Here is a 225,019-nt window from a genome sequence, read left to right as displayed (position 1 = left end):
GCGATATCCGCAAACGGGCTGCGCTGTTCCTGCATTTCCATTGCAACACGGGGGACAGTATCGACCCCGACCTGCTGGCCGCCCGTGCTATCGCAGAAGTCGTGAGGTCGCCAGGAGAGCGCTACGATTTCAAGCGGCATGTGAACAACCGGGTAGCGACAACCCCGCAGACCGGTCAAGTGAATGTTAGCGTCGGCTCCGCGCTCGACCTAACGGAGCTCGCCGTACAACTGCTGTTGGACCCGCAATCTGGCCGCGCGCGCCTGCGCGACGAGGCGGCTGCCATAGAGCAGGGCCTTGCCGCGTTACCGGAAAACAGCCCGGTTCGGCAGCATTTCCAGCGTGTAAGGGCATTCGCCGAAGCTGAGTGAAGCTTGACACCTCTGCCTGTGGCGGTGGCGTTAGCCCCTGCGCCGCAGCAGGGCCGCCCGGTTGTGCGCTTCGACCTATCACTACTCTGCCACCTTCATAGCCGGAGGTGATAGGGCACGGGCTTGCGGCAGTGGGGACAAAGCCGTGCAAAGGCGCTGAGTGTGGCCGCGAGTTGCCGACGCACCTGCGGCAAGGATGGGGTTGGGGGCGGCCCCGGTCTGGTGGGGGTTTTTTTCTCCAAGCCGCAGATGCTGGAGAAAGGCAAAGGCGATCATCGTCATGAGCGCATGATGGTGCAGGCCCCGCCAACTGCGGCCCTCGAAGTGATCGAGGCCGATCTCCCCTTTCATCTGCTGGTGCATCTGCTCGCAAACCCATCGACGCTTGATCAGCGCCGCCAGGCTCTCCAGAGCGACATCCTCCGCATGATTGCTCAGGTAGTATTTGCGCTCCCCGGAGGTCCGGCGCTCGCACACCAGCCAGGCGGTCTCACCGGGCAGGCGCCGGTTGCGCGAGATCACCGGACCATCGGCCACCCGGACCCGGAGCGCGGCAAAGTCGGCCCTGAGATCGCCTTTGGTGCCGCGCCGCCACGACAGGGTCCGCCAGCATTCGTTCGGCAGGGCGGCCACGACGGCCTGAACGCTGTAGGTCCGGGTGGAAGGCACCGGATGCTTGGGTGGCCGACCGGTCCGTCGCTTCATAGCCGGAGCAATCATGACGTCGGCAGGATAGACCGTCTGGGTCGGCAGAATGCCCACCGCCCAGGTGAGACCCTGCTCCGAGAGCTTCTGCCGGAAGTCTGCCACCTTGCCGTACTCGGCATCCGCCAGCACAGCGCCGAAGCGCGCTCCAGCCACTTGGATGCGACTGATCTCGTCCAGGGCGATCCGCCATTTGGGCCGGCCGGGGATCGCCTCTGGCACACCGGCACGGGCGCGCCGCCCTGCGTCCTCGGCCCAGGCGCGAGGCAGGAACAAACGCAGGCCCACACAGACCGGAACCTCGCAGCGCGCCAGCGTGAGCGAGACCAAGGCCTGGCAGTTGGCCTTTTTGCCCAGTTGGCCGCAATACTGGCGCGCAACCCCCACCGAGTGTCGCCCCTGCTTGACCAGGGCGGTGTCGTCGATGATCAGCACAGCCTCTGGACCACCGACGAGCCGGTCGGCGGCCCGCACCAGCTCCTCCTCGAGCGGCTCACAGCGCCAAGGCGAGGTGGAGATGAAGTGGTGAAGCTGCTGAACGTCTCCGGGCGCTACGCGAGCGGCCATTGGCTCGACGCTCTTGCGCTCGCCCGGCCCGAGCAGCCCCTGAAGATACACCGGTGCCCAGCGGCGCTGCTCGACCCTGCCGAGCCGAGCTAGGAAAGGTGCGAGCCAAGCCTCATAGGCAGCCCGCCAGTGGCTTGTGGTTGCTCTCATCACGGCACCTCCCGTGAGCACCACCCCGAACTACCACAAAACCTGGCAGAGTAGTGTTATGAACTGCCTCCTATTTCGACCGGACAGTCCGGCATGACCATGAAAGGCTCAAGCCTGTGCTTGAGGACATACTCATGCCCAACGGCGATATCCGCCGGATCGAGGTGATCACCGGCGTCGCGCGGCGCCGCTACTGGCCAGCCCACGAGAAGCTGCGCATCATCGAGGAGAGCCTAGCGGCGGGAGAGTCCGTCTCTGCCGTTGCCCGGCGCAACGGCGTGGCGCCGAACCTCCTGTTCCGGTGGCGCCGGCTGATGGATGAGGGGGGTGCGATGGCCGTGGGATCGAACGAGCCGGCGGTCGGCGCCTCCGAGGTCCGCAAGCTCGAGGATCGCGTCCGCGACCTCGAACGGCTTCTCGGCCGCAAGACGATGGAATGCGCATGGCTGCGCCATTGGTCCGAGCGGCCATGCGCATGAGATCCTGCGCGAAGCTCTGGCGAAGGCCCAGATGGAAAAACAGACCTTGCTCGCGCGGTCGCTGCTCAGAGGCGATTTCCAGTGAAGGTCGTGGCCGACACCCTGGGCGTGACGCGTTCAAACCTGATCGACCGGCTGCAAGGCAGAACAAAGCCGCGTCTCTGGAGAGAGCGGACTCTAAGCGATGGCTCGCCATCTCGTCAGTGCGGCAGCAGCCCGCCGCGGGGGCCGCAGGACCGAGACGAAGCCGAAAGGCTGACCTGGCCGGTCCCTGAGGTGACCTCGGCGACGTCTTGCGCCGAGGTCCAAGGTGCGGATCAGAGCAGGAAGTCGCCCGCGTCCAGCTTGTGCACACCATCGAGCACGATGTTGAGCTCGTAGGCCTTGCCGCTGTCGACGGTGGCCTGGACGTAGGTCTTCTTGTTGGCCTGATCGAAATAGACGCCGAGATCTCGGGCGCCGTTCAGCCAGTTCGATCCGACAACACGGAAGGCCTGGTCCCCCGAACGGCCGATGTCCGCGTCGATGCTGCGCAGGTCGATGATATCGCCCTCCTGCCAGTCCTTAATGGCATTCCACTTGGTGGCTTCCCGGAAGACGAAGGTGTCCTTCCCGGCACCGCCATGGAAGGTGTCCTGCCCGCCATTGCCGCGCAGGACATCATCGCCGCTGGTGCCGCGCAGCACGTCATTGCCGCGCGTGCCCTCGATGATCTTCCCCATGGGCGCGGGAGCAGGTGTCGGCACCGGAGCCGGAACAGGCACGGGTACAGGCGCGGGGGCCGGCGGGGCAACCACGACCGGTGCGGGAGCGGGTGCAGGGAGCGGACCATTGTCCTGGTTCGCCAGTTCCTTGAAGGCATAATAGGCCTCCCTCGGCTTGCCGGCGGCGTCACGCAGACCGAAGCCCGGCTCATAGGCGGAATCCTGATACGAGAACCACATGATCGGCCCGGCCCAGGGCGTATCCTCGGCCAGGTCGACGGCTTCGCGCAGCATCTGCGCCGCCGTACCCGGGCTGACGGTCACGCCGCTGCCGGACTGCTTGGCGCCGTATTCCGTGATCCAGACCTGCTTGTCGCCGTCGCCATTCGCGATCATGGTCCCGCGGATGCCGTCCTCCATCATCTGCCAGCCGTTCCAGGCCTTGCTGTCGCCGGGCATCAGCGGGAAGCTGTAGGGATGGTAACCCACCGCGTCGAAGTAATCCTTCGCTCCGGCGTCATACATCTGCTTCAGGTATTCGACCGCGCCCCACATGCCGTTGCCGGTGGACGGGATCGAGGCGAGGCCGCCGGTGATGACAGTGGCATTGCCGTCGGCCGTGTTGATTGCGCCATGGGCGAGCTTCAGGATCTTCGTGTAATCCTGCGGCGAGACCCCGTTCATGTTGGGCTCGTTGTAGACCTCATAGTGATCGACGATGTGCCCATACCGCTTTGCCGCCTCTGATGCGAACTTCGCATAGGCGGCCTGATCCGCCGCCGAGGAGAGGGAACTCCCTATCCAGCCCGGCGTGTTGTTGAGGATCGCCACGATCTCGAAGCCCTTGGCGTCGACGGCATTGAAGACCTTGTCGACGAGGGTCCAGTTGAACCCACCGTTCCTGGTCGGCTGCACGAACGACCAGTGGATGTCGAGGCGGACCCAATCCACCCCCATGTCCGCGTAATCCTGCAATTCGGCATGCATCTCTGCATCCGACTTGCCGAGCAACTCCCCGAAAGGCGTCGCAATTCCCAACTGTCCCGGTCTTGCCGTGGCTGCCATGATGGCGCGGTCCCTTGTTATCGATCTTGCCAGTGGACGGATGAAAAACCCGGTCCCCGCATCTGCCTGTGACTGGATGCGGCTACGGACTATCCATAGTTGTAAAAAGAATCAGATAAACAACTATAGGTTGTATACTTGCGTGAAAGGGTCCTCTCAATGGATTTCACCTGCGACATATTGGCAGGTGACAGTTAATTCTTTCCAAACGTCTGATGAATTTCATGTCTGAGCGCCTTTGCAGCTCAGGCCCTCGACCCGAAGTCCAAGGACAGCTCGCGTCGAAAGCCGCATCCACGAAAGAAAAGCTCCAACCGCTCAACCTGGCAGTTCACAGAAAGGCTGGGATGTTGATTTCCACTCGGAACTGACCCGGGTTTTCCATCGAGAACTGACCCACCCTCAGGTTATGTTTCGTGGGTTAGGCTTGGGTCAAGGCATGGCCGGCCTCCTTGGTTTTCCTGGCTGCTGCGGCTGAGCTTGCCTTGAAGCGGAAGCTGTCGTTTCCGGTCTCCAGGATGTGGCAGCGGTGGGTGAGGCGATCGAGCAGCGCGGTGGTCATTTTGGCATCGCCGAAGACGGTGGCCCATTCGCTGAAGCTCAGGTTGGTGGTGATGACAACGCTGGTGCGCTCATAGAGCTTGCTCAGAAGGTGGAAGAGCAGCGCACCGCCTGAAGCGCTGAACGGCAAGTAGCCCAGTTCGTCCAGGATCACGAGATCGAGCCGGGTCAATCCCTCCGCGATCTGGCCCGCCTTGCCCTTGGTTTTCTCCTGCTCGAGGGCATTGACGAGTTCGATGGTGGAGAAGAAGCGGACCTTCCGGCGGTGGTGTTCGATGGCCTGGATGCCCAGGGCGGTTGCGACATGGGTCTTGCCGGTGCCCGGCCCGCCGATCAGCACGACATTCTGCGCGCCGTCGATGAACTCGCAGCGGTGGAGCTGGCGCACCGTGACCTCGTTGATCTCGCTGGCAGCGAAGTCGAAGCCCGAGAGATCCTTGTAGGCCGGGAAGCGCGCGGCCTTCATGTGATAGGCAATGGAGCGCACTTCGCGTTCCGCCAGTTCGGCCTTCAGCAGCTGGGACAGGATCGGCACGGCTGTCTCGAATGCCGGCGCCCCCTGTTCGATCAGGTCGGTGACGGCCTGGGCCATGCCGTGCATCTTCAGGCTGCGGAGCATGATGACGATGGCGCCGCTGGCGGGATCATGACGCATGGCGGTCTCCGATCTGCGCCCGCAGGTCGTCATAGCGTTCGACATTGGCCTTCGGCTCATGGCGCAGGATCAGCGCCTCCGGTGTGTCGATGTTCGGGCCGCCGGTCGTCTTGCCATCGATCAGCCTGTGCAGGAGATTCAACACATGGGTCTTGGTCGCGACGCCTTCGGCCAGGGCCATTTCCACAGCAACCAGCACAGCCTGTTCATCATGCTGCAGGACCAGCGCCAGGATATCGACCATCTCGCGATCGCCACCGGGTCGTCGCAGCATCTGGTCCTGCAACTGTCGGAAGGCCGCGGGCAGTTCCGCGAAGGGCGCACCGTTCCTGAGGGCACCCGGCTTGCGCTGGATGACGGCCAGATAATGCCGCCAGTCATAGATCGTGCGAGGCGGCAGGTGATGGGACCGCTGGATCACCCGCCCATGTTCGCACAGGATCTGTCCCTCGGCGGCAACCACCAGCCGATCCGGGTAGACCCTGAGGCTGACAGGACGGTTGGCAAAGGACGCCGGCACGCTGTAGCGGTTGCGCTCGAAGCTGATCAGGCAGGTGGGTGAGACACGCTTGCTCCGCTCGACGAAGCCGTCGAAGGCAGGCGGCAGCGGCATCAGCGCGGCCTGTTCTTCGGCCCAGGCGTCGGCGACGGTTCCGGGCAGAACCCCGTGCGGGATCTCGCGCCACAACTCCAGGCAGCGCCGTTCCAGCCAGGCGTTCAGCGCCGCCAGGTCAGGAAAGTTCGGCATCGGCTGCCACAAACGAGGCCGGGCATCCTGAACGTTCTTCTCGACCTGTCCCTTCTCCCATCCCGCGGCAGGATTGCAGAACTCCGGCTCGAAGACATAGTGGTTGGTCATGGCGAGGAAGCGGATGTTGACCTGCCGTTCCTTGCCGCGGCCAACGCGGTCAACCGCTGTCTTCATGTTATCGTAGATGCCGCGACCCGGCACGCCGCCAAAGACGCGGAACCCGTGCCAATGGGCATCGAACAGCATCTCGTGGGTTTGCAGCAGATAGGCCCGAACCAGGAAGGCCCGGCTGTGTGCCAGCTTGATGTGGGCGACCTGAAGCTTCGTGCGCTCCCCGCCCAGAACCGCGTAGTCCTCGCTCCAATCGAACTGGAACGCCTCGCCCGGACGAAAGACCAAGGGGACGAAGGTGCCGCGGCCCGTCGTCTGCTGCTCGCGCTGCCGGTCCATCCGCCATTGCCGGGCGAAGGCCGCGACCCGGCCGTAGGAGCCGGTGAAGCCGAGCGCCACGAGGTCGGCATGGAGTTGCTTCAGCGTCCGGCGCTGCTTGCGTGACTTGCCGGCTTCCGTCTTCAGCCACGCCGCCAGCTTCTCGGAAAACGGATCGAGCTTGCTCGGCCGATCAGGCGTCGCGAACCTCGGCTCGATGGTCCCAGCGCTCAGATACTTCCTGATGGTGTTGCGCGACAGGCCGGTCCGCCGTGCGATCTCCCGGATCGGCAGCTTCTCCCGCAACGCCATGCGTCGGATGATGTTCAAAAGTCCCATGTGGATCACTCCATTACCCCCGCCGCGCTCCGCTTTGGGGAAGGTTCACATGGGTCAGTTCTCAGTGGAAATTACGCCCCTACCCGGGTCAGTTCCGGGTGGAAATCAACACACCTGGACTGTCAGCATCTCGGTCTCGACACGTTCAAGGGCTTCGAGAAGCGCCCGTCCTGCGTCGGTCAATTCAGAGCCATGCGTGCGGCGCGCGATCAGCTTGGCGCCGAGGGCAGCCTCCAAGGTGGCGATGCGGCGGGACAGCGTCGCCTGGTTGATCCCGAGCGTGCGCGAGGCCCCGAGCATCTGCCCGGCGCGCGCAACAGCGAGGAATAGACGGGTATCGTCCCAGTCGAGAGGCGCACCCAATGACGATTCCTGCATATCAGTTCCGCATTCCTGAGGATTGCCGTTCGATTTACACAATGCGATCTGATCCGCAGCAGACACAAGGAGGAAACGATGACCGATCTTGCGCATTACGTCGGCGGCACGTCCGTCCCCGGCACGTCCGGCCGCTTTGCCGACGTGTTCAACCCCGCCACCGGCGCCGCCGAGAAGCGCGTGCCGCTGGCCTCCACGGCCGAAGTGGACGACGTCGTGGCTGGCCAAGGCGGCCTGGCCCCCCTGGGCGAAGACCACGCCGCTGCGGCGGGCGCGTATTCTGGACCGCTTCAAGTTCCTGCTGATGGAGAATGCCGACAGGCTCGCCGAACTGATCTCGGCCGAACATGGCAAGACTCATGACGACGCGCTTGGCGAAGTGACGCGCGGCCTTGAGGTCGTCGAGTTCGCGGTCGGCATCCCCCATCTGCTCAAGGGCGAGGTGACGGAGAACGTGGGCACTGGCGTGGACAGCCACTCTCTGCGTCAGCCGCTCGGCGTCGTGGCCGGGATAACGCCCTTCAACTTCCCCTGCATGGTGCCGATGTGGATGTTTCCCGTCGCGCTCGCCTGCGGCAACTGCTTCATCCTGAAGCCGTCCGAGCGCGATCCCTCCGCGCCGCTCTTCATCGCCGAGCTGCTGACGCAGGCAGGCGTGCCCGCGGGCGTGTTCAACGTGGTCAACGGCGACAAGGAGGCCATGGACGCGCTGCTGGTCCATCACGACGTGAAGGCGGTCAGCTTCGTCGGCTCGACCCCGATCGCGCGCTACATCTACACCACCGGCACGGCGCATGGCAAACGGGTACAGGCGCTTGGCGGCGCGAAGAACCACGCGATCATCATGCCGGACGCCGACCTCGACATGGCCGTGGGCGCGCTGATGGGCGCGGCCTACGGCTCGGCGGGCGAGCGCTGCATGGCGATCTCGGTTGCCGTGCCGGTGGGCAAGGAGACGCCGAACCGCCTGATCGAGAAGCTGGTGCCGAAGATCGAGGCGCTGAAGATCGGCCCGGCCGCCGACCGGACCTCGGAGATGGGGCCGCTGGTCACCGCCCAGCATCTCGCCAAGGTCTGCGGCTACATCGACCAAGGCGAGCAGGAGGGCGCGACGCTCGTCGTCGATGGCCGCGACTTCACAGCGCCGCAGGGCTACGAGAACGGCTACTTCATTGGCGGCACGCTGTTCGACAACGTGACGCCCGACATGACGATCTGGAAGGAGGAGATCTTCGGTCCGGTCCTGTCGGTCGCGCGTGCGGCGAATTATCAGGAAGCGGCCGATCTGGTCGCCCGGCACGACTATGGCAACGGCGTCGCCATCTTCACCCGTGATGGTGACGCGGCGCGCGCTTTCGGCCACGAGGTCGAGGTGGGCATGGTCGGCATCAACGTCCCGATCCCGGTGCCGATGGCGTTCCACTCCTTCGGCGGCTGGAAGGACTCGCTCTTCGGCGATCACCACATGCACGGCCCGGAAGGCGTGCGCTTCTACACCCGGCTGAAGACGCTCACGACTCGCTGGCCGACGGGCATGCGCGCCGAGGCCGAGTTCGTCATGCCGACGATGGGGTGAGCGGACTTGTGTAAAAGGTCGTCTGCGCGACATCGCAGACGACCCCTGACGCTTCCAGTCGTCACTACACGTGAGACGAGCTCTGAAAGGTCGGCTAGGTGCTGTCCTCTGGCCGAACGACCGTAATCGGGACCGAGCGGCGGGACTGGCATGGCACGGCCCATCTCTGCGCTGGCAATGCCACGCCGGTTGCCTGCGACATGATCCGCAGTCGACGGGCTGTCAATTAGCTATATGGCCGATAGAGGCAAAGCCGGGGCCTAACGTTTGATCCCACGGCTTGATGGTGCGACTGGAGCGCATCGCTTACCTCCCCGCAGGCGCAAGAGGCAGGCGGACAGGTTCCGCAGGGGCAAGACATCTGTCACAGTCGAAATGCGGCACCTTCAAGAGCGGCGTGAGCAGCCGAAAGGTGCCCTTTCTGAGCCTGTTGGGTGTTCGGCGCCGAGCAGATCGGCGGCTTTCCTAGCCAGCGGCTGATTAACCTGATGGCAACAGCGCCGAAACGCGGCGGCTATCCTAATAAGCTGTCAGTCGACTTTGGCATAAACCTTGGAGCTCCAGCAGCATGGAGCACCATGATCATGACCGACAATCCGAACACCTGCGTCGATCCCTATCTGGACTCGTTCGCGCAAAGCTTTGCTGCCGCCAGTTACAGAGCGTGCACGATGAGAACCTACTTCCATCTTGCCCGGAAGCTCGGGAAGCTGATGGACGGAGCCGGGATCGAGCCCTCCACGTTGACCCCCGATCTTGCAGACCAACTGGCGCGGACGGAGGCGCGCGGACCGGACACCGGGATCCGCTTCCACCATTTTGCCCGCAGGTTCGCCGAACACCTGATCGATATCGGGGTGGCGCAGCCGGTGCCTGTGACCGAAGCGCAGGCCGCGCGAGCGGCGTTGCTGGCTGAGTTCGAGAACTATCTCGTCACGCAGCGGGGCCTGAGCCCACGAACGATCTATCACACGTTGCGCTTCGCCAACCGGCTCCTCGATCACCGCTTTGGCGAGGCAACGATGGACCTGCCGGACCTTCGTCCCGCCGATGTGATCGGCTTCATCGAGCATGTTCTGGCGACGGCACGCCGCGACAAGACGGTCGCGACCCATGTTCGTATCTTCCTGCAATATCTGTTCGCGCGTGGGGTGACGGCCACAAATCTAGCGCTCAGCGTTCCCAAAACGGCCAAGCGCTGGGATGTGCGACTTCCCCGGCATCTTTCGCCCGATGGGGTCGAAGCGGTTCTCGCCTCTGCGCGCGACGATCAGCGATACGGCGCCCGCGATTATGCGATGCTGCTGCTCATGGCGCGGCTCGGGCTCCGGGCAGTCGAGGTCATCGCAATCCAGCTCGACGACATCGACTGGCGTGCCGGCGAACTGACGGTGCGCGGCAAAGGCCAGCTGCATGATCGGCTGCCGATCACGCCCGAGGTTGGCGGTGCCCTGAGCCGTTACCTGCAGGAGGAGCGGGGCCCGGCGACCTCCCGAACTCTGTTCGTCGCCCATCGCAAGCCTTATCGGCCGTTCAAGGACGGACAGATCGTCAATGCCATCCTCAAGGAGGCGTTGAAGGCGACGGGCCAGAAGCCGGTTACGCCCTATGTGGGCTCGCACCTGCTGCGTCATAGCCTTGCGACCCAGCTGGTGAACGCCGGCGCATCGCTCGACGAAGTGGGCGATGTGCTGCGGCACCGCTCGCGCTCGTCGACCATGATATATGCCCGGCTCGACATCGACGGGCTGCGGTCCGTCGCAATGCCCTGGCCCGTGGCAGGAGGCGCGCAATGAGCCTCACGCCTCAGCTCGATCGCTATCTGAGCGTCCGCCGCAGGCTTGGCTACGACCTGCGCACCACGGAACGCATCCTCCGCCGCTTTACCCGCTACGCCGATGCCGAAGGGGCCGTTCACATCGACACGGCGCTGTTCCTGCGGTGGCATGGCACCCTGACCGAGGCATGCGGCTCGACCCGAGCGGCCAGGCTCTGCGTTGTGCGCATGTTCGCGCAATGGCTGAGCAGCTTCGATCCGGCGCATGAGGTGCCACCGCGCGGGCTGCTGCCTGCCTCCTCGCATCGGCCTCGCCCGCACATCTACAGCGAGGCCGAGATCGGATCGATCATTGCCGCGGCCAGAGACTTGCCGTCCATCTACGGCCTGCGCGGGCTGACATGCTCGACCCTGTTCGGGCTGGTGGCGGTGACCGGCCTTCGGATCAGCGAGGCTCTGGCGCTCGACCCCGACGACCTCGACACGGGCGATGGCGTCCTGCGTGTGCGGTTCGGAAAACGGGGCCGGGAACGGCTGCTTCCGCTCGATCCGAGCGTCGCGGCGCAGCTCGATGCCTACGCCACGGAGCGGGACCGATTGCTCGGGCGTGCGGCGCCTGCATTCTTCGTCGCCGAAAAGGGAACGAGGCTGACCGACTGCGGCGCCCGCTACAGCTTCGCGCATGTCTGCCAGCGGATCGGCCTGCGCGCGGATCAGAAATACGGACGGCATGGCCAGGGACCACGCATCCATGACCTGCGCCACACCTTTGCCGTGCGGACGATGATCAACTGGTATCGCGCGGGCAAAGACCCGGCGCGCGAGATGATCCGGCTGACAACCTATCTGGGTCATAGCAATCCTTCCGACACCTTCTGGTATCTGGAGGCCGTGCCGGAACTGCTTGACCTCGCGATGGCGCGCGCCACCGCGAATGCCGGGGAGACGGTCCAATGAGCGCCGCAACCTTGCCGACGCTGATCCAGCGCTTCTTCACCGACCGGCTCTGCGTCCAGATGGAGGCCAGCCGGCATACGATTGCCGGTTATCGCGACACGTTCCGCCTGCTGCTGCGGTTCGCGAGCGCCCGGACGGGCAAACCACCGTTCAAGCTCATAGTCGAGGACATCGACGCAGATCTGGTCGCCGACTTCCTCGTCCACACCGAGACGGCGCGGGGAAACAGCGCGCGCAGCCGCAACACCCGGCTCGCCGCGATCCGGTCGTTCTTCCGCTTCGTGGCGATTGCCGCAAAGTCAGCGTGCCGCACATTCTTTGAGGATGTTCCCGGCCACCACGCGCTCGCGTTCGTCCATGCTGAGAGACCAGCGCGCCTTCACGACAACCTGGACCTGTCTCGGTTCCGTTCCGGTCTTCTGAGAGCGATGCTCACCAAGAAGGGGACTGGATATGGCAGTGATACGCAGCGAGGAGTTCAAGCGGGATTGGCCAGCCCCGCTGGGGTGGTCCCTTTCCGATCTTGGTGCATGACGGGTGCTGGCGCCATGCTCGGGGTGGCCGGGCAAGCGGCTCCGGGTGGCGAAGGCGGTCCCTGCGGGACCTCGGGAGCGGGGGGCCGCTCGCCCGGGGAGGAATGCGGGCGCTTTGTGGTGCAAGGGCGGCGCCCCGCCGCGAGGACGATCTTCGCCGCGGCGAGGCTGCAGAGGATGTCGCCGGTGAGCCGCTCGTCGCGCAGCTTGGCGGTGAAGCTCTCGCAGCGGCCCGTCGTCGGGCACACAGTCCCCCGGACCGTTTCCTGATCCTCCTCCCTCCCCGGGGGATCCAGGCTCGACAGAGGCCGTTCCGGCGCCGGCCGCGGCGATCCGGTCGCGCAGCGCGGTGGCCACGAACGCCGGGCCGTTGTCCGGCCGGACAGGGCCGGGCACGCCGCGGAGGAGGAACCGGTCCGGCAGCACGTCGATGACAGCCGGCGCGTTCGGCTTGCGGCTGAGCCGGAGCGCCAGGGCTTCCCGGGCGAACCCGCCGATCAGGTCGCGCATGCGGAACTTCCCGCCGTCACGGGTCCGGGCCGCGACGAAGTCGCAAGACCGGACGTGGTCTGGACGCGCTGGCCGCAGACGGAGGCACGATCCGTCGTCGCGCCGGAGCCGCGCCTTCCCCGGTTGCGGCGCAGGCGCCGTCAGCCCCTCCCGCCGCCGTCGACGCAGGCCTCGCCCCCGCGCCGCGCGTCACGTTCCCCGTCCGGCCGGCATGCCCGAGCAGGGCCGGGATCCGCCGCTGGCCGCAGCGCCCCTGCCGGGCGGCAAGCGCAACGATGCCGGCAGTCAGCGCCTCTTCATCGGCCCGTCCGCGCGGCACCTTCCGGCTCGGGTCGAGCGAGGCGGGCCGGGCACGCGGCAGGCGAGGCGCGCCGAGACACGGAACTCCTGCCGGACCTGCCCGATGCAGGCACGGCGACGCGCGGGGCCTGGAAGTTGCCCGAGGCGTTCGGCCACAGGCCTCACCACGCAGGATCAGCTTCTCCGGCGTCAGGCCGGAGACGGCCTTCCGCAGCCGCCCGTTCTCCTTCTCCCGCTCCTTCAGGCGTTTGACCCGATCGCCCTGCAGCCCGCCGAACTCCTTGCGCCACCGGGAGCAGGTCAACTGCGTCACGCCGATCGAGCGCACCGCCCCGGCCACCGACCGGCCCCGCGACACCAACACGCCGACCTGCCGGAGCCTGGCCACGATCTCCTCGGGTTCGTGCTTCTTCCGCGACATTCCGCCGGCCTCCATCCGGCTCGAAAGCCTGCTTCAGGGAGGACCACTTTCCAGGGGGCGGACCAAGTCGAGTTCACCTCCAGCTGCGAGGAAGACAGCCCGGCGCTGCCGGACCAAGCCATTGGCACCGTCACGGCGAACGGAGCCTGCGACACCTGCAAGTGCCACTCGGCCATCGCTGAACGAGGCGCCACAGCGATCATGCCATCCGCAGGAACGGCCGTCCCTGGAAAGAGGATGGGCCCGCCGCCCGGGCAAGGAACGAGACCCTGCGAGCGATCCGGCACTTCGGACGGCCCTACTGAAAGCGCTGGACCAGGTATCACGCCCGCAGCCGGATCAAGGCCAAGATGCTCTGCCTCAAGAGCTTCGGCGCGCGCATCGTCTTACGAGACGCTGACCGCCAAGCCGCCGAGATCCACACCCGCATCGCCCTGATGAACCGCTTCTCGTCCCTTGGACAGGCCGAGATCATGCGCATCGCCTGAACAAAAGGGGAAAGGGGCAAACGCCGAGCTTTTCGGCAATGACATCGGCAGTGCGGAAGCCGATGCCGCGGATATCCCGGGTGAGCCGGTAGGGGTTCTCGCTCATCACCTGCACCGCATCGAGGCCATAGGTCTTGAAGATCCGCCCGGCGCGCGCGGTGCCGACGCTATGGTGGTGCAGGAACACCATGATCTCGCGGATGGCCTTCTGGTCGGCCCAACCGGCTGCGATCCGGGCGGCGCGGACAGGACCGATGCCGTCCACCTCCCGCAGCCGTTCGGGACTGGCCTTGATGATGTCGAAGACCTCCGTGCCGAAATGGCGCACGAGGCGCTTGCCCGTGACCGGACCGATGCCGCGGATCATGCCCGAGCCGAGATATTTCTCGATGCCCTCGGCAGTCGTGGGTGCGGACGCCCTGAGGAACTGCGTACGGAACTGCAAGCCATGCGTGCGATCGTTGCTCCACTGCCCCGAGGCGCTGATCCATTCGCCCGCGGAGATCGCAGCGGCATGGCCCACCACCGTCACCAGGTCCCGGTGCCCGCGCGCCTTGACGCGCAGCACGCAAAAGCCGGTCTCGGGATTGTGGAACGTCACCCGCTCGACAAGTCCCGCGAGGACGTCACGCTCCTGATCCTGGGACTGCTGGTTCATCACGGCGTCATGTCATGCACTGGGGATGGTCTGGGTTGCGCCCAAAAGGGAGGATGGAGCGCTGCCAGGATGATCTGCAAATAAGATCGTTCCTAGGGATGGCAATCGACAGTCCTCGCGCGACGGCAGGACGTCAGCAAGGCCCTGCCCCTTACGTCAGGCTGCAGCTCACCAAGTCGCGCAGACGTTTCATGTCCTCGATATGAGCAACCGCGGCATCTGTCTGCACGCTATGGTCGCGCAGCCGGTTGAAGGTCCACGGCAGGGTCTCGGGCTTCATCCCCGACTGTCCCGCAATCAGCGCCTTGCTGCAGGGCAGCGCCACAGGGCATTCGCTGTCGCATTCCGCCGCGAGGGTCAGCAGGAACTCCGCCGACCGGCTAACCGCCTGCAAGCGCCACCAGCAGCATGGAAAACCGCATCGATCCAGCAATTTACTTTCGCTTGAATGCCGCGTCCAATCTTGAATGACGCAATGTCAAATCGGGGCTTTCGGGGCTTTTGCTACGATCAATACCGCCAAGTCGGGCAAGTTCGCGTTCGCCAGCCATGCCATTTCCACTGCCTTTGATCGAGAGATTTGCATGACCAGACCCAGCAGCACCGCACCTGCGTCGAGCCTGACGGCCACGGAGTGGGCCGCCTGAGGCCTTCTCCTGTTCTGGATTCCCAACCACATGCCTCCGCCTCACGTGCCTCCAGAGGGCCTCCCAGACTCTCTGTAAGCGAGGGGGTGGGCGCCCCCCGGCGGCATCGATGTGCCAAGGTGGTAGGTGTTGAAGCACCGCTACGGAGGGGGGCGTCCATGGGAGAGGTTAGCATCATCGGCCTGGATCTGGCCAAGAACGTGTTTCAGGCACATGGCGCCGAGGCGGATGGATCAGTGGTTTTTCGCCGCAAGCTGTCCCGGGCGCAGCTGCTGAAGTTCATGGCCGCGCAGCCGCCGTGCGTGGTGGCAATGGAGGCTTGCGCCAGTGCGCATCACTAGGGCTGGACGTTCAGCGACCTCGGCCATGAAGTGCGGCTGATCCCGTCGGCCTATGTGAAGCCGTTCGTGAAGCGGCAGAAGAACGACACGGCTGATGCCGAAGCGATAGCGGAAGCTGCCTCGTGGCCGACGATGCGGTTTGTCGCCGTGAAGAGCGAGGCCCACCAGGGGGCGGCACAGCTCTGCGATGCTGTCCTCTCCACCAAGCCCAGCCAGGACAATGCGGATCTTTTCTTCAACGCTATGGACCTTGCGGGTCGCCCGGCGGCTGGCAGGCTTTGTTGCTGTGACCGCCCCCCGACGGCATTGCTGTGCCAAGATGGGTCTGCAACGATCCACAAAGGAGGACGTTCATGTCGGAGATTGCCATGATCGGGCTCGATCTGGCGAAGCATGTGTTCCATGTTCACGGGGCCGACGCTTCTGGGCAAGCGGTGCTGCGCAAGAAGCTGCGGCGGCATCAGGTGCTGGTGTTCTTCAGCCAATCGGAGCCCTGCGTCGTCGCGATGGAAGCCTGTGGTGGCGCCCGTTTCTGGGGTCGTGAGATCGCGAAGCTGGGTCACGATGTGCGGCTGATCCCGCCGGCCTACGTCAAGCCTTTCATGAAGCGCCAGAAGAATGATGCTGCCGATGCGGAGGCGATCTGCGAAGCCGCGCTGCGCCCGACGATGCGCTTTGTGCCGGTGAAGAGCGAAGTGACGCAGGGCGCGGCGATGGTGTTCCGCGTGCGTGAGCTTCTGATCCGGCAGCGGACGCAGGCGATCAACGCCCTGCGTGGCCACCTGGCCGAGTTCGGGCAGATCGTGCCCCAGGGTGCGGCCAATGCCGCACGGCTGATCGCGATCGTCGAGGATCCGGACAGCGGCCTGCCTGCTGAGGCCACCACCACGCTGAAGGTGCTGGTCGCGGCACTCACTCACCTGGAGACGGAGATCGGCAGGCTCGATGCCGAGATCGCCCGTCGCGCCAAGGAGAACGACGTGGCCCGGCGGCTGATGACGGTGCCGGGCATCGGTCCGCTGATCGCCACGGCCCTCGCGGTCCTGGCCCCGGCCACCCGGGACGTTCCGCCGGGGGGCGAGACTTCGCGGCCTGGCTTGGTCTCACGCCCCGGCAGCATTCGACCGGCGGCAAGCAGCGGCTGGGTGCCACGACGAAGATGGGGGAGCGCTCCCTGAGGCGGCTGCTGATCATCGGGGCGAACAGCGTCATCATCAAACGCCACATTCACCGGGAAGCACAGCCCGGCACCTGGCTGGGCGGCCTGCTGATGCGCGAGCCGCCGATGCTGGTGCGGGTGGCGCTCGCGAACAAGATGGCGCGGATCATTTGGGCCCTGATGGTCCGGGGCGGCACCTACCGGGCTCCGGCCATGGCGGCGTAAGCTACCAGGGTCGCGAGGGGGTCGGAGCGGAAGAGGGCAAGGAGCGGTATGGCGCAACGGTCGTGAGACAGGATCGGGAGAACCAGTGCGCAACAGAGTGCCTCCGAGCACGGGGCTTTGATCTGGACCCGACCCGCGAACACCATACGGGCCCGCGGCAGGTGTGAGGCCGCAGCAGAGGCCGGACAGATGTCAGCACCCGACAGCGCCAACACCAGCTCCGAAGATCCCTCTTGCGCATGGGGCGGTTACACATGTTGCGTCATAGGGGTCGTCCTTTGAGTGTTCTATTCTCCGGTAAACCCGGGGCGCTTCATGTCGGGGCGCTTGCACGAGCGACTGCGACCGTGGCGCAGGCCCGGCACGGCATCGCGGGGGGCGCCTTTGCGGTCGACCGCAAGGGGGCGCTTCGTGCCCGGTTTGCCCGCGATCCCTCGGGCTTGTCCCGATCCCGGCAGCCACCTTTTCGCCGGCACGGCGGGGCTGTAGAGGGAGGCCCGGCTCCAGTCCGGCTGTCCATCATCCGGCAGGCGCTCCGGCAGCATGCGATGGAGCCCGGCCCGGATGCCGGCCTTCGGCCGGTCCTGCAGCCTGCGCCAGCAGGCCATGCCGGAGCAGCCGAACCCGCCGGCAGCATCTGTCCGGGAATGCCGGATCGGAGCACGAAGATGATGCCCGCCAAGGCCAGGCGCCTGTCGCAACCGCGCCCGGCCACCCCCGGGCTTGTCCCGCCGCAGCGGCGCAATCGCCGATCCCAGATCATCGGATACAAGAGGCCTGCTCATACCCCCGCAACGCACAAGAGACGGTCTGTCCGGGGCTTAAGCCCCAGAGCCGCACAAAGCCATCGTCAACTCGGATCCACCATATGCCGGACCTGAACAATAGAAGATCTAATTTAACTGTTGCGCCTCTGTGCGGGCCGGTTCAGGGCGAAGCAGGCGGTACATAGAAGGCGCACCGTCTCGTAGGAGGCCACGTTCGAAGCAAAGGCAAGCGCAGCTGAAGCGTTATTCCTCGGTGCCAGCGTGGCAGCCTTGAACCGGACGGCATAAAAAGCAGCCGTCGAAATATTTACCGGGCCGTCAGCATCTGCATATCCGGTATTGTTGACTCGGTTAGTCGGATTTAATAATCCCCACCAACTATACCTGACATGCCTTCTCAGGAAAGGACACTCTTATGCGGATGATCTTGTCGGCTGGTCTGGCGGCCCTGCTTGCCTCTGCCGCCCTTGCCGAGGTGACGGTCGAGACCGCCCAAGGGATCGTGTCGTTGCCGGCGGCGCCCGCAAAGGTGGCGGTTCTCGATCTTGGCGTGGCCGACACGATGATGGCGTTAGGCGTGCAGCCGGTGGCGGTTCCCGACAAGCTCTACCTCGACCATCTGCAGCCTTTGGCGCAGGACGCGGCCCCGGTCGGCACCCTGCAGGAGCCTGATCTCGAAAAGCTGGCCGCCATCGGCCCGGACCTGATCGTGGTCGCCAACCGCTCGGCCGTGAAGAAGGACGCAGTGGCGCAGGTCGCGCCCGCCATCGACATGACGGTGGACGGCGCCGACCTGATCTCCGACGCCAAGGCCCGGCTGGCGGCGCTGGCCGCGCTGTTCGGCAAGCAGGTCGAGGGCGAGGCGCTGGCCGCCGCGCTGGATGAAAAGCTTGCGGCACTGGCGGAAGCCGGCCGCGACAAGGGCGGCGCGCTGGTGGTGCTGACCAACGGGCCGAAGATGTCGGCCTATGGGAAGGACTCGCGTTTCGGCTGGATCTATGAGGTGACCGGGCTGCCGCAGGCGGGCCGGCCGCTGGACGAAAAGGCCAACCACGGCGATGCCATCAGCCACGAGTTCATCGCCCAGACCAACCCCGACTGGCTGTTCGTACTGGACCGCGGCGTGGCCATCGGCGCGGACCAGCCCTCGGCCCAGGCCACGCTGGACAATGAACTGGTGCGCCAGACCAACGCCTGGAAGAACGGCAATGTCGTCTACCTGCCCGCAGACAACGTCTATCTCGCGCCCGGCGGCTATACGGCGCTGACCGAGACGCTGGACGCGCTGGTCGCAGCACTCGCGGGATGAAGGCCCGCCCCCTTGTCGCGGGGCTGGCGCTGGCGGCGCTGACGCTGGCGAGCCTTGGCGTCGGCGCGGCGCAGATCGACCTGCGCGGCGCCGGGGACGGCTGGACGACCCTCGTGCTGATGGAATCGCGGCTGCCCCGCACGCTGGCGGTGCTGCTGACGGGGGCGGCGCTGGCGGTCGCTGGCGTGGTGATCCAGAGCCTCGTGCGCAATCGCTTTGTCGGCCCCGACACCGCGGGCACCGGCGAAAGCGCGGCGCTGGGGCTGCTGGGGATCACCCTGCTGGCCCCCGCCGCGCCGATCTGGATCAAGATGGTCGCGGCCAGCCTCGCCGCGATGGCGGGCACCGCGCTGTTTCTGGCCATCGTCCGCCGCCTGCCGGTGCGCGAGGTGATGCTGGTTCCCATCGCCGGGCTGATCCTGTCGGGCATCATCGGATCGGTCGTCACCTGGATCGCGTGGGAGGCGGACCTGCTGCAATTCGTCAACACCTGGCTGATGTCGGGCGAGTTCTCGGGCATCATCGCCGGCCGCTATGAACTGCTGTGGATCGCGGGCGCGGCGGCGGGGCTTGCCTGGTTCGCGGCCGACCGCTTCGCCATCCTGTCACTGGGCGACCAGGTGGCGACAGGACTGGGGCTGTCCACGAGGGGCGTGATGCGGCTGGGGATGGTGGTCGTCTCGGTCGTCTCGGCGCTGGTGGTGACGACCGTGGGCATGATCCCCTTCGTCGGGCTGGTGGTGCCGAATATCGTTGCCCGCGTCATGGGCGACAACCTGCGCGCCTCGATCCCCGTCGTCGCGGCGGGGGGCGCGGGGCTGCTGCTGGCCTGTGATCTGATCGGGCGGATCGTGCGCCACCCGTATGAGATCCCGGTCGGCACGATCCTGGGCATCATCGGCTCGGTGATCTTCCTGTGGCTTCTCTATAGGCCGCCCGTCCGTGGATAGCGCGCATGGATAGGCCCGCCGCCACCCTGATCGCGGCGCTGCTGGCGCTGCTCGCGGCCTCGTCGCTGGTCTGGATGTTCCAGGGCATCGGCGGCGGCAACCGCGGCTTCATCCTGCAACTGCGCGGGACCAAGCTGGCCGGGCTGGTGGTCGTGGGCGTGGCCGTGGGCGTCGCCACGGTGCTGTTCCAGACGGTGGCCGCGAACCGGGTGCTGACGCCCTCGATCATGGGATTCGACGCGCTTTACGTGCTGCTGCAGACCGGACTGGTGGCAAGCCTCGGGGTGGCGGGCTTCGCCGCCCTGCCGGATGCCGCCAAGTTCCTGGCCGAGGTTGCCATCATGTCTCTGCTGGCAGCGCTGCTGTTCGGCACGCTGCTCGGCCGGGGGGCGAAGGACATTCCCCGCACCATCCTGACGGGGGTGATCCTGGGGGTGCTGTTCCGGTCGCTGTCGACCTTCCTGGCGCGGATCATGGACCCCAACGCCTTTGCCGTGGTGCAAAGCGTCAGTTTCGCAAGCTTCGGCAGCATCGATGCCGCCCTGCTGCCCGTGGCGGGCGCGATCGCGGCGCTTTGCACGGGCGCCGCCATCTGGCTTGCACCCCGCCTTGACGTGCTGGCGCTGGGACGCGAGGTCGCGGTGTCGCTGGGGCTGCGCTTTGACCGACTGGTGCTGGTGACGCTGGGACTGGTGGGGATGCTGGTCTCGGTCTCGACCGCACTGGTCGGGCCGGTAGCCTTTTTCGGCCTGCTGGTGGCGGGGCTGGCGCACGGCCTTGCGCCCTCGGCCCGCCATGCGGTGCTGCTGCCTGCCGCCGGGCTGATCGGGGCGGTGATCCTTGTTGCCGGCCAGACCCTGTTCGAGCGCCTGATGGGCCAGACCGCGACCCTGTCGGTCGTCGTCGAGTTCGCGGGCGGCCTGTTCTTCCTGTTCCTGCTGCTGAAAGGACGTGTCCGATGATCCGCATCGACGGGCTGAGCCACCATATCGGCGCCGCGCCGATCCTGCAGGACATCGACCTGACCCTGCCGCGCGGCAAGCTGATCGCGCTGATCGGCCCGAACGGGGCGGGCAAGTCCACGCTCTTGCGGCTGGTCGCCCGGCTGGAACCCTTGCAGCAAGGCCGGATCGAGATCGACGGCCTCGACCTTGCCACCACACCGACCGAGCGGCTGGCGCTGGCCATGGCCGTCATGGGCCAGCAGACCCATATCGCCAGCCGCTTGCGGGTGGCGGAACTGGTGGGCTTCGGCCGCTGGCCGCATCACCACGGCCGCCCGCGGCCTGCCGACCGCGCAGCCATCGAGGCGGCGCTGGAGGCCTTCGGGCTGGCCTCGTTCAGGGACCGCTTCCTCGACGAGATCTCGGGCGGGCAGGCGCAGCGGGCGCATCTGGCGATGACCTTTGCCCAAGGCACCGACTGGCTGCTGCTGGACGAGCCGCTGAACAACCTCGACATGGCCCATTCACGGGCACTGATGGCGCGGCTGGCCGAACTGGTGCGCGGCAGTGGCCGCAGCGTCGTCACGGTCGTTCACGAGGTCAACTATGCCGCTGCCTGGGCCGACCACATTGTTGCAATGAAGAACGGCCGGATCGTGGCCGAGGGTGCGCCCGAAGCCGTTCTGACCGAGCCGGTGCTGTCCGCGCTTTACGACACGCCGATCGAGGTGTCCCGCCACGACGACCGCCCGCTGGTCCTGCACCACCACTGGCACGATCAGTTGGGCGCCCCTTTCCCGAAACAGGTCGAACTCGACCAATCCTTCCTGCATTGAGGCCCACCATGATCTCGACCGCCCGCTACCCCACCCCGAACGCCACGAAATACGTCCAGCAGCTTGCCAAGCATTTCGGCCACAAGATCGAGGTCCGCTCGGACGCCGATTCCGCCGATTTCGAGATGGAGGCGGGCAGCGTCCGGCTTTCCGCCCAGGATGGCGCCTTCGTCGCGCAGGTCGAGGCCGAGGATGCCAAGGGCATCATCAACCTGCGCTATGTCGTGGACAAGCATCTGGTGATCTTCGCCTTCCGGGACGGCTTCACGGGGCTCGACTGGCGCATGGCGGATGGCTGACGGGCTGCCGCCCACCCTTGCCGACTATGCCCGCGCCGCGACAGCGGCCCTGCCGCCCGGCATCGCCGCCTGGGCCATGGGCGGCGCGGGCGAGGAAATCACCCTGCGCCGCAACGAGGCAGCCTTTGACGCGCTGCCGATCCTGCCGCGGGTGCTGCAAAGATCGGCCCCTGATACCGGCCTGACGCTGCTGGGCACCCGGCTCGCGCATCCGGTCCTGATCGCCCCGATGGGATGGCAACGGCTGGTCCACCCCGAGGCCGAGCGTGCGCTGGCCGCCGGGGCCACGGCGCAGGGCGCGCGGATGGTGCTGAGCGCGCAGGCCACGACCCCGCTGTCCGAGGCACGGGCGGCGGGTGCCCTGTGCGACTGGTTCCAGCTTTACTGGATGGGGCAGGGGCCGACGCTGGCGCTGGCGCAGCGGGCAGCCGACGCGGGCTATTCGGCCCTGATGCTGACCGTGGATGCCCCGGTCGCGGGCCAGCGCCCGCGCGAGATGCGGGCGGGCTTTGTTCTGCCGGAAGGGCTGGCGGCGGTGAACCTTGCGGGCCTGCCCCGGGTGAGCGGCGGCAGACTTGAGGACCTGATCGCGGCCGCCCCGGCCTGGGAGGATCTCGCATGGCTTTGCTCGGCCGCGCCGCTGCCGGTGTTGGTCAAGGGAATCCTGCATCCGACTGACGCCACGCAGGCGATCAGGGCCGGCGCGGCGGGGATCGTGGTGTCGAACCACGGCGGCCGGGTGCTGGACGGCCTGCCCGCCAGCATCGAGGCGCTGCCCGCCGTCGCTGCCACCGTGGCCAGGCGCGTCCCGCTGCTGCTGGACGGCGGCATCCGGCGCGGGACGGACGTGCTGCGCGCGCTGGCCCTTGGGGCGGATGCGGTGATGGTCGGCCGTCCGGCGCTGCAGGGGCTGGCCGTCGCCGGGGCGCTGGGCGTCGCCCATGTCCTGCGGCTTCTGCAGGACGAATTGCGAATCGCAATGGCGCTGTGCGGCTGTGCCACGCTGGACGACATCGGGCCTGCGTTGATTTTCTTCAACAATGGGCAGGAAGGCGGCTTGACGCCCACATCCCGACGGAAATAGTAAGCAATAGCCAGTCCGTTGCCCTTTCCGGCGCGTGCAAGCCTTTCATCGCCGCACAAACCCAGAAAGGAAGGTCGCAACATGGCCCTTCGTTCCCAGCCGTCCCTCCGACCGATCCTGTATGGAGCGGGCGCCTCGATCGGTGCCCTTGCCGCCACGGGCCTGAACCAGCCCGCCCTGGCGCAGGACGCCGCAGGGTCCGAGCCGCTGCGCCCCGATGCCGTGCAACTGGACACGGTGGTCCTGACCGCGACGGAAGGCTCGTCCAACGCCAACAGCGCCGGCACCGGCATCGCCCGCCTGCCCGAAACCGTGCGGGAAACCCCGCAGGTCGTGAACGTGGTCCCCGCCGAGGTGATCCGGCAGCAGAACGCCACCACCCTGGAACAGGCGCTGCGCAACGTCCCCGGCATCACCCTGTCGACGGGCGAAGGGCGCGGCGGCTCCTCGGGGGACCAGTTCCGCATCCGGGGACTGGCGGCGCAGGGCGACGTCTATTCGGACGGCTTGCGCGACTTTGGCGCCTATACCCGCGACACCTTCAACACCGAGGGCGTGCAGGTCATCAAGGGTCCCTCGGGCGACGCCTTCGGGGTGGGCAGCCTCGGCGGCCTGATCAACCAGCAGCGCAAGCGCGCGGGGCTTGAGGATTTCAACGAGGTCGAGGGCAGTGTCGCCTCTGGCGGGCTGGCCCGGGTGCAGTATGACGGCAACCGCGTCATCGCCGACGACCAGGCTCTGCGGCTGAACCTGATGCTGCAGGAAGGCGAGATCCCCGCCCGGGACGCGGTGGACGACGACCGGCTGGGCCTGGCGCTGGACTATGGCCGGGGCCTCGGCACCGGAACGGAATGGCACCTCGGCTATTCGTATCTGCGCGGCCGGGGTGTTCCCGACATGGGCCAACCGATGGCCGAAGGCCCGGACGGGATCAGCCGGCCGCTGCTGGAATACGACGTGCCTGGCTATGACCGCGAGACCTCGTATATCCGCAGCACCGACCGTTTCGACACCGACGTGCATACCGTCACCTCGGGCCTGACCCATGAGTTGGACAGTGGCTGGACCCTGGCGAACGACACCCGCGTCACCCGCTATGAACGCGATTTCTCGGCCACCAACCCAGCCGGCTGCGACCCCGACTGCCTGGCCGGGCTGCTGGCCGGGATCGACCAGCCGCTCAGCTATGGCGCGGGCGGGGGGATGACCTATGCTCAGGACGGCTGGGGCGTGCAGAACGTGACGACCCTCACCGGAGAGGTCACCACCGGCACCATCCGCCATGAAATCACGGCGGGCCTGGACCTGAGCTGGCAGATCGACAAGCGCCGCCGCGGCACCTGGACCGTGCCGCGCCCCGACCAGACCATCCTCGACCCCATCCGCGACGCAAGCGGGGCGACGTTCGACTGGGACGACGACAAGAGCACCGCCAAGGCGCAGAATGCGGCCATCTTCCTGTCCGACCGCATCCATTTCAACGAACAGTTCTCGATCCTGGCGAGCGCGCGGGGCGACTGGTTCAAAAGCTCGTTCGACGGCGTTCTGGTGGGCGGGGCCGCGCCCACCAGCGGCGAGGCCGACGGCTTCGAGGTCAGCCCCTCGGTCAGCCTGATGTGGGAACCCTCGGACGATCGCATGGTCTACCTGACGCTGGCGCGGTCCTACCGTCCGCTGGGGACCGACATCGCCTTTGCCGTCAATTCGTTCGACACCGAGGTTCCGGCCAGCGACCGCGACTTCGAGCCGGAGCGGTCGGACCTGATCGAGCTTGGCGGCAAGACCGACCTGCTGGATGGCCGCGTCGGCCTGACGGCGGCGCTGTTCCAGATCGACAAGGACAACTCCTACGACGTGGACCCGACCACGGGCGAGCCTGTCACCGGCTTCAGCACCAATGGCGAGAACCGGCGCATCCGCGGCTTCGAATTCGGCGCCTCGGGCGAGGTGGCCGAAGGGCTGGACCTGCTGCTGGCTTATGCCTACCTGGACGGAGAGCTTCGGGGCGGGCGCGGCGCCGACGAGGAAACGGTGGGCAATGACGCCTCGGGCGTGGCGCGGCACAACCTCGCGCTCTGGGCCAGCTATGAACGGCCGGTGGCCCGCAGCAACGGGCTGGTGACGGTGGCGGGGGGCGTCCGCTACGCGTCCGAATACTGGTCCAACAGCGACAACACCGCCGAGATCCCCGAAACCTTCTCGCTGGACGCCATGGTCGCCTATGAGCAGGACAACTGGCGCATCGCGCTGAACGGCAGCAACCTGACGGACGAGGACAACTTCTCCTCGGCCTTCAACGCCGTCCGCGCGGTGCCCGAGCCGGGCCGGGTCTTCACCCTCAGCCTGTCCAGCCGCTTCTGACGACGCGTCGGGGCCGCCCAAGGGCGCGGTCCCGCCTTTCCTTCGAGGTTTTTCGATGCTGATCCAGATCCCCGACGTGCTGTCGGCCGCCGAGGTCATGGCCTTCCGCGAGGTGCTGGAGCGCGCCGCCTGGGCCGACGGCCGCGACACCGCGGGCGACCAGGCCGCGACGGTCAAGAACAACCTGCAGATCCCGCCCGAGTCCCCTGTCGCGCGGGAACTGGGCGAGCGTGTCCTGCACGCGCTGGCGCGCAACCCGACCTATACCTCGGCCGCGTTGCCCTTGCGGGTGCTGCCGCCGATGTTCAACCGCTATGACCCCGGCATGACCTTCGGCGCCCATACCGACAACGCCATCCGCACGATCCCCGGATCGGGGGGGATGCGGATGCGGGCGGATGTGTCCACCACGATCTTCCTGACCGCGCCCGAGGAATATGACGGCGGCGAGTTGGTGGTCGAGGACACCTATGGCACCCATGCCGTCAAGCTGCCTGCCGGGCACATGGTCGTTTATCCCGCCTCGTCGCTGCATCGGGTCAACCCGGTCACGCGCGGCAGCCGCTGGGGCAGCTTCTTCTGGGCGCAGTCGATGGTGCGCGACGACGGCAGGCGGGCGATGCTTTACGACCTCGACCTGGCGATCCGGCAGGCCCGGGCCGTGATGGGGGACGAGGCGCCCGCCGTGCTGGGCCTTGTCAGCCATTACCACAACCTTTTGCGGATGTGGGCCGAGTTGTGAGCGCTGCTGCCGCGCTTGCCACCGGCCAGCTTCTGCTGGAAGCGGGTGAAGGGGGACAGGCCATTGAATCCTTCCGCATGGCCGCGCGGGCGGGCGATGCGCGCGGGCTGACGATGCTGGGCCGCGCGGCCGAACGCGGCTGGGGCATGGTTCCCGACGCCGTGCAGGCAGCGGGCTGGTATCGCCGCGCGGCGGCTGCGGGCGATCCTTGGGCGATGTTCAACCTCGCCGACCTTTATCTGCGTGGCGAGGGCGTGCCGCGCGACCCTGCCGAGGCCACCCGCCTTTACGCCGACGCCGCGCGTCGGGGTCTGCTGCAGGCGCTGAACATGCTGGGGAGGCTGGCTGAAACCGGCGCCGCCGGCCCACGCGACCCAAGCGCCGCGCTGGCCTACTACACCGCCTCGGCCGAGCGCGGCGATCCCTGGGGCCAGTTCAACCTTTCCCGCCACCTGATCGCCGAAGGGCGCCTGCCCGAGGCGCTGGATTGGCTGGACCGCGCGCTGGGCTGCCGCATCAGCGGTTTTCACGCCGCTGTCGCCGAGGCGCTGTCCGGCGTCGACCACCCGGACCTTTGCCGCCGCGCCGAACTGGCGCGTAGCCTCGCCGCCCCTTTGTCCGGTCGTGACTGAGTGGTAGGCCCCGCGCGCATGATCCGCAAAGCAGCATCCGGGGAGCGCCCATGAAATCCGTCCTTCTCGCCTGGCAGTTCTGGGCGCTGCTGTCCGCCGGTTTCGCCGCGCTGACGGCAATCTTTGCCAAGGTCGGCGTCGAGAACGTGGATTCGGATTTCGGCACCCTGATCCGCACGGGCGTGATCCTTGTGGTGCTGACGGGGATCGTCCTCGCGCTGGGCAAGGTCCAGCCGCCCGGCACGATCCCGGGGCGGTCCTGGGTGTTCCTGATCCTTTCGGGCCTTGCCACTGGCGGCTCGTGGCTCTGCTATTTTCGCGCGCTCAAGCTTGGCAACGCCTCGCAGGTCGCACCTGTCGACAAGCTGAGCGTGGTGCTGGTCGCGGTTTTCGGCGTCCTTTTCCTGGGCGAGCACCTGTCGGCCCCCAACTGGCTGGGGATCCTCCTGATCGCCGCCGGGACGGTTCTGGTCGCCTGGAAGGGCTAGCTGTCCCATCCCGGACGATCACATAGACCCTCGCCGGACCGCCCTCTTCATGGCAAGATCGATCCTGCGAGACGTCCGGGACGGGAGGCGAGCATGCTGATCTCTCTGCACAAGCAGGCGACGACGACACCGAGGATCCGGGCTGCGATCCAGGCGAGCAGCGAGCCGGCCTGGATAGTGGCGGAGCGCTACGGCATCTCCGAGCAGACGGTCTGGAAATGGCGCAAGCGCGACAGCGTCCATGACCTGAGCCACACGGCGCACCGGCTTCAGACCACGCTCACGCCGGCGCAGGAGGCCGTGGCGGTGGCGCTGCGCAGGTCCCTGCTGCTGCCGCTCGATGACCTGCTCTCGGTGGTGCGCGAGTTCCTCAACCCGGACGTCTCGCGCTCGGGGCTGGACCGCTGCCTGCGGCGGCACGGGGCGGGCAACCTGCGCGAGTTGAAGCCTGCCGCGCCGCAGCCCGCGCACAAGCCCTTCAAGGCCTATGCGCCCGGCTACCTCCACATCGACGTCAAATACCTGCCGCAGATGGCCGACGAGGACCGCCGGCGCTACCTCTTCGTCGCGATCGACCGCGCCACCCGATGGGTCTTCGTGCGCGTCTACCCGGCGAAGACGGCTGCCAACGCACGCCGTTTCCTTCGTGATCTGGAGCGCGCGGCGCCGATGAAGATCGCCCGGGTGCTGACCGACAACGTCCTATGTCAGGAGCAAATCGCCGCTTGAGGCGTCAGATCGCGGGGCATCCGAGCGACCGGATACCCTTAAGATGTTCGCCCGAGCGGGCTCCGCCGTCAAGAAGTGGTCTCTCCCATAGCAAACACAGGGTCGGCCCGGTCGCCGCCCTCACCGTCCTCAAGACGAGATCCGAATTCCCAAGCGGAAGGCCCGAACATTATCTACGAGGTCAGCACGCTGCCTCCACGGCTCGCCAGAGAGAGGTCCTTCCGCTCGGGCTCGCCCCCTCGAAGAAGGGACGATAGGGTTCGCCGGATTTGATCACGGCGTGAATGGTGCGGGCCATCTTCGCGGCGATGGCGGTGTAGGCCTTGCGACGGAGGTCCGGATTATGGCGGTCTTGCGCAATGTAGCGCTCGAACTTGTCGCGGAAGCTGTTGGCCCGCTGGAGCACGGCGGTCTGTCCAGCCATCCAGAGCGTCCGCCGCAATCTGGCATTGCCATACTTCGAGATCCTGCTTCTGCCGCGGAACAGACCGGATTGCACCGTGGCCAGATCCATGCCGCAGAACTTCAGGAATTGCCGGTGATGATTGAAGCGGCGCAGGTCTCCCGCCTCGGCCAGGATGGTTAGCGCATTGATCGGGCCGATGCCAGGCACTGACGTGAGAAGCTGGTAGTGGGGGTGATCACTGAGCAGTTCAACTGCCCGACTCTCGATCTCGTTGCGCTGGCGGATCAAGCTGCGGCCTTCGGCCAGCACCATGCGGAACATCCGCAGCGCATCGGAATCGGCTGCGACCGGCAACCCCACCGAACTGCGCGCCGTCTCGTAAATGTCTGAGATCAGAGCGGCTTTCGAAACCTTCTTCCCCACGACTGCCCATGCGGCCGCAACGAAATCATCCTTGTCCATTGCGGTGATCAGGTGTGGCGACGGGAACATCTCGAGAAAGGCAAGAAACCAGTCGCTTCGGGAACTGCGCTGGAAGCGGCCAGCTTCAGGAAAATAGAGAGGGAGATAGTGCCCCAAGATCCGATGCCACAGCTCGGTTTTGGCCTTTGATACGATCTCGTGCGTCTTGGACAGCTCCTGGATGTCGTTGATCCCCGCGTGGAGCGGATCCAGAAAGACCTGCGTGGCGCCGATCTGGAGCATGTGCAGGATAACCTGGGCGTCCTTCGGATCGTTCTTGTCCCAACTGTTGTGCAGCGCCTCGCGGGTTCTGGCCAACGCGACCGATGAAACGAGCTTCACGTCGAAGCCGGCCATGCCGAGGCGATACATCAGCGCGCGATGGTAGTTGCCCGTTGCCTCGAACCCAATCCTGACCGGGAGATGATAATCACCCAGCAGGGCGATGAGACGATAAAAGTCCTCGAGCGTATTGGTGATCGTCAGCCGCCGCCGGCGCGTCTTGCCGGGAACGGCGATCAGCACCTCGTGGCGATGCTTGGAAACGTCGATGCCTACCAGAACACGGGCATCCGCATTATGCTCAGCCTTGGCCATAGCCGGTCTCCTCTGTGGTGTGGGCTCGCAAAACCACCATAGAGACCTGAGCCCCGGTTATGGCCGCGCGCTGCGCCGTGTGAGGGCTTCGCGCGCGGCCATAACCTTCATGCGGCGCCGGGTTCCTGACGTGCTATGGCAAGGAGTTCACCGACCGGCTCTTCGGGTTGCGCCGCCGCGCCGCCACCGGCAACCACGAGTTCGACCGGCTCTGCGCCGAGTTCGGCATCGAACACCGCTTGGCGCCGCCGATGCGACCGCAGACGAATGGCATGGTCGAGCGGTTCAATGGCCGGATCGAGGACATCCTGCAGAGCCACCGCTTCCGCAGTGGCGAGGACCTGGAGCAGACCATCCTGCGCTATGTCCGCCTCTACAACGGCCAGCTGCCCCAGTCTGTCCTCAAAGGTCGAACACCCATCGATGCCCTCAAGGTCTGGCATCACGAAAGACCAGAGCTATTCAGGAAACAGCCGTATAATCACACGGGATGTGACAGCTAGCGTCCTGTGGAGACCGGGCCGCGCCAAGTTCCGCATGGCTGCGGCCAGCGTTCTGGCAGGGCAGGGAGGATACCGCTGGGAACGCTGTTTTCTTCGGCCGCAATCCGCCCTCATGGCACCTTGGGCTGCTCCATTGCCTGATGGAGCCTGCGAACAGCTTGAGACAGATGCCCGGTCTGCAGTTCGGGGGCGCGCGCAAGCGGCGAAGCCGGGCACGGGGCCAGCGCGCCGATGGCCGCGGATGATGGCGCCGGCCTTGCCACAGGCCGGCTGAACCGGATCATGGGGGCCAGCAAGCCCGTGCAGCGCCCGGATGCCCTGCAACTCTGAATCAGGCGACATCCGCGTTCTCCCGAAGGGGAGAAAATCGGAACGAGCGGAGCAAGTTTTCCGGTGAAATTCCGCTTCGACCATGGTATGCTCATGGCATAGTAATTCGTTAATGCAGGGTCCTGATATGGGCAGCCTTTTTCGAATTAATTACATTATATTGTCGATTTTTCTCGCACTGCTTCCGGGTTTGGGAGCGGCAGGTGATCCTGGTCCCCCTCAGAGGGCCGCTTTCGAGCCGATCGGGGATTGGTGTGATTCGGGAACAAGCGGAGAGCGAACCGTTTGCGCCGACCTGGCTGCGCTTGACCAGATTCTGGTCTATAACCGTTTCGGCTCGTTCAATCCCTACGGGATGATCTTCGCGCTGCGCCGCGACATCGCGCCCTTGGGCGGGGCGGTGCTGCTGGACAACGCCCAGTGCGAGGATCTGACCGGAACAGAGAACGGCAATGAAAACAGCGCATTGGAAGCCGGCAAGGTGCGGCTGCGCGATTGCGAGCGACCGCGCCCGCTGACGCTGCGCGCCAATGTGGGCGACCGGCTGGTGCTGCGGGTGACCAACCTGCTGATGCAGCCCGCCCCCGACTTCTCGGCCGATTTCTGCGGCGTCACGGGGGAAAACGATCCTGTGCGCGGCGCTGTCAGGGCTGGCGTGTCACAGGGGAACACCGGACACGTCGCGCATGGGCACGCCGCCTGCCAGCCGCCAGATGGCAGGCATGCCGCCGACGGCGCGCATGACTGGCCGGCCACGCGGCATCTCAACCTGGTGATCCAGGGGCTGACGCCGGTGCCCCATGACGATCCCCGGGACGGTCCCGGCAATCCGGTCATCCATCCCGCCTGCCGCGGGATCGATGCCGTGGGACCGAACGACCACTTCTATTGTGCCTACCGGATCCTGCGCGAAGGGCCGATGTTCTTCGCCTCGACCGCCGCGCCCGCAGGTGGCGAAGGGGACGGCGGCTCGCTGGTCCACGGGCTTTTCGGCGCGGTGCTGGCCGAGCGGAAGGGCAGCACATGGTATCGCAGCCAGACCAGCCGAGCGGCATTCGACAAGGCCTGGCTGCCGGCGGCCCACGACCGGCCGCTGCACAGCCGCGCAGACGGGATCGACTACGAGAAGGCGGACGACAAGGGCATCCCTTACCTGAACATGCTGCGCCCGCTTGAGGGACCGCAGGCGGGCGTGCTGTCGGCCGCCCGCGCCGAAATCGTCCATGCCGACCTCAATGCCATCGTCTATTGCGGCGCGACCGGCGGGGACGCCGATTGCCGGATCACTGGCGAGGATGGCCAAGACTCCGGTCCCGGCCTTCGCAACCGCGATCCGGCCCAGCCCCCGGTTCTTGCATTCCGGGAGTTCTCGGTCTTCTTCCATGACGAGCTCAAGACCTTCTACACCTCGAATTTCGAGGAACTGGGCGATTTCGGCCAGCTTGCCGGGGTGCGCGACGGATTTGCAATCAATTACGGGGCCTCGGGGATGGGGTCGCTGCTGTTGGCGAACCGCAAGGGCATCGGTCCTGCCGCCGATTGCACCGAATGCCTTTACGAGGAATTCTTCCTGACCTCCTGGGCCAATGGCGATCCGGCGTTGCTGGAATGGTATGACGACGATCCCTCGAACGTCCATCATTCCTATCTCAACGATCCGGTGGTGTTCCGCAATTTCCACGCCGGGCCGAAGGAAACCCATGTATTCCACCTTCACGCGCATCAATGGTTCGCGGGCAACGATCCCAACCGGGGCAGCTATCTCGACAGCCAGACCGTCGCGCCCCAGCAGGGATTCAGCTACAACATCTACCATGGCGGGCGACGTCGGCCGAATGGCGAGGGCCAAGGCTGGTGGGGCCACCAGGGATCGGGGAACCGCAACCGGACGGTCGGGGATTCGATCTTCCATTGCCATCTTTACCCGCATTTCGCGCAAGGGATGTGGGCGCTGTGGCGCGTCCATGACGTGCTGGAGGACGGCACCCGCCTGCTGCCCGACGGCCAGCCGGAACCCGGCCTGTCGCTGGGCTTCAGGCCCCCCGGCGCCGACCGACGGCCGGGCAGCGTCGATCCGAACGGCAACTGGCTGCGTGGCGCGGCAGGCACCCCGATCCCCGCGGTGATCCCCCTGCCGGGCGAGCCGCTGCCGCTGCTGCCCGGCTATGCCGACGCGCCGGACTGGGACGAGGCCAAATCGGGACCTGCCGAGCCGGATGCGCCGGAAGCCTTCGACCCCGATGCCGAGGTCGCGGCGATGCCGGGCTATCCCTTCTATATCGCGGGAGAGGCGGGCCACCGCCCGCCGCAGGCGCCGCTGGACCTCGCCCGAAGGCTCGGGGGACCGGAACCGGACCAAAGTTCCGAAAGCCCCGTCGACACCCGCAGCCCTGTCGCCGGGGCCTGGCTCGACGGGGGATTGCCCCGGCATGTCATGCTCGACGGGTCCGAGCGGGAACTGTCCTTCGACCCCCTGCCTTCCGGGGTCACGGCCCGGCTGCAGGACGCGGCCCTGCCCGCGGCCGAGCGGGCGGCGCTGCTGCGGCAGGTCGTGGCCCGGTCGCTCGCCATGGGCGACATGACGCTGGACCTGACCCGTGCCCGGCTGCGCGTGCTGGACCCCGAAGGCACGCCGCTGGAACGGGCGGCCATGGGCTTTCACCACAACGGGCTGGTCCATCGGCCAGAGGCGGCGGCCCCCCTGCCGCTGGCCCTGTCGCAGCCGGACGGCAATGAGGTCACCCTGGACACCGGGACCGGCGCCAGCGGCAGCTATCCCACCCGGGCCGCCCCCTATCCCACCCGGGCCGCCCCCTATCCCGCCAGCGCGCCCGGCCCCGGACCTGTCGCCTCTCCGGTCTTTGCCGTGAACGGCAGCCCGCCGCGCCCCGGCGCGCCTTTCGCCGATCCCTGCGGCATCCCCCCGGCCGAGGCCATCGGCCCGTCCCGGACCGACCCGCTGGCCGGCGGCCCCTATGCGCCCGATCCCGACCTGACCGGCTTTCGCCGCTACGAGGTCTCGGCGGTGCAACTGGACATGATCGTCAACACCGCCGGCTGGCACGACCCGCAGGCGCGCATCAATGTCCTCAGCGCAAGGTCGCCCGTCTACAAGCAGGGTCGGGGCCGCATCTCGCCGCGCATCAGCGACAGCGAGGAGCCGTTCTTCTTCCGCGCCCTGTCGGGCGAATGCATCGAGTTCCGCCACACCAACGAACTGCCCAGAACGTTGGAGCTGGACGATTTCCAGGTCCGCACCCCCACCGACACCATCGGCCAGCACATCCATCTGGTGAAGTTCGACGTGACCTCCTCGGACGGCTCGGGGAACGGCTGGAACTACGAGGACGGCACCTTCGCCGCCGACGAGATCGCGCATCGCCGCTGCGCCACCACCGCCCCCGGTGGCGGGGTCGAGGGCGGCGCCCTGACCCGTTCCACCGACGGGGAATGCGAGAACGGCAAGCCCCGCGCGCATGACATCTGGAAAAAGCCGCTGCCCGAGGCGCGCGACCGCTTCCAGACCACCGTGCAGCGCTGGTTTGCCGACCCGATCCTGTCGTCGGTCGCGGCCGGCACCGACCGGACCCGCGACCGCACGCTGCGGACGGTCTTTACCCACGACCATTTCGGGCCATCCTCGATCCAGCAGCACGGCTTCTATTCGGCGCTGGTGGTCGAGCCCGAGGCGCGGCCCCTGGCCGATGTCAGCAACCCCGACGTGCCGCAACCGCCGGGCGATGGCTTCGGACGGCTGACCCATGGCCTTCAAAGCGTCTGCGACCCCTCGGGGCCGGCGGGATGCTACAGGCCCCTTGCCGCCGAGGCGCTGTCCACCGTGGCCTTCGGCACCGCCTCGATGGTGGGGGCAAGCCGGACCGTCCAGCTCTGGCATCAGGACGGTGAACAGGACTACAGGGCGCTGACCCCGGATTTCCGCGAATATGCCCTGGCGATCGCGGATTTCGCCCTGCTCTACGATCCCCGCGACCGCATCTCGGAAACCGAGCTTCGCCGCAGGATCAGGACGTCCTCGACCGGCAGCCTCGGCGGCATGGCCACGCTGGCCTGCGAGCTGCACTGGCGCAATTCGCCGAGGTCGCTGGCATCGGTCTGCGGCGCCGATCTTTCGCGCGACGCCCGCGGCCACTGGATGTCCCCCGGCGAAGACGTGCCGCCCGCCTGGGAAGCGCAGGGCCGCATCGGCGACACTCCCGCCCATCGCACCGGTCTGGGCAATGACCTGCTCACGCAGGCGGACCTCAAGCGCCTGACCGATCATCTTGTGGCCTATCGCAGGAACGCCGCCGGGATGCCCGCCGCCCCTGCCTCTGCCCGCGCGCTGGCAAGCCCCGTCGCCCCGCCCCAGCGGCCCGAGTCCATCTCGGTCGATCATCACGACCCCTATCTCGTCAACTACCGGGGCGAGCCGATCCCGCTGCGTATCGGCGACAAGGACGCGGCAGGGGGAAGCCGGGCCGGCCGGCCCGAAACGAGGCCCCCGGCACTGACCTATGACGAGAACGGGAACAGGGCTGCACGCGAGCCGCCCGGCTTCGGGCCGTTTCTTCCCCCTCCCGGCGCAAGGCCTGCGCCCTCGGGGCCGCAACCCTGGCCCAGCCATGCGGCGAGCGTCCATTCCCGCGACTGCCGGCCCTTCCGCATGGACCGCCCCGGCCGCGAAGGCGCGGGTCCCAGCCAGGTCGAGGCCGCGCTGGACCCCGGCGCCCGGCTCCGGGACCGCTTCCCGCTCTGCTCGGTCGACCGCCAGCTTGCGGGATACCGGGGCGACATGGGCCTTGCGCTGAGTTCCCATGTCCATGGCGACCCCGCCACGCCTCTGCTTGAAAGCTATGAAGGCGAATCGATCCAGGTCCGGCTGATCCAGGGCGCGCAGGAGGTGCAGCATGTCTTCCGCGTGCTGGGCCAGCCCTTCCGCCGCAATGCCGACCAGCCCTTTCCCCGCGCCGCATTGGCGCTGGACCCGCAGCCGGGTCCGACGCGCCACCGTCTTTGCGCCGAGGCGATGTCGGACGGCCGCCCCGAGGACTATCGCAGGTGGCTGGAACGGGGCCTCAAGGAATTCGACCCCCCGCAGAGCCCGGCGGACAGAGAGTTCTGGGAACGGCACGAATGGCTGCTGGCGCATTGCGACAACCCCGAGGGCTTCACCTTCGTGCAGGAGGTCGGCATTTCCGAGCATTTCGAGATGCGCGGCACGCTGCGTTCGGACGTGGGCAGCGGCCCCTTCGAGTTGGCGCCCGCGGGACCTTTCGCCTCGTCCTCTGCAGCGGCTGCGTCCCGCTCGTCGGACGTCACGGACCGCGACGGCCACCGGGTGCCCGAGGGGGTGGCGGATTCGCTTTACGACTTCGGCTCGATCGATGCGACTTGGAACGGGGCCTGGGGCCTCGTGCGGACCTATCGCGACGCAGCTACTCTGGACCCCGCGACCGGCAGGCAGATCGGCAGCCGGCTGAGGCCGATCGGGGAGGGAGGGGCCAGGGGGCAAGCCTTCAGAAGCTCCACTGAATCCGCCGATGCCCCCGAACCCGTCCCCCCCGCCTCAAGCGGCCTGTCCTGCCCGGCAAAGCCCGTTTCCGGCATCATCACACACCGCAGCGAATCCGTGATCGTCGCGCTGCAGACCCGCGACATCTGGCCCGAGGGAACCGATTACGGGATGGGCCGCCATGACCCGGACGGGCTGATGCTGGCGCTGCTGCGCCCCGAGGCGCTGGGCGGGAACGTCGGCTTCCATGACGAGAACTGGGGGAGCGGCCTTTCCCGCGACACGGTGCTGAAGGCGGTCAAGACGGCCTACCACCGGGGGCCCGAGCCTTTCGTCATGCGCGTGAACGCGGGCGATTGCGTGACGCTGCGCTTCGTCAACCTGCTGCGGGACGAGGGTCGGCGCGGGGGCCTGCGCGACCTGCTGGGGGATGCGCGGATGCCCCCGATCGTGCCGCTCAACACCGACCCGGCCGTCCGGGCGGACGGACCCGAGGGCAGGCCGCGCCGGATGATCCTGGACAGGCCCGGACCCGGCCTGCCGGACGGCGGGCTGCGCCCCTCGGCCCGCATGGGGCTGCGGATCGGCCTGCCGGCGCTGGACCTGCTGCGCGACCTGCCGCTGGGCGTGGGCTTTTCCGCCGGCGCCCTGCCGCCCGCCTCGGACAAGCGCGTCAGCATCGGCCCGATCCTGCAGTTCTTTGCCGGGCGCTATCGCGTGGACCCCGAACTCAAGCTTCCGGACGTCCTGGACGAGCAGCTCCGTCTTTCGCTGCTGCAGGCCGCCGGGGGGCAGGATGGAAACGGCAGTGACCTTTACCCCGCGTGGAAACAGCTTGCCGGGCGATTGAAGCCGAACGTCATTGTTGGGGTCCACGAGGTCCAGCCCGGCGAGGACTTCCTGTTCGAGGTGATGGGGCGGCGGTTCGGGATCGCGCTGTCCGACCCGGACTCCGGCCAGTCTGCGCAGCTTCCGGGATCGGATGCCACCGTGATCGGAAGCCTCTGCGCAGCCCTTCCCTGCGTCACGGATCACGACGCTCTGCTTGGTGATCTGGTTGGTGATCTGGAACGGGCCGCCGGCCTTGAGGCCCGGCAGGCCGTCACCGACCGTATCCACTGGATTCCCTATGCCTTCGGCCCGGTGCCCGTCACCTCGACGGCGGACGTGATCTCGCACGTCCCGCACGGGATGATGGGGGTGATCGACGTGGTGCCGGTGGACTGGGACCTTTCCGCCGCCGACCCCGCCCGGACGACCCTGCCCCCGTTCGTGGACGGGTTCCCCCGCCGCAGCATCGGTCATGTCCCGGCGGGCGCCGGGCTGCCCACGCGGCGGATCGAGATCCTGCCCGCGTCCCGGCCGGGTCCGATGCCGGTGGACCTGCCTGCCACGCGCCTGCGTGAATTCGTGCTGTTCTGGCAGGACGGGCTCAATCTTCACGCCTCGGACAGCCGCACGAAATGGCTGTGGGACGACGGCATCCCGGTCAGGAACGTCCGCCCGGTGGCCGATTGCCTTGTCTGCGACGACAGCTATGACCTGGGCGAGGCCGGGGTGAACTACGCCGCCCCCGGCTTCGACCGGATGCTGCGGCGAAGGCTGGGGATCGACGCGGAGGCCCAGGACGACCTGAACCCCGTGAAATTCCCCCGCGACTTCTTCGACCCCGCGTCTAGCCCGAAGCCGATCGTCCTTGAAGCCTGCGGGGGCGAGGAGGTGGTGATCCGGGTGGTCCATCCGGGCGGCCGCGCCCGCCAGCGGGCCTTCGTGATGAACGGCTTTGCCTATGACGACCTGTTCCCCGGCTTCGGCTTCCCGAACGCCGCCCTGCTGGCGCCGGGCAAGTCGGTCTCGGCCTGGCTCACCCCCAGCCTGCGGGCAGGGGACGTGGCGCTGTGGTTCGACGGGCCGCTGACGCGCCGGGCGCAGGGGGTCTGGGGCCTCATCGTCGCGCGCAAGCCGGGCGAGACGCTCGGCTCGACGGGCGAGTCATGCTGAGCGGGCGCTGGATCGCGCCGCTTCTGCTGGCCGCAGGCGCCGTGGCCGCGCAGGAAGCCCCGCCCGAGCCGCTGCGCCCGGCGCTGACCGCCAGCATCGAGGTCCTTGACGACGGCGGCCGGGCGCTTGACCCCGTGCCGCCGGGCGAGCCGTTCCAGCTTGCGGTTTCCGTCCGCAACCACGCCGGACCCGAGCCGCCGGCCGGGCTGCGCCTTGCCGGCTGGCTGCGGCGGGTTTCGGCGCGGAACCTGCCCTGCCACCAGGCGGCGCGGGCCTTCTTTTCGACCGGAAGCCTGCCCACCGACGCGGTGTCGCTGAACGGGCCGGTGCTGGGGGTCCTGTCGGAGGAAGGGTCCTTCACGGTGGTCGATCCTGCGATCAGCCTGGCCAGCGCCAACCTGATCGGCGCCGCGACCCTGCCGGAACAGCCCGCCGCCCTGGCTGCGGCGCCGCTGTGGGGGGGCTTTCTGGTCAGCCTGCCCGCGGCGGGCGAGGTGCGGGCGCTTACCGCCTTCGGCGCGCGGTCGCGGGTCGTGGCCGGGGGGCTTGACCGCCCGACCACGCTGATCGCCGATGGCGCGGGGGGCGTCTGGGTTCTTGAGGAAGGCGCCGCGCGGATCAGCCGCTTCGACGGCGGGGGACACAAGACCGCGACGCTGGCCGCGGTGGCCCTGTCGGGGGACGCGGCCACGATCCTTTTCCGCGACGGGGCGGGCGGGCTGCAGGTGCTGGACGCCGCGACCGCCACGCCGCTGGCCGTCCTGCCCCCCGCGCCGGATGCCACCGCCGAGGCGCTGCTGCCCGGTCCCGATGGCCCCGTGGCGGTCCTGCGTCTGACCAAGAACCGGCTGGCCGTCCATTACCTCGACGCGCCCGACAGCGCGCGCGAGATCGCGCTGGCCAGTCCCGTCGCGCGCCTGGCCGTCGATCCGGCGGGGCGGCTGGCATTCGCCTGGGATCCCGCGGGCGGGCCGGTCTCGGTCATCGACCTGGCGCGGGGGCATCTAGCCCGGACGGTGGGGGCGCATGGTTCGGCCATCTCGGAAGTCGTGGTCCTGGACCGGATGGCGGTCCTGCTGCGCGCCGACCAGTCCGAGGCGGCCACCCTTGCGCTGGATTCCATTCGCCCCGGAACCGAACCGCAGCTCGGCGCGGTGCCCCTGGGGGCGGCCGCGTCCCGGCCCGTGACCGAACCGGGGTTTCTTCTGGCGGTGCCGGGCGGCAGCGAGGCGCTGGCCATCCACGCCCAGAGCTTCACCGGCTTTGTGGTGGGGCCGACCTCGGCGATCGGCGCCGCGCCGCCCATGGCCTCGGTCCGGCTGCGCGGGGGCGTGCCGCGGACGGCCGCCATCCTGGCGCGCGGCTTTTCCGAAACCGGCCCCGGCCGGTATCGCGCGGGCGCGGTCATCCCCGGCCCCGGCCGCTACGAGCTTGTGCTCAGCACCGGCGTGGGCGGGCTGACGCTGTGCCACGAGATCCCGACCCTGCCCCTGCCCGGGGCGCAGGCGCCCGCCGCACGGATCGCGGCCGAGGTCGACCCCGTGCCTGCCGCCGACGGATCGCGGCAGGTCACCTTGCGGATCGTCGGGCCGGACGGCTTGGCCCTGCCCGGCGTCGCCGGCGTCCTCAGCGTGGCCGCGCTGGAAACGGGATGGCTGCAGCGGGCCGATTGGCCCGAACGGGACGAAAGGGGTTCCGGGATGACCTTGCGCCTGCCGGCCCGAGGCACCTTTGTCGTGACCCTCTCGGGGGCGGACAGCGCCGGCGTTCCCCCGCTTGTGATGGAGCTTGGCCCATGATCTTCCGCGCGAACGCCCTGCTGCTGGTCCTTGCCGCGATCCTTCCCGGTCCCGCCCGGGCGCATGAGGGCCATGCCCACCCGCCCGTGCCCGCGCAGGCCGTCTTTCCGGCCGAGCGGCTGTCGCCCCCGGACCTGCCGGTGACGGACCGCTTCGGGACGACCAAAGGCTTCGTCAGCCGCTATGCAGAGGCGCCGATGCTGGTGGTCAGCTTCACCTATGCAAGCTGCGGGACGGTCTGCCCCCTGTCGAACGCGGTGCTGGCCGAGGTCCAGGACGAACTGACGGCCGCGGGGGCGCGGATCGTTTCCCTGTCGATCGACCCCGCCCGCGACACGCCCGCGCTGATGTCCGTCTCGGCCGAACAGTTCGGCGCAGGGCCGTCCTGGGAATGGGTCGCGGGATCGGTGCCCGACACGCGCCTGCTGATGACGGCCTTCGGCGTGCCCGTCGGCCCGCCCGAGGCCCATGTCCCCACGATCCTCGTGGGCAGCCTGTCCTCGGGCGAGTTCACCCGCGTGGTCGGCATCCCCGATCCGGCAAGCCTTCTCGCCATCGCCGGGGCGCCCGCGCGATGAGATTTGTCCTTGGCGGCCTGCTCGCGCTTGCGTCAGGCATCGCCGCTGCCGAGGACGCGGGCCATGCGCTGTATCAGCGGGGCGAAGGGGCGACGGCGGTGCTGGCGGGGGGCGCCGCGCGGATGCCCGCCCGCGCCTTTCCCTGCGCCAACTGCCACGGTGCCGACACTCTCGGCGGCCGCGAGGGCGGGGTCGTGGTCCCCCCTGTCGGGTGGAGCCGCCTGTCCGTCCCCACGCCCCGGCGCCCGGCCTATGACGGCCCGGCGCTGACCCGCGCGCTGGCCGAGGGGCTGGACCCGGCCAGACGTCCCCTCGGGGCCGCGATGCCGCGCTTCGAGGTCGCCCCCGAGGCACTGGCCGCCCTGGCCTCGGCCTTGGCCGCCATCGAGGCCGAGCAGCAGGCGGGCATCCACGGCGCTGAGCTTCTCCTGCGCCCACCCTCGGATGCCGCCGCACGGGCCGGGTTCGAGGCCGCGCTGGCCCGCCTGAATGACGAGGGCGGCGCCCATGGCCGCCTGCTGCGGGCCGCCCGCCCGAACGAGCCCGCGGCGCTGGACCTGTCCGATCTTTCGGCCGTGGCGAACGCCCTGGCAGCAGCCGAGGCCCGCGCCCTTCTGTCCGCCGCCGCCGAGGATGGCCTGACCGCGCTGGCCGTCGCCGGGCCCCCCCCTGATCGGGGATTGCAGGCGCAAGCCGCGGCGGCGGGGGTCGCGCTGGGCCCGTCCTCCGCGGCGGTGCTGGTCCTGGGCGCGCTGTCCGACGACCGCGCCGCCGCGCTGGAGGCCACCGCCATCTACGCCCGGCGTGATGCGCTCAGCCCGGCGCTGATCGCCGCAGCCGCCCGACCCGGCCTGCACCTGATCCTGACCGATCCCTTCCCCGAGGCCGCCGCCTGGGCGCGCATGACCGGGCAGGGGCGCAGCGCCGCCCTTGGCCATGCCGCCGCGCGGATGGCCCATGAAGCCGCGGTCCGGGCCGGGCGTCGGTGTTCGGTCGCGCGGCTGGCTGCGGCTCTGGCCGAGGTGACCGGCCGCGATGTCGCCATCCGTCGCCAGAAGGCGCCCGGCGTGGCCTCTTTCCCGCAGGAAGAACCCGCAGGACCCTAGCCCTGCCCGCAGGCTTTGGATGTCCGCGCATCGCGAGACCTGATCTTGCAGGACGCCACCGTCCCGGCGGGGAACGCGGATGCTTGACAGGTTCGGCGATGATTGCGCTTGATGGCGGAAAGTGGGGTGGAACGTGATCAGGCTGCTTGCCGCAAGTGGGTTCTGGGCCATCATGGCGGGCATGGCCTTGGGCCAGGACGACAGCGTTTCCGCCGAGTTGCCGAACCCGGGAAAGACCAGCGCGCTGCGGGAGATCATCGTCCTGATGGAGGATGAGGCCGCCGACCTGCAAAGCCAGATCGAGGCCATGCGGAGCGAGCTTGCATCTGGCAGGCAGGCTTCGGATGCCGCGCTTCCCGAAGACGGGGCGCCCACCCCGCCGATGACGGAACAGACCGAGGAACTCGAAGCGGCGAAAGCCCGAGCGCAGGCGGCAGAGGAAAAGGCCGCTGCCGCCCAGCGCCTGCTGGCCGAACGCGACGCGGAACTGCAGGCTGCCCGGCAGACCACCTCTGAGGCGGCGGATGCGGAGGCCCTGCAGGTCGCCGAGGATCAGGTCCGGGAACTGACCGCGCAGTTGCAGGCTGCCCGAAGCGACGCGCTTTCGGCGGAAGAACGGTTGTCGGCGGCAGAAGCGGCCTTGCAAGGGCGCGAGGCCGAACTGGCAAGCGCCGAGGAACGCGCGGCGCAGGCAGCGGCCAGCGCCGATGCGCAGGCCGGGATGGAACGGGATCTGGCCGACCTGCGCGCGCGCCTTGCCGAAGCGGAGGCCGCCCGCCAACAGGCGGAAACGGCCCGCGCCGATCTGGCATCCCGCTTGAACGCGCTGCAACAGGAGCTTGCGGCGCGGCAGCAGGCCGAGGGCCTCGAAAGCGAATCCTCGGAGGCTTTGGCCGGGGCGGAAGCGCGCCTTGCCGAACTGCAGCAACAGACGGCCGAGACCGAGGCGCGTCTGGCGGAACTCGGCCAGCAGCGTGCCGCCGTGGAACAGCAGGTCGCCGATGCCGGGGAAGCCCTTGGCACCGCGCAACGGCAGCTCGCCGATTTCGCCGCTCAGCGCGATGCGGAGGAAAGCGGGATTGCCACCCTCGACGCCCGCCGGACCGAGGCGGAGGCCGCCCTTTCCCAAGTGCAGCAGCAGGCCGCTGATTTCGCTGCGCAGCGCGTAGCGGCGGAGAACGAAGTTGCCGCGCTGGATGCCCGCCGGGCCGAGGCGGAAGCCGCGCTTTCCCAAGTGCAGCAGCAGGTTTCCGATCTGGCCACACAGCGCGAGACGGCGGAAAGCGAGATCGCCACTCTGGATACCCGCCGGATCGCGGCAGAGGCTGCCCTTTCCCAGATGCAGCAGCAAATCACTGATCTCACCACGCAACGCGAGGCGGCAGAGGCAGAGATCGCCGCGCTGGGCACCCGCCGGGCCGAGGCAGAGGCTGCGCTGGCCCGGACGCAAGGGAGCGAGGCGGAGCTGCGGCAGGGGCTGGAGGAGGCGACGACGCGGCAGACGGCCGCGACCGCCGCCGCGATGGAAGCCGAGCGCCGCCGGGACGAGGCCGATCAGGCCTTCGCCGCGGCCGAGGACCGCCGCGCCAGTGCCGAGGCGGCCTTGGCCGAAGTGACCGCCCGGCTTGAACAGGCATCCGCCACGCGCGAGGCCATGGAACAGGAGGTCGCCCGGCTCTCTGCCGAAGTGCAGGAAACAGCGCCCGCGCTTGCCGAGGATACTGCGGCCCCCGGTGAGATGGCGGCGGCGCCCGCCGAGGACACGGCCCTGTCCGTTCCCGCGGCGGACTCGCAGCCGGCGCGCTGGACGGCAGAGGAGGTCGAGGCCGCCTTGTCGCGCGCCCCGGCGCTCGGCTCGGGTCCCGAGCGCGCTGAGTTGCAGCGGCGTCTGACCGGCGGGGAATGCGCGGCAGAGGCCCTGAGGGGCGCCTATGGGCAGATCAACCGGCAGACCCTGCTGGCGCTGGTGGCCGAGCTTGGCGCCTGCAACTGACACCACCGGCCCGCAAAGCCGAAAGGGGAGGAAAGACGAGATGAGCAAGACCCGATGGCTCGGCATGGCCCTTGGCGCGGTGCTGGCCCTGGCCACAGGCCCCGCCGCCGCCCAGCAGGAATTCCGCAAGGCGGTGATGACCGGCGGGGCGTCGGGCACCTATATCCAGATCGGCCGCGACCTCGCCGGGCTGATGGCGCAATGCGGCCAGACGCTGAACGTGATCGAATCCGCAGGCTCGCTGGAAAACTTCATGGCTGTCCGAAAGCGCAGCAATACCCAGTTCGGCATCGTGCAGAACGACGTGCTGGAATATCTGAAGACCTATTCCGCCAATGATCCCGACGTGGCCCGCGCGATCTACAATGTCCGCATCGCCTTCCCGCTTTACGACGAGGAGGTGCATCTGCTGGCGACATCGGACATCGACAGTCTTGCCGACCTGGCGGGCAAGCGGGTGGCGATCGGGGTCGAGAACAGCGGCACCTTTCTGACCGCCTCGCTGGTGCTGGACCTGACCGGCACCCAGCCGGCCGAACGGCGCCTGATCTCGCCCGCCGATGCGCTGCCCGCGCTCAAGGCCGGAGAGATCGACGCCTTCTTCTATGTCGCCGGCGCCCCCACTGCCCTGTTCGCCGAGGGCGAAATCGACGGAGAACGGTTCCAACTGGTGCCGATCGCGGACCAGACGCTCGGCAGCGTTTACGACACGGCGACCATTCCCGCGAACACCTATCCGTTCCAGCCCGAGGCGGTGGAAGGAATCGCCGTCAAGGCGCTGCTGATGACCTTTGAATATGATCCCCGGGGCAACGGCTACCAGCAGCAAAGCTGCAAGGCGGTGTCCGACCTGTCCCACCTGATGCTGACCCGGCTGCCGCAGCTGCAGGAAAGCGGCCATCCCAAGTGGCGGAACGTCGACCTGCAGGACATCCCCCCCGGCTGGGACATCGGCAACTGCGTCAATCAGGGGCTGCAGCAGGGCTACCAGCTTCAATGCGCCGCCCCGCTTGCCAGCGCAAGCGCAGCGCCCGCAGAAGAGCCCGAGCAACCCGCGGAAAGCGACGCGAACCGGGCCTACCGCGAATATATCTGCGCCACGCTGGGGTGCTGATCCGGGGTTCGTGCCGATCCCGAAGGCCGGCTATTCTTCCGCGGGGATCATGCGGACCAGGGCGGAAGGGACGCTTTCCGAACCATCCGCCCCGAGTGCGGTGACGCGCCATGCGCTGACCGGAAAAGGCAGGATCAGCCCCGGGACCGTTGTTTCCTGAACGGGCAGAGGCTGATCCACCGGGCCGAAGATCTCGACCCGGAAGCGGACGGGCGCGGCGCCTTCGGGCAGGCGCCAGATCATCTCGCTGCCGCCGTTGCCTGGCCGGGCCTGAAAGACGGGGACCGGCGGTGCCGGGATGCCCGGCGCATCGGCGGTCGCCAGGGCCTGTAATCGTTGTTGCGCCCTTGGCAGATCGGCGGCCGCGGCATACCACAGCCGCGCCATGTCCGGGTTCGGTGCGACTCCGCTGCCGGTTTCATGAAGCTGTCCGAGGTAATAGGCCGCGCGGGCGCTTCCGCGAAGGGCCGCGCGGGCATAGGAGATGGCCGCCCGGCCGGGATCGCGGCTTTCGAGGTCCAGCGCCTGTGTCATCAGGGCCGGAATGGCCAGTTCCGGTGTGATGGCGACCGGATGGGGAACCGAAAAGGCCGGCTGCAGGGCAAAGGGTGCGGGCTGCCCCGCTGCGGCTGCCGCCTGTTCCATGGCGGCACCGGCCGCGGGCGGGGCCGGGCGCATGGCAGCCGGCGCGGGCGCTTGCCCCCATTGAAGCCAGACCAATGCCGCGCCGCTGGCGATAACCGCCGCTGCCCCCAGCCACGAGCCTTGACGCCTGCCGGGTTCGCGGAAGGGGGAAAACAGGGCCGGATCGACCGCAGGATAAAGGGCAGGGGCCGGCGCAGGATCGTGACGGGGCAGGCGCGCAGGGCATCGGGTCGTCGCGGCGGTGGCTCTCGCAACGCACCGCCTTCGGAGAGCGCCTGCCGGGTCTTTGGCAAGTCGGGCCGCGTGGCCGATGCCGGAAAAGGATCAGGCATCAGGGCCGGCGGCGCGGCATGGTCCGTAGTGCCCGCGCTGTCCGATGCCGGGGGGTGCGGCGCTATGGTTGCAAGCTGGCCCTCGGGGGTGCCGGCAAGGGGAACATCGGGGGCTTGGCGCGATCCCGTCGCCGCCTGCTCGGCCAGACGGCTCAGCACGCCGGTGGTGCTTGCCTCGTCCAGCACTGCGCCCGCCCATGCGCCGTCGATCCGGGACAACCCTGCCGATGCGGCGGTTCTCAGGCAATGATCGGCCATGACGTTGATCAGCCGGGGCAGGCCCAGCCCGAAGAAATGCAGCACCTGCATCGCGCCGGCGTTGAAGATCGGCGCGGTCGCGCCCGATTGCGCCAGCCGGTGCGCGACATAGCCGGCGGTGTCGCCCTCGCCCAAGGGGGTCAGGACCGCATGGACGCCCCGCGCGAAGCGCAGCCTCGGCGCGACTAGTCGGCCCCGCAATTCCGGGCGGCCGGCGAGCAGCAGCGTCAGGCCGCCCTCCGCCGCCAGCGATGCGAGGGCTGCGATGCCCTCGACCTCCAGCGTCTGCGCGTCGTCCACCATCAGCAGGGTGGAATGGCCCTTTGCCCGGTTCGCCTCGGCAAAGCGGCGGACCTGATCCGAAAGGTTGGGACCGTCGCTTTGTTCAGGCAGGCCGAAGGCATCGCGCACCTGACCGAAAAGGCTGCCGGGCCGGGGCTGCAGAGCCGAGACAAGCCCGGTGATCCATCCCTTGCCGTGGCGCCGATCAGCCAGCAGCTTCAGCAGCGCCGTCTTGCCCGTCCCGGCAACGCCCGTCAGCGACAGAACGGGTGCGCCTGCGACGACCCCCTCCCCGATCCAGTCGAGCACGGGTTGGTGAGGCTGCGACGCGTGGAACAGGGACGGGTCAGGCGCGTTGTCGAAAGGCGCCCGGCGGAGACCGAAATGATCGAGACAGGCCAAGGACATGACGCGCAGGATGTTGCCCGCTTGGCCGCAGGCGCGCAAGGGAGGCGGCCTTGCATGCCGGATTGCCAACTGCAGTAGGGCAGGCCCCCCCGGCCACCCCGGACCCGACGACGCTGGTGGTGGCCGGTGAGCCGCAGCCCTTGTCCTGCCCGACGCCCCTTTGCTGCCCGTGCTTGCAGCATCTCGGCTTGGCTGCCGGCACTGAACCTGCAGCGGGTCCGATCAGGCGGAAGCGCTTCTGGCTGGTGAAGCCCGCCGCGCATGATGCCGGTCCGCAGGCAGGCAGGCAGGCCGCCAGCCGGACGCCATACCTCCGCCCTGTTGCCGGCCGAGGCGGAAGTTCACCCCTCGGAAAGGGCAGCCGGTTCGCCCTCGTCGATGTCGGCACCGGCCTCCATCCCGGCACCGAGCATCCGTTCGGCCTCTGCCAGACGGGCCGCGTCACCGGGGCCGAAGCGGGCTGCGACATCAGGGGCATAGCGCAGCAGGTCCGACCGCAGCCGCAAGAGCGACAGGTCCTTGGTCTTGGCTTCAAGCATCACGTCGAATTCCAGCCCTGCCGCGTCGCGCATGAAGGTCGCGAACTCGAAGGGATTGGTGAAATCCGCGTGCCCGGTCCACACCGGCGGCAGCAGCACCGTCTTGACGCGGGACGTGGCCTTGACCACCCCCTTCGTCAGCGCGCCTTTGGGCGGGCCGGCAGTTCTGGCCGCCTCGCGTTCCTTGTCCGTGACCTTGCGCTTGATCTCGCGCATCTCGGTCCGGGGCGAGGAGAAATGGATCTTCGGCCGCACGCCTTCGGGCCACGAGCCGATGAACCGTTCCAGCGCGGTCCGCAGCGCCAGCCCCTCGGGGTTCAGGCACCAGTGATGCTGGTAGTCGAAGATCAGCGGCACGCCGCAGCGGTCGTGAATCCATAGCACGTCAGAGGCAGAAAAGCGGATGTCGTCGTTTTCCAGCACGAGGCGGCGGCGGACATGGTCGGGGCATTGGTTATAGCCCTCGATCCAGCGGGCGCGGCTTTCCTCGCGGTTGTCGTAAACGCCGCCGACATGGGTCACCAGCACTGCTTCCGGTCCCATGCCCATCCGGTCCAGCATCTCGGCCTGCGAGGACAGGTCCCAGATGCTTTTCGCCGTCAGCGCCGGGTCGGGGCTGTTCAGCAGCACGAACTGCGAGGGGTGAAAGGACAGCCGGATGTCCAGCTCGCGCGCCTTGCGCCCCAGCGCCGCAAGTTCTGCATCGCTTTCGGCCACCATGCCGTGGAACTGCGGCATGTCCGGGTGGGTCGCATAGGGCGCGAGGTCCGAGGACAGGCGGTACATCCCGATGCCCGTGCGGGCCAGGTAGTCGAGGATCGCGTCCACGTATTCCAGCGAGGTCTTGAGGTGCGGGTTCTGCTGCCAGCGCCGGGTATCGTTGCTTTTCAGGCCGGGCTGTCCCATCACCTTGACGGGAAAGCCCATCCGCAGGGGTCGTTCATGCATCGGGCACCTGTTCCTCGGGAAAGCCGATCCGGGCGGCGAAGTCGTTCCAGTCGGCCGGGCGCAGGGCGCCGCCGGTGGCCTGGACATGGCCGCTGCCGTATTCCGTGCCCGCGCCGGGCGGCCGGTGGTCGGCCAGAAAGCGGATGAGGTCCGTCCCGGTCGCGGTGCGCGCGGCGAAATGGACCCAGCCCGGCCGGTAGCCGGTGTTCGCGGCCAGCACGATCTTGTTCTTCAGCCGCCCGCGCCAGGCCTGCGCGACCAGCGGATGGACCTGGCAGGGCGAGGCAAAGCGGATCAGCGCGATGTCGCCGCGGACCTTCGGCGCTGTCCGCCTGGCGCGGTCGAGTTCCGCCGCGACTTCGGCGCGGGCTTCGCGCAGAAGGGCGGTTTCGGGGTGGTCGCCCTTCACAAGTTCCTTGGGTCCGTCGCATTTCAGCAGAAGCTCAAGCGCCGGGCCTGCGTCGGCCGCTGCGGTCCGGCGCGGGGCGTTGACCAGCGCCACCGCTTCCCGCAGCGCCGTCTTGCCGTATCGCGCCTGCGCCTCGGCAAGCTCGGGGAAATCGCCCGTTGCCATGTCGCCGATCAGCCCCAGGGCGGCCAGCCACGAAAGTCCCTCCGCCTGGCCCAGCCCTTCGGCGCACCAGAAGGCCAGCAGCGCCGAGGTCGGCTCGGGCACCCAGCCGTTCCCCGAGATCACGACCGCCCCGCCGGGCGTGCCCGAGGGGACGTGGTGATCGACCAGCACCGTGGGCACCCCCGGCAGGATGTCGCCCTCGCGGATGCCGAGATCGGTGGCGATCAATCCGCCGGGCTGGCGGGCCTGCAGTTCCCGGCCCATGGCGAGCGACCAGGGGTTTTCGCCCTTGCCTGTGATGCGGATCTCTGCGGGCCGGCCGGCGCGGTCCAGCGCGCGGGCTAGGATCGCCGTCGCCGCCAGCCCGTCCGCGTCGAAATGGCCGAGGATCAGCGCCGGCCGGTCCGGGTCGAAGCCGTCGAGCGCCGCCCGGAAGGCCGGGCCGACGTCTGAAGGATTCTGGGGGCGGCAGCGGGGCATGACCCTCAACGGCGCAGGCCGCGGCTGGTTTCATGGCGCAAAGGCGCGCGATCCCGGTTGCGGCCTGCCGCCCGCCGCAGGGCCGGGTCATCTTTTCCGCCGGATTCCGTGTTCGATGCTGAGAAGGTGGCGTTCCATCGCCGCGGCGGCGCCGGTGCTGTCATTGGCGGCGATGCGGTCTGCCAGGGCCGCATGCTGACGGCCGAGGTCGCGGATGCGGGCGGCGTCCAGCCGGTCGCCCCGCCAGGCGGCCCAGTCGGATTGCTCGCGGATGCTGCGGATCTGGTCGTAGACGCGCAGGAACAGCGGGTTGCGCGCCAGTTCGGCAATGCGGAAGTGGAAGATCGCGTCGGCGATCTCGTAGCCCTCGGGCGTCCGCGCGGTCAGCGTGTTGGCCATCAGGTCGCGCAGGGCGCGGGCGTCCTCGGGGGTGGCGCGCTCGGCGGCAAGGGCGGCCAGCGCGGGCTCCACCTCCATCCGCACCTCCATCACGTCGGCGGGGGTGACGCTGCGGACCAGCGCCCCGAGGCCGCCGGGCACCGGGGGCGGCAGGGTGAAGGTGCCCTGCCCGTGGCGGCGGAACAGCAACCCGTCGCCTTCCAGCACCGCCAGCGCCCGCCGCAGCCGGGTGCGGCCGACGCCGAAGCGAGCGGCCAGTTCGCGTTCGGGCGGCAGGCGGCCGCCCTCGTCGGCGATGCGGGGCAGTTCGGCCCGCAGTCTGTCCTCGAGCGAGAGGGTTTCTGCCTCAGGCGCCGGCAAGGTCGATCCACATCCTGATCGAGGTCAGCAGCAGGAAGATCCCGAAGGCCATCCGCAGCTTGCGCCGGTCGATGCTGTGGGCCAGCCGCACGCCATAGCCCGCCATCCAGGTGGACAGCGGGATGATGACGGCGGCCAGATACAGGTTCACGTAGCCCAAGGACAGCGGCGGCAGCCCGTCCTGCCCCAGCCCGGTCAGCGCGTAGATGATGGCGCCGGGCAGGCCGATGACGAAGCCGATGGCGGCCGAGGTGCCGACCGCGCGGCGGATGTCATAGCCCAAGAAATTCAGCAGTGGCACGCAGACGGTCCCGCCCCCGATCCCCATCATGGCCGAGACCGCGCCCGCGAAGACGCCGAAGCCCGCCCAGGCGGCAGCGGGGAAGCTGCGCGGCTCGACGTCCTGCGAGGGCTTGCGCAGGATCATGTCACCGGCCACGAACAGCGCGATGGTGGCGAAGACCGCGACCAGCACCCAGCCCGAGACATAGCCGCCGACGACCGAGCCCAGCACCACGCCCAGGACGATCCACGGCACCCAGCGCCGCAGCAGCGCGGTGTCGATGGCCCCGCGCCTGTGATGCCCGATCCCCGAGGAGAGCGAGGTGAAGACGATGGTGGAGAGCGACGTGCCCACCGCCACCTGCATCGTCAGCGCCGGGTCCATCCCGGTCAGCGACAGCGCGAAATACAGCGCCGGGACGATCACAATTCCGCCCCCCACGCCCAGGAGCCCGGCGATGATGCCGCCAAAGGCCCCTGCGGCGAGGGCGATCAGGGTCAACTGGACCAGCGCCTCGGTCGTCATGCCCAGCATCGCGTCCTCCGCCGGGCCGTTCCGGTTGCCTGCGTCATGTCAGCGCCCCACCGCATAGGCCTGCATCAGCCGCGGCGTCGCGGCGGCGCGCAGGAGGCCGTCCGGCTCGCGCAGGGCCGCGGTCAGCCGGCCCACGGCCCAGGGTTCCGTGACCTCGATGATGTGGCCCCGCCCGCGCAGGTCCGCGATCACCGCCTCGCCGAAGGCCGGCTCCATCAGCATCCGCGCGGGTTCGGCCTTCCTCGGGTAGAACGAGCCCTGGAAATGCAGCGAATGGAACAGCGGCCGGTCCATGTTGGCCTGCAGGTTGCCGCCGTGATGGACGAAGCGCAAAAACCAGATCAACTGCCACTGGTCCTGCTGGTCGCCCCCCGGCGTGCCGAAGGCCAGCCAGCGGTCGCCGTTCCGCGCCATGGACGGCGTCAAGGTCGTCCTTGGCCGCGAGCCGGGGCGCAGGCCCGAGGGCACGCCTTCCTCAAGCCAGAACATCTGCGCACGGCTGTTCAGCGGGAAGCCAAGGCCGGGGATGACCGGAGAGCTTTGCAGCCACCCGCCCGAGGGCGTGGCCGAGACCATGTTGCCCCAGCGGTCGATCACGTCCAGGTGCACGGTGTCGCCGCGCTTCTCGGTCAGATGCGCCATGGTCGGCTCGACGCTGACGGCGCGGCCCACGCCGAAGTCGCGGAAGGCGCGGGCGATGGCGGCCTCGGCCAGATGCTCGTGGCCCGGCACCCGTCCGGGGCGCTGCTCGGTCGAGGCCTGTGCGCCGATCAGCTTGCGGCGTTCGGCGGCGTAATCCTCGGACAGCAGCACGTCCATCGGGATGTCCGAGAAGTCGGGGTCGCCGTAATAGGCCTCGCGGTCGGCATAGGCGAGCTTCATCGCCTCGGTGACGGTATGCACGAACTCGGCGCCGACCGGGTCCATCGCGGCGATGTCGATGCCGCGCAGGATCGCCAAGGCCTGCAGCAGCACCGGCCCCTGACCCCATGGCCCGGTCTTGTAGACGGTCCAGCCGTGGTAATCGAGCGACAGCGGTTCCTCGGTTCGCGCCCGCCAGCCCGACAGGTCCTCGCGCGCCAGCAGGGCGCGGTGACGCTGGCCGGTCACGTCAGCGACCTCGGCGGTGTCCACGAAACCGGCGATGGCCTCGGCCACGAAGCCGTCCGACCAGATGGCGCGGGCGGCCTCGATCTGGCCCAGGCGGTCGTCGGATGCGGCCTCAGCCTCGTCCACGATGCGCTGCCAGGTGGCGGCAAGGTCAGGGTTGCGGAAGATGCCGCCCGGTTCGGGCGCCTCGCCGCCGGGCATGAAGACGGCGGCGGAACTGGGCCATTCGTCACGCAAAAAGGCGTCGATGCCCTTGATGGTGTTGGCGACGCGCGGCAGCACCGGATGGCCCTCGCCGGCGTAGAATATCGCGGGCTCCATCACCTCGCGCAGGGTCAGGCTGCCGCCCTCGGCCAGCAACTTCATCCAGCCGTCGAAGGCGCCCGGCACGACGGTCGCCAGCAGCCCCGACCCGGGGATCAGCGTCAGGCCAAGTTCGCGCATCGCCGCGATGGTCGCGGCTTTGGGCGCGGGCCCCTGGGCGCAGATCACCTGCGGCTCACCGTCAGCCTTGCGCCAGATCACCGGCAGGTCGCCCGCCGGGCCGTTCAGATGCGGCTCGACCACCTGCAGCACCAGCCCCGTCGCCACCGCCGCGTCGATGGCGTTGCCGCCGCGTTCCAAGACGCCCATGCCCGCGGCCGAGGCGATCCAGTGGGTCGAGGCCACGGTGCCGAAGGTGCCCCGGATCTCGGGCCGGGTGGTGAAGTCGCTCATTGTCAGTCCCTTTGGTTCTTTGTCATTCGCGGGGGTCGAGCGCGTCGCGCAACCCGTCGCCCAGAAGGTTGAAGCCCAGCACGACCAGGAAGATCGCGAGGCCCGGCCACAGCGCCAGCCACGGCGCCTGCGCCATGAAGTTCTTGGCCGTGTTCAGCATCGACCCCCACGACGGCGCGGGCGGCTGCTGGCCGAGGCCAAGGAAGGACAGCGAGGCTTCCGCGATGATCGCGGCGGCGACCGTCAGCGTGGCCTGAACGAGGATGGGGGGCATGGCATTGGGCAGGATATAGCGGGTCAGGATGCGGCGCGTGGACAGCCCGATGGCATGGGCGCCCTTGACGTAATCCTCGGCCCGGATGTTGATGACCTGCCCCCGCGTCAGGCGCACGAAGATCGGCATGGCTGAAATCCCGATGGAGATCATCGCATTGGTAAGGCTCGGCCCCAGGAAGGCGGCCAGCGCGATGGCGAGGATCAGGAAGGGCACCGCCAGCAGCGCCTCGGTGCAGCGCGAGATGATGGCGTCGGTCCAGCCGCCGAAATAGCCCGCCAGCACGCCCAACGGCACGCCCAGAAGGATCGCGATGCCGACCGAGACGATGCCCGCCAGCACCGAGGCCCGCGCCCCCCAGATCATGCGCGACAGGACGTCGCGGCCGATCTCGTCGGTGCCCAGCGGATGGGCGGCGCTGGGCGCCTGCCGCACGGCGGCCCAGTCCGTCGCGGCCGGGTCGGGGATCGGCAGCACCGGCGCCAGCAGCGCGATCAGCAGGAACGCCCCCACGATGACCGCGCCCAGGATCGCGCTGCGATGGGTGCGGAACTTGCGCCAGCTGCGCCGGGCGGGGGTGTCGATGACCGGCGCGACGGTGCGTGCGGCGATGGCCTTGGCCGCCATCACGCGGCCCTCAGGCGGGGGTTCAGAAGGATATACAGCATGTCGGCCACAAGGTTCATCAGGATGAAGCCCACCGCCGTCACCATCACCACGCCCTGCACGACGGCGTAGTCACGGGTGAAGACGGCATCGACCACCAGCTTGCCGAAGCCGGGGATGGTGAAGATCTGTTCCGTCAGCACCGCGCCCGCGATCAGTTCGCCGAACAGCAGCGCGGTCAGGGTGACGATGGGCGTCAGCGCGTTGCGGAAGGCGTGGCGCATGACCACGCGGCGTTCCGGCACGCCCTTGGCGCGGGCGGTGCGGACATAGTCCTGTTTCAGCACGCCCAGCATCGCCGACCGGGTGTGCCGCATCAGCGCGCCCGCAAGCCCGGTGCCAAGCACGAAGGCAGGCATGATCATGGTGCGCATGGACTGCAGGAAATCCTCGGTCGGCGGCACATAGCCCGAGGCGGGCAGAAGCTGCCAGCGGACCGAGACCAGCATGATCAGCAGGATGCCCAGCCAGAAGTTCGGCACCGACATGCCCGACAGCGCCACCATGTTCGCGGCATAGTCGGTCAGCGTGCCCTTGCGGACGGCCGAGACTATGCCCGCAGGGATGCCGATGACCAGCGCGATCAGCATCGCCATCACGCCAAGCTGCAGTGTCACCGGCAGCTTCTGCAGGATCAGTTCCGTCACCGGCTGGCCGGTCCTGAGCGACATTCCCAAGTCGCCCTGCAGCGCCGCCGTCAGCCAGTTGAAATATTGCACCGGCAGCGGGTCGTTCAGGCCCAACTGCTCGCGAATGGCGGCCAGCGCGATGGGGTCGCGTTCTTCGCCCGCCATCGCCAGCACCGGGTCGCCCGGCAGCAGTTTCTGCAGCGCGAAGACGAAGACCGAGATCAGCAGGATCGTCGGGATGGCGGTCAGCACGCGCCGCAGGAAAAGGTTGAGCATGGGCCGAAGGCTCCGGCAATCAGGGGGGTGGACGCGGCCCGAAGGCCGCGCCCCGGATCACGGGTGCGGTCAGTCCGCGTCGGACACGTTCTGCAGGCGGATCATGCCGTCGGGATAGGGCCGGAAGCCCTCGACGCCCGAATCCACGCCATAAAGCCACGCCTGGTAGTAGAGGTAGCTCACCGGCAGGTCCTGCTGCAGGATCGCCTGCGCCGCGTCATAGCGTTCCTTGCGCTGCGCCGGGTCGGTGATGGTGCGGGCCTCGTTCAGCAGCCGGTCCACTTCCGCGTTGGAATAATGCCCGTCGTTGAAGCCCGCGCCGGTGGTGACGAACTGGTGCAGGTTGCCGTCCGGGTCGATCCGGCCCGACCAGCCCTTGGCATGGGACTGGAAGTTGCCTTCGGCCCCGTCCGAGACCAGCGTGGCGTATTCCTTGGCGACGATGCTGATGTTGAAGCCCGCTTCGGCCGCCATCGCCTGGATCATCTGGGCGATCTGCTGGTTCTCGGGGCGGTTCGCGACCTGCAGCTCGACCGTCAGGGGCGTGGTCACGCCGGCCTCGGCCAGCAGCGCCCTGGCCCGTTCCACGTCACGCTCGGGCGCGGCGAAGGCCTCGTTGTAATAAGGGCTGTCCGGCGGGAAAGGCTGGCCCGCGGGCGGGAAGGCGCCCTGGAAGACCACCTGGCTGATTGCGTTGCGGTCGATCGACAGGTTCAGCGCCTGCCGGATGCGGGCGTCCTGCCCCAGCGGGTTCTGGGCCTGCGGGCCGTTGGCGATGTTGAAGTAGATGCCCTGGTAGCCCAGCCCCGTGACCTGTTCCACCCGCAGGTTGCCGTTGCCCTGCACGGCCGGGATGTCGGTCGCGGCCAACTGGTTGATCATGTCGAGGTCCCCGGACTGCAGGTTCGCCAGTCGCACGGTCGAATCCGGGATCGGCAGGTAGACCACGCTGTCCAGTCTGACCGCATCGGCATCCCAGTAGTCGGCGAAGCGTTCCAGCGTGATGCGGTCCTGCGCCACGCGGCTGACGAACCTGAATGGCCCGGCGCAGGCAGGGGCGCTGGCGAAGTCCTTGCCATCCGCGAAGGCTGCGGGCGACATCATCATCCCCGCGCGGTCGGCAAGCTGCGCCATCACGGTCGCGTCCGGCGCCGAAAGGTTCAGCCGCACCTCTGTGGGCGAGATCACCTCGACCGACTCGACGGATGCGAGTTCCGACTTGCGGACGCTGTCCTCAAGGGTCTTCGACCGCTCGATATTGGCCTTGACGGCCTCGGCGTTGAAATCGGTGCCGTCGTGGAACCTGACGCCTTCGCGCAGGGTGAAGGTGATCGACCGCCCGTCCTCGGCCTGCGTCCAGGCGGTGGCAAGCTGCGGGACAAGCTCCAGCTTCTCGTTCACGTCCACCAGCTTGTCGCACATGGCGGTGAAGACGATCCGCCCCACGAACAGGCGCGAGCGGTCGGGGTCCAGCGCGTCGGGGTCGTTCTCAAGCCCGATCCGCAGTTCGGCCGCCCCGGCGGCGACCGTAGTGGACAGCAGAAGCGCCGCGATCAGCGAAACTCTGGTGGTCATGTTCTTACTCCCCTGTTGTCGTTGCAGTCTCGGCCCGCGCCACGGCACGGCGGTAAAGGGCGATGCGTTCGGCGGCAGGGCCGTCCTCGTCACGCGGGGCGGGCGGCGCGAAGGGGTTTTCCGCCGCGATCTCGCGCCAGAAATGGCAGGCGACGGGATGGCCGTCGCCCGTGTCGTCCAGCAGCTCCGGCACATCGAGGCGGCAGCGGTCCTGCACATAGGGGCAGCGAGTGTGAAAGCGGCAGCCGGGCGGGGGCGCGGCGGGCGAAGGGATCTCGCCGCCGATCGCCTCTGCGGGGCGGGACAGGCCCGGCACGGGTTCGGGGATCGCCGCCAGCAGCGCGCGGGTATAGGGATGGCGCGGCTGCGAGAACATCGCATCGGTGTCCCCCACCTCGACCAGCGTGCCGAGATACATCACCGCCACCCGGTTCGACATGTGCCGGATCACCGCCAGGTCATGGGCGATGACGATCAGCGTCAGTCCCAGGGCCTCGCGCAGGTCGGCCAGCAGATTCACCACCTGCGCCTGCACGGACACGTCCAGCGCGCTGACCGGCTCGTCCCCGATCACCAGCGTGGGCCGCGAGGCAAGCGCGCGGGCGATCCCGATCCGCTGGCGCTGGCCGCCGGAAAACTCGTGCGGATAGCGGCCCATGTGCTCGGGGCGCAGGCCGACCTGTTTCAGCAGTTCCGCCACCCGCTCGCGCCGCTGGGCCGCGGTCATCTGCGGGAAATGGGTTTCCAGCGGCTCGCCGATCAGGGTGCCGACGCTGGCGCGCGGGTTCAGGGACGAGAAGGGGTCCTGGAAGATGAACTGCACATCGCGGCGCAGGTCCTTCAGCGCCTTGCCCGACAGTCCCGCAATCTCGCGCCCCTCAAAGGTGACGCTGCCCGCCGTCGGTTCCAGCAGCCGTGCCAGCAGGCGCGCGAGGGTGGACTTGCCGGACCCGGATTCGCCGACGATGGCGAAGGTCTCGCCCCGGTGGATGTCCAGCGAGACGCCGTCCACCGCGCGGACCGGCGGCGGCTTGCGGAACAGCGACCCGGTGCCTTGGAAATGCCGCGTCAGGCCGCGGGCCGAAAGGATCACGTCGCTCATGCGGCGGCCCCGAAGCTTTGTTCCAGCGGCGCGAAGTGGCAGGCCGCGCGGTGGTCAGCCGTGATCTCGCGCAGTGGCGGCTGTTCGGCGCATTTCGGCTGCGCAAAGGGGCATCGGGTGGAAAAGCGGCAGCCTTGCGGCATCTCGGCGGGCGAGGGCACCGTGCCCGGCACAGTGGCCAGCCGCCTGCGCGGCCCGGTCAGCGAGGGGATCGAGCCGAGAAGCCCGATGGTATAGGGATGCTGGGGATCGTTGAAGACCTGCTCGACCGTGCCGGTTTCCGCGATCCGCCCCGCATACATGACGGCGACCCGGTGGGCGACCTGCGCCACGACGCCCAGGTCATGGGTGATGAACACCACCGCCATCCCCCGGTCCCGCTGCAGCCGCGAGATCAGGTCCAGGATCTGCGCCTGGATGGTCACGTCCAGCGCGGTCGTCGGTTCGTCCGCGATCAGCAGCGCCGGTTCATTCACCAGCGCCATGGCGATCATCACTCGTTGGCGCATCCCGCCGGACAGTTCGTGCGGATACTGGCGCATGCGGCGTTCGGGGGCCGAGATGCCCACCTTGCGCATGATGTCCAGCGCCCGCGTTTCGGCTTGGGCCTCGGATACGTCGCGGTGGCACAGCACGGCTTCCGCGATCTGGTCGCCGATGCGGAAGACCGGATTCAGCGAGGTCATCGGTTCCTGGAAGATCATCGCCATCCGGTCGCCGCGCATGCCGGCCAGGCTTTTCGGTTGCGACAGGTCCAGCGCATGGCCGTCGAACTCGGCCCGGCCCTCGATCTTCAGGCCCCTGGCCGAAAGCAGGCCCATGATGGCCAGCGAGGTCACGCTTTTCCCGCTGCCGGATTCGCCGACGATGGCCAGCGTCTCGCCCGGCGCGACGGCAAGATCGACGCCGGCGATGACCTCGGTTCCGGTGCCGAAATCCACGCGAAGGTCCTGCACCTTCAGCAGGGGCGCGCGGTTCACCTGTTTCGCTTCAAGGGATGGGGGCAAACCAATATCCGAACCATGTTGAAAGTGGTTCAGTTATTCAGCCCGCCCATGAGCCTGTCAACCGTGCAGGTCGGTCATTTCATTCCGCAGTGCAGCATGACAGCCGCCCTGCCCATGCGGGCAGCAGCGTGATCAGGCCGCAGACGGCAAGGGAACCTCAGCGAGGGGACGTGGTTCGGCCCGGCTGGTCCTGCGCCACCCGCCACGGCAGGGCGCCGGGCGGCAGCCTGCGGCCCAGGCGGTCGGCGGCCATCACCAGCATCGCCACGGCGGCCAGCGCAAGGACCGACAGCGCCGCCGCCGCGGTCGAGTTGCCTTCGTATTGCAGCGAAAAGATCTGCACGCCGATGGTCTCGTTGCCCGCCGACCACAGCAGCGCCGACAGCGTCAGTTCGTTGATGGCCGTCATGAAGATGACCAGCGCCCCGGCCGCCATCGCGGGCAGCGCCGCCGGGACCGCGATGCCCAGCATCCGGCGCAGGGGCGGGACGCCATGGATGCGCGCGGCTTCGTCCAGCGCGGGGTCCGAGGCGGAAAGCGCGGCCTCGACCGGGCGCAGCGCCAGGGGCAGGAAGCGGCCGAGATAGGCGATCAGCAATATCGCGCCGGTGCTGTAGATCGAAACGCCCAGCAGCGGCAGCGGGCGCAGATAGGCAAGGATCATCGCCAGCGCCAGCACCGTGCCCGGCACCACATGGGCGGGTTCCGCAAGCCAGCTCAGCACCCGCGCCAGCGGGTTGCGGGCGGTCAGCGACAGCCAGGCAATCGGCAGCGCGACCACGGCCGAGACGAGGCCCGCGGCCCCTGCGAGCATGAAGGAATTGGCAAAGGCCCGCCGGATCGCGGGATTGGCAAGAACCGCCTCGAAGTTCCGCAGGGTGGCGGTGCCAAGGCCGAAGGGCACGCCCAGCGCCGGCACCAGCGCCGTGGTCGCCAGCGCGACGATCGGCAGGACCGACAGCGCCACCAGCACCGCCCAGACCGCCGCCGTCAGCGGCCAGTGCCAGCGGCCCCGTTCGAAGCCGGTGAAGCTGCGCCCGGCGGGAACCGGCACTGCCGTCCAGCGCAGCACCAGTTGCCGCAGGATCAGCGCCGCCGCCGCCAGCGCCACCAGCACCAGCGCCATGGCCGCGACCGAGCCGATCACGCCGGGGCCGAAGCCGTTCAGCCGCTGGTAGATCAGCGTCGTCAGCACCGGGAACCGCCCCGGTATCCCCAGCAGCGCCGGCACGCCGAAATTGCCCACGGCGGCGGCAAAGGCCAGCACCGACCCGGCGGCGACCGAAGGCAGCGTCAAGGGCAGCACGATCCGGCGCAGGATGCGGGCGGGTCCCGCGCCGCCGATCCGCGCGGCCTCGATCAGATCCAGCGGCAGGCCCGCGAGCCTTGCGCGGACGGCGATGAAGACCAGCGGCATATGCTCGATCCCCATCAGCCAGGCCACGCCCGCGCCGGAATAAAGCGGATTGCGCGATCCGGGCGCCGGCGCCAGCCCCAGCGCGCCCAGGACGGCCGAGCCGCTGCCCATCAGCTCGATCCAGGCCAGCGCCATGATCTGCGACGGGATCAGCAGCGGCGACAGCGCAAGGAAGCCGAGCAGCGCCTGCCCCGGCAGGCGCAGCAGCCCCGTCGCCAGCGCCAGCGCCGTGCCCAGGGCCGCCGAGATCACCACCGATCCGCCCGACGAGGCCAGCGTGTTCCCCAGCGCCCGCCCGAAGGCGCGGCCCGACAGGGTTTCGCGCAGCAGCCCGAGGGGTTCGCCGGTTTCACCCGGACCCAGGGCCAGTGCGAACAGCCGGATCAGCGGCCACAGCCCGGTGACAAGGACGAAGCAGGCGACAAGGGCCACGATCCACAGACCGCGGGCCCGGCGCCTGTGCAGGCTGCGGATGTCAGCCGCCGAAAAGCTCAGCGAACTGTTCCTTGTTGGCCTGGTCGTCGGCCATCAGCGCCGCCGCATCCAGCGGAAGGATGTTCAGCGTGGCAGGGTCGGGATAACCCTCGGGCGGGGCGACGCCTGCGATGATCGGGAAATAGCCCTGCGTGACCGACTGTTCCTGCGCGGCACGCGACAATTGCCAGTCCACGAAAGCCCTGGCGGCCTCGACATTGTCACTGTCCTTCAGGATCGCGACCGGCTGGGTGATCGAGCTGACGCCCTGATCCGGCCAGACGAAATCGACCGGCGAGCCGTCCTTCTTCGCATTCATCGCCATGTATTCGATGATGATGCCGTAGGACTTCTCGCCCCGCGCGACGGCCTCGATCACGGTGCCGTTGCCCTGTCCGGCGACCGCGCCCGCGTCGGCCAGCGCCTCGTAATAGCCCCAGCCGAACTCGGGCTGCTGGACCATGGTGCCGACATGGATCGTCGCGGCGCCGGAATAAAGCGGGCTGGGCATGATCAGCGAGCCCGCCACGTCCGGCGCCCTGAGGTCGTCCCAGCCCTGCGGCGGCGCCTGCACCATGCCGGTGTTGTAGACGATGCCGGTGGTGATCAGCTTGGTGCCGAAGAAGGTCCGGTCGGGGTCGATGACCGATTCCGGGATGCCCTCGATCGGCGCCTCGGGATGGGCCAGCAGGCGGTCGTCCTGCTTCAGTTGCGTCATCGCCACGGCGTCGGCGATCAGCAGCACGTCGGCGGGGGTGGATCCGGCGGTGAACTCGGCCTGCAGCTTGGACATGAGTTCCGTCGTGCCGGTGCGGAAGATCTCGACCTCGACGTCGGGATAGTCCTTGTTGAAGGCCTCGACGACCATCGCCATCTGGTCCTGCGGCTGCGAGGTATAGACGGTGATCGTGCCCGAGGGCGCGGCAAGGGCCGGCGCCCCAAGCGCGATCAGCCCGAGGGCGGCGAAATGCATCTTTGTCATGGACAGGTCCTGTGGCCGGTTTGCGGCGCCTCTTTAGGCGCGGGGTTTGAAGAATTCGTGACAGATCCATTGCGGCGGCGTCCAGAGCCGGATTTCGCCGTTGCCCATCCGCCGGTGCGGGGCCGTCGTCAGGGCCGCATGGATTTCGCGGTCGGTGCCGGAATGGGCGACGATCAGCACTGGCTGGCCCGGGTCGATGGCGGCAAGGGCCGCGCGGATGCGGTCGCGGAAACCGGCGGGCGATTCGCCGCCCGGCGGGGTCTGGTCGCGCCGCAGGATGGCGCGAGGCCGGCCCTCCCATTCGCCCCAGTTCCGTTCGGCAAGGCCTTCGGCCACAACCACGGGGGCGCGGGTGGTCGCGGCCATGGCCTCGGCGGTCTGGCAGGCGCGCAGCAGGGGCGAGGTGATGATGCGGGCAATCCCGCATCCCGCCAGCGCCACAGCCGCCTGCCGCGCCTGTTCATGGCCGCGCGGCGTCAGGGGCAGGTCGGTGCTGCCGCAGATCACGTCGGCGGCATTGGCCCCGGTTTCGCCGTGGCGCATGAACAGGAACTCGCCGGGGCGGATCACCATGCGATGCGCCCGTTGCCGGTCCAGCGGATGCCGGGAAAGGCGGCCGCGACCGCATGGCGGCTTTCGGGCAGCGCGAAAGCCGCAAGCGCCTGGGCGGGACGGACCTGCGCCAGCGCGGCGGAAAGCGTCGCGCGGTCGGGATGCACGTTCCAGCCCATCCGTCGGGCGCAGCCATCCGCCACCCAGCCCTCGGCGGGCGAGCCCTGCGCCAGATGCCCCGTGAAGATCACCGGCACCCCCGCTGCGATCGCGCGCGGCCCCAGTATTCGCGCCGCGCCGCTGCCGCAGTTCGGTCCCGCCGCGATCATGATGCCGTCCAGCGGACCCTGCGGATCAAGGGGAAGGCCGTGGTGCAGCAATCGTTCGAGCGCCTTTGCGCCCGAGGGGCCGAGCCAATCCCCAAACCCTTGCAGCGTCTGAGCCGTTCGGCACGTCTGGTCGCAAAATCGGACCGTCAGGCCCGCCTCAAGGCAGGCAAGCGCCAGTTCCGGCCCCCGCCCGTCGGCTGGGGCGGGCAGCAGGCAGGGGCCGCGTCCGATGACGTCCAGCAGCGCCGGGAGCTGCGCATCCAGCGTCTCGGCCCGCAGGCCATAGGAACAGTCAAGCACCGCCACTGTCGCGAGTGGCATCGGATCAGCCGGGAACAGCCGCGACGGGGCGGCGAAATCGCCGGAATACAGCATCCCCTCTGTTCCGCCGATCCGTATCCAGACCGCGCCAGGCGCATGGCCCGCGCGCCCGCTTTCCACCCGCACCCCGGCCACCATGCCGTCGCGGGGAAGGTCGCGGGCATCTTGCAGGTGCGGGTCCGGTGCCAGCGCCCGCACCGGCGCGGTGGCATGGATTGGCGGGCAGCCCAGCCGCTCGGCCATCCCCAACGCGCCGGTGTGATCGCCATGTCCGTGCGAGATCAGAACTGCATCGACCGGACCCACGCCGTCCAGATCGGGGCACCGGCCCGCGTCAGGTCCCCGGCCCAAATCCAGCAGCAACCGGCGCCCGCCGATGTCCAGCAGGAAGCAGGCCGGTCCCTTCGCGTCGAAGCCGCCCAGGGCACGAAGCTCGGACATCAGGCAGGTTCGGTGGCCGGGACGGGGGCGGGCAGGGACATGGCGTGCTCGCCCGAGTGGCGCGGCAGGACCCAGCCGCCGTGAATGGCAAGGCCGATCCGCTCGCCGGTCTCTGCCCGCCGGTCCAGCCGCAGGGACAGGTGTTCGGCCTCGGGCAGGTCGTCCAGCAGCACATCTGCCACGAAGAAGCCGTCCTCGAAGCGGGTGGCGGCGATCCGCGCCGGCAGGCCGCCCGGCGCCACCGCAAGGTCGCGGGCGTGCAGGCAGAGCCACGCCGGCCCTGGCGGCGCCTGCCCCGGCAGGGTGATCCGGTGCGGGCCGATCGCGACCTCGCACCGGCTGGCGGCGCTGGCGGTCACCGTCACCGGCAGGGTGCGGCCGTAGCCGATGAAGCGCGCGACCATCTCGCTGCGGGGACGGTCGTAAAGCTCCTGCGGGCTGCCCAGTTGTTCCAGCCGGCCGGCCTGCATCACGCCCACGAGGCTTGCGACGGCCATGGCCTCGTTCTGGTCATGGGTGACGAAGACCATGGTGCAGCCGGTCGCGGCATGGATGCGGCGGAACTCGGCCAGCATGGACTGGCGCAGGTGCGCGTCAAGGTTCGCCAGCGATTCGTCCAGCAGCAGGATGCGCGGCCGCGCGGCAAGGCTGCGAGCCAGCGCCACCCGCTGGCGCTGCCCGCCTGACAACTCGTGCGGCTTTCGCCCGTCCAGGCCCTGCAGGCCGGTGGTGGCCAGCGCCTCGCGGATGCGGGCGTCCCGTTCGGGCCGGGGCAGGCGGTTGAGGCCGAAGCCGATGTTGCCGGCGACGGTCATGTGCGGCCACAGCGCATAGGACTGGAAGACCATGCCCAGCCCCCGCGCCTCGGGTTCGACAAAGCGCCCCGGCCCGGCGGTCAGCTCCCCGCCCAGCCAGAGGCTGCCGGCATCGGGGCGTTCCAGCCCCGCGATCAGCCGCAGAAGCGTGGATTTCCCGCAACCCGAGGGCCCGAGCAGGGCGGTGAAGCTGCCTTCGGGCAGGCACGCCGACAGGCCGTCCACGGCGCGGGTGCCGCCGAAGCGGCGGGAAAGGTCCTGAAAGCGGATTTCGGTCATTCGGCCCTGATAGGCATTGATCGTGACGGTTTTCTGTCAACGGTCAGGGCCGAGGGCAAGGTTCCCCTCCGCGCCACGCTTCAGGCCCTTGCGCGGAAGCGGCAGGGGATCTCGATCCGGGGGGCGCCTTCCGGCGGGGACTCGATCAGGTCGAAGACCCTGGACAGCATGGCGCCCACGTCCTGCTGCATCATGCCCACGTTCTGCGGCAGGAAGGCCGCGAAAGGGTCCCAGTCGAAGCAGCCGAAGCGCAGCAGCGGCATGGCCGGCTGCCCGTGCAGCCAGCGGACCACGCCTTCCAGCGCGATGGTCGAGTTGACGAAAACGCCGCTGCCGTCGGGGATCCGCAGTTCGTTCATCGCGGCAAGGGTCTTGTCGGCGGAATAGCCGCGCATCAGGCAGTGTCCGGCGGGCACCCGCAGGTTTGCCTCGTCATGGGCGGCCATGAAGCCGCGCAGGCGTTCGCGCGTGTTGTTGTCCTGCGCCCGACCGCCGACGAAATAAAGCGGCGCCTGCGCCCCGGAATCCGCCCGCAGCCGCGCCAGGATTGCCCGGGTCAGGTCCAGCGCCCCGGTGAAGTTGTCGGACACCACCGAGGGCGCGCGCGTTCCCGGCAAGTCAAGGTTGATCGCCCGCAGGCCCGTGGGGCCGCAAAGCTCGGCGATCCGGTCGGGTTCGGTCGCACCGGTCACCACCAGCCATTCGGCCTGATAGGACATCATGGCGCGGGCGGCCTCGATCTCAAGCTCAGGCTCGCGCCGGGTGCAGGTGATGACGGGAAAAAGGCCGCGTTCCCGCGCCATCGTCTCGAACTGTTCGGCGATCGCGCCGAAATAGCGGTTGTCGTATTTCGGGATGATCATGCCGATGATGCGCGAGCGGTCCCGGCGCAGCAGACTGGCCTGCAGGTTGACGGCATAGCCCTGTTCGGCGGCGATGCGGCTGATCCGCTCGGCCAGACGGGCGCTGATGCGGCGCTTCTTCCAGGTCCCGTTCAGGACCGAGCTGACGGCGCTGGCGCTGGTCCCCGCGATCCGCGCGATGTCGTAGATCGTGGGCCGCCTGGCGGTGGTCTCATTGTCGTCGGCCATGTCCCCGCCAGATGAGGTGAGGCAGTGAACCTGCCCTTAGAGGAATCTTGACAGGATAGCAGGGTGACGCAATTTAGCTACATCGATTGAGCAGGGATGCTGTATCGGTGGCGCACGAACATCGGCCTGCATCACGGACAGGCGGCGCCTGACATGTGGAGGAGACGGATCATGATGTCGAAACTTTCGCTTGCAGCCGCCCCGGTTGTCGCGGCGGCGCTTTTGGGCGGTGCGGCGATGGCGCAGGAAGCCGCGACGGTCGCCTTTCTGATGCCCGATCAGGCATCCACCCGCTACGAGGAACACGACTTTCCCGGCTTTCAGGCCGCGATGAAGGAACTCTGCCCCGACTGCACGGTGATCTACCAGAACGCCAACGCGGACGTGTCGCTGCAGCAGCAGCAGTTCAACTCGGTCGTCACCCAGGGCGCGAAGATCGTCGTTCTCGATCCGGTGGACTCGGCGGCCGCGGCAGGCCTTGTACAGATGGCGCAATCGCAGGGCGTGAAGATCATCGCCTATGACCGCCCGATCCCGGACGTGCCGGCCGACTACTACGTCTCCTTCGACAACAAGGGCATCGGCCAGGCCATCGCGCAGTCGCTGGTCGATCACATGAAGGCCCAGGGCGTGCCGGAGGGCGCGGGCGTGCTGCAGATCAACGGCTCGCCCACCGATGCGGCGGCGGGGCTGATCCGCGACGGGATCGACGCGGCGCTGGATGCCTCGGGCTATCAGACGCTGGCGGAATACGACACGCCCGACTGGGCGCCGCCCAGGGCACAGGAATTCACCGCAGGTCAGATCAACCGCTTTGGCGCCGACATCAAGGGGATCGTCGCCGCCAACGACGGCACCGCAGGTGGCGCCATCGCCGCGCTGAAGGCCGCGGGCGTCGATCCGCTGCCGCCCGTGACCGGCAACGACGCCACCATCGCGGCGCTGCAACTGATCATCGCGGGCGACCAGTACAACACCATCTCGAAGCCTTCGGAAATCGTGGCCGAGGCCGCCGCCAATATCGTCGCGACCTTCCTGAAGGGAGAGACGCCCGAGGCGAAGACCACGCTCTACGACACCCCGTCCGAGTTGTTCGTCCCGGCGGTGGTCACGCGCGAGAACATCAAGGCCGAGATCTTCGACAAGGGCATCCAGACCCCCGAGGAAGTCTGCACCGCCGAATATGCCGATCCCTGCCGCGAACTGGGCATCCTGCAGTAAGATGACAAAGGCGCGCGCCCCGGCGGCGCGCGTCCTTCAAGGGAAGGAACCGCAGATGGCCGAAAGCCCCCGATCCGCCGAACCGATCCTGAAGCTGCGCGGCGTGTCCAAGCAGTTCGGCGCCGTGCAGGCGCTGGCCGACATCGAACTGGACATTCACGCGGGCGAGGTCGTGGCCCTGGTCGGCGACAACGGCGCGGGCAAGTCCACGCTGGTCAAGGTGCTGGCGGGCGTCCACCAGCCGACTGCCGGCACGGTCGAGTTCATGGGAAAGCCCGTGACGCTGGACAGCCCCGGAAAGGCGCTGGAAATGGGCATCGCCACCGTCTTTCAGGACCTGTCCTTGTGCGAGAACCTGGATGTCGTCTCCAACCTGTTCCTCGGCCACGAGATTTCCCCATGGCGGCTGGACGAGGTGCAGATGGAGGTCCGCGCCTGGACCCTGCTGCGCGAGCTTGCCGCCCGCATCCCTTCGGTCCGCGAGCCTGTGGCCTCGCTGTCGGGCGGCCAGCGCCAGACCGTCGCCATTGCGCGCTCGCTTCTGCTGGACCCCAAGGTCATCATGCTGGACGAGCCGACCGCTGCACTGGGCGTGGCGCAGACCGCCGAGGTGCTGAACCTGATCGAGCGGGTCCGCGACCGCGGCCTCGGCGTCATCCTGATTTCCCACAACATGGAGGACGTGCGCGCCGTCGCCGACCGCATCGTCGTCCTGCGGCTGGGCCGCAACAACGGCATCTTCACGGCCGAGTCCTCGAATGCCGAGCTGGTCTCGGCCATCACGGGGGCCACCGAGAACGCCGTCTCGCGCCGGCAGGCGCGTAAGCTCGAAGAAACGGGGGCCTGACATGACCGAGCCACAAGCCGCGCTGGACCGATCCGACAGCCGTGTCCGCCATGACGAAGGGATCAGCGGCGCCGTCCGGGGCTTTATCGACCGGGTGCGGTCGGGCGACCTGGGGATGCTGCCGGTCATCCTCGGCCTGATCCTGATCGGCACCGTCTTCTGGTCGCTGAACCCGGTGTTTCTGGCGCCCAACAACCTCGCGAACCTCTTGTTCGACGCGGCGGCAGTGGGCTGCATCTCGCTGGGGGTCGTCTGCGTGCTGATGCTGGGCGAGATCGACCTGTCCGTGGGGTCGATGAGCGGACTGGCATCCGCCATCCTCGGCGTCATCTGGGTCAAGATGGGGCTGCCGGTGGCGCTGGCGATCCTTGTGGCGCTGGCCTCGGGCGCCTTCATGGGCTTCGTCTATGCGACGCTGTTGAACCGCTTCGGGATGCCCAGCTTCGTGTCGACCCTCTCGGGGCTGCTGGCGATGCTGGGCCTGCAGCTTTACCTGCTGGGCTCGACCGGCTCGATCAACCTTCCTTACGCCTCGCCGCTGGTGCGCTTCGGCCAGATCCACGTCATGCCCGCATGGTTCAGCTATCTGCTGGCGGTGGTGCCGGGGGCGGTGATCCTGTGGCTGGGCCTCGACCGGATGCGGCGCCGGCGGGCGGTCAACCTGTCCAACCCCGGCGGCCTGTCAGTCCTGCTGGCGCAGGCGGGCATCCTGACGGTGATCCTGCTGGGGGCCGTTTATTACCTGAACCAGGGCCGGGGCATCCCGTGGATGTTCGGGCTGTTCGTGCTGCTGGTCGTCATCATGAACTATGCCCTGACGCGCACGAAATGGGGCCGCGCCATGTTCGCGGTCGGCGGCAACCGCGAGGCCGCGCGGCGGTCGGGCATTAACGTGAACCGCATCCGAATCTCGGCCTTCATGCTGTGTTCCACTCTGGCGGCGCTGGGGGGCATCCTCGCGGCCTCGCGGCTTGCGTCGTCCAGCCAGCAGGCGGGGACGGGGGACGTGAATCTCAACGCCATCGCGGCGGCGGTGATCGGGGGGACGTCTCTGTTCGGAGGGCGCGGCTCGGCCTGGTCGGCGCTGCTGGGGATCATCGTGATCCAGTCGATCTCGAACGGGCTGACGCTGCTGAACCTCAGTTCGTCACTGCGCTATATGATCACCGGCGCGGTCCTGGCCATTGCGGTGATCGTCGATTCGCTGGCGCGGCAGTCGCGCGCGAGCCACGGCCGCGCTTGAGAAGGACATACCATGGCTGAGCAACTGTCAGGCAAGGTCGCGGCCGTTACCGGCGCCGCGTCCGGGATCGGACTGGAATGCGCCCGCACCATGCTGGCCGAAGGCGCCGAGGTCGTGCTGATCGACCGCGCCGCCGATCGGCTCGAGGCGCTGTGCCGTGAACTCGGACCCAAGGCGCATCCGCTGGTCGTGGACTTGCTGGATGGCCCGCAGGTGGACAGGATCGCCACAGGGATCGAGGAACTGGCCGGCCCCGTGGACATCTTCCACGCCAATGCCGGCGCCTATATCGGCGGCCCCGCAGCCGAGGGCGACCCGGACGCCTGGGACCGGATGCTGAACCTCAACATCAACGCGGCCTTCCGCAGCGTCCGCGCGGTCCTGCCCGGCATGATCGAGCGAAAGACCGGCGACGTGATCTTCACCTCGTCCGTCGCCGGCGTCGTGCCGGTGGTGTGGGAGCCGATCTACACCGCATCGAAATTCGCGGTGCAGGCCTTCCTGCACGCGACCCGTCGGCAAGTGGCGCCGCACGGCGTCCGCATGGGCGCGGTGCTGCCTGGGCCCGTCGTCACGGCGCTGCTGGACGACTGGCCCAAGGCCAAGATGGAGGAGGCGCTGGCCAACGGTTCACTGATGCAGCCGAAGGAGGTGGCCGACGCGGTGCTGTTCATGCTGACGCGGCCGCGGGGCGTGGTGATCCGCGACCTCGTGATCCTGCCCAACAGCGTCGATCTGTGACGAGGGACGCCATGACAAGCGACGGACCGTTCTTCCTTGGCGTCGATGTCGGCACCGGCAGCGCCCGCGCCGGGCTGTTCGACGCCACAGGCCAGATGGTCGCCAGCGCGAAACGTGACATCAGGATGTGGCGAGATGGCGCCGACATCGCCGAGCAGTCGAGCGAGGACATCTGGGCCGCCGTCTGCGCCGCGACCCGCGAGGTGGTGGCGGGGATCGACCCGGCGCAGGTCGCGGGCATCGGCTTCGACGCGACCTGCTCGCTGGTCGTCTTGGGCGAGGGCGGGCGTCCGCTGACCGTCAGCGCCTCGGGCGACGCGGCGCGCAACATCATCGTCTGGATGGACCACCGCGCCGTGGGTCAGTCCGAGCGGATCAACGCCCTGGGCCATCCGGTCCTGCGCTATGTCGGCGACGTGATCTCGCCCGAGATGGAGACGCCGAAGCTGCTGTGGCTGCGCGAGAACCTGCCCGAGAGCTACGCACAGGCATGGCAGTTCTTCGACCTTGCCGATTACCTTGGCTGGCGGGCGACGGGTGACCTTGCGCGGTCAAGCTGCACCGTCACCTGCAAATGGACCTATCTTGCCCATGAGGACCGCTGGGACCCGGACTATTTCCGCAGCATCGGGCTGGAGGATCTGGCGGACGACAACTTCGCCCGCATCGGCCAGAGGATCGTCGCGCCCGGCACCCCGCTGGGATCGGGGCTGACCGAGGCAGCGGCGGCCGATCTGGGCCTGCGGGCGGGGATTCCAGTCGGCGCGGGGCTGATCGACGCCCATGCAGGCGGAATCGGGACCGTGGGGATGCAGGGCCGCCCGGAAAGCAACCTCGCCTATGTCTTCGGCACGTCGTCCTGCACCATGACGACGACGCGCGAGCCAGTCTTCGTCCCGGGCGTCTGGGGACCTTACTATCAGGCGATGGTCCCGGGGATGTGGCTGAACGAGGGCGGCCAGTCCGCCGCCGGCGCCGCGATCGAGCAGCTTCTCGCCTTCCACCCGGCCGCGCCTCAGGCCGCCGCCGAGGCCAATGCCGCAGGCCAGCCGCTGCCGGTCTGGCTGGCCGAACAGGCTGCCCGCAAGGCAGGCGACCTTTCCGCCGCGGTGACGCTGGCCGAGGGGCTGCATGTCGTGCCCGAGTTCCTCGGCAACCGCGCCCCCTTCGCCGACCCCCATGCCCGCGCGATCATCGCCGGGCTGGGGATGGAGCGGGACTTGGACAGCATGATTGCGCTTTACGTCGCAGGCCTCTGCGGCATCGCCTATGGGCTGCGCCAGATCATCGAAACGCAGGACAAGGCCGGGGCCTCGGTGGACCGCATCGTCATCTCGGGGGGAGCGGGTCAGTTGGACCTCGTGCGCCAGTTGCTCGCGGACGGCTCGGGCAAGCCGGTTCTGTCCAGCATGGCGCCCGAGCCGGTGCTGCTGGGCTCGGCCATCATCGGCGCGGTGGCCGCCGGTCATTTCGCGACGGTGCCCGAGGCGATGGCGGCCATGTCACGGCCTGCGGAAGAATACCGCCCCGATGCGGAAGCCGCGACCCTGCACGATGCCCGCTACCGCAGCTTCCGCGCGCTGCAATCGGCGCTGCGCGACAGCCGCGCTGGCAGGGCATAAGGCCGGTATCCAGCATTCATGTCCGCCTTGCGGCCATCAGGCTGCACTGCGGTCGTGGTCTGGGAATCTGTCGCCTTGATGGGCGCGGACGTGGCAGTGTCATTCAGATGATCTGAACCCTGCCACAGTTTGGGTGCGGCAGGCAGCAGGCATTCACGATCAGCCCGAAGCCGCCAACCGGGCGGATCATGCCGCCTGACGCGGGCCACGCGCAGATGGGAAGGATCGCCCGCCGGGGTCAGCCGTTCTCCTGCTCCTGATCCTCGGGGTGTCCGCCGCGCTTGTTGTGGCGTTCCTGGTTCTCGCCCCGCACCGCCGGATCGCCGTCATCGCTCGCCAGAGGCGTCGGGTCGCGGGGCAGGTCGGTCTCGGTGATGCGGTCGCGCACCTCCTTCGAGGCGTTCAGGTAAGGCCGCGGATCGAAGTCCTTGTCCGCATTGCTGGTGTCCACGCGCCCTTCGATGATCTGGCGCTGCTGCTGGTGGGTCTTGTCGCCTTGCTGGGTCTTGTCGGCGCTCATCGCGGTCTCCTTTCGGTTGACGGCTATTTGTTCTCGCGTCCCCGCTGGTCTGGGTCGATGCCGCCCTCGGGGGTGGTGTCGTTCATCACGTCGCCCTCAAAGGTGTTCTCGCCCTCAAGATCGCGGTCCGCGCCGGTGGCGCCCTTGGAACTGCCGATGCCCGGATCGCGCTTGAGGTCGGCGTCAGAGGGCTCGGTGGTCTTGGGATGCTTGTTGCTGCTCATCTGCTGGTCTCCCTTATCGGGCGGTGCCACGGTCCGTAGGCTGCTCGCGCCCCTCGGGACGCTCGTCGGCCAGCTTTTCGCTGTCGATGTCATCGGGGTCCTGCGCGCCCACATGCTCGTGCCCCTGCTCGTTCTTGACGTGGCGGGAATCGAGCCCGCGCTGCTCGGAATGACGCGAGGTGTCGCGGTTCGACAGCACCTCGGTCGGCAGCGGGGTATCCGGTTCGACCGGGTTCAAGCCGCCCGAGCCGTCGCCCTTGCCCTGGTCCTGTTGGCCTGCCCCGAATTTCTTGCTGCTTGCGTTTGCCATCGGCTTTTCCTTTCCGTCGGGCCGCATCGTCGCGGCGGTCCGTGTCTCAACGGATGGGGGCGGGCGATGTTCCCGGAAAACCCTGCAAGGCCCGCAGTGGCAACCTTCGGTATTGCAACCTAGGCGCGGTCTTCGCAGGATGGCCGGGCAAGAAAGCGGGCCTTCCGGCCCGGACTTTGACCCAGCGCAACGTCCTGCCGGGCTGAAAAGCCCAGACGTTTGCCCAAGCCAAGCCCTTGGCCGGAGCCTGCAATGCCCTTTCCTGCTGTCCTTCTGGTCCTGATTCGCGCCGTGATCCTTGCAATGGCCGGGCTGGGCTTCGCCTCGGCCGCCCAGGCGCTGACGCTGGACGAGGCGCTGGCGAAGACCCCGGCGGCCGACCTGTTCGCGGGGGCGGAGAGCTACGGCCCGCCCCAGGGCGAACCCGCCATCGTGCCGGTGATGCGCGGGGCCGAGACGCTGGGCTACGCTTATCTCGCGTCCGATTTCACCCCCTCGACCGGCTATTCGGGCAAGCCGATCCACATTCTCGTCGGCATCGACCCCGAGGGCGTGGTCCGCGGCCTCAGCATGATCGAGCATCACGAGCCGATCGTCCTGATCGGCATCCCCGAGGCGCGGGTGCTGGAAGCCATCAATGGGCTGATCGGCGCCGATCTGGGTCGCGTCGCCGCCGGAGAGGCGCGTCCGCCGCAGGTGGACATCGTCTCGGGCGCGACCGTCACCGTGCTGGTGATGGGCGACAGCGTGGTGCGGTCCGCGGTGCGGCTGATCCGTTCCGGGCGGCTGGGCGGCGTGGCCCCGGCGGAACTTGCCCCCGAGGTGCAGCGCGAGCTTGATCCCGCCGCAACCGCTGCGGCGGACTGGGAAACGCTGGTGGGCGACGGCAGCGTGCGTTCGCTGGTGATGACCGTGGGCGAGGTCAGCGCGGCCTTCGCAGAGGCCAGCGAGCCGCTGGCCGCCGGGCGGCCCGAGACGCAGAATCCCGAAGATACATTCATCCAGCTTTACGTGGCGCCGGTGTCGGTGCCCTCGATCGGGGTCAGCCTGCTGGGCCAGCAGGGATACGACCGGCTGGCCCAGCGGCTTGAGCCGGGACAGGCAGCGCTTCTGGTGGCGGGCGACGGGGCCTATTCGTGGAAGGGCTCGGGCTATGTCCGGGGCGGCGTCTTCGACCGGGTCGAGCTGCTGCAGGACGGCCAGGGCCTGCGCTTTCAGGACCGCAACCACACGCGCCTGCCTACGCTGGCGGCGCAGGGGGCGCCCCGCCTGCGCGAGATCGCGCTGTTCGTCGTCCCAGAGGGCGCCGAGTTCGACGTGACCGAGCCTTTCGAGCTGCAACTGCTGGTTCATCGCGCGACGGAAGGACGCGACACCGCCACGCTGTCCTTCAATCTCGGCTACAACCTGCCGGAAAGCTACATGCTGCCCGCGCCCGAACCGGTGCCTGCCGCCACGACCGCCGTCGCGGCCACCACGGTCGGCGAGCCGATGCCCGAGGATGACGGCCCGGCGCTGTGGAAGACGATCTGGGACATGAACCGGCTGAACGTGGCCATCGCCTCCGTGGCGCTGGGCGTGCTGACGCTGATCTTCTTCTTCCAGGACCTGCTGGTGCGCCGCCCGGTGCTGTTCACCTGGGTCCGCCGCGCCTACCTGCTGTTCACGCTGGTCTGGCTGGGCTGGCTGGTCAACGCGCAACTGTCCGTCGTGAACGTGCTGACCTTCTTCAACTCGCTGCTGTCGGGCGGCTTCTCGTGGGAATATTTCCTGACCGCGCCCTTGGTCTTCATCCTGTGGATCGCGGTGGCGGCGGGGCTGCTGTTCTGGGGCCGGGGGCCTTTCTGCGGCTGGCTGTGTCCCTTCGGCGCGCTGCAGGAACTGTCGAACACCGTCGCCCGCAAGCTGCGCGTGCCGCAGTTCACCGTGCCATGGGCGCTGCACGAACGCATGTGGCCGCTGAAATACATGATCTTCCTCGGACTGTTCGGCCTGTCGCTGTATTCCTTGGCGCGCGCCGAGGTCTATTCCGAGGTCGAACCGTTCAAGACCGCGATCATCCTGAATTTCATGCGGGAATGGTGGTTCATCGCGTTCGCGCTGGCCTGCCTGTTGCCGGGGCTGTTCATCGAACGCTTTTATTGCCGCTACATGTGCCCCCTTGGCGCGGCGCTGGCGATCCCCGGCCGGATGCGGATGTTGGAATGGCTCAAGCGCTGGCCGGAATGCGGATCGCCCTGCCACCGCTGCGCCAAGGAATGCCCGGTGCAGGCGATCCACCCCGAAGGCAACATCAACGTCAACGAATGCATCTACTGCATGCATTGCCAGGTGCTTTACCACGACGACACACGCTGCCCGCACATGATGACCGTCAAGGCGCGGCGCGAAAAGATCGCCCGCAGCGGCGGCCCGAAGATGCCCGACCTCGGGGGCGCCCAGCCCGCGCTGAAGCCCGCAACCGGCGCCATCGGCGGCACCCCCGTCGCGACAGTCACCACCCCCGGTCCTGCCGGCAAGGAGCCTCCGGCCTTCCGGGCGCAGAAACGCTTGGCCGAGCAGGCTGCGGCATCCACCACGTCAAACCCTCAAGGAGCTTGAGATGACCGAAGAAACCAGAACGGGTCTGAACCGCCGCCAGCTGCTGGGCAGCACCATGGCCTTGGCTGCAGGCGCCGGCACCGTAGCCCCCCGCGCCATGCTGGGCGCAGGCGCGGCGCTGGTCGCGGGCGGCGTCGCCACTCAGGCGGCCGCGCAGGGCGCGACCGGCAACCAGCCCTATCATGTCGGGCCGGGCGAGCTTGACGAATACTACGTCTTCCTGTCCGGCGGCCATTCGGGCGAGATCCGCGTCGTCGGCGCCCCCTCGATGCGCGAACTGATCCGCATCCCGGTCTTCAACCGCGAAAGCGCGACGGGCTGGGGCCAGACCAACGAATCGCTGAAGGTCCTGACCGAAGGCATGACGCCCCAGACGCGCGAGTTCCTCGCCGACAAGGGCGGCATCTTCATGAACGGCGACGCCCACCATCCGCACCCGTCCTTCACCGACGGGACCTATGACGGGCGCTATGTCTTCATCAACGACAAGGCCAACACCCGCGTCGCCCGCATCCGTCTGGATGTGATGAAGACCGACAAGATCATCGAGATCCCGAACCAGCACACCGTCCACGGGCTGCGCGTGCAGAAATACCCGCGCACCGGCTATGTCTTCGCCAATGGCGAGGATGGCGTTCCGCTGCCGAACGACGGCACCGCGCTGGACGATCCGTCGCAGTATCACTCGATCTTCTCGGCCATTGACGGCGACACGATGGAAGTCGCCTGGCAGATCATCGTGGACGGCAACCTCGACAACGTGGACGCCGACTACCAGGGCAAATATGCCTTCGCGACCTGCTACAACTCGGAAAAGGGCGTCACCCTGCCCGAGATGATGGAAACCGATCAGGACTGGCTGACCGTATTCAATCTCGGCGCGATCGAGGCCGCGGTGGCGGCGGGCGAGGGCCAGGTGCTGAACGGCGTGCGCGTGCTGGACGGGCGGGGCGAGAACAACAAGCTGACCCGCTACATCCCCGTGGCGAACGGCCCGCACGGCATCAACACCGCGCCGGACGGCATCCACATCGTGGCGAACGGCAAGCTCGCGCCGACCGTCACGGTGTTCGACGTGCGCCGCTTTGACGACCTGTTCGCCGGCACTATCCAGCCGCGCGACACTGTGGTGGCGGAACCGGAACTGGGCCTCGGCCCGCTGCACACCGCCTATGACGGGCGCGGCAACGCCTATACGACACTGTTCATCGACAGCCAGATCTGCAAGTGGAACATCGAGGACGCGATCCGGGCGTATAACGGCGAGCAGGTGGACCCCATCCGGCAGAAGCTGGACGTCCACTACCAGCCGGGCCACAACCACACCTCGATGGGCCAGACCAAGGAAGCAGATGGCAAGTGGCTGATCTCGCTGAACAAGTTCTCGAAGGACCGCTTCCTGAACGTGGGTCCGCTGAAGCCGGAATGCGACCAGCTGATCGACATCTCGGGCGACGAGATGGTGATCGTTCACGACAACCCGACCTTCGCCGAACCCCATGACGCGACGATCGTCCATGCGTCGAAGATCAACCCCGTCCACCTGTGGGACCGTGCCGACCCGTTCTTCGCCGACGCGGTGAAGCAGGCCGAGGCCGACGGCATCGACCTGACCTCGGACAGCGAGGTGATCCGCGACGCCGCCGACCCGACCAAGGTGCGCGTCTACATGACCTCGACCGCGCCGACCTTCGGGCTGGACAGCTTCACCGTCCAGCAGGGCGACGAGGTGACGGTCTTCGTCACCAACGTCGATGACGTCGAGGACCTGACCCACGGCTTCTCGATCATCAACTACGGCATCAACATGGAAGTTGCGCCCCAGGCCACGGCTTCGGTGACGTTCAAGGCCGACCGGCCCGGCGTCTACTGGTATTACTGCTCGTGGTTCTGCCATGCGATGCACATGGAGATGAAGGGCCGCATGCTGGTGGAGCCGCGGGCGGCATGACCATCCTGCGTTCCCTCCTGGCGCTTGGCGTCGCGGCCCTTTCGGCCGCGCCGCTTTCCGCCGCCATCTGGAAACCTGCGTCGGATGCCGAACTGGCCGCCGCGCTTGCGGGCGCCGAGGCAGGGGACGAGATCATCCTGAAGGCGGGCCGGTGGACCGGCCCCCTTCTCATCGACAAGCCGCTGGCGCTGCGGGGCGAACCGGGCGCAGTGGTGGACGGGCAGGGTCAGGGCCATGCGATCGAGGTCACGGCCGAGGACGTCACCGTCAGCGGCCTGACCATCACCCGGTCGGGCGACGACATGAACGAGATGGACTCGGGCGTGTTCCTGGCCCGCTCCTCGCGCCGCGCGCTGGTCGAGGGCAACCGGCTGGAAGACAACCTGCACGGCGTCCGCATCCACGGCTCGCGCGATTCCATCGTGCGCGGCAACACCATCGTGGGGCGCAGCGGACGGCAGCAGGAACTGGGGAACGGCGTGACCGTCTGGAACGCGCCGGGCGCGGTGGTCGAGCGCAACCACATCACCCGTGGCCGCGACGGCATCTTCTCGAACGCCTCGAAGCAGAACGTCTTCCGCGACAATTACTTCGAGGGCGTGCGCTTTGCCGTCCACTACATGTTCACCAACAACAGCGAGATCAGCGGCAACGTTTCGGTCAACAACGGCATGGGCTACGCCATCATGTTCTCGGACCGGCTGAAGGTCCTGAACAACAGTTCCGAAAACGACCGCGACTACGGCTTCCTGTTCAACACCGCCAACCGTTCGCAACTGACCGGCAACACGGTCAAGGGCTTTCCCGCCGACCCCACGCGCTGGCGCGACCTGGGCCTGACCCGCGACGCGGACGTGCCCGAGCCCGAGGATCTTCAGGGCAGCGAGTTCATCGCGCCCACGAAATGCGTCTTCATCTACAACGCCAACCAGAACGTCTTCACCGGCAACCGCTTCGAGGGCTGCGGCACCGGCATCCACTTCACCGCCGGGGCCGAGGGCAACCGGATGTCCCGCAACGACTTCGTGGATAACCGGGTGCAGGTGAAATACGTGGGCAGCCGGAACCTCGAATGGTCCGAGGGCGGGATCGGCAACTACTGGTCCGACAATTCGGGCTTCGACCTGAACGGGGACGGGCTGGCGGATTCAGTCTATCGGCCGAACGACATGGTGGACAAGGTGATGTGGACGGCCCCACAGGCACGGATGCTGATGACCAGCCCCGCCGTGCAGATCATCCGCTTTGCCCAGAGCCGCTTTCCCGCCGTGCTGCCGGGCGGTGTCACCGACAGCAACCCCCTGATGTTCCCGAATTCCGAAAGGCCGCTGCCATGAGCGATGCGACGGTGATCCTCGACGGCGTCCGCAAGTCCTATGGCGGGCGCGAGGTGGTCCATGACCTGACCTACCGGCTGTCGCCGGGCGAGGTCGTGGCGCTCGTCGGCCATAACGGCGCGGGCAAGACCACGCAGATCAAGATGATGCTGGGACTGGTGCGCCCCGATGGCGGGCTGCTGCAGGTGCTGGGCGCCGATCCCGCGCATGGCCGTCATGCCCGCAGCGCGCTGGGCTACCTGCCCGAAAGCGTCCAGTTCCACCCCAGCTTCACCGCGCGCGAGACGCTGGGCTTCTACGCCCGCCTCAAGGGCCTGCCCGCGCGCGGCCATGACGCGCTGTTCGCCCGCGTGGGTCTGGCCGATGCTGCCAACCGCCCGGTGCGCGGCTATTCCAAGGGGATGCGGCAGCGGCTGGGATTGGCGCAGGCGATCCTCGGCCACCCGCGGCTGCTGCTGCTGGACGAGCCGACCTCGGGCCTCGACCCCGCGCTGCGGCGCGAGCTTTACGGGATCGTGGCCGACCTCGCCCGCGAAGGGACGACGGTGCTTCTATCCTCGCACGCGCTGACGGAACTGGAAGATCAGGCCGCCCGCGTTCTGGTGATGAACCGGGGCCATCTGATCGCCGACGGCACCATGGAGGAACTGCGCCGGCTGGCCGGGCTGCCTTCTCTCCTGCGCTTCCGGGCCGAGGGGGCGCCTGCAGGCGCGGCCCGCATCGGCGACCAGTGGCAGGTCGAACTGTCCGAGGCCGAGAAACCCGCCGCCCTGCGCGCCGCGCTGGACGCGGGCGCCCGCGACATCACGCTGGAAGACCCCAGCCTTGACGACATCTACGCGCATTTCCTGCGCCGGGAGGCCGCATGACCACCGAGACCACATCCATCGCCATGCCCACCGCGACCCGCCCCGCCATGCCCTCGTCCCCCGTCCTGACCATCGCCCGCCGCGAATTGGCTGAGGGGATGCGGAACCGCTGGGTCGTTTCCACCACCGTCCTGCTGGCGGCGCTGGCGTCGGCCATCGCGGCGCTGGGATCGGCGCCCACGGGATCGACCTCGACCGGGGCGCTGGATGTCGTGGTGGTGGGGCTGGCGAGCCTGACCATCTTCCTCGTGCCCCTGATCGCGCTGCTGATCTCGCACAACGCCATCACGCGCGAGGCCGAGGGCGGCACGCTGCTGCTGCTGCTCAGCCATCCGCTGTCGCGCTGGCAGGTGATCGCGGGCAAGTTCCTGGGCCAGCTCGGCATCATGGGTTTCGCCACCATCATCGGCTTCAGCTTCGCCGCCGCTTTCGTCGTCTGGCAGCACGGGTCCGAGGGCTGGCAGGCTTTCGCCAGCATGACGGGGGCCTCGATCCTGCTGGGGGCGGTGTTCCTGTCGCTGGGGCTGCTGGCCTCGGCCTCGGTGCAGGAAAGTTCCACCGCCGCCGGGATCTCCATCGGCTTGTGGCTTCTGTTCGTGGCGATCTACGACATGGCGCTGCTGGCGATCCTTGTCGCGCAGGGCGGCCATGCCATCCCCGGCTGGATCATGGATCTGGCGTTGGTGATGAACCCGACCGACGCCTACCGGCTGCTGACGCTGGGCGAGGGCTCGTCCGCGATGCTGTCGGGCATGGGCGGGGTCTTCGACAACTCTGCCCTGACACCGGGCGTCCTGATCGGCGCGCTGGTGCTGTGGTGCGCGGCCCCGCTGGCCCTCGCCATGGCCGTCTTTTCGCGAAGGAACCTGTGATGAAACCGATCCTGCTTGCCGCGCTTCTGGCCTTGTCGCTGGCCGGCTGCCGCGAGGAGACAGTGGCCTCGGCCCCGCCGGCCACGCTGACGGCCGAGGCCATCGGCCGCTATTGCGGGATGAACCTGATCGAGCATGACGGACCCAAGGGGCAGGTGGTGCTGACTGAGGGGCATGACCCCTTCTGGTTCTCGTCGGCCCGCGACACGCTGGCCTTCACCATGATGCCCGACGAACCCAAGGATTATGCCGCCGTCTATGTCTCGGACATGGCCCGCGCGGACAACTGGGACGATCCGGGCGCGGACAACTGGGTCGAGGCGCGGCAAGCCTTCTATGTCCATGGCTCGAACGCGCGGGGCGGCATGGGCGGGTCCGAGATCGTGCCCTTTTCCACCCGCGAGGCCGCCGACGCCTTCGCCGCCGAAAAGGGCGGCACGGTTCTGGCTTTCGCCGACCTGACGCCGGAACAGGTGCTGGGCGGCGGCGACGAGATGGCGGTGGACCCCGAGGATCACGAACATGCCATGCATTGACCGCCGCCGCTTCATCACCATCGCCGCTGCGATGGGGGCGGTGCTGGCTGCGGGGCCGGGCCATGCCGCGCCGCAGCCGGTCACTTGGCGCGGTCAGGCGATGGGGGCGGAAGCCACGCTGATCCTGAACCATCCCGATCCCGAACAGGCGGGGGCGATCCTGCGACGGGTCGAATCCGAATTGCGGCGGCTGGAGGGGATCTTCACGCTCTACCGTGCGGATTCGGAACTGTCGCGGCTGAACCGCACGGGCGCCCTGGCCGCGCCCAGCCCCGAACTGGTCGAGGCGCTGCTGCTGGCGCGGCAGGTCCATGCCGCGACGCAGGGCCGATTTGACCCGACCGTGCAACCGCTGTGGCGGGCCTATGCCACCGGCGCGGATGCGACCGAGGTGGCGACTGCGCGTGCCCTGATCAGCTTCGACCGCGTTCATGTCAGCGAAGACCGCATCGCCATGCCGCGCGGGACCGAACTGACGCTGAACGGGATCGCACAGGGCTTCATCTCGGACCGCATCGCCGCGATGCTGCGGGCCGAAGGCGCGCGGCACACGCTGGTCAACATGGGCGAGATCAGCGCCATCGGCGGGCGCAGCGCCCATGATCCGTGGCGCGTGGGCCTGTCGGGCGGCGGCGAGGTCGAGCTTGCCGACCGCGCCCTCGCCGTGACCGAGGCCGCGGGCTACAGCTTCGACGCTGAAGGCCGTCTGCCGCATCTGATCGACCCCGGCACGGGCGCCCCCCGCGCCGAATGGCGCCGCATCGCGGTCATCGCGCCGCAGGCGGGGCTGGCCGATGCGCTGTCCACCGGGCTGTCGCTTGCCCCCGCGCCCGCGATCCGCGGCGCGCTGGCCGGGCTGCCGGGCATTCAGGTCCGCGCGCTGGACGCGCAGGGCCGCGAAAGCCGCTTCGGCGGATAGCGGATCATGCCGGGCAGAACCCGCGGGGCGCATCAGGGAGGATGCAGATGAACCGGATCGTCACCCTCGACGTCCGCCCCCTGCTCGCCTCGGGGCAAGAGCCATTCGCCGCAGTCATGCAGGCGGCCGAGGCACTGGGACCGGGCCAGACCCTGCGCCTGATCGCGCCCTTCCGCCCGGTCCCGCTGATGAGCGTGCTGCGGAACTGCGGCTTCACGCTGGCGGAAACGGCCTTGGACGGCGCGTTGTGGCAGGTGGATTTCCAGCCTGCGCCGGGGACGCTGACGGCGGGAAGCTCGCTTGACGCGGCGGACTGGCCCGCCCCCACGCGGCTTCTGGACTTGACGGGGATGGAGCCGCCCGAACCGATGCGGCGCCTGCTGGCCGAGGTCGAGGCCGCCCCGCCCGAAGAAGTGATCTTCGCGCTTCTCGATCGTGAACCCTTGTCGCTGCTGCCGCAACTGAAGGCGCAGGGCCATCAATGGGTCGGCAACCATGCCGCCGATGCCAGCGGCTACCGGCTGCTGGTGCGGCGGGCGGGCAGCGGCTGACGGTTCACTTTCCACGGTAGGGCAGGATAGAAGGGCGGGCCAGTTCCCGTCCCGAAAGGTTGCGGCCCTCATGCCCGACGACCACCCGACCGTCCGCGCCGCCTTTCAGGGCCTCAGCCCCGCCGAGATCGGGACGATCCTGACCGGCACCACCACCGCCCGGCTTGCGGCGGGCGAGCCGCTGTTCCTGCAGGGTGATCCCGCCGACCGGTTCTTCCTGCTGAAGGAGGGCTGGCTCAAGGTCACGCAGGTCACGGCCGACGGGCAGAAGCTGATCGTCCGCATCGTCCATCCGGGCGAGTTCTTCGGCTTTGCCCCCGCGCTGCAGCGCGACCTTTATCCCGGCACCTGCGAGGCGATCGTGGACAGCGAGGCGCTGGTCTGGCCTCGCCGCCGCTGGCAGGCGGTGCTGGGTGCGGCGCCATCCGTCACGCTGTCGATCGTGCAGGCAATCGGCCGCAAGCTGGACGAAGCCCATGACCGGCTGCGCGAGTTGAGCACCGAGGAAGCCGCCCGCCGCGTGGCCCGGCTGGTGCTGCGGCTGCGGGCCAAGGCGGGGGAGGACGCGCTGGAGACCGACGAGGGGATCGAGTTGCCCTATCCCCTGACCCGGCAGGACATCGCCGACATGAGCGGCAACACGCTTCACACCGTGTCCCGCATCATGGCGGCTTGGGAATCGCAAGGGGTGCTGGGGCGCGGGCGGCGCAAGGTCGTCATCGCCGACGCGCGTGCGCTGCAGGACATCGCGGGCGACGAGGACTAGTTTGCTGCAGCGCAACATGCGGTGCCGCGGGAAGCCCTATTGTTTCGGTCAACGGGTGATTCCCCGTCTGAAGGAGACAAGACGAATGAAACGTTCCATTTCCGTCGCGCTGGCGCTTGCGTTCCTTGCCGCTCCGGCCATGGCCGCCGACCACCGCGTCGAGATGCTGAACAAGGGCGACGAAGGCCCGATGGTGTTCCAGCCCGCTTTCGTGCAGGCCGAAGTGGGCGACACCATCACCTTCGTACCCACGGACAAAAGCCACGATGTCGCCTCGATCAAGGGGATGCTTCCCGAGGGAGTCGAGGAGTTCAAGTCCAAGGTGAACGAGGAATATGTCCTGACCGTGACCGAGCCGGGCCTTTACGGGCTGCGATGCTCGCCCCACACGCCGATGGGGATGGTCGCGCTGGTGCAGGTCGGCGCCGACGCCTCGAACTACGACGTGCTGGCCGAGGGCAAGCTGCCCAAGCGCGCGCGCGCGCGGCTGGACGCGGAACTGGCCAAGGTCACGCGCTGAGCCATCCTCGTCGCGCGGATGCAGGCGGCCCCCTTGGGGCCGCTTTTGCCTGTCCGGGCCTCTCTCGGCTGTCCTGTTCCGCAGCGGTGTTGAGCGCGGAGACTGATGCCCCTATGGGTCACGCCAGGGTCGCCCGGATCGCGCGACACGACACCATGCGCGTCCCCGTTGCTTCGGCCCATCGGCGGCAAATCAGGAATAATCGTCCTTTTTCCTGCCTCCGCCGCTGCAAGAGCGGGATTGATTTTACCAAGAAGTCGATGCATCGCGGAAAATCCTTGTGCCTCAGGGCCACGACAGAAACCGTTTCGTGCAAGCCCGGACGGCGGCGCGGATGCCGGTCCTTTTCCGCTGTCGCGGTAGTCCGGCCATTGAAGCTGCCGGCCACTCCCGATACCTGACCGCGCATGGCCAGCAGCGCAGATCCTTCCCCCGCCATCGCCTTCCGGGATGTCATCAAGACATGGCCCCAGAAGGGCGGCGACGTGGCCGCGCTGGACCGGGTCAGCCTGGACGTGCAGGCGGGCGGCATCACCGGCGTCATCGGTCGTTCCGGCGCGGGCAAGTCCACGCTGCTGCGGCTGGTCAACGGACTGGAACGCGCCTCATCGGGCCGGGTCGAGGTGCTGGGCCGCGACGTGACCGCCGCCCGCGGGCGCGAGTTGCGCAGCTTGCGCCGCGACGTCGGCATGATCTTCCAGCATTTCAACCTGCTGGCCAACCGCACCGTGCGCGGCAACGTGGCCCTGCCGCTGGAGATCGCGGGCGTGCCTCGCGCCGAGGCCGCTGCCCGTGTCGCCCGCCTGATCGAGCTTGTGGGCCTGACCCCCTTCGCCGACCGTTATCCGGCACAGCTTTCCGGCGGGCAGAAGCAGCGCGTCGGCATCGCCCGGGCGCTGGCGACCGAGCCGAAGGTGCTTCTGTCGGACGAGGCGACCAGCGCGCTCGACCCCGAGACGACGCAGGCGGTGCTGGCGCTGCTGCGCGACATCAACCGCGAACTTGGCCTGACGATCCTGCTCATCACCCACGAGATGGCCGTGGTCCGCGACATCTGCCACCATGTCGCGGTGATGGAGGGGGGCCGCATCGTAGAGACGGGCGAGACCTACGACATCTTCGCCAACCCGCACGACCCTGTGACCCGCAGCTTCCTGTCGGGTGTGACCGGGGCCTCGCTGCCCGGCTTCATCGCCCGCCGCATCACGCCCGAGGGCACCGGCCCCGCGATCCTGCGGATCACCTTCGCCGGCGACAGTGCCACCCATCCGGTGCTGTCGCGGCTGGGTTCGGAACTGGGAATCGACGCCAGCATCCTCGGCGGCGCCATCGAGGAGATCGACGGCCGCCCCTTCGGCAACCTGACCGTGCAGGTGCCCGCCGAGGCGCTGCCCCGCGCGCAAGCCTACCTGCAGGCCCATGACCTGCGGACGGAGGTGCTGGGCCATGTCGGCTAACATGATCCCCATCCTGTGGGAGGCCACCTGGCAGACGATCTACATGGTCGTCGTCTCGGGCCTGATCGGCACGGCTCTGGGCCTGCCCTTGGGCGTGTTCCTCGCGACCTCGAAGCGCGGCGAGCTTCTGTCGGCCCCCGTCACCAACAGCGCGCTGGGGCTGGTGGTGAACGCGCTGCGGTCGATCCCCTTCATCATCCTCGTGGTGGCGATCATCCCCTTCACCCGGATGATCGCGGGCACATCCATCGGCACCACGGCGGCCATCGTGCCGCTGACGCTGGCCGCCGCCCCCTTCATCGCCCGCATCGTGGAAACCGCGATCCGCGAGGTCGATGGCGGGCTGATCGAGGCCGCCCGTGCCATGGGCGCCACGCCCGGCCAGATCATCGCCAAGGTGCTGCTGCCCGAGGCGCTGCCGGGGATCGTTCTGGGCCTTACGCTCGCTATCGTCAGCCTGATCGGCTATTCCGCAATGGTCGGCGCGGTCGGCGGCGAGGGCTTGGGCGACCTCGGCATCCGCTATGGCTATCAGCGCTTCATGCCGGACGTGATGCTGGCCGTCGTCATCATCCTGATCGTGCTGGTGCAGGGGGTGCAGTCCTTCGGCGAATGGATCGCCCGCCGGCTCGACCACCGCGCCGCCAAGGACCGTGGACTTTAACTGAAAGGAACAACCATGCTGCGACTGATCGCTGCCGCCCTGGCGCTGAGCGCCGGAATGGCCGCCGCCGAGGACATCAAGGTCGGCGTGACACCCGGCGAGCATGCCGAGATCATGGAACAGATCGTGCCTCTGGCCGCCGCCAAGGGCCTGAACATCGACGTGATCGAGTTCTCGGACTATGTCGTCCCGAACGTCGCGCTGGCCGATGGCGACCTCCATGCCAACAGCTTCCAGCACGTCCCCTTCCTTGAAAACCAGATCAAGGATCGCGGCTTCGACCTGGTGGTCGTCGCCAAGACCATCACTACCCCGATGGGCGTCTATTCCAACAAGTTGGAATCGCTGGACGAACTGCCTGATGGCGCCAATGTCGCCATCCCGAACGACCCGACCAACGGCGGCCGCGCGCTGCTGGTGCTGGCCGATGAGGGCGTGATCACGGTGAACCCTGACGCGGGCCTCGTGCCCTCGGTTCTGGACATCAGCGAGAACCCGAAGAACCTGCGCTTCCGCGAGCTTGACGCGGCGCAACTGCCCCGCGCGCTGGATGATGCCGACGCGGCCGTCATCAACACGAACTTCGCACTCGCCGCCGGGATCAGCCCGCGCGAAGATTCCATTGCCATGGAAAAGGCGGACAGCCCCTATGCGAACGTGATCGCCGTGCGGAAGGGCGATGAGGAGCAGCCTTGGGTCAAGACGCTGGTCGAGGTCTATCACTCGCCCGAAGTCAGGGAATATATCGAGACGAAGTACGAAGGCGCGGTCATCCCCGCCTGGTGATCTTCGCCTGATGATCGCCCTTCCAGCAAACTCCAGATCGGCCCGCCCCTGAAAGGCGGGCCGTTTCCGTCAAGCCTCAGTTTTCCGCGCTGCCCTTGATGTCGAACAGCGCCTTGTATTGTCGGGGCTGCGAGCGGTGATACTGCTCTGGCGCCTGCACCGCCGCGCCCAGATGCGCCGCCGCGTGCCAGGGCCAGCGGGGATCGTAGAGGATCGTCCGCGCCAGCCCGATCATGTCGGCGTCGCCCGTCCCGACGATGGCCTCGGCCTGGTCATAGTCAGTGATCAGCCCCACCGCGACCACCGGCATCGTCACCGCCTGCTTCACGGCGCGGGCCAGCGGCACCTGGTAGTTCGGCCCGACCGGGATCTTCTGGCGCGGGTCCAGCCCGCCGCTGGACACATGGATCGCATCGCAGCCCCGCGCCTCCAGCGCCTGCGCCAAGGCGATGGTTTGCTCGATGTCCCAGCCGCCCTCGACCCAGTCGGTCCCGGACACCCGCACCGACACCGGGCGATCTGCCGGGAAGGCTGCGCGCACGGCATCGAAGACCTCCAGCGTCAGGCGCATCCGGTTTTCGAGGCTGCCGCCATAGGGATCCTCGCGCCGGTTCGACAGCGGCGACAGGAACTGGTGCAGCAGGTAGCCGTGGGCCGCATGGATCTGCACCGCGTCGATCCCCAGCCGGCCGGCGCGGCGGGCGGCCTCGGCAAAGCCGTCGCGGACCCGCTTCAGCCCGTCCTCATCCAGTGCGACCGGAGGGTTTTCCCCCGCCGCGAAGGGATCGGCGCTGGCCGAGACGGTCTGCCAGCCATTCCGGTGATCCGGCGCGATCTGCGCCCCGCCCTTCCACGGCAGGTCGGTCGACGCCTTGCGGCCCGCATGGGCCAACTGGATCGCGATGGGCATGTCCGACCAGCGGCGGATGCTGTCCAGCGTACGGCCCATTGCCGCCTCGGTCTCGTCCGACCACAGGCCGACATCGGCATAGCTGATGCGGCCCTCGGGGACCACGGCGGTCGCCTCGATGGTCAGCAGGGCGGCGCCGGACAGCGCGAGGCTGCCGTAGTGGATCAGGTGCCAGTCGGTCATGCAGCCGTCCTCGGCCGAATACTGGCACATCGGCGCGATGACGATGCGGTTGGACAGGCTCAGCTTGCCGACATCCAGCCGGGTGAACAGGCGCGATGACATGGACGGCTCCTTTCGTGGCAGGGGAGTGCAACGATGCGGGACCGTGATCGTTCCAGGCGCGAAAGGAAAGCCCGCCCATCGGGCCGGCCCGTCGCGGGCGGCGAGGTCAGTCCTTCATCTCCTCCTGCCGCATGGGCATGGAATCGACGATCCCGAACAGCGTCTCGGCAGGAGCCGGGGCATCGAAGCGCTGCTTCAGCGTGCCGTCGCGGCCAAGCAGGCGCAGCTCGAAGCCCGTGTCACCACCGAAATCGGTCAGCACCGGCATGTCACGTTCGCCCATGCCATGCGCGGCCGCGTTGAGCATGGCGATCTGCTCGGCCACGCGCGGGTCTTCCTGGTCACGGGCGAGGATCACGACCGGACGCGATTTCCAGCGCAACTCGTCCATGTCCACGTCGGCCATGGGGATCGTCACCACACGTTCGGTCATCGCGGTTCCTTTCCTGCTGCGGGGGCCTGCCCCAACGATCCTCGGCAGGGAAAGTTCGCCCGCCACCCTGAAGTTAACAAGAATGTCACGGCCGCGTCATCCGACGGCCACATGGCGGGGCCAGAAGGCGCGCCGAAGTGGCACCGATCGCCGCCCGCCCTGCACTGCACATGAGAGAGACCCATGCTTATCACCCGTCGCCACACCCTGGGCCTGTTCGGCGCCGCCGCCGGTTCCCTGATCCTGCCGCGTCACGCCATGGCCCAGGCGCCGCGCCGTTCCATCACCGTCGCGGTGCATAAGATCACCAACAACAACACGCTGGACATCTGGAACGAGCAGTCGAACGTGGGCGAGCGGGTGTTCTTCCCCAACCTCTGGGAAGGGCTGATCCTGCGCGACTGGATGGGCAACCAGGGCCCGGTCGCGGGCCTTGCGACCGAATGGACGCGTCTGGACGACCGGACCATCGACCTGAAGCTGCGTCAGGGCGTTCGCTTCCACAACGGCGACGAACTGACCGCCGAGGACGTGGTCTTTTCCTTTTAGGACGAGCGGCTGTTCGCCGGGGCCGAGCCTGCCGGCGGCCAGACGCTTTACGCCGAAAACTTCAAGCTGCAGAACGCCAAGGAACTGCCGGCCAACATCCCCGGCATTGCCCGCCGGCTGTGGCCCGCGCTGCGCGGCGTCGAGGCCGTGGACAAATACACCGTCCGCTTCCACAACGCGACGCCCGACATCACGCTGGAAGGCCGCCTTTACGCCTTCGGATCGCAGATCGCCAGCAAGCGCGCCTGGGACGAGGCCGCATCTTACGCCGAATGGGCCAACAGCCCCGTCACCACCGGCCCCTACCGGGTCGAGGAGTTCCGCCCCGACGTCTCGCTGACGCTGGTGGCCTTTGACGACTACTGGGGCGGCTGCCCGCCGCTTGAACGCATCCGCTTCGTCGAGGTCCCCGAGGTCGCCAGCCGCGTGAACGGCTTGCTCTCGGGCGAATACGACTTCGCCTGCGACCTGCCGCCCGACCAGATCGCGACGGTCGCTGCCGCGCCGGGGCTGGAAGTGCAGTCCTCGACCATCTGGAACCACCGCGTCACCGTCTTCAACAAGCAGAACGAGTTTCTCGCCGATCCGCTGGTCCGCCGCGCCATGACCCATGCGATCGACCGGCAGGCCGTCGTCGAGGCGTTGTGGGGCGGGCAGACCGTCGTCCCGGCGGGCCTGCAGTTCGAAAGCTTCAGGACCTCGGGGATGTTCGTCGAAGGCTGGGCCGTGCCGGAATACAACCCCGACCTCGCCCGCGACCTGCTGAAGCAGGCGGGCTACAAGGGCGATGCGATCCCCTATCGGCTGCTCAACAACTACTACACCAACCAGACGCCCACCGCGCAGGTGCTGGTCGAGATGTGGAAGCAGGTCGGCCTGAACGTCGAGATCGAGATGAAGGAAAACTGGGCGCAGATCCATGACCCCCAAGGGGTGCGCGGCGTCTTCGACTGGTCGGCCTCGAACAACATCAACGATCCGGTCACGCCGCTGGTCGTCCAGTTCGGCCCGAACGGCGAGGCGCAGCAGAAGCGCAACTTCTGGAACGACGAGGTGAACCAGCTTTCCGTGGTGATGGAAACCTCGATGGACCCCGCCGCGCGGCTGAAGGCCCATGCCCGGATGCTGGAGATCTGCGAGCGCGAGGACCCGGCCTATACCGTCCTGCACCAGAACGCCGTCTTCACCGGCATGAAGTCGGAACTGAACTGGAAAGCCGCTCCGGCCTTCGCGATGGATTTCCGCGCGAACAACTGGAACGTCTGACCACTTTTGCGGGGCGGGCTGATGGCTCGCCCCGCGCTTTGATGTATGCGGGGCGGATCGTGGAAACGAACAAGGTGGCGCGGCTGTTCGAGGCGCCGAAGCACCCCTATACGCGCGGCCTGTTCGACGCGATCCCGGAACTGGACGCGGGCCGCGCCCGGCTGGTCCCCATCGAGGGCACCGTCCCCGACCCTAGGAACCTGCCGCAGGGCTGCGCCTTCGCGCCCCGCTGCGCGCGGGCAACAGATTTCTGCGCGGCCTATGTGCCTGAATTGAAGCCGCAGGCGGAAGGCGGCGAGGTCGCCTGCTTCCATCCCAAGGTAACGATCGCCGCCCGGCAACCGCAAGCGGTGGTCGCATGAGCGTCCTTCTGGAAGCCCGCGGCCTCGTCCAGCAATACACCACCGGCAAGTCGCTGTTCGGCAAGCCCACGACCCTGCGCGCCGTGGACGGCATCGACCTTTCCGTGGCCGAGGGCGAGATCCTCGGTGTCGTGGGCGAGTCCGGCTCCGGCAAGTCCACGCTCGGCCGGATGCTGCTGGGGCTGGAAACCCCCTTTGCGGGCGAGGTCCTTTATCACGGCCAGCCCATGCCCGCGCCCCGGACCGAACATTGGCGCCGCTTGCGCGCCCAGATGCAACTGATCTTCCAAGACCCGCTGGCCGCGCTCGACCGCCGCATGACCATCGCCGCCCAGATCGCCGAGCCGCTGCAAATCCACGGCATCGCAAAAGGCGTCGAACTGGCCGAGCGCGCCCTGGCGCTGATGGCCCGCGTCGGTCTGCGCCGCGACCAGGCGGACCGCTATCCGCACGAACTCTCCGGCGGCCAGCGCCAGCGCGTCGTGATCGCCCGGGCGCTTGCGACGAACCCGGGCTTCCTTGTCTGCGACGAGCCGGTGTCGGCGCTGGACGTGTCCATTCAGGCGCAGGTGGTGAACCTGCTGCGCGACCTGCAGGAACAGGACGGGCTGACGATGGTCTTCATCAGCCACGACCTGAAGGTGGTCCGCAACATCTGCGACCGGGTGGCGGTGATGTATCTGGGCCGGGTGGTCGAGGAAGCGCCCTCGGACCGCATCTTCGCCGTCCCGCGCCACCCCTATACGCAGGCGCTGGTCTCCTCGATCCCGCAGGCGGGGCAGGGGCTGGAAACTCGGATCATCCTGCATGGCGAGCCGCCGAACCCCGCCGCCCGTCCCCAAGGCTGCGCCTTCCACCCCCGCTGCCAGTTTGCCGACGCGGGCTGCGTCGCGCAGGTGCCGCAACTTGAAAACCACGGCGGCCGGCTTGCCGCCTGCCTGAAGCTGTCCCGCCCTGCGCGGCAGGCGGCGTGAGGAACCCATGCTTCGCTTCATCCTCGCCAAGACCGCCCGCGCGGCCCTGACCATCCTGCTGGTCATGAGCTTCGCCTTTGTCGTCCTGCGCCTGTCGGGCGACCCCGCACAGGTGCTGCTGGGACCGGACGCGCCGCAGGACGCGGTGGAGGCCTTCCGCGCCCGCTGGGGGCTGAACGATCCGCTGTGGCAGCAATATCTGGCCTATCTGCAGCAGATCCTGAGCTTCGACTTCGGCATCTCGATGCGCGACCACTCGCCCGCCATCGATCTCGTGCTGGAACGCATCCCGGCCACCCTGTCGATCACTGTCCCGGCGCTGATCCTGAAGATCTGCATCGGCATCCCCGCGGGCGTCTATGCGGCGCTGCACCGGGACTCCATCGCCGACCGGGGGGTGATCATGCTGTCGATCTTCGGCTTCACCATCCCCTCCTTCGTGCTGGCGTTGGTGCTGGTGCTGGTCTTCGCGGTCACGCTCGACTGGCTGCCCTCGGGCGGGCAGGACACATGGCGCCACGCGATCCTGCCCATCGCCACGCTGTCGATCGGCGGCATCGGCATCCTCGCCCGTTTCTCGCGCTCCGCGATGATCGAGGTGCTGGGCCAGCCCTATATCCGCACCGCCATGGCCAAGGGCCTGCCCTGGCGCGAGGTCGTCTGGAGGCACGCGCTGCCCAATGCCGCGATCCCCATCGTGACGCTGATCGGCTTCATGGTGGGCGCGCTGATCGCGGGGGCGGTCGTGGTGGAAAGCATCTTCTCGTGGCCCGGCGTCGGGCGGCTGATCGTGGTGTCGGTCTCGAACCGCGACCTTGCCGTGGTGCAATGCCTGCTGCTGGTCATCGCGGCCTCGATGGTGGTCGCCAACCTGTGTGTCGATTTCGCCTATGGCCTGCTCGACCCCCGCCTGCGCCAGAAGCGCAGCCATTAAGGAGGGATAACGATGGCCGATGCCGCAATCGCCACCCCCGCACCGGGCCTTCTGACACGCACTCGGCTGAGGATGCCGTGGCTGGTCATGCTCGCCACCGGCTGGACCCTTCTGATAGTGCTGACCGCCATCTTCGCCGACGGACTGCGGCCCTACGAGATCACCCGGATGGACCTGTCGGCGCGGCTTGCGCCGATGGGAACGCCGGGCCAATGGCTCGGCACCGACGAGCTTGGCCGGGACCTGCTGTTGCGGCTGATCCAGTCGGTCCGCGTCTCGCTGGTCATCGCCTTCGGGGCCACGATCCTGTCCGCCGTCTTCGGCACCACGCTGGGTTTCCTCGCTGCCCAGTTCCGGGGCTGGGTCGAGCATCTGGTCATGGCGCTGGCCGACTTTCAGGCGGCGCTGCCCTTCATGATCATGTCGCTGGCGGTGCTGGCCTTCTTCGGCTCGTCCATGATCCTGCTGGTCTGCCTGATGGGCTTCTATGGCTGGGAGCGATACGCCCGCATCGCCCGCGGACTTGCGATTTCAGCCTCGGCGCAGGGCTATGCGGCGGCGGTGGTGCAGCTTGGGGCGAAACCCTCGCGCGTCTATCTGCGGCACATCCTGCCCAATGTCGCCTCGACCCTGATCGTGTCGATGACGCTGACCTTCCCGGAAATCATCCTGATGGAATCCGGCCTCAGCTTCCTCGGCCTCGGTGTGCAGCCGCCGGAAAGCTCGCTGGGGAACATGGTCGGCTTCGGGCGCGAATACCTGACGCGGGCGCCGTGGATCATGCTCGCGCCGTCGGCGGTGATCGTGATGACGACGCTGTCGATCTCGCTTCTGGGCGACTGGCTGCGCGACCGGCTGGACCCGACGATTCGTTGACCCTTTCAAGGAAAGCATTGATATGTCGCAGATCATGGCCCATCGCGGGGCCCGCAACCTCTGGGCCGAGAACTCGGCCACCGGCTTCCGTGAAACCGCACGTCACGGCTTCGACGGCATCGAATTCGACCTGCACCTGACCGAGGCGGGCGAGATCGTGGTCATCCACGACCCGACGCTGGACCGGACCACCAACGGCACCGGCCGGACCCGCGACCTGACGCCGGAGAGCCGCAAGGCCCTGCGCCTGCGCGGGCCGGATGGTGTGCTGATCGACGAGGGCGTGCCCAGTCTGGAAGAAGTGCTGGAGATCCTCGCGCCCCATACCGGGACAGACCTTTATGTCGAACTGAAGTCCGACCAGAACGGCACTCCCTATCCCGGGCTGGTGGAACGGACGGTGGAAACCCTGCGACGCTTCGGACTGGCCGAGCGGTCCATCCTGCACGGCTTCGACATCAAGGTCGTGCGGCACATCCGCGCCACAGCCCCCGACCTGCGCCGCCTCATCTCGGTCAACCGCACTTGGGCCGACCGGCAGGGCGGCATCGCGGCTTTCCTGAAACAGGTCGATGATCTGGTTGATGTCGTCGGCATCCACCACGAGTTGTTCGAGGCCGAGTTCGACCTCATCTCCCGCCTGCGTCCGCTGAAGTCCTGCTCGGTCTGGACGATCAACGAGCCTGCCCTGATCCGCCGCTGGATCGCCCGTGCGCCGGGTTTCCTCGTATCCGACAACCCGGTGCTGCTGCGCGAACTGATGCAGGAAGGCGTCCCGGCATGAGGGAATACGCCGCAAGGGAATACGGCGCGATCCTCTTCGACTGCGATGGCGTGCTGCTGGACAGCGAGCCTTTGGGCTGCGAAGCGTTGGCTCGGGCCGTCACTGCCGCAGGCCTTCCCATGACCCGCGACGAAGCAACCCGCATCTTCTCCGGGAATGCGGCGCAGGCGAGCATCGCCTGGATGAGGCAGGCGGGCCTCGACGCGGCCAAGGTGTTCGCTAAATCAGACCGCATCCTGTTCGAGATGTTCGACCGCGGCATCCCCCATGTCGAAGGGATCGAGGCGGTGCTGTCCGGCTTCGACCTGCCGATGGCGGTCTGCTCGAACTCGTCGGTCATGCGGCTCGACCGTTCTATCGTCCGCACCCCGCTAGCGAGCCGCTTCGGCCCCCATGTCTATTCGGCCGAGCACGTCCCCGCGCCCAAGCCCGCGCCTGACCTGGCGCTTTACGCCTGCGAACGCCTGGGCGTCGCGCCAAGCCAAGCGATCTTCATCGACGACAACCCGCATGGCATCCTTTGCGCCGCCGCAGCAGGCTGCCTCGCCGTGGGCTTCATCGGCCCATCGGACCACCGCCAGAACCACGCGCAGACCCTGCGCGATGCCGGCGCCGACCATGTCGTCCACGGCATGGCCGAGTTCCACGGCCTGCTGTCCCGGCTTCTCCTTCCCCTCGCTGCCTGAACTGGACGAACAATGACCGACCTTCCCCTGCTGGACGCTGCCCTTCTCCTTTCCGCGCTCGAAACCATGCAAGACTTCATCCTGTCCGAGAACCGTGATCTCGAGCTGCAGGATTTCTTCGACGCCGACTTGCTGAACGGCGACTGGAAGTCTGTCGCCGACCGCGCCAAGTCGCTGCTGGCAGGCTATACCGGCCGTCTTGGCATCCACGGCCCGTTCTGGGGCCTCAGCATCGCCAGCCTCGATCCCGACATGCGGGCGCTGAACGCGCGCAAGTTCATGCAGGGTCTGGAGGTCTGCGAGTATCTGGGGGCCACGCAGATGGTGATCCATTCGCCCTATTCGACCTGGGATTTCAACAACCTTGACAACTTCCCCAGCCGCTCGGCCTATGACCGCGTGCTGGAATGCTGCCACCTGACCATGGACCCGGTGGTCCGCCGCGCCGAGGAGATCGGCGTCACCATGGTCGTCGAGAACATCCAGGACAAGGACCCTGACATCCGCCGCATCCTCGCGGACAGCTTCAACTCGCCGGCGATGGCGGTGTCCATCGATACCGGCCACGCGCATTACGCTTACGGCTCGACCGGGGCGCCGCCCGTCGATTACTACGTCCGCCGCGCCGGCAACCGGCTGGAGCATATCCACCTGCAGGACGCCGACGGCTATGCCGACCGCCACTGGACCATCGGCGAGGGCACGATCTGCTGGCCCGCCGTCTTCCGAGCGCTGGGCGAATTCACCTCGAAGCCGCGCCTGATCCTTGAGTTGCGCGACAAGGCGGGCATCCTGCCCTCGGTCGAATACCTGAAGCGGCTGGGGCTGGCGCGCTGATCCGGCGCAGGCGCGGGGGTCCGGCGGGTGGGGGAAGGCGACAGTTGGGGTGCAACCCACCCTACGCACTGGCGCGGTAATCCGGCGCGGATGTGGTTTTGGGCGGGTGGGGTTATACCCCACCACCTGGCGACCTTACCCTCTCACGCAGGCCCGTGCTTCCAGCGCCTTGAAGCCTGCATGGATCAGCAGGGCGAGCGTGCCGACGACCAGGCCCCCCTGCAGGACAAAGGCGGTGTTGGACGACAGCAGCCCCGCGATGATGACCTCGCCCAGCGTCCGCGCTGCGACGGTCGAGCCGATGGTGGCGGTCGAAAGCGAGATTACCGCCGACAGCCGCACGCCCGCGAGGATCACCGGCAGCGCCAGCGGCAGTTCCACCTGCCACAGGCGCTGGGCGCGGGTCATGCCCATGCCGCGCGCGGCCTCGATCACCTGCGGCGGCAGGGCGGTCAAGCCCGCCAGCGTGTTCTCGAAGATCGGCAGGAGGCCGTAGAGGAACAGCGCCAGCAGCGTCGGCCCCGCCCCGAAGCCCATCGCCGGAACGGCCAGCGCCAGCACCGCGACGGGTGGAAAGGTCTGCCCGACCGAGGTGACGGTGCGGGCGAGCGGCAGGAAATCCCGCCAGCCCTCGCGCGTGACCAGCACACCCAGTCCGACCGCCACGAGTGTCGAGGCGACCACCGCCGCCGCGACCATCGACAGGTGGGACAGCGTGAGCGAGAGAAGGCTCGTCTGCGTGTAGATCGGCGGCGCGTCATTCCGGGTCAGCGGGCGCAGCAGAGGGGCAAAACTTTCCGGCGCCAGCAGGAAGGCCAGCAGCAGCGCTGCGGCTGCAGCCAGGGCGATCCGCCCGATCATCGCGGCGCCTCGCCCGCGGCCGCCCGGCGCAGGGCATCGAGCGTCACCACGCCGCCGCCCTCCACCGGCAGCGCCTCGCGCCCCGACCAGAGGCACAGCGCTAGCGCGTCCCGCAGCGAGGCATCGGGGGAAACGGGCGGTCCGGCAGCCTCGCCCGGCCCGGCGATGTCGGCCACGCAGGACAGCGACAGCAGCCGGAAGGGCCGCGCCTCGGTCCCGATCAGTTCCCGCACGAAGGGCGTGGCGGGGACGGTCAGGATCTCGCGCGGGGTGGCGTATTGCAGCAGCCGGCCCCCGTCCATCACGGCGATGCGGTCGCCCAGGGTGATCGCTTCCTCCATGTCGTGGGTGACGACGATCAGGGTGGTGCCAAGCTCGCGCTGGATGCGGCGCAGGTCGTCCTGCGCCCTGGCCCGGATCACGGGGTCGAGCGCCCCGAAAGGCTCGTCCATCAGCAGCAGTTCGGGCCGGGCGGCGAGCGCGCGGGCCACACCGACCCGCTGCTGCTGGCCGCCGGAAAGCTGCTGCGGCATCCGGTCGCGGAACTCGGCAGGGGGAAGCTGGAACAGGTCCAGAAGCTCGTCCACCCTTGCGGCGATGCGCCTGCGGTCCCAGCCGAGCAGCCGGGGCACGGTGGCGATGTTCTCTGCAACCGTCCGGTGGGGGAACAGCCCGTGGCCCTGGATCGCATAGCCGATGCGGCGGCGCAGTTGATGCGGGGGCAGGGTGGCGGTGTCGGTCCCGTCGATCAGGACGCAGCCCGTCGTGGGTTCCACCAGCCGGTTGATCATCCGCAGAAGCGTCGTCTTGCCCGACCCAGAGGTGCCGACCAGCGCCGCGATCTCTCCCCGCTCGACGGTCAGGCTGACGTCATCGACGGCGGCGACCGGGCCGTAAAGCTTCGTCAGACGCTCGATCCCGATCATGCGCGGGCCTTTCGCGGGTCAAGCCCCGCGAGGATCAGGTCCAGCGCGATCCCCGACACCAGCGCCAGCGCGATGGTCGGGATGGCGCCCAGCAATACGAGGTCCATGGCGGTCTGGTTCAACCCCTGAAAGACAAAGCTGCCGAAGCCGCCGCCACCGATCAGCCCCGCGATCACCGCAAGGCCGATGTTCTGGACCAGCACGATGCGGACTGCGGCCAGCACCACTGGCAGGGTCAGCGGGATCAGCACCTGCGCCAGTGCCTGTGCGCGGGTCATGCCCAAGCCCACCGCCGCTTCTCGCACCGCCACGGGAACCCCCGCCAGCCCGACGACCATGTTCGAGACGACCGGCAGCAGCGAATACAGAAACAGCGCCACCAGCGCCGGAAAGGCACCGATGCCGGAGATGCCCGCCTGCGCCGCGCCCGGCACAGTGGCGGCGACCCAGCCGAACAACGGGATCATGATCCCGAACAGTGCCAGCGACGGGATCGTCTGGACCACGTTCAGCACCCCCAGCACCGCGTCCCGCCCGCGCGGCGCCTCGTGGATCAGGATGCCCAGCGGCAGCCCCACCGCAAGCGCCGCGCCCAGCGAGCCGAAGGCGAGCGTCAGGTGCCGCCCGGCCTCGCGCCAGAACTGCTCGCGCCGGGCATCGTATTCCCGCATCACCGACAAATCGTCCAGTAGGCCCGAGCCGAGCAACAGCCCCCCCGCCGCGATCGTTCCGGCCAGCAGCAGCCATCGCAGCGGCAGCGACGGCCGCAGCCGCGCCAGCGCATCGGCGATCGCCAGCGCAAAGGCCAAGAGCAGCAGCCAGAAGCCCGCGCCCAGCGAGACGCGGGCAAGCCGGTCGCCTTCGGGTACCAGCGCCTTTGCGGCCAGCCCGGCGGCGGCGATCACCGCCAGCGCCCCCGCCAGCGTCGGCAGCAGCGACAGGCGCGGCGGCGTCCGGGCAATCGTGCCGGCAAGAACCGCCGCCAGCAGGGCCGCGACGATCCAGCCCTGCGGTCCCAGCGCCCCGGGCAGGCCAAGCCCCTCGCCCGCGACGATCCGGTTGGCACGGAACTGGACAAAGGGCAGCGCCAGCCCGGCCAGCCCCAGGCCCGCGAACAGAAGCCCCGGCCGGCTGAGCGCCAGCGGTGGCGCGGCAAGGGCCGCGGACCTCATCGGGGATGCGTCACTCGATCACGCCCGTGCGCTTCAGATAGTCCTCGGCCACGGCAGCGGCGGGTTCGCCGCCGACCTGGATGCGGGCGTTGAGTTTCTGCAGCGTGACAAGGTCGAAGCCCCCGAAGATCGGGTTCAGCACCTCGGCGATCTGCGGATATTCGGCCAGCACCTCGGCCCGGACCACCGGCGCGGGCTGGTAGAAGGGCTGGACGGCCTTGTCGTCCTCCATCACCAGCAGGCCCGCAGGCTCGATCCCGCCGTCGGTGCCATAGACCATGGCCGCGTTCACGCCCGAGGTCTGCTGCGCCGCCGCCGCGATGGTCGCGGCCGTGTCGCCGCCGGACAACTGGACAAGCTGCGCGGGCTGAAGCTGGAATCCATAGGTCGCCTGAAAGGCCGGTAGAGCGGCGGGCGAGGTCACGAACTCGGTCGAGGCGGCGAGCTTCACCTCGCCCCCGCCCGCGACCCAGGCGCCGAAGTCGGACATGGTGGAAAGGCCATTCGCCTCGGCCAGGTCCTTCCGCACGGCAATGGCCCAGGTGTTGTTGGCGGGCGCGGGGTCCAGCCACACAAGGTCCTGCGCCCGGTCCAGTTCCGCCGCGCGGGCGTAGGATTGGGCGGCATCCTTCCAGACGGGGCTGTCGGCCTCGTTGTGGAAGAAGGCGGCATTGCCGGTGTATTCGGGATAGATGTCGATCTGCCCCGAGGTGATCGCATCCCGCACGATCGGCGTGCCGCCCAGTTGCAGGCGGTTCTGCACCGGCAGCCCGGCATCCTGCAGCGCCAGCAGGATGACGTTGCCGAGCAAGCCTCCCTCGGTGTCGATCTTGGACGACACCACGATGTCGCGGGCGCCCGCCTGCGAGGCAAGCCCCGCCAGCAGGACAAGGGCGATGGTCGTTATCCTGTGCATTCTTCATCCCCGGTGGCTGTTGCCTTCATTGGACAGTATGCGGGACTCTGGAACGGGGGAAAGCGTTCCCCGTCACGGATGGACATTTATTGCGTGTCGCGGGTCACGCCGCATCCGAGGAAACAAAGGCAAAGTTTGATGCCTTGCTTTTCACTATCTTGTCCTTTGACCCGGTTGCAGGATAGCATCATGCCTGTTCAACGAGTTCCATTCTTTTCCTGCTGAGATTTTCCAAGCGGCTGGACCAGACCGCTTCCGTTTCCCGTGATTGAACGACAGATGTCAGGCATCGACCTTCACCGCGCCTACCCCGGCCTGATCACCGTGGCCGAGGGTGAATTGCTCGCCTCGCTTTCAAGCGGGGAAACCTTTCTGCGCGCCCGGCAGAAGGCCGGCCAGTCGGGCGTCGGGATCACCCGCCTTTCCTATCTGCGCGAGGGCTTCGTCAGCCGGTTCCGCATCGACATCCAGGGCCGCCGGCAGGTCCTGGGCCTGCAGATCCCCGGCGACTTCATCGACCTTGCGGCCCTGGTGCTGAACCATGTCGACCATGAGATCGAGACGCTGAGCCCCGCCACCATCGCGACCATGCCCCATGCCCGTGTCGCGGCGCTGCGCGGGGCCGCGCCCGATACCTATGACAAGCTGTGGCATATCGCGATGCTGGATGCCTCGGTCCAGCGCTACTGGACCTTCAGGACCGGGCGGCTGGGGGGGCGGGCGCGCATCGCCAACCTGTTCGCGGAAATGCTTGTGCGGCAATATGCCCGCGGGCTGTCCGGCCTTGACGGCTGCCGTCTGCCGATCAGCCAGGCGGATCTCGCGCAGGCCTGCGGCATGACCCCCGTCCATGCCAACCGGATGCTCGGCGAATTGCGGGAAGAGCGGGTCTGCCTGTTCCTCGACGGCCGCGTCGAGGTCCTGAACCTGCACGCCCTTTTCCGCCATGGCGAGTTCCACTGGGACTATCTTTACCTGCCCGAAGCGATCGACGAGGAACTCGCCGTCACCGCCAGCAACGGTCTGCCGGCCCGGCGCAGCCGATCGATCTGGCGGGCACAGCTCTGACCCGTCCCGCACGGGCAGGAACGCGATCACTCATAAATCATGGAACCCTGAAAGACGCGCCGCTCTTCCTCCATGGAAGCCACATCGCCGCTGCGCGGCAGGAATGACACAGCGGCCGCAGGTGCCCGCCGCCACGCCGCCCCAGCTTGAAGGTGCAGCCATGGACAAAGACCAGATCGACCCGGCTACCCAGCAGGACCCGGATACCCCCCATTACGACGGCCCGGCCGGCGGCTGGGGATCGATGGAGGGCATGGCAAAGGTCATCGTCGGCCAGCCGCCATCGCCCGCCGTCCTGAACACGCTGCGGCGCCAGAACAAGCCGGACGGTCACATGTGCACCTCCTGCGCCTGGGCGAAGCCGGCCAAGCCCCATCCGGCCGAGTTCTGCGAGAATGGCGCCAAGGCCACGATCTGGGATCTGGATGTCCGCCGCTGTGACCCCGGGGTCTTTGCGAAGCACACCATCGACGAGTTGTGGAAACTGTCGGACCATGACCTCGAATCCCTCGGCCGCCTGACCCATCCGATGCGCTTCGATCCCGCCAGCCGCAACTATGTGAAAACCACTTGGGACGAGGCATTCCAAGGCATCGGCGCGGCGCTGAAGACGCTCGACCCCAAGTCCACGGTCTTCTACACCTCGGGCAAGGCGAGCCTTGAGACATCCTTCATGTGGCAGCTCTTCGCGCGGATGTACGGCCACAACAACCTGCCCGATTCCTCGAACATGTGCCACGAGACGACCAGCGTCGGGCTGAAGAAGTTCATCGGCTCGCCCGTCGGCACCTGCGTGCTTGAGGATTTCGACCATTGCGACCTGATGTTCTTCTTCGGTCAGAACACCGGCTCGAACAGCCCGCGATTTCTGCACACGATCCAGAAGGCGGTGCAGCGCGGCTGCAAGGTCATCACCTTCAACCCCGTGCGCGAGGCAGGTCTGCTGCGCTTCCGCAATCCCCAGCAGGTCACGCAGATGCTGGGCGGCTCGACCGGGATCTCGGACCTTTACCTGCAGGTGCGGCCGGGCGGCGACATGGCGGCGATGCTGGGCCTGATCAAGCGGGTGTTCGAGCTTGAGGCCGAGGAGGGCGGCATTATCGACCACGCATTCATCGCCGAGCATACGACCGGCTATGAGGCGGTGAAGGCCCATGCCGAGGCGACCGGCTGGGACGAGATCGAGGAACTGTCGGGCCTCACCCGCGCCCATCTGCGCGACGTGGGCACGATCTATGCGCGGTCCAAGCGCGTGGTCACCATGTATGGCATGGGCCTGACCCAGCATGTGCGCGGTGGCGAGACGCTGGGGATGATGGTCAACCTGATGCTGCTGCGCGGCAACCTCGGCCGGCTGGGGGCGGGGATTTCCCCGGTCCGCGGGCATTCCAACGTGCAGGGCCAGCGCACGGTCGGCATCGCGGAAAAGCCGGAGCTGGTGCCCCTGGACGAGATGGCGAAGATGTTCGGCTTCTCGCCCCCGCGCGAGGAAGGGACGACCACCGTTGACGCGGTCGAGGGGATCATCGACGGCTCGGTGCGCGCGCTTCTGCAGCTTGGCGGAAACTTTGCCACCTCGATCCCCGATACCCGGCGGGCAAGGCAGCATTGGGCGGACCTCGACCTGGTCGTGAACGTCGCGACCAAGCTGAACCGCTCGCACCTGCTGCCGGGCGCGCAGACCTGGCTTCTGCCCTGCCTTGTGCGATCCGAGGAGGATGCGCAGGCAAGCGGGCATCAGGTGGTCTCGATCGAGGATTCGCTGTCGCACATCTATGCCTCGCACGGGAAGAATACGCCCGCATCGGACCAGCTTCTCTCGGAACCTGCCATCGTCGCGGGGATCGCCAAGGAAACGCTGACGCCGAATCCCAAGGTGCCGTGGGACGACTGGGTGGGGGATTACTCCCTTGTCCGGGCCGGAATCGAGGCGCTCTGGCCTGAGGAGTTCAGCGGCTACGAGCACCGGATGCGCGAGCCGGGCGGCTTCTACAAGGGCAACGCAGCCCGCGAGCGGAAATGGGAAACGGAAAGCGGCAAGGCCGAGTTCTCGGTGCCGGATTCGAACTCGGGGCTGAACCGGGACTTGGGGCAGGACGAATATACGCTGGTCACGCTGCGGTCGAACGACCAGTTCAACACCACGATCTACGGCTATTCCGACCGGCTGCGGGGGCTTTCGGGCGACCGCATGATCGTGCTGATGAGCCCGGACGAGATTGCCCGCGCCGGTCTGTCCGAGGGCCAGAAGGTCCGGCTGGTCTGCGCCGAGAACGACGGCCACGACCGCGATGTGGCTGATCTGACGCTGACCGCCTATGACCTGCCCGATCGCTGCGTTGCCGCCTATTACCCCGAGGTCAATCCCGTTATCCCGGTGGGCCTGCACGACCGCATGTCGAAGACCCCGGCCTACAAGGGCGTGCCGGTCCGGGTCGAACCGGTGCTGGCCTGAAACCCTGGGGCGCGCGGTGCAAAGCCGCGCGCCCCTCGGCTAGAGCAGCGCCACCAGCAGCAGCAGGATCGCCGCGCCCGCCGCCAGCATCACGACGGTGCCGCGGCCTGTCCTCGATTTCGCCGCCCCGAAATCCACGTCGCGCGGCCCGGCCTGTGCGCCCTGCGCGCGTTCCGTTCGCCGGGCCATGTCAAGCTGGGTTTGGGTGATGGGGGTCCCTGCGGCCTCGTCATCCGTGCCCAAGGGCGAGGCTGCCGGGTCCGGGTAGCTGACCTTGTCGCCGGTCAGCCCTTGGTCGATGTCCTTCTTGAGCAAGCCGGGGTTCGCCCCCCGCTGTTCACCATTGTCGTTCACGAGCGTCCTCCGATCCTGCTGTTGACCATGTGATTCCCCCGGCGCGCGCTGGGCGGATCGCCGAACGGGACCCGCGCCTGCGGGGTCCTGTTCCTGTCAACGATCTCGCCGCCGCAAACGGTCCCTGCGGGATTCCGAAAATGACACGGCCGCCGCGAGGGTGTCGCGGCGGCCGTGTTTTCCTTGGGGCAGGCTCAGCCCGGCGGCCGCAGCCCCAGCGCCCGGCCCAGGCGGGAATAGGCCAGTTCGCCCACCAGCCCGCGCCGGAACAGCATCACGCAGATCATGAAGACAAGCCCGGTGATGATCGTGACCGGGAAGGCTGAGGTCGCCAGCCGGTTCTGCAGCGCGATCACGATGCCCGCGCCCACGACCGGGCCCAGCAGCGTCCCGATGCCGCCGATCAGCGTCATCAGCACCACCTGCCCCGACATGTGCCAGTCCACGTCGGTCAGGGTGGCGAACTGCATCACCAGCGCCTTCAGCCCGCCGGCCAGCCCTGACAGGGCCGCCGACATCACGAAGGCGCCCAGCTTGTACTGCGCCGTCGCATAGCCCAGCGAAATGGCCCGGTTCTCGTTTTCCCGGATGGCCTTGAGGATCATCCCGAAGGGCGAGTTCACGAAGCGCCAGATCACCAGCAGCCCCAGCACGAAGATGGCCAGCACGAAGTAATACATGGTCATCGTGTCGCTCAGGTCGATGAACCCGAACAGATGGCCGCGCGGCACCGCCTGGATGCCGTCCTCGCCATGGGTGAAGGGAACCTGCAGGCAGAAGAAGAAGAACATCTGCGCCAGCGCCAGGGTGATCATGGCAAAGTAGATGCCCTGCCGCCGGATCGCGATGGCGCCGATCACCACCCCCAAGCCGGTGGCGCCGAGAACGCCGATCGCCAGGGCGAATTCGGGGTTCCAGCCCCATTCCTTGGCCGCATGGGCAGTGAAATAGGCCGCGCCCCCGAAGAAGGCGGCATGGCCGAAGGACAGCAGCCCCGTATAGCCCAGCAGCAGGTTGAAGGCCGCGGCGAAGAGCCCGAAGCACAGCATCGTCATCACGAAGACGGGATAGACCATGAAGGGCGCTGCGATCAGCAGAACCCCCGCCGCCAGCAGCAGCGCAAGCTGCGCCCCTCGTCCCATGGTGCGGACCGAGCCCGGCTCGGCCGTCGAGATTTCGGATGTCCTGGCCATCTCAGCCCTCCTTCCCGAACAGACCCGCGGGACGCAGGATCAGCACGATCGCCATGATGACGAAGATCACGATGTTGGAGGCCTCGGGATAGAAGACCTTGGTCAGCCCCTCGGCCACGCCCAGCAGGTAGCCGGTGACGATGGCGCCCATGATGGACCCCATGCCGCCGACCACGACCACCGCGAAGACGACGATGATGATGTTCGTCCCCATCAGCGGCGAAACCTGGTAGATCGGCGCCGCCAGCACGCCCGCGATGGCCGCAAGCCCCGACCCCAGCGCATAGGTCAGGGTCAGCAGCCGCGGCACGTTGATGCCGAAGCTTTGCACCAGCACCGGGTTTTCCGTGGCCGCGCGCAGGGTCGCGCCCAGCCGAGTCTTCTCGATAAGCGCCCAGACGGCAAGGCAGACGATCAGCGAGGCCACGATCACCCAGCCGCGGTAGATCGGCAGCACCATGAAGCCCAGGTTGACCGCCCCTGTCAGCGCCGCCGGGGCCGAATAGGGCTGGCCCGAGGCGCCGAAATACCAACGGAAGGTGCCTTCCAGCGCCAGCGCCAGGCCGAAGGTGAACAAGAGCCCGTAAAGGTGGTCGAGCTGATACAGCCGCGACAGCATCGTGCGTTCCACCAGCGCGCCGAAGGCGCCGACGACCAGCGGCGCCAGGATCAGCGCGAACCAGTAGTTCAGCCCGAACCAGTTCAGCGCCAGCAGCGCCACGAAGGCGCCCAGCATGTATTGCGCGCCATGGGCGAAGTTGATGACCCGCAGCAGGCCGAAGATCACCGCAAGGCCCAGCGACAGCAGCGCATAGAACGAGCCGTTGATGAGGCCCACGAGGATCTGGCCCATGAAGGCTTGGATCGGGATTCCGAAGATCATCGTCATCTCAGACTCCCAGTGTTTCTTGCAGCATGTTCATGCGGGCGGCCAGTTCGCCCACCGGGAATTCATGGGCCATCACGCCGTGGTCCATGACATAGAAGCGGTCCGCGACCTTGGAGGCGAAGCGGAAGTTCTGTTCCACCAGCACCACCGTCATGCCGCGCGCCTTGAGTTCCCGCAGCACCGCGCCGATGGCGTCGATGATGACGGGGGCCAGCCCTTCGGTCGGCTCGTCCAGCAAAAGGCAGCGGGCGCCGGTCCGCAGGATGCGGGCCATGGCAAGCATCTGCTGCTCGCCCCCGGACAGTTTGGTGCCGGGGCTGTTGCGGCGTTCCTTGAGGTTCGGGAACAGCGTGTAGATTTCGTCCAGCGTCATGCCGCCCTGCGCCACCACCGGGGGCAGCATCAGGTTCTCGTCCACCGACAGGGTCGCGAAGATACCGCGTTCCTCGGGGACGAAGCCCAGCCCGGCCCGCGCGGTGCGGTGCAGCGGCATGGTCATCAGGTCCTGCCCGGCGAAACTGATCTGCCCGGTCCGCTTGCGGACGATGCCGATGATGGACCGCAGCGTGGTGGTCTTGCCCATGCCGTTGCGGCCGAGGATGCAGACGGTCTCGCCCTCGTTCACATGCATGTCGACGCCATGCAGGACGTGGCTTTCGCCATACCAAGCGTTCAGCCCGGCCACGTTCAGAAGCGCGCTCATGCTTCGGTCCCCATGTAGGCGGTGCGGACGCGCGGGTCGGCGGCGACGGTGGCGTAGTCGCCCTCGGCCAGGATCTCGCCCCGCTGCAGCACGGTGACGAAATGGCAGATGTCGGCCACGACCGACAGGTTGTGTTCCACCATCAGGACGGCACGGTGGCGGGCGACCTCGCGGATGATCTCGGCCACGGTATGCACGTCCTCGTGCCCCATGCCGGCCATCGGTTCATCCAGCAGCAGCACCTGCGGGTCAAGCGCGAGCGTGGTCGCGATCTCAAGCACCCGCTTGCGGCCATAGGAAAGGTCGGCGGCGCGCACGTCGCGCCAGGGGGTCAGGCCCAGTTCGTCGATCAGCACCTCGGCCCGGCCGTTCAGCACGTCCAGCGCCTTGAGCGGGCGCCAGAACTGCACGTGCAGTTCGGCCGGGCGTTGCAGGGCGACGCGGACGTTTTCCAGCACCGTCAGATGCGGGAAGACGGCCGAAATCTGGAAGGACCGCACCAGCCCCATGCGGGCCACCACGTCGGGCTTCATCTTCGTGATGTCGGTGCCCAGCAGGGTGATCTGGCCGCGCGTGGGTTGCAGGAACTTGGTCAGCAGGTTGAAGACGGTGGTCTTGCCGGCCCCGTTGGGGCCGATCAATGCGTGAATGCGGGCATGGTGGACGTCGAGGTTCACGTTGTTGACGGCCGTGAACCCCGAGAAGTCCTTGCCGAGGCCGCGGGCGGTAAGCACCACCCGCGGTTCGTCATCGTTCAGGACTTCTGTCATCCGGTGACCAGCGGGCAGCCGGATTCGGCCGGGTCCATGTAGGCTTCCGCACCGGGGATGGTAGCCCGGACGTGGTAATAGTCCCACTCGCCCTGGCTTTCTTCCGGCGTCTTCACCTGCATCAGGAAGACGTCGTTCATGAGCCGGCCGTTCGGGGCCACCTTGGCGTTGCGGGCGAAGGCGTCGTTGATCGTCATCCCCTTCAACTGCTCGGAAACCTTGGCGCTGTCGTCGCTGCCCGCAGCCTCGACCGCCTTCAGATAGGACAGTACCGTCGAGTAGGTCGCCGCCTGGACCATCGTCGGCATCCCGCCGGTCCGTTCCTTGTAGCGGTTCCCGAACTCGCGCGATTCATCGTCGCGGTCCCAGTAGAAGGTTTCGGTCAGGTAAAGGCCCTGCGCCGCCTGCAGACCAAGCCCGTGCACGTCCGAGATCATCAGCAGCAGCGCGGCGAGGTTCTGGCCCGCCTGGGTCAGCCCGAACTCGGCCGCCTGCTTGATGGCATTCTGGGTGTCCGTCCCGGCGCTGGCCAGGCCCACGACCTTGGCGCCCGACGCCTGCGTCTGCAGCAGGAAGGCCGAATAGTCGGTCGAGTTCAGCGGATGCCGGACCGAGCCCAGAACCTTGCCGCCCGCAGCCTCGACCGTTCTGGAGGTGTTTTCTTCCAGTGAATAGCCGAAGGCATAGTCGGCCGTCAGGAAGAACCAGGTGTCGCCACCCTGCGCCACGACCGCGCCGCCGGTGCCCACCGCCAGCGCATGGGTGTCATAGGCCCAATGGAAGCTGTAGGGGGTGCAGGCCTTGCCGGTCAGTTCGGTCGTGCCGCCGCCGGTGATCATGGTGACCTTGTTCTTCTCGGCCGCGACCGCCTGGACGGCCAGCGCCACCGACGAGGTCGTCAGGTCCATGATCGCATCGACCTGGTCGGTGTCGAACCACTGGCGCGCGATGGACGAGCCGACATCGGCCTTGTTCTGGTGGTCGGCGCCGACGATCTCGACCGGCGCGCCCAGAACGGTGCCGCCGAAATCCTCGACCGCCATCCGCGCGGCCTCGACCGACCCGACGCCGCCCACGCCCGAATAGGGACCGGACTGGTCGTTCAGGATACCGATCTTCACCTTGCCGTCGGTGAGTTCCTGCGCCGTGGCCGTGCCAGCCACAAGCGCCGCCGTGGCGGCGGTGATGTATAGAAACTTCATGTAGTCCTCCCTGTCATTCTTATCCGGACGCGGGTCCGGGGGTGACGGCGCCTTGCGTGACGCCGGTCACTGTTCCACTGCGGATGATTGCCGCAGTCCTTCGTCTTCGCAAGACTTTTGGATGGCATTTTCTGCATTTGCACAGGTCCTGGAAGCGCGCCTGCGGGGTTCTGCCGCGGCCGTCCTTACTGCACCATCGGGCAGCCCGACTGCGCCGGGTCCAGATAGGCCTGTTCGCCCGGAATCGTCGCCTTGATCTCGTAATAATCCCACTCGCCCGTGCTTTCGGCGGGGGTCTTCACTTCCATCAGGTAGACATCCGAGATCATCCGCCCGTTCGGCCCGACCCGCCCGTTTTCGGCAAAAGCGTCGCTGACTGGCAGTTCGCGCATCTTGGCGGCGACGGCCTCGGTTTCGTCCGTTCCCGCGGCCTCGATGGCCTTGAGGTAATGCAGAACGCCCGAATAGGTGCCGGCCTGGATCATGTTGGGCATCTTGCCGGTGCGTTCCTTGAAGCGGTTGGAAAACTCGCGGCTGGCCTCGGTGCGGTCCCAGTAGAAGCTTTCGGTCAACGTCAGCCCCTGTGCGGTTTCCAGCCCCAGTCCGTGGACCTCGGCCAGTGTGAACAGCAGCCCGGCCATGCGCTGGCCGCCCTGCACGATCCCGAACTCGGCCGCCTGCTTGATGGCGTTCTGGGTATCCATCCCGGCATTCGCCAGCCCCACCACCTTCGCGCCCGAGCTTTGCGCCTGCAGCAGGAAGGAGGAAAAGTCGGTCGCCGCCAGCGGATGCCGGACCGAGCCCACCACGGTGCCGCCCTTTTCGGTGACGATGGCGCCGGTGTTTTCTTCCAGCGAATAGCCAAAGGCATAGTCGGCGGTCAGGAAGAACCAGCTGTCGCCGCCATCCTCGACCAGCGCGCCGCCGGTGCCCACGGCCAGCGCATGGGTGTCATAGGCCCAGTGAAAGCCGTAAGGAGAGCACGCCTTGCCGGTCAGTTCGGCGGTCGCCGCGCCGGTCACGAGGTCGATCTTCTTCTTCTCGGCACTCAGCGCCTGCACGGCCAGCGCCACCGAGGAGGTGGTCAGCTCCATGATCGAATCGACCTGCTCGGTATCATACCACTGTCGGGCGATGTTGGACGCGATGTCGGCCTTGTTCTGGTGGTCGGCGCTGACGACCTCGACCGGGGCGCCCAGAACGGTGCCGCCCATCTCCTCGACCGCCATGCGCGCGGCCTCGACCGAGCCGAGGCCGCCGAAATCCGCATAAACCCCCGACTGGTCGTTCAGGATGCCGATCCTGACCTTGCCATCCGAGACCTCGGCGAAGGCGGGCGCGCCGAGAAGGGTCGCCACCGCGACCGACGTGAAAAACCGTGCCATCAATTTCCTCCCTGTGGGTGTCTTGCGCCGCAATCGCGGCACAGCCCCTTTCCTCCGCCGCGCAGACTGACCAAAGCGCAGGTGCCTGACAAGCGCCGCGATGGGGCATGGCCCGAGATGCCGTAACGTCGCATGATGGCCCGCCATTCCATCCGCGGAACCAGCGCATCCTTGCGGCGCTATACCTTCGGACGCCCCTTGGGGGCATGAGGGTCCGCGGGCGCCGGCCCCGGACCGCGGGACATGAGGAAAGGGCCACCCGATGGTCAGGACGATGCTTTCGGCGGCGCTTGCCGCCACGCTGCTTGCCACGCCCGTGCAGGCGCAGGACGTGGGCGAGATCGTGGGCGGGATCGCGCGCCAGTATCTGCAGCAGGAACAGGACCGTGCCGCATTCGCGCAGGCGCAGAGCGCGAACACGCTGTCGGCTTACCAGTCCTACCTGCGGCAGTTCCCGAGCGGGATGTATGCCCAGCAGGCGCGCGAGCGGGTGCAGCGTCTGGGTGGCGCAGTGGCGCCCCCGAGCAATCAGGCGGGCTCGGGCGTGACAACGGGCACCCAGGCGGGTTCGGGGACGACCACAGGCACCCAGGCCGAGGTGGCCGGGGCTGCGCTGACCGCAGATCAGCGTGTCGCGGTGCAGCGCCGCCTGAATGCGCTGGGCTACAACACCAATGGCCTCGACGGCAATTTCGGTCCCGGCACCCGCCGTGCCATCTCGCTGTGGCAGCGCGACCGCGACTATACCCAGACCGGGACTCTGACCCAGGCGCAGGCCAGCGAGATCCTGCGCGGGCAGGCGCCAGCGGCCTCTGAGGGCACGGGCGGCAGCGCCGCCGCCAGCGGTCCGGCGCAGGACGAGGCGGGTCTGGGCCTCAGCCGCCAGCAACGCGCCGAGGTGCAGGCCGGGCTGACGCGGCGCGGCTTCGACACGCGGGGCGTGGACGGCGTCTTCGGGCGCGGCACCCGCAACGCCATCGCGGCCTGGCAGCGGGCGAACGACCTGTCCGCCACGGGCTACCTGACCGCCGCGCAGGTCGAGCGGCTGACTGCCCGCTGATCCACAAAAAAGGCCGCCCTGCCGGGGCGGCCTTCGTGATTGGGACTGCGCCTCGTCATCCTGCCAGATCGCCGCTGATCAGGTAGTCGGGCAGGTTCTGGAAGGCGACGGGCCGCAGGAAGCGGCGGATCGAGAGTGTGCCGACCGAGGTCGCGCCGAAGTTGGTCGAGGCGGGATAAGGCCCGCCGTGGACCATCGCGTCGGCGACCTCGACCCCGGTGGGGTAGCCGTTCGCCAGCACCCGCCCGGCCTTCTGGGCGAGGATCGGCAGCAAGCGGCGGGCAAGGTCCGCGTCCTCGGGGTCGGTGTGCAGCGTCGCGGTCAACTGGCCGGGGAAGCCGCGGGCGATGCGTTCCATGTCCTCGGGCGAGCTTGCGCGGACAACCAGCCCGAGGGGCCCGAAGACCTCCTCGGCCAGGTCGTTCTCGCCGAGGAAGGCGTCCGCCGTCGTCTCGTAGAGGTTGGGCGAGGCGCTGCGCTCGGCGCTGTCGGTGGTCAGCACCGGCTTGACCGCGTTGGACTTGCCCATGCGGTCCACGCCCTCGCGGTAGGCCTGTGCGATGCCGGGGGTCAGCATGGTTTGAGGTGCTGTCTGCTCAAGCGCGGCGCGGGCCGAGGCGATCAGGCGGTCGGCATCAGGGCTGTCCAGCATCACGGCGATGCCGGGGTTGGTGCAGAACTGGCCCGCGCCCATGGTCAGGGAACCTGCCCAATTCGTCCCGATCTCCTCGCCGCGTGCGGCGGCGGCTGCAGGCAGGACAAACATCGGGTTGACCGAGCCGAGTTCGCCGAAGAAGGGGATCGGCTCGGGACGGGCGGCGCAGAGGTCGAACAGGGCGCGGCCGCCCTGCAGCGAGCCGGTGAAGCCCACGGCCTTGATGCGCGGGTCCGTCACCAGCGCCTCGCCGACCTTGCGGTTGCCGCCCTGGATGAGGGAGAAGACGCCCTTCGGCATCCCGGTCTTCTCGATCGCGGCCAGCACGGCCCCGGCCACGATCTCGCCGGTGCCGGGATGGGCGGAATGGCCCTTGACCACGACCGGGCAGCCCGCCGCCAGCGCCGCCGCCGTGTCGCCGCCCGCGGTCGAGAAGGCCAGCGGGAAGTTCGAGGCGCCGAAGACCGCGACCGGGCCGACGGGCAACTGGATCATCCGCAGTTCGGGCCGGGCCGCGGGCTTGCGGTCGGGCAGGGCCGCGTCATGGCGGCGGTCGAGGTAGTCGCCCTTGCGGATGTGATCCGCGAACAGCCGCAACTGGCCGGTCGTGCGGCCGCGCTCGCCCTGCAGGCGGGCCTCGGGCAGGCCGGATTCCTGTGTGCCGATGGCGGTGATCGCCTCGGCACGGGCCTCGATCTCGTCGGCGATGGCGTCGAGGAAGCGCGCCCGGTCCTCGCGGGTGGTCGCCGCATAGGGTTCGAAGGCTTCGGCGGCCGCCGCGCAGGCGCGGGCGACAAGTTCCGGGGTGCCGACGGCGAACTCATGCGCCGGGCCATGGGCGGGACTGGATGTGAAGGTTTCCGTTCCGCCGACCCATTCGCCCGCGACCAGATGCTTGCCATGAGGAGTGAAGCCTGACATCCGCTGATCCTTTCGCTGGTGCGCCGGCTGTTGCGGCGCCAGACCGCCCGTTGCCGGCAGATAGGCCGGTCATCCCCCGTCGGCGTCCCGGCTGCAAGGGTCAAGGGGAAGTGAAGGCGCGGCTTTGATGGCAAAAGTTGCCAGGCGGCGGCAGACGAGGCAGCCCTGCATCGGCTCTCGACCGGCAGACCGCATCGGGTTCCTCGCTGGCCGGGATGCTTCATTCGCAAGGCTGCATCCGGCGGCCCGTGCTGGTCTAGGTAAACTTGGTCAAGATGGCGGCGAGTCGCCCAAAGATGGGTATTTGGGCCAGAAAGAAGCCCATGAGGGCGCGCGAACCGATCGGTCGGGATTGCAGGGACGACGGTGACAAGGTTTGTTCCGGGAGGCAGGACATTCTGCCTGCGGTGCCGGACGGGCCGGGAGCGAAGTCGGCCGTGACGAGGGGCGGGCTGCCCGATGGGGTGTCGGGGCCAGAAAGACATGTGAAGGGGGCCGCCGAAGCGGATGCTCAAGACTGTTCCGCGGGAATGGTGTTGATGCCGAAGAAGGCCACCGACGCCTTGCCCGCATTCCCCGGCAATGATCCCGCCTAGATGCCGCGCATCAGGCTGGGCACCTCGGCAGGCAGTTCGCGGGCCATGAAGCCCATGGGACCCAGACGCTCGGCCAGCCGCCGCCCGGCCTCGCCATGCAGCCAGACGCCCCAGCAGGCGGCCTCATAGGCAGGCAGTCCGCGGGCGCAGAGCCCGGCGATGATGCCGGTCAGCACGTCGCCCGAGCCGCCCGTGGCCAGCCCCACGCCACCCCCGCCATAGGCCGCGACCTCTCCGTCCGGGCTGGCGATCAGGGTCGTGGCGCCCTTCATCACGATGACCGCCTTCAACCGGGTGGACCATTCCACCGCGATCTCGTCGCGCCGCGCCTCGATCTCGACCGCTTCCAGCCCGGTCAGTTGCGCCATCTCGCCCACATGGGGCGTCAGGATCGCGCCGCCCGCCAGCACCTCGACCTGAGCCAGCCGCGCGGCGGCCGCCCCCACGCAGGCGGCGTCGATCAGCACCGGCCCTGCGTCCGCCGCAGGCAGCAGCGCGTCCATCATTGCCAGCGCGGCCGAGGGCGAAGCCATCGCCGGACCCAGCACCAGGCAGCCGCAGCCGCCGAGCTTGTCCACCAGCATCGAGGCATCCGCGATCTCGCCGTCCTCGTCATGGGGCAGGGCGAAGATGCCCGCTTCGGGCATGGCGATGCCGGTGGGGATGGCCAGCGGCTCGGGCAGGCCCATCTGGACCTTGCCCGCGCCCGCGCGGAAGGCGGCCAGCGCCGTCAGGATCAGCCCGCCCGGCACCCGCAGCGAGCCGCCTACCAGCATCACCCGGCCGCGGCTGTTCTTGTCGGTGTCCTCGGGGTGGACCGGCAGCGGATGGCGGCGCAGCCAGGCCGCGTCGAGGATCGAGGACGCCTCGCTCATCCCCGGTTTCCCACGATGGCGTCGGGTTCGCGGGTGACGGGGGTGTCCTCGGCCTCCATCGGCGCGGTGACGTTGTAGCGCACCAGTTTCAGCCCGCCGTCGGTGCCCTCCGCGCCCGCTTCCCAGCAGTATTCCGTGATCGAGCAGTTGGCGACATCCGCCTGCCGGTCGATTTCGAGGATTTCCTGCTCCGTCATCCCCTCGATGACGTAGCGCAGGCAGAGGACCACGACCTGGTGGGCCACGATCATCACCCGGCAGCCGCCGTGGTGCAGGGCCACCGTGTCCAGCAGCGCCCGCAGGCGGAAGATCACATCGCACCAGCTTTCGCCCCCCGGCGGGCGGTGGTAGAACTTGCCGATCATCGCCCGCAACTCGGCCTGCTGGGGGAACTCGGCGCGGATGCCCTTGCCGGTCAGCCCGTCGAGGATGCCGAATTCCTTTTCCCGCAGGCGCTCGTCCAGATGGATGCGGGTGTCCGCCGGGCAGCCGCCAGCGTCCCGGAAGATGCGGGCGGTTTCCATCGCCCGCAGGTAGGGCGAGGCCAGGACCACGTTTGGCCGCCCGTCTTCCTTCCCCTGCGAGAACCAGTGGCCGAGCGCGCGGGCTTGCTGTTCGCCCAAGGCGGAGAGCGGCACGTCCACGTCGCGCCCGGTCAGGTCGATCCGGGCCATGCCCTGCTGATAGGCGAAGTCCCGGGCGACATTGCCCGCGCTTTCCCCGTGCCGCACGATCCACAGCCGCTCGGGCCATCTTGGCGTCATGATCCGTCTCCCGTCCGTTTGCAGCGACAACACGCGGCGGGGCTGTCCGGTTGCCGCATCGCCCCTTTGGAGGCCGGAGTGTTTCCGTCGATCTCTGGGGCACTCGGGCCGCCGGTCCGGGCCTTGCCCGCCCCGCAATGCCCGCCAATGGCCCGGCCTTTCGGACGGCGGCCCTCTGGCCAGCCGGCGCCCTGCAACCCGGACCTCCTCGCGCCCTTCCCGTGCGCCGGATCGTGATCGAGAGCGGCATGACCGCCATCCTCCGTTCCGCCCTTGCGCCCTGATGCTGATGGCGACGCCCGCCCTGGCCGAGACTCTGACCATGTCCTCGTGGCTGCCGCCCGGCCATCCGGTGCGGGTCAACGCGATCCTGCCCTGGGCGAAGGATGTCGAGGCGGCGACCGGGGGCCGGGACAGGATCGTGGTGCCGGGCAAGCCCCTCGGCACCCCGCAGGCGTATTTCGACCTGGCTGCGACGGCATCGCCCATGGCCAGAACCCGTCGTCCGAGGGCGACCGCTTCGCCGGGGCGATGGTCAGGCCGTTCAGCCGCATGGGCGACGACGCGGTGGCAATCTGGCAGGTCTATACGGGACAACTCGACCCCCATGCGGAACATGCGGTCACGCATCTGCCGGGACTGTGGACGCATGGGCCAGGGCTGATCCACACTGGGAAGGTCAGGATCGGGACGCCCGCGGATTTCGCCGGCCTCAAGCTGAGCGTCTCCGCCGGCAATGCCCGCGACCTGCTGGAGGCTCTGTGCGCGACGCTCCTGTTCATGCCGGCCCCCGTTATCTACGAGAAGCTGTCGCGTGGGGTCATCGACGGCGGCGCCTTCGGCTACGATTCGGTGACCGCATTCAACCTGACCAACCATGTCCGCTACGCCATGCGGGTGCCGGGGCATGGTAATGAACGAGGACCGCTGGGCCGCGATTTCCGAGGAAGACCGCGCCGCCATCGAGGCGCGGTCCGGCGAGGCGCTGGCCCGCCGCAAGGACGAGGCCTGGAGCGCCGCCGACGCCGCCACGATCGATCGGATGACCTTGGCCGGGATCGAGATCCACGATGCCTCGGACCCATCGCCGCCAGGGTGGACGAGATCGCCGGGCGGCTGGAATCCGAATGGATCGCGCGCATCGGCGCTGGGCATGACGCGGGCGCGGCGCTGGCCGACTACCCCGCGCAGACAGCCGCCGCCCAATGAGCCTGACGGGTGAGGCGCCCCGCGCCGCGATCATGCCCGCACCGCCCGCCTCGGTGGGCGGCTGCTGGCCGCGACGGGGGCAGGTCTCGGGCTGATGGTGGTCGTGACCGGCATCGACGTGGTCGGGCGCCACATGTTCAACCGCGCCATCGCCACCGGCATGATCTTCAGCATTATCATCGGGGCCGAGATCTTCGGCGAATTCGTGACGGTGGCCGGAGTGACGCAGGGAGTGTCGGCCCTGATCGCCGGCCGCGGGCCTTGGACGGCGATGCTGTGCATCGTGGTGATCTACCTGCTGCTCGGCTGCGTGCCGGAATACCTGTCGATAATGCTGCTGAGGGTGCCGGTGTCCTTCCCGGTCGTCGCCGGCATGGACTGCGGGACCGAGGCGCTCGGCTCGCAGGAGGCGACCCTGATCTGGTTCGCGGTCGTCGTTGTCGTGACCATGGAAATTGGGCTCATCATCCCCCGGGGGCCGGGATGAACGTCTTTTTTTGGGTTCGGTGGTGCGGGACGTGCCGCTGGCGACGATTTTCCGGGGGATATTTCCTTCTGGGACGCCGACATGCTGCGGCTGGCGCTGATCGTCGAGGTTCCCGGAATCTCGCTGAGGCTGGTGACCCAGGGCTGCATGACGCCCCGCCCCCCTGCTTCACTCGGCCCGGCGCAGCGCCGGCAGGCCCACGCCCGTCGCATCGAAGCCGCCGTCCACGGCCAGCGTCTGCCCGGTGACGAAGCTCGCGTTCTCAGAGCATAAGAAGACGATGCCTTCCGCGATTTCGCGCGCCTCGCCATAGCGGTTCAGCGGGATCGCGTCATAATAGGCAGCGATGATCTCGGGCGCATGGACCGCCATCGCCAGCTTGGTGCGGACCGGACCGGGGGCAATGCAGTTCACGCGGATGCCCATCTCGCCCAGTTCGGCGGCATATTGCTTTGTCAGGTGGATGACGGCGGCCTTCGAGGTGCCATAGGCCACCCGCAGCGTGGACGCCCGCAGCCCCGAGATCGAGGCGATATTGACGATCGCGCCCTTCGTTTCCGCCAGCGCCGGGGTCAGCGCCTGGGTGCAGAGGAACACGCCGTCGAGGTTCGTGGCCATCACCTCGCGCCACTGCGCGAAGCTGACCGTCTCGGCGCGGGCGAACAGCGCCACGCCCGCGTTGTTCACCAGCGCGTCGATGCGGCCGAAGCGCGACAGCGCCTGCTCGCGCATCTGCTCGACCTGTTCGGGGATGGACACGTCGGCCACGATGGGATGAACCCCCTGCAGCGTGCCCGAGGCAGCGGCCAGTTCGTCACGGTCGCGGTCCACCATCGCGACCTGCCAGCCGCCTTCGAGGAAAAGCTCGGTCGTGGCAAGGCCGATGCCGCGGGCGGCGCCGGTGACGAGGGCTACTTTGGTGGTCATGGTCTGTCCTTGAAAGGTTCGATCAGAAGTTCCAGCGTCACGCCCACGGGATTCGCCCCGCGCGCGAGGACGCCGTGAGAGATGGCGCCATCGATATCGACGACATCGATGGGCAGATGGGCGCGGCCGTTTTCCAGCCGCGCGCCCGCAAAGCGCAGCTCGGTTGCAAGGCAATCGACGCGGGTGCCGTTCTGGAACAGGATATGGTCGATGCTGCCGAGGCCGTGGACACGGGCCGCGCTCCAGCCTGCTCCGGCGCAAAGGCCTTCGACGGCGGTGACGACATCCTCGCCCGGCGCAATGCGGGCGATCAGGCCGGGGGCGTCGGGCAGGCCGCCGGAAATCTGGAACAAGGTGAAGTTCGTTTCCGCATCGGGGCGCGAGTCGAACCATGCGTCCCGCGCGCCGATGCCGGTCACTGCCGTTTCCTCGGCCACCACGCTGTCGAAGGGCAGCAGATGCCCCATCGCCTTGCCCTCAGACGTGGTCCACAGCCCGTGACAATGCAGAAACGCCGCGCCGTCGCGCCGGCCGACGCTGGCCGTTGCAGCCTCGATCCACACCCGACCTTCCGGTGCGAAGGTGGTCGAATACCATGCCGCATGAGAGGCATCGCTGGATAGCGCAGGCAGCACGTAGCGCATCGGATCGCAACTCACGCCCTCAAGAAAGACCACGCCCCCCGGGCAACCCGCCCTGGCAAAGAGCCGCGCGACCCCGGCCATCACCGTCTCGCCCGCCTGCAGCACTCCTGCGACGGGCACCAGCCGCGTCTTTGCCGCCTGCAGCCGCTCGGCCGCGCGCGGCCCCGGATGGATCATGCGCGCGTCCTTCGTCTCTTCGGACGGTTCCAAATCTCCCGGACTGGCGAGCGCCCGGGAAACGATCCGGTGGACCGTTTCCGGCGAGTCAGAGGTGGAGCCCGAGGGAGGCAGCGCCCCGGTCGCAGCATCCGACGTCATGCCGATGCTTCCCCGGTCAGCCCTTGCCGCTCCAGTTCCTCGCGGATCATCTTCTTGGTGATCTTGCCGTAAGCCGACTTCGGCAGCGCCTCCCACATCACAAAGCGACGCGGCATCTTGTAGCGGGACAGCTTGCCGTTCAGATGCGCGGCCAGTTCCTCGGGCGTGACCTGTGCGCCCTCGCGCGGGACGCAGACGGCCCAGCCGACCTCGCCCCAGAGGGGGTCGGGCATCCCCAGCACGGCGACCTCGCTGATGGCGGGATGGGTCAGGATCTTCTCCTCGACCTCGCGCGGATAGACGTTCGAGCCGCCCGAGATGAACATGTCCGACTGCCGCCCGGTGATGTAGAAGAAGCCGCGCTCGTCCATGTGGCCCAGATCGCCGGTTCGGAACCAGCCGTTGCGGAAGGATTCCGCGTTGGCCTTGGGGTTATTCCAGTAGCCCGCAAAGACGGCGGGGCCGATCACGCAAAGCTCGCCGGTCTCCCCGGGCGCGAGTTCATTGCCATGGTCGTCCTGCACCTGCACCTCGACTCCCGTGCGGGCAAAGCCGCAGGTGCCGGTCAGGCCGTCGTCGGTTGCGCTGTGCAGATACGTCGGCAGGACGGTGATCGCGCCCGTGACCTCGCCCAGCCCGAAATACTGGACCAGCACGGGGCCTAGCACCTCCAGCGCGCGCTTCTGGTCCTCGCGATACATCGGCGCGCCCTCGTAGATGACATAGCGCAGCGAGGACAGGTCGGCCTGCGCCGTCGCCGGATGCTCGACGATCAGCTTGAGGATCGTCGGCACGGTGAAGATGGTCGAGACGCGCCATTCCGCGATCAGCGCGCAGACGGTGTCCACGTCGAACCTCTCGGACGGCATCAGCACCGTCTTCACCCCGCGCGCGACCTGCGTCAGCTGGTGGACGCCCGCGCCATGCGACAGCGGCGCCACCACCAGCGAGGCATCCTCGGGCGTCAGCCCCGGCATCAGGTCCGCAAGGTGGTTCGTGACGACAAAAGCCATCTGCCCGTGGGTCAGGACGGATGCCTTGGGTCGCCCCGTGGTGCCCGAGGTGAAGAAGAACCAGCAGGGATCGTCGCGGTCCACCACCGCCACCTGCGGGCGCTGGCCCATGTAGTCCTCGGTCAGCGCCTCCAGCGAGGTGCCGAAAGCCGCGCCGCCGATCGTCAGCTTGAAGCCCAGATCGCCGCAGGCCGCCGCGTGGTCGGGAAAGGCGGCGTTGCAGATCAGCCCGGTCGCGCCCGAGGCCTGCACCTGATACGCCACCTCGTCGGGCGTCTGGCGGAAGTTCGCGGGCACCCAGACGCCGCCCGCGCGCCAGACGGCGAACATGGCCTGCATCATCTCGGGGCAGTTCTGCGACTGGCAAAGGACGCGGTCGCCTTTCTTCAGCCCTAGCCGGTCCTGCAACGCGGCGGCCAGCGCGTCGGTGCGGGCCTCGAACTCGGCCCAGGTCCAGCGGCGCTCGCCCATGACCAGCGCGATCTCGTCGGGCAGACGGCGGGCGGACTGGGTGAGGAAGCCCGCGAGGTTCATCACCCGCGTGGACATCGGCAGGGCGGTCGCCGCAGCGGCTCCGGGCAGGGTCGCGTCGTTCATTTCACCCTTTCGAGGATCGAGCAGTAGTTGGCGACCGCCGCACCCCCCATGTTGAAGACTCCGGCGAGCTTGGCGCCCGGCACCTGCATCCCGCCCGCTTCCCCCGTCAGTTGCAGGCAGGCCATGACGTGCTGCGAAACGCCCGTGGCCCCGATGGGATGGCCGCGCGACTTGAGCCCGCCCGAAGGGTTCACCGGCAGCGCGCCGCCCATTCGGGTGGTGCCGTCGAGGACGACCTTCCAGCCCTCGCCGGGCTTGGCGAGGCCCATCGCCTCGTATTCGATCATCTCGGCGATGGTGAAGCAGTCGTGGGTTTCCACGAGGTCGAGGTCCATGATGCCGACCCCCGCCTGATCCAGCGCCTGCGCCCAGGCGCGGTGCGCGCCCTCGAAGGCGATGGGATCGCGGCGCGACAGCGCCAGCACGTCGCCCGCCTGCGCGCGCGCGCGGAAACGGATGGCGCGGGACAGGGTCTCGGCCATCTCGGCATCCGCCAGCACGATGGCCGCCGCGCCGTCCGAGATCAGCGAGCAATCCGTGCGCCGCAGCGGCCCCGCCACCCGGGGGTTCTTGTCCGAAGGCGTGTTGCAGAACTCGACGGAAAAATCCTTCTGCATATGGGCAAAAGGGTTGCGGGTGCCGTTCTCGTGGTTCTTGGCGGCGATCATCGCCAGTTCCTCGGACCGGTCGCCATGGCGCTGGAAATAGGTGTTGGCGATCTGGCCGAAGACGCCCGCGAAGCCGCCTTCGACATCCGCCTCCTCGGGGACGTAGCTGGCCGCCAGCAGGATGTCACCGACCTCGGACACCGGGGTCGCGGTCATCTTCTCGGCCCCGATCACCAGCGCGATCCGCCCCCGCCCCGAGGCGATGAAGTCCGCTGCGGCGTAAAGCGCCGCCGAGCCGGTGGCGCAGGCGTTTTCCGTCCGCATGAAGGGCACGCCCGCCAGTTCCGGCGTGCCCATCGCCACCAGCGCGCCCTGAAAATCCTGTCGCGAGAAGCCGTTGTTCCAGACGCCGACGAAGATGCCGTCCAGCTGGTGGGCCGTCACGCCGGCATGGGCGAGCGCGGGGCCCGCGACCTCGGCCATCAGGGCGGTGGTGTCGGGGGCCTCGGACTTGCCGAAGCGGGTATGGGCCCAGCCCACGATCAGCGGCTCGGTCATGGTCTATCCTCTCGCGGTGCGTAGTGGCGGCGGCGCAGGGTTCGCGCCGGGGGTGAGGGGGCGGGCCAGCCGCGCCTCGATCAGCGCGGTCTCGGTCCGCAGCAGGCGGACGAGTTCCGGTTGCCGCGCCGCGCCCATGCGGGACTCGACGGCGGCGATGGTCAGCGCGGCGGCGGGGCGGCCGTCGGGCCACAGGACCGGGACAGCCACGCCCCAGCTTCCCGGCACGACCCGGCCGGGGTTCAGCGCAAAGCCCCGTTCCCGCGCCAGCGCCACATCGGCGGGCAGATGCCTTGCGGCCTCGCCCATCCGGGCGGCGGTCGCGGGGACGATGCGGTCCAGTGTGGCCACCGCTTCCTCGGGCGGCAGGGCGGCCAGCAGGGCGAGCCCGCCCGCGCCCACGCCCGCCGGATTCCGGTCGCCCGCCAGCAGGGCATGGGTGCGGATCGGATAGGCTCCTTCCTCGCGCATCAGGCAAAGGACCTCGTCGCCCTGCGGCACCAGCAGAAAGGCGCTGTCGCCGCTGTCCCGCGCAAGGCGGGCTACGCAATCGGCGGCCTGTTCGGTCATGTCGTGCCGCCGACCCGCGTGTAGGCCCAGAAGGAACGCGCCCGCACCCAGATGATAGGCCCGCGTGCCCGCGTCCTGTTCTACCAGATCAGCGCCCATCAGCGAGATCAGCAGCCGCCGGGCCGTGGGCTTGGCCACCCCCGCCGCCTGCGCCAGCTCCGACAGGGGCACGCCCTCGGACGGGGCGCGGCCCACGGCGGCCAGCAGCGCAAGCGCCCGGTCCACGGCCTGCGCCCCGCCCGGAAGGGCGGGGGAGGCTGCGGAAAGTGGCGCCTGCGCCACCATGTCAGGCCAGCGGCCTTCCGACCGAGCGTTCCAGGATCGCCCAGGCCTCGTCGCCGAACTTGCCCTTCCATTCGGCGTAGAAGCCGGCCTCGCGCAGCTTCTGCTCGAAGGGCGCGGGATCGACGTCGTTGAAGGTCATGCCCGTGGCTTCCAGGTCATCGCGCAAGGACTGGTTCAGTGCCATCACGTCCTGCCGCTGCGCCATGCCCGCGTCGTTGAGGTTCCTCGACACGATCGCCTGCAGGTCCTCGGGCAGCGCGGACCAGGCGCGGCGGTTGCCCAGCATCCAGAAGCCGTCCCACATGTGGTTGGTCATGGAACAGTAATCCTGCACCTCGTTCAGCTTCGAGGTCGAGATGATCGCCAGCGGGTTTTCCTGCCCGTCCACGATCCCCGTCTGCAGCGCCGAATAGGTTTCAGCGAAGTTGATGGATGCCGGCGCCGCCCCGAAAGCCGTGAACATTGAGGTCCAGAGCGGCGAGACGGGCACCCGGATCTTCATCCCCTCGAAATCGGCGGGCGTCGTGATCGGCCCGCGCGAGGAGGTGGTCTGGCGGAAGCCGTTGTCCCAGATCTTCTCCTGCACGATCAGCCCGCCCGCCTCGATCTGGGCGCGGGCATAGGCGCCAAGCTCGCCGTCCATGGCGGCCCAGACGGCATCGTAGTTCGGGAAGGCAAAGCCGATGCCGCTGATGGCGGCGTTCGGGATCAGGGTGGAGAGGATCAGGGGCGAGAGCAGGAAGAACTCGACCCCGCCCGAGCGCAACTGCCCCAGCACGTCGGTGTCCGCGCCAAGCTGGTTCGAGGGGAAGACCTGGATGTCCACGCGACCGCTTGATTCCTCCAGGATCCTCGCCACGGCCTCGGCCGCGCGGACGTTGGTCGGGTGGGTCATCGGCTGGTTGTTGGCCAGCTTGTAGGTGAACTCGGCAGCCCGAGCGGCACCGGGCCGGACGAAGGGCGCGGCAAGGCCGAGGGCTGCAGCCCCCATCAGCAGGGTGCGGCGGTTGGTTTTCACGGGTTTGTCTCCTCCCAGAGATCAGCTTCAGATGAAGGCGGTGGAAATCGCGGGCACGGCGGCGATGACGCCAAGGCCCACCAGCAGCGCCACGAGATAGGGCCAGATGCGGCCCATCACGGCGTCGGGCGAGACGCCCGCGATCTTGCAGGCGATGTAGAAGCCGATCCCGATGGGCGGGGCCATCAGGCCGATGTTCATCGCGGTCACGATCACCATCGAATAATGGATGTCGTGGATGCCCAAGGTGCGGGCTAAGGGAAACATGATCGGCGCCAGCAGCACGATGGCGGGCAGCCCTTCCAGCACGCAGCCGAGGATCAGGAAGATCACGATGGACGCCAGCATGAAGATCACCGCGCCCCCCGGCAGGCCGGTCATCATGGCGGTGAGGTCGCGGGCAAAGCCCGACTGCGTCAGCGCCCAGGACATGGCCGAGGCGGTGCCGAGGATCAGCAGGATCGCGCCCGACATGGCGACGGTTTCGACCAGCATCGGCACGATCCGTCGGCGCGGGATGCCGCCGTAAAGGACGACGCCGATCAGGAAGGCATAGACCACGGCGATGGCCGAAACCTCGGTCGCGGTGGCGATGCCGCCACCGACGAGGCTGCGGATCAGGAAGGGCAGCACCAGTGCCGGGGCCGCGATCAGCAGGGTGCGGCCGATGATGCCGGGACGGGCGCGGCGGACGCCGGCCATGTCCTCGTCCCGCGCCTTCCAGCGGGCCAGCAGCGCGAGGACCAGCAGCAGCACCATGGCGATGACGAAGCCCGCCTTGAACAGCCCGGCGATCGAGACTCCGGCGGCCGACCCCAGCACGATCAGCACGATGGACGGAGGCACCGTGTCGGCCATCGCGGCACCCGTGGCCAGCAGCGCCGTCATCTCGGCCGGCGAATGGCCGCGGCGGCGCATTTCCGGGAACAGCGCCGGGGCGACGGTCGCCATGTCCGACACCTTGGACCCGGAAATCCCCGAAACAAGGAACATCGAGCCGAGCAGCACATAGCTCATCCCCGCCTTCACATGGCCCAGAAGCGAGGCGAGGAAGTTCACGATGGCCCGCCCCATCCCGGTTTCATCGAGGATGCAGCCCAGCAGCACGAAGATCGGCACCGACAAAAGAATCAGCGAGGACATTCCTTCGTCGATCCGGCCCATCATCACGAAGACCGGCGCATGGCTGGCGAATGTCAGGTAGGCGAGCGTGCCCGTGGCGAAGCAGAAGGCGATGGGCACCCCGATCGCCAGCAGCGCCGCGACGACCAGCCCGAGGAAGATCGGCAGGTTCCAGTTGCCGATGGCGGCAAGGCTCGGCCGGGCGACCCACAGCAGCCCGACGATGGCCCCGACCAGCAGCAGCGAGGATGTGATCGCGCCCCAGTTCCGGGTGCGGACCGTGGCAAGGACCATCAGCAGCGCCATCAGCCCGATGCCCGCAGGCAGGGCCGAGGCCCGCCACGACATCGGCAGCCCCAGCGCGGGCGAGGTGACGAAGGATTCTTCATAGGCATAGCTGACCGCCTCGGGCAGCAGCCGCAGCAGCAGGATGCAGGTGACGACCAGCCCCGCGACCTCGACCCAGGACCGGATGCGCCGGGGGATCATCGGCAGGAAGATGGTCAGCCGCAGATGCTCGTGCCGGTCCACGGCGATGGCCGCGCCCAGCATCGCCATCCAGATGAAGGCCAGCGAGGCGAGTTCGTCCCCCCAGATCAGCGGATGGTGCAGGACATAGCGGAAGACGACATTGGCCAGCACCGTGACCATCATCACCGCCAGAAGGGCGGCGGCGGCAAGCTCGACCGGACGCATCCAGGGTTCGGCCTTCTTCGGCGCGGCCAACGTCTCGATGCCGCCAAGAGCCACCTCGGCGCCGGGCTGTTCGGCCAGCTCCATCCCGTCTCCTCCGTCCTGACCGCGTTCCGAATGGCGGAGTGCCGCCTGTCGTTTCATTCGCGCGCGCCTATGAATACGACCCTTGGGTTTCATCGCAACCGGCAATCTGTCCGATCGTGAAAGGTCCGCCATATGAAACAGGCTTGGCGATCTTTGCGCGCCTTGGCGCTGACGCCACGTCCTCTCCCGCCACCTCCGCCCCTGCGTATAATCGGGGACGGCGGGACAAGGGGCTGAGGATGACCGAGATCAAGAGCGCCACGGCGCTGGTGACAGGGGGCGCATCGGGGATTGGGCTTCTGGTCACGCGGCGGATGTTCGCTGCGGGCGCGGCGCGGGTGGCCTTGTGGGACATCGACGCGGCGGCGCTGGACCGCGCCGTGGCCGGGTTCCACGCCGAAGGGCTCGACGTCACAGGCACCCGCCTGGACCTGTCCCGGCCGGATGAGATTGCAGCGGCAGTGGCCGAGGCCGAGGCGCAGGGCCTTGCCCCTGACATCCTGCTGAACAACGCAGGCATCGTCTTGGGCAAGCCCTTCGCCGTCCATACGGAGGCCGACATCCGCCGCACGATGGAGGTCAACGCCATCGCGCCGATGCTGGTCGCCCGAGCCTTCCTGCCCGGGATGGTCGCGCGAGGGCGGGGACACATCGTCAACATCGCCTCGGCCGCGGGGATGCTGTCGAACCCGAACATGTCAGTCTATTGCGCCAGCAAATGGGCGCTGATCGGCTGGTCGGATTCGCTGCGGCTGGAAATGCAGGCAGGCCGGACCGGGGTCCGCGTGACCACCGTCACCCCCACCTACATCGACACCGGGATGTTCGCGGGCGCGAAGCTGCGCCTGATCCCCGTCCTGCGCCCCGAGGCCGTGGCCGACGCCATCCTCCGCGCCATCCGCCGCGACCGGATCTTCCTGCGGTTGCCGGGGCTGGTGAACTTTCTGCCCTTCCTCAAGGGGATCATGCCGGTGCGCGCCTTTGACGCGCTGGCTGGACGGCTCTTCGGCATCTACGGCTCGATGGACCGCTTCCGGGGGCGCGAATGACCCTGACCGAGATCTTCGAACGCCAGCGCGCCGGCTTCGCCGCCGACCCGCGCCCCAACCTGAATACGCGACGGCAGGCTTTGGCTCGGCTGGCCTCGGCAGTCCGCGCGCATGAACCGGCGCTGATCGCGGCGGTGGATGCGGATTTCGGCGGCCGCCCGGCGGCGGAAACGCGGCTGCTGGAACTGCTGCCGCTTTACGACGCGATCGCCCACGCCCGCCGCCACCTGCGCGGCTGGATGCGGCGCAGGCGGGTTCCGGGCTCGCGCTTCCTGTGGCCGGCGCGGGCCTTCCACGAATACCAGCCGCTTGGGGTGGTGGGTGTGATCGGGGCCTGGAACTATCCTGTGCTGCTGACGCTCGGGCCGGCGGTAGACGCGATCGCCGCGGGAAACCGGGTGCTGGTCAAGCCCTCGGAAATCGCCCCCCGCGCGGCCGAGGCACTAGCGGCGTTGGTGGCCGATGCCTTTCCGCCCGAGCAGGTGGCAGTCGTCACGGGGGATGCCGGTCTGGCGCAGGCCATGACGCGGCTGCCGCTGGATCACCTCGTCTTCACCGGTTCGACCCGCGTAGGGCGCGAGGTGATGCAGGCCGCGGCCGACAACCTGACCCCGGTCACGCTGGAACTGGGCGGCAAGTCGCCCGCGATCCTGCACGACAGCGCCGATCTGAGCCGCGCGGTGCCGCGCCTGATGGCGGGCAAGCTGCTGAACGCGGGACAGACCTGCGTTGCGCCGGATCATGCGCTGGTCCCGCCCGCCCGTATGGCCGAGTTCGAGGCGCAGGCCCGCCGCGCCGTCACCGCCATGTTCCCCAACGGACTGAACGGCGATTACGCGCGGATCATCTCGGACCGGCACCTGGCGCGGCTGCAGGGCCTTGTTGCCGAGGCGCGGGAAGGCGGAGCGCGGGTGGTGGAACTGGCCCCCGTGCCGCCCGGCGCGAACGGCCGCATCATGCCGCCCACGCTGGTCTTCGACGCGCCCGAGAACATCGGCCTGATGCGCGAGGAAATCTTCGGCCCCGTCCTGCCGGTCATCCCTGCGGCCACACTGGAGGAGGCGCTGGACCATGTGAACGCCCGCCCAAGGCCTCTGGCGCTCTACTATTTCGACGACGACCGCGCCAGGCAGGATCTGGTGCTGGCCCGCAGCATGTCGGGCGGCGTCACCCTGAACGACTGCATGTTCCACGTGGGCCAGCAGAACCTGCCCTTCGGCGGCGTGGGGGACAGCGGCATGGGCGCCTATCACGGCTTTGATGGCTTCGCGCGCTTTTCCAAGAATCGTCCGGTGATGGCGCAGGCGCGATGGGCGGGGACGGCGCTGGCCCGTCCGCCCTGGGCCGCGCGCAGGCGGCTGATCGGGGCGATGCTGGCAATCGCGCGGCGCGGCGCCTCTCGCTAGCGTTCCGCCTCGTCCAGCAGCCCGCCGACCCAGCGGGTGGCGAGCCAGGTGGCAGGCACCGCCAGCGGCACCGCGACGATCAGCGTGGCGATGGGCGAGAGGTTCGGCCAGCCGACCGAGGCCGCGATCAGCCCCAGCATGAACAGGTTGATCGCCACCGCACCCCAGACGAAGGGCGACAGGATCAGCCCCAGCCGCAGCAGGTTCCTTTTAGTGGCTGGTTCCATCCGAGAAGGTGATCTTGTTCCAGACATTGTATTTCCCCGAGGGCTTGCGCATCGGCAGCCGCCGCACCTCCTCCAGCGTCTTGGCATCATAGACGACGACCGCCCCGTCATCCTCCCAGATCGAGACCAGCGCGTATTTGCCATCCTTCGTGAACTCGGTATGCGCCACGGTCTTGCCGGGGGCGGGGTTCACGGTCTTGACGATTTCCAGCGTCTCTTTGTCGATGATATGGACCTCGTCCTTGTGGGGACCGAAGAACACGTCCGCCCAGACGTAAGGCGAGGTCTCGTGGCTGCGCAGGAAGAAGCCGGGGCCGTTGGTCTCGATCTGCTTCACCAGCGTCCAGTCGGTCATGTCGATCACCGACAAGACGCCTTCGTTCAGGTGCGGCGTGGCCATGACCTTGTGGCCCTCGCGGTCCCAGGTGATGCCCGATCCCAGATGCGGCATCCCCGGCAGCGGCAATTCGGCCACCTTGCCGCCGCTGGTCAGGTTGATGACCACGCCCTTGGTGCCCTCGCGGTTGGTGCCGATCAGGTTCTTGTAGCCGGGGTCGAAGAAGAAATCGTCCAGCGGCTCCTCCGTGCGGATGCGGCGGCGGGCGAACAGCCCCTCCTGCGCGCCGAAGGCCTCGATCGCGTCCTTTTCGTAGGTATGCACATAGCCGTCGTAATAGGGTCCGGCCTCGGGGTCGGTTGCCACCTCCCAGATCTCGGGCGCGTCCTTCAGCGCAAGGATGAAGCTTTTCCGTTCGGGCGCCTGATAGACCGCGCTGACCCGGCTGGGGGTGCCGTCGCGGGCCGCCACATCGATCACGCGCACCGGTTCCAGCGTCTCGGTAGACAGGATCGTCAGTGTCTGCGGCAGGTAGTTGGCGACGGCGAGCCACTGGCCGTCATGGCTCATGGCGATGTTGCGGCTGTTCAGGCCCGCGCGGACGCGGCCCACCTCTTTCAGCGACCAGATGTCGTATTTCTCGACCCAGCCGTCGCGCGACATGACAAAGACATAGCGCCCGTCGGGCGAGAACTTCGGTCCCCCATGCACCGCATAGGGCGTGCCGAAGCGGTCCAGCACGTCAAAGGTGTCGCCGTCCAGCACGCTGACGTGATGGTCCCCCGTCTCGACTACCAGCGTGATGTTCATGGGATCGGCGGTGAAGACCGGCTTCTCGGCGGGGGTGTAGTCCGAGGCCATCTCGCGGCTCGCCTCGATGTCGGCGACGGTCCAGCTTGGGGTTTCGGCCAGAGGGGACTTGATGAACTCGACCAGCGCGGCGATGCGCTCGGGCGACAGCTCGTCGGCGAAGCCCTCCATCTGGGTCGAGGGGCGACCGTGGGCGATCACCTCGTCAATGCCGCGCACGCGCTTCAGCGTGTCGGGGATCAGCGCGGGGCCGGTGCCGCCCAGCCGGTTCTCGGCATGGCAGGACGCGCAATGCTCGGCATAATCCGCCGCCGCATCGGCCCAGGCCGCCAGCGGGGCCAGCGCCAAGGCTGCTGCACAGAGGATGTCTTTCGGCCCCAAATATCCCCGCCGGAGGCGTCTTTCAGAAGAAACGATGCGCGGGGTCATGGCTTTTTCCACGGAAGGGCGTCACGGTCAGCCGTTCGAGGTCGTCCTCGACCCCGATCTCGGCATTGGACATGTAGCAGGCCGGGTCCTCGGCCCAGGGGTCGCCGGTCAGTTGCAGGGCGCGGATGCGGGTGTTGCCGCCGCAGACGTCCTTGAAGGCGCAGGCGCCGCAGCGCCCCTTCAGCGGGCGCGGGCGGGTCCGCAGCGTGGCCAGCATCGGATCGTCCCCCGTCCACCATTCGGTGAACGGCTTTTCCTTGACCGAGCCGATCGTGTAGTCCGACCAGTAGGTGTCGGGATGGACCTTGCCCTGTGGGTCGATGTTGGCGACGCCCAGCCCCGAGGAGTTCCCGCCCCAAGCCACCAGATGCTCGCGGACATGGGCCACAGTGGCGGCATCGAAGTTGCGTTCGGCCCAGCGCATGAACCACACGGCGTCGGCGTCGTTGTTGCCCGTCACGATCTCCAGCGGGCGGCCATTGGACACCGCGTCCCAGCCGTGCTCGATCAGCAGGTCCATCGCGCGGCGGGTATGGGCGTGTTCCTGATCCTCGCCCCGGTGCTTGTCGCCGCGGCCGGCATAGACGAGGTGCGACAGGTAGAACTTGTCCACGCCTTCGGATTCGCACAGGTCGAGCATCTGCGGCAACTGGTCGCCGTTGTCCTTGGTGATGGTGAAGCGCAGCCCGACCTTGACGCCCCTCGCCTTGCAGGCGCGCACGCCCGCCAAGGCATTGGCGAAGGCGCCCTCGACGCCCCGGAACCAGTCGTTCGTGGCCCCGATCCCGTCGAGGCTGATCCCCACGTAGTCGAAGCCCAGCGCCGCCACGCGGTCGGCCACGTCCGGCTCTCCCAGCTTCGTGCCGTTGGTGGACAGCGACAGGTGGCGGAAGTCCAACTCACGCGCCCGTTCGGCCAGTTCCCAGAAGTCGAAGCGGCTGAGCGGCTCGCCGCCCGACAGGATCAGGGCGGGGATGCGGAAGGCCGACAGGTCGTCCAGCACGCCCAGCGCCTGCTCATGGGTCAGCTCGCCCGGAAAGACGTGGTCCGAGGACACGGTATAGCAATGCCGGCACTTGAGGTTGCAGGTCCGGGTCAGGTTCCAGATCACCACCGGCTTGACCGATCCGGGCGTGCCGCGACGCCGGACAGGGGACGGCTCGACAAGCTGGTGCATATACTGGGTCAGGCGGAACATGGGCGGCCCCTTTCATTCATCGCGCAGGCGCAGCCCGGTCTTCTTCAGGATGCGGGTCGAATAGAGGATATCGTGGCCCCGGCAAGTGTCACCAAGGATGGCGGACACTTCGCCGCGCTTGGCCTCGACTTCCTCGCGGCTGCTGCCGTGTAGCATGGCGAACAGGTTGTAGGGCCAGTCTGGCAGGGCGCGGGGGCGCTGGTAGCAATGAGTGACGAAAGGCAACGCCCCGATCCGGGCGCCGAGTTCGCTGATGCGGTCGTCGGCCACGTCCCAGACGCTCATCCCGTTGGCGGTCATGCCCAGCGCATAATGGTTCGGGGCGACAGCGATGCGGCGGATGATGCCCCGGTCCTGCATCGCGGACAGGAGGGCGATCACCTCGGTCTCGGTCAGCCCCACGGCTTCCGCGACCGCGGCGTAAGGCTCGGCCACCAGCGGCAGCCCGGCTTGCGTCGCCCGGATGAGTTGGCGGTCGATGGCGTCGAGCGGGGTCATGCCTGCACCCGGAAGCCGATGAAATATTCTTCCAGCTTGGGAAACAGCATCACCTTCAGCCCCGTCTCGTCCTCGATCGCCTGCGCCGTCCGCTCGATCCCCTTGGGCACATCGGTCGCCAGCACGAACCACATGTTCAGCGCGTGGGTGCGCTCATAGTTATGCGCGACCTCGGGATGCGCATTGACCTTGGTCAGGACCTCGTCGAAGCGGTCGGCGGGCACGGCCATCGCGCAAAGGCAGAAGGCCCCGCCCATCGCGGCCGCGTCGAAGAAGGGACCGAATCGGGTGATCGCGCCCAGGTCCCGCAGCCGGGTCAGGCGGGCGATCAGATTTTCGCCGGTGATGCCAAGTGCCGCGCCCGCGTCGTCATAGGGGCGGGGGGTCAGGGGAAAGCCGTCCTGCAGGGCGTTCAGGATGGTGCGGTCGGTCGGGTCCAGCGCCTCGGGCGGCAGGACGGTGCGGGAGGGTCGGGTCATGCGGCCTCGATCAATGCGCCGCGCTGCTTGAAGCAGCGGGTCGAGAACAGGATCTTGTGGGGCAACCCGGCCAGTTCCGGCAGGGCGCGGGCGCGGTCCAGCACCTCCATCGCTTCCTCGCGCGAGCGGGCATGGATCATGCAGAACAGCGGCCAGTCCCAGACACCCGGCACAAGCCGGCGCTGGTAGCAGAGCGTCACCCCCGGCACCTGCGACAGCGCCCGGCCTGCGGCTTCGATGGCACCTTCGGGCAGTTGCCAGACCACCATCGCATTCGCCGCCCAGCCCAGCGCCCGGTGGCGCACGATCACGCCAACTCGGGTCAGGATGCGAGCCTCGGCCAACGCCTTGATGCGGACGATGACCTCGGGCTCGTCGCGACCCAGCCGTTCGGCCAGCACGGCGAAGGGGATAGGGACGAGGTCCAGCCCATTGGACAGCGCCTGCATCAGCGGGCGGTCGTCCTCGCGCAGCACGTCCATGTCGGGGGCGCGGTCCAGCCCCAGCGGCTGGCGCGGGCCGCGCAGGCGGAAGCCGAGATCGATGTTGAAGGGCCGCACCAGCGGCAGCGACAGGACCGGCAGGCCGGAGGCCGTCTCGATCCGGGCCAGCGAGGCGGCAAGCTCAGGTTCCGAGGGCGCGGTGGCGACGAACCACAGGTTCCAACGGTCCTCGCGCAGGTAGGAGTGGTTCACGCCCGGCTCGGCGCTGACCACCGCCGCGACCTCCTCGATGCGGTCCTCGGGGATCGCCAGCGCCGCCAGCGTCGAGGCGCCCGCCGTGTTCGGCCGGCAGGTCGCGCCCACGCGGCTGATCCGGCCGCAGTCCTGCAGCCGTTGCAGCCGGTTCAGCACGTCCGTCTCGGTCGTCCCCAAAGCATCGGCCATTGCCGCAAAGGGTCGGGGGACCAAGGGAAGATCGCGCTGAAACTCGTCCAGCAGTCGGGTGTCGAGGCAGTCGGGCGAAAGTTCCGTCATAGCCCGGTCCTGTGGGCGCGGGCAGTGAAGAAGATGCCGGAAGGGGCCTGCGCCTCGATCTCGCCCAGCTTCTCGTAGGTGCGGGCGTCGTGGATCACGACCTTGTTGTCGTCGCGGGCGGAGAGCCAAACCTCTCGCCCGCGCGGCGTGAACTCCATGTGCAGGATGCCGTTTCCGGGTTCCAGCGTCTCTTTCACCTCATGGGTCATGCTGTCGATCACCTGCACGGTGCCGTTGTCGGGCATGGCGAAGTTCACCCACAGTTCGCGCCCGTCGGGGCGGGCGGTGACGAAGATCGGCTGGCCCGCGACGGCGGTGCGGCCGGTTTCCTCGCCGCTTTCGGCATCGGCCCAGAGCACCTGGTGCAGCCCCACGGCGGGCAGGGCATAGGTGGACCCTGCAAGCGTCCAGCCCTGCAGATGCGGCATCTTGTAGACGGGCAGGTCGGGCTCGTTCTTGCCGTAATCGGGCAGGATGCGGCGCGGCTGGGGCGGGTCGGCCCACAGGTCGATGGTGGTCAGGCCCTTTTCCCCGAACAGCCCCACGATGTAGGTCCGCCCGTCCGAGGTCATCAGCGCGTCATAGGGGTTCGCGCCCACGCCCTCGATCCGGGTGATCTGCGGGTTCGCGGGGTCGGCGGAGTGATCCAGCACCCAGACCTCGCCCGTGTCCCACGTCGCCACGACGAAGCGGGAACCGGGCGCATCGGCCAGCCCGACCGTCTTCGACTCCATCGGGATGTCTGCGACTTGCTCCAGCGTGTCGGCGTCGAAGACCTTGACCCCGCCGGGTTCATAGTTCGACACCGCGACCAGCCTGCCGTCGTCCGAGATCGCGCCGCCGATCGCGTTGCCGCCCTGCACGACGCGGTTTTCCAGCCTGCAGGTCAGGATATCCACCTTGGACAGTCCGCCGTCGCGGCCGAAGACATAGGCGAAACGTTCGTCGGGCGAGAAGGTCAGCGAGGCGTGCGAGAGATCCCCCAGCCCCTCGACCCGGCACAGGGCAGCCCGGTCGGACTGGTCCACGACAAGGACCGATCCCGTCGCCCGCTCGATCACCACGCCAAGGTCGCCCGTTCCGCGCGGTTCGTCAGAGGGACCAGCGAGGGCGGCGGACTCTGCGGCACCTTGAGCATTGGCTGCCATGGGCAGGGCCAGCGCGAGGGCGGCGAGGCAGGCGCGGATCATTCGGTCTTCTCCTTCATCAGGTAGTCGGCGATCCACAGCGCCTCGGCCTCGGTGATGAGGGGACGCCAGGGCGGCATCGCCGTTCCGGGGACGCCGTCGAGGATGATCGCGGCCAGTCCCTCGGGGTCGTGGTCCGCCAGGTCGGCGGGAGTGATGGGCTTGCCCAACCCTCCCTTCAGCGTCAGGCCGTGGCAAGAGCCGCAGTCCTGGATCACCATATGTTCAAGTTCGGCCTGCCGCGGGGGCGCGATCTCGGTTGCCGCCACCGCCGCTGAGGCCACCGCCGCGATGACCGCGCCGATCAGCCATGCGTCAGCCATTCCCCACCACACGCAGATGCGTGCCGCGAAGCTCGCGCGGCAGGGGCAGGGCGGCGGTGTCGTAAAGGCCGGCGACGCGACCGATCATGAACAGGACCGGCGCCTCCATCGGCGCGCGCGCAAGGTCGGCGCCGATCTGGGTCAGGTTGGACCGCATCCGCGCCTCGCGCGGCGTCGTGGCATGAGCCACGGCCAGTACCGGCAGGTCCACGGGCATTCCCGCGGCGATCAGCCGGGCGGCGATTTCCGCCATGTTCGCCGCGCCCATGTAGACGACCAGCGTGGTTTCGGGATCGGCGAGGCTTTCCCAGTCAAGCTCCAGCACCTCGTCGCGGGCACGGTGACCGGTGACATAGCGCACACCGGTGGCCAGCCCGCGATGGGTCAGCGGCACGCCGGTCGAAGAGGCCGCGCCCTGGGCGGCGGTGATGCCGGGGACATAGGAATAGGCAACGCCTGCGGCGGCCAGCTCCTCGGCCTCTTCCGACCCTCGGCCGAAGATCAGGGGATCGCCGCCCTTCAGGCGCAGGACGGTGTGGCCCTCGCGCGCAAGGCGGACCAGAAGCTCGTTGATCTGGTCCTGCGGGACGGAATGGAAGCCAGCGGACTTGCCCACGGAAATGCGGCGGGCGGAAGAAGGAAGCAGCGCCATGATCTCGGGGCTGACGAGGCGGTCGTGGACCACGACCTCGGCCGATTGCAGCAGGCGCATCGCGCGGACCGTCAGCAGTTCGGGATCGCCCGGCCCTGCGCCGATGAGAAAGACCTTGCCCGCCATATGCGTTTTCCCTTGCGGCTTTGTGCTGGGGAGAGGTGGGGCGCGCAGGTTGCACTGCGCGCCCCTTTGCAGGTCAGACGATCAGTAGACGTCGTTCTGCGTGTTGTAGACGTTGAACTTGCCGGTCGGCGTGACCAGACGCTCATCCTTGATGACGTGCTTCAGTTCCAGCGTCTTGTCGTCGATCACGACGATGGCCGATTCCTGGTCCTTGCCGTTCCAGACCGAGAACCAGATTTCGGTGCCTTCCTTGTTGAACTCGCCCTGCACCACGCGAGGCTGGCCTTCGGTGATCTCGGCCATTTCCGCGATGTTGAGGGTGATGATCTCGGGGTCAGACCCGTCGCCCGGCATCTGGGTGATGTCGAAGACCGCGACCGAGCCCGAGATCGCCGCATCCGGGTTCAGCGTCGCATCCACATAGAGATACTTCGAGTTCGGATGCGTCTTGACGAAGAGCGAGCCGCCGCCCAGCGCCGGAAAGCTGTCCACGATCTTCCACGCCTCGTCGGCACGGCCTTCCGGGTCGGTCCCGATCAGCGCCACCGATTCGTCGCCCAGGTGCGAGGTCGCCCAGACCGGCCCGTAGGTCGGATGGACAAAGTTCGCGCCGCGGCCCGGATGCGGGGTCTCGCCGCCGGTTTCGGTGATCGCCGCCAGCTTGCCTTCCTTGGTGTCGATGACCACCAGCTTGCCGCGGGCGTTCGCCGCCGTGATGAAGTAGCGCTTGGAGGCGTCAAGGCCGCCGTCATGCAGGAAGCGCTCGGTCTCGATCTCGGTGATCTTCAGGTTTTTCAGATCGGTGTAGTCCACCAGCTGGATCTTGCCGGTTTCCTTGATGTTGACCAGGAACTCGGGCCGGTAGTGCGAGGACAGGATCGCGGCCACCCGGGGTTCCGGGTGGTAGGTCTGCTCGTCATAGATGTTGCCGCGGGTCGAGACGATCTTCAGCGGTTCCAGCGTGGCGCCATCCATGATGACATACTGGGGCGGCCAGTAACCGCCGGCGATGGCATACTTGTCCTCCCAGCCCTCCATCTTCGACGTCTCGACGGAACGCGCCTCCATCCCGATCTTGATGGTGGCGACGATCGAGGGATCTTCCATCCACAGGTCGATCATGTCGACCTTGGCGTCGCGGCCGATCACCAGAAGGTAGCGGCCCGAGGCCGACAGCCGGCTGATGTGGACGGCGTAGCCGGTGTCGATGACCTTGCGGATCTCGTAGGACGAGCCGTCGATCAGGGCGATCTGGCCCGCGTCGCGCAGCGTGACCGAGAACAGGTTCTCGATGTCCCAGTCGTTCTGCTTCTCGGTCGGGCGCTGTTCCGGCGGGACGATGACCTGCCAGGTGTTGCGCATCTCGGGCATGCCCCATTCGGGCGGCGCCGCCGGGTCCAGCAGCAGGTAGTTCGCCATCAGCGTCACCTGCTCGGCCGACAGCTCGCCCGAGGTGCCCCAGTTCGGCATCCCGGCCGGAGAGCCGTATTCGATGAAGCTGTGCAGGTAGTCGAAGCCCAGCTCGCGCGTCAGGTCGGGCGTCAGCGCCTTGCCGGTCGCGCCGTTGCGCAGCACGCCGTGGCAGCCCGCGCAGCGTTCGAAGTAGATGGTGTTGGCCTCGTCGAACTGGGCCTGGGTCAGCGTCGGGATGCCCTCGGGGGCGCCGGGAACGGGAAGCTGTTCCTGCGCCAGCGTGGTCAGGGCCGGTTCATACTGATCCTGGGGCTTCGAGGTATGGTCGACGACCTCGGATTCCAGCACCTTCTGTTCCTCGGTCGGCAACTGGGCACCTTCCGAGCGCGGCAGTTCCTCGACGGTGGTGTCCGGGCCGGCGATGGGGCCGGTGACGGAGTTCAGTTCGGCGGCGGCCTCGGTGCCTGCCGCATCGCGGGCCGTTCCGCTGTCTGCCGCGGTCGCGGCCGGCGCGGCTGCGTCATTGGCGGGGGCTGTGGCTTCGGCCGGTGCGGCGGTCGCGGGGTCGGCGGTCTGGGCCGCCGCGATTCCCGCGCCGAAAACCAGGGCCAGTGCCGCAGACGCCAGAAGCGACGTCCTGGCCGTATGCGCTGGGAACTTCATGAAAATTCTCCGTTCTGCTGGTGAGGCACGGGTGACGTTAGAGACAGAGCATCACAAGTCTTTGACTTCGGTTAAGGTCGGCGCAATGAAACTGCGCGAATGTGGCGCCTGGCGGCCCGGCGCGACGCTTTGCCGCGACCGCCAGGCTAGCAAGGGCCGGACGGGATTGTCGATGATTTTGCCCAATTGCATGACCCGGATGATTTCTCTGGCCGCGGCCCTGCTGCTGGGCGCCCTGTGCGTCCTGGCGCCTGACCCTGCGCCGGCGCAGGACGCGGGATACGGGCGGGCCGCGCAGGCCGAGGCGGTTGCCCCGGCGGAACCCACGCCCGCACTGGCCGCTACCCTGTTTCAGATACCCCCCGGCACGGCGCCCCGGCTGACCCGGCAGGAAACGCCGGTTCCCGCCTGGCTGGTCGAAGCAGAGGAGGGGACCCTGGGCCTGATCGGCTCGACATGGGAGCTTGCGGGCTCGACCGGCTATTCGGGCCGGCCGCTGGACGTGCTGGTGGCGGTCGCGCCGGACGGCCGCATCGCGGGCGCCGAACTGATGCGCCACGCGGAGCCCGTGCTGACGCTGGGCATCTCGGACGCCGACATCGCGGCCTATGTGGGCAGCTTTCGCGACCTTGACATGCGCGCCCCCGCCGATGCCGGACAGGAGATGCCGGACGTGATCTCGCGCGCCACCGTCACCACGGGGGTGATCCGCGACGGGCTGCTGCGCAGCGCCCGCATCCTTGCCGGCGCGCAGGACGATGGCGGGGTCATCGACCGCGTGAGCTACACGCCGCTGGACTGGCAGGGGATCGTGGACACGGGTGCGCTGGGCCATGCCTACGTCAGCATGGCCGACGCCGCGCAGGCCTTCGCCAGCGCCCGCCAGCCGCTGACCCCCTCGGACGGGCCGTTTCTCGACCTCTGGTCCGGCATCATCGACCCGCCCACGGTCGGGCGGAACCTGCTTGGCCAGCAGCGCTTCAACGAGGCCGCGGCCGCCGCGCCGCCGGGCGAGGCGCTGCTGGCGGTCTTCTCGCGCGGGGTCAGTGGACATCGCGGCACCGGCTGGCGCCGGGCGGGCAACTTCGAGCGGATCGCCGTCACCCAAGGGGCGGTCAGCCTGACCCCGAGCGCCGACGCCTATGCCCAGATCAACCGCATCGCCGCCGAGGGCGTCCCTCGGTTCACCGAACGCAGCCTGTTCCGCATCAACGCCGACCCGGAACAGGGCGGCATCGACCTGACGCAGCCCTTCACCGTCACCGTGACCAACACCCGCCCGGCGGCGGAGGGCGGCACCCTGAGCCTGCCCGTCTCGGTCGAGGTGTCGGTGCCGCAGGCCTTCCGTGCTGCCCCGCCCGCGCCGGAACTGCCGCTGTGGCAGCAGTTCTGGATCCAGAAGCAGCCGCAGATCGCCGTTGTCGGCGCGATGCTGGGGGTGCTGGGGCTGGTCCTTTTCGCGCAGGAATGGCTGGTCCGCCGCGCGGGCCTGTGGCGGCAGGTGCGGCTGGCCTATCTGTCCCTCACGCTGGTGGTGCTGGGCTGGTGGCTTGGCGCGCAGCTTTCCGTCGTGCAGGTGGTGGCCTTCCTGCACGCGTTGCTGTCGGGTTTCCGGTGGGAGACCTTCCTTGTCGCGCCGCTGATCTTCGTGCTGTGGTCCGCCGTCGCGCTGGGGATGCTGTTCTGGGGCCGCGGCGTCTTCTGCGGCTGGCTGTGTCCCTTCGGGGCGCTGCAGGAACTGACGAACGCCGCCGCCCAGAAGCTGGGGGTCAGGCAGGTCGCCGTGCCGCAGGCGCTGCACGAACGGCTCTGGGTCATCAAGTATTCGCTGTTCGTGGCGATCGTGGCGCTGTCCTTCTATTCGATGGAGCAGGCGCTGATCCTGGCCGAGGTCGAGCCCTTCAAGACCGCGATCTCGATGCGCTTCATGCGGCCCTGGCCCTTCGTCGCCTTCGCCGTGGCGCTGCTGGCGGCGGGGCTGTTCATCGAGCGTTTCTTCTGCCGCTATCTCTGCCCGCTCGGCGCGGGGCTGGCGATCCCGGCCAAGCTGAAGATCTTCGACTGGCTCAAGCGCCGGCCCCAGTGCGGGCGCGAGTGCCGGCTGTGCGAGACCAAATGCCCGGTCGGCGCCATCGACCCCTTGGGACGCATCAACGCCAATGAATGCGTGATGTGCCTGCGCTGCCAGACCATCATGAACGACGAGGCGACCTGCCCCGTCCTCAAGCGCCGCTCGCGCGGGCCGGGAGGCTTTACCGCGCCCCCGATCCCGACCGCGCCCGCGTCGCCCGCCGTTCCCCCACCGCTTGAACCGACGCAGGTGCCCGCAGGCGCCCACGCAGGCGCGGCCTCGCCGGCGCAGCCGCCGGCCTTCCGGTCCCAGAAGGTGACTCCATGACCATGACTGCCTCTCACGCTTCGCCCGCGCCCCTTCCCGTCATCTTCCGCGACGGCTGGCGCGTCTTCTTCATGGCCGCAGGGCTTTACGCCCTGGCCGCGATCGCCGTCTGGCTGTGCTGGACCGCCGGCCTGACGGACCTGCCCTTCGGCCCCGGACCCGTCGCCTGGCACGCGCATGAGATGATCTTCGGCTTCGCCACCGCCGCGCTGGGCGGGTTCTTCCTGACCGCCGTGCCGAACTGGACCGGAGGGACTGGGCCTTCGGACCGCTTCGTGGCGCTGGTCGCCGGGCTGTGGTTGGCGGGCCGGGTCGCTGTCTGGTTCTCGGGAGCGCTGCCCGCGGGCGTGGTGGCGCTGGTCGATCTCGCCTTCATCCCGGTGCTGGGCGCGCGGATGGTGGCGATGCTGATGCAGAAGCCCAAGCCGCAGAACCTGATGTTCATCGTCCTGCTGACGCTGGTCTGGGTTTCCAACCTTCTGGTGCATCTGGACTGGATGGGCTGGACGGCGACCGAGGGGCAGGGGATGCGCGGTGGCCTGCTGACGGTTTCGGCCATGATCGCGATTCTCGGCGGCCGCGTGACCCCGGCCTTCACCCGCAACGCCCTGCTGCGCGCTGACCCTGCCGTCGCCCCGCCGGTATCGCGCAAGTGGTTCGACGTGGCCGGGATCGCGCTGGCGATCCTGACCGCCGTTCTGGCGCTGGTCGCCGCGCCTGCCGTGCTGACAGGCCTCGCCGCGCTTGGGGCGGGGGTGGCCGCCGCGCTGCGCCTGTCGGGATGGCGGACGCGGGCCACGCTGGGCGAGCCGATCCTCTGGGCGCTGCATGCGGGCTACGGGATGCTGGCGCTAGGCCTTATCGTCTGGGGACTGGCATTGCTGGGCCTCGGAACCGAGGTCGCGGGGCTGCATATCCTCGGCATCGGCGCTATCGGCGGCATGACGCTGGCAGTGATGAGCCGGGCGAGCATCGGCCATTCCGGTCGCCCTCTGCGCGCCCCCGCGACCATCGCGCTTGGCTATGCGCTGATGCCGGTGGCGGCGGGCCTGCGCTGGGCGGCCTCGACCTGGCCGGGGGCGTTCCACGACCTCGGGACTTTGGGCGCGGGGCTGCTGTGGATCATCGCATTCGCGTTCTTCCTGGTGGCGCTGTGGCCGATCTGGACCACCTCGCGCCCCGCAAAGGGGGCCGTGTGATGACGCTGCCGCGCCGCCGCTTTCTTGCCATGTCGGCCTGCGCGATCGCGCTGCCTGCCGCAGCGCAGGCCCGGCATCGCTGGCAGGGGGTGGCGCTGGGCGCGGATGTCGCGCTGACGGTCGAGGGTGGCGATGCCGCCGCCGCCCGCGCCTTCTTCGCGGAAGCCGAGCGCAGCCTGCGGGCCATCGAACGGCAGTTCTCGCTGTTCGCCGGGTCCGAGCTGGTGCGGATGAACGCGCTGGGGCGGCTGGGCCACCCTTCGGACGACATGCTGGCCCTGCTGGATCTGGCAGGCCGCGTGCATGAGGCGACGGGAGGGGTCTTCGATCCGACCGTGCAGCCCTTGTGGCAGGCGCGACGGCTGGGGCAGGACGAGGATGCGGGCATGGCGCTTGTCGGCTGGCGGGACCTGCAGGTTGCGCCCGGTGAAATCCGGCTGACCCGGCCCGGCATGGCGCTGACGCTGAACGGGATCGCCCAAGGGTTCGCCGCCGACAGGCTGGCCGAGGTCGCCGCCCGCCACCACCTGACCGATGTGCTGATCGACGCGGGCGAGGTCCGCGGCCTTGGCCCCCGCGACTGGCGCGCCCGTATCGAGACGCCCGATGGCCGCGTGGTGCGCGAGCTTGCCCTGCGGGGCCGGGCGCTGGCAACCTCGGCGGCGATGGGCACGCGAATCGGCCCCGATGGCGACCGGCCGCATATCATGGGACCGGGGGGCGAGGGGCCGCGCTGGGCAGTCGCCTCGGTCAGCGCGGACAGTGCGGCGCTGGCGGATGCGCTGTCCACCGCCGCGATCCTGATGGATCGCCCGGCGATCGACCGTGCGCTCGGGGCTTTCCCTAATGCACGGATCGAGGCGCTGGTGGCCCTTTAGCCTCAGCCGAGGAACAGAAGGATCACGGGGCGTTGACTTTGGGCAAGGCCCCGTCCCTCATGATCGCTATCCGTATGATTGTGTAAACTGCTCGAAGGGACCGCCGCCATGAGCGACGTTATGACCAAGAGCATGGCCCGTAACGTCTTCTATGGCGGGTCATTGTTCTTCATCGCGATATTCGGCGCGATGTCCGTCCACAGCCATATCTATGTCCTCAATGTCTCGACAGACCGGACTGCCCTGACCGAAAGCGTTGCTGCCGGAAAGCACGTCTGGGAAAACAAGGGCTGCGTGAACTGCCATTCGCTGCTGGGCGAGGGCGCCTATTTCGCCCCCGAGTTGGGCAACGTGATGCGCCGCTGGGGGGTGCAGGACGACCCCGACGCGGCGGCGGAAACCCTGACCGCCTGGATGGAGGCGATGCCGACGGGAATCGAGGGACGGCGGCAGATGCCGAACTTCAACCTCACCGACGAGGAGCATCGCGCGCTTTCCGACTTCCTGCGGTTCGTGGGGTCGGTGAACACCCAGAACTGGCCGCCGAACGACGCCGGCTGAGCCGAGAGGGACCACCATGAGATACGCAACTCAGAAAATCGCCTACGCCTATTTCGGTGTGGCCATGGCGCTCTTCGCGCTGCAGGTCACCTTCGGGCTGATGATGGGCTACGTTTACGTCAACCCGAACTGGCTGGCCGAGATCCTGCCCTTCAACATCATCCGCATGCTGCACACCAACGCGCTGATCGTGTGGCTGCTGCTGGGCTTCTTTGGCTCGGCCTATTACCTGCTTCCCGAGGAAGCCGAGCGCGACATCCATTCGCCCGCCATCGCCTGGCTGCAACTGGTCATCATGGTGGTGGGCACGCTGGGCGCGGTCCTGACCTATATCTTCAACTGGTTTTCGGGCAACTACTTCCTGGGCACCCAGGGGCGCGAGTTCCTGGAACAGCCCACCTGGGTCAAGGTCGGCATCACCGTCGCCGCGCTGCTGTTTCTGTACAACATCACCATGACGGTGCTGCAGGGCCGCAAGACCGCCATTTCCAACGTCCTGCTGCTGGGCCTCTGGGGGCTGGCGCTGTTGTGGCTGTTCGCCTTCTACAACCCCCACAACATCGTGCTGGACAAGATGTACTGGTGGTATGTCGTCCATCTGTGGGTCGAAGGCGTCTGGGAACTGATCATGGCCGCGATCCTGGCCTTCCTGATGCTGAAGCTGACGGGGGTGGACCGCGAGGTGGTCGAGAAGTGGCTGTATGTCATCGTCGCGACCGCGCTCTTCTCGGGCATCCTCGGGACCGGGCACCATTACTACTGGATCGGCCTGCCGGCCTACTGGCAGTGGGTCGGGTCCATCTTCTCGTCCTTCGAGATCGTGCCCTTCTTCGCGATGATGGCCTTTGCCTTCGTGATGGTCTGGAAGGGGCGGCGCGACCACCCGAACAAGGCGGCCCTGCTGTGGTCGCTGGGCTGCACGGTGCTGGCCTTCTTCGGCGCCGGCGTCTGGGGCTTCCTGCATACGCTGCACGGGGTGAACTACTACACCCACGGCACCCAGATCACGGCGGCGCACGGGCACCTGGCCTTCTACGGCGCCTATGTCTGCCTGGTGCTGGCGATCGTGACCTATGCCATGCCGATCATGCGCAACCGCGATCCCTATAACCAGGTGCTGAACATGGCGTCCTTCTGGCTGATGTCGGGCGGGATGCTGTTCATGACCTTCACCCTGACCTTTGCGGGCACGGTGCAGACGCACCTGCAGCGGGTCAACGGCGAGGCCTACATGGACGTGCAGGACCAGTTGGGCATCTTCTACTGGATGCGCTTCGGCTCGGGCATCGCCGTGGTGCTGGGGGCGCTGCTGTTCATCTACTCGATCGCCGTCGTGCGGCGCGAGGTGGTGACGCCCGGTCCGGTGCAGGCCCACAAGGACGCTCATCTCGAGCCTGCGGAGTGAGCGCGATGAACGCACATGCTGACATGAAGGGGGCGGACGCCCCCTTCTACCTGCCCCAGAAGGACGAGATCTCGGTCTTCGAGGCAGCCGCGAAGAATGACCTGCCGGTGTTGCTGAAAGGGCCGACCGGCTGCGGCAAGACCCGCTTCGTTTCGCACATGGCGGCGCGGCTGGGCCGACCCCTTTACACCGTCGCCTGCCACGACGACCTGTCGGCGGCCGACCTGATCGGGCGCTACCTGCTGAAAGGGGGCGAGACGGTCTGGGTGGACGGGCCGCTGACCCGCGCAGTGCGCGAGGGGGCGATCTGCTATCTCGACGAAGTGGTCGAGGCTCGCAAGGACGTGACGGTCGTGTTGCACCCCCTGACTGACGACCGCCGCATCCTTCCCATCGACCGCACGGGCGAGGAGCTTGAGGCCGCGCCCGGTTTCATGCTGGTCGCCTCCTACAACCCCGGCTACCAGAACATCCTGAAGACGCTGAAGCCATCCACCCGCCAGCGCTTCGTGGCGATGGAGTTCGATTTCCCGCCCGCGGCCCAGGAAACCGCCATCGTCGTGCAGGAAAGCGGTCTTGACGAGCGCCGCGTGGCCCTGCTGGTGCGGCTTGCGGGCAAGCTGCGGGCGCTGAAGGGGCAGGACCTGGAAGAGGGCGTATCCACCCGGCTGGTCGTCTATGCGGCGACGCTGATCGCCGGGGGCATGGACCTGAACCGGGCGATCTCGGTCGCGATGATCGAGCCGCTGACGGATGACGCCGACATCAAGCGGGGCCTCGCCGATCTGGTGGTGGCGGTTCTAGGTTGAGACGCAGATCCGGGGGCCAGCCCCCGGACCCCCGGGATATTTGGACAAAGAAGAAAGGCACTATCATGGCCGCGCGTGTGGACTGGCGCGAGATCGAGCCGTGGGAGCCGGAGGAAAGCATCGGCAAGCTCTGGCACGGCTGGGCCAGTGGGTTTGATTCGGTGCCGGTGCACGAGGATGCGCGGGTGCATCTGTCCGAGGTCGCGGGGCGCCTGGCGGTGCTGTTCCGGGGCCTCGGCGGCGATCACTCGATCGAGATGCGGCCTGCGGGCGATCGCGTCAGCCGCCATCGGCTGAGCTGGCTGCGCCGTCTGGGGACCGAGGCCGAGGCCCTGCCTGTGCCCGAGTTCGACGGCGGCATCCTGCGCCTGCCCGCGACGCTGGCGCTGCTGCCCACGCCCGAGGCGAACGGGGCGCTGTATCTGTGGCTTGCCGCCCATGCCGCGCATCTGGTGGCGCCCGTGGACACAGGCGGCGACCCGCTGCGCCGCGATCTGGCGCGGCTGGCGGCAGCGCGGGGGACCGTGGACCGGGTGGCCGAGGCCGCCCCGGGGCTGATGGGGCTTTACGACGAGTTGCGGGGGCTGATCCTTGCGGGACGGCCGCGTGGAAACCTGCCCCCCGAAGAAGCGGCGGTCGAGGAACTGGCCCGGCATCTGCTGGGCGACGATGCGCCGCTGTCCTCCCGCGCTGCCGAAATGCTGGCGGCGCTGGACGGCGACCTGTCGGGCTTCACCGCGCCCCGCCGCTATCAGCCGATGCGGCCGCTGCCCCTGTGGGTGGTGTCCGAGGCGGGCGCGGCCTCGTCCCCCGACCGGGTCGAGACGCGCGAGGCCGACGGCGAGGCCGTGGAAACCGGCGAGCATCAGGAACGCACCATCCGCGCCCGCCGCAGGCAGGCCGACGCGGCCGACCGCAAGGACAGCCTCATCATCAACAAGTTCGAGGCGATCCTGAGTTGGGCCGAGTTCCTGAACCTCAACCGCCGGGTCGATGACGATGACGACGACAGCGCCCGCAAGGCGCTGGACGACCAGGAGGAACTTGGCCTCGGCCAGATCAGCAAGGCTCCTGCCACGCGGCTGAAGTTGCATCTCGACCTTGCCCCCGAGGACGTGGACCGCGAGGCGCTGTCGGGCGTCTTCACATACCCTGAATGGGACGCAAAGGCGGGCCGCTACATGCCCGCCCATGCCCGCGTGCTGGACAGCGAGGGCAAGCCGAACGAAGCCGGGGCCGCGGCCTTCGACGACGCCGCGCGCCGCCGCATCCGCGCCGTCCGCCGCCAGTTCGAGGCGATGCGCCCCGGCCGCGTCATCACCACCGGCCACCGCGATGGCGAGGAACTGGATCTTGACCTCACCGTGCGGTCGCGCGTGGGGATCACCGTTTCGGGCGAAGGCTCGGACCGGATCTGGAAACAGTCGCGGCCGCAGAACCGCGACCTTGCCGTGTCGATCCTGCTGGACATCTCGCGGTCGACCGAAAGCGCCGTAACCGGCCGCGCCGTCATCGACATCGAGCGCGAGGCGCTGGCCGCCCTGACCTGGGGGCTGGACGCGACCGGCGACCAGGTGGGGGTGCAGGCCTTCTGCTCGCTGAAACGCGACCGGGTGTTCGTCACGACCTGCAAGCGCTTCGACGAGCCGATGTCGGCGCTGGTCGAAGCCCGCATCGCGGCGCTGCGTCCGGCCTTCTACACGCGGCTGGGCGCGGGTATCCGCCACGCCAGCGCCACGCTGGGGGCCCAAGGGCGCCGTCGCCGGCTGCTGCTGGTCATCACCGACGGCAAGCCCAACGACCTTGACCATTACGAGGGCCGCCACGGCATCGAGGACAGCGCCATGGCCGTGCGCGAGGCGCGCCGCGCGGGCCATTCGGTCTTCGGCATCACCGTGGACCGCGACGGCAAGTCCTGGTTCCCGCGCATCTTCGGGCAGGGCGGGCACGCGCTGATCCCGCATCCCGACAAGCTGCCCGAGGCGCTGCCGCATATCTACCGCCAGCTTGTCGGCGCATGACCGAGGCTGTCCATGCCCGCACCGGCCTGCCCGGCGAGCTGATCATGTGGGTGCTGATCATCAGCGAACTCGCGATCTTCGGCGCCGCGCTGCTGATCTTCCTTGTGCTGCGGCTGGGCGATCCCCAGGGCTTTGCCGCCGCGCAGGACCAGTTGCACCGGCTGTCGGCGGGGGTGAACACGATGGTCCTCGTGACCTCAGGCCTTGCGGCGGCCTTGGCGACCCGCGCCGCCGAGGCCGGGCGGCAAGCGCCTGCGCGGCGCTGGCTGGCCGCGGCGATCCTGCTGGGCGGGCTGTTCCTTGTCCTCAAGGGAATCGAATACGCCGATGCCGCCCAGCGCGGGATCGGGCTGGAAACCCATGTCTTCTTCACCTTCTACTGGCTGCTCACGCTGTTTCACGCCGCCCATGTGGTGGCCGGCATGGTCCTGCTGGGGATCGTCGCCATCCATGCCCGCGCGCCCGCGGTCGAGGCCGCGGGCCAGTTCTGGCACATGGTCGATCTGGTGTGGGTGATGCTGTTTCCCGTGATCTACCTGCTGTGATGCGCGGGCTTTCCGATCCCCTTCTCCGGGCCTGGCTGGCGCTGATCGCCCTGTCGGGGATTGCGACCGCCCTGGCGCTGCTGCGCCCGGATGCGCCGCCATGGGCCGGGACCGCCGCGGGGGCGGTGATCCTGGGGCTTGCCTGGCTGAAGGCGCGGGTGATCCTTGACCGCTATCTCGATCTTGCGGGCTACCCTGCGGCGCGCAGGGGGTTCGGCGCGGGGCTGGGGTTCTTCGCCCTCGCGGCGCTGGTGCTTCATGCGCTGGCGTGACGCCTCAGCGCAGCCAGGACTTGGCCGGGTCTTCCGAGACCAGCTCGCGCAGCCGCTCGACATCCTCGATATGGGCGACGGCGGCCTCGATCCGCACGCCGTGCTGGCGCAGCTTGGCAAAGGCACGCGACAGCGTTTCGGGCTTCATCCCCAGCCGGCCCGCGATCAGCGCCTTGTTGTAGGGCAGCGCCACCGAACAGTCCCCCTCCTCGCAGCCGTTCGAAAGCGTCAGCAGGAACTCGGCCACCCGCTGCACGCCGGACCGCGCCTTCAGTTCCTCGATCTGGGTGACGAGATGCTGCAGGTGGACGAAGACCGCGGCCAGCATCGAGGTGGCCAGCACCGGATCGGTCTGCAGCAGGTGGCGCATCCGCACCCCGTCCAGCCGCAGAAGCCGGGCGGGGGTGATCGCCTCGGCCGAGGCCGGATAGGGCTGGCCCCGCAGCGCCGCCGCCTCGCCGAAGCTGCGGCCCCGGGTCATGACGCTGACCACCGCCTCGGCCCCGCTGGCGGCGATCCGGTAAAGCTTGATCCATCCGTCCAGCACGATGAACAGCGCATTCGGCGGCTCGTCCTGCAGGAAGATGGTCTGGCCGGTCTCGAAGACCTGAACCTGCGTGCCCTCCAGCAGCGTGGCCTGCAGCGGCGCGGGAAGATTGGCCAGCAAGGCCGACTTGCTGGCGACCTGTAGGTCGGCGGGCGTCATGATGTCCTCGATCACGGGATGGCGGGCGCGGGGCGACGACCATAACGGGGCGTCGGCTGCGCGGCAACGGCTGGCGTGGACGGAAGGCACCCTTGCGGATGCCCCCCGGGATCAGGCGGCCCCGACGGTCAGACCCCGCTGGACGGCGGGGCGGGCCAGGAAGCGGTCCATCCAGGCGGTGACATTGGCAAAGCCGGAAAGCTGCACCAGGTCCTGCGCCTCGTAGTTGACGGTCAGCGTCCGCACCCAGGGGCCGGTGGCGATGTCGGCGATGGAATAGTCGCCGGTGATCCAGTCGCGCCCGTCAAGCTGGCGGTCGAGCACGCCCAGAAGCCGCCGCGTTTCGTTCACATAGCGGTCGCGCGGGCGCTTGTCCTCGATCTCGGACCCCTTATAGCGGTGGAAGAAGCCCAGTTGCCCGAACATCGGACCGATGCCGCCCATCTGGAACATCACCCACTGGATCGCGTGATACCGCGCGGCGCCGTCGCGCGGCAGGAACCGCCCGGTCTTGTCGCCGAGATAGATCAGGATCGCGCCGGATTCCCACAGGCCCATGGGCTTGCCGTCCGGCCCGTTCGGGTCGATCAGGGCGGGGATCTTGTTGTTGGGGTTCAGCGACAGGAACTCGGGCGTCAACTGATCCTCGGGGTCGCCGATGCTGATGCGGTGGGTGTCGTAGTCAAGGCCGCATTCCTCCAGCATGACCGAGGCCTTGATGCCGTTGGGGGTGTTCAGCGTGTAAAGCTGGATCACGTCCGGGCGTTTCGGCGCCCAGCGGCTGGTGATCGGAAAGCCACTCAGGTCGAACATTCGGCTGCTCCTTGGTGAAACATTTGTTTGCGATCCGCAGGCATGGCAAGCTGACACAAGCCACAGTCGAGGGCGGAAGGACAGGTCATGATCAAGGAGTTTCGCGATTTCATCGCAAAGGGCAATGTCATGGACATGGCCGTCGGCATCATCATCGGCGCGGCCTTCACGGCCATCGTCGCCTCGATGGTGGGCGACCTGCTGCAGCCGGTGCTGGGGCTGGCGACCGGCGGCACGGATTTTTCCAACTGGTTCCTGGCCATGGACGGGGAAGACTATCCCACCCTGCGGGCCGCGCGCGACGCGGGCGCGCCGGTCTTCGCCTATGGCAGCTTCGTCACGGCAGTGATCAACTTCCTCATCATCGCCTTCGTGGTCTTCCTGCTGGTCAAGGGCGTGAACCGGATCAAGGAGTCCGCCGTCCGCAAGCAGGTGGCCGAGGCATCCGCCGCCGGTCCCTCGACCGAGGCGCTGCTGGCCGAGATCCGCGACCTGCTGGCCCAGCGCCCCACGGCCGAGCATCCGGGGGCCGAGCGCTAGTCGTTTTCATCTGGCCTGCGCCGTCCGCCCCGCTAGGCTCGGGGATGCCCCGAACCGCAGCGAGCCTTGAAAGATGAGTTCCGACCTCGACCCGACCGACCGCCGCATCCTGTCGGTTCTGCAGCGCGAGGGCCGCATCTCGAACGCTGATCTCGCGGCGCGGATCAACCTGTCGGCCAGCGCCTGCCATCGCCGTGTCCAGCGGCTGGAGGAGGCGGGCTTCATCGCAGGCTACGTGGCCCTTCTAGACCCGCGCCGGCTGGGCCGCACCACCACCGTCTTCGTGGAAATCACCCTGTCCGGCCAGGCCGATGAGTTGCTGGACGCCTTCGAGAAGGCCGTCCGCGCCATCCCCGACGTGCTGGAATGCCACCTGATGGCGGGCACGGCGGATTACCTGCTGAAGGTGATGGCCGCCGATACCGACGACTTTGCCCGCATCCACCGCCAGCACTTGGCCCGCCTGCCGGGGGTGGCGCAGATGCATTCGTCGTTTGCGCTGCGGGTGGTGCTGCAGACGACGGCGCTGCCGGTGTAGGAGGCAGGCTGCCTGCGGGAATGCTGCCGTCTCACTCCCGTCACCGAAACCGATGGGGGTCAGGACCTGCCAGTTTTTCGTTCTTCGGGCGCCTGGATGCTTCATGCTGCCCGGCGTCGGGGCGTTTCCTGTGGCAAGAGCAAACCGGCGGCTCGGCCGCGGATCACCGGGCACAAGCGACTTGCACGCGGTCCCCCGAACGAGGGGCGCCCCCTAGTCCCTCCAGTATGGAAGGTCGATGCGGCAGAAGCTTCCGACGGACATTCCGACCGAGATCGAGCCGTCGCGCGGCCCCGAACCGAACTGGGACAGCCCTGCGCCCTCGGCCTTCTTCGCAGGATCGAGCGTGAAGACGATGCCCTCTCCGGCTAGGCGCGGCTTGGGGGTCGCTCTCCAGATTCGGGCCTTGCCCGGTTGTCCCAGAACGCGCCGTGCAAAATCGCCTGCGGCGCACCAGTAATCGGTGTCATCCCGTCGCACCTCGTGGGCAACCGCGATCTCGGCGGGGCCGACCTGCGTGGCCCTCATGCCATTCTGGGCCGTGAAGGCGGCTGCCGACATCGGCAGCATGAGCGGAACAAGGAATATCAGTCGCATCGCTGACTCCTGTGGGCGGAGGCATTTCTGATCCTCCATCCTCGAAAGTGGGGCAGGGGAACCTCCGGGGCAAGCACCTGTGGTTGGGGGACGGGTGCGGCGCAAGCAACGCCTTTCCGGTCTTTCAGGCAGCCAAGGGCCATCCCGATGCGGCATCGCTTCCCGCCAAGCCGCCGGCCGCGGCCGTGCTGTCCCGCATCCGCCGTCCGGCCCGGCAGGCGCGCGAGGCGCCCATCCGGCTTCGGTCGGGCTTGCGGGATGCGGCGGGGGGCAATACCCACCGGCGTCATTCCATGATGAGGCATCCCGTGCCCCCAGCCGCCTTCCCGACCCATTCCCGCCTGCGCGCCCTCGGCCCCACCGCCGCCGCCGTCCCGGCAAGGGAGGCGCTGCGGGCGGGCCTCGGCGCAACCCTCGGGCTGGCTGTGACGGCCGCCTGCGCGCTGGCTTTCTCGCCCGACCTGTGGCTGGGGATCTACCTGATCGCGCCCTTCGGGGCCTCCTCGGTGCTGCTGTTCGCGGCGCCGAACAGCCCACTGGCGCAGCCTTGGCCCGCCATCGTCGGCAACACCGTCGCGGCGCTGACGGCGATCCTCGTCTGCCGCTTCGTGTCCGACCCGCGGCTGTGCATCCCGCTGGCGGTGGGGCTGGCGATCGTGGTCATGGCGCTGTGCCGCGCGACCCATCCGCCGGGCGGGGCGGTCGCCATGACGGTGGCGCTGGGGGCCGAGCGGATCGCGCCGCTGGGGCTGGGCTTTGCGCTGCTGCCCGTGGCCACGGGAACGGCGATCCTTGTCGTGGTCGCGGCCCTTTACGCCCGTGCCACCGGGCGCCGCTATCCCCTGCGCCAGTTCCATGAACCCAACCCGAACGGCACCGCCGATCCCCCCGCCATCGAGCGGCTTGGCCTGACCGAAGACGAACTTTCCCACATCCTCGTTCGCTATCGCCAGTCGCTGAACCTGGGCGTCGAGGACCTGGCCCGGCTGGTCGCCGCTGCCGAGATCCAGGCCGCGTCCCACCGCACCGACGTGCAGACCGCCGCCGACATCATGTCGCGCGACCTGGTGACGGTCGGCCCCCGGACCCCCCTGCGCGAGGTGGCGGAACTGTTCACGCGGCATGGCTTCACCTCGCTGCCGGTGGTGGAAGGGGATGGCCGCTTCCTCGGCATCATCTTCCAGTTGCACCTGATCGCCAGCGACTGGGCGCTTGCGGACAGCGGGTTCAGGAAGCTGCTGCCGCGGCGCGGCGCCACCGGTTGCGCCGCCGACGTGATGCAGGTGGCGCCGCCCTCGGCCGCGCCGGATTCGCCCATCGCCGCGCTGCTGCCGCATCTGGCCACCCACCGGACCGACGCCGTGCCGATCCTCGATGGAAACGAAATCGTCGGCATCGTCACCCAGACCGACCTGATTGCGGCGCTGGCGCGGCAAAGCCTGCGCGCCGGGCCAGCCCCGGCCTGATCAGGACCCCATCGCGACCGAGGCCGGGATGCCCCGCGGCAGCGAAATCCCGACCATCGAGCTGCGCTTCGCCTTCTCGATCACGGGCGCGGGGTCCGACCCGTCCGCCATGCTGCAGCGCACGGTCATGTCGGCACGGGTGGCGATAAGGGGATCGCCGTCAAGAACCAGCGCCACCTCGACCGAGATCGAGCCGATTCCGGCCCCGCGCCGATGGGCGACATGGTGAAGGTCGTTGCAGAAGCAGCCCCGGATCGCCACCGCCAGCAGTTGCGCGCCGTTGAAGCCAAGGCCGAGGCCCCCGGGCCTTCCCCTCGGGCCGGTCCACCACAAGCGTATGGCTGCCAGCCCAGCCGAGCGCGGCCTCGGTCCCCGCGACATTCGCCAGACTGACCGTGACGGTGGGCATCCAAGCCTCTCGCGCCTGACCCTGCGACCCTGAGGCTAGCACGACGCAGGGGCGCTGTCTGCCGTGCATCCGGCGCAACGAAAAACCCCCGCGGCATGGCCACGGGGGTTCCTTGAACCATCCGGTTCGCTGCGCCTGACAGCGCGCCGTCGCAAAGCCCTTACAGCGCGCCTTCGCGCAGGGCCTTTTTACGGGCCAGCTTGCGGGCGCGGCGGACGGCCTCGGCCTTTTCACGGGCCTTTTTCACCGACGGCTTCTCGAAATGCTGCTTCAGCTTCATTTCACGGAAGACCCCTTCGCGCTGAAGTTTCTTCTTCAGGGCACGAAGCGCCTGTTCGACGTTGTTGTCGCGAACGCTCACCTGCATGTGGTTGTCACCACCTTCCTAGGTTAGAGTTGATCTTGATTGCAGGACGCAGCCCCTTAGCGCAGCCTGCCCGCGATGTCCACCCTGACGGAGGTTTTTCCGATGCAACACGACCGCGACCGGCTGCTGGAGGCCGCGCTGACGCATGTGCCCTTTGACGGGATGAACGACCGCGCCCTGCTGGCAGGCGCCCGCGACCTGGGGATGTCGCCCGAACTGGCGCGCGTCCATTTCCCGCAAGGCGGCGCGGGGCTGGCCGCCGCCTATCACCGCAAGGGCGACGCGGAACTGGCGCGGCTGCTGGCGGCCTCGCCGTCGGTGGGGCGCTTCCGCGACCGCGTGGCCGACGCGATCTGGCGGCGGCTGCAACTTTCGGACCCCGAACTGGTGCGCGCGGGCGCGACGGTGATGGCGCTGCCGCAGAACGCGGGCCTCGGGGCGCGGCTGATGTGGGAAACGGCGGACAGGATCTGGACGGCGCTGGGGGACAGGTCCGAGGACGTGAGCTGGTGGACCAAGCGGGCGACACTGGCCTCGGTCTGGGGGGCGGTGGTGCTGTATTGGCTGGGCGACCATTCGGACGGGCGGGCGGACACCCGCGCCTTCATCGACCGCCGCATCGGCGACGTGATGCAGATCGAGAAAATGAAGGCGAGCCTTCGCAAGCTGCCCGGCGTCGGCGCACTGACCGACCTGAGCACCGGCTGGATCAGGAAGCCCCGCCCCCGGCCCGCGCCCGGCCACGGGGGGCAGGCATGATGACGGTGCCGCACGAGATGCAGGTCGTCGAGATCACCCGCCCCGGCGAGGCCGATGTGCTGCAACCCGCCCGCCGCCCCGTGCCCGCCCCCGGCGCGGGCCAGATCCTGATCCGGGTGGCCTATGCCGGTGTGAACCGCCCCGACGTGCTGCAGCGGCAGGGGAATTATGCGCCCCCGCCCGGTGCCTCGGAACTGCCGGGGCTGGAATGCGCGGGCCATGTCGCGGCGGTGGGCGCGGGCGTGACCCGCTGGCAGGTGGGAGACGCCGTCTGTGCCCTGCTGCCGGGCGGGGGCTACGCGGAATACGCCCTGACGCCCGCCGAGCACGCCCTGCCGGTCCCCGAGGGCCTGAGCCTCGCCGAAGCCGCCTGCCTGCCCGAAACCTGCTTCACCGTCTGGTCGAACGTGGTCACGCGTGGGGGCCTGCAGGCGGGCGAGCGGTTCCTCGTCCACGGAGGCTCCTCGGGCATCGGCACCACCGCGATCCAGATCGCCGGCGCCCTCGGCGCGCGGGTCTGGGCGACGGCCGGAACGGATGAGAAATGCGCCGCCTGCGCGCGTCTGGGTGCCCATGCGATCAACTACCGCGAGCAGGATTTCGTCGAGGCGCTGCGCGCCGAGGGCGGCGCCGACCTGATCCTCGACATGGTGGGGGGCGACTATGTCGCGCGCAACATCAAGGCGATGGCGGACGATGGGCGGCTGGTCTTCATCGCCTTTCTCGGCGGATCCAAGATCACGCTGAACCTTGCCCCGGTGATGATGCGGCGGCTGACCATCACGGGGTCCACCCTGCGTCCGCAGTCCGACCTGGCAAAGGCGCGGATCGCCGAGGAACTGCGCGCCCATGTCTGGCCGATGGTCGCGGCGGGCAAGCTGCGCCCGGTGATGGAGGCCGAGTTCCCGCTGGATCAAGCCGCCGCCGCCCATGCCCACATGGAAGCGGGGGATCACATCGGGAAGATCGTGCTGCGGGTTGGGGAATGAGTTCCCTTCCTTCATCGCCCCTTCGTTACCTGCAACGATGCCCCTGCGTCCCTGCCGGAGCCTCCGGAGGGGATATTTGACGCCGAAAGACGCATGGGAAAAGCGCACACACCCCTCGCCGGCGCTCGTCCGCGAGGGATGTGGCGTCTCTCGGCGCGGTCATCGGCGTCCCCGCCTGTACCGCTCGACCTGTGTTGCAGGGAAAAGTTGAGAAAGAGTTAGCATACGTCTTTCGGCTGGAAATATCCTCCGGGGGTGAATGGGGCTTTTCCCCATTCAGGGGGTGGAAAACCCCCTTGCAACGCCTCAACCCGGCGCTTCTACCAGCATCCGCGAACGGCAGTCCCGCCGGACATCCGGGGCGCAGTCGCGCGGTTGCAAGTCCCGGGTCAGGCAGATGCGAACCTCGTCCAGCCTTCCATCGTCGCAAGTCACGGTGATGCCGTCGCGCGTCAGTTCGGGGTTCACGTCGATGAAGGCATTCTCGATCGCCCGAGCTTCAAGCCGGACATCGCGGGGCAGCATCCGCAGCACTGGCGGGATCTCGACCCCTTGGGCAGTCTGGCGGGTTGCCTGGTAGTAGTCCGGTCCCGACAGCCCCGAACAGCGGCCGTGCTTCTGCCACTGGTACCAAGCCATGTCGGCCGATGGCATCACGTCCACCATCGCCCGGCTTTCCCGGCGCGAGGGGTCGCGTTCATCCGTCTCGCACCAGTCCGGCCAGCCGCGTTCATATTGCGGCCAGAGGCCGTGGACGACGAAGCCCGTGCGCCGCTCCGGCTCGCATTGCGGCTCGTTGCGGCCCGCGCCTTCCGTCGCGCACCAACTGGGCGACCAACTGAGCGCCAAGACGTAGTAGTCGAACTCTCCCGCCACGTCCTGTGCGGCCAGCGGCAGGGGAATCAGTAGGCCGGCAAGGACAAGGCGTTTCATGCGTCCGAAGCTAGGGCCCGCGCGTTCAACGAAAAAGGGGGTTCAAACGCCGGGGGCGCGGGCGTATATGGAACGGCAATTCCCCCCGAAATTGTGGACTGGCCCTGCGGCCGACCCGGTTTCCCGGCCGGGAGAGATATTGCGAAGGAGCAACCCATGAACAAGCCGCTGATGGCCAAGGCGACCGCCGTCTGGCTGGTCGACAACACCACGCTCAGCTTCAAGCAGATCGCGGATTTCTGCGGGATGCACGAGCTTGAGGTGCAGGGGATCGCCGATGGCGACGTGGCGGCGGGGGTCAAGGGCTTCGATCCCGTCGGCTCGAACCAGCTCGACCCGGCCGAGATCGAGAAGGGCCAGAAGGACCCGGCCTACAGGCTGAAGCTGAAGCACAACCCCGCCGCCGAGGGCGAGGAGCTGCGCCGCGGCCCGCGCTATACGCCCTTGTCGAAGCGTCAGGACCGGCCCGCGGCGATTCTCTGGCTGGTCAAGTTCCACCCGGAACTGGCTGACGCGCAGATCGCCAAGCTGGTGGGGACGACCAAGCCCACCATCGCCTCGATCCGCGACCGGACCCATTGGAACATGCAGAACATCACCCCGATCGACCCGGTGGCGCTGGGCCTTTGCCGCCAGTCGGAACTGGACGCGGCGGTGCAGAAGGCCGCGAAATCCAAGCCCGAGGTCATGTCGGACGACGAGCGTCGCAAGCTCGTGTCCACCGAATCGAGCCTGTCGATGCCGGAAGAGCCGCGCCTGCCGTCGTCCATCGCGGGCCTGGAAAACTTCTCGCTGACCCGCGAGGAGGAGAAGCCCGAGGCTGATCTGGACGCCGCGAGCTTCTTCAACCTGCCGGAAGGCGACAACGAGGAAGAAGGCGAGGACCGCTGAGACGCCTTACGCCTGACGCGTCAGCGCGACCAGCTCATAGACCAGATCCAGCGCCTCGCGCGGGCTGAGCGTGTCGGGCTGGACCGCCTGCAGCCGCTTTTCGGCGGCTGAGTCCTTCTTCTGCGCCGGTGCAGGCGCAGGTGCCGCCCGGAACAGCGGCAGGTCGTCGATCAACGCGGCCGGGCGCGCGGCGCCGTCCCGCGCACCGGCTTCCAGCGCGTCAAGGATTTCCCGCGCGCGTTCCACCACTTCGGGGGGAAGCCCTGCCAGCCGGGCCACCTGCACACCATAGCTGCGGTCGGCGGCGCCCTTGCGGACCTCATGCAGGAAGATCACGTCACCGTTCCACTCGCGTACCGCGACGGTGGCGTTCTCGACCCCCTCCAGCTTGGCGGCAAGCTGGGTCATCTCGTGGTAATGGGTGGCGAACAGCGCCCGGCAGCGGTTCCCGCTATGCAGATGCTCCAGCACCGCCCAGGCGATGGAGAGGCCGTCCCAGGTCGCGGTGCCGCGTCCGATCTCGTCCAGAATCACCAGCGCAGCCGGATCGGCCTGGTTGAGGATCGCGGCGGTTTCCACCATTTCCACCATGAAGGTGGAGCGCCCGCGCGCGAGGTCGTCCGCCGCACCGACGCGGCTGAAAAGCTGCGACACCAGCCCGACATGGGCGCGGGCTGCGGGCACGAAGGCCCCGGCCTGCGCCAGCACCGCGATCAGCGCATTCTGCCGCAGGAAGGTCGATTTCCCCGCCATGTTCGGCCCGGTCAGCAGCCAGATCGCCGGGGTCGTCCCTTCGGTCAGGGCGCAGCCGTTGGCAACGAAGGGCTCTCCCTTCCGCTTCAGCGCGCGTTCCACGACGGGGTGGCGGCCGCCCTCGATTACGAAGGCGCGGCTGTCGTCCACGACAGGCCGGGCCCAGCCCTCGCCGGTCGCAAGGTCTGCGAAACCGGCGGCCACGTCGATCTCGGCCAGCGCCCGCGCAGCCTGCCCGATGCGGGCCGACTCGTCCAGCACGGCCCGCACCAGCCGGTCGAAGACCGCGCGTTCCAGTTCCAGCGCCCGGTCGCGGGCGTTCAGGATGCGGGTTTCCAGTTCCGAAAGCGTAACGGTGGTGAAGCGGATCTGATTCGCCGTCGTCTGGCGGTGGATGAAGCGCTCGTTCAGAGGCGGGGCGAGCATCCGCTCGGCATGGGTGGTCGTCGTTTCGATGAAATAGCCCAACACGTTGTTGTGCTTGATCTTCAGGCTGGCGACGCCGGTTTCCGCGATGTAGTCGCCCTGCATCCGGGCGATGACGCCCCGGCCTTCGTCCCGCAGCGCCCGCGTGTCGTCCAGTTCGGCGTCATAGCCTGCTGCCACGAAGCCGCCGTCGCGGGAAAGCAGCGGGGGTTCCGCCACCAGCGCCTCGTCCAGCAGATCGATCAGCGCGTCGTGCCCGACCAGGTTGCCTGCCGCCTCGGCCAGCAGCGGGTCGCCGCCGCCAATCAGCGCCGCGATCCGCACCGCCGCCGTCAGCCCGTTCCGCACGGCGGCAAGATCGCGCGGCCCGCCGCGTTCCAGCGAAAGCCGCGAGAGCGCCCGGTCCATGTCGGGCACCCGCGCCAGGGCGTCGCGCAGGTCGGCAGTCAGTCGCGCGTCCTCGACCAGCGCCGCCACCCCCGCCTGCCGCCTGTGGATCAGCGGCAGGTCGCGGCTCGGCGCGGAAATGCGACGTTCCAGCAGCCGCCCGCCCGGCGCTGTCACCGTCCGGTCGATGGCGGCGAGCAGCGAGCCCTCGCGCCCGCCCGACAGCGCCTGCGTCAGTTCCAGGTTGCGCCGGGTGGCCGCGTCGATCTGCATGGTGCCATGGCCGCTTTCCCGCACGGGGGGCGACAGCCGCGGCATCCGCCCGCGCTGGGTCAGCCTCAGGTAATCCGCGATGGCGCCCATCGCCGACAGTTCGGCTCGGGTGAACTGGCCGAAGCCGTCCAGCGTCTCGATGCCGTAAAGCTCGCAAAGGCGGCGGACGGCGGCGGTGGAATCGAAGCTGGCCGCGGAAAGTTCGGTCAGCGCGGCGCCGGCCTCATGGGCCACGTCGTCCAGCTTTGATCCGTCCAGCGCCAGCAACTCGCGCGGGGCGTGGCGGGCGAGTTCCGGGCCAAGGCGGACCTGCGGGCAGGGGGCGACCCGCAAGGCGCCCGTGGAAATGTCCACCCAGGCCAGTGCGCAGTCGTCCCGCACCGTGGCGAAGGCGGCGAGGAAGTTGTGCCGCCGCGCCTCCAGCAGCGATTCCTCGGTCAGCGTGCCGGGCGTCACCAGCCGCACCACGTCGCGGGCGACGACCGATTTCGAGCCGCGCTTCCTGGCCTCGGCGGGGTCTTCCATCTGCTCGGCGATGGCGACGCGGAAGCCCTTGCGGATCAGCGTCAGCAGGTAGCTTTCGGCGGCATGGACCGGGACGCCGCACATGGGGATCGGCTCGCCTAGGTGGGTGCCGCGCTTGGTCAGGGCGATGTCCAGCGCCGAGGCGGCGGCCACCGCGTCCTCGAAGAACATCTCGTAGAAATCGCCCATCCGGTAGAACAGCAGCGCCCCTGGGTTGGCCTCGCGGATCGCGAGATACTGGGCCATCATCGGGGTCGGCTGGTCGGTCATGGTCGGGCCTCGGGTCGGAACCCTGCCGTTCTAGTGGGGCCCGCGCGGCTTTGGAACCGGCCGGATTCCATTGGACATGGACCGGACCCGCTGGCAGCGTCATGTAAACGGGAAAGGGAGGGTCCCATGAGACTGATCGCCGCCACCCTGATGCTGGCCGCAGGCCCGGCCTTGGCCGACTGCCCGCCCCCGGCGCAGATGCAGGAGGCCGCCCGCGCCTGGGCTGCGGGCGAGCGCCTGCCCGACCCCGGCGTCACCACCGTCGAGGATGCCGCCTGCGCCTATGCCCCCTTCCGCGAAGCGCTTGAGGCCGAGATGGGCGCGCCCGTCGGCTGGAAGGTCGGCTTCACCTCGAAGCCCGCGCAGGAACGCTTCGGCGTCACCGCCCCGGTCGCGGGCGCGCTGTTCGCGCCGATGATCTTGCAGGACGGGGCCGAGGTCTCGCTGGCGGGCAGCCGCTCGCCCTTCTACGAGGCCGACCTGATCGTGACCGTCGCCGACGCCGCGATCAATCAGGCGACCACGCGGGAACAGGTCGCAGCCAGCCTGTCCGACGTGCGCCCCTTCATCGAACTGCCCGACATGGCTCTGGCCGAGGGGGTGAAGCCCACGGGGCCGATCATGGCCTCTTACGGCGTGATCCCGTGGCGCGGGGTCATCGGGCAGGGCGTGGCGTTGGCCGACCTGGCGGACCCGGTGGCGGACCTCGCCGCGCTGACGGTCGAGCTGAAGGCCGAGGGCGCCGAGCCGGTCACCGGCACGGGCGAGATGCTGCTGGGCCATCCTCTGGACGTAGTGCTGTGGCTGATCGGCCATGGCGGCGTGACGTTGGAACCGGGCCAGATGATCTCGCTCGGCTCGCTCAGCCCGCTGGTCGAGGCAACGCCGGGACTGACAGTGACGGCCGATTACCAGATCGGCGGTAAGCCGATGCGCGTGGCTGCGACGCTGACGCCATAGCTGTTGAACCGGCAAACGGGCGGCGCTAGCGTCGCCGGGCAGGGACGGTCCTGCCCCTATGGAACCGCATCCGGGACGGCCCGGCGTGAAAGCGAGGTCGTCTGATGGCATGGGCGCAACTGTTCGTGGCCGGCATCCTGGAAGTCATCTGGGCCTATGCGATGAAGCAGTCGGACGGCTTCTCGCGGCTTTCCTACACCATCATCACCTTTGCCGGCATGATCGCCAGCTTCTGGCTGCTTGCGCTGGCGATGCGCCTGCTGCCGCTGGGCACCGCCTATGCCGTCTGGACGGGGATCGGGGCGGCCGGGGCCTTCGTCCTTGGCATCGCCCTGCTGGGCGAAAGCGCCTCTCCCGGCCGCCTGATCGCCGCGGCGATGATCGTCGGCGGCATCGTCCTGATGCGGGTCGCGTCCTAAAGCACCCGCTGCAGGAACTCGCGCGTTCTCGGGTCGGTGGGCTCTGTGAATATCCGCTCGGGCGGGCCTTCCTCGACGATGAGGCCGCCGTCCATGAAGACCACGCGGTCGGCGATCTCGCGGGCGAACTGCATCTCATGCGTCACGACGACCATGGTCTGCCCGGCCTCGGCCACGCGGCGCATCAGGGCCAGCACCTCGCCCACCCATTCGGGGTCGAGCGCGCTGGTGGGTTCATCCAGCAGCATCAGGTCGGCGTCCAGCGCCATCGCCCGGGCGATCCCGATCCGCTGCTGCTGGCCGCCCGACAGGTTCGCGGGCCAAGTATCCGCCCGGTCGGCAAGGCCGATGTCCTGCAGGATCGCCAGGGCGCGGGCGTCGGCCTCGGCACGGGCCACGCCTTGCACCACCACCAGCCCCTCGGCGATGTTCTGCCGCGCGGTCTTGTTGGCGAACAGCGCGTAGTTCTGGAACACGAACGAGGTCCGCCGCCGCATCGCCAGCACCTGGCCGCGCGAGGCTTTCGCGGCATCGACCGACAGGTCGCCCACCTGCACCGTGCCCGCCTGCGCCCGTTCGAGGAAGTTCCAGCAGCGCAGCAGCGTGGATTTGCCCGTCCCGGACGGCCCGATTACCGCCACGCATTCCCCGGGCTCGACGCAGAGGTCGATGCCGCGCAGCACGACGTTCTCGCCGAAGCGCTTGGTCAGGCCGGTCAGGCTCGCCCCGCAGCGCCCGCTCATGCCGCGCGCCTCCGGGCGTTGCGGCGTTCGAGCCAGCCCTGCACCCGCGCCAGCGCCTCGACCATGATCCAGTAGAGGCAGGCGACCACAAGGAAGGATTCCAGATAGCGGAAGCTGCCCGCCGCCTCTTTCTGCGCCGCGCCCATCATCTCGGTCACGCCGAGGGTGAAGGCCAGGGACGTGGATTTCAGGATGTCCACGAAATAGTTGACCATCGTGGGGGCAAAGACGCGGGCGGCCTGCGGCAGGATGATCCGCCGCATGGTCTGCCCTTCGGTCATGCCCACGGCCCGTGCTGCCTCCCACTGGTCGCGGGGGACGCCGGTGATCGCGCCGCGCAGGGATTCGGCCATGTAGGCCGCGAAATGCAGCGTCAGGCCAAGGATCGCGGCCGTCACCCCGTCGATGCGGATGAAGGCCGGGATCGCCTGCGGCAGCCCGTAGTAGAACAGGAACAACTGCACCAGCAGCGGCGTGCCGCGGAAGAAGCTGATGAAGACCCCCGACACCTGGTGCAGGACCGGCACCCGCAGGACGCGGATCACGGCCATGATCGCCGCCAGCACCAGCGCGCCCGCCATCGAGGCCACCGCCATGCCGATGGTCAGCGGCACATAGCGCAGGATGACCGGGATCAGCCCCGCCATGTAGTCGAGGTTCAGCACCCTCGGCTACTCGGCCGCAGGCTTGGTGATGTCGGTGCCGAACCACTTGTCGCTGATCGCCGTCAGCGTCCCGTCCTCGGACATGGCAGCCAGCGCGGCGTCCACGCGGTCGCGCATGGCGACCCCGGCCTCGTCGTTGCGGAAGGGCAGGGCATTCCTGATCTCGCTGAAGGGCGCCCCCGCGAGTTGCAGCGGCAGGCCGCTTTCCTTAATCTTCTGCGCGGAACTGACCCGGTCCATCACGAAGGCGTCCACCCGGCCCAGCGCCACGTCCTGTTCGAGGTTGCCGTCATAGGTGCGGATGTCGATCTGGCCGGCGTTCGGCATCCCGCGCAGCAACTGCTCGAAGTTCGACCCCAGGCTGACCGCCACCGACTTGCCGGCAAGGCTTTCCGGGCCGGTGATCTCCTCGTTCCCTTCCCGCGTGACCACCTGCGCGCCGTCATAAACATAGGGACGCGAGAAGACGAAGCGCGCCTCGCGCTCGGGGGTGATGGTGATCTGGTTGGCGACGGTATCCACCCGGCCCGATTCCAAGGCCCCGATCAGGCCGGAAAAGGCCATGGTGACGAACTCGACCTGGTCGCCGGTGCGTTCGCCCACGGCATTCATCACATCGACCTCGAAGCCCTGCAGATTGCCCCCTTGGGTGAAGGTGAAGGGGAAGTAGCCGCCCGACATGCCCACCCGGATCGTCTCGGCCGCAGCAGCGCCGGACATCAGGGCAAGGGCGAGGGCGGCGGACAACATCCTGTTCATGGGGAAAGCCTTTCTGCTGGCAGGGCCTCTGGCAACGACGCCGCGGCCGCCCGCGTTCCATTGGCGCGTTGCGCCGACTGTGCCTTGTCGGCCATGCTGGGGCAACAGGAATGGGGGAAGAGGGATCATGACCGACAGCAACCAGCCGCACCGCTCGCGGATCACGCCGGAAGAGGCGCTGGCCTATCACCTGGAGCCCTGTCCGGGAAAGCTCGAGATCGTGCCCTCGACGCCGATGGCGACCCAGCGCGACCTGAGCCTCGCCTATTCCCCCGGCGTGGCCGTCCCGGTCGAGGCGATCGCGGCGCATCCCGAGACCGCCTATGACTACACCACCAAGGGCAACCTCGTGGCGGTGATCTCGAACGGCACCGCGATCCTTGGGCTGGGGAACCTGGGCGCGCTGGCCTCGAAGCCGGTGATGGAAGGCAAGGCGGTGCTGTTCAAGCGCTTCGCCGACGTGAACGCCATCGACATCGAGCTGGACACCGAGGACCCCGAGGAGATCATCCGCGCGGTCAGCCTGATGGGACCGTCCTTCGGCGGCATCAACCTGGAGGACATCAAGGCCCCCGAATGCTTCATCATCGAAAGCCGCCTGAAGGAGATGATGGACATCCCCGTCTTCCACGACGACCAGCACGGGACGGCGGTGATCTGCGCGGCAGGGCTGCTGAACGCGCTGGAACTGTCGGGCAAGCGCATCGAGGACGTGAAGATCGTGCTGAACGGCGCGGGCGCGGCGGGGATCGCCTGCCTCGAACTGCTGAAAGCCATGGGGGCGCGGCACGAGAACTGCATCATGGCGGACACCAAGGGCGTGATCTACCAAGGCCGCACCGAGGGGATGAACCAGTGGAAATCGGCCCATGCCGTCGCCACCGAGGCGCGGACGCTGGCGGATGCCATGGTCGGCTGCGATGTGTTCCTGGGCGTCTCGGCCAAAGGAGCGGTGACGCAGGAGATGGTCCGGTCCATGGCACCGAACCCGGTCATCTTCGCCATGGCCAACCCCGACCCCGAGATCACGCCCGAGGAAGCCCATGCCGTCCGCCCCGACGCCATCGTGGCCACGGGGCGCTCGGATTACCCGAACCAGGTCAACAACGTCCTTGGTTTCCCCTACCTGTTCCGCGGCGCGCTCGACATCCACGCCCGCGCCATCAACGACGAGATGAAGATCGCCTGCGCCCGCGCGCTGGCGGAACTCGCCCGGCGCGAGGTGCCCGACGAGGTGGCGGTGGCCTACGGCCGCAAGCTCAGCTTCGGGCGCGACTACATCATCCCGACCCCCTTCGATCCCCGGCTGATCCACGTGGTCCCGCCCGCGGTGGCGAAAGCGGGGATGGACACCGGCGCCGCCCGCCGCCCGATCATCGACATGGAGGGCTACGTCCAGACCCTGCGCCAGCGGATGGACCCCACCGCCGCGATCCTGCAGGGCATCCATGCCCGCGCCCGCCACGCGCAGGCGCGAATGATCTTCGCGGAAGGCGACGACCCGCGCGTGCTGCGCGCGGCGGTGGCATGGCAGCGCGGCGGCCTGGGCCGGGCGCTGGTGGTGGGACGAGAGGCCGACGTGGCCGAGAAGCTCGCCGCCGAGGGCATGGCCGACGCCGTGCGCGAGCTTGAGGTTGTCAGCGCCCTCACTTCGCCGCACCTGAATACCTATCACGAGGCGCTCTACAAGCGCCTGCAGCGGCAGGGCGTGGACCGCGACGACGCGCTGAAGCTTGCCCGGCGTGACCGCCATGTCTTCGCCGCGCTGATGCTGGCGCATGGACATGGCGACGCGCTGGTGACGGGGGCCACGCGCAAGGCCTCGCACGTCCTGGCGCAGGTGGGGCAGGTCTTCGACGTGCGGCCGCAGGACGGGGCGGTCGGCATCACCGCCGTGCTGCACAAGGGCCGGATCATCCTGATGGGCGACACACTGGTCCATGAGTGGCCCGAGGCCGAGGATCTGGCCCTGATCGCCACCCGCGGCGCCCATGTCGCCCGCGTCCTGGGGCTGGAGCCGCGCGTGGCCTTCCTGTCATTCTCCACCTTCGGCCATCCGGTCAGCGAACGCGCGACCAAGATGGCCGAGGCGCCGAAGGTACTGGACCGCCAGGGCGCCGATTTCGAATACGAGGGCGAGATGACCGCCGATGTCGCCCTGAACCCCGAAGCGGCGGCCCGCTATCCCTTCAGCCGTCTGACCGGCCCTGCGAACGTGCTGGTAGTCCCGGCGCGGCATTCGGCCTCGATCAGCATCAAGCTGCTGCAGGAAATGGCCGGGGCCACGGTGATCGGGCCGATCCTGACCGGCGTGCCGAAGCCGATCCAGATCTGCGGCAGCGGCTCGACCGTGAACGACATCCTCAACATGGCCGCGATGGCCGCGGGCCGGCTGGGGCAGGTCGCATGAGCTGGACCGCGCTGCTGGCGCAGGCGCGCACCGGCGCGCGCCTGCGCCATTCGCCGCATCATGGCGAGGTCCACTGGCGGGCCGTGGCGGCGACCGGGCTGGAACTTGCCCGCCGCGACCTTCGCGCCGATCCGGCGATCTGCATGGCCTTTGCGGTGCTGCACGACTGCCGCCGGGTGTCGGAACACCGCGACCCCCGTCATGGCCCCGCCGCGGCCGGGGTGGCGCAGTCCAGCGAGACCTTGCTGGCGCTGCTCGGTTCCGACCGCGCCGCGCTGGTGGCCGAGGCCTGCTTTCACCACGAGGGCGGCAAACCCCGCCGCGACCAGCCGCTGATCGGAGCCTGCTTCGACGCCGACCGCTTCACTTTGGGGCGCGTCGGCATTGAGCCGGAGCCTCGGTATTTCTCAGTGATCCACCACGATCCGGCCTTCGCCGAGATGGTGCGCTTCGCCGAGGATGCCACCGACGACCCGCCGGGATGGGAGGAACTGTTCGCGCGGTTGGGCTGAGACGCCAATCATGGCAATCTTTGCCAAACGAAGGAACGCACCTCGGCCACGATGAACGTCTCGCTGCCCGATCAGATGAAGGACTGGGTCGAGCAACAGTCCGACGCCGGGCGCTGCGCCAACAGCAGCGACTATATCCGCGGCCTGATCCGCCGCGACCAGAGCAAGGCCGGGAAGATCGCCCGGATGCAGGCGCCGGTGGATGAGGGGCTTGCAAGCGGCGTGAGCCCGCGCAGCCTTGAAGCGCGCCGCCTCGCCGGACTTTCCGGCCGCGCATGAGGTTGCATCTCACGCGGGCGGCGGAGGGCGATCTGATCAGGATTTTTTCTCGACGGGATCGACCGCCACGGCCCGACGCAGGCCGGAGGCCTGCCAGCGGCGCCTGCATCACAGCCTTGCCCTGCTGGCCGACCAGCCCGGCATGGGGGCGCTTGCGCCCCGGGTTCCGTCAGCCGATCCGAAGCCTGCCGGTCGGCAGCCACCTTACGCTTTACCCACGGCTTGACGGTGAGGTGCGGGTCGTCCGCATCCGCCACCATCCTGAGGACTGGTTTCCCCGCTGACGGACGTTCAGCCCGCGAACAACTCGCCCCGCGCGACCTGCCGCTGGCGCTCGCGGAACCTTTCGCGGTCGGCCTCGGAATACTCGTCCGCGCAGAGGTGGCAGCGCACCCCTTCCTCGTATTCGGGCCGCGCGGCGTCCTCGGGCGCCAGCGGACGGCGGCAGGCGTGGCACAGCACATGCCCGCCGGGTTCCAGCCCGTGGGTCAGGCTCACGCGCCCGTCGAAGACGAAGCAGGCTCCGTTCCAGAGGCTTTCGCCCTCGGGCACGTCTTCCAGATACTTCAGGATGCCGCCCTGCAGGTGGACGACCTCGGACACGCCCTGCGACACGAGGAAGCTGGTCGATTTCTCGCAGCGGATGCCGCCGGTGCAGAACATCGCCACGCGCTTTCCGGCGAAACGCCTGGCGTTCTCGGCCCACCATCCGGGGAACTCGCGGAAGCTGCGGGTGCCGGGGTCCACTGCGCCACGGAAGCTGCCGATGGCGACCTCGTAATCGTTGCGGGTGTCGATCACGACCGTATCGGGGTCCGAGATGACCGCGTTCCAGTCCGAGGCCCCGACATGGCGGCCCGCACGGGCGGTCGGATCGACCTGCGGCTGGCCCATGGTCACGATCTCGGGCTTCACCCGGACCTTCATGCGGCCGAAGGGCAGTGCCCCGGCCGCGCTTTCCTTCCACGCCATCGCCTCGAAGCCCGGCCATGCGCGGACATGGGCCAGCACGGCGTCGATGCCCGGACGCGGCCCGGCGATGGTGCCGTTGATCCCCTCGCGCGCCAGGATCAGCGTGCCGCGCAGGCCCCGCGCCTGACACAGCGCCATCAGGCCCTCGCGCCGGGCCGAAGGATCGGGAAGCGGGGCAAAGTGATAAAGGGCGGCCACAACGAACATGGGCGCGGCCTAGACCGGCCGCGCCCATGAAGGCAAGCTCATGCGACGGGGATCAGAACTCGATCCCCAGCGCGATGGGGCCGAGGATATAGGCCGCCAGCGTGATCAGCACGACGCTGACCGCGTTCATCAGCGCCCCGCCCCGGACCATCTGCGCCATCGTGACGCGGCCGGTGGCGAAGACGATGGCGTTGGGCGGCGTGCCCACCGGCAGCATGAAGGCCAGGCTCAGCGCCAGCGTCGCCGGGACCAGCAGCAGGAAGGGGTCCACCCCGATGCCCGGCGCCACCACGCCCAGGATCGGCACGATGGTCGCCGCCATGGCGGTGTTCGAGGCGATCTCGGACACCATCACCACGATCGCCGCCAGCGCGACCACCAGCCAGACCGTGGGCAGGCTGCCGAGGCCCGACACCCGTTCCCCGAACCAGGCGTCCAGCCCGGTCGCGGACACCGCCGCGGCAAGGCTCAGGCCGCCGCCGAACAGCAGCAGGACGCCCCAGGGCAGCCCTTCCTCGGCGTCCTTCCATTCCAGCAGCATCTGGGTCCGGCCGCGGCCGGGCAGGATGAACAGCAGGATGCCGGCCGCGATAGCGGTCGCGGTGTCGTCGAAGCCCCCCAGCCAGGGCGCAACGGCCGCGATGGAGGGGATCGAGGCCAGGATGCTCGGCACGATCCAGAAGAAGGCGGCGCCCAGGAAGACCAGCAGCACCATCCGCTCGCCCTGGCTCAGCGGGCCGAGTTCGCGGATCTGTTCCTCGATCAGCCCGCGCCCGCCGGGGATCTCGGGCAGGTCGAAGCGGTACATCACCCGCGTCATCAGGAACCAGCCGATGAAGACGAAGACAAAGGCCAGCGGCACCCCGATCATCATCCAGTTGACGAAGCCGATGGGGCGGCCCAGCGTCTCGGCGGCATAGCCCGCGACGATGGCGTTGGGCGGGCTGCCGATCAGCGTGCCGATGCCGCCGATGGAGGCCGACCAAGCCACCGCCAGCACGATGCAGACGCCGAAATTGGCGATGTCGCGGTCCTTGACCGCATCGCTGATCGTCGCCCCATCGGCCAGCGCCTGGGCATCGGCCCGCCGCCCGCTGCGCTCGATCACCAAGGCCAGCACCGAGGTCGCGATGGGCAGCATCATCAGCGCAGTCGCGGTGTTGGACACCCACATCGACAGGAAGGCGGTGGCGAGCATCATCCCCAGCACCATCCGGCGCGGATGCAGCCCGACCCGCTTCAGCGTCATCAGGGCGATGCGCAGATGCAGGTTCCATTTCTCCATCGCGATGGCCAGCAGGAAGCCGCCGAGGAACAGGAAGATGGTGGAACTGGCATAAGGCGAGGTCGCCTGGCCCACGGTGCGGTCCGTCAGGGCGGGCACCAGCACGATGGGCAGCAGCGAGGTGATCGACAGCGGCAACGCCTCGGTCATCCACCATGTCGCCATCAGCGCCATGATCGCGGCGACGGCGCGGCCATCGGGCGTCAGGTCCTCCTGCGAGCCGAGCAGCGCATAGACCGCAAGCGCCACGATCACCCCCAGCGCCCGCAGGGACCACATCACCCCGGCGGATCGTCCCGAGGGCGCGTCCTCCTCAAGATCCCGCGCGGTTTCCATCCGGCTATGGTCGGTCATGCAACTCCTCCATCGGTTCAGACGATTCGCGGTGCGGTAAGTAGATTTGCAGCCAGATACCAGCGCGCGGCGGCTATGCGGCTGGCGCAATGCTGATCGTTCCGGACTGCCGGATGGCACTTCACGTTGACGCAACCCGGAACGCTTCCTAAGGTTCGCCGTCCTCTTCGGGAAATCACATGCGCGCCCTGATCGTGGTTGATCTTCAAGTCGATTTCTGCCCCGGAGGCGCCCTTGCCGTGGCCGGCGGGGACGAGATCGTGGCCCCTGTCAACGCGCTGATGCAAGGCTTAGACGCCGTCATCCTGACGCAGGACTGGCACCCCGGGAATCATTCCAGCTTCGCCGCCAACCATCCGGGCGCGCAAGCCTTTTCCACCCTGCGGATGCCTTACGGCGACCAGGTGCTGTGGCCGCGCCACTGCGTCATCGGCTCGGACGGCGTGGCGTTCCATCCCGGTCTGGACAGCGCCCGCGCCGATCTGGTGATCCGCAAGGGCTTCCGCCCCGGCATCGACAGCTATTCCGCCTTCTTCGAGAACGACCGGACCACACCCACGGGTCTGGCGGGCTACCTGCGCGAGCGGGGCCTGACGGACCTGCATTTCGCGGGCCTCGCCCATGATTTCTGCGTGGCCTGGTCGGCCATCGACGCGGCGAAGCTGGGCTTCCGGTCCTTCGTGATCGAGGAGGCCACCCGCGCCATCGACCTCGACGGCTCGCTCGACGCGGCGCGCGCGGCCATGCAGGCGGCAGGAGTCACGGTCTCATGATGATCCCCACCATTGACATCGCCACTCGTGTCTACAACCACAAGTGGAAGATCGACCCGATCGTCCGGTCCCTGATCGACACCGACTTCTACAAGCTGCTGATGTGCCAGTCGGTCTTCCGCTACCGGCCGGACGTGTCCGTGACCTTCCGGCTGATCAACCGGTCAAAGGACATCCGCCTCGCTGAACTGATCGACGAGGGCGAGTTGCGCGAGCAGCTTGACCATGTGCGCGGCGTCTCGCTGACGCGGGGGGAATCGACCTGGCTGCGGGGCAACACCTTCTACGGCAAGCGCCAGATGTTCCGTCCCGACTTCATGGAGTTCCTCGAAAACCTGCGCCTGCCCGCCTATCACCTTGAAAAGCGAGACGGCCAGTATGAACTGACCTTCGAGGGCCGCTGGCCCGAGGTGATGCTGTGGGAAATCCCGGCGCTCGCCATCATCATGGAACTGCGGTCCCGCGCGGTGCTGAAGGACATGGGCCGGTTCGAGCTGCAGGTGCTTTACGCCCGCGCCATGACCCGGATCTGGGAAAAGATCGAGGCGCTGCGGGCGCTCGGCCCCGATCTTCGGATCGCCGATTTCGGGACGCGGCGGCGGCATTCCTTCCTGTGGCAGGACTGGTGCGTGCAGGCGATGATCGAGGGCCTGGGCGAGCGTTTCACCGGCACCTCGAACTGCCTGATCGCCCAGCGCCGCGACATCGAGGCGATCGGCACCAATGCCCATGAACTGCCGATGGTCTATGCCGCCCTGGCCGAGACGGACGAGGAACTGCGGCAGGCCCCCTACCGCGTGCTGGCCGACTGGCACGAGGAACATGACGGCAACCTGCGCGTCATCCTGCCCGACACCTACGGCACGCCGGGGTTCCTCGACAGCGCGCCCGACTGGCTGGCGGGCTGGACCGGCATCCGCATCGATTCGGGCGACCCGGTGGCGGTGACGGAATATGCGATCCGATGGTGGAAATCGCGGGGCGAGGACCCGGCGCAGAAGCTGGTGATCTTCTCGGACGGGCTGGACGTAGAGGAGATCGCGGCGCTGTTCCACCGCTTCAACGGGCGCGTGAAGGTCAGCTTCGGCTGGGGGACGTTGCTGACCAACGACTTCCGCGGGCTGGTGCCGGGCGACGGGCTCGCGCCCTTCAGCCTCGTCTGCAAGGCGGCGGCCGCGAACGGGCGGCCCACGGTCAAGCTGTCGGACAACCCCGAAAAGGCGACCGGGCCTGCGGACCTGATCCGCCACTACCGGCAGGTGTTCGGTGCGACCGAGGGGCAGCGGTTCGATCTGGTGGTGTGAGGGGTCGGCGGGACGGTGCGTGCAGAACAACTCCGCGACGCCTGTGCGGCTGAACGGTGCGTGCAAAGCACGCACCCTACGCTTCTGCGGATTTCGCGCCGGTGGATTTTATCATTTCCAAAGAATCATGGACATGGACGTAGGGTGCGTGGTCGCCACGCACCTTCCTCGTCACCCGGTCACACCATCCGCACCGGCCCGCCATATTCCGCCACGCGCCGGTCGGCGGTCAGAAGCTGCATCCCCTCGGTCATCGCCTGCGCGACCAGCATCCGGTCGAAGGGATCGCCATGCACCGGCGGCAGGGTGGGGATGGCAAGGCAATGCCGCCCCTCGACCGGCAGTTCAAGGTAGCCGTTGGCCAGAAGGCCGGGACGGAAGGACGCCGGATCAACGGTGAAATCCGGGCGGCCCTGGGCGAACTTGATCGCGATCTCCCACAGGCTCGCGGTGCTGAAATGCAGCCGGTTCTCGGGATCGCTCATCAGCGTCACCGCCGCCGGAGGCAGCTTCTGGACGGCGACGGCCCCCCAGATCAGCAGATGCGTGTCGATCAGCAGGTTCACGCCCTGGGCTTCCGCTGGTCGGGCGGGACGTAAAGCCCGCTGCCGTCATACTTGCCCTCGAACATCGCCTGGATTTCTTCGGCCATCATGTCGTCGAAGTCGTCCGGCACCTCGAACTGGCCCTGCATGAAGCCCAGGCGCCGCGGTGCCGGCTGTTCCACAAGCGTCACCTTGACCACCGGCTTGCCGGCGCGGGCGATGATGAAGGGCTCGCCCTTTTCCACGCCTTCGACAAGACGCGAAAGATGGGTCTTGGCCTCGTGCATGTTCACGGTCTTCATGGCGGCATCCCTTGGTGGACTAACTCAATCTAGTCCACCAAGGCCTTCCGTTCAATCAACTGCCGGATCGCGCCACCTGTTGACCAGCGGATAGCGCCGGTCGAGCCAGAAGGACCGGGGCGAGACGCGGGGACCGGGGGCGGCCTGATACCGCTTCCACTCGCTGGTATAAAGCAGCCGCTCGACCTGCCGCACCGTCTGGGGGTCATGGCCCGCAGCCACCAGGTCGGCGATCGACTCGTCGCGCTCGACCATCCCGGTGAGGATCGCGTCCAGCACCTCATAGGGCGGCAGGCTGTCCTGGTCGGTCTGGTCCGGGCGCAGTTCGGCCGAGGGCTGCTTGTCGATGATGACCGGCGGGATCACCTCGCCCGCGGGCGCCTGCATCCAGCCGCGGTGGTTCTCGTTCCGCCAGCGGCAAGTCTGGAACACCCGCGTCTTGTAAAGATCCTTCAGCGGATTGTAGCCGCCCGCCATGTCGCCGTAGATCGTGGCATAGCCCACGCCGACCTCGGACTTGTTGCCGGTGGTCAGCAGCATCTCGCCGAACTTGTTGGACACCGCCATCAGCAGCACGCCCCGCAGGCGGGACTGGATGTTCTCCTCGGTCAGGTCGGGCGCGGTGCCCGCCATCACCCCCGACAGCGCCTGCGTCACCGCATCAACCGGCCCGGTGATCGGAATCGTGTCCATGCGGATGCCCAGCCGCCGCGCCAGTTCCTCGGCGTCGTCGAGCGACCCCTGCGAGGAATATTCGGACGGCAGCCGCACTCCGCGCACGTTCTCCGGTCCCAGAGCGTCGGCGGCAATGGCCGCGACCAGCGCCGAATCGATGCCGCCCGACAGGCCCAGCAGCACCTTGCGGAAGCCCGACTTGCGAACGTAATCCCCAAGCCCGAGGCAGATCGCCCGGTAATCCTGTTCCCATTCATCGGGCTGCGGGACCATCTCGCCGCGCTCGGCCCGCCAGCCCTCCGGCGTGCGGGTGAAGTCGACATGGGCCACCGCCTCCTCGAAGGGCGCAAGCTGCACCACCTTGTGCCCGCCGGGGTTCAGCACGAAGCTTGCCCCGTCATAGACCTGATCGTCCTGCCCGCCGACCATGTTCAGGTAGACCAGCGGCAGCCCCGTCTCGACCACGCGGGCGACCATGTGGCCCATCCGCAGGTCCAGCTTGTTCCGGTGATAAGGGCTGCCGTTCGGCACCACGAGGATCTCGGCCCCCGTCTCGGCCAGCGTCTCGGACACGCCCGGCCACCAGGCATCCTCGCAGATGGGGCTGCCGATGCGGACGCCATCGACGGCATAGGGGCCACTGATCGGGCCGGGGTCGAACAGCCGGTATTCGTCGAACAGTTCCTTGTGCGGCAGTTCGTGCTTCAGCACCCGCGCCGTGATCCGCCCGCCCTGCAGCACGACCCATGCGTTGTGCAGCTTGCCCTCGACCCGCCAGGGAACGCCGATGCCAAGCGCGGGGCCGTCGGCGCAGTCTGCGGCCAGCCGCTCCACCACACGCTGGCAGTCGTCCAGGAAGGCGGGCTTCAGCACCAGGTCCTGCGTCTGGTAGCCGGTCAGGAACATCTCGGGCAGCGCGACCATCTGCGCCCCCACGGCCTTGGCCTGATCCCATGCGGCGCGAGCCTGGGCGGCGTTGCCCGTCAGGTCGCCGACCGTGGCGTTCAGTTGCGCGATGGTCAGGCGGAAGCGGTCGGTCATCGCGGTTCTCCGGTCATGTCACGCTGGACGATAGGATGGCGCCGGGGGAAGGTGAAGATGCCCGCGCGTCCTCTCTCTTTGCGCGGCGCTGCGCGCTGCGCTACAGGTGCGGCCAAACGGCGGGCGGCAGACCCGCGACCACGAAAGGCTTGAGGCGATGAAACCCGCAGTCCTTGCCGCGGCGCTGGCCGGTCTGGCGCTATCCTTCGGTCCCGTCCCGGTCCACGCGCAGGCCGAGGCGGTCGTCACCAAGCAGTATGACGACGGCGGCGTCTACGAAGGCACCTTCCGCAACGGCCGCCAGCACGGGCGCGGCACCTATACGCTGCCCTCGGGCTACAGCTACGAGGGCGACTGGGTGGACGGCGAGGTCAGGGGGCAGGGCCGCGCCACCTACCCCGACGGCTCGGTCTACGAAGGCCAGTTCGAGAACGGCAAGCCCCATGGCAAGGGCCGGATCACCTATGCCGACGGCGGCACCTATGAGGGCGACTGGGCCGAAGGCGAGATCACCGGGCAGGGCCGCGCCACCTATGCCAATGGCTCGACCTACGAGGGCGGCTTCGACAAGGCCCTGCACCACGGCAAGGGCCTGCTGACCCAGCCGGGCGGCTACCGCTATGCCGGCGACTGGGTGCAGGGCGCGCGCGAAGGGCAGGGCCGGATCACCTATCCCGACGGGTCAGTCTACGAAGGCGGGATGCTGGCCGGGATGCGCGCGGGCCAGGGCAAGCTGACCATGCCGGACGGGCTGGTCTACGAGGGCGGCTGGGCCGGGGGGCAGATGTCGGGGCAGGGGCGGCTGGTGCAGCCCTCGGGCGACATCTACGAAGGCACCATGGTCGCCAACCGCCGCGAGGGCCACGGCCGCGCAACTTACGTCAACGGCGATGTCTACGAGGGCGGCTTCCGCGCCGACAAGCGCCACGGGCAGGGCGTCTTCACCGGCACCGACGGCTATCTTTACGACGGCGGCTGGGTCGATGGCCGGATGCAGGGCGAGGGCCGCATCCAGTATCCCGACGGCTCGGTCTACGAAGGCATGCTCAAGGCCGACCAGCCGGACGGCAAGGGGAAGATCACCTATCCCGACGGCGCCACCTATGAGGGCGACTGGGTCGCGGGCGTGATCGAGGGGCAGGGGAAGGCCACCTATGCCAACGGCCTCAGCTACGAGGGCGGCTTCAGGGATGCCAGGAACGACGGGCTGGGCACCATGTCCCACCCCGACGGCTATGTCTACACCGGGGCCTGGAAGGACGGCCAGCGCCATGGCGAAGGCGCGGCCACCTATCCAGACGGCACCACCTATCGCGGCGGCTTCGCGGACGGGCTACGCGAGGGCGAGGGGGTGCTGATGACCCCCGACGGCTTCCGCTACGAGGGCGGCTGGAAGGCCGGAGAGATCGACGGCGAGGGCGTCGCGACCTACGCCAACGGCGATGTCTACGAGGGCAGCTTCGTCGCCGGCAAGCGGCAGGGCATGGGCGTGATGCGCTATGCCAGCGGCCGCGTGACGGAAGGGCAGTGGCACGACGACCGGCTGGAATCCGAAGCGGACGCCGGTGCGGCCCCCGCCGAGCCCTCCGTCACCCCGCCCGACGAGCCGGCGGGCGCGGCCCCGCCGTCCCCGGCCGCAGCAGGGACCGAACCCGGTTCCGCAGCCCCGGACAGCCCCGCGGTCCCCCCTTCCGATACGGAATGAACCCGCGGCCCCGGCGCGCTGCCCTGCGGGGCGGGTGAACGGCGCTGGCATTTCCCGGCAGTCCTCTGCTACACCTCCGCAATTCTGCAGCCGGAGATCGCCATGCCCCGCTGGACCCTGTCGCAGCGCCTGATCGCCTTTGTCACCATCCCCGCCGCCTTGCTTCTGCTCGTCTTCGGGTGGTTCCGGGCCGATGAGCCGGCGCAGTTCTTCAAGGAAGGCGGGGCGGTCGAGACGGTCTCGGTCCTGCTTCTGGCGCAGGGGGTCCTTTGCTGGTTCGCCGTCCATGGCCGCGCGGGCTGGCGCGACTGGCAGATCCCGGCGATCCTCGTGCTTTTCGCGATGCGCGAGATGGACTTCGACAAGCGATTCACCGAGTCCGGGGTTTTGAAGCTGCGGACCTATACCGGCGACGCGCCGCTGATGCTCAAGCTGACGGGCGCGGCGGCCATCCTGTTCTCGCTCTGGGTCATCTGGCGCATCCTTGCCCGCAACGGGCCGGGCTGGTGGCGCGGGTTGCGCGCGGGAAGATTCCCGGCCGTCGCGACCCTGCTGGCCATGGTCATGGTGGTCTTCGCCAAGGGCCTCGACGGGCTGGGCCGCAAGCTTCTTGACGTGGGAATCGTCATCTCGGACGGCCTCGACGGCCATGCCGGCCGGATCGAGGAGATGCTGGAGCTTGCCGCCTGGTGGCTGCTGGCCCTTGCCATCGCCCGCTCGCCCGCCGCGCGGGCGCAGGAACCGCGGCCCAAGGACGGCGAAGACCCCGCCCGGCTGCCGCGCCGTGCCTGAGCCGCGGCCCTGTCCCCCGCTCTTCCCGCGTCACAAATCCCACACCTGCGGCCAAATGCATCAGGGCAAGCGCCGCTGCCCGCTGGACGGGCGCAACCGGTGCCGCTAGAACCGCCCGTGCGAGGGCTGTCCACGGACGGCCCGACCCGTCATATCGGCCCGGCCTCCGCAGGTCGGCCCCGAACTGGAGATTGACCGTGTCCCACGCTGAAGACCACGCAGGAGACCACGGCGCCACCCGGAGGGACTTCCTCTATTACGCGACAGCCGGTGCCGGCGCGGTCGCGGCCGGGGCAGCGGCCTGGACCCTCATCAACCAGATGAACCCCTCGGCCGACGTGCAGGCCCTGTCCTCGATCCAGGTCGACATCGCCGAGGTCGCCGAGGGCACGCAACTGACCGTGAAATGGCTGGGCAAGCCGGTCTTCATCCGCCACCGCACCGCCGAGGAAATCGAGCGCGCCCGCGCCGACGACGGCGCCACGCTGATCGACCCGACCTCGCAGAACGCCAACAACCCCGACGCCAGCGCCGCCGACGAGAACCGCACGCTGGACGAGGAAGGCCGCTGGCTGGTCCAGATCGGCGTCTGCACGCACCTGGGCTGCGTGCCGATCGGCGACGGGGCGGGCGACTACCAGGGCTGGTTCTGCCCCTGCCACGGGTCGCACTATGACGCCTCGGGCCGCATCCGCCGCGGTCCGGCGCCGACCAACATGGCCATTCCCGTTGCGTCCTTCCTGGACGACACCACCATCAAGCTGGGCTGAGGAGAGCGACGATGTCCGCCGGTATTCCGACCGATGACTACGAACCCAAGACCTCGGCCGAGCGCTGGATCGACCGGCGCCTGCCGATCGTCCGCCTGATCGTCGATTTTGTCACCCTTCCCACGCCCAAGAACCTCAACTGGATGTGGATCTGGGGGATCGTGCTGACCTTCTGCCTTGTGCTGCAGATCGTCACCGGCATCGTTCTGGCGATGCACTACACCCCGCATGTCGACATGGCCTTCGCCAGCATCGAGCATATCATGCGCGACGTGAACGGCGGCCACTTCCTGCGCTACCTGCACGCGAACGGCGCCTCGCTGTTCTTCCTCGCGGTCTATCTGCACATCTTCCGCAACTTCTACTACGGCAGCTACAAGCCGCCGCGCGAGATCACCTACATCATCGGGATGCTGATCTTCCTGGCGATGATGGCGACCGCGTTCATGGGCTATGTGCTGCCCTGGGGGCAGATGTCGTTCTGGGGCGCGACCGTGATCACCGGCCTGTTCGGGGCGATTCCCGGCATCGGCCCGACGATCCAGACCTGGTTGCTGGGCGGGCCTGCGGTGGACAACGCCACGCTGAACCGCTTCTTCTCGCTGCACTACCTGCTGCCCTTCGTGATCGCGGCGCTGGTGATCGTCCACTTCTGGGCCTTCCACACCACCGGCAACAACAACCCGACAGGGGTCGAGGTGCGCCGCACCTCGCGCGAGGAAGCCGACCGCGACACCCTGCCGTTCTGGCCCTATTTCGTCATCAAGGACCTGCTGGCGATGGCCTTCATCCTGGTGATCTTCTTCGCCATCGTCGGTTTCATGCCGAACTACCTGGGCCACCCGGACAACTACATCGAGGCGAACCCGCTGGTCACGCCCGCGCATATCGTGCCGGAATGGTATTTCCTGCCTTTCTACGCGATCCTGCGCGCCTTCACCGCTGACGTCTGGGTGGTGATGGCGGTCAACTGGATCAGCTTCGGGATCATCGACGCCAAGTTCTTCGGCGTGCTGGCGATGTTCGGCGCGATCATCGTGATGGCGCTGGCGCCCTGGCTGGATACCAGCCGGGTCCGCTCGGGCCGCTACCGGCCGCAGTTCAAGTGGTGGTTCTGGCTGCTGGCCGTTGACTTCGTCGTCCTGACCTGGGCCGGGGCGATGCCGGCGGAAGGCATCTATCCCTATATCGCGCTGGCGGGTTCGGCCTACTGGTTCGGCTATTTCCTGGTGATCCTGCCGCTTCTGGGCGTGATCGAACGGCCGGCCCCGATCCCGAACACCATCGAAGAAGACTGGAACGCTCATTCCGAGCGTCTGACCACCCCCGCCGAGTAAGGAGAGACGCGAATGTCCCTGAGAAACGTCACGCTCACGGCGGTCGCGGCTCTGTCCTTCGGGATGGCGGCGAATGCCCAGACGACCATCACGGTGCCGTTGAACGAACCCGGCACCACCGCGCCGGCCCCGACGGGGCCGGGCACCACCGTCACCCGCCAGGGGGACGGCACCACCGCGGTCGAATCGACCGGCACCGTGCCGCGCCCCGAAGGCGTCGCCCCGCAATCGCCCCCGATCGGCTTCACCGGCGCGACCCCGGACCTGCCCAGCACCTCGGCGCCGATGGACACCACCGGCACCGGCCCGGTGCAGCAGCGCACCGGCCAGCCCCGCGCCGGCAGCACCGGCCAGATCGGCCAGGGCGAGATGACCGGCGAGACGGCCGACACCACCGGGGTGACCCCCGGCCCGGTGACCCCCGACGACGGCGAGGCCCAGGACGGCACCGCCACGCCGGCCAGCCCCGACGCGGAAGCCGCGACGGATGACCGCGCGACGCCCGACCAGCCCGCCCCGGCGGCGGACATCCCCGAGCCGACCGGCGCCGAGCCCGAGGTGGTCGAGGACCGGGGGACCGAGGTGATCACCCCGACGCCCACGGCCGAGCCGGGCGAACCCCCGGCCGCGCCCAGCTTCGGCCTGCCCGACGAGGCGACCGAGGCGCAGGTGACCGCGCCCGTTCCCGCCGCCGAAGGCGCGGCCCAGGCGGATGCGCCGGATACCGACGTGCCGCCCTCGCCCGCCGAGGATGTCGCGCCTGCCGACGTGCCCACGGCCGAGCCTGCGGATGCCGGGGCCGATGCGGCCGCCGTCGAGGCGCCTGCCGAGGAAGCGCCTGCCGAAGCCGAGGCCGAGCTTGCCCCGGCGGACGAGACGCCCGCCGCCATCCAGAACCCCGACGAGGTCCAGACCGAGGGCGGCGGTGCCGACGCCGCCGCGGCGACCGAGCCTGCGGGCGAGGGAGCCCCCGAAGGCGAGGTGCCGCTGGATCACGACGTGGCCGCGGACGGGGGCGATTCCCACGCCTTCCACCAGGAGATCCGCGACGCCGCCTTCAGCTTCGAGGGGCCTTTCGGCAAATACGACCAGATGCAGCTTCAGCGCGGCCTTCAGGTCTATACCGAGGTCTGCGCGGGCTGCCACGGCCTGCAGTATGTCCCGCTTCGCACCCTGTCGGATTCCAACGGACCGGGCCTGCCGGACAACCAGGTCCGCGCCTATGCGGGGGAAATGTTCGTCGTTGATGCCGAAACCGGCGAAGAGCGCCCGCGCATCCCGACCGACAACTTCCCGACCGTCGTGGGCGAGGGGATGGGTCCCGACCTGTCGCTGATGGCCAAGGCGCGGGCGGGCTTCCACGGGCCCTACGGCACCGGCCTCAGCCAGCTTGTCAACGGCATGGGCGGGCCGGAATACATCTACTCGGTCCTGACCGGCTACACCGGCGAGGAGATGGAGCAGGCCGGCACCTTCCTTTACGGCAACAAGGCCTTTGCCGGCGGCTGGATCTCGATGGCGCCGCCGCTGTCGGACGATGCCGTGACCTTCGAGGACGGCGCTCCGACCGACCTTGACAGCATCGCCAAGGACCTCGCGGCTTTCCTGATGTGGACCGCCGAGCCGAAGATGATGGAACGCAAGCAGGCGGGCCTTGTCTCGGTGCTGTTCCTGGTCGTGCTGACGGTGCTGCTGTTCCTGACCAACAAGCGCCTGTGGTGGCCGGTCAAGCACCGCGAGGACGTCCCGGGCGACGGTCGCTGACGCCCTCTCGCAGACCACCGGAACGCGCCCCTTTCGGGGCGCGTTCTGCTTTGCTGCGAAGGGCCGGCTGGGATCGCAATCGCGCGCCATGCGCAGCATGGTTCCGGCGGACCTAAGGGGGCTGCACCGATGCTCAGATATGGCAATTCCCGCGCCGCCTGCAGCATGGTTCCATGCAAGCGCCGCCCGGCCTCTCACCGCTATGCCGGAGAGAGATCGAAAGACTGACGGGCGATAGCCCGCGCCTGGAACCGACGCGCCTCGACCGCGTGGCATCCGCCATCCCTGCCGCGCAGATCCGCCTTGCCAGCAGTGATGCCGTCGCACGCTTGCTCAAGCGCCGGACCTGCAGGCGGCAAGCGTTGCAGGAGCTATGCTGTCCCCTTCTGAACGCTCCCCTGCGGAATGAAACGCCGGGCGCCATCCCTCGCGCCCGGCTCCCCGGCTTCGAATTCCTGAGGTGACGAAGACCCGAGCCACAGCCCGGAAAAGATTCCGGGCCACAGGACCCGCGCGCCCGCGAGGAACTGCCTTCCCCGCAGATCCCGTTTTTTCTTCATCGTAAAAATATCCCGGGATCGTCGTATCCGACGATGGGCTGGCCCCCGTTCCGGCGCGTCACGCCAGCACGGTGGTCAAGGCTTCAGCGCTGCCGCTCGAGGATCGTTTTCGCGACCAGCACCACCAGCGCGATCAGCGTCAGAACCGTCGCGGCGGCAAAGGCGCCGACGATGTTGAGGTCGTTGAACAACAGTTCCACCTGCAGCGGCAGGGTGTTGGTCTTGCCCCGGATGCTGCCCGAGACGACGGACACGCCGCCGAACTCGCCCACCGCCCGCGCCGTGGCCAGCACCGCGCCGTAAAGCAGCGCCCAGCGGATGTTGGGCAGGGTGACGCGGCGGAAGATCTGCCAGCCGCCCGCACCCAGCGTCACCGCCGCCTGCTCCTGATCCGACCCTTGGGCCTGCATCAGCGGCAGCACCTCGCGCACGACGAAGGGGGTGGTCACGAACATCGTCACCATGACGATGCCCGGCAGGGCGAACAGCACGGTGATGTCGTTCTGCGCCAGCCAGCCGCCCAGATACCCCTGCCGGCCGTAAAGCAGCAGGTAGCAGATCCCCGCGATGATGGGGGAAATCGAGAAGGGCAGCTCGATCATGGTGGTCAGCAGCCCGCGCCCCGGAAAGCTGAACTTGGACAGAAGCCACGAGGCCCCGATCCCGAAAGCCACCGTCACCGGCACCACGATCACCGCGACCAGCGTCGTCAGCCAGATCGCGTGCAGCGTGCCGGGGTCGAGGATGTTGGCGACGTAAGCCCCCCAACCTGCCGACAGCGCCTGCACGAAGATATAGACCAGCGGCACGACCACCATGATGGCCGTCAGGACGAAAGCCGCGCCGATCAGCAGCACCCGCGTCATGCCGTGACCGCCCCGTAGCGGGCCGCGCGCAACTGGATCAGGTTCGAGACGAACAGCAGCGCCAGCGCCAGCAGCATCAGCACCAGCGCGATGGCCGCGGCGCCCTCGTAGTCGTATTCCTCGATGCGGATATAGGCCAGCAGCGAGGCGACCTCGGTGCGGAAGGGCAGGTTCCCGGCGATGAAGACCACCGCCCCGAACTCGCCCAGGGACCGCGCGAAGGAGGTCGTGACGCCCCCCAGCCAGGCCGGCATGATCGCGGGGAAGATCACCCGCCGGAAGGTGGTGAAGCCGCGCGAGCCAAGGCTCGCCGCCGCGTCCTCCAGCGCCGGGTCAAACTCCTCCAGCACCGGCTGGACGGCGCGGACCACGAAGGGGATCGAGGTGAAGGTCATCGCCAGCACGATGCCGCCCAGCGTATAGACCACCTGCAGCCCCAGAGGTTCCAGCAGCGCCCCGAACCAGCCGTTGGCGGAATACAGCGCCGTCAGCGACAGCCCCGCCACGGCGGTGGGCAGGGCGAAGGGAATGTCCATCAGCGCATCCAGCAGCCTGCGCCCCGGAAAGCGGTAGCGCACCAGCACCCAGGCCATCAGCAGCCCATAAACCGCGTTGATGACCGTCGCCAGCGCCGCCGCAAGGATGGTGATCCGCAGCGAGGCTAGCGTCCGCGGCGCGGTGATGATGTCCCACAGCCGTCCCGGCCCGATCCCCGCCCCGGTCAGGACCAGGGCGATGATCGGGATCAGCACGATGATCGACAGGTACAGGACCGTCGTGCCAAGCGTCAGGCGAAAGCCGGGAAGGACGGCCCGCGCCCTGACTGCCGGGGCGTGGGTCAGGCTCATTGATTGACGAAGACCTGGTCGAGAATGCCGCCCGAGGCGAAGTGCTCGGATTCGACCTTGTCCCAGCCGCCGAAGACCTCATCGACGTTCAGCAGCTCGACCGGCGGGAACTGGTCGGCGAACTCGGCGGTGACCTCCTCGTTGGCGGTGCGGTTGCCGCCCTCGGCCACCACGCGCTGCGCCTCGGGGGAATAAAGCCAGGTCAGGTATTCGGTCGCAAGCTCGGTGGTGCCGTTCTTTTCGGCGTTCTCCTCGACCACGGCCACGGGGAAGGCCGCGAACAGGCTGACCGGCGGCGTGATCGACACCAGCCCGCGGTCGGCATATTGGGCGGCGATCTGGCGTGTCTCGGCCTCGAAGGTCACCAGCACGTCGGCGATGCCCCGTTCCACGAAGGTCTGGGTCGCGGCCCGCCCCCCGGTGTCGAAGACCGGCACGTTGCCCATGATCCTGCGGACGAAATCCTGCGCCGCCGCCTGGTCGCCGTTGTTTTCACGCAACCCGAAGGCATAGGCGGCCAGATAGGTGTAGCGCCCGTTGCCCGAGGTCCTGGGGTTCGGGAAGACGACCTGCACGTCCTCGCGCGCAAGATCCGACCAGGTCTGGATGTTCTTCGGGTTGCCCTCGCGGACAAGGAAGGCGGGCGCCGAATACCAGGGCGAGGCGCCGTTGGGGAAAGCCTCGCGCCAGTTCTCGGCCACCATGCCGCCCTTGGCCAGCATGTTGACGTCCGTTTCCTGGTTGAAGGTCACCACATCCGCCGGCAGCCCTTCCAAGATCGAGCGGGCCTGCCGCGAGGACCCCGCGTGCGACTGCTCGATGGTCACGTCGCGGCCCGATTGCGCCTTCCAGTGTTCGGCGAAGACGGGGTTCAGGGCCTCGAACAATTCGCGGCTGATGTCGTAGCTGACGTTCAGCAGCCGATCCTGTGCGAAGGCGGGCGAGGCCGCCAGCACCAGCGCGGCCACTGCCGCCTTGATTGCACCAAGTTTCATCGGAAAACCCTTTCAGGCGGTTTCAGCGGGAAAGACGGATGCGTGTTCCGGGCGCAGATGCACCCGCACGCCGGGGGCGATCTGGGCGGCGCGGGGGCTGCGCCGGCGCAGGTCGGCGGGGATCTTGGTCCCCGCGGCATCCGCCAGCACCAGCCGCAGATGCGCCCCGGTGTTGGTGACAGAAGCGATGGTCCAGGGACCGTCAGGGTCGGGAATCGGCGTCAGGTCCTCGGGGCGCATGAACAGCCGCGCCGGGCCGTCGGGCAGGGCGGAGGGCAGGTGGTCGGTCTCGATCCCCGCCGCGTCCACCCGGCCGCCCCGGACGGCGACGGGCAGCTCGATCGTCGCGCCCATGAAATTGGCGACAAAGGGCGATGCCGGCGCGTCATGGATCGCCGCCGCGTCGCCCGACTGGACGATCCGGCCCCCGTCAAGCACCACCACCCGGTCGGCAAGCTCGAAGGCTTCCTCCTGGTCGTGGGTCACGAAGATCGTGGTCGTGCCCGTCGCGTCATGGACACTGCGGAGCCATTGGCGCAGGTCGCGCCGGACCGCCGCATCCAGCGCCCCGAAGGGTTCGTCCAGCAGCAGCACCGTGGGTTCGATGGCAAGCGCCCGCCCCAAGGCGACCCGCTGCCGCTGGCCGCCCGAAAGCTGCGCCGGATGCCGGTCGCCCAGCGCGTCGATCTGCAGGAAGCCCAGCAGCTCATCGACGCGGCGCGCGATGTCCGCGCGCGAGGGCCGCTCGCCCCGCGGCCGCACGGTCAGGCCGAAGGCGATGTTGTCGCGCACGGTCATGTGCGGGAACAGGGCGTAGTTCTGGAAGACGAAGCCGATGCGGCGGTCCTGCGGGTCGAGCTTCAGCCAGTCCGCCCCGTCCACCGCCAGCCGCCCCGCATCGGGCCACTCAAGCCCGGCAATGATCTTCAGCAGCGTGGTCTTGCCGGACCCCGAGGGGCCGAGCAGCGCCACCAGCTCGCCATCCGCGACGGTCAGGTCGATGCCTCGAAGCACCTCGGTCCTGCCGAAGCTTTTCGTCATCTGCGCGATCTCGATGGTCATGGGCGGCCTTTCCCTTGCATCGGGGCATCTAACCCCCGCAGCCCGGTGCAACAAGGGATTGCCGGGACAGGGGAAATCGCCGGATCAGACCGTTTTCCGCAGGCCGGGGCGGCATCTGCGGCAAGCGGGCCGCCATTCCGCGCAACGGCAGAAGATATCCTTGCAAAAGCCGCAGTGAGGGAAGTCTTTCCTTTTCTTGGCTGCTTCGATGCAGATTGCATGGCAAAACGTCCGCTTCGCCCGGTGCCGATCACATCAAAGCAAGGCCGGACCGCCAGTCTTCGCGACCGCCGCAACCTGCGCTGCAAAGGGCAGTCAAGGGGGCAGACGTCCGCTTTCAGGGATAACCGACCCGGTCCCTTGCCTCTGCATCGCCTGTGCATCATCCGTGCATCGGTTGTGCATCCACTGTGCGGCGCTTGTGGGGCCTTCCCGCAGAGCTTATCTCGCCCTCATGCGTATCCCCTTTTTGTCGCCCCGGCGGCCGACCGTTTCCGTCATCCGCCTGCAGGGCGCCATCGGCATCGCCGCGCGGGGCAGCGGGGCGGGGCTGTCGGACGCGGGCCTCGCGCCGATGCTGGCCCGCGCCTTCACCCGCGGCAAGCCGGTGGCGGTCGCCATTGCGCTGAACTCGCCCGGAGGCTCGCCCGTCCAGTCCTCGCTGATCGCGGCCCGCATCCGGCGGCTGGCGGACCGCCACCACATTCCGGTCCATGTCTTTGTCGAGGATGTCGCGGCCTCGGGCGGCTACTGGCTTGCCACCGCCGCCGACACGATCTGGGCGGACGAGTCCTCGGTGCTGGGGTCCATCGGTGTGATCTCGGCAAGCTTCGGTTTTTCTGAGCTTATTTCCCGCGCGGGGATCGAGCGCCGCGTCCATACCGCCGGCAGCGCCAAGTCCTGGCTCGACCCCTTCCGCCCGGAAAAGCCCGAGGATGTGGCCCGCCTGCACCGCCTGCTGGAACCCATCCACGAGGCATTCAAGGCGCAGGTGCAGGCCCGGCGCGGCGACAGGCTGGACCCCGCACGCGACTATTTCACCGGCGATGTCTGGGTCGGCCGCGAGGCCGTGTCCCTCGGCCTTGCCGACGGCATCGGCCATCTGGAACCCGTGATGCGCGAGTTTTTCGGCGACAAGGTGCGGTTCCAGGGCTATAGCCAGCGGGTGCCGTTCCTGCGGCGCTTCGGCATCTCGGCGGGCGATTTCATCGACGCGGCGGCCGAACGCGCCGCCTTCGTGCGGCTGACGCCGGGGGACTGAGAATGCTGAAGGTGGTGATCCTGTTCCTGCTGATCATGGTGGCGATGGCGCTGGCCTTCGGCCCCGGCTTCCGCCGCCTGATCGCCCGCCTTCTGGGCCTGCCCCTTGGCCGCTGAGGGCGTGGCGCTGGTCACCGGCGCCGCAAAGCGGCTGGGCCGCGCCATGGCCCTGGCGCTGGCGGAACGCGGCCAGGACGTCGCCATCCACTACAACGGCTCGGCCGAAGAGGCCGAGGCCACCGCCGCCGAGACCCGCGCCTTCGGCGTCCGCGCGCAGGCCTTCCACGCCGATCTGCTGGACGAGGATGCCACGCAGAGCCTTGTCCCTGCGGTGACGCAGGCGATGGGACCGCTCACGGTGCTGGTCAACAACGCCTCGGTCTTCGAATATGACACGCTGGCGACCGCGACCCGCGAAAGCTGGGACCGTCATATCGGCTCGAACCTGCGGGCGCCCTTCGTGCTGACCCAGGCCTTCGCCGCGCAACTGCCGCCCGCGCCGGAACAAGAGGGCGAGCCGGTCGCGCATGGGTTGATCGTCAATATGATCGATCAGCGGGTGCTGAAGCCGACGCCGGCCTTCATGACCTATTCGCTGGCCAAGGCGGGGCTGTGGGCGCTGACCCGCACCTCGGCGCAGGCGCTGGCGCCGCATGTTCGCGTCAATGCCATCGGCCCCGGCCCCACCATGCAGGGGGCGCGGCAAAGCGAGGACCACTTTGCCCGCCAGCGTGCCGGCACCATCCTGCAGCGGGGCGCGGATGCCGGGGATATCGTGCGGGCGCTTCTGTATCTGCTCGACGCTAGGGCGGTGACGGGGCAGTTGATCTGCGTGGATGGCGGGCAGCATCTGGGCTGGCGGACCCCCGACATCATCGGCGGCTGATTCCCGCGCGACGTTGACGCCGCGGCAGTTTGTCCACGCCGGCGCGGGCCGTCATGCAAGGTTCATGATTCTTCATAGGAAAACATCGACTTGCAGCGTGGATCAAAAATTCCAAGCAAAAACAATAGACTGATTATGTGCCTGTTTTTTGGGCAAAGCAAGGAAAGCCCAGTGAATCCTGATCGGGGCGATGTTGCTCCGCAGGCGTTCCACAAACTTATCCACAAAATCGGTGGACTCAAATCCGGTTGCATCCACCCCGCACTTGCGGGCTGAGAGCGGAATCACTTTCTAGGCCACATGGACGACTCTGCCCCCACCCCTGACGCGCTGACCGGCCACCGGCTGATCGCCGATTACTGCCGCAGGCTGGACTCCAGCCCCGGCGTCTACCGCATGCTCGATGCCCAAGGCGCAGTGCTTTACGTCGGCAAGGCGCGCAACCTGAAGGCGCGGGTGTCAAACTATGCCCGTCCCTCGGGCCATTCGGGGCGCATCGCGCGGATGATCCGCGAGACGGCCTCCATGATGTTCCTGACCACGCGCACGGAAACCGAAGCGCTGCTGCTGGAACAGAACCTCATCAAGCAGCTGAAGCCGCGCTACAACGTGCTTTTGCGGGACGACAAGTCCTTCCCGAATATCCTCGTGGCAAAAGCGCATCCCTTCCCGCAGATCAAGAAGCACCGGGGCGCGAAGTCGGAAAAGGGCGACTATTACGGACCCTTCGCCAGCGCGGGGGCGGTGAACCGGACGCTGAACCAATTGCAGCGGGTGTTCCTGCTGCGCTCCTGCACGGACGCGACCTTTTCCGCGCGCACGCGGCCCTGCCTGCTGCACCAGATCAAGCGCTGCAGCGCCCCCTGCGTCGACCGCATCGACGAAGGGGCCTATGCCGAGCTGGTCGCGGATGCGGAACGCTTCCTGCAGGGGCGCTCCACCTCGGTGCAGGCGCGGCTGGCCGAGGACATGGCCGAGGCGGCGGAAGCGATGGAATATGAACGCGCCGCCGCCCTGCGGGACCGGATCAAGGCGCTGACCGCCGTGCAGTCGGTGCAGGCGATCAACCCCAAGGGCGTGGCCGAGGCCGATGTCGTGGCGCTGCACATGGAGGCGGGGCAGGCCTGCGTGCAGGTCTTCTTCATCCGCGGCAACCAGAGCTGGGGGAACCGCGACTTCTATCCCCGCACCGGCGGGTCGGAGTCGGCCGAGGAGATCATGCAGGCCTTCCTCGCCCAGTTCTACGACGACAAGGTGTCGCCGCGGCTGATCCTGCTGAGCCATGGGACCGAGGACCAGGATCTGGTGGCGCGGCTGCTGTCGGACCGCGCGGGCCGCCGCGTGGCGGTGGGCGTGCCGCAGCGGGGCGAAAAGGCGGCGCTGGTCGCGAACGCTCTGCGGAACGCGCGGGAAAGCCTTGCGCGCCGCCTGGCCGAAAGCGCCACGCAACGGCGGCTGCTGGAGGGGCTGGCCGAGGCCTTCGACCTGCCCGTGGTCCCGCGCCGGATCGAGGTTTACGACAACAGCCACATCCAGGGCGCGGCCCCGGTCGGCGGTATGATCGTCGCGGGTCCCGAGGGCTGGATGAAAAGCCAGTACCGCAAGTTCAACATCAAGGGCACCGAGATCACGCCGGGCGACGACTTCGGCATGATGCGCGAGGTGCTGACGCGCCGCTTTTCCCGGTTGTTGAAGGAAGACCCCGACCGCCAGAGCGAAGCCTGGCCCGACCTGCTGCTGATCGACGGCGGCGCGGGGCAGGTCTCTGCCGTCGCCGGGATCATGGCCGAGATGGGGGTCGAGGATATCCCCATGATCGGCGTGGCAAAGGGCGAGGACCGCGACCACGGCAAGGAGGAGTTCCACCGTCCCGGCCATCGGCCAAAGGCGCTGCCGATGAACGATCCGGTGCTGTATTTCACCCAGCGCCTGCGCGACGAGGCGCATCGCTGGGCCATCGGCACCCACCGGGCGCGGCGGACGAAGCAGGTGATGGCGAACCCCCTGGACGAGATCGCAGGCGTGGGCGCGTCCCGCAAGCGCGCGCTGCTGGCGCATTTCGGCAGCGCCAAGGCGGTGGCGCGGGCGGGGCTTGACGACCTGCAGGCCGCGCCGGGCATCTCGGCGGCGATGGCAAAGGCCATCCACGACCATTTCCACTCCGGGGACTGAGCCGCGTCAGGCCGCGCCGGCCGCCCGCACGACCGGTGGATCGCCGCCCTGCAGGGGGATGTCATCCTCGCGCCGGGGGATGTTGAAGCACAGCACGTTGCGGCTGCGTTCGCGGAAGTAGAACAGCGAGCGGGTGAGGTCGCGGATGATGACCCAACCGAACCCGCCCGAACGCAGCGCCGCAAGCTGGGGCGAGGGCGGCTGTTCCGGCCCCGCCAAGCAGCTTGATGGCAGCGGCGGGCCGTTGTCGCTGATCGCGCAGGCCAGCCCGCCCGCGTGGCCGGTGACGGTGACATGGATCGTGACCGGCGGGTGGCGCGGCCTGTCCGCCGCCGGCTCTTTCCCCGTCCCGGTCCCGTGCTGGGCGATGTTGTTGAGGATCTCGGCCATCACCAGCTCCATCCGCGCCAGCGCGTCTTCCGGGACCGCGCCCGCGAACCTGTCGCGCGCATCGATCAGCGCCCGCTGCACCGCCGCGGGGTTTGCGTCGAGGATGCGGTGGAACATCGGCGCGGCGGCTTCGACCCGGCTCATGACGGGGTTCCTTCGGCCTGCGCCACGGCATCGGTCGCGCCGCCGTGGATGGTGAAGACCAGGTCCATCCGCGTCAGCCGGAACACCCGGTCCACGTTTGGGGTCAGGCCGGCAAGCTCGATCCGGTGGCCCGGCGGCAGCGCCCGGCGGATCGCGAGGATCGCCCCAAGGCCGGAACTGTCCATGAATGTCACCATCGACAGGTCCAGCAACAGGCATGGTCCGTGGCGCGACATGATTTCCCGCAGACGGTCCTTGAAGCGGATCGAAATGGCCGCGTCCAGCCGCGTTTCCCCGACGCGGGCGCGCACGCCGCCCTCGATCTCCTCGATCGTGATGTTCATCCCGGCCCCTTGCAGCGAATCCTTCGTTGCGACCATGGTTAGCGCGGATTCCTTACCAACCCGTAAGCACGCGAGAACCAGATGACCGAGGTTTATGTCCATGCCGCCGTCCGCACCCCCATGGGGGGGATGCAGGGCGTCCTGTCGCCCCTGACCGCCCCCGAACTGGGCGCCGCCGCCATCGCCGGGGCGCTGTCGCGCGCGGGCGTGGAGGGCCGCCGGGTGGACGAGGTGCTGATGGGTTGCGTCCTGCCCGCGGGGCAGGGGCAGGCCCCGGCCCGGCAGGCGGCTCTGGGTGCGGGGCTGCCGCAGTCGGTGCCTGCGGTCACGCTGAACAAGATGTGCGGATCGGGGATGCAAGCGGTGATGCAGGCCACGGATTCCATCCGCGCGGGTTCGGCGCGGACCATCGTCGCGGGGGGCATGGAGAGCATGACCAACGCGCCCTACCTGCTGCCCAAGATGCGCGGCGGCGCGCGGCTGGGGCATGGGCAGGTGATGGATTCCATGTTCCTCGACGGGCTGGAGGACGCCTATGACAAGGGCCGCCTGATGGGCACCTTTGCCGAGGATTGCGCCGAGGAATTCCAGTTCACCCGGCAGGCGCAGGACGACTACGCGCTGCGTTCCCTGACCCGCGCCCAGTCGGCGATCAGGGAGGGCCGCTTTGCCGACGAAGTGGTGGCGGTGACACTCGCGACCCGCGGCGGAGAGACCGTGGTGGACACCGACGAGCAGCCCGGCAACGCGCGGCCCGACAAGATCCCGACGCTGAAGCCCGCCTTCCGCAAGGACGGGACGGTGACGGCGGCGAATTCGTCCTCGATCTCGGACGGGGCGGCGGCGCTGGTGCTGTCGGACGATCCCAAGGGGGCCATCGCCCGGATCGTGGGCCATGCCGGCCACGCGCAGGCCCCGGCCGAGTTCCCGACCGCGCCCGTGCCGGCTGCGGAAAAGCTGCTGGCGAAGCTCGGCTGGTCCAAGGACGACGTCGATCTGTGGGAGGTGAACGAGGCCTTCGCCGTGGTTCCCATGGCCTTCATGCAGAAGATGGGCCTGTCGCCCGACCGCGTGAACGTCAACGGCGGCGCCTGCGCGCTGGGCCATCCCATCGGCGCCTCGGGCGCGCGGATCGTCGTCACGCTGATCAACGCCCTGCGTCAGCAGGGCAAGATGCGCGGCATCGCCGCCATCTGCATCGGCGGCGGCGAAGGCACGGCGCTGGCGGTCGAGATGCTGTGACGCACCCGCGGGGGTTGCGACCTGCTTGCCGGGCTTGCCCATCAGGATATGATGGACCAAGGTGCCGCCCCTGCGGCATCGCCTTGTCCAGCCGGAGATCATGCCGTGGCCGCAGCGTCGTTCCGGGGGAATTTGCCGCCGCCCGCCCTTGATCATGCGCCCTCTCACGCCACGATCCGCGAGGATGAGGACGCGCGGTCGGACAGTGGCACCCGCTATTTCCTGCCCGAGGGCGATGTCTTCCAGGGCAGCATCGGGACGGCCGGCGACACCGACTGGATCGCCGTCACCCTGACGGCGGGACAGAGCCGGACGTTCCGCATGGACGGTATCTCGCTGGCCGACACCGTGCTTGAGCTGGTCGATGCAGAGGGCGCGAGCCTTGCCTACAGCGACGACGCGGGCGCGCTGGAACGTTCCGAGTTCACCTATACCGCGACCTCCAGCGGCATCCATTACCTCGTGGCCAGCGGGTTTTCCGCCCATGCCGGCAGCTACCGGATCAGCCATGGGCCCGCCCGGCCGGGACCCGGCCCCGGATCGGACGTGCTGACGATGACCGAGATTGCACGCTACCTGACCGACGGCTTCTGGGCGGATCACGGCTATTTCCGCCATGCCCATGACGCGCGGCAGGGCTCGGTCCTGAGCTGCGACATCTCGGACCTGGGCGCGGCCGAGCAGCGGATGGCGCGGATGGCGCTGAACGCCTGGTCCGAGGTGACGGGACTGCGCTTCGACACCGCCTCGCGCGCGGGCGAAGCGGCCAGCATCCGCTTTGTCAACGACGACCCCGGCGGGGCCTATTCCATGCCGACGGCGGGCGATGCGGTTGTCGTCTCGGCGCTGATCAACATCCCGGCGGACTGGGCCGAGGGGCCAGAGGCCGGCTTCGACAGCTATTTCTACCAGACCTGCCTGCACGAGATCGGCCATGCGTTGGGCCTGGGCCATGCCGGCCCTTATAACGGCAGCGCCAGTTTCGGCACCGACAACGCTTATGCCAACGACAGTTGGCAGGCCTCGCTCATGTCCTATTTCAGTCAGGCCGACAACACGGTGATCGACGCCAGCTACGCCTATGCCGTGACCCCGATGAGGGCCGACATCATCGCGGTGCATGACCTGTATGGCACGCCGCGCGGCCTCAACGACGGCAACTCTGTCTGGGGCGAGGGCGGCACGGTCGCGGGCGCCCTCGGGGTGGCGAACGGGCTGATGGTGGCGGGCGCGGCCGTGACCATGACGATCTTCGACCAGGGCGGCACCGACTGGCTGCGGCTCGGGTCCGACCGGACGGCGCAGAGCATCGACCTGCGGGGCGGGGCGGTTTCCAGCGTCTACGGGCTGACCGGCAACCTCTCGATCGCCCAAGGCACGGTGATCGAGAACCTGGTCGCGGGCAGCGGCAACGACCTGATCCGGGGCAACGCGGCGGCGAACTGGTTGATCGGCGGGGCCGGCATGGACACGATCCACGGCCATCAGGGCAACGACACGCTGGAAGGCGGCGCAGGCGCCGACCTGCTGGCGGGCGGGACCGGCGACGACCTTTACATCGCCGATGCGCTGGACCGGCTGGTCGAGGCGGCGGATGGCGGCATCGACCGCGTGCGCGCCACCGTCAACTTCACGCTGGCCGAGCATCTCGAGGCGCTGCTGCTGATCCAGTCCTTCGCGAAATACGGGACCGGCAATGCCGGGGCGAACACGGTGGCGGGCAACAGCCAGGCGAACTACCTGTCGGGGGCCGCGGGCAACGACACCCTGTTCGGGATGGCGGGCGACGACACGCTGGACGGGAACGCGGGCGCGGACCGGCTGGTCGGGGGCGACGGCGACGACCTGTATCTGCGCGACCGCTTCGACACCATTGTCGAGGCGGCGGGCGGCGGCTTCGACACCGTCATCACCCGCCACGACATCGTTCTGGGCGCCCATGTCGAGAAGGTGGTGGTCGAGGGCGATCTTGCGGTGCAGGTGACCGGCAATGCCGCGGACAATGTCCTGATCGGCAACGGCGCCCGCAACCTGCTGATCGGCGGCGGCGGCAGGGACGAGATGTCCGGCGGCGGCGGCGCCGATGTCTTTGTCTTCACCGCCGGGCAGACCGGGCGGGTTCTGGACTTTCAGGACGATCTGGACGCGATCCGCATCGACGGCGCGCGGACGGCCGGACTTTCCGCAGGGGACCTGGACGCGCGGACAAGCGAAAGCGGCGGCGGGGTGAGCCTGGACATCTTAGGCGGGGTGCTGCGGATCGACGGGATGACGCTGGACGCGCTGCGGGACGATCTGCTGATCGCCTGACGCGCCGCCGCCCTGCCCTGCTGCAGCAGGGGGGCTGTCTGCCCCCCATCGCCTTGCGGCGATTCCCCCCGAGGATATCTGGAACCGTCCGAAGCCTTCTTCGGGCGGTTCCTGACTATGTCGGTGGCGGCCGGACAGGAGGCGGATCGGACAGCGGCCGTCATGGCTGTCCTTGCGCCGGGCGGGTCCGGTGAAGCCTTTCAGCGAGGAAGGCCCCGGCGGTAGCCCGCAGGGGCGGGTCATTGCCGGGACTTGCCTCTGTCAGACCGACAGGCAGACGTATTTCATCTCAAGGTAGTCCTCGATCCCGTGGCGCGAGCCCTCGCGGCCCAGACCCGACTGCTTGACCCCGCCGAAGGGGGCGACCTCGGTCGAGATGATGCCGGTGTTCACGCCGACGATGCCGTATTCCAGCGATTCCTGCACGCGGGTGATCCGGCCCACGTCGCGGGCGTAGAAATAGGCGGCAAGGCCGAAGATCGTGTCGTTGGCCTTTTCCACCACCTCGTCCTCGGTCTCGAAGCGGAACAGCGGCGCGAGCGGGCCGAAGGTTTCCTCGGTGGATACCTTGGCGTCGGCGGGCACGTTCGTCACCACGGTCGGCTGGAAGAACGACCCGCCGAGGTCGTGGCGCTTGCCGCCGGTGACGACCTGCGCGCCGCGGTCCAGCGCGTCGGCGATATGCTCCTCGACCTTTTCCACGGCATCGGCGTTGATCAGGGGGCCGGTGGTGGTGCCGTCCTTGAGGCCGTCGCCCACGGTCAGCTTGTCCACGGCCTTTGCCAGACGCTTGGCGAACTCCTCATAGACGCCGGCCTGCACGTAGATGCGGTTGGCACAGACGCAGGTCTGGCCGTTGTTGCGGAACTTGGAGGCCATCGCCCCGTCCACCGCCGCATCGAGGTCGGCGTCGTCGAAGACGATGAAGGGCGCGTTGCCACCAAGCTCCATCGAGCATTTCAGCACCTGGTCCGCCGCCTGCCGCAGCAGGATGCGGCCGACCTCGGTCGAGCCGGTGAAGGTCAGTTTCCGCACCAGCGGGTTCTCGCAGAACTCCTTGCCGATGTCCGAGGACCGCGAGGACGTGACCACCGACAGGATGCCCTTGGGCAGCCCGGCGCGTTCCCCCAGCACCGCCAGCGCCAGCGCCGACAGCGGCGTTTCGGCGGCAGGACGGGCGACGAATCCGCAGCCCACGGCCAGCGCGGGGCCGCATTTCCGGGTGATCATCGCGTTGGGGAAGTTCCAGGGCGTGATCGAGCCCACGACCCCGATCGGCTGACGCAGCACGGTGATGCGCTTGTCGGCCATGTGGCCGGGGATCGTCTCGCCATAGACGCGCTTGGCCTCCTCGCCGAACCACTCGATGAAGCTGGCGCCATAGGCGATCTCGCCCTTGGCCTCGGGCAGGGGCTTGCCCTGTTCCGCGGTCAGGATGGTGCCCAGATCGGTCTGGTTCTCCATCATCAGATCGAACCAGCGGCGCAGGACCTGCGCGCGTTCCTTGGCCGGACGCGCGGCCCAGTCCTTCATGGCCTGATGCGCGGCCTCGATGGCGCGGGCGACTTCGGGGCGCGACAGGTCGGCCACCTGCGCGATCACGTCGCCGCGGGCCGGGTTCTTCACCTCGAAGGTCTTGCCGTCGTCCGCGTCCACCCACTCGCCCGCCACGAAGGCGCGGGTTTCCAGCAGCGAGGGGTCCTTCAGCAGCGTCCGCAGGTCGGTCGAATGGGCGGTCATGGCGGGTCTCCGGGGCAGGGTTCCGTTTCCGCGCCAAGGTGAGCACCCGCGCCGCCATTGTCCAGCGTTCGCCGGAACGTGAACGAACCGTGTCCGCTTGGCCGGCATTGTTCCCGCATCCAAGGGGCAAGCGCCCCGAACCTGACGGAGATATTTCATGCGGACGTTCTTTGCGACCACGACCATTGCCGCGCTGACCATGGCGGGGGCTGCCTTCGCGCAGACCGCCGAACCTGCCCTGTCTCCCGGCGGCGCGCCCACGACGGCGACGGCCGCGACCGACCTGAACCTGCGGTCTGGCCCGCAATCGACCGCCTCGATCCTCGGCGTCATCGCCAATGGCGACGAGGTGTCTGTCGCGGGCTGCATCGAGACGGCCAACTGGTGCCAGGTCACCTACAACGGGCAAGAGGGCTGGGCCTATGGCGACTACCTGACCGCGCAGGTCGGTGAGCAGCCGCAGCCGCTTTACGAGAACCGCCAGACCGTCGGCGTGACCGTGATCGAGGCGCCCGCCCAGAACCCCGTCGAAGGCCAGAACACCGCCGTCGGCGCGGCGGGTGGTGCTGCCATGGGCGCGGTCGTGGGCGGTCCGGTCGGTGCGCTTGTGGGCGCGGCCCTCGGCGGAACGGCAGGCAACGTGGCGACCCCCGAGCCGCCGCCCGAGGTCCGCACCTACATCACCGCCAACCCGCAGCAGCCGGTGATCCTGGACGGCGAGGTTGTCGTCGGCGCGGGCATCCCGGACGCGGTGACGCTGTATGAAGTTCCCGGCCAGTCGGACTATCGCTATGTGGTCGTCAACGAACTGCCCGTGCTGGTGAACGACGAACGCCGCATCGTCTACGTTTATCGCTGATCGCCGGGGCCTCCCTCTCCCAAGGCGAAACAGGGGCGGGGCCATGTGCCTTGCCCCCTTTTCATCCGCGCCACTCGCGCCAGCAGGGCTGGCGGTCGCCGGGCGCAGGCGTGGCCTCGAAGACCCCCCGCGCCACCGCCCGCGCCAGTGTGCAGGCCGCCGCATGGCCAAGCCGAAAGGGATCGGCGGGGCGGCGGCCGGTCGAGACGGCAAAGACCAGATCCCCGTCAAAGGGGGTGTGCGAGGGCAGGATCGCCCGCGCCAGCCCGTCATGCGCCGCCACCGCCAGCCGCGTCAGCGCCGCCTTGTCCAAGCCCGCATCGGTCGCGACGATGGCAATGGTCGTGGCCTCGCCCTGCCGCTTTTCGGGGCCGGGCTCGTGGCCCGGATCGAACGGCCCGCCAAGGCCAACGCCGCCGAACTCGGCCCCCATCTCCCATGGCCCGGCCCAGAACTGCCCCGAGGGCGCCGTGACGGACCCCAGCGCGTTGACCGCCACCAGCGCCCCTACGGTCGTCCCGTCCTCCAGCACCGCCGAGGCCGACCCGAGGCCCCCTTTCCACCGCGCCGTCATCGCCCCCGTGCCCGCCCCTGCGGTGCCCAGGGTGAACTGCGAAGCGGCCGCCTCGAACGCCCGCCGTCCCAGCGCCGGATAAGGGCTGTCCTCCCACCCCTTGTCGCCGCCGTTCAGCAGGTCGAACAGGATCGCCGCGGGAACAATGGGCACAAGCGCCTCGCCCACTGCGAACCCCCGGCCCGCCGCCCGCAAGCCTGCCATCACGCCCTCCGCGGCCCCCAGCCCGAAGGCCGAGCCGCCCGCCAGCACCAGCGCATCCACCGCCTGCACCATCTTGTCGGGCGCCAGCAGGTCGGTTTCCCGCGTTCCCGGCGCGCCGCCCATCACATGGACCCCGCAGGCGAAAGGCTCGTCGGCGGTCAGCACCGTGACGCCCGACTTCAGCCGCGCATCCTGCGCGTTCCCGACCCGCAGCCCCTCGACATCGGTGATCAGGTTCGACGGTCCCGGCTGCATGCCATTCTCCTTTGTCCATATATTCCGGGATCGTCGTATGCGACGATGGGGCAGTGCCCCGGTCCGGCGACGGCAGCCGGAACCTCGCGCCGAACCACCCGCCCTTGCAAGCCGTTGTGCAACACCATCCCGCACCCTAGATCATGCGCCACAGCGACAGGAGCACGCCATGCCCACCCCCATCCACGCCATCTACAACCGTCCGCTCGATACCCCCACCCCTGCGGGCTTCGAGGAAATCGTCCTCGGCATGGGCTGCTACTGGGGCGTCGAGCGGCTGTTCTGGCAACAGCCCGGCGTCTTTCTGACCGAGGTCGGATTTGCCGGCGGCAATGTCGCGGACCCGACCTACAAGCAGGTCTGCGGCGGCCGCACCGGGCATGCCGAGGTCGTCCGTATCGTCTATGACCCCAGCCGGATCAGCACGGAACAGATCCTCAAGCTCTTCTGGGAAAACCACGATCCCACGCAGGGCAACCGGCAGGGCAACGATATCGGCGACCAGTATCGCTCGGCCATCTTCACCACCAACGACAGCCAGCTTGCCGCGGCCGAGATGACGCGCGTGGACTATGGCAACCGCCTTGCGGTCGGGGGATACGGCGGCATCACCACCCAGATCGCGCCGCTGGATCATTTCTGGCGCGCGCCCGAGGACCTGCACCAGCAGTATCTGCACAAGGTGCCTGACGGCTACTGCAACCTGCGCGGCACCGGCGTGCAGGCGTCCCAAGCCAGCGCGCTGCATGAGGCGACCGTAGGCGACGGCGATGGCAACCCGGAACCTTCGCCTTCGTCCAGCGGCGGCAGTTCGGTCGCGGCCGGCGGCGCCGTCTGATGCCCACCTGGACCGCCCTGACCCATCTGCAGGGCCGCGAAGCCGCCGAAGGACTGGCCGAGGCCTGCGAGGACCTGGACCCCGAGCCCGTCGGCACCGGCGTCTTCGAGATCGAGGACGGTTCGGACCGCTGGGAAGTCGGCGTCTATTTCACCGATCCCCCGGACGAGATCGCGCTGGCGTTGCTGGCTGCGGCCCATGCGGCGCAGCCTTTCGCCATCTCGGAACTGCCCGAGGTCGACTGGGTCGCCCATGTCCGCCGCGAGCTGACCCCGGTCGAGGCCGGGCGCTTCTTCGTTCATGGCGCCCATGACGCCGACCGCGTGCCCGAAGGGTCCGAGGCACTGCTGATCGAGGCGGCGATGGCCTTCGGCACCGGCCATCACGACACCACGCGCGGCTGCCTGCTGGCCTTGGACCGCATGATCGGGGATGGCGAGACGCCCGAGCGGGTGGCGGACATCGGTTGCGGGACGGCGGTTCTGGCGATGGCGGCGGCCAGGGTGCTGCCCGGGGTGGTGCTGGCCTCGGACATCGACCCGGTGGCGGTCGAGACGGCGCAGGCGAATGTGATCGCCAACGGCCTTGCCGGGCGGGTGGAATGCGTGATGGCCGAAGGCTTCGGCCATCCGCTGCTGCATGACGCGCGCCCTTATGACCTTGTTTTCGCAAATATCCTCAAGCAGCCGTTGATCGAGCTTGCGCCCGACATGGCCCGTCACCTCGCGCCCGGCGGCAAGGCGATCCTGTCCGGCATCCTTGTCGGTCAGGCCGAGGAGGTGGCCGCCGCCTATGCCGAGGCAGGGGTGCCGCTGCAGCGCCGCGACGATCTGGGGGAATGGGCCACGCTGGTGGTCGGACGTCCGGCGGAAGGTTGAAGCCCTGCTCAGGGTCCGTGGTTCTGACCCGTTGCGCGCATGGGGCCGGTGTCGGTGCGGGCGCGCGATTCCTCGATTGCGGACCGTGCCGCGCGCAGGTTGTCGCGGGCCGCGGCGAGGTCTCCTCGGGCGGCAGACAGCCGGTCGGGCGTGCGCGGTGGCAGGAGGGCAGGTCGTGCGGGCTCACTGGCCCGCAGGGCAAGCCAGGCTGCCAGCCAGCCCGGCAGGAAGGCTGTGAACAAGGTGCCACCGGCTGCGATCAGCAGTTCCGGCTGGTTCAGAGGGCACGTCTGGCCGCCCGGATGCGACGGATCGAGAGGGAGTCCCGTCGGAAAGGGTGCGATCCTCGGCACTGCCAATCAGGCAGTTTTTTTCGATGCACGAGTGATGCACAGGTGATGCACGGCCGATGCATACGCCTCGGCCGCATCACTCCTGCGGCCGCGCCCTCGGGCGGCGGATGCCGTCGGGCAGGGCGGTCTCGTCCGGCTCGGCGCTTTGGAACAGCGGCGGCGGGACCGGGGTGGTCAGGCGGCCGTTCTCGATGGTGACGCGGTCGGGGCGGATCGAGATGCCCTCGGCCTCGGCGATCTCGTCGGGGGTGGGACCGTCACCCGCCCCTGCCGCCGGGGCAGTGTCGCCGGAACTCCCGTCCCCGGCAACGATCGCGCCGGGTGGAGGAGGCTCGGCGGCGGGCGCCGGGCCGCCGGTCACGCCGCGGGTGATGGTGGCAGAGGGCGGGGTGCGGTCCAGCGGCTCGGGCGAGAGCAGGCGGAACTCGATCCGGCGGTTGGCCTCGCGCCCGGCGGGGGTGTCGTTGGGGCCGAGCGGGCGGGTCTCGCCATAGCCCACGGCGACCATCTGCGCGGTGTCGATGCCGCCCCCGGCCATGGCATCCAGCACGGCCTGGGCGCGCTGGGCGGAAAGCTCGCGGTTGAAGCTGTCGGCGCCCTGCGAATCGGTATGGCCGCCGATCTCGATGCGGAAGCCGGAACAGCGGGCCATGGTCGCGGCCAGCGCCTCGATGACCGGGGCCACGTCGCCCGCGATGACGGCGCGGTTCGGCTCGAAGCCGATGGCGGATTGCTGCACCGTGGCGTTCAGCGCGTCCACGCAGTCGGTCCCCGAGGGCAGGTCCACCGCCGGGTCCAGCCGGGGGTCGTAGATCAGCGACAGTTCATAGACCGCCCCCGACCCCAGCCGCGCCGCCAGCAGATCGGCGATCTGCGGCGCGGCGGTGGGGCTGGCGGTGGTGCCGGCAAGCCGGATCAGGTCGGGCGTGACCGTGGCCGTCCCCTGCTCCATCGCGTCCATCGCCTCGAGCGCGGCGAAGACGCGGGCGGTCCAGCCGGGCGGCGCATCGGGGCGCACCGTCAGGCCGCTGTCCACCGCCCCGAAGCGGGCGCCGGCAAGGCTTGCCAGCGCGTCGCCCGTGCCCTGGTCGGCGATGGTGCCGCGCAGCCGGATGCCCTCGCCATCCGCGACGGCGACAAAACCCGGCGGCGGATTGTCCGCGTCCGGCGGCGGGGCGAGCGTGGCGTCCAGCGTGAAGCCGGGGGGCAGGGCCTCGGCCAGCCGGTCGCGGGCGGCGGCGAAACCCTCGGGCGGCACGTCATGAGGGGCGGCCAGCGTCACCCGCAGGTCGCGGATCGCCAGTCGCCCCTGCGGCAGCGCATTCAGCGCGGCGATGCCCGCGACCGCGGCATCGGCCCAGTCCGGCGAGGGCGCGCCCAGCCCCAGCGGGCAGGGCGCCGCATCGGCCCCGGCCTGCGCGGCGGCCGACAGGATGCGCCCCAGCGCAGGCTCGGTATCGGCGGCGCAGCGGTCCAGGCGCGTGCCCTCGGGCGTCCTGACCAGTTCAAGCGCAAAGGGCGAGATCAGCGGGCGCGGCGCGGAAATGTCGGTGACAAGGGTGACGCCTTCGGGGACCGCCGCCGCGAGCGATTGTTCCAGCCGCGTCTTTTCGCCCTCGCCATCGGTGATGGCGTCGATCCGCACATGGCCGGGCGTGACCGCGATCTTGGCGCGCGGCATCTGCCCGGCGGCCTTGACGGCGAAGGCCACGGCCTCGTCCCAGCCCTCGGGGGCGGGGTGGTCGGCGGTTTCCAGCAGGTCGGTCAGTCCGCCGGTCCCCGCCGCGCGTTCCAGCCGCGCCAGCAGGCCGTCGCGGTCCATGGCCGCGGGGGCAAGGCCGATGACCGAGGTGCCGGCTTCGCCCCGCAGCACCTCGAACCGGAAGGAGGGGGGCGCGGTTTCGGGGGGGCGGGGAACCTGCGTCGCGTCCTCGATCCGGGCGAAGCGCGCGGCCTCGGTCGCCAGCGCCACGGCGCGGATGCGCTGCACCTCGTCGGGGGCGGTGCCGGTCAGGCGCAGGGTCAGGCCGTCGGCCTCGGCCCCGGCCCAGCCGGCCCCGGCCTGATCCAGCGCCGCCTGCACCTGCGCCAGCGTGTGCCGTTCAAAGGCGGGAACGGCCCGGCGGCCGGCCTCGTAGGCCGCGACCGCGCCCGAGGCCAGCAGCACCAGCCCCAGGAACCAGTTCCGCGCGCGGCGGGGTTTGGACGTCCCTTCGCCCATCACCGGGCCTTTCGTTCTTGATCCCGCCCGACATGGGCGCGCGGGGTGGGTTCGGCAATCACGCCAGCCCGGCGAGGAACAGCGCGCCCGCGACGATCAGCCCCGCGTCGCGGTTGGACCGGAACAGCCGCAGCAGCGCCGGGCTGTCGCCGGGGTCGAACCGGCGCAACTGCCACGACAGATGCAGGGCGAAGCCCGCGATCCCGGCGGTGCCGATCACCGCCTGCAGGACCGAGGGCCGGGTCGCCGCAACCGCCGCCGCCAGCAGCACGACCGCGCCCGCGGCAAAGCCCAGAAGCCAGCGCGGACTGTCCTTGCCGAACAGCCGGGCGGTGGACTTGACCCCGATCAGGGCGTCATCCTCGGCGTCCTGGTGGGCGTAGATGGTGTCGTAGAACAGCGTCCAGAGGATGCCCGCCGCATAGGCCAGCACTGGCGCCGGGTGCAGGGTGCCGCCATGCGCGGCAAAGGCCACCAGCACCCCCCAGTTGAAGGCGAGGCCCAGGAAGACCTGCGGCCACCAGGTGAAGCGCTTGGCAAAGGGATAGACCGCGACCAGCGCCAGCGAGGCCACCCCCAGCGCGATGGCCGCCGCGTTCATGGTGAACAGGATCAGCGCGCCTATGGCGAGTTGCGCCCCCAGCCAGATGAAGGTGCCCCGCAGCGTGACCTGCCCCGAGGGCAGCGGGCGCGAGCGGGTGCGCGCGACCGAGCCGTCGATGTCGCGGTCGGTGATGTCGTTCCAGGTGCAGCCCGCCCCCCGCATCACCACAGATCCGATGGCGCAGGCGATCACGACCCACAGGTCCACCCACAACGGCCGGTCGGCCATCATCGCAAGCCCCGTTCCCCACCAGCAGGGCAGCAGCAGAAGCCACGTCCCGATGGGCCGGTCGGCGCGGCTGAGGCGCAGCCAGGGGCGGGACGCGGGCGGGGCCAGCCGGTCCACCCAGTTGCCGCGCGGCGCATCCGCAACCGTTGCCATGGCCTGTGGCGTTGAGACATCAGACTGCATAGGGTCCGCCGTCATGGGAAAGATCAGGCTTTACATAGATCACCGCTTCGCCCCGGGACAACCCGTGCCCTTGGACACGGACCAGTCACATTATCTTTCAACGGTGATGCGGCTGGGTTCGGGCGCCGAGATCGCGGTCTTCAACGGGCGCGACGGCGAATGGACGGCGCGGCTGGTTTCGGCGGGCAAGCGGGGCGGAGAGGTCGAGCTTGTGGGGCAGGTCGCGCCGCAGCTTGATCCGCCGGACCTGTGGCTGGTCTTCGCGCCGATCAAGAAGGCGCGGACCGATTTCATCGTGGAAAAGGCGGCGGAACTGGGGGCGGCACGCATCCTGCCGGTGCAGACCGACCATACCAATTCGGAACGCATCCGGCAGGACCGGCTGCAGGCCCATGCCGTGGAAGCCGCCGAGCAATGCGGCGGCACCTTTGTCCCGCCGGTCGACGCCCTGCTGCCGCTGGGGCGGCTGCTGGACGGCTGGGATCAGGGGCGGCGCATCCTCTGGGCGGACGAGGCGCTGGCGGGGCCGGCCGAGACCCTGGCGGGGTTGCCCGGCGGTCCATGGGCGGTGCTGATCGGGCCGGAGGGGGGATGGTCGGAGGCCGAGCGGCAGCGGCTTGCGGGGATGGGTTGCGTCCACCGGGTCAGCCTCGGCCCGCGGGTGCTGCGCGCTGATACGGCGGCCGTAGCGGCGCTGACCCTGTGGCAGGTGGCACTAGGGGACTGGCGCTGAGGCGCAGGACAATGGCTGCGACAAAGCGGCGCTCTTGCGCAAGGAAACTGCGGGAAGTGCTGTGTCTCGGAAGTTTTCTTCGAGAGGAGCGGCTTCTGACGCAAGGGCAAACGCAGCTTTGTACGCTGTCGAGCTATGTTAACGAAACGTAAACAAGCACTTGCTATGCATTTTCTGCATGGCTGAGCTTCGGGTTCGGACGTGGTCGGAGCGTGGCCCGGGGCCTATATCAGGGGCACTGATGAACATCGCCCGCGATTGGCGCGGGCCGCAAGAAAAATGGGTTCCTGACATGTCGGCCATCGATACCTTCCGCGCCATTCCGGCGGCGCGTCCTGCCGGTATTTTCGATCGCATCTCCACCACCGTCCGCTATTGGGCAGACGTGCGCGAGACGCGCAACCAGTTGAACGCCCTGTCCGACCGCGAACTGGCCGACATCGGCCTGAACCGCGGCGAGATCGAGCGCGTCGCCCGCGGTCTCTGATCCTTTCATTTCAAGAACGACGAAGCCGGGGCCGCCATCAGGCGCGCCCCGGCTTTTTCATGTCCGAAGGGGCTGACCCCGTTCAGACCCCCGCCTCGACGATGGCGCGGGCCAGGATCGGCACGCTGTCGCGGTTCAGACCGGCGATGTTCAGTCGCGAATCGCCCACCATGTAGATGGCATTGTCGTCCTTCATCTTCGCAACCTGCTCGGGCGTGGCGCCCAGGCGCGAGAACATGCCGCGGTGCTGCTCGATGAAGTCGAAGCGGTCGCTGCCGGTGAGGTTCCGCAGTTCCTCGGCAAGCTGTTGGCGCAGGGCGAGCATTCCCAGCCGGACCTCCTCAAGCTCGGCCTTCCAGTCGGCGGAAAGCGCCTCGTCGTCGAGGATCACCTGGACGATCCGCGCGCCGTGGTCGGGCGGGAAGCTGTAGTTCTGGCGGTTCAGGTAGGCCATCGTCCCCTGCGCCAGATCGCGCGCGCCCGCGTCCCTGACCTGCGCCAGCAGCATCCCCGTCCGTTCGCGGTAGATGCCGAAGTTCTTGGAGCAGGAGGCCGCGACCAGCGCCTCGGGCGTGCGGCTGAGGATCAGGCGGGTGCCGGCCGCGTCTTCCTCCAGCCCGTCGCCGAAGCCCTGGTAGGCGAGATCCACCAGCGGCACCGCGCCGGTGCGGTCGAGAATGCCTGCCACCTCGGCCCATTGGTCCATGCTCAGGTTCGCGCCGGTCGGGTTGTGGCAGCAGCCGTGCAGCAATACGAGGTCGCCCTTCTGGGCGCGGCCCAGATCGGCCTTCATCCCCTCGAAATCGACGCCGCGGGTGGCGTCGTCGAAATAGCGGTATTCGACGAAAGGCACGCCCATGAATTTCAGGATCGACAGATGGTTGGGCCAGGTCGGGTCCGAGACATGGACGGTCAGGTCCGGGTTGCCGATCCGCGCCAGTTCCAGCGCCTGCCGGATCGCGCCGGTGCCGCCGACGGTGGACAGCGCCGCCGTGCGGCTGTCGTCCAGCCCCTCGCCCAGCACCATCCGCGACAGCGCGTTCAGATAGGCCGGTTCTCCCGCAAGCGCGGTATAGGCCTTGGTGGTCTCGGCTTCCCAGATGCGGCGCTCGGCGTCCTTGACGGCCCGCATCACCGGGGTCAGCCCGGTCGGGTCCTTGTAGACGCCCACGCCCAGGTCGATCTTGCCCTGCCGGGTGTCGGCCCGGAACTCGCCCATCAGGGCGAGGATCTTGTCGGGGGCTTGGGGCTGCAGGTTGCCGAACATTCAGGCGTCTCCGGTTGCGATCTTGAGGTCGGGGTAGCTGCCCCATTCGGCCCAGGCCCCGTCGTAGAGCGACCAGTCCCGCTTGCCCAGGCGTTCCAGCGCCAGCGCAAGGCTGGCCGCGGTGACGCCAGAGCCGCAGGTGGTGATCGCAGGGCGCGCAAGATCCACGCCTGCCGATTCGAAGACGGCGCGCAACTCGTCCACCGGCTTCATGGTGCCGTCGGGGGTGTAAAGCTGGCCCACGGGGACGTTCTTCGCGCCGGGGATATGGCCCGCGCGCAGGCCGGGGCGGGGCTCGGGCTCGTCGCCGCGGAATCGGGCTACGCTGCGGGCGTCGATGATCTGGTGGTCGCCCAGCTTGGCCGCTGCCGCCACCTGTGTCACGTCGCGGACCAGTCCCGCCTGCCGCTGCACGGTCATGTGGCGGTCGCGGGTGATCGGGGGCATGTCCTCGACCGGGCGGCCCTCGGCCTGCCATTTGGCAAAGCCGCCGTCCAGCATCGCCACGTCGGTCTTGCCCATCAGACGGAAGATCCACCAGACGCGGGCCGCCGAATGGACGTCCGAGTTGTCGTAGATCACGACCTGATGGCCGTCGCCGATGCCCATCGCCCGCAGGCGGCTGACGAACATCTCGGGCTGGGGGGCCATGTGGGGCAGGGGGCTGCGGGTGTCCGCGATGGCGTCGATGTCGAAGAAACGCGCGCCGGGGATATGGGCGGCCTCGTATTCGGCGCGGGCGTCGCGGCCCGTTGCGGGCATGTGCCAGCTTGCGTCGATGACGCGCAGGTCGGGGTCGTCCAGATGTGCCGCCAGCCAGTCGGTCGACACCAGCGTCTTCGGATCGTCCATCCCTTGTCTCCTCGGTCCCCAGCCACCGCGGGCTTTCTTAGCCTTGACGCGCGGGCAGGACAACGGCCCTTGACCGCGCGTCCGCATGGGGCGCATCCATGCGGCATGGACCTGCAACGCTTTCACGACGCGCAGGCGCGCGACCAGTCCCGCGCGGTGGCGGAACTGCGGGCAGGCCGGAAGGTCAGCCACTGGATGTGGTATGTCTTTCCGCAGCTTGCCGCGCTGGGGCGGTCGGGGACGGCGAAGCACTACGGCATCCGCGACATGGCCGAGGCGCGGGCCTACCTGGCCGATCCGGTGCTGGCGGCAAACCTGCGCGAGGCCGCCGAGGCGATGCTGGAAAACGAGGGCCGCCCGCCCGAGGCGGTGCTGGGCCCGGTCGATGCGATGAAGCTGCGGTCCTGCGCCACGCTGTTCCGCGAGGCGGGCGGGGGCGAGGTCTTCGACCGGCTGCTGGCAGAGTTCTACGAGGGCGAGGCGGACCCGGCCACGCTGGCGGCGCTGCGGTAGCAGGGAACGGATGCGGTCTGCGCCTAAGGATTGGGGGTTCCCATCAGGGGCAGAAGCAGGACAGCCAAGGCAGCGACCAGGCCAATCACAAGACCGATGCCCAGAAATGGAGCGATCTCATGAACGAAGTTGAACCAGGGTCCACGCCTTTGCCGACGAAGCAGCCGCTCGGCCATGAGTTTGCGTTCCTCGGCCATCAGCCTGTCGGCCTCGGCGTTCAGCCGGCGCGTTTCTGCCAGCAACCGGTCCAGATCGGTCTTGGTGTCGCTCATCCCTGATCCGCAAGCCTAAGGTGGCACTCGGTTTCCAATGTGCACCGACATCGCAGCTCACGCCAGTGGCTGAACAGGCAGGGCCGTCTCAGCCCTGCTTCAGCAGGCGCTGCTTTTCGCGGCCCCAGTCGCGCTTGGCCTCGGTCGCGCGCTTGTCGTGGTTCTTCTTGCCCTTGGCGATGCCCAGCTTCAGCTTCACGATGCCCCGGTGGTTGAAATACATCACCAGCGGGACCAGCGTCATGCCTTCGCGTCCCGTGGCCTGCCACAGCCGCGACAGTTCCTTGCGGCTGACCAGCAACTTGCGGTGGCGGCGTTCCTCATGCCCGAAGATGCCCGCCTGCTTGTAGGAGGAGATGTAGCCGTTGATCAGCCACAACTCGCCCTGTTCCACGCTGGCGTAGCTTTCGGCGATGTTGGACTGGCCGGTGCGCAGCGCCTTCACCTCGGAGCCGGTGAGGATGATGCCCACCTCGATGTCGCTCTCGATGAAGTAATCGAAGCGCGCCCGCCGGTTCTCGGCGATCACCTTGTAGTTCGGGTCGGATTTTGCCTGGGCCATGGTCGGCGTGAGATAGGGGCGCGGGCGGCCGCTGTAAAGCTGCGGGCTTGCCCTTGGCGCGTCTTGCCCCCAGTTTGCGCGCGATTTGCGACAAGGGGGCGAGGCGATGCGGCACGGCGGACGGATACTGGCGGATGCGCTGAAGGCGCATGGGGTGGAACGGGTCTTCTCGGTTCCCGGCGAAAGCTTCCTTGCCGCGCTGGACGGGCTTTACGACGCAGGGATTCCGAACACCGTCTGCCGCCAGGAAGGCGGGGCGGCGATGATGGCCGAGGCCTGGGGCAAGATGACCGGGCGGCCGGGCATCTGCTTTGTCACCCGCGGGCCGGGGGCCACCAACGCCAGCGCCGGGGTCCATGTGGCCAGGCAGGATTCGACGCCGATGATCCTGTTCGTGGGCCAGATCGCGCGGGACACCCGCGACCGCGAGGCGTTTCAGGAGGTCGATTATCGGCAGATGTTCGGAAGCCTCGCCAAGTGGGTGGCCGAGATCGACGACACCGACCGCATCCCCGAATATGTCGCCCGTGCCTTCGATCTCGCCCTGTCCGGCCGCCCCGGCCCGGTGGTGCTGGCGCTGCCCGAGGACATGCTGTCAGCCGAATCGGGCGCCCCCGACCTGATGCCCGCGCCGCGCCCGGTTCCCGGCATTTCCGAGGCGCAGCTTGCCGCGATCACCGGGGCGCTGGCCGGGGCCGAGCGGCCGCTGGTGATTCCCGGCGGCTCGATCTGGACGCAGGAGGACGGCGACCGGCTGGCGCGCTTCGCGGCAGGCTGGGGCCTGCCGGTCGCCGTGCCCTTCCGCCGCCAGTATCTGATCGACAACCGCTTGCCGAACTACGTGGGCGATCTGGGCGTGGGCATGAACCCGAAGCTGGGCGAGGCGCTGAGGGAAGCGGATTGCATCCTGTCGCTCGGCTCGCGGCTGGGGGACACGCTGACGAACGGCTATGACCTGATGAGCCCGAAGGGGCAGGGCAAGCGCATCATCCACGTCTACCCGGACCCCGACGAGATCGGCCATCTCTGGCGCGCCGATCCCGGCATCGCCGCCTGCCCCCGCGCCGTGCTGAAGGCGCTGGCCGAGGCGCCGGCGCCGCGCCAGTGGAGCGACTGGACCGCGGAACTGCGAGCTAACTACGAGGCATGGCGCCAGCCGAAGGAAACCCCCGGCGCGGTGAAGATGGAGCGGGTGATCACCTGGCTGTCCGACAACCTGCCCGAGGATGCCATCATCACCAACGGCGCGGGCAACTTCGCGTCCTTCATCCACCGCTATTTCCAGTTCAAGCGGGGCGAGACGCAGCTTGCGCCGACCTCGGGGTCGATGGGCTACGGGTTGCCGGCGGCGGTGGCGGCCAAGATCCGGCACCCGGACCGCACGGTCGTCTGCGTGGCGGGCGACGGCGACATTCAGATGACGGTGAACGAGCTTTCCACGGCGGCGCAGGAGGGCGCGGCGGTGATCGTGATCGTGGCGAACAACGGCCGCTACGGCACGATCCGCATGCATCAGGAAAAGCACTATTCGGGGCGCGTCTCGGGCACCGACCTGTTCAACCCCGACTTCGCCGCGCTGGCCCGCGCCTACGGCGGGCATGGCGAGTTGGTGGAACGCGACGAGGACTTCGCCGGGGCCTTCCAGCGGGCGCAGGACGCGGGGACACTTGCCGTGATCGAGTTGCGGCTGGACCCCGAGGCGCTGACGACCGGCGCGACGCTGTCCGAGACCCGCGCGGCAGGCATGGCGGCAACGGCGAAGCCCGCGCCTGAGCCTGCGCCGGCTGTGGCCGACAACACTGCCGAGCCGCCTGCGTCACGAGGGTTGCTTGGCCGCCTTTTCGGCAAGGACTAGGACGTTGCCAGGCGCGCAGCGACGGCTTTCCATGCCAGCGGTGCCCCTTTCAGGGCCTTGATGCACGCGCGCCGCGCGGCAGGAGTGCAGGGCGGCCTTCGCGCAGACGGGGTTGCGAGAACGGCGGATTTGCGCTTCTGATCCGGGCATGAAACCGACCCTCGCGCCCCTTCCCGCCAGCCTGCCCGACGCCGTGCCCTTTGTCGGTCCCGAAACGCTGGAACGCCGGCGCGGCGTGCCCTTCCGCGCCCGGCTGGGGGCGAACGAGAACGGCTTCGGCCCCTCTCCGCTGGCCATCGAGGCGATGCGGAAGGCCGCCGCCGAGGTCTGGAAATACGGCGATCCGACGAACCACGACCTCAAGGCCGCGCTTGCCGCCCATTGCGGCGTCGCCCCCGAGAATATCGTCGTGGGCGAGGGGATCGACGGGCTTCTGGGCCTTGCCGTCCGGCTGATGGTGGCACCGGGGGATCGGGTCGTCACCTCGGCGGGTGGTTATCCGACCTTCGATTTTCACGTCGCCGGCTTCGGCGGCGAACTGGTCCGCGTCCCCTATCGCGCCGATAAGCAGGACCCCGCCGCGCTGGTGGCGCAGGCCGCCGGGACCGGCGCGCGGATGGTGTATCTCTGCAACCCCGACAACCCCATGGGCGGCTGGCATCCGCCCGAGGCGATCGAGGCCGCCATCGCCGCGCTGCCGGAAGGCATCCTGCTGATCCTCGACGAAGCCTATGCCGAGTTCGCCCCCGCCCTGCCGCGCATCGACCCCGCCGACCCGCGGGTGCTGCGGATGCGGACCTTCTCCAAGGCCCACGGAATGGCTGGCGCGCGGATCGGCTATGCCATCGGCGCCCCGGACATGATCCGCGCCTTCGACCGGGTGCGGAATCATTTCGGCGTCAACAGCGTGGCGCAGGCGGGCGCGCTGGCGGCGCTGGGGGATGCCGCGCATCTGGCCGAGACCGTCCGGCAGGTCACGGACGCCCGCGAACGGATCGCCGCCATCGCCCGCGACAACGGCCTCAAGGCGCTGCCCTCGGCCACGAATTTCGTCGCCATCGACTGCGGCCGGGACGGCGACTCCGCCCGCGCGCTGCTGGCGGCGCTGGCCGAACAGGGAATCTTCGCCCGGATGCCCTGGGTCGCGCCGCAGAACCGCTGCATCCGCGTCAGTTGCGGGCCGGAAGCCGAACTCGATGTGTTCGCCCAGGCCCTGCCGCAAGCGCTTGCAATGGCAAGGGGCTGAAGGGGCTTCTTTCTGGCCCAAATACCCATGCGGCCGCGCCATCAGGCGCTTCGCCGGGTGGGACACGCAGCCGCTCAATGCCCGGTCGTCTGCGAAAACCCGTTGATGACCACCACCCCCGCCAGGATCAGCGCCACCCCCACCACGGCGGGCAGGTCGGGGATCTGCCGGAAGACGAAGATGCCGACGCCCAGGGTCAGGATGATTCCCAGCCCGCTCCACAGCGCATAGGCGATGCCGAGGGGCAGGAACTTCAGCGCCTGCGACAGGAAGTAGAAGGACACGAGATAGGCCACGGCCATGCCCACGGTCGGCCAGACCCGGGTGAACTGCTGCGACAGCATCAGCAGCGAGGTGCCGATCACCTCGAAGACGATGGCGACGGTCAGGACGGCGTAGGCCATGCCCCTGCCCTCAGATCAGCCCGGCATGGGCCATGGCGGCGTCGATGCGGGCGCGGGTGGGGGCGGTCAGCGGCGTCAGTGGCAGGCGCACGGTTTCCCCGCACATCCCCAGCCGCGACAGGGCGTATTTGGCGCCGACCAGACCTGGTTCGATGAAGATCGCGATATGCAGCGGCATCAGCAGGTCCTGCAGCCGCAGCGCCTCGGCATAGTCCCCGGCAAGGCAGGCCGCCTGCATCCGGGCGCAAAGCGCGGGCGCAACATTGGCCGAGACCGAAATGCAGCCCCGGCCGCCCTGCGCGTTGAAGCCATGCGCCGTCGCGTCCTCGCCCGAGATTTGCAGGAAGTCCGGGCCGCAGGTGATCCGCTGGCAGGACACCCGTTCGAGCCGGCCAGTCGCGTCCTTGACGCCGATGATGCGCGGCAGCTTCGCCAGTTCGCCCATTGTTTCCGGTGTCATGTCCACGACGGAACGGCCAGGAATGTTGTAGATGATGATCGGCCGGTCGGTCGCGTCATGGACGGCGGTGAAATGCGCGATCAGGCCCGCTTGCGTGGGCTTGTTGTAATAGGGCGTCACGATCAGCAGCCCGTCGGCACCGACCTCGCAGGCGTGCTGGGCAAGCTCGATCGCCTCATGGGTGTTGTTCGACCCCGCGCCCGCGATCACCGGCACCCGGCCGGCGGCAAGGCGGACGACGGCCTCCACCACCTCGCGGTGCTCGTCATGGCTCAGCGTCGGGCTTTCGCCCGTGGTGCCGACGGGCACAAGGCCGTGGCTGCCCTGTTCGATCTGCCATTCGACCAGCCGTTCCAGCGCGGGCCAGTCGATCTTGCCTTCGCCGGTCAAGGGGGTGACGAGAGCGGGCAGGGACCCTTGGAACATGACTCGATCCTGACGATTGTTTCGCGCGGGCATACAACCGGGCGCGCGGGTTGCCAAGCGCGCCTGCCGCGGATGTGAGTTGCCCCGGCGCCCCGCTGCCCGCAGATTGGCGGCCATGACAGGGACGACATTCAGACTCGCGGCGCTGGCGCTGGCGGCCGCCCTGGCCCTGCCCGCGCGGGCCGAGGACAGGGGCGCGATGACCCGCGCGCTGGCGGCGGCCGCAGCAAGGGACTGGCCTACTGCTGATGCGGCGGCGCGGCAGTCCGGGCAGATGTCGGTGGACCTTGTCCTGTGGCAACGCCTGCGGGCGGGGCAGGGGACATGGGGCGAATACCGCGACTTCGCCGCCCGCAACCCCGACTGGCCGGGGATGGAACTGCTATTCCGCCGCGGCGAGGCCATGATCCGCCCCGATCTGCCTGCCGCCGAGGTGCTGGGCTGGTTCGGCGAGCGCCTGCCTGAAAGCCTCGGGGGCGCGAGTGCCTGGATTGCCGCCCATCCCGAAGCCAAGCGCGCCGAGGCCGCCGCCCGCTTCTGGATCAGCAGCGCCGCGCTGGATGCCGCCGAGGAAACCGCCTTTCTCGCCGTCCATGGCGCCGCCGTCGCCCCGCATCACGCGGCCCGGCTGAAGGTGCTGCTGGATGCCGGCGAATGGGCGGTGGCCGAGCGGATGCTGCTTTACGTCACCGGACCCAAGGCCGACCTCGCCCGCGCCCGCATCGCCGTGCAGGCGCGGCGGACGGGGGTGGACCCGCTGATTCTCGCATTGCCCGAAGACCTGCGGAATGACGCGGGGCTGGCGCTCGACCGCTTCCGCTGGCGGGTGGCGAGCAAGCAGGGGGAACTGGCGCGGCAGTTGATGCTGGAACGTTCGACCTCGGCCGAGGCGCTGGGCGATCCGGCTGCCTGGGCCAGCCTGCGCCGGGATTATGCCCGCGAGGCGCTGCGCAAGGGCGACTGGGCGCTGGCGGAACGCTTCGCTGCGGGGCATTTCCTGCCCGCAGGCGACAGCGGCGCCGTCGATCTGGACTGGATCGCGGGATATGCGGCCCTGCGCGCGGGCGCGGCCGACCGGGCGGCTGTGCATTTCGCCCGGCTTCCGGCGGCGGATTACAGCGCGATCACCGTGGCGCGCACCCATTACTGGCAGGCCCGCGCCGCCGAGGCTTCAGGCGACCCCGACGCGGCCCGCGCGGCTTACGAGAAGGCCGCCGCGCATCAGACCGCCTATTACGGCCAGTTGGCCGCCGAGAAGATCGGCATGCCGATGCAGCCTGCGCTGGCCGTGACCGGCGTGGCGACCGACACGCTGCCGGACTGGCGGAACTCGGCGCTGATGGGGAACCGGTTGTTCCAGGCAGGGCTGTGGCTGATCGCGGCCGGAGAGCCCGCGCAGGCGCAGCGGTTCTTCCTGCATCTGGCGACCGGCGCCGACCACGAGGACATCGCCCGCATGGGCCGGGTGATGCTGGAACTGCGCCGCCCCTGGGACGCCCTGCGGCTGTCCAAGGCGGCCGCCGCGAAGGGCGGCGTCTATCCGGCGCTGCATTATCCGCTGACGGGGCTGGAAGAGGGCAGCTTCGGCCTGCCGCCCGAGCTGGTCATGGCCATCGCCCGGCAGGAAAGCGAGTTCAACCACACCGTCCAGTCCCATGTCGGCGCCCGGGGGCTGATGCAGGTGATGCCCGACACCGCCCGGCAGATGGCGGGCGTCATCGGAGAACCCTACGATCTGCCCCGGCTGACGCGGGACGCGGGCTACAACGCCCGGCTGGGGGCGGCTTACCTCGACGGGCTGCGGGGCCGCTTCGGCAATTCCATCGCGCTGGTGGCGGCGGGCTACAATGCCGGGCCGGGGCGGTCCGCGCGCTGGCTGCGGGATTTCGGCGACCTGCGGGACGAGGGTGCCGATCCGGTGGACTGGGTCGAGATGATCCCCTTTGACGAGACGCGCAACTACGTCATGCGCGTGGCCGAGGCGCTGCCGATCTACCGCGCCCGCATCGCAGGCCATCCGTTGCCCTTAGTGCCGGGCTGGGACCTGAGCGGTGGGGTGTCCAAGCCCTGGCGGGCCGAGGGGCCGCTGGTGCTTGCGGCATCGGCACGCCCGCCTGCGCCGCCTGCCTGGGTGGGCGAGGCGGCGGGCCATGCGGTGCGGCTGGCGATGGCGGGTGGGCCGGTGGCGCTGCCCGAGACCGCCGTGCCGGGCATCGACGCGGGCGAAGGGCAGGACCCGCCCCTGCCGCAGGCCCAGATCGCGCGCGTGGCCGAAAGCCTCGATCCGCCGAAGATCCCGCCCGCGCCGCAACGGCGGCCCGAGGATTTTTCCGCGCTGCGCGAGGCCGAGGACCTGCCCGCCGAGGCTGCCCCCGCGCCGGAAGCCGTGGCCGAGGAGGCGATCCTGCCTGTCCCCGTGGTCGAGATCATCAGCGAGGCGCAGTCTCTGCCCGCGCCTTCTGCAGCGACCGCCACCAGGTGAACAGCCCCGCGCCGACGATGATCAGCATCCCGAGGATCACGTTCGGCCGGACCTCCTCCCCCAGCAGCAGGACGCCGATCAGGCTGACCCAGACAAGCTGCGTGTAGGAAAAGGGCTGCAGGCTGGAGGCCTCGGCCAGCGAATAGGCGCGGATCAGCAGGTAGTGGCTGGTCATGCCGCAGATGCACAGGCCCGCCATCCAGGGCCAGTCGGCGCGGGCGATGGGCTCGATATACCAGACGCCGACAAGGGTGATGCCGGCGACGCCCGCGATGCCGGTCCAGAAGAAGCTGACCTCGGCGCTGTCCTTCGCCGATACCATCCGCGTCAGAAGGCCATAGACCGCGAACATCAGCGCCGCGACCACGGGCAGGATCGCCCAGGGCGAAAAGACCCTCAGCCCCGGCTGCAGGATGATGAGGATGCCGACGAATCCCGCGCCGACCGCGGCCCAGCGCCGCCAGCCGATGCGTTCCCCCAGCACCGGGCCGGACAGGGCCACGACAAGCAGCGGGTAGGCGGTGAAGACGGCGTGGGTCTCGATCAGGCCCAGCTTGACGAAGGCCGCGACCATGATGACGATCTCGAAGACCAGCAGCAGCCCGCGGGTGATCTGCAGCACGGGGTAATGGCTGCGGGATGCGGCGCGCAGCCCGCCGGGGCCGCGGGCGGCCATCGCCAGCACGAAGACCGCAAAGAACCAGTAGCGCACCATGGTCACGAAGATCGGCGAATAGGTGGCGCTGAGGTGGCGGGCCAGTCCGTCCTGGATCGCGAAGATCAGGCTGGTGACGCAGACCAGCAGGATCGCGAGGCCCTGCCGGTCGTCCGGGCGGACGGGCTGCGGCGGGATTTCCGGCGCGGCATGAAGGGGGGCAGGGGAAAGCGGCACCGGCGCAGCGACCGGCGAATCAGGGGAAGGCATGAGGGGGCACCGCGACAGGCGAGATACCCCGGCGCTCGCCCTTGGGGCGGCAAGTGTCAAGCCGGGCCATTCTCGGACGACGGGAAAGGCCGCGCGGGGTGCAGGATGGCGACGGTTTTCGCGCCTCAGTCTCGGCTGCGGACGATCCCCGAGAAGGTCTCGAACAGTTGCGGGTTGGCGCAGACGATGGTGCTGGAATCGGCGATGAGGCCGGCGTGATCGCGCAGGGGTTCGACGAAGCCGCCGGCCTCGCGCACCAGCAGGATGCCCGCCGCGATGTCCCAGGGCTGGATGCCGCGTTCCCAGTAGCCGTCATAGCGCCCCGCCGCGACATAGGCGAGATCCAGCGCCGCCGAGCCCCAGCGCCGCACGCCCGCGCAGACCGGCATCAGCCGCGCCAGATCCTTCAGCGTCGCCGGAAGCGTCGTCTTGGCCCCGAAGGGCACGCCGGTCGCAAAGATCGCGCTGTTCATGTCGCGCCGTCCCGACACCCGCAGGCGCTTGTCGTTGACGAAGGCCCCGTCGCCCTTTTCGGCGGTGAACAACTCGTCCTTGGCGGGATCGAAGACGACGGCCGCGACGATCTCGCCCTTGTGTTCCAGCCCGATGCTGACCGCCCAGTGCGGCAATCCGTGCAGGAAGTTGGTGGTGCCGTCCAGCGGATCGACGATCCAGCGGCGGGTGGGATCTTCGCCTGCCTCGGCGCCGGTTTCCTCGCCGACCCAGCCATAGTTCGGGCGGGCGGTGCGCAGGTCCTCCTTGATGATCCGTTCCGCCTCGCGGTCGGCGCGGCTGACGAAGTCGCCGGGGCCTTTCGACGAGACCTGCAGGTTCTCGACCTCTCGGAAGTCCTTGACCAGGCTGCGGCCCGCCTTGCGCGCGGCCTTGATCATCAGGTTGAGGTTGGCGCTGGGCATGGGGAAATCCTTCGGGACGGGGCAGGCCCCTTTAGGCCGATCCCCGCCGGAAGTGAAGGCGGGCGGATCAGCGGCGCCTGGGGCGCATCGCGGCGACGATGGCGGCGGCGGCGGTCACGACCAGCGCGTCCTCGACCAGTCCGGTGGGGGTCTGGCCGTGATCTTCCATAGCGGCCATCCGCGCCCGCCAGCCGGGGTAGGAGGCCGCGACCGCCGTGATCCCGCCCAGCGCGGCCCCTTCCAGAAATCGCCCGCGCGGCGCCAGCGCACCGGCGGCAAAGCCCGCCACGATGAAGCGGGCGGCAAGTCCCGGCGGCACGATCCGGTCGGGCGCGCTTTTCATCTTGTCGCCCGCCAGTTCCGCCAGCGCCAGCGCGACGGCGCCCGCCGCGACCGCCGGTTCGCGCAGGATGTCCGGCGCCGCGCAGTCCCGCGGCAGGTCCCCGCGCGCGGCGGCCACTGCCACCGCCGCCAGCGGCGTCATGGATCGCTGACCCCCGACGAGGCCCATGAGGAACGAGGCGAGCATTGTGTTTCCCCTTGCATGGTCTTCCCGAAGGAACGTCCCGAAGGGCCGCCGGGGTCCCTCGCGTCAGCCGGCGTTTCGCCCTTCGCGCGCCAGGCGGATCATGTCGCCCATGAAGGCCAGGTCGCGGTCGGCTTCGCGCACCGCCGCGTAAAGGCGGCGCACCACCCCGCGGCGGCCCAGCGGCAGCGTCACCAGTTCCGGGTTGCCGGCCTCGCGTTCCAGCACCCAGTCGGGCAGCACCGACACGCCGCGCCCCGAGGCGACCAGCAGCAGGATCACGTCGGTCAGCTCGATTTCCCGCACAGCGCCGGGCTGCACCCCGGCGGGGTCGAGGAAATGCGAGAACACATCCAGCCGGGCGCGGTCCATCGGATAGGTGATGAGCGTTTCAGCCGAAAGGTCGGCCGGCTCGGCAAAATCGCGGCCGGCCAGCGGATGGCGGGCGGGCACGACCAGCAGGGGGTTGTAGTCGAACAGCGGCTCGAACACGATGCCGGGCAGGTCCTCGGGGTCCGAGGAAATCACCATGTCCGCATCGCCCCGCACCAGGGCGGGCAGGGCGGTGAAGGCCAGCCCCGCGCGCACGTCGATGTCCACCCCCGGCCAGTCGTGGCGGAAGGCGTCCAGCGCCGGCAGCAGCCAGTTGAAGCAGGCGTGGCATTCCATGGCGATGTGCAGCCGTCCCAGCTTGCCCTGCGTCACGCCGCGCATCTCGGATTCTGCCGCCTCGACCAGTGGCAGGACCTGACGCGCCACGGCCAGCAGCCGCAGCCCGGCGGGGGACAGGCGCATGGGCTTGGTCTGGCGCAGGAACAGCGACGTGCCGGCCTGATCCTCCAGCGCGCGGACCTGATGGGACAGCGCCGATTGGGTGATGTTCAGCACCTCGGCCGCACGGGCAAGGCCGCCTTGGTCGTGGATGGCGCGGATCGTCCGCAGATGGCGCAGTTCAAGATGCATGGAATTCATGTCGAAGTTGTGGAAGATGAATTTGTCTCACGGAAGGCGCCGTGGCACAAGAAGGGTGAAAGGATACCCGCGATGACCACCCCCTCTGTCAGCTTCGAGTTCTTCCCGCCCCGCAACCTCGACCAGTCCTTCAAGCTGTGGGAAACGGCGAATGCGCTGGCGCCGCTGGGACCGGAGTTCGTGTCCGTGACCTATGGCGCGGGCGGCACGACCCGGCAGTTGACGCATGAGGCGGTGACGGCGCTGGCCTCGAACTACGGGCTGAACGTCGCGGCGCACCTGACCTGCGTGGATGCCTCGCGCGCCGAAACGATGGCGATCGTGGACGACTATGCGGCTGCCGGCGTGCGCGAGATCGTGGCGCTGCGGGGCGACCCGCCGCAGGGGGCAGACCGCTTCGCGCCCCATCCCGAGGGCTTCGCCGATTCAGTGGAACTGATCGAGGCCATCGCGGCGCGGGGCGGCTTCTCCATCCGCTGCGGTGCCTATCCCGAGCCGCACCCGGAAAGCCCCGACACCAGCGCCGACGTGGAGTGGCTGAAACGCAAGGTGGACGCGGGCGCATCCAGCGCGATCACCCAGTTCTTCTTCGACGCGGATGTCTATTTCCGCTTCCGCGACGCCTGCGCGGCGGAGGGCGTCACTGCCCCGATCATCCCCGGCATCCTGCCGATCCAGAACTGGTCGGGTGCGAAGAAATTTGCCGCCCGTTGCGGGGCGAGCGTTCCGGCCTGGGCCGACGAGGCCTTTGCCAAGGCGGGTGCGGAAGGCGAGCGGCGGCTAGCCGTGGACATGGCGGTGAATCTCTGCCGCCGGCTGATCGAGGGCGGCGTGGACCGGCTGCATTTCTACACGGTCAACCGGCCGCAGATGACGCTGGCCGTCTGCGCTGGCTTGGGGATCGCGCCGCAACAAGCCAAGGTGGCGTGAGGACGTGGCCGGCTGGTGGTGGGATGGAACCCCACCCTGCCGGGACATGGCGCAGGGTGAGGTTCACCCCACCGTCATCCCGAACGAACGCCTCCCCGATTGCCCCGTAGGGCGGGGTTCCACCCCACCGAAAGCGCCACCCTTGCCGGATGGCGCCCGAAGGCTCAGTCGAAGCCCATCACCGTCAGTTGCCGCATCTCGCCAAAGCCGTTGAAGCGGGTGTTCGTCACGACCGAATAGGCGCCCGCGCCGTGGAAGACGACGTAATCGCCCTCCTCGATGTTGTCGGGCAGCGAGATCTCGCCCGGCAGGCGGTCCACCGAATCGCAGGTCGGGCCGAAGACGACGCGGCCGTGGCTGTTTTCCCCGCGCAAGCGGCCCTCGGGCGTCAGCACCTCCAGCCGGTCGAGGTTGCCGATCACCGGCAGCTCGTTCATGCCGCCATAGACGCCGTCGTTCAGGAACACGTTCGTCCCGTCGCGGACCGCCTTGACGCGGGTGATGATGGCGAAGGCGTCGGCGCAGATGCCGCGTCCCGGCTCGCACACCAGTTCGGGGGCGTCCGCGCCGAAGGCTTCCGCCGTGGTGCGGCCGATCAGGTCGAAGATCGCGGACAGGTCGGGTTCCACCCCGTGGACGCGCCAGGACGGGAAGCCGCCGCCGACGTTCAGGCGCTTGGGCCGGACGCCCGCCATCTCGGCGATCTCGGCGGCGGTGCGGATATACTGTTCCCATGCGTGCGGGTCGGTGCATTGCGTGCCGGGGTGGAAGGTCAGCGAGGCGGTGTAGCCTTTCTCATGGACCGCACGCAGCAGGTCTGCCGCAAGCTCGGGGCTGGCGCCGAACTTGGACCCGAAATCATAGGCCGCGCCCAGCACCGGCAGCTTGAAGCGGGGCGAAATCTCGCAGGCGTCCGTGGGCACCTGCTCGAACAGCTTGTCCAGTTCGGTCTGGCTGTCCACCGACCAGGCCTTGATGCCGGCGGCCACCGCATGGGCGATCTCGGCGCGGCTTCGCACCGGGTTGTGGTAATGCCGCACGGCCATGGGGGCGAGGCGGCCGATCAGGTCGATCTCGAAGGGCGAGGCCACGTCGAAGCCCTTGATCCCCGCCTGCACGAGATTCTGGATCACCGCCTCGTCGGGGTTCGACTTGACGGCATAGGTGACGAAGCCGGGAAAGCCCGCCAGGAAGGCGCGGGCGCGGTCCTGCAGGACGGTGGGGGCGAAGACCATCACCGGGTTCTCGGGCTTGAGGCTGCGGACGATCTCGGCCGGGTTCTCCCACATGGTCTTGGCCAGGTGGCCTTCGGTCAGTCCCATGCGCAATCCTTTCCATGTCCGGGGGGTCCGCCGATCAACGCGGAAAGCGCCCTATGGGACGCATTCGGGGCGATGAAAAGGATGGATCGTCGCGCGGGGCCGGTTAATGTGACCGGCAAGGCCGTCAAATCGACAAGAGGGACCATGGACGACACCGACCGCGCGATCATCGCGCATCTGGGGCAGGATGCGCGGATGTCGGTGGCGGTGCTGGCGCGGCGGCTGAAGCTCGCCCGGTCAACGGTGCAGGCCCGGCTGGAACGGCTGGAAACCACGGGCGCCATCGCGGGCTACACGCTGCGGCTAGGCGAGGCCGCCCGCGTCACCCGCATCCGCGCGACCTGCCTTCTGACGATCGAGCCGAGGGCGCAGGCCGCGATCCTTGGCCGGCTCAAGGCGTTGCCGGCGGTCGAGAAGGTGCATTCCACCAGCGGGCGGGTCGATCTTCTGCTGCAGCTCGGCTGCGCATCGACGGTGGAACTGGACGAGGTGCTGGACCGCATCGGCAATCTGACGGGGGTGCGGTCGTCGGAAAGCCTTGTCCACCTGTCCACCAAGTTTGACCGGGCAATATGACGCTCAGCCCGCGAAGGCGCGTTCCAGTTCGGCGAGGTCCAGCTTGACCATCCCCATCATCGCCTGCGCGGTACGCGCCGCGGCGGCTCGGTCGTTGCTTCGCATCATCTCGGCCAGCCGCTTTGGGGCGATCTGCCACGCCACGCCCCAGCGGTCGCGCAGCCAGCCGCATTGTTCAGGGGCGCCGCCGTCCAGAAGCGCGTCCCAGATGCGGTCGATCTCTCCTTGCGTGTCGCATTCGACCATCAGTGAGATTGCATGGTTGAACGTGTCCATCGGTCCGCCGGTGAAGCCGACCATCGGCTGTCCTGCCAGCGTGAACTCGACAATGGTGACGCTGCCGGGCGGGCCTGACGGGGTTTCGATGGGCATCGTCGTGACGTGGTCGATCCGGCTGTCAGGGATCACCGAGGCATAGAAGCGGGCGGCTTCCTCGGCCTCGGAATTGTACCACAGATGGGGGATAAGGCGGGTCATGCGTCTTCTCCTGCGGGAATGGGGCGACGCAGGCGGAACAGGTCCACGAAACCCTGCCCGCGCGAAAGGTCGCCGGTGAAACGGACCTGCCCGCTTGCGGCGACATCCGCCAGCGGAACGGGGCCGTAGATCGTCGCGGCCATGTCGTTGGGATGGCCGGTGAAACTCATCTCTCCGGCCGCTGCGTCGGTGCGGCGGATGTGCAGGCCTTGCGCGTCGGCGGTCAGGGCGAAGGCCTCGCCCTCCATCTCGAAGCCGGCGGTGAAGCGTCCGGCGGGTCGGATCATCGCCTCCATCGACAGCATCAGCGCGGTCGGGCTGATCGGCAGCCGGGGATCGTGGCCCGGCATCGCCGCGCCCCAGCGGCAGAGTTCGCGCAGCACCGGGCGCAGGCCAAGGCCGCTTTCGGTCAGTTCATAGGCGGGCGCGCTGGCGGGCGCGGGCAGGCTGCGGCGGCGCAGGATGCCCGCGCGTTCCAGGTCTTCCAGCCGGCGGGTCAGGATGTTGCTGGCCACCCCCGGCAGCCCGGCGCGGATCGCGCCGAAGCGCTTGGGGCCCAGCATCAACTCGCGCACCACCAGCAGCGCCCAGCGGTCGCCGATCAGGTCCAGCGCATGGGCGGCAATGCAGCCCTCGCCATAGGTCTTGCGGATTTCTGCCAATGCGGGTGCCTCCTGCTGGCACCTTACAACATTTCAGTTGCTTTTTGCAACCGATCTGGCAGCCTAAGTCGCATCGGACGACATTCCACCGGAAAGGACAGCGAGATGCCTTACTACACCGGATCGGTTACTCCCGTGCCGAAGACCAGCAAGGACGCCTACCTGCAGATCAATCGCCGCGCCTGGCCGCTGATGCAGCGGCGGGGCGCGGTCCGCATGGTCGAGACCTGGGCCGAGGACATCCAACCCGGCAAGCAGACCGACTTCCTGCGGGCCGTGGATGCGCAGGATGGGGAGGCCGTAAGCTTCGGCTGGGTCGAATGGCCCGACCGCGCAACCTCGGACGCCGCCTGGGCCGACATCATGCAGAACCCCGAGGAAATGCGTCAGACGATGGGCGAGACGCCTTATGACGGCAAGCGGATGATCTTCGGCGGGTTCCAGTCCTTCGTGGCCGATGGCAGCGACCGGGGCGGCGGCTATTATCAGGGCTTCCTGACGCCCGTGCCGCAAGGCAACCGCGACGCCTTCGAGAAGCTCGCCCATTCGGCATGGGAGGAGATGTTCAGGCCCTTCGGCTGCCTCGGCAATTTCGAAAGCTGGGGCGACGACGTGCCGCGCGGCAAGCTGACCGACATGTATCGGGCGGTCGACGCGCAGGAGGGCGAGGTGATCGTCATGTCATGGGCCGGCTGGCCCGACCGCGCCACCTGCGAGGAGGCGGGGCGCAAGATGGAGGCCGCGATGGAGGGCCAGCCGATGCCCGACATGCCCTTTGACGGCAAGCGCATGATCTGGGCCGGGTTCGAGACGCTGTTCGACAGCGACCGGGCCTGAGGGACGCGATGCAGGACCGTGGCGCGGGGCCTTCTGCAGCGCCACGGCCGCGCGGCAGCACAGTCGGGAGAGAGGCATGACCTATCAGGGCAACCCCTGCTGGTACGAGCTGGGGACAGGCGACGTCGAGGCGGCCCGCGCCTTCTATGCCGGGCTTCTGGGATGGGAGATCACGGACGCCGGCATGAAGGACTTCACCTATCTGCTGGCGCAGTCGGGCGGCGATATGGTCGCCGGGATGATGTCGCTGCAGGGGCAGGAGGGCGCGCCGCCGCCCAACTGGCTGATCTATTTCGCCGTCGATGACTGCGACCGGACGGCCGAGGACATCGCCCGCGCAGGTGGCCGGGTGATGCGCGGCCCGGCCTATATCCCCGGCACCGGCCGTTTCGCCATCGCCGCCGATCCGCAGGGCGCGGTCTTCGGCATCCTCGAACCCGACATGACGGGCATGAGTGAAGCTGACGCTGCCAAGGCCGAGCGCGGCGAGGGCGCCTTCGACCAGCGGAAGGAGGGGCATGGGAACTGGCATGAACTCATGTCCTCGGACCCCGAGGCGGGCTTTGCCTTCTACGCGGAGCTGTTCGGCTGGACCAAGGGCGAGACGATGAACATGGGGCCGATGGGCACCTACCAGCTGTTCCGCCACAAGGGGACGGATATCGGCGGGATGATGGGCTTGGGCGATGCCTCCGCCCCTGTCTGGCTGCCCTATTTCGGCGCGAACGGCATCGTGGGCGCGATCAGCCGCGTCAAGGCTGCGGGCGGCGCGGTTGTCCATGGCCCGGTCGAGGTGCCGGGCGGGGCCTTCATCGCGGTCTGCAGCGATCCGCAGGGCGCATGGTTTGCCTTGGTCGGGCCAAGGGAACATACGGGCTGACGCATCCGCTTGCCCCTTGGCCCCTTCCCCTTGCTTCGGTAAGTCCGATCCAAGCAAGGGGACCCGACCGATGAGCATGGACAAGATCTTCGACGCCGCCACCGTTGAGGCCCGCATCGCGGCTGAGTGGGACAAGCGGCAGGCCTTCGCCGCCGGCGCGAACGCGAAACCGGGGGCGCCCGGCTTCTCGGTCGTGATCCCGCCGCCGAATGTCACCGGCAGCCTGCACATCGGCCACGCGCTGAACAACACGCTGCAGGACATCCTCGTCCGCTGGCACCGGATGCGCGGCTTCGACACGCTGTGGCAGCCGGGGCAGGACCACGCGGGCATCGCCACCCAGATGGTGGTCGAGCGCCAGATGGCCGAAGCGCAGGAGCCCGGCCGCCGCGAGATCGGGCGCGAGGAGTTCCTGCGCAAGGTCTGGGCCTGGAAGCGCGAATCCGGCGGCACCATCACCGGCCAGTTGCAGCGGCTGGGGGCAAGCCTCGACTGGTCGCGCAATGCCTTCACCATGTCGGGCGCTCCGGGCGCGCCCGAGGGCGAGGGCGGCAACTTCCACGACGCCGTGATCCGCGTCTTCGTGGACATGCATGACAAGGGCCTGATCTATCGCGGCAAGCGGCTGGTGAACTGGGACCCGCGCTTCGAGACCGCGATCTCGGACCTCGAGGTCGAGAACCGCGAGGTCGATGGCCAGATGTGGCACTTCAAGTATCCGCTGGCCGGCGGCGAGACCTATGAATACGTGGAACGCGACGCCGACGGCAACGTGACCCTGCGCGAGACGCGGGACTACATCTCGATTGCCACGACCCGGCCGGAAACCATGCTGGGCGACGGCGCGGTGGCGGTCCATCCGGGGGATGCGCGCTATGCCCCCATCGTCGGCAAGCTGTGCGAGATCCCGGTCGGGCCGAAGGAGCATCGCCGCCTGATCCCCATCATCACCGACGACTACCCCGACCCGGATTTCGGCTCGGGCGCGGTCAAGATCACCGGGGCGCATGATTTCAACGACTATGGCGTGGCGCAGCGGAACGGCATCCCGCTTTACGCCCTGATGGACGGGCAGGCGCGGATGCGCGAGGACGGGCTGTCCTATGCCGAGTCCGCCGCCATCGCCACCGCCGCCGCGCGGGGCGAGGACGTGGGCGACGTGTCGGCGGTCAACCTTGTCCCCGAGGACCTGCGCGGCCTCGACCGCTACGAGGCGCGCGAGCGGGTGGTCGAGGCGATCAACGCCGAGGGTCTGGCCGTCACCGACGCCGAGGGCAGCCCGTGGGTCGAGCGCCGGAAGATCATGCAGCCTTTCGGCGACCGCTCGGGCGTGGTGGTCGAGCCGATGCTGACCGACCAGTGGTTCGTGGACACAGCGAAGATCGTCCAGCCCGCCATCGACGCGGTGCGCACGGGCCGCACCCGCATCCTGCCCGAGCAGCATGAGAAGGTGTATTTCCACTGGCTGGAGAACATCGAGCCGTGGACGATCAGCCGCCAACTGTGGTGGGGCCACCAGATCCCGGTGTGGTATGGCCTCGATCTGGAAGCGCCCGATTTCCGCGACGACCAGGGCGACGACCAGCTTGACCCGGTCGAGATGCTGCGCCTGCTGAACGAGGACCGGCTGGTGCGGCCGGGCGAGATCCAGCATTGCGCCGCCAGCTTCGACGAGGTGCGGGCGAAGTTCTTCGACGAGCTTGCCGCCCAGCCTGCGCCCATCGCCACGGGTTCGGTGATCGAGGTCGAGGACCGCGAGGCCGCAGTGGACGCCTTTGCCATGGGACTGGCGGAATACCAGACCACGGGCGATCCGACCCGCATCGTCTATCCCGTCTGGCGCGATCCGGACGTGCTGGACACCTGGTTCTCCTCCGGCCTCTGGCCCATCGGGACGCTGGGCTGGCCCGAGGACACCGAGGAACTGCGCCGCTATTTCCCGACCGACACGCTGATCACCGGCTTCGACATCATCTTCTTCTGGGTGGCCCGGATGATGATAATGCAGCTTGCGGTCGTCGGAGAAGTCCCCTTCCGCACCGTCTATGTCCACGGCCTCGTCCGGGACGAGAAGGGCGCGAAGATGTCCAAGTCCAAGGGCAATGTCATCGACCCGCTGGACCTGATCGACCAGTTCGGGGCGGACGCCCTGCGCTTCACCCTGACCAGCATGGCCGCGATGGGCCGCGACCCCAAGCTGGGGCCGAAGCACGTCGAGGCGAACCGCAACTTCGTCACCAAGATCTGGAACGCCACGCGGTTTGCCGAGATGAACGGCGTGTTCTCGGCCCCCTCGGACCAGCCCGCGCCGCAGCATACGGTGAACCGCTGGATCATGGGCGAGACGGCACGGGCGCGGCTGGCTCTGGACGAGGCGCTGGCGGGCTATCGCTTCAACGACGCGGCGCAGGGGCTTTACGCCTTTGTCTGGGGGAAGGTCTGCGACTGGTATGTGGAGTTCGCCAAGCCCCTGCTCGACGGCGAACATGCGGATGAAACCCGCGCCACGATGCGTTGGGTGATCGAGCAGGCGATCACCATGCTGCATCCGATCATGCCCTTCGTGACCGAGGAAATCTGGGCGCTGACCGGCAACCGTTCGACCATGCTGGTGCACGGGGACTGGCCGACCTATGGGACGGAACTGATCGACCCGGTGGCGGACCGGCAGATGAATTGGGTCATCGGGCTGGTCGAGGGTATCCGGTCTGCCCGCGCCCAGATGGGGGTGCCGGCAGGGGCGAAGCTGGACCTGATCGTGACCGAGGCCGATCCGGCCGCCCGCGCGGCGCTGGCCGCCAACGCGCCGCTGGTCGAGCGGCTGGCGCGGGTGAACCCGCCCGTTGATGGCGCGGCGGGGCGCGGGATGATCGCGGTGGCGGCGCCGGGCGCGTCCTTCGCGCTGCCCATCGGGGACGTGATCGACGCGGGCGCCGAGACGGCGCGGCTGGAGAAGGCATTGGCCAAGGTCGAGAAGGACGCGGCAGGCTTGCGGGGGCGGCTGTCGAACCCCAGGTTCGCGCAGAACGCCGACCCCGAGGTCATCGAGGACACGCGCGGCAAGCTGGCCGATCTGGACGAGGACATCGCCCGCACCCGCGCCGCGCTGGAGCAGTTGAGGAGTTTTTGACGCATTGGTTTGAACGCATCGCCCTGCGGCGCATCGACGAGGCCGCGGCGAGGGGGCAGTTGAGCGGCTTGCGCGGCGAAGGCAAGCCGATTGACCGCGACCGCCTGCGGGAAACCTCGGAGGATGTCATGTACCGCATGATGTCCGACGCGGGCTTCCTGCCACCCGAGTTGCAGATGGCTAAGGACATCGAGGCCAAGCGTGCGGTCCTGGACCAGATCGAGGACGAGGCCGAGCGCACCCGCCTGCAGAAGCAGATCGCCCTGCTGGAACTGAAGCGCGGCATGGCTGCCGACCAGCGCAGGCGCTTCGCGTCGGGCTGAGGCACTTGAGGTGCGGCCGCGCCCCAAGATGGGTACTTGGGCCAGAAAGAAGCCGTGGGTGGTATGCTGCAGCGGCAGATGGTGCGCGCAAAGGCTGCCCGTATCATTCCCAAGCCTTATTGGAGGGGTGTCCCACGTACGCATCCTTGTGATGCGCCATCAGTGTGGATGGTGCGTGAAGATCACGCATCCTGCCTCTGCCTCTGCCTCTGCGTCCGGGTTTGGCGCTGGCGAAAGGGATATCAGGATTTTTCGGGAATGCAGGGTGAGCGATCTGCACGCACTGCTATAAAGCAGTGTCACTCAAGATGGTGCGCGCAACAAACCATCCTGCGTCGTTCAAGCCGTTCGGCTACATGGTCCGCATTGTCATTTCAGGCGGAAATCGGCGGGGATGCGATCGGTGGCTTCGAGGACCAGATCGGCCATCAAGGCGGCGATGACAGGGGCCATGGCGAAGCCGATCTTGAAGCCTCCGTTTGCCACGAAATGGCCGGGGCGGCCGGGCCATGGGCCCAGCAGCGGAGCGCGGCTGGCGGCGCGGGGGCGGATTCCGGCCCAGCGGTCGATGATGGGAGCATCGGCCAGCGCGGGGCAGAGGGTGCGGGCGCGCTCGATCAGGGGGTCGAGTTGGGTGTCCGTCTCCGTGGCGTCGATGAAGTCGCGTTCCGATGTCGAGCCGATGGCGACCGTGCCATCCGCATGGGGGACGATGTGCAGGCCTTCGGCAAAGACCTGCGGCGCGTCCGGGGCGGCATGGGCCAGCAGCGCGGACTGTCCCTTGACGCCATTGCCCATGCTGCGCCCGAGATCGATGGAAAGGGCGGCAAGCCCGGCAGCTCCGGCGGCCCAGATGGCGGGGCTTTCCACCCTGTCCGGCGATTGCTGCCCGGCGCCTTCCTCGATCTCGCCGTCCTTGGCTCGGATCGCCGCGGCCAGCGCCGCACAGGCGCGGCGAGGCGACAGGCGCGCGGAAAGGGTGTCGGTGAGATAAAGCCCGCTGTCGCTGACGGGCAGCAGCAGTCCTTCTGGCGTCTCGGTCAGCGCCATGCGGAAGGGCGCGGGCCAGACTTCGGCCGCCGCCGCGATGCGGGCGCGGAGGCGGTCCGGCGTGGCGGGACCGACCGGCTGGATGCGGCCAGTCCGCGCATAGCCGGGATCGACGCCACCCGCTTGCGCGATCCCGGCCCACCAGCCTTCGGCCGCGAGCAGCGCGTCAAGCTGCATCTGCTTCTTGGCGTTCCAGTTCTCGGGCGCATGCGGGGCCAGCGCCCCCACCGTGCCGCCGCTGGAGCCTGCGCCGACACGCTCGGCCTCAATCACCCGCACTTGCGCGCCTCGGCGCATGCACTCCCAGGCGCATGCGAGGCCGAAGATCCCGGCGCCGATCACCGTCACCCTGCTTGCCATCGCATCGCCCTTTCCGCATGAGCCGCGAAGGGAGTTAGCGCCGATGACCGATGACGACCAGAGCGGGCTGGACTGGCGCGGCGCGATCCCGGTGTCGCGGCGCTTCGACGACCCGTATTTCAGCTTGGCCGGGGGGCTGGAGGAGACGCGCCATGTGTTTCTGGCGGGCAACGACCTGCCCCTGCGCCTGCGGCCCGGCTTTCACGTCGCGGAAACGGGTTTCGGCACCGGGCTGAACCTGCTCGCGCTGGCCGAGGCCGCAACCGTGCCTGTGCGCTTTTCCAGCTTCGAGGCCTTTCCGATGACGGTGGACGAACTCGCCCGCGCCCATGCCGCCTTTCCCGGACTGGCCCGGCTTTCGGCCGAGTTGCGGGCAGGCTGGGGCGCGCCCAGCTTCCGCGTCGGCCATGTCACCGCCGGGATCATCACTGGCGATGCGCGTGAGACGCTTCCCGCATGGCAGGGCATGGCCGACGCCTGGTTCCTGGACGGCTTTGCGCCCGCGAAGAACCCGGAGTTGTGGTCCGAGGCGCTGCTGGCCGAGGTCGGCCGCCACACCGCGCCCGGCGGCAGCTTCGCCACCTATACCGCCGCGGGCCATGTCCGCCGGGCGCTGGCGGCGGCGGGCTTCGCCGTCGAGCGCGCGCCCGGCTTTGCCGGCAAGCGGCACATGAGCCGGGGCGTCAGGCCCTAGCGGCGCACCTGCGGGATGCGGCTGGGGGCGTATTCGACCGGCGGA

At 68.5% G+C, this 225,019-nt stretch carries 202 protein-coding genes and 10 pseudogenes (2 of these 212 running past the window's edge); 108 read left to right on the top strand and 104 right to left on the bottom strand.

Translation table 11 applies throughout. From position 1 onward, the window contains the following. On the top strand, positions 1-371 hold the 3' end of the coding sequence (locus tag JGR78_RS12615) for a hypothetical protein (protein ID WP_200559330.1). It extends 1,579 nt beyond the left edge of the window; only the last 371 of its 1,950 coding nucleotides appear in the window; its start codon lies off the left edge, out of view; it ends in the stop codon at positions 369-371. An 81-nt stretch (positions 372-452) separates the two neighbouring features. Here the strand turns inward: JGR78_RS12615 and JGR78_RS12610 are convergent, their stop codons facing one another. Beyond that, positions 453-1,793: an IS701 family transposase gene (locus tag JGR78_RS12610; RefSeq protein WP_256435060.1), complete on the bottom strand. Its 1,341-nt coding sequence runs from the start codon at positions 1,791-1,793 to the stop codon at positions 453-455. A 134-nt stretch (positions 1,794-1,927) separates the two neighbouring features. Here JGR78_RS12610 and JGR78_RS12605 point away from each other — a divergent pair. Beyond that, positions 1,928-2,431 (top strand): annotated as a pseudogene (locus tag JGR78_RS12605) (transposase); the annotation flags it as partial. Positions 2,432-2,589: 158 nt separating this feature from the next. Here JGR78_RS12605 and JGR78_RS12600 read toward each other — a convergent pair. From JGR78_RS12600 to JGR78_RS12585, 4 genes are all read right to left on the bottom strand, one after another. Beyond that, entirely contained in the window at positions 2,590-4,041 is a 1,452-nt protein-coding gene (locus tag JGR78_RS12600; protein WP_182806242.1) for a cellulase family glycosylhydrolase, read from the bottom strand. A gap of 421 nt (positions 4,042-4,462) precedes the next feature. Then, a complete protein-coding gene (istB, locus tag JGR78_RS12595) occupies positions 4,463-5,257 on the bottom strand; it encodes an IS21-like element helper ATPase IstB (protein WP_200559304.1) in 795 nt (264 codons plus the stop codon). Continuing rightward, the gene (gene istA / locus JGR78_RS12590) at positions 5,247-6,776 is read right to left on the bottom strand and encodes an IS21 family transposase (protein WP_200559303.1); all 1,530 of its coding nucleotides are present in this window, start codon (positions 6,774-6,776) and stop codon (positions 5,247-5,249) included. The genes istB and istA overlap by 11 nt, the downstream gene beginning before the upstream one ends. 105 nt (positions 6,777-6,881) lie before the next feature. Beyond that, positions 6,882-7,154, bottom strand: a complete 273-nt coding sequence (locus tag JGR78_RS12585; RefSeq protein WP_182806154.1) for a LysR family transcriptional regulator — start codon at positions 7,152-7,154, stop codon at positions 6,882-6,884. A gap of 78 nt (positions 7,155-7,232) precedes the next feature. On the opposite strand from JGR78_RS12585, the pseudogene JGR78_RS12580 reads away from it, so the two are divergent. The 4 genes and pseudogenes from JGR78_RS12580 to JGR78_RS18450 form a co-directional block, all read left to right on the top strand. Next, positions 7,233-8,730, top strand: a pseudogene (locus JGR78_RS12580) (CoA-acylating methylmalonate-semialdehyde dehydrogenase). Positions 8,731-9,308: 578 nt separating this feature from the next. Continuing rightward, the gene (locus JGR78_RS12575; RefSeq protein ID WP_200559326.1) at positions 9,309-10,526 is read left to right on the top strand and encodes a tyrosine-type recombinase/integrase; all 1,218 of its coding nucleotides are present in this window, start codon (positions 9,309-9,311) and stop codon (positions 10,524-10,526) included. Continuing rightward, entirely contained in the window at positions 10,523-11,464 is a 942-nt protein-coding gene (locus tag JGR78_RS12570) for a tyrosine-type recombinase/integrase (RefSeq protein WP_182806151.1), read from the top strand. Before JGR78_RS12575 ends, JGR78_RS12570 begins: the two co-directional genes overlap by 4 nt. Beyond that, positions 11,461-11,736 (top strand): annotated as a pseudogene (locus JGR78_RS18450) (site-specific integrase); the annotation flags it as partial. The gene JGR78_RS12570 and the pseudogene JGR78_RS18450, both read left to right, overlap by 4 nt. 206 nt (positions 11,737-11,942) lie before the next feature. Here the strand turns inward: JGR78_RS18450 and JGR78_RS12560 are convergent. Beyond that, positions 11,943-13,228: pseudogene (locus JGR78_RS12560) on the bottom strand (transposase). Between the two features lie 66 nt (positions 13,229-13,294). Here JGR78_RS12560 and JGR78_RS18195 point away from each other — a divergent pair. Further along, positions 13,295-13,716: pseudogene (locus JGR78_RS18195) on the top strand (IS5/IS1182 family transposase); the annotation flags it as partial. Here JGR78_RS18195 and JGR78_RS12550 read toward each other — a convergent pair. After that, positions 13,700-14,374: a helix-hairpin-helix domain-containing protein gene (locus tag JGR78_RS12550; protein WP_234450960.1), complete on the bottom strand. Its 675-nt coding sequence runs from the start codon at positions 14,372-14,374 to the stop codon at positions 13,700-13,702. The pseudogene JGR78_RS18195 and the gene JGR78_RS12550 sit on opposite strands and share 17 nt — an antisense overlap. A 151-nt stretch (positions 14,375-14,525) precedes the next feature. Then, positions 14,526-14,768 (bottom strand): helix-turn-helix domain-containing protein, encoded by a 243-nt coding sequence (locus JGR78_RS12545; protein WP_182805989.1) that lies wholly within the window; start codon positions 14,766-14,768, stop codon positions 14,526-14,528. Positions 14,769-15,179: 411 nt separating this feature from the next. Here JGR78_RS12545 and JGR78_RS12540 point away from each other — a divergent pair. From JGR78_RS12540 to JGR78_RS12480, 13 genes and pseudogenes are all read left to right on the top strand, one after another. Beyond that, positions 15,180-15,545: pseudogene (locus JGR78_RS12540) on the top strand (transposase); the annotation flags it as partial. A 170-nt stretch (positions 15,546-15,715) separates the two neighbouring features. Next, a pseudogene (locus JGR78_RS12535) lies at positions 15,716-16,746 on the top strand (IS110 family transposase). 1,182 nt (positions 16,747-17,928) lie between these two features. Beyond that, complete coding sequence (locus tag JGR78_RS12530; protein ID WP_234450742.1) at positions 17,929-18,822, top strand: siderophore ABC transporter substrate-binding protein; 894 nt, start codon at positions 17,929-17,931, stop codon at positions 18,820-18,822. Further along, on the top strand, positions 18,819-19,772 hold the full coding sequence (locus JGR78_RS12525) for an ABC transporter permease (protein ID WP_182805986.1): 954 nt from the start codon (positions 18,819-18,821) through the stop codon (positions 19,770-19,772). The genes JGR78_RS12530 and JGR78_RS12525 overlap by 4 nt, the downstream gene beginning before the upstream one ends. Before the next feature lie 5 nt (positions 19,773-19,777). Beyond that, positions 19,778-20,734, top strand: coding sequence for an iron chelate uptake ABC transporter family permease subunit (locus JGR78_RS12520; RefSeq protein WP_182805984.1), 957 nt, complete (start codon positions 19,778-19,780; stop codon positions 20,732-20,734). Further along, positions 20,731-21,552 carry an ABC transporter ATP-binding protein gene (locus JGR78_RS12515; protein WP_182805982.1) on the top strand — a complete coding sequence of 274 codons (822 nt, stop codon included), beginning with the start codon at positions 20,731-20,733 and terminating at the stop codon, positions 21,550-21,552. The genes JGR78_RS12520 and JGR78_RS12515 overlap by 4 nt, the downstream gene beginning before the upstream one ends. Before the next feature lie 8 nt (positions 21,553-21,560). Beyond that, the gene (locus JGR78_RS12510; RefSeq protein ID WP_182805979.1) at positions 21,561-21,851 is read left to right on the top strand and encodes a DUF2218 domain-containing protein; all 291 of its coding nucleotides are present in this window, start codon (positions 21,561-21,563) and stop codon (positions 21,849-21,851) included. Further along, a complete protein-coding gene (locus tag JGR78_RS12505; RefSeq protein ID WP_182805977.1) occupies positions 21,844-22,935 on the top strand; it encodes an alpha-hydroxy acid oxidase in 1,092 nt (363 codons plus the stop codon). The genes JGR78_RS12510 and JGR78_RS12505 overlap by 8 nt, the downstream gene beginning before the upstream one ends. An 81-nt stretch (positions 22,936-23,016) precedes the next feature. Further along, a complete protein-coding gene (locus JGR78_RS12500; protein ID WP_182792699.1) occupies positions 23,017-25,296 on the top strand; it encodes a TonB-dependent siderophore receptor in 2,280 nt (759 codons plus the stop codon). A gap of 55 nt (positions 25,297-25,351) precedes the next feature. Beyond that, a complete protein-coding gene (locus JGR78_RS12495; RefSeq protein WP_182792700.1) occupies positions 25,352-26,038 on the top strand; it encodes a Fe2+-dependent dioxygenase in 687 nt (228 codons plus the stop codon). Continuing rightward, positions 26,035-26,670, top strand: coding sequence for a tetratricopeptide repeat protein (locus JGR78_RS12490; RefSeq protein WP_182805975.1), 636 nt, complete (start codon positions 26,035-26,037; stop codon positions 26,668-26,670). The genes JGR78_RS12495 and JGR78_RS12490 overlap by 4 nt, the downstream gene beginning before the upstream one ends. Positions 26,671-26,720: 50 nt before the next feature. Then, positions 26,721-27,158 carry an EamA family transporter gene (locus tag JGR78_RS12485; protein ID WP_182792702.1) on the top strand — a complete coding sequence of 146 codons (438 nt, stop codon included), beginning with the start codon at positions 26,721-26,723 and terminating at the stop codon, positions 27,156-27,158. Positions 27,159-27,251: 93 nt separating this feature from the next. Beyond that, positions 27,252-27,857 (top strand): annotated as a pseudogene (locus tag JGR78_RS12480) (IS481 family transposase); the annotation flags it as partial. 211 nt (positions 27,858-28,068) lie between these two features. Here JGR78_RS12480 and JGR78_RS12475 read toward each other — a convergent pair. After that, positions 28,069-29,352: an IS110 family transposase gene (locus tag JGR78_RS12475; RefSeq protein ID WP_200559324.1), complete on the bottom strand. Its 1,284-nt coding sequence runs from the start codon at positions 29,350-29,352 to the stop codon at positions 28,069-28,071. A 125-nt stretch (positions 29,353-29,477) separates the two neighbouring features. On the opposite strand from JGR78_RS12475, the pseudogene JGR78_RS12470 reads away from it, so the two are divergent. The 7 genes and pseudogenes from JGR78_RS12470 to JGR78_RS12440 all read left to right on the top strand — a co-directional run. Continuing rightward, a pseudogene (locus JGR78_RS12470) lies at positions 29,478-29,855 on the top strand (integrase core domain-containing protein); the annotation flags it as partial. Positions 29,856-30,540: 685 nt separating this feature from the next. Continuing rightward, the gene (locus JGR78_RS12465; RefSeq protein ID WP_182804726.1) at positions 30,541-37,698 is read left to right on the top strand and encodes a hypothetical protein; all 7,158 of its coding nucleotides are present in this window, start codon (positions 30,541-30,543) and stop codon (positions 37,696-37,698) included. Further along, entirely contained in the window at positions 37,692-39,497 is a 1,806-nt protein-coding gene (locus tag JGR78_RS12460) for a hypothetical protein (RefSeq protein ID WP_182804729.1), read from the top strand. Before JGR78_RS12465 ends, JGR78_RS12460 begins: the two co-directional genes overlap by 7 nt. Continuing rightward, complete coding sequence (locus JGR78_RS12455) at positions 39,494-40,075, top strand: SCO family protein (protein ID WP_182804731.1); 582 nt, start codon at positions 39,494-39,496, stop codon at positions 40,073-40,075. The genes JGR78_RS12460 and JGR78_RS12455 overlap by 4 nt, the downstream gene beginning before the upstream one ends. After that, positions 40,072-41,181, top strand: coding sequence for a hypothetical protein (locus JGR78_RS12450; protein ID WP_182804733.1), 1,110 nt, complete (start codon positions 40,072-40,074; stop codon positions 41,179-41,181). Before JGR78_RS12455 ends, JGR78_RS12450 begins: the two co-directional genes overlap by 4 nt. 133 nt (positions 41,182-41,314) lie before the next feature. Beyond that, positions 41,315-43,174 (top strand): hypothetical protein, encoded by a 1,860-nt coding sequence (locus JGR78_RS12445; RefSeq protein ID WP_182804735.1) that lies wholly within the window; start codon positions 41,315-41,317, stop codon positions 43,172-43,174. 40 nt (positions 43,175-43,214) lie between these two features. Next, complete coding sequence (locus JGR78_RS12440; RefSeq protein ID WP_234450741.1) at positions 43,215-44,288, top strand: TAXI family TRAP transporter solute-binding subunit; 1,074 nt, start codon at positions 43,215-43,217, stop codon at positions 44,286-44,288. A 30-nt stretch (positions 44,289-44,318) separates the two neighbouring features. On the opposite strand, the gene JGR78_RS12435 is transcribed toward JGR78_RS12440, so the two are convergent. The 18 genes from JGR78_RS12435 to JGR78_RS12350 all read right to left on the bottom strand — a co-directional run bounded on the left by JGR78_RS12435 (position 44,319) and on the right by JGR78_RS12350 (position 64,387). Then, positions 44,319-44,822 (bottom strand): tetratricopeptide repeat protein, encoded by a 504-nt coding sequence (locus JGR78_RS12435; protein WP_182804737.1) that lies wholly within the window; start codon positions 44,820-44,822, stop codon positions 44,319-44,321. After that, positions 44,822-46,114: an AAA family ATPase gene (locus tag JGR78_RS12430; RefSeq protein ID WP_182804740.1), complete on the bottom strand. Its 1,293-nt coding sequence runs from the start codon at positions 46,112-46,114 to the stop codon at positions 44,822-44,824. Before JGR78_RS12430 ends, JGR78_RS12435 begins: the two co-directional genes overlap by 1 nt. A gap of 440 nt (positions 46,115-46,554) precedes the next feature. Then, entirely contained in the window at positions 46,555-47,700 is a 1,146-nt protein-coding gene (gene uvsE / locus JGR78_RS12425; protein WP_182804742.1) for a UV DNA damage repair endonuclease UvsE, read from the bottom strand. Then, positions 47,693-48,754: a DHH family phosphoesterase gene (locus JGR78_RS12420; protein ID WP_200559322.1), complete on the bottom strand. Its 1,062-nt coding sequence runs from the start codon at positions 48,752-48,754 to the stop codon at positions 47,693-47,695. The genes uvsE and JGR78_RS12420 overlap by 8 nt, the downstream gene beginning before the upstream one ends. 87 nt (positions 48,755-48,841) lie before the next feature. Beyond that, positions 48,842-49,513 carry a FadR/GntR family transcriptional regulator gene (locus JGR78_RS12415; protein WP_182792710.1) on the bottom strand — a complete coding sequence of 224 codons (672 nt, stop codon included), beginning with the start codon at positions 49,511-49,513 and terminating at the stop codon, positions 48,842-48,844. After that, positions 49,500-50,330, bottom strand: coding sequence for a sulfite exporter TauE/SafE family protein (locus JGR78_RS12410; RefSeq protein ID WP_182792711.1), 831 nt, complete (start codon positions 50,328-50,330; stop codon positions 49,500-49,502). The genes JGR78_RS12415 and JGR78_RS12410 overlap by 14 nt, the downstream gene beginning before the upstream one ends. A gap of 39 nt (positions 50,331-50,369) precedes the next feature. Next, entirely contained in the window at positions 50,370-52,157 is a 1,788-nt protein-coding gene (locus tag JGR78_RS12405) for a gamma-glutamyltransferase family protein (protein WP_182792712.1), read from the bottom strand. Between the two features lie 22 nt (positions 52,158-52,179). Then, a complete protein-coding gene (locus JGR78_RS12400) occupies positions 52,180-53,058 on the bottom strand; it encodes an ABC transporter permease (protein ID WP_182804744.1) in 879 nt (292 codons plus the stop codon). Further along, positions 53,058-54,002 carry an ABC transporter permease gene (locus JGR78_RS12395; protein ID WP_182804746.1) on the bottom strand — a complete coding sequence of 315 codons (945 nt, stop codon included), beginning with the start codon at positions 54,000-54,002 and terminating at the stop codon, positions 53,058-53,060. The genes JGR78_RS12400 and JGR78_RS12395 overlap by 1 nt, the downstream gene beginning before the upstream one ends. 69 nt (positions 54,003-54,071) lie before the next feature. Beyond that, positions 54,072-55,577: an ABC transporter substrate-binding protein gene (locus JGR78_RS12390; RefSeq protein WP_182804748.1), complete on the bottom strand. Its 1,506-nt coding sequence runs from the start codon at positions 55,575-55,577 to the stop codon at positions 54,072-54,074. A 4-nt stretch (positions 55,578-55,581) separates the two neighbouring features. After that, positions 55,582-56,679, bottom strand: a complete 1,098-nt coding sequence (locus JGR78_RS12385; protein ID WP_182804751.1) for an ABC transporter ATP-binding protein — start codon at positions 56,677-56,679, stop codon at positions 55,582-55,584. Continuing rightward, positions 56,676-57,659: an ABC transporter ATP-binding protein gene (locus tag JGR78_RS12380; protein WP_182804754.1), complete on the bottom strand. Its 984-nt coding sequence runs from the start codon at positions 57,657-57,659 to the stop codon at positions 56,676-56,678. The genes JGR78_RS12385 and JGR78_RS12380 overlap by 4 nt, the downstream gene beginning before the upstream one ends. Before the next feature lie 184 nt (positions 57,660-57,843). Next, entirely contained in the window at positions 57,844-59,535 is a 1,692-nt protein-coding gene (locus tag JGR78_RS12375) for an iron ABC transporter permease (RefSeq protein ID WP_182804756.1), read from the bottom strand. Positions 59,536-59,578: 43 nt separating this feature from the next. Next, positions 59,579-60,559 (bottom strand): ABC transporter substrate-binding protein, encoded by a 981-nt coding sequence (locus tag JGR78_RS12370; protein WP_200559320.1) that lies wholly within the window; start codon positions 60,557-60,559, stop codon positions 59,579-59,581. 33 nt (positions 60,560-60,592) lie between these two features. Further along, a complete protein-coding gene (locus JGR78_RS12365) occupies positions 60,593-61,132 on the bottom strand; it encodes a histidine phosphatase family protein (RefSeq protein WP_182792719.1) in 540 nt (179 codons plus the stop codon). Next, positions 61,126-62,202: an MBL fold metallo-hydrolase gene (locus tag JGR78_RS12360; protein ID WP_182792720.1), complete on the bottom strand. Its 1,077-nt coding sequence runs from the start codon at positions 62,200-62,202 to the stop codon at positions 61,126-61,128. The genes JGR78_RS12365 and JGR78_RS12360 overlap by 7 nt, the downstream gene beginning before the upstream one ends. Then, a complete protein-coding gene (locus JGR78_RS12355; RefSeq protein WP_182792721.1) occupies positions 62,202-63,296 on the bottom strand; it encodes an ABC transporter ATP-binding protein in 1,095 nt (364 codons plus the stop codon). Before JGR78_RS12355 ends, JGR78_RS12360 begins: the two co-directional genes overlap by 1 nt. Before the next feature lie 80 nt (positions 63,297-63,376). After that, positions 63,377-64,387: a LacI family DNA-binding transcriptional regulator gene (locus JGR78_RS12350; protein WP_182792722.1), complete on the bottom strand. Its 1,011-nt coding sequence runs from the start codon at positions 64,385-64,387 to the stop codon at positions 63,377-63,379. Between the two features lie 171 nt (positions 64,388-64,558). On the opposite strand from JGR78_RS12350, the gene JGR78_RS12345 reads away from it, so the two are divergent. From JGR78_RS12345 to JGR78_RS12325, 5 genes are read left to right on the top strand one after another with little or no spacing between them, the layout of a single operon-like run. Further along, positions 64,559-65,608: a sugar ABC transporter substrate-binding protein gene (locus tag JGR78_RS12345; RefSeq protein WP_182792723.1), complete on the top strand. Its 1,050-nt coding sequence runs from the start codon at positions 64,559-64,561 to the stop codon at positions 65,606-65,608. 55 nt (positions 65,609-65,663) lie between these two features. Further along, positions 65,664-66,455 carry an ATP-binding cassette domain-containing protein gene (locus tag JGR78_RS12340; protein ID WP_182792724.1) on the top strand — a complete coding sequence of 264 codons (792 nt, stop codon included), beginning with the start codon at positions 65,664-65,666 and terminating at the stop codon, positions 66,453-66,455. Between the two features lies 1 nt (position 66,456). Further along, on the top strand, positions 66,457-67,698 hold the full coding sequence (locus JGR78_RS12335; protein WP_182792725.1) for a sugar ABC transporter permease: 1,242 nt from the start codon (positions 66,457-66,459) through the stop codon (positions 67,696-67,698). 12 nt (positions 67,699-67,710) lie between these two features. Next, the gene (locus JGR78_RS12330) at positions 67,711-68,439 is read left to right on the top strand and encodes an SDR family oxidoreductase (protein WP_182792726.1); all 729 of its coding nucleotides are present in this window, start codon (positions 67,711-67,713) and stop codon (positions 68,437-68,439) included. Between the two features lie 11 nt (positions 68,440-68,450). Further along, positions 68,451-70,061: an FGGY-family carbohydrate kinase gene (locus tag JGR78_RS12325; protein WP_182804758.1), complete on the top strand. Its 1,611-nt coding sequence runs from the start codon at positions 68,451-68,453 to the stop codon at positions 70,059-70,061. Between the two features lie 238 nt (positions 70,062-70,299). Here JGR78_RS12325 and JGR78_RS12320 read toward each other — a convergent pair whose 3' ends face one another. From JGR78_RS12320 to JGR78_RS12310, 3 genes are read right to left on the bottom strand one after another with little or no spacing between them, the layout of a single operon-like run. Next, on the bottom strand, positions 70,300-70,581 hold the full coding sequence (locus tag JGR78_RS12320) for a hypothetical protein (RefSeq protein ID WP_182792728.1): 282 nt from the start codon (positions 70,579-70,581) through the stop codon (positions 70,300-70,302). Between the two features lie 23 nt (positions 70,582-70,604). After that, positions 70,605-70,805, bottom strand: a complete 201-nt coding sequence (locus JGR78_RS12315) for a hypothetical protein (protein ID WP_182804760.1) — start codon at positions 70,803-70,805, stop codon at positions 70,605-70,607. A gap of 13 nt (positions 70,806-70,818) precedes the next feature. Then, a complete protein-coding gene (locus JGR78_RS12310) occupies positions 70,819-71,115 on the bottom strand; it encodes a hypothetical protein (protein WP_200559319.1) in 297 nt (98 codons plus the stop codon). Positions 71,116-71,367: 252 nt separating this feature from the next. Between JGR78_RS12310 and JGR78_RS12305 the strand changes: the two genes are divergently transcribed. From JGR78_RS12305 to JGR78_RS12245, 13 genes are all read left to right on the top strand, one after another. After that, positions 71,368-73,716 (top strand): NosR/NirI family protein, encoded by a 2,349-nt coding sequence (locus JGR78_RS12305; protein WP_200559318.1) that lies wholly within the window; start codon positions 71,368-71,370, stop codon positions 73,714-73,716. A gap of 1 nt (position 73,717) precedes the next feature. Next, positions 73,718-75,667: a TAT-dependent nitrous-oxide reductase gene (nosZ, locus tag JGR78_RS12300; protein WP_182792731.1), complete on the top strand. Its 1,950-nt coding sequence runs from the start codon at positions 73,718-73,720 to the stop codon at positions 75,665-75,667. After that, positions 75,664-77,004 carry a nitrous oxide reductase family maturation protein NosD gene (locus JGR78_RS12295; protein ID WP_182792732.1) on the top strand — a complete coding sequence of 447 codons (1,341 nt, stop codon included), beginning with the start codon at positions 75,664-75,666 and terminating at the stop codon, positions 77,002-77,004. The genes nosZ and JGR78_RS12295 overlap by 4 nt, the downstream gene beginning before the upstream one ends. Then, positions 77,001-77,873 (top strand): ABC transporter ATP-binding protein, encoded by an 873-nt coding sequence (locus JGR78_RS12290; protein WP_182792733.1) that lies wholly within the window; start codon positions 77,001-77,003, stop codon positions 77,871-77,873. Before JGR78_RS12295 ends, JGR78_RS12290 begins: the two co-directional genes overlap by 4 nt. Further along, positions 77,870-78,745 carry an ABC transporter permease subunit gene (locus JGR78_RS12285; RefSeq protein WP_234450740.1) on the top strand — a complete coding sequence of 292 codons (876 nt, stop codon included), beginning with the start codon at positions 77,870-77,872 and terminating at the stop codon, positions 78,743-78,745. Before JGR78_RS12290 ends, JGR78_RS12285 begins: the two co-directional genes overlap by 4 nt. Beyond that, positions 78,745-79,281, top strand: coding sequence for a nitrous oxide reductase accessory protein NosL (locus JGR78_RS12280; RefSeq protein ID WP_182804762.1), 537 nt, complete (start codon positions 78,745-78,747; stop codon positions 79,279-79,281). The genes JGR78_RS12285 and JGR78_RS12280 overlap by 1 nt, the downstream gene beginning before the upstream one ends. Then, entirely contained in the window at positions 79,268-80,200 is a 933-nt protein-coding gene (locus tag JGR78_RS12275) for an FAD:protein FMN transferase (protein ID WP_220495396.1), read from the top strand. Before JGR78_RS12280 ends, JGR78_RS12275 begins: the two co-directional genes overlap by 14 nt. A 47-nt stretch (positions 80,201-80,247) precedes the next feature. Next, complete coding sequence (locus JGR78_RS12270; protein WP_200559316.1) at positions 80,248-80,751, top strand: DUF2249 domain-containing protein; 504 nt, start codon at positions 80,248-80,250, stop codon at positions 80,749-80,751. Between the two features lie 70 nt (positions 80,752-80,821). After that, positions 80,822-81,517, top strand: coding sequence for a Crp/Fnr family transcriptional regulator (locus tag JGR78_RS12265; protein ID WP_182804766.1), 696 nt, complete (start codon positions 80,822-80,824; stop codon positions 81,515-81,517). An 85-nt stretch (positions 81,518-81,602) separates the two neighbouring features. Beyond that, on the top strand, positions 81,603-82,037 hold the full coding sequence (locus tag JGR78_RS12260) for a pseudoazurin (RefSeq protein WP_182804768.1): 435 nt from the start codon (positions 81,603-81,605) through the stop codon (positions 82,035-82,037). A gap of 407 nt (positions 82,038-82,444) precedes the next feature. Next, positions 82,445-83,494: a methionine ABC transporter ATP-binding protein gene (locus JGR78_RS12255; RefSeq protein ID WP_182804770.1), complete on the top strand. Its 1,050-nt coding sequence runs from the start codon at positions 82,445-82,447 to the stop codon at positions 83,492-83,494. Next, a complete protein-coding gene (locus JGR78_RS12250) occupies positions 83,484-84,158 on the top strand; it encodes a methionine ABC transporter permease (protein WP_182792739.1) in 675 nt (224 codons plus the stop codon). The genes JGR78_RS12255 and JGR78_RS12250 overlap by 11 nt, the downstream gene beginning before the upstream one ends. 15 nt (positions 84,159-84,173) lie before the next feature. Further along, on the top strand, positions 84,174-84,944 hold the full coding sequence (locus tag JGR78_RS12245; RefSeq protein WP_182792740.1) for a MetQ/NlpA family ABC transporter substrate-binding protein: 771 nt from the start codon (positions 84,174-84,176) through the stop codon (positions 84,942-84,944). 76 nt (positions 84,945-85,020) lie between these two features. On the opposite strand, the gene JGR78_RS12240 is transcribed toward JGR78_RS12245, so the two are convergent. Continuing rightward, positions 85,021-86,139, bottom strand: a complete 1,119-nt coding sequence (locus JGR78_RS12240) for an NADH:flavin oxidoreductase/NADH oxidase (protein WP_182792741.1) — start codon at positions 86,137-86,139, stop codon at positions 85,021-85,023. A gap of 106 nt (positions 86,140-86,245) precedes the next feature. Next, positions 86,246-86,572 carry a DUF4174 domain-containing protein gene (locus tag JGR78_RS12235; RefSeq protein ID WP_182804772.1) on the bottom strand — a complete coding sequence of 109 codons (327 nt, stop codon included), beginning with the start codon at positions 86,570-86,572 and terminating at the stop codon, positions 86,246-86,248. Positions 86,573-86,755: 183 nt separating this feature from the next. Here JGR78_RS12235 and JGR78_RS12225 point away from each other — a divergent pair. From JGR78_RS12225 to JGR78_RS12190, 8 genes and pseudogenes are all read left to right on the top strand, one after another. Continuing rightward, positions 86,756-88,387, top strand: a pseudogene (locus JGR78_RS12225) (ABC transporter substrate-binding protein). A gap of 59 nt (positions 88,388-88,446) precedes the next feature. Further along, a complete protein-coding gene (locus tag JGR78_RS12220; protein WP_234450739.1) occupies positions 88,447-88,749 on the top strand; it encodes an oligopeptide/dipeptide ABC transporter ATP-binding protein in 303 nt (100 codons plus the stop codon). Continuing rightward, positions 88,746-89,723, top strand: coding sequence for an ABC transporter ATP-binding protein (locus tag JGR78_RS12215; RefSeq protein WP_182804774.1), 978 nt, complete (start codon positions 88,746-88,748; stop codon positions 89,721-89,723). The genes JGR78_RS12220 and JGR78_RS12215 overlap by 4 nt, the downstream gene beginning before the upstream one ends. 7 nt (positions 89,724-89,730) lie before the next feature. Then, positions 89,731-90,657: an ABC transporter permease gene (locus JGR78_RS12210; protein WP_182792745.1), complete on the top strand. Its 927-nt coding sequence runs from the start codon at positions 89,731-89,733 to the stop codon at positions 90,655-90,657. Positions 90,658-90,669: 12 nt separating this feature from the next. Continuing rightward, positions 90,670-91,533 (top strand): ABC transporter permease, encoded by an 864-nt coding sequence (locus tag JGR78_RS12205; protein WP_182804776.1) that lies wholly within the window; start codon positions 90,670-90,672, stop codon positions 91,531-91,533. Between the two features lie 22 nt (positions 91,534-91,555). Beyond that, positions 91,556-92,317, top strand: a complete 762-nt coding sequence (locus JGR78_RS12200; protein WP_182792747.1) for a glycerophosphodiester phosphodiesterase family protein — start codon at positions 91,556-91,558, stop codon at positions 92,315-92,317. Then, positions 92,314-93,003: an HAD family phosphatase gene (locus JGR78_RS12195; protein ID WP_182792748.1), complete on the top strand. Its 690-nt coding sequence runs from the start codon at positions 92,314-92,316 to the stop codon at positions 93,001-93,003. Before JGR78_RS12200 ends, JGR78_RS12195 begins: the two co-directional genes overlap by 4 nt. A gap of 12 nt (positions 93,004-93,015) precedes the next feature. After that, complete coding sequence (locus tag JGR78_RS12190; protein WP_182792749.1) at positions 93,016-93,840, top strand: sugar phosphate isomerase/epimerase; 825 nt, start codon at positions 93,016-93,018, stop codon at positions 93,838-93,840. Between the two features lie 135 nt (positions 93,841-93,975). On the opposite strand, the gene JGR78_RS12185 is transcribed toward JGR78_RS12190, so the two are convergent. From JGR78_RS12185 to JGR78_RS12170, 4 genes are read right to left on the bottom strand one after another with little or no spacing between them, the layout of a single operon-like run. Continuing rightward, positions 93,976-94,701 (bottom strand): ABC transporter permease, encoded by a 726-nt coding sequence (locus tag JGR78_RS12185; protein ID WP_182792750.1) that lies wholly within the window; start codon positions 94,699-94,701, stop codon positions 93,976-93,978. Beyond that, positions 94,698-95,627 carry an ABC transporter ATP-binding protein gene (locus JGR78_RS12180; RefSeq protein WP_182792751.1) on the bottom strand — a complete coding sequence of 310 codons (930 nt, stop codon included), beginning with the start codon at positions 95,625-95,627 and terminating at the stop codon, positions 94,698-94,700. The genes JGR78_RS12185 and JGR78_RS12180 overlap by 4 nt, the downstream gene beginning before the upstream one ends. Continuing rightward, a complete protein-coding gene (locus JGR78_RS12175) occupies positions 95,624-96,799 on the bottom strand; it encodes an ABC transporter permease (RefSeq protein ID WP_182792752.1) in 1,176 nt (391 codons plus the stop codon). The genes JGR78_RS12180 and JGR78_RS12175 overlap by 4 nt, the downstream gene beginning before the upstream one ends. 10 nt (positions 96,800-96,809) lie before the next feature. Continuing rightward, on the bottom strand, positions 96,810-97,715 hold the full coding sequence (locus JGR78_RS12170; protein WP_182792753.1) for an ABC transporter substrate-binding protein: 906 nt from the start codon (positions 97,713-97,715) through the stop codon (positions 96,810-96,812). A 279-nt stretch (positions 97,716-97,994) separates the two neighbouring features. On the opposite strand from JGR78_RS12170, the gene JGR78_RS12165 reads away from it, so the two are divergent. Together JGR78_RS12165 and JGR78_RS12160 are read left to right on the top strand one after the other, a co-directional pair. After that, on the top strand, positions 97,995-98,783 hold the full coding sequence (locus tag JGR78_RS12165) for a Crp/Fnr family transcriptional regulator (protein WP_182792754.1): 789 nt from the start codon (positions 97,995-97,997) through the stop codon (positions 98,781-98,783). A gap of 160 nt (positions 98,784-98,943) precedes the next feature. After that, positions 98,944-101,238: an FdhF/YdeP family oxidoreductase gene (locus tag JGR78_RS12160; RefSeq protein WP_182792755.1), complete on the top strand. Its 2,295-nt coding sequence runs from the start codon at positions 98,944-98,946 to the stop codon at positions 101,236-101,238. A 39-nt stretch (positions 101,239-101,277) separates the two neighbouring features. On the opposite strand, the gene JGR78_RS12155 is transcribed toward JGR78_RS12160, so the two are convergent. From JGR78_RS12155 to JGR78_RS12125, 7 genes are all read right to left on the bottom strand, one after another. Further along, positions 101,278-101,592 (bottom strand): hypothetical protein, encoded by a 315-nt coding sequence (locus tag JGR78_RS12155; RefSeq protein ID WP_182792756.1) that lies wholly within the window; start codon positions 101,590-101,592, stop codon positions 101,278-101,280. 194 nt (positions 101,593-101,786) lie between these two features. Further along, positions 101,787-102,785 (bottom strand): branched-chain amino acid ABC transporter permease, encoded by a 999-nt coding sequence (locus JGR78_RS12150; protein ID WP_200559313.1) that lies wholly within the window; start codon positions 102,783-102,785, stop codon positions 101,787-101,789. A 1-nt stretch (position 102,786) separates the two neighbouring features. Further along, positions 102,787-103,674: a branched-chain amino acid ABC transporter permease gene (locus JGR78_RS12145; protein WP_182806230.1), complete on the bottom strand. Its 888-nt coding sequence runs from the start codon at positions 103,672-103,674 to the stop codon at positions 102,787-102,789. Between the two features lies 1 nt (position 103,675). Continuing rightward, positions 103,676-104,377, bottom strand: coding sequence for an ABC transporter ATP-binding protein (locus JGR78_RS12140; protein ID WP_182806228.1), 702 nt, complete (start codon positions 104,375-104,377; stop codon positions 103,676-103,678). Next, positions 104,374-105,147, bottom strand: coding sequence for an ABC transporter ATP-binding protein (locus tag JGR78_RS12135; RefSeq protein ID WP_200559312.1), 774 nt, complete (start codon positions 105,145-105,147; stop codon positions 104,374-104,376). Before JGR78_RS12135 ends, JGR78_RS12140 begins: the two co-directional genes overlap by 4 nt. Beyond that, on the bottom strand, positions 105,144-106,349 hold the full coding sequence (locus tag JGR78_RS12130; protein ID WP_182803885.1) for an ABC transporter substrate-binding protein: 1,206 nt from the start codon (positions 106,347-106,349) through the stop codon (positions 105,144-105,146). Before JGR78_RS12130 ends, JGR78_RS12135 begins: the two co-directional genes overlap by 4 nt. A gap of 185 nt (positions 106,350-106,534) precedes the next feature. Beyond that, positions 106,535-107,734, bottom strand: a complete 1,200-nt coding sequence (locus JGR78_RS12125; protein WP_182803883.1) for an ABC transporter substrate-binding protein — start codon at positions 107,732-107,734, stop codon at positions 106,535-106,537. A gap of 262 nt (positions 107,735-107,996) precedes the next feature. Between JGR78_RS12125 and JGR78_RS12120 the strand changes: the two genes are divergently transcribed. Further along, positions 107,997-108,794, top strand: coding sequence for a peptidoglycan-binding protein (locus JGR78_RS12120; RefSeq protein WP_182803880.1), 798 nt, complete (start codon positions 107,997-107,999; stop codon positions 108,792-108,794). 55 nt (positions 108,795-108,849) lie between these two features. Here JGR78_RS12120 and JGR78_RS12115 read toward each other — a convergent pair whose 3' ends face one another. From JGR78_RS12115 to JGR78_RS12105, 3 genes are all read right to left on the bottom strand, one after another. Next, on the bottom strand, positions 108,850-110,370 hold the full coding sequence (locus JGR78_RS12115) for an aldehyde dehydrogenase (NADP(+)) (protein WP_182803878.1): 1,521 nt from the start codon (positions 110,368-110,370) through the stop codon (positions 108,850-108,852). 592 nt (positions 110,371-110,962) lie between these two features. Beyond that, positions 110,963-111,841 carry an NAD(P)H-hydrate dehydratase gene (locus JGR78_RS12110; RefSeq protein WP_182803876.1) on the bottom strand — a complete coding sequence of 293 codons (879 nt, stop codon included), beginning with the start codon at positions 111,839-111,841 and terminating at the stop codon, positions 110,963-110,965. After that, a complete protein-coding gene (locus JGR78_RS12105; RefSeq protein ID WP_182803874.1) occupies positions 111,838-112,605 on the bottom strand; it encodes a histidine phosphatase family protein in 768 nt (255 codons plus the stop codon). The genes JGR78_RS12110 and JGR78_RS12105 overlap by 4 nt, the downstream gene beginning before the upstream one ends. A 531-nt stretch (positions 112,606-113,136) precedes the next feature. Between JGR78_RS12105 and JGR78_RS12100 the strand changes: the two genes are divergently transcribed. Next, positions 113,137-113,814 (top strand): hypothetical protein, encoded by a 678-nt coding sequence (locus tag JGR78_RS12100; RefSeq protein ID WP_200559311.1) that lies wholly within the window; start codon positions 113,137-113,139, stop codon positions 113,812-113,814. A gap of 94 nt (positions 113,815-113,908) precedes the next feature. Then, complete coding sequence (locus JGR78_RS12095; RefSeq protein WP_182792002.1) at positions 113,909-114,301, top strand: TRAP transporter large permease subunit; 393 nt, start codon at positions 113,909-113,911, stop codon at positions 114,299-114,301. 168 nt (positions 114,302-114,469) lie between these two features. Here JGR78_RS12095 and JGR78_RS12090 read toward each other — a convergent pair whose 3' ends face one another. The 7 genes from JGR78_RS12090 to JGR78_RS12060 form a co-directional block, all read right to left on the bottom strand. Beyond that, entirely contained in the window at positions 114,470-115,228 is a 759-nt protein-coding gene (locus JGR78_RS12090) for an SDR family NAD(P)-dependent oxidoreductase (RefSeq protein WP_182803872.1), read from the bottom strand. Next, positions 115,225-116,049: a DUF296 domain-containing protein gene (locus JGR78_RS12085; protein ID WP_182792004.1), complete on the bottom strand. Its 825-nt coding sequence runs from the start codon at positions 116,047-116,049 to the stop codon at positions 115,225-115,227. The genes JGR78_RS12090 and JGR78_RS12085 overlap by 4 nt, the downstream gene beginning before the upstream one ends. 137 nt (positions 116,050-116,186) lie before the next feature. Continuing rightward, positions 116,187-117,800 (bottom strand): acyl-CoA synthetase, encoded by a 1,614-nt coding sequence (locus JGR78_RS12080; protein ID WP_182803869.1) that lies wholly within the window; start codon positions 117,798-117,800, stop codon positions 116,187-116,189. Continuing rightward, positions 117,797-118,966, bottom strand: a complete 1,170-nt coding sequence (locus tag JGR78_RS12075; protein WP_182803867.1) for an acetyl-CoA acetyltransferase — start codon at positions 118,964-118,966, stop codon at positions 117,797-117,799. Before JGR78_RS12075 ends, JGR78_RS12080 begins: the two co-directional genes overlap by 4 nt. Before the next feature lie 3 nt (positions 118,967-118,969). Further along, on the bottom strand, positions 118,970-119,821 hold the full coding sequence (locus JGR78_RS12070) for an IclR family transcriptional regulator (protein WP_182803865.1): 852 nt from the start codon (positions 119,819-119,821) through the stop codon (positions 118,970-118,972). A 1-nt stretch (position 119,822) separates the two neighbouring features. Continuing rightward, positions 119,823-120,839: a TRAP transporter substrate-binding protein gene (locus JGR78_RS12065; protein WP_182792008.1), complete on the bottom strand. Its 1,017-nt coding sequence runs from the start codon at positions 120,837-120,839 to the stop codon at positions 119,823-119,825. A 27-nt stretch (positions 120,840-120,866) separates the two neighbouring features. Further along, positions 120,867-122,798, bottom strand: coding sequence for a TRAP transporter large permease subunit (locus JGR78_RS12060; RefSeq protein ID WP_234450738.1), 1,932 nt, complete (start codon positions 122,796-122,798; stop codon positions 120,867-120,869). Positions 122,799-122,980: 182 nt separating this feature from the next. Here JGR78_RS12060 and JGR78_RS12055 point away from each other — a divergent pair, with 182 nt between their 5' ends. After that, positions 122,981-123,790 carry an SDR family NAD(P)-dependent oxidoreductase gene (locus tag JGR78_RS12055; RefSeq protein ID WP_182792009.1) on the top strand — a complete coding sequence of 270 codons (810 nt, stop codon included), beginning with the start codon at positions 122,981-122,983 and terminating at the stop codon, positions 123,788-123,790. Further along, a complete protein-coding gene (locus JGR78_RS12050; protein ID WP_182792010.1) occupies positions 123,787-125,196 on the top strand; it encodes a coniferyl aldehyde dehydrogenase in 1,410 nt (469 codons plus the stop codon). Before JGR78_RS12055 ends, JGR78_RS12050 begins: the two co-directional genes overlap by 4 nt. Here the strand turns inward: JGR78_RS12050 and JGR78_RS12045 are convergent. The 10 genes from JGR78_RS12045 to JGR78_RS12000 all read right to left on the bottom strand — a co-directional run bounded on the left by JGR78_RS12045 (position 125,193) and on the right by JGR78_RS12000 (position 134,515). Next, the gene (locus JGR78_RS12045) at positions 125,193-125,423 is read right to left on the bottom strand and encodes a hypothetical protein (RefSeq protein WP_234450737.1); all 231 of its coding nucleotides are present in this window, start codon (positions 125,421-125,423) and stop codon (positions 125,193-125,195) included. The two genes, JGR78_RS12050 and JGR78_RS12045, sit on opposite strands and share 4 nt — an antisense overlap. Further along, complete coding sequence (locus JGR78_RS12040) at positions 125,407-126,999, bottom strand: nitrite reductase (protein ID WP_182792012.1); 1,593 nt, start codon at positions 126,997-126,999, stop codon at positions 125,407-125,409. The genes JGR78_RS12045 and JGR78_RS12040 overlap by 17 nt, the downstream gene beginning before the upstream one ends. Beyond that, a complete protein-coding gene (nirJ, locus tag JGR78_RS12035) occupies positions 126,974-128,197 on the bottom strand; it encodes a heme d1 biosynthesis radical SAM protein NirJ (RefSeq protein ID WP_182792013.1) in 1,224 nt (407 codons plus the stop codon). The genes JGR78_RS12040 and nirJ overlap by 26 nt, the downstream gene beginning before the upstream one ends. 12 nt (positions 128,198-128,209) lie before the next feature. After that, entirely contained in the window at positions 128,210-128,695 is a 486-nt protein-coding gene (locus tag JGR78_RS12030; RefSeq protein WP_182792014.1) for an AsnC family transcriptional regulator, read from the bottom strand. Then, positions 128,692-129,174: an Lrp/AsnC family transcriptional regulator gene (locus tag JGR78_RS12025; protein ID WP_182792015.1), complete on the bottom strand. Its 483-nt coding sequence runs from the start codon at positions 129,172-129,174 to the stop codon at positions 128,692-128,694. Before JGR78_RS12025 ends, JGR78_RS12030 begins: the two co-directional genes overlap by 4 nt. Beyond that, on the bottom strand, positions 129,171-130,151 hold the full coding sequence (locus JGR78_RS12020; RefSeq protein ID WP_182803863.1) for an AsnC family transcriptional regulator: 981 nt from the start codon (positions 130,149-130,151) through the stop codon (positions 129,171-129,173). The genes JGR78_RS12025 and JGR78_RS12020 overlap by 4 nt, the downstream gene beginning before the upstream one ends. Continuing rightward, entirely contained in the window at positions 130,148-131,341 is a 1,194-nt protein-coding gene (locus JGR78_RS12015; RefSeq protein WP_182792017.1) for a cytochrome D1 domain-containing protein, read from the bottom strand. The genes JGR78_RS12020 and JGR78_RS12015 overlap by 4 nt, the downstream gene beginning before the upstream one ends. Then, the gene (locus JGR78_RS12010; protein ID WP_182792018.1) at positions 131,338-131,661 is read right to left on the bottom strand and encodes a cytochrome c; all 324 of its coding nucleotides are present in this window, start codon (positions 131,659-131,661) and stop codon (positions 131,338-131,340) included. The genes JGR78_RS12015 and JGR78_RS12010 overlap by 4 nt, the downstream gene beginning before the upstream one ends. Further along, complete coding sequence (cobA, locus tag JGR78_RS12005) at positions 131,654-132,439, bottom strand: uroporphyrinogen-III C-methyltransferase (protein WP_182803861.1); 786 nt, start codon at positions 132,437-132,439, stop codon at positions 131,654-131,656. The genes JGR78_RS12010 and cobA overlap by 8 nt, the downstream gene beginning before the upstream one ends. An 81-nt stretch (positions 132,440-132,520) precedes the next feature. Further along, positions 132,521-134,515, bottom strand: coding sequence for a nitrite reductase (locus JGR78_RS12000; protein WP_304612830.1), 1,995 nt, complete (start codon positions 134,513-134,515; stop codon positions 132,521-132,523). Between the two features lie 190 nt (positions 134,516-134,705). Here JGR78_RS12000 and JGR78_RS11995 point away from each other — a divergent pair, with 190 nt between their 5' ends. From JGR78_RS11995 to JGR78_RS11955, 9 genes are all read left to right on the top strand, one after another. Beyond that, entirely contained in the window at positions 134,706-136,913 is a 2,208-nt protein-coding gene (locus JGR78_RS11995; RefSeq protein ID WP_234450736.1) for a NosR/NirI family protein, read from the top strand. After that, positions 136,910-138,112, top strand: coding sequence for an NnrS family protein (locus tag JGR78_RS11990; RefSeq protein WP_234450735.1), 1,203 nt, complete (start codon positions 136,910-136,912; stop codon positions 138,110-138,112). The genes JGR78_RS11995 and JGR78_RS11990 overlap by 4 nt, the downstream gene beginning before the upstream one ends. Further along, a complete protein-coding gene (locus tag JGR78_RS11985; RefSeq protein ID WP_182792021.1) occupies positions 138,112-138,990 on the top strand; it encodes an FAD:protein FMN transferase in 879 nt (292 codons plus the stop codon). Before JGR78_RS11990 ends, JGR78_RS11985 begins: the two co-directional genes overlap by 1 nt. Positions 138,991-139,098: 108 nt before the next feature. Beyond that, positions 139,099-139,551: a cytochrome c gene (locus JGR78_RS11980; RefSeq protein WP_182792022.1), complete on the top strand. Its 453-nt coding sequence runs from the start codon at positions 139,099-139,101 to the stop codon at positions 139,549-139,551. A gap of 16 nt (positions 139,552-139,567) precedes the next feature. Next, a complete protein-coding gene (locus tag JGR78_RS11975; protein ID WP_182792023.1) occupies positions 139,568-140,956 on the top strand; it encodes a cbb3-type cytochrome c oxidase subunit I in 1,389 nt (462 codons plus the stop codon). A 5-nt stretch (positions 140,957-140,961) separates the two neighbouring features. After that, on the top strand, positions 140,962-141,765 hold the full coding sequence (locus tag JGR78_RS11970; RefSeq protein WP_182792024.1) for a CbbQ/NirQ/NorQ/GpvN family protein: 804 nt from the start codon (positions 140,962-140,964) through the stop codon (positions 141,763-141,765). 65 nt (positions 141,766-141,830) lie between these two features. After that, complete coding sequence (locus JGR78_RS11965) at positions 141,831-143,786, top strand: nitric oxide reductase activation protein NorD (protein WP_182803859.1); 1,956 nt, start codon at positions 141,831-141,833, stop codon at positions 143,784-143,786. Continuing rightward, positions 143,783-144,331: a cytochrome c oxidase subunit 3 gene (locus JGR78_RS11960; protein WP_234450734.1), complete on the top strand. Its 549-nt coding sequence runs from the start codon at positions 143,783-143,785 to the stop codon at positions 144,329-144,331. The genes JGR78_RS11965 and JGR78_RS11960 overlap by 4 nt, the downstream gene beginning before the upstream one ends. Beyond that, positions 144,331-144,603 carry a cytochrome C oxidase subunit IV family protein gene (locus JGR78_RS11955; protein ID WP_182792026.1) on the top strand — a complete coding sequence of 91 codons (273 nt, stop codon included), beginning with the start codon at positions 144,331-144,333 and terminating at the stop codon, positions 144,601-144,603. The genes JGR78_RS11960 and JGR78_RS11955 overlap by 1 nt, the downstream gene beginning before the upstream one ends. Positions 144,604-144,607: 4 nt before the next feature. On the opposite strand, the gene JGR78_RS11950 is transcribed toward JGR78_RS11955, so the two are convergent. Both JGR78_RS11950 and JGR78_RS11945 read right to left on the bottom strand, forming a co-directional pair. Continuing rightward, on the bottom strand, positions 144,608-145,309 hold the full coding sequence (locus tag JGR78_RS11950; RefSeq protein ID WP_182792027.1) for a Crp/Fnr family transcriptional regulator: 702 nt from the start codon (positions 145,307-145,309) through the stop codon (positions 144,608-144,610). Between the two features lie 111 nt (positions 145,310-145,420). Then, positions 145,421-146,122, bottom strand: coding sequence for a glutathione S-transferase N-terminal domain-containing protein (locus JGR78_RS11945; protein ID WP_182792028.1), 702 nt, complete (start codon positions 146,120-146,122; stop codon positions 145,421-145,423). An 87-nt stretch (positions 146,123-146,209) separates the two neighbouring features. On the opposite strand from JGR78_RS11945, the gene mscL reads away from it, so the two are divergent. Then, positions 146,210-146,662, top strand: coding sequence for a large conductance mechanosensitive channel protein MscL (gene mscL, locus JGR78_RS11940; protein WP_182792029.1), 453 nt, complete (start codon positions 146,210-146,212; stop codon positions 146,660-146,662). Between the two features lie 73 nt (positions 146,663-146,735). Continuing rightward, positions 146,736-147,200, top strand: a complete 465-nt coding sequence (locus JGR78_RS11935; RefSeq protein WP_182792030.1) for an Lrp/AsnC family transcriptional regulator — start codon at positions 146,736-146,738, stop codon at positions 147,198-147,200. 213 nt (positions 147,201-147,413) lie between these two features. On the opposite strand, the gene JGR78_RS11930 is transcribed toward JGR78_RS11935, so the two are convergent. Continuing rightward, positions 147,414-147,797, bottom strand: coding sequence for a hypothetical protein (locus JGR78_RS11930; protein ID WP_182792031.1), 384 nt, complete (start codon positions 147,795-147,797; stop codon positions 147,414-147,416). 296 nt (positions 147,798-148,093) lie between these two features. Between JGR78_RS11930 and JGR78_RS11925 the strand changes: the two genes are divergently transcribed. Further along, positions 148,094-149,263, top strand: a complete 1,170-nt coding sequence (locus JGR78_RS11925) for an HPP family protein (RefSeq protein WP_182803900.1) — start codon at positions 148,094-148,096, stop codon at positions 149,261-149,263. On the opposite strand, the gene JGR78_RS11920 is transcribed toward JGR78_RS11925, so the two are convergent. Further along, on the bottom strand, positions 149,264-149,596 hold the full coding sequence (locus tag JGR78_RS11920; protein WP_200559310.1) for an OsmC family protein: 333 nt from the start codon (positions 149,594-149,596) through the stop codon (positions 149,264-149,266). It lies immediately after the preceding gene. 236 nt (positions 149,597-149,832) lie between these two features. Then, positions 149,833-150,039 carry a 30S ribosomal protein S21 gene (gene rpsU / locus JGR78_RS11915; RefSeq protein ID WP_182792032.1) on the bottom strand — a complete coding sequence of 69 codons (207 nt, stop codon included), beginning with the start codon at positions 150,037-150,039 and terminating at the stop codon, positions 149,833-149,835. Positions 150,040-150,141: 102 nt separating this feature from the next. Between rpsU and JGR78_RS11910 the strand changes: the two genes are divergently transcribed. Next, complete coding sequence (locus JGR78_RS11910) at positions 150,142-150,798, top strand: COQ9 family protein (RefSeq protein WP_182792033.1); 657 nt, start codon at positions 150,142-150,144, stop codon at positions 150,796-150,798. Further along, positions 150,798-151,787: an NAD(P)H-quinone oxidoreductase gene (locus JGR78_RS11905; protein ID WP_182803898.1), complete on the top strand. Its 990-nt coding sequence runs from the start codon at positions 150,798-150,800 to the stop codon at positions 151,785-151,787. The genes JGR78_RS11910 and JGR78_RS11905 overlap by 1 nt, the downstream gene beginning before the upstream one ends. A gap of 306 nt (positions 151,788-152,093) precedes the next feature. Here the strand turns inward: JGR78_RS11905 and JGR78_RS11900 are convergent, their stop codons facing one another. After that, positions 152,094-152,720 (bottom strand): ribonuclease T2, encoded by a 627-nt coding sequence (locus JGR78_RS11900; protein WP_182792034.1) that lies wholly within the window; start codon positions 152,718-152,720, stop codon positions 152,094-152,096. A gap of 156 nt (positions 152,721-152,876) precedes the next feature. Between JGR78_RS11900 and JGR78_RS11895 the strand changes: the two genes are divergently transcribed. Continuing rightward, on the top strand, positions 152,877-153,611 hold the full coding sequence (locus JGR78_RS11895; RefSeq protein ID WP_182792035.1) for a DUF1013 domain-containing protein: 735 nt from the start codon (positions 152,877-152,879) through the stop codon (positions 153,609-153,611). 6 nt (positions 153,612-153,617) lie between these two features. Here JGR78_RS11895 and mutS read toward each other — a convergent pair whose 3' ends face one another. Continuing rightward, positions 153,618-156,245 (bottom strand): DNA mismatch repair protein MutS, encoded by a 2,628-nt coding sequence (gene mutS / locus JGR78_RS11890; protein WP_182803857.1) that lies wholly within the window; start codon positions 156,243-156,245, stop codon positions 153,618-153,620. Between the two features lie 126 nt (positions 156,246-156,371). Between mutS and JGR78_RS11885 the strand changes: the two genes are divergently transcribed. Next, entirely contained in the window at positions 156,372-157,205 is an 834-nt protein-coding gene (locus JGR78_RS11885) for a 2-keto-4-pentenoate hydratase (RefSeq protein ID WP_182792037.1), read from the top strand. Between the two features lie 104 nt (positions 157,206-157,309). Further along, the gene (locus JGR78_RS11880; RefSeq protein WP_182792038.1) at positions 157,310-157,624 is read left to right on the top strand and encodes a multidrug efflux SMR transporter; all 315 of its coding nucleotides are present in this window, start codon (positions 157,310-157,312) and stop codon (positions 157,622-157,624) included. On the opposite strand, the gene JGR78_RS11875 is transcribed toward JGR78_RS11880, so the two are convergent. Genes JGR78_RS11875 through JGR78_RS11865 form a run of 3 tightly spaced genes read right to left on the bottom strand, consistent with a single transcriptional unit; the run spans position 157,621 to position 159,791 of the window. Continuing rightward, the gene (locus tag JGR78_RS11875; RefSeq protein ID WP_182803854.1) at positions 157,621-158,367 is read right to left on the bottom strand and encodes an amino acid ABC transporter ATP-binding protein; all 747 of its coding nucleotides are present in this window, start codon (positions 158,365-158,367) and stop codon (positions 157,621-157,623) included. The two genes, JGR78_RS11880 and JGR78_RS11875, sit on opposite strands and share 4 nt — an antisense overlap. Next, complete coding sequence (locus JGR78_RS11870; RefSeq protein WP_182792151.1) at positions 158,364-159,014, bottom strand: amino acid ABC transporter permease; 651 nt, start codon at positions 159,012-159,014, stop codon at positions 158,364-158,366. The genes JGR78_RS11875 and JGR78_RS11870 overlap by 4 nt, the downstream gene beginning before the upstream one ends. Before the next feature lie 24 nt (positions 159,015-159,038). After that, positions 159,039-159,791 carry an amino acid ABC transporter substrate-binding protein gene (locus tag JGR78_RS11865; protein ID WP_182803852.1) on the bottom strand — a complete coding sequence of 251 codons (753 nt, stop codon included), beginning with the start codon at positions 159,789-159,791 and terminating at the stop codon, positions 159,039-159,041. A gap of 127 nt (positions 159,792-159,918) precedes the next feature. On the opposite strand from JGR78_RS11865, the gene JGR78_RS11860 reads away from it, so the two are divergent. From JGR78_RS11860 to JGR78_RS11850, 3 genes are read left to right on the top strand one after another with little or no spacing between them, the layout of a single operon-like run. Then, positions 159,919-162,201 carry an NADP-dependent malic enzyme gene (locus tag JGR78_RS11860; RefSeq protein WP_182803850.1) on the top strand — a complete coding sequence of 761 codons (2,283 nt, stop codon included), beginning with the start codon at positions 159,919-159,921 and terminating at the stop codon, positions 162,199-162,201. Next, on the top strand, positions 162,198-162,713 hold the full coding sequence (locus JGR78_RS11855) for a hypothetical protein (protein WP_182792042.1): 516 nt from the start codon (positions 162,198-162,200) through the stop codon (positions 162,711-162,713). The genes JGR78_RS11860 and JGR78_RS11855 overlap by 4 nt, the downstream gene beginning before the upstream one ends. A gap of 51 nt (positions 162,714-162,764) precedes the next feature. Then, positions 162,765-162,992: a type II toxin-antitoxin system ParD family antitoxin gene (locus JGR78_RS11850; protein WP_182792043.1), complete on the top strand. Its 228-nt coding sequence runs from the start codon at positions 162,765-162,767 to the stop codon at positions 162,990-162,992. Positions 162,993-163,283: 291 nt separating this feature from the next. Here JGR78_RS11850 and JGR78_RS11840 read toward each other — a convergent pair whose 3' ends face one another. Together JGR78_RS11840 and JGR78_RS11835 are read right to left on the bottom strand one after the other, a co-directional pair. Then, positions 163,284-164,171 carry a rhodanese-related sulfurtransferase gene (locus JGR78_RS11840; RefSeq protein ID WP_182792045.1) on the bottom strand — a complete coding sequence of 296 codons (888 nt, stop codon included), beginning with the start codon at positions 164,169-164,171 and terminating at the stop codon, positions 163,284-163,286. 52 nt (positions 164,172-164,223) lie between these two features. Then, on the bottom strand, positions 164,224-165,810 hold the full coding sequence (locus tag JGR78_RS11835) for a DASS family sodium-coupled anion symporter (protein ID WP_182792046.1): 1,587 nt from the start codon (positions 165,808-165,810) through the stop codon (positions 164,224-164,226). Between the two features lie 179 nt (positions 165,811-165,989). On the opposite strand from JGR78_RS11835, the gene pncA reads away from it, so the two are divergent. Both pncA and pncB read left to right on the top strand, forming a co-directional pair. Then, positions 165,990-166,583, top strand: a complete 594-nt coding sequence (gene pncA / locus JGR78_RS11830) for a bifunctional nicotinamidase/pyrazinamidase (RefSeq protein WP_182792047.1) — start codon at positions 165,990-165,992, stop codon at positions 166,581-166,583. Further along, positions 166,580-167,887: a nicotinate phosphoribosyltransferase gene (pncB, locus tag JGR78_RS11825; RefSeq protein ID WP_182792048.1), complete on the top strand. Its 1,308-nt coding sequence runs from the start codon at positions 166,580-166,582 to the stop codon at positions 167,885-167,887. Before pncA ends, pncB begins: the two co-directional genes overlap by 4 nt. 179 nt (positions 167,888-168,066) lie before the next feature. Here pncB and JGR78_RS11820 read toward each other — a convergent pair whose 3' ends face one another. The 3 genes from JGR78_RS11820 to JGR78_RS11810 are packed head-to-tail and all read right to left on the bottom strand — an operon-like array spanning position 168,067 to position 170,450. Next, positions 168,067-168,453, bottom strand: coding sequence for a type II toxin-antitoxin system VapC family toxin (locus JGR78_RS11820; RefSeq protein WP_182792049.1), 387 nt, complete (start codon positions 168,451-168,453; stop codon positions 168,067-168,069). Continuing rightward, complete coding sequence (locus JGR78_RS11815; RefSeq protein ID WP_182792050.1) at positions 168,450-168,734, bottom strand: type II toxin-antitoxin system Phd/YefM family antitoxin; 285 nt, start codon at positions 168,732-168,734, stop codon at positions 168,450-168,452. Before JGR78_RS11815 ends, JGR78_RS11820 begins: the two co-directional genes overlap by 4 nt. Positions 168,735-168,785: 51 nt before the next feature. Next, a complete protein-coding gene (locus JGR78_RS11810; RefSeq protein ID WP_182803848.1) occupies positions 168,786-170,450 on the bottom strand; it encodes an NAD+ synthase in 1,665 nt (554 codons plus the stop codon). A 157-nt stretch (positions 170,451-170,607) separates the two neighbouring features. Between JGR78_RS11810 and JGR78_RS11805 the strand changes: the two genes are divergently transcribed. The 5 genes from JGR78_RS11805 (at position 170,608) to JGR78_RS18650 (ending at position 176,818) form a co-directional block, all read left to right on the top strand. After that, on the top strand, positions 170,608-172,155 hold the full coding sequence (locus tag JGR78_RS11805; RefSeq protein ID WP_182803846.1) for an MORN repeat-containing protein: 1,548 nt from the start codon (positions 170,608-170,610) through the stop codon (positions 172,153-172,155). A gap of 102 nt (positions 172,156-172,257) precedes the next feature. Beyond that, positions 172,258-172,947 (top strand): hypothetical protein, encoded by a 690-nt coding sequence (locus JGR78_RS11800; RefSeq protein ID WP_182803844.1) that lies wholly within the window; start codon positions 172,258-172,260, stop codon positions 172,945-172,947. 197 nt (positions 172,948-173,144) lie between these two features. Continuing rightward, entirely contained in the window at positions 173,145-173,717 is a 573-nt protein-coding gene (gene petA / locus JGR78_RS11795; protein ID WP_182803842.1) for a ubiquinol-cytochrome c reductase iron-sulfur subunit, read from the top strand. An 11-nt stretch (positions 173,718-173,728) separates the two neighbouring features. Continuing rightward, positions 173,729-175,054 (top strand): cytochrome b, encoded by a 1,326-nt coding sequence (petB, locus tag JGR78_RS11790; RefSeq protein WP_182803840.1) that lies wholly within the window; start codon positions 173,729-173,731, stop codon positions 175,052-175,054. Positions 175,055-176,035: 981 nt separating this feature from the next. Then, positions 176,036-176,818 (top strand): cytochrome c1, encoded by a 783-nt coding sequence (locus JGR78_RS18650; protein ID WP_370576526.1) that lies wholly within the window; start codon positions 176,036-176,038, stop codon positions 176,816-176,818. A 643-nt stretch (positions 176,819-177,461) separates the two neighbouring features. Here JGR78_RS18650 and cysW read toward each other — a convergent pair. From cysW to JGR78_RS11765, 4 genes are read right to left on the bottom strand one after another with little or no spacing between them, the layout of a single operon-like run. Continuing rightward, complete coding sequence (cysW, locus tag JGR78_RS11780; protein ID WP_182792056.1) at positions 177,462-178,244, bottom strand: sulfate ABC transporter permease subunit CysW; 783 nt, start codon at positions 178,242-178,244, stop codon at positions 177,462-177,464. Next, positions 178,241-179,092: a sulfate ABC transporter permease subunit CysT gene (gene cysT / locus JGR78_RS11775; RefSeq protein ID WP_182803838.1), complete on the bottom strand. Its 852-nt coding sequence runs from the start codon at positions 179,090-179,092 to the stop codon at positions 178,241-178,243. Before cysT ends, cysW begins: the two co-directional genes overlap by 4 nt. Continuing rightward, positions 179,089-180,087 carry a thiosulfate ABC transporter substrate-binding protein CysP gene (gene cysP / locus JGR78_RS11770; protein WP_182803836.1) on the bottom strand — a complete coding sequence of 333 codons (999 nt, stop codon included), beginning with the start codon at positions 180,085-180,087 and terminating at the stop codon, positions 179,089-179,091. Before cysP ends, cysT begins: the two co-directional genes overlap by 4 nt. A gap of 12 nt (positions 180,088-180,099) precedes the next feature. Next, positions 180,100-181,149, bottom strand: a complete 1,050-nt coding sequence (locus JGR78_RS11765) for a sulfate/molybdate ABC transporter ATP-binding protein (RefSeq protein WP_182803834.1) — start codon at positions 181,147-181,149, stop codon at positions 180,100-180,102. 454 nt (positions 181,150-181,603) lie between these two features. On the opposite strand from JGR78_RS11765, the gene JGR78_RS11760 reads away from it, so the two are divergent. The 3 genes from JGR78_RS11760 (at position 181,604) to uvrC (ending at position 185,467) form a co-directional block, all read left to right on the top strand. Further along, on the top strand, positions 181,604-182,410 hold the full coding sequence (locus tag JGR78_RS11760; RefSeq protein ID WP_182792060.1) for a S49 family peptidase: 807 nt from the start codon (positions 181,604-181,606) through the stop codon (positions 182,408-182,410). Positions 182,411-182,515: 105 nt separating this feature from the next. After that, on the top strand, positions 182,516-183,295 hold the full coding sequence (locus tag JGR78_RS11755; protein ID WP_220494907.1) for an SDR family oxidoreductase: 780 nt from the start codon (positions 182,516-182,518) through the stop codon (positions 183,293-183,295). A gap of 300 nt (positions 183,296-183,595) precedes the next feature. After that, positions 183,596-185,467, top strand: coding sequence for an excinuclease ABC subunit UvrC (uvrC, locus tag JGR78_RS11750; protein ID WP_182803832.1), 1,872 nt, complete (start codon positions 183,596-183,598; stop codon positions 185,465-185,467). 6 nt (positions 185,468-185,473) lie between these two features. Here the strand turns inward: uvrC and JGR78_RS11745 are convergent, their stop codons facing one another. Beyond that, positions 185,474-186,001 carry an ATP-binding protein gene (locus JGR78_RS11745; RefSeq protein ID WP_182803830.1) on the bottom strand — a complete coding sequence of 176 codons (528 nt, stop codon included), beginning with the start codon at positions 185,999-186,001 and terminating at the stop codon, positions 185,474-185,476. Further along, entirely contained in the window at positions 185,998-186,345 is a 348-nt protein-coding gene (locus tag JGR78_RS11740; RefSeq protein ID WP_182803894.1) for an STAS domain-containing protein, read from the bottom strand. Before JGR78_RS11740 ends, JGR78_RS11745 begins: the two co-directional genes overlap by 4 nt. A gap of 81 nt (positions 186,346-186,426) precedes the next feature. On the opposite strand from JGR78_RS11740, the gene JGR78_RS11735 reads away from it, so the two are divergent. After that, the gene (locus JGR78_RS11735) at positions 186,427-187,587 is read left to right on the top strand and encodes an acetyl-CoA C-acyltransferase (protein WP_182803827.1); all 1,161 of its coding nucleotides are present in this window, start codon (positions 186,427-186,429) and stop codon (positions 187,585-187,587) included. Positions 187,588-187,692: 105 nt separating this feature from the next. Then, positions 187,693-189,897: a M10 family metallopeptidase gene (locus JGR78_RS11730; protein ID WP_182803825.1), complete on the top strand. Its 2,205-nt coding sequence runs from the start codon at positions 187,693-187,695 to the stop codon at positions 189,895-189,897. A 261-nt stretch (positions 189,898-190,158) separates the two neighbouring features. Here JGR78_RS11730 and JGR78_RS11725 read toward each other — a convergent pair whose 3' ends face one another. Beyond that, positions 190,159-191,637, bottom strand: a complete 1,479-nt coding sequence (locus tag JGR78_RS11725) for an NAD-dependent succinate-semialdehyde dehydrogenase (RefSeq protein WP_182792065.1) — start codon at positions 191,635-191,637, stop codon at positions 190,159-190,161. A gap of 157 nt (positions 191,638-191,794) precedes the next feature. On the opposite strand from JGR78_RS11725, the gene JGR78_RS11720 reads away from it, so the two are divergent. Continuing rightward, complete coding sequence (locus JGR78_RS11720) at positions 191,795-192,496, top strand: SH3 domain-containing protein (RefSeq protein WP_182792066.1); 702 nt, start codon at positions 191,795-191,797, stop codon at positions 192,494-192,496. 61 nt (positions 192,497-192,557) lie between these two features. Here the strand turns inward: JGR78_RS11720 and JGR78_RS11715 are convergent, their stop codons facing one another. Further along, positions 192,558-193,529: a P1 family peptidase gene (locus JGR78_RS11715; RefSeq protein WP_182803823.1), complete on the bottom strand. Its 972-nt coding sequence runs from the start codon at positions 193,527-193,529 to the stop codon at positions 192,558-192,560. Between the two features lie 169 nt (positions 193,530-193,698). Here JGR78_RS11715 and msrA point away from each other — a divergent pair, with 169 nt between their 5' ends. Next, the gene (gene msrA / locus JGR78_RS11710) at positions 193,699-194,367 is read left to right on the top strand and encodes a peptide-methionine (S)-S-oxide reductase MsrA (RefSeq protein WP_220495371.1); all 669 of its coding nucleotides are present in this window, start codon (positions 193,699-193,701) and stop codon (positions 194,365-194,367) included. Next, on the top strand, positions 194,367-195,245 hold the full coding sequence (locus JGR78_RS11705) for a 50S ribosomal protein L11 methyltransferase (RefSeq protein ID WP_182803819.1): 879 nt from the start codon (positions 194,367-194,369) through the stop codon (positions 195,243-195,245). Before msrA ends, JGR78_RS11705 begins: the two co-directional genes overlap by 1 nt. An 8-nt stretch (positions 195,246-195,253) precedes the next feature. Here the strand turns inward: JGR78_RS11705 and JGR78_RS11700 are convergent, their stop codons facing one another. From JGR78_RS11700 to ubiA, 3 genes are all read right to left on the bottom strand, one after another. Next, complete coding sequence (locus JGR78_RS11700; RefSeq protein WP_182803816.1) at positions 195,254-195,487, bottom strand: hypothetical protein; 234 nt, start codon at positions 195,485-195,487, stop codon at positions 195,254-195,256. 187 nt (positions 195,488-195,674) lie between these two features. Continuing rightward, the gene (locus JGR78_RS11695) at positions 195,675-197,819 is read right to left on the bottom strand and encodes an OmpA family protein (RefSeq protein ID WP_182803814.1); all 2,145 of its coding nucleotides are present in this window, start codon (positions 197,817-197,819) and stop codon (positions 195,675-195,677) included. 58 nt (positions 197,820-197,877) lie between these two features. After that, complete coding sequence (gene ubiA / locus JGR78_RS11690) at positions 197,878-198,834, bottom strand: 4-hydroxybenzoate octaprenyltransferase (RefSeq protein WP_182803892.1); 957 nt, start codon at positions 198,832-198,834, stop codon at positions 197,878-197,880. A 13-nt stretch (positions 198,835-198,847) separates the two neighbouring features. On the opposite strand from ubiA, the gene JGR78_RS11685 reads away from it, so the two are divergent. Beyond that, complete coding sequence (locus JGR78_RS11685; protein WP_182803812.1) at positions 198,848-199,567, top strand: 16S rRNA (uracil(1498)-N(3))-methyltransferase; 720 nt, start codon at positions 198,848-198,850, stop codon at positions 199,565-199,567. A gap of 241 nt (positions 199,568-199,808) precedes the next feature. Continuing rightward, positions 199,809-200,054 carry a DUF1127 domain-containing protein gene (locus tag JGR78_RS11680; RefSeq protein WP_370576525.1) on the top strand — a complete coding sequence of 82 codons (246 nt, stop codon included), beginning with the start codon at positions 199,809-199,811 and terminating at the stop codon, positions 200,052-200,054. 82 nt (positions 200,055-200,136) lie between these two features. Here JGR78_RS11680 and JGR78_RS11675 read toward each other — a convergent pair whose 3' ends face one another. After that, positions 200,137-201,321, bottom strand: a complete 1,185-nt coding sequence (locus JGR78_RS11675; protein ID WP_182803810.1) for an amino acid aminotransferase — start codon at positions 201,319-201,321, stop codon at positions 200,137-200,139. After that, positions 201,322-202,173 carry a 3-mercaptopyruvate sulfurtransferase gene (sseA, locus tag JGR78_RS11670; protein ID WP_182803808.1) on the bottom strand — a complete coding sequence of 284 codons (852 nt, stop codon included), beginning with the start codon at positions 202,171-202,173 and terminating at the stop codon, positions 201,322-201,324. A gap of 69 nt (positions 202,174-202,242) precedes the next feature. Between sseA and JGR78_RS11665 the strand changes: the two genes are divergently transcribed. Further along, positions 202,243-202,686: a DUF1810 domain-containing protein gene (locus JGR78_RS11665; protein WP_234450732.1), complete on the top strand. Its 444-nt coding sequence runs from the start codon at positions 202,243-202,245 to the stop codon at positions 202,684-202,686. 23 nt (positions 202,687-202,709) lie between these two features. On the opposite strand, the gene JGR78_RS11660 is transcribed toward JGR78_RS11665, so the two are convergent. Both JGR78_RS11660 and smpB read right to left on the bottom strand, forming a co-directional pair. Then, a complete protein-coding gene (locus JGR78_RS11660; protein ID WP_182803803.1) occupies positions 202,710-202,958 on the bottom strand; it encodes a hypothetical protein in 249 nt (82 codons plus the stop codon). Positions 202,959-203,046: 88 nt separating this feature from the next. After that, complete coding sequence (gene smpB, locus JGR78_RS11655; protein ID WP_182803801.1) at positions 203,047-203,520, bottom strand: SsrA-binding protein SmpB; 474 nt, start codon at positions 203,518-203,520, stop codon at positions 203,047-203,049. Positions 203,521-203,626: 106 nt separating this feature from the next. Between smpB and JGR78_RS11650 the strand changes: the two genes are divergently transcribed. Together JGR78_RS11650 and JGR78_RS11645 are read left to right on the top strand one after the other, a co-directional pair. Next, the gene (locus tag JGR78_RS11650; RefSeq protein ID WP_182803799.1) at positions 203,627-205,375 is read left to right on the top strand and encodes a thiamine pyrophosphate-binding protein; all 1,749 of its coding nucleotides are present in this window, start codon (positions 203,627-203,629) and stop codon (positions 205,373-205,375) included. A 148-nt stretch (positions 205,376-205,523) separates the two neighbouring features. Beyond that, positions 205,524-206,621 (top strand): pyridoxal phosphate-dependent aminotransferase, encoded by a 1,098-nt coding sequence (locus JGR78_RS11645; RefSeq protein WP_182792077.1) that lies wholly within the window; start codon positions 205,524-205,526, stop codon positions 206,619-206,621. A 74-nt stretch (positions 206,622-206,695) separates the two neighbouring features. On the opposite strand, the gene JGR78_RS11640 is transcribed toward JGR78_RS11645, so the two are convergent. Continuing rightward, on the bottom strand, positions 206,696-207,025 hold the full coding sequence (locus tag JGR78_RS11640) for a multidrug efflux SMR transporter (RefSeq protein WP_182803797.1): 330 nt from the start codon (positions 207,023-207,025) through the stop codon (positions 206,696-206,698). 10 nt (positions 207,026-207,035) lie between these two features. Continuing rightward, a complete protein-coding gene (dapA, locus tag JGR78_RS11635; protein ID WP_182803795.1) occupies positions 207,036-207,911 on the bottom strand; it encodes a 4-hydroxy-tetrahydrodipicolinate synthase in 876 nt (291 codons plus the stop codon). Between the two features lie 115 nt (positions 207,912-208,026). Between dapA and JGR78_RS11630 the strand changes: the two genes are divergently transcribed. Then, a complete protein-coding gene (locus JGR78_RS11630; protein WP_200559308.1) occupies positions 208,027-210,393 on the top strand; it encodes a lytic transglycosylase domain-containing protein in 2,367 nt (788 codons plus the stop codon). Here JGR78_RS11630 and JGR78_RS11625 read toward each other — a convergent pair. From JGR78_RS11625 to JGR78_RS11610, 4 genes are all read right to left on the bottom strand, one after another. Continuing rightward, positions 210,341-211,318, bottom strand: a complete 978-nt coding sequence (locus JGR78_RS11625; RefSeq protein WP_182803793.1) for a DMT family transporter — start codon at positions 211,316-211,318, stop codon at positions 210,341-210,343. The two genes, JGR78_RS11630 and JGR78_RS11625, sit on opposite strands and share 53 nt — an antisense overlap. A 125-nt stretch (positions 211,319-211,443) precedes the next feature. Continuing rightward, positions 211,444-212,235 (bottom strand): inositol monophosphatase family protein, encoded by a 792-nt coding sequence (locus JGR78_RS11620; protein ID WP_182792081.1) that lies wholly within the window; start codon positions 212,233-212,235, stop codon positions 211,444-211,446. Between the two features lie 67 nt (positions 212,236-212,302). After that, the gene (locus JGR78_RS11615) at positions 212,303-212,764 is read right to left on the bottom strand and encodes a DUF4126 domain-containing protein (RefSeq protein WP_182803791.1); all 462 of its coding nucleotides are present in this window, start codon (positions 212,762-212,764) and stop codon (positions 212,303-212,305) included. A 63-nt stretch (positions 212,765-212,827) separates the two neighbouring features. Then, positions 212,828-213,724: a LysR family transcriptional regulator gene (locus tag JGR78_RS11610; RefSeq protein ID WP_182803890.1), complete on the bottom strand. Its 897-nt coding sequence runs from the start codon at positions 213,722-213,724 to the stop codon at positions 212,828-212,830. An 81-nt stretch (positions 213,725-213,805) separates the two neighbouring features. On the opposite strand from JGR78_RS11610, the gene metF reads away from it, so the two are divergent. Next, complete coding sequence (gene metF / locus JGR78_RS11605; protein WP_182803789.1) at positions 213,806-214,663, top strand: methylenetetrahydrofolate reductase [NAD(P)H]; 858 nt, start codon at positions 213,806-213,808, stop codon at positions 214,661-214,663. A 164-nt stretch (positions 214,664-214,827) separates the two neighbouring features. Here metF and JGR78_RS11600 read toward each other — a convergent pair whose 3' ends face one another. Beyond that, positions 214,828-215,985 (bottom strand): type III PLP-dependent enzyme, encoded by a 1,158-nt coding sequence (locus JGR78_RS11600; RefSeq protein WP_182803786.1) that lies wholly within the window; start codon positions 215,983-215,985, stop codon positions 214,828-214,830. A 144-nt stretch (positions 215,986-216,129) separates the two neighbouring features. Here JGR78_RS11600 and JGR78_RS11595 point away from each other — a divergent pair, with 144 nt between their 5' ends. Further along, the gene (locus tag JGR78_RS11595) at positions 216,130-216,561 is read left to right on the top strand and encodes an Lrp/AsnC family transcriptional regulator (RefSeq protein ID WP_182803784.1); all 432 of its coding nucleotides are present in this window, start codon (positions 216,130-216,132) and stop codon (positions 216,559-216,561) included. Between the two features lie 3 nt (positions 216,562-216,564). Here the strand turns inward: JGR78_RS11595 and JGR78_RS11590 are convergent, their stop codons facing one another. Then, positions 216,565-217,038, bottom strand: coding sequence for a VOC family protein (locus tag JGR78_RS11590; protein ID WP_182803782.1), 474 nt, complete (start codon positions 217,036-217,038; stop codon positions 216,565-216,567). Beyond that, a complete protein-coding gene (locus tag JGR78_RS11585; RefSeq protein ID WP_234450731.1) occupies positions 217,035-217,700 on the bottom strand; it encodes a helix-turn-helix domain-containing protein in 666 nt (221 codons plus the stop codon). Before JGR78_RS11585 ends, JGR78_RS11590 begins: the two co-directional genes overlap by 4 nt. Before the next feature lie 105 nt (positions 217,701-217,805). Between JGR78_RS11585 and JGR78_RS11580 the strand changes: the two genes are divergently transcribed. The 4 genes from JGR78_RS11580 (at position 217,806) to JGR78_RS11565 (ending at position 222,870) form a co-directional block, all read left to right on the top strand. Continuing rightward, positions 217,806-218,537: a DUF1428 domain-containing protein gene (locus tag JGR78_RS11580; RefSeq protein WP_182792088.1), complete on the top strand. Its 732-nt coding sequence runs from the start codon at positions 217,806-217,808 to the stop codon at positions 218,535-218,537. Positions 218,538-218,613: 76 nt separating this feature from the next. Further along, positions 218,614-219,417, top strand: coding sequence for a VOC family protein (locus JGR78_RS11575; protein WP_182792089.1), 804 nt, complete (start codon positions 218,614-218,616; stop codon positions 219,415-219,417). 70 nt (positions 219,418-219,487) lie between these two features. Further along, entirely contained in the window at positions 219,488-222,547 is a 3,060-nt protein-coding gene (locus JGR78_RS11570; RefSeq protein WP_182803780.1) for a valine--tRNA ligase, read from the top strand. Then, positions 222,544-222,870 (top strand): DUF1992 domain-containing protein, encoded by a 327-nt coding sequence (locus JGR78_RS11565; RefSeq protein WP_182792091.1) that lies wholly within the window; start codon positions 222,544-222,546, stop codon positions 222,868-222,870. Before JGR78_RS11570 ends, JGR78_RS11565 begins: the two co-directional genes overlap by 4 nt. 369 nt (positions 222,871-223,239) lie before the next feature. Here the strand turns inward: JGR78_RS11565 and JGR78_RS11560 are convergent, their stop codons facing one another. Then, complete coding sequence (locus JGR78_RS11560; protein WP_182803778.1) at positions 223,240-224,280, bottom strand: FAD-binding oxidoreductase; 1,041 nt, start codon at positions 224,278-224,280, stop codon at positions 223,240-223,242. Between the two features lie 43 nt (positions 224,281-224,323). Between JGR78_RS11560 and mnmD the strand changes: the two genes are divergently transcribed. Further along, positions 224,324-224,974, top strand: a complete 651-nt coding sequence (gene mnmD / locus JGR78_RS11555) for a tRNA (5-methylaminomethyl-2-thiouridine)(34)-methyltransferase MnmD (RefSeq protein ID WP_182792093.1) — start codon at positions 224,324-224,326, stop codon at positions 224,972-224,974. On the opposite strand, the gene JGR78_RS11550 is transcribed toward mnmD, so the two are convergent. Next, positions 224,971-225,019, bottom strand: the end of a protein-coding gene (locus tag JGR78_RS11550; protein ID WP_182792094.1) for a rhomboid family intramembrane serine protease. Its footprint extends 677 nt past the window's final position; only the last 49 of its 726 coding nucleotides appear in the window; its start codon lies off the right edge, out of view — the gene reads right to left on this strand; its stop codon occupies positions 224,971-224,973. The two genes, mnmD and JGR78_RS11550, sit on opposite strands and share 4 nt — an antisense overlap.

It is taken from the genome of Paracoccus sp. MC1862 (assembly GCF_016617715.1).
Lineage (GTDB): Bacteria > Pseudomonadota > Alphaproteobacteria > Rhodobacterales > Rhodobacteraceae > Paracoccus.
Note: the sequence above shows the minus strand (reverse complement) of the source record. Positions and strands in the feature narration are given on the sequence as shown.

What these genes read in the sequence shown, in the direction of transcription:
- JGR78_RS12610 (WP_256435060.1), bottom strand. Translation starts at nt 1,793, where the DNA reads ATGAGAGCAACCACAAGCCACTGGCGGGCTGCCTATGAGGCTTGGCTC.
- JGR78_RS12600 (WP_182806242.1), bottom strand. Translation starts at nt 4,041, where the DNA reads ATGGCAGCCACGGCAAGACCGGGACAGTTGGGAATTGCGACGCCTTTC.
- istB (WP_200559304.1), bottom strand. Translation starts at nt 5,257, where the DNA reads ATGCGTCATGATCCCGCCAGCGGCGCCATCGTCATCATGCTCCGCAGC.
- istA (WP_200559303.1), bottom strand. Translation starts at nt 6,776, where the DNA reads ATGGGACTTTTGAACATCATCCGACGCATGGCGTTGCGGGAGAAGCTG.
- JGR78_RS12585 (WP_182806154.1), bottom strand. Translation starts at nt 7,154, where the DNA reads ATGCAGGAATCGTCATTGGGTGCGCCTCTCGACTGGGACGATACCCGT.
- JGR78_RS12575 (WP_200559326.1), top strand. Translation starts at nt 9,309, where the DNA reads ATGATCATGACCGACAATCCGAACACCTGCGTCGATCCCTATCTGGAC.
- JGR78_RS12570 (WP_182806151.1), top strand. Translation starts at nt 10,523, where the DNA reads ATGAGCCTCACGCCTCAGCTCGATCGCTATCTGAGCGTCCGCCGCAGG.
- JGR78_RS12550 (WP_234450960.1), bottom strand. Translation starts at nt 14,374, where the DNA reads ATGAACCAGCAGTCCCAGGATCAGGAGCGTGACGTCCTCGCGGGACTT.
- JGR78_RS12530 (WP_234450742.1), top strand. Translation starts at nt 17,929, where the DNA reads ATGCGGATGATCTTGTCGGCTGGTCTGGCGGCCCTGCTTGCCTCTGCC.
- JGR78_RS12525 (WP_182805986.1), top strand. Translation starts at nt 18,819, where the DNA reads ATGAAGGCCCGCCCCCTTGTCGCGGGGCTGGCGCTGGCGGCGCTGACG.
- JGR78_RS12520 (WP_182805984.1), top strand. Translation starts at nt 19,778, where the DNA reads ATGGATAGGCCCGCCGCCACCCTGATCGCGGCGCTGCTGGCGCTGCTC.
- JGR78_RS12515 (WP_182805982.1), top strand. Translation starts at nt 20,731, where the DNA reads ATGATCCGCATCGACGGGCTGAGCCACCATATCGGCGCCGCGCCGATC.
- JGR78_RS12510 (WP_182805979.1), top strand. Translation starts at nt 21,561, where the DNA reads ATGATCTCGACCGCCCGCTACCCCACCCCGAACGCCACGAAATACGTC.
- JGR78_RS12505 (WP_182805977.1), top strand. Translation starts at nt 21,844, where the DNA reads ATGGCTGACGGGCTGCCGCCCACCCTTGCCGACTATGCCCGCGCCGCG.
- JGR78_RS12500 (WP_182792699.1), top strand. Translation starts at nt 23,017, where the DNA reads ATGGCCCTTCGTTCCCAGCCGTCCCTCCGACCGATCCTGTATGGAGCG.
- JGR78_RS12495 (WP_182792700.1), top strand. Translation starts at nt 25,352, where the DNA reads ATGCTGATCCAGATCCCCGACGTGCTGTCGGCCGCCGAGGTCATGGCC.
- JGR78_RS12485 (WP_182792702.1), top strand. Translation starts at nt 26,721, where the DNA reads ATGAAATCCGTCCTTCTCGCCTGGCAGTTCTGGGCGCTGCTGTCCGCC.
- JGR78_RS12475 (WP_200559324.1), bottom strand. Translation starts at nt 29,352, where the DNA reads ATGGCCAAGGCTGAGCATAATGCGGATGCCCGTGTTCTGGTAGGCATC.
- JGR78_RS12465 (WP_182804726.1), top strand. Translation starts at nt 30,541, where the DNA reads ATGATCTTCGCGCTGCGCCGCGACATCGCGCCCTTGGGCGGGGCGGTG.
- JGR78_RS12460 (WP_182804729.1), top strand. Translation starts at nt 37,692, where the DNA reads ATGCTGAGCGGGCGCTGGATCGCGCCGCTTCTGCTGGCCGCAGGCGCC.
- JGR78_RS12455 (WP_182804731.1), top strand. Translation starts at nt 39,494, where the DNA reads ATGATCTTCCGCGCGAACGCCCTGCTGCTGGTCCTTGCCGCGATCCTT.
- JGR78_RS12450 (WP_182804733.1), top strand. Translation starts at nt 40,072, where the DNA reads ATGAGATTTGTCCTTGGCGGCCTGCTCGCGCTTGCGTCAGGCATCGCC.
- JGR78_RS12440 (WP_234450741.1), top strand. Translation starts at nt 43,215, where the DNA reads ATGAGCAAGACCCGATGGCTCGGCATGGCCCTTGGCGCGGTGCTGGCC.
- JGR78_RS12435 (WP_182804737.1), bottom strand. Translation starts at nt 44,822, where the DNA reads ATGACACAGGCGCTGGACCTCGAAAGCCGCGATCCCGGCCGGGCGGCC.
- uvsE (WP_182804742.1), bottom strand. Translation starts at nt 47,700, where the DNA reads ATGCATGAACGACCCCTGCGGATGGGCTTTCCCGTCAAGGTGATGGGA.
- JGR78_RS12420 (WP_200559322.1), bottom strand. Translation starts at nt 48,754, where the DNA reads ATGCCCCGCTGCCGCCCCCAGAATCCTTCAGACGTCGGCCCGGCCTTC.
- JGR78_RS12410 (WP_182792711.1), bottom strand. Translation starts at nt 50,330, where the DNA reads ATGCTGGGCATGACGACCGAGGCGCTGGTCCAGTTGACCCTGATCGCC.
- JGR78_RS12405 (WP_182792712.1), bottom strand. Translation starts at nt 52,157, where the DNA reads ATGAGCGACTTCACCACCCGGCCCGAGATCCGGGGCACCTTCGGCACC.
- JGR78_RS12400 (WP_182804744.1), bottom strand. Translation starts at nt 53,058, where the DNA reads ATGGCGGCCAAGGCCATCGCCGCACGCACCGTCGCGCCGGTCATCGAC.
- JGR78_RS12395 (WP_182804746.1), bottom strand. Translation starts at nt 54,002, where the DNA reads ATGCTCAACCTTTTCCTGCGGCGCGTGCTGACCGCCATCCCGACGATC.
- JGR78_RS12390 (WP_182804748.1), bottom strand. Translation starts at nt 55,577, where the DNA reads ATGACCACCAGAGTTTCGCTGATCGCGGCGCTTCTGCTGTCCACTACG.
- JGR78_RS12385 (WP_182804751.1), bottom strand. Translation starts at nt 56,679, where the DNA reads ATGAGCGACGTGATCCTTTCGGCCCGCGGCCTGACGCGGCATTTCCAA.
- JGR78_RS12370 (WP_200559320.1), bottom strand. Translation starts at nt 60,559, where the DNA reads ATGACAAAGATGCATTTCGCCGCCCTCGGGCTGATCGCGCTTGGGGCG.
- JGR78_RS12365 (WP_182792719.1), bottom strand. Translation starts at nt 61,132, where the DNA reads ATGGTGATCCGCCCCGGCGAGTTCCTGTTCATGCGCCACGGCGAAACC.
- JGR78_RS12360 (WP_182792720.1), bottom strand. Translation starts at nt 62,202, where the DNA reads ATGTCCGAGCTTCGTGCCCTGGGCGGCTTCGACGCGAAGGGACCGGCC.
- JGR78_RS12355 (WP_182792721.1), bottom strand. Translation starts at nt 63,296, where the DNA reads ATGACCGAAATCCGCTTTCAGGACCTTTCCCGCCGCTTCGGCGGCACC.
- JGR78_RS12350 (WP_182792722.1), bottom strand. Translation starts at nt 64,387, where the DNA reads ATGGCCGACGACAATGAGACCACCGCCAGGCGGCCCACGATCTACGAC.
- JGR78_RS12345 (WP_182792723.1), top strand. Translation starts at nt 64,559, where the DNA reads ATGATGTCGAAACTTTCGCTTGCAGCCGCCCCGGTTGTCGCGGCGGCG.
- JGR78_RS12340 (WP_182792724.1), top strand. Translation starts at nt 65,664, where the DNA reads ATGGCCGAAAGCCCCCGATCCGCCGAACCGATCCTGAAGCTGCGCGGC.
- JGR78_RS12335 (WP_182792725.1), top strand. Translation starts at nt 66,457, where the DNA reads ATGACCGAGCCACAAGCCGCGCTGGACCGATCCGACAGCCGTGTCCGC.
- JGR78_RS12330 (WP_182792726.1), top strand. Translation starts at nt 67,711, where the DNA reads ATGGCTGAGCAACTGTCAGGCAAGGTCGCGGCCGTTACCGGCGCCGCG.
- JGR78_RS12325 (WP_182804758.1), top strand. Translation starts at nt 68,451, where the DNA reads ATGACAAGCGACGGACCGTTCTTCCTTGGCGTCGATGTCGGCACCGGC.
- JGR78_RS12320 (WP_182792728.1), bottom strand. Translation starts at nt 70,581, where the DNA reads ATGAGCGCCGACAAGACCCAGCAAGGCGACAAGACCCACCAGCAGCAG.
- JGR78_RS12315 (WP_182804760.1), bottom strand. Translation starts at nt 70,805, where the DNA reads ATGAGCAGCAACAAGCATCCCAAGACCACCGAGCCCTCTGACGCCGAC.
- JGR78_RS12310 (WP_200559319.1), bottom strand. Translation starts at nt 71,115, where the DNA reads ATGGCAAACGCAAGCAGCAAGAAATTCGGGGCAGGCCAACAGGACCAG.
- JGR78_RS12305 (WP_200559318.1), top strand. Translation starts at nt 71,368, where the DNA reads ATGCCCTTTCCTGCTGTCCTTCTGGTCCTGATTCGCGCCGTGATCCTT.
- nosZ (WP_182792731.1), top strand. Translation starts at nt 73,718, where the DNA reads ATGACCGAAGAAACCAGAACGGGTCTGAACCGCCGCCAGCTGCTGGGC.
- JGR78_RS12295 (WP_182792732.1), top strand. Translation starts at nt 75,664, where the DNA reads ATGACCATCCTGCGTTCCCTCCTGGCGCTTGGCGTCGCGGCCCTTTCG.
- JGR78_RS12290 (WP_182792733.1), top strand. Translation starts at nt 77,001, where the DNA reads ATGAGCGATGCGACGGTGATCCTCGACGGCGTCCGCAAGTCCTATGGC.
- JGR78_RS12285 (WP_234450740.1), top strand. Translation starts at nt 77,870, where the DNA reads ATGACCACCGAGACCACATCCATCGCCATGCCCACCGCGACCCGCCCC.
- JGR78_RS12280 (WP_182804762.1), top strand. Translation starts at nt 78,745, where the DNA reads ATGAAACCGATCCTGCTTGCCGCGCTTCTGGCCTTGTCGCTGGCCGGC.
- JGR78_RS12275 (WP_220495396.1), top strand. Translation starts at nt 79,268, where the DNA reads ATGCCATGCATTGACCGCCGCCGCTTCATCACCATCGCCGCTGCGATG.
- JGR78_RS12270 (WP_200559316.1), top strand. Translation starts at nt 80,248, where the DNA reads ATGAACCGGATCGTCACCCTCGACGTCCGCCCCCTGCTCGCCTCGGGG.
- JGR78_RS12265 (WP_182804766.1), top strand. Translation starts at nt 80,822, where the DNA reads ATGCCCGACGACCACCCGACCGTCCGCGCCGCCTTTCAGGGCCTCAGC.
- JGR78_RS12260 (WP_182804768.1), top strand. Translation starts at nt 81,603, where the DNA reads ATGAAACGTTCCATTTCCGTCGCGCTGGCGCTTGCGTTCCTTGCCGCT.
- JGR78_RS12255 (WP_182804770.1), top strand. Translation starts at nt 82,445, where the DNA reads ATGGCCAGCAGCGCAGATCCTTCCCCCGCCATCGCCTTCCGGGATGTC.
- JGR78_RS12250 (WP_182792739.1), top strand. Translation starts at nt 83,484, where the DNA reads ATGTCGGCTAACATGATCCCCATCCTGTGGGAGGCCACCTGGCAGACG.
- JGR78_RS12245 (WP_182792740.1), top strand. Translation starts at nt 84,174, where the DNA reads ATGCTGCGACTGATCGCTGCCGCCCTGGCGCTGAGCGCCGGAATGGCC.
- JGR78_RS12240 (WP_182792741.1), bottom strand. Translation starts at nt 86,139, where the DNA reads ATGTCATCGCGCCTGTTCACCCGGCTGGATGTCGGCAAGCTGAGCCTG.
- JGR78_RS12235 (WP_182804772.1), bottom strand. Translation starts at nt 86,572, where the DNA reads ATGACCGAACGTGTGGTGACGATCCCCATGGCCGACGTGGACATGGAC.
- JGR78_RS12215 (WP_182804774.1), top strand. Translation starts at nt 88,746, where the DNA reads ATGAGCGTCCTTCTGGAAGCCCGCGGCCTCGTCCAGCAATACACCACC.
- JGR78_RS12210 (WP_182792745.1), top strand. Translation starts at nt 89,731, where the DNA reads ATGCTTCGCTTCATCCTCGCCAAGACCGCCCGCGCGGCCCTGACCATC.
- JGR78_RS12205 (WP_182804776.1), top strand. Translation starts at nt 90,670, where the DNA reads ATGGCCGATGCCGCAATCGCCACCCCCGCACCGGGCCTTCTGACACGC.
- JGR78_RS12200 (WP_182792747.1), top strand. Translation starts at nt 91,556, where the DNA reads ATGTCGCAGATCATGGCCCATCGCGGGGCCCGCAACCTCTGGGCCGAG.
- JGR78_RS12195 (WP_182792748.1), top strand. Translation starts at nt 92,314, where the DNA reads ATGAGGGAATACGCCGCAAGGGAATACGGCGCGATCCTCTTCGACTGC.
- JGR78_RS12190 (WP_182792749.1), top strand. Translation starts at nt 93,016, where the DNA reads ATGACCGACCTTCCCCTGCTGGACGCTGCCCTTCTCCTTTCCGCGCTC.
- JGR78_RS12185 (WP_182792750.1), bottom strand. Translation starts at nt 94,701, where the DNA reads ATGATCGGGCGGATCGCCCTGGCTGCAGCCGCAGCGCTGCTGCTGGCC.
- JGR78_RS12180 (WP_182792751.1), bottom strand. Translation starts at nt 95,627, where the DNA reads ATGATCGGGATCGAGCGTCTGACGAAGCTTTACGGCCCGGTCGCCGCC.
- JGR78_RS12175 (WP_182792752.1), bottom strand. Translation starts at nt 96,799, where the DNA reads ATGAGGTCCGCGGCCCTTGCCGCGCCACCGCTGGCGCTCAGCCGGCCG.
- JGR78_RS12170 (WP_182792753.1), bottom strand. Translation starts at nt 97,715, where the DNA reads ATGCACAGGATAACGACCATCGCCCTTGTCCTGCTGGCGGGGCTTGCC.
- JGR78_RS12165 (WP_182792754.1), top strand. Translation starts at nt 97,995, where the DNA reads ATGTCAGGCATCGACCTTCACCGCGCCTACCCCGGCCTGATCACCGTG.
- JGR78_RS12160 (WP_182792755.1), top strand. Translation starts at nt 98,944, where the DNA reads ATGGACAAAGACCAGATCGACCCGGCTACCCAGCAGGACCCGGATACC.
- JGR78_RS12150 (WP_200559313.1), bottom strand. Translation starts at nt 102,785, where the DNA reads ATGGCCAGGACATCCGAAATCTCGACGGCCGAGCCGGGCTCGGTCCGC.
- JGR78_RS12145 (WP_182806230.1), bottom strand. Translation starts at nt 103,674, where the DNA reads ATGACGATGATCTTCGGAATCCCGATCCAAGCCTTCATGGGCCAGATC.
- JGR78_RS12140 (WP_182806228.1), bottom strand. Translation starts at nt 104,377, where the DNA reads ATGAGCGCGCTTCTGAACGTGGCCGGGCTGAACGCTTGGTATGGCGAA.
- JGR78_RS12135 (WP_200559312.1), bottom strand. Translation starts at nt 105,147, where the DNA reads ATGACAGAAGTCCTGAACGATGACGAACCGCGGGTGGTGCTTACCGCC.
- JGR78_RS12130 (WP_182803885.1), bottom strand. Translation starts at nt 106,349, where the DNA reads ATGAAGTTTCTATACATCACCGCCGCCACGGCGGCGCTTGTGGCTGGC.
- JGR78_RS12125 (WP_182803883.1), bottom strand. Translation starts at nt 107,734, where the DNA reads ATGGCACGGTTTTTCACGTCGGTCGCGGTGGCGACCCTTCTCGGCGCG.
- JGR78_RS12120 (WP_182803880.1), top strand. Translation starts at nt 107,997, where the DNA reads ATGGTCAGGACGATGCTTTCGGCGGCGCTTGCCGCCACGCTGCTTGCC.
- JGR78_RS12115 (WP_182803878.1), bottom strand. Translation starts at nt 110,370, where the DNA reads ATGTCAGGCTTCACTCCTCATGGCAAGCATCTGGTCGCGGGCGAATGG.
- JGR78_RS12110 (WP_182803876.1), bottom strand. Translation starts at nt 111,841, where the DNA reads ATGAGCGAGGCGTCCTCGATCCTCGACGCGGCCTGGCTGCGCCGCCAT.
- JGR78_RS12105 (WP_182803874.1), bottom strand. Translation starts at nt 112,605, where the DNA reads ATGACGCCAAGATGGCCCGAGCGGCTGTGGATCGTGCGGCACGGGGAA.
- JGR78_RS12100 (WP_200559311.1), top strand. Translation starts at nt 113,137, where the DNA reads ATGGTCAGGCCGTTCAGCCGCATGGGCGACGACGCGGTGGCAATCTGG.
- JGR78_RS12095 (WP_182792002.1), top strand. Translation starts at nt 113,909, where the DNA reads ATGGTGGTCGTGACCGGCATCGACGTGGTCGGGCGCCACATGTTCAAC.
- JGR78_RS12090 (WP_182803872.1), bottom strand. Translation starts at nt 115,228, where the DNA reads ATGACCACCAAAGTAGCCCTCGTCACCGGCGCCGCCCGCGGCATCGGC.
- JGR78_RS12085 (WP_182792004.1), bottom strand. Translation starts at nt 116,049, where the DNA reads ATGATCCATCCGGGGCCGCGCGCGGCCGAGCGGCTGCAGGCGGCAAAG.
- JGR78_RS12080 (WP_182803869.1), bottom strand. Translation starts at nt 117,800, where the DNA reads ATGAACGACGCGACCCTGCCCGGAGCCGCTGCGGCGACCGCCCTGCCG.
- JGR78_RS12075 (WP_182803867.1), bottom strand. Translation starts at nt 118,966, where the DNA reads ATGACCGAGCCGCTGATCGTGGGCTGGGCCCATACCCGCTTCGGCAAG.
- JGR78_RS12070 (WP_182803865.1), bottom strand. Translation starts at nt 119,821, where the DNA reads ATGGTGGCGCAGGCGCCACTTTCCGCAGCCTCCCCCGCCCTTCCGGGC.
- JGR78_RS12060 (WP_234450738.1), bottom strand. Translation starts at nt 122,798, where the DNA reads ATGAAACGACAGGCGGCACTCCGCCATTCGGAACGCGGTCAGGACGGA.
- JGR78_RS12055 (WP_182792009.1), top strand. Translation starts at nt 122,981, where the DNA reads ATGACCGAGATCAAGAGCGCCACGGCGCTGGTGACAGGGGGCGCATCG.
- JGR78_RS12050 (WP_182792010.1), top strand. Translation starts at nt 123,787, where the DNA reads ATGACCCTGACCGAGATCTTCGAACGCCAGCGCGCCGGCTTCGCCGCC.
- JGR78_RS12045 (WP_234450737.1), bottom strand. Translation starts at nt 125,423, where the DNA reads ATGGAACCAGCCACTAAAAGGAACCTGCTGCGGCTGGGGCTGATCCTG.
- JGR78_RS12040 (WP_182792012.1), bottom strand. Translation starts at nt 126,999, where the DNA reads ATGACCCCGCGCATCGTTTCTTCTGAAAGACGCCTCCGGCGGGGATAT.
- nirJ (WP_182792013.1), bottom strand. Translation starts at nt 128,197, where the DNA reads ATGTTCCGCCTGACCCAGTATATGCACCAGCTTGTCGAGCCGTCCCCT.
- JGR78_RS12030 (WP_182792014.1), bottom strand. Translation starts at nt 128,695, where the DNA reads ATGACCCCGCTCGACGCCATCGACCGCCAACTCATCCGGGCGACGCAA.
- JGR78_RS12025 (WP_182792015.1), bottom strand. Translation starts at nt 129,174, where the DNA reads ATGACCCGACCCTCCCGCACCGTCCTGCCGCCCGAGGCGCTGGACCCG.
- JGR78_RS12020 (WP_182803863.1), bottom strand. Translation starts at nt 130,151, where the DNA reads ATGACGGAACTTTCGCCCGACTGCCTCGACACCCGACTGCTGGACGAG.
- JGR78_RS12015 (WP_182792017.1), bottom strand. Translation starts at nt 131,341, where the DNA reads ATGATCCGCGCCTGCCTCGCCGCCCTCGCGCTGGCCCTGCCCATGGCA.
- JGR78_RS12010 (WP_182792018.1), bottom strand. Translation starts at nt 131,661, where the DNA reads ATGGCTGACGCATGGCTGATCGGCGCGGTCATCGCGGCGGTGGCCTCA.
- cobA (WP_182803861.1), bottom strand. Translation starts at nt 132,439, where the DNA reads ATGGCGGGCAAGGTCTTTCTCATCGGCGCAGGGCCGGGCGATCCCGAA.
- JGR78_RS12000 (WP_304612830.1), bottom strand. Translation starts at nt 134,515, where the DNA reads ATGAAGTTCCCAGCGCATACGGCCAGGACGTCGCTTCTGGCGTCTGCG.
- JGR78_RS11995 (WP_234450736.1), top strand. Translation starts at nt 134,706, where the DNA reads ATGACCCGGATGATTTCTCTGGCCGCGGCCCTGCTGCTGGGCGCCCTG.
- JGR78_RS11990 (WP_234450735.1), top strand. Translation starts at nt 136,910, where the DNA reads ATGACCATGACTGCCTCTCACGCTTCGCCCGCGCCCCTTCCCGTCATC.
- JGR78_RS11985 (WP_182792021.1), top strand. Translation starts at nt 138,112, where the DNA reads ATGACGCTGCCGCGCCGCCGCTTTCTTGCCATGTCGGCCTGCGCGATC.
- JGR78_RS11980 (WP_182792022.1), top strand. Translation starts at nt 139,099, where the DNA reads ATGAGCGACGTTATGACCAAGAGCATGGCCCGTAACGTCTTCTATGGC.
- JGR78_RS11975 (WP_182792023.1), top strand. Translation starts at nt 139,568, where the DNA reads ATGAGATACGCAACTCAGAAAATCGCCTACGCCTATTTCGGTGTGGCC.
- JGR78_RS11970 (WP_182792024.1), top strand. Translation starts at nt 140,962, where the DNA reads ATGAACGCACATGCTGACATGAAGGGGGCGGACGCCCCCTTCTACCTG.
- JGR78_RS11965 (WP_182803859.1), top strand. Translation starts at nt 141,831, where the DNA reads ATGGCCGCGCGTGTGGACTGGCGCGAGATCGAGCCGTGGGAGCCGGAG.
- JGR78_RS11960 (WP_234450734.1), top strand. Translation starts at nt 143,783, where the DNA reads ATGACCGAGGCTGTCCATGCCCGCACCGGCCTGCCCGGCGAGCTGATC.
- JGR78_RS11955 (WP_182792026.1), top strand. Translation starts at nt 144,331, where the DNA reads ATGCGCGGGCTTTCCGATCCCCTTCTCCGGGCCTGGCTGGCGCTGATC.
- JGR78_RS11950 (WP_182792027.1), bottom strand. Translation starts at nt 145,309, where the DNA reads ATGACGCCCGCCGACCTACAGGTCGCCAGCAAGTCGGCCTTGCTGGCC.
- JGR78_RS11945 (WP_182792028.1), bottom strand. Translation starts at nt 146,122, where the DNA reads ATGTTCGACCTGAGTGGCTTTCCGATCACCAGCCGCTGGGCGCCGAAA.
- mscL (WP_182792029.1), top strand. Translation starts at nt 146,210, where the DNA reads ATGATCAAGGAGTTTCGCGATTTCATCGCAAAGGGCAATGTCATGGAC.
- JGR78_RS11935 (WP_182792030.1), top strand. Translation starts at nt 146,736, where the DNA reads ATGAGTTCCGACCTCGACCCGACCGACCGCCGCATCCTGTCGGTTCTG.
- JGR78_RS11930 (WP_182792031.1), bottom strand. Translation starts at nt 147,797, where the DNA reads ATGCGACTGATATTCCTTGTTCCGCTCATGCTGCCGATGTCGGCAGCC.
- JGR78_RS11925 (WP_182803900.1), top strand. Translation starts at nt 148,094, where the DNA reads ATGAGGCATCCCGTGCCCCCAGCCGCCTTCCCGACCCATTCCCGCCTG.
- rpsU (WP_182792032.1), bottom strand. Translation starts at nt 150,039, where the DNA reads ATGCAGGTGAGCGTTCGCGACAACAACGTCGAACAGGCGCTTCGTGCC.
- JGR78_RS11910 (WP_182792033.1), top strand. Translation starts at nt 150,142, where the DNA reads ATGCAACACGACCGCGACCGGCTGCTGGAGGCCGCGCTGACGCATGTG.
- JGR78_RS11905 (WP_182803898.1), top strand. Translation starts at nt 150,798, where the DNA reads ATGACGGTGCCGCACGAGATGCAGGTCGTCGAGATCACCCGCCCCGGC.
- JGR78_RS11900 (WP_182792034.1), bottom strand. Translation starts at nt 152,720, where the DNA reads ATGAAACGCCTTGTCCTTGCCGGCCTACTGATTCCCCTGCCGCTGGCC.
- JGR78_RS11895 (WP_182792035.1), top strand. Translation starts at nt 152,877, where the DNA reads ATGAACAAGCCGCTGATGGCCAAGGCGACCGCCGTCTGGCTGGTCGAC.
- mutS (WP_182803857.1), bottom strand. Translation starts at nt 156,245, where the DNA reads ATGACCGACCAGCCGACCCCGATGATGGCCCAGTATCTCGCGATCCGC.
- JGR78_RS11885 (WP_182792037.1), top strand. Translation starts at nt 156,372, where the DNA reads ATGAGACTGATCGCCGCCACCCTGATGCTGGCCGCAGGCCCGGCCTTG.
- JGR78_RS11880 (WP_182792038.1), top strand. Translation starts at nt 157,310, where the DNA reads ATGGCATGGGCGCAACTGTTCGTGGCCGGCATCCTGGAAGTCATCTGG.
- JGR78_RS11875 (WP_182803854.1), bottom strand. Translation starts at nt 158,367, where the DNA reads ATGAGCGGGCGCTGCGGGGCGAGCCTGACCGGCCTGACCAAGCGCTTC.
- JGR78_RS11870 (WP_182792151.1), bottom strand. Translation starts at nt 159,014, where the DNA reads ATGGCGGGGCTGATCCCGGTCATCCTGCGCTATGTGCCGCTGACCATC.
- JGR78_RS11865 (WP_182803852.1), bottom strand. Translation starts at nt 159,791, where the DNA reads ATGAACAGGATGTTGTCCGCCGCCCTCGCCCTTGCCCTGATGTCCGGC.
- JGR78_RS11860 (WP_182803850.1), top strand. Translation starts at nt 159,919, where the DNA reads ATGACCGACAGCAACCAGCCGCACCGCTCGCGGATCACGCCGGAAGAG.
- JGR78_RS11855 (WP_182792042.1), top strand. Translation starts at nt 162,198, where the DNA reads ATGAGCTGGACCGCGCTGCTGGCGCAGGCGCGCACCGGCGCGCGCCTG.
- JGR78_RS11850 (WP_182792043.1), top strand. Translation starts at nt 162,765, where the DNA reads ATGAACGTCTCGCTGCCCGATCAGATGAAGGACTGGGTCGAGCAACAG.
- JGR78_RS11840 (WP_182792045.1), bottom strand. Translation starts at nt 164,171, where the DNA reads ATGTTCGTTGTGGCCGCCCTTTATCACTTTGCCCCGCTTCCCGATCCT.
- JGR78_RS11835 (WP_182792046.1), bottom strand. Translation starts at nt 165,810, where the DNA reads ATGACCGACCATAGCCGGATGGAAACCGCGCGGGATCTTGAGGAGGAC.
- pncA (WP_182792047.1), top strand. Translation starts at nt 165,990, where the DNA reads ATGCGCGCCCTGATCGTGGTTGATCTTCAAGTCGATTTCTGCCCCGGA.
- pncB (WP_182792048.1), top strand. Translation starts at nt 166,580, where the DNA reads ATGATGATCCCCACCATTGACATCGCCACTCGTGTCTACAACCACAAG.
- JGR78_RS11815 (WP_182792050.1), bottom strand. Translation starts at nt 168,734, where the DNA reads ATGAAGACCGTGAACATGCACGAGGCCAAGACCCATCTTTCGCGTCTT.
- JGR78_RS11810 (WP_182803848.1), bottom strand. Translation starts at nt 170,450, where the DNA reads ATGACCGACCGCTTCCGCCTGACCATCGCGCAACTGAACGCCACGGTC.
- JGR78_RS11805 (WP_182803846.1), top strand. Translation starts at nt 170,608, where the DNA reads ATGAAACCCGCAGTCCTTGCCGCGGCGCTGGCCGGTCTGGCGCTATCC.
- JGR78_RS11800 (WP_182803844.1), top strand. Translation starts at nt 172,258, where the DNA reads ATGCCCCGCTGGACCCTGTCGCAGCGCCTGATCGCCTTTGTCACCATC.
- petB (WP_182803840.1), top strand. Translation starts at nt 173,729, where the DNA reads ATGTCCGCCGGTATTCCGACCGATGACTACGAACCCAAGACCTCGGCC.
- cysW (WP_182792056.1), bottom strand. Translation starts at nt 178,244, where the DNA reads ATGACGCGGGTGCTGCTGATCGGCGCGGCTTTCGTCCTGACGGCCATC.
- cysT (WP_182803838.1), bottom strand. Translation starts at nt 179,092, where the DNA reads ATGAGCCTGACCCACGCCCCGGCAGTCAGGGCGCGGGCCGTCCTTCCC.
- cysP (WP_182803836.1), bottom strand. Translation starts at nt 180,087, where the DNA reads ATGAAACTTGGTGCAATCAAGGCGGCAGTGGCCGCGCTGGTGCTGGCG.
- JGR78_RS11765 (WP_182803834.1), bottom strand. Translation starts at nt 181,149, where the DNA reads ATGACCATCGAGATCGCGCAGATGACGAAAAGCTTCGGCAGGACCGAG.
- JGR78_RS11760 (WP_182792060.1), top strand. Translation starts at nt 181,604, where the DNA reads ATGCGTATCCCCTTTTTGTCGCCCCGGCGGCCGACCGTTTCCGTCATC.
- uvrC (WP_182803832.1), top strand. Translation starts at nt 183,596, where the DNA reads ATGGACGACTCTGCCCCCACCCCTGACGCGCTGACCGGCCACCGGCTG.
- JGR78_RS11745 (WP_182803830.1), bottom strand. Translation starts at nt 186,001, where the DNA reads ATGAGCCGGGTCGAAGCCGCCGCGCCGATGTTCCACCGCATCCTCGAC.
- JGR78_RS11740 (WP_182803894.1), bottom strand. Translation starts at nt 186,345, where the DNA reads ATGAACATCACGATCGAGGAGATCGAGGGCGGCGTGCGCGCCCGCGTC.
- JGR78_RS11735 (WP_182803827.1), top strand. Translation starts at nt 186,427, where the DNA reads ATGACCGAGGTTTATGTCCATGCCGCCGTCCGCACCCCCATGGGGGGG.
- JGR78_RS11725 (WP_182792065.1), bottom strand. Translation starts at nt 191,637, where the DNA reads ATGACCGCCCATTCGACCGACCTGCGGACGCTGCTGAAGGACCCCTCG.
- JGR78_RS11720 (WP_182792066.1), top strand. Translation starts at nt 191,795, where the DNA reads ATGCGGACGTTCTTTGCGACCACGACCATTGCCGCGCTGACCATGGCG.
- JGR78_RS11715 (WP_182803823.1), bottom strand. Translation starts at nt 193,529, where the DNA reads ATGCAGCCGGGACCGTCGAACCTGATCACCGATGTCGAGGGGCTGCGG.
- msrA (WP_220495371.1), top strand. Translation starts at nt 193,699, where the DNA reads ATGCCCACCCCCATCCACGCCATCTACAACCGTCCGCTCGATACCCCC.
- JGR78_RS11705 (WP_182803819.1), top strand. Translation starts at nt 194,367, where the DNA reads ATGCCCACCTGGACCGCCCTGACCCATCTGCAGGGCCGCGAAGCCGCC.
- JGR78_RS11695 (WP_182803814.1), bottom strand. Translation starts at nt 197,819, where the DNA reads ATGGGCGAAGGGACGTCCAAACCCCGCCGCGCGCGGAACTGGTTCCTG.
- ubiA (WP_182803892.1), bottom strand. Translation starts at nt 198,834, where the DNA reads ATGCAGTCTGATGTCTCAACGCCACAGGCCATGGCAACGGTTGCGGAT.
- JGR78_RS11685 (WP_182803812.1), top strand. Translation starts at nt 198,848, where the DNA reads ATGGGAAAGATCAGGCTTTACATAGATCACCGCTTCGCCCCGGGACAA.
- JGR78_RS11680 (WP_370576525.1), top strand. Translation starts at nt 199,809, where the DNA reads ATGAACATCGCCCGCGATTGGCGCGGGCCGCAAGAAAAATGGGTTCCT.
- JGR78_RS11675 (WP_182803810.1), bottom strand. Translation starts at nt 201,321, where the DNA reads ATGTTCGGCAACCTGCAGCCCCAAGCCCCCGACAAGATCCTCGCCCTG.
- sseA (WP_182803808.1), bottom strand. Translation starts at nt 202,173, where the DNA reads ATGGACGATCCGAAGACGCTGGTGTCGACCGACTGGCTGGCGGCACAT.
- JGR78_RS11660 (WP_182803803.1), bottom strand. Translation starts at nt 202,958, where the DNA reads ATGAGCGACACCAAGACCGATCTGGACCGGTTGCTGGCAGAAACGCGC.
- smpB (WP_182803801.1), bottom strand. Translation starts at nt 203,520, where the DNA reads ATGGCCCAGGCAAAATCCGACCCGAACTACAAGGTGATCGCCGAGAAC.
- JGR78_RS11650 (WP_182803799.1), top strand. Translation starts at nt 203,627, where the DNA reads ATGCGGCACGGCGGACGGATACTGGCGGATGCGCTGAAGGCGCATGGG.
- JGR78_RS11645 (WP_182792077.1), top strand. Translation starts at nt 205,524, where the DNA reads ATGAAACCGACCCTCGCGCCCCTTCCCGCCAGCCTGCCCGACGCCGTG.
- JGR78_RS11640 (WP_182803797.1), bottom strand. Translation starts at nt 207,025, where the DNA reads ATGGCCTACGCCGTCCTGACCGTCGCCATCGTCTTCGAGGTGATCGGC.
- dapA (WP_182803795.1), bottom strand. Translation starts at nt 207,911, where the DNA reads ATGTTCCAAGGGTCCCTGCCCGCTCTCGTCACCCCCTTGACCGGCGAA.
- JGR78_RS11630 (WP_200559308.1), top strand. Translation starts at nt 208,027, where the DNA reads ATGACAGGGACGACATTCAGACTCGCGGCGCTGGCGCTGGCGGCCGCC.
- JGR78_RS11625 (WP_182803793.1), bottom strand. Translation starts at nt 211,318, where the DNA reads ATGCCTTCCCCTGATTCGCCGGTCGCTGCGCCGGTGCCGCTTTCCCCT.
- JGR78_RS11620 (WP_182792081.1), bottom strand. Translation starts at nt 212,235, where the DNA reads ATGCCCAGCGCCAACCTCAACCTGATGATCAAGGCCGCGCGCAAGGCG.
- JGR78_RS11615 (WP_182803791.1), bottom strand. Translation starts at nt 212,764, where the DNA reads ATGCTCGCCTCGTTCCTCATGGGCCTCGTCGGGGGTCAGCGATCCATG.
- JGR78_RS11610 (WP_182803890.1), bottom strand. Translation starts at nt 213,724, where the DNA reads ATGCATCTTGAACTGCGCCATCTGCGGACGATCCGCGCCATCCACGAC.
- metF (WP_182803789.1), top strand. Translation starts at nt 213,806, where the DNA reads ATGACCACCCCCTCTGTCAGCTTCGAGTTCTTCCCGCCCCGCAACCTC.
- JGR78_RS11600 (WP_182803786.1), bottom strand. Translation starts at nt 215,985, where the DNA reads ATGGGACTGACCGAAGGCCACCTGGCCAAGACCATGTGGGAGAACCCG.
- JGR78_RS11595 (WP_182803784.1), top strand. Translation starts at nt 216,130, where the DNA reads ATGGACGACACCGACCGCGCGATCATCGCGCATCTGGGGCAGGATGCG.
- JGR78_RS11590 (WP_182803782.1), bottom strand. Translation starts at nt 217,038, where the DNA reads ATGACCCGCCTTATCCCCCATCTGTGGTACAATTCCGAGGCCGAGGAA.
- JGR78_RS11580 (WP_182792088.1), top strand. Translation starts at nt 217,806, where the DNA reads ATGCCTTACTACACCGGATCGGTTACTCCCGTGCCGAAGACCAGCAAG.
- JGR78_RS11575 (WP_182792089.1), top strand. Translation starts at nt 218,614, where the DNA reads ATGACCTATCAGGGCAACCCCTGCTGGTACGAGCTGGGGACAGGCGAC.
- JGR78_RS11570 (WP_182803780.1), top strand. Translation starts at nt 219,488, where the DNA reads ATGAGCATGGACAAGATCTTCGACGCCGCCACCGTTGAGGCCCGCATC.
- JGR78_RS11560 (WP_182803778.1), bottom strand. Translation starts at nt 224,280, where the DNA reads ATGGCAAGCAGGGTGACGGTGATCGGCGCCGGGATCTTCGGCCTCGCA.
- mnmD (WP_182792093.1), top strand. Translation starts at nt 224,324, where the DNA reads ATGACCGATGACGACCAGAGCGGGCTGGACTGGCGCGGCGCGATCCCG.